The following is a 230686-nucleotide window of genomic DNA, read 5'->3' on the forward strand; positions in this document are numbered from 1 at the left end:
AGCAGCGATCTGATTCGGGCCCTGGTGCTGGGGGTACTGCCCTGCCTGCTCCCGGTGGAATCATTCAGTATCGAACGCCTGTATGTCATGGTGTTCGTCCATGCGGTCGCATCCGCGGTTTTCGGTCCGGCGTTGACGGCGGCGATTCCCTCGTTGGTTTCTCGTCACGAGTTCACCGCAGCGAATGCGCTCCTTCAGACGACGACGAGTATCGGCATCATCGTCGGACCGGCGTTGAGCGGTGTCGGAATCGCGACGATGAGTTCGCAGGAGGTGCTTTGTGTGAATGCGGTGAGTTACGTCATTTCGGCTGCCTGTTTTGCCTTTATCCGCTTTCCCCGCACGACCGCGCCCGCGTCCGGCGACGGTTCCTTGGCCGGCACGTTGGGCGACGTGTTGGAAGGCTTTCACTATGTGTTGCGGCGGCAGCGCATCATTTTGATGCTCATCGGCGCCGCCTCGATGTACACATTTTCCACGAGCGCCTTCAGTACGCTTTTCCCGGTGTTCGGCAAAAAGTTGCTCGATCTCGGCCCGATTGAGGTGGGTTATTTGTGGTCGGCCTTCGGGGTCGGGCTCTTGCTCGTCTCGTTGGGGTTGGTTTCCCTGTCAGCGTGGGAATTGCCCAGCCGTATACGGCTCATGTCGGTGGCAAGCCTCGTCAGCGGCTCGGCGTTGTTGGTCATGATTTGGACGTCGAATCGCCTGATGGCCGCCGTCCTCATGGTGGTGATCGGCATGGGGGCGGGAACGTTAACGCCGGTGGCCTGGGGGGTTCTGCAGGAGATTGCCCCGGCGGCGCTCCTCGGGCGCGTGCTGGCGATTTACAACCTGGGAGCCATGACGTCGGCCATCGCGGGCATGACGATCTTCGGGTGGACTACGCAGGAATTTGGGGAGCGTCCGAGTGTGTTTGGGATCGGCATCGGACTTCTGTTATCGGCGGTTGTCGCCGGCAGGGTCGTAATCTGGGTGCGAAGGAATTGGACAGAGGTGAAGCCTCAGCCGATCGCGGAGCCGGAAGCGGCCGTCGTGATGGCCACGCAACCGACCAGCCGTTGAGTCGGGTGCGGCCGATCGCACGGATCGGTGCGATCGTGCAGGAGTGAGCGCTAAATATAGGTAATAAACCGAGGAACCGAATCCTGAGAGTCCAACGACGGCAGGAGGGCTACGTGGAAGACATCATCAGCGTCAATGATCAGTTCTATATCCGAGCCAGCTCGTCGATGGCGGACAACCGGACACGTGTGCTCAAGCACGGTGAGACCTTCGGAGTCTTCGACCGATACGGCGATATTCAGCCCGTGGGCAGCGGAACCCAAGGGTTGTTTCACGAGGGGACTCGGTTCTTGTCGCGAGAGGAGGTGTTCCTCAACAACGGCCGACCGATGCTATTGAGTTCGACGGTCAAGGAGGACAATGCCTTGCTGGCCGTCGATCTCACGAATCCCGACCTCTATGAGGAGGGGCGCATTGCCATTCCTCGCGGCAGTGTCCATGTGTTTCGTTCGCGGCTGCTCTGGAATGGCGTGGGATACGAACGGTTCCGGCTTTCGAACTATAGCCTGGCGCCGGTCAAGATGAACTTGTCGATTCGGTTTGAAGCGGACTTTGCGGACATCTTCGAGGTGCGAGGCAAGAAACGTGAAAAGAAAGGTGTCTTGTTGCCGAATCTCTTGCAGCGGGACCTGTTGGTGTTGAGTTATCAGGGACTCGACGACGTTGTCCGAGAGACGAGGATTCAGTTCTCTCCTGCGCCGCACGAGGTCACCGCATCACAAGCCACGTTTGTCGTAGAACTCGAGCCGAAGGATGAACAGGTGATCGCGGTGGCGGTGGCCTGCGATGTGGCTACCGACCGACATGCCTCGCTATCGTACGATGCGGCGATGGTGGAAGCGGGGATAGCGACCCAACAAGAGCAGACTCAAGGTTGTCTCATCTGCACATCGAATGCCCAATTCAACGAGTGGTGGAATCGGTCCCTGTTGGATTTGCGCATGATGATAACAGACACGGAGGAGGGGCCCTATCCCTACGCCGGCGTGCCCTGGTTTAGTACGCCTTTTGGGCGAGACGGCATCATTACAGCACTCGAGGCCTTGTGGATCAAGCCCGAACTGGGGCGAGGGGTCTTGGCCTACCTGGCCTCCACGCAGGCCAAGGACGTGAACCCGGCGCAGGATGCGGAACCGGGCAAGATCCTGCACGAGACGCGAAAAGGCGAAATGGCCGCGCTCGGCGAAATTCCCTTCGGGCTCTATTATGGCAGCGTCGATTCTACGCCGTTGTTCGTGATGTTGGCCGGTGCCTATTATGAACGGACCGGAGATTTGGCCTTCATCCGTTCGATATGGAATCAACTTGAGGCGGCGCTCACGTGGATGGATACGTTCGGTGATCTGGATCGTGATGGGTTCGTGGAGTACGTGCGGAAATCACCGACCGGGTTGGACAATCAGGGCTGGAAGGATTCCCATGACTCCATCTCGCATGAGGATGGTTCCCTGGCTGAAGGGCCGATCGCGCTTTGTGAGGTGCAAGGATATGTTTACGATGCGAAGCTGCAAGCGTCGAAGCTGGCGGAGGCGCTGGGGTATAAAGACCGATCGAGTCAGCTTCGTCGCCAGGCGCGGTCGTTGAGAGAGCGGTTTGAAGAGGCATTTTGGTGCGAAGACCTCTCCACCTATGCCCTCGCGTTGGACGGACGGAAGCGGCCCTGCCGTGTCAGGGCGTCCAATGCCGGCCATTGCCTGTACACCGGAATTGCGAGCGAGGAACGGGCGAGGCGGTTAGCCGATACGCTCATGTCCCCGGAGGTGTTCAGTGGATGGGGCGTGCGAACACTGGCGGACTCGGAACGACGGTACAATCCCATGTCGTACCACAATGGATCGGTCTGGCCGCACGACAATGCTATGATCGCAGCGGGTCTCTCGCGCTATGGGTTGAAGGCGGAGGTGGAAAAGGTCATGACCGGACTCTTCGAGGCAAGCCTCGTCGTCGATTTTCACCGTCTGCCCGAGTTGTTTTGCGGCTTTGTGCGGAGGCCAGGCCAGGGGCTCACGCGCTATCCTGTCGCGTGTAATCCTCAGGCGTGGGCTGCCGGTTCCGCCTTCATGGCATTGCAGGCCTGTCTGGGGCTGACCATTCTCGCGGCCGAGCGCAAAGTGATCTTCAGCCATTCGATCTTGCCTGAATTCATTGATGAAATGCAGATCAAGAATCTTAGGGTAGGCAGAGCGTCATTGGATTTGCTGTTGCGCCGACACGACCTGGATGTCGGAATCACGGTGATTCGACGGGAAGGCCACGTCGAGGTCGTGTCGGTCAAGTAGGGATTGTCGACGGACGGCGAAGCGCCGGAGTCCGTCTGCCTCGACGCTATGGCGTGTCGGCCAACTGCCAGGCCGTGGCCAAGACCATGCGGGCGACCGCGAGCAGAATGTCGGCATTGACCGTGTCGGCTGTGTCGGTCGGCTGATGGAAGTGTGGATGGACTCCCCCGCTCACAATGGTGACCGTGGGAATTCCGGCTTCCTTGAAGGGGACGTGGTCGCCCCCGGGGAAAAATCCGAACACATCGACGCGATCGACCGATCCTGCCAGCCGTCCCGCCTGTTGAACGATGTCCTTTTCCAGGCCTGTTACGCCGATCGTCAGTCGCCCATTGCCGGCCGCCGCATGGTCTACGTTGAGCATCGCGACCGTGGAACGGAGCGGCATGAGAGGGTGCGCGACATAGGCGGAGGAGCCGAGTAGGCCCTGCTCTTCGCCGCTAAAAGACGCGAAGACGATTGAGCGCTTCCGCTTCGTGTGGCTGGACGCGAGCACGCGCGCGACTTCCAGTAACACGGCAGTCCCCGAGGCATTGTCGTCGGCTCCGGCAAACAGGAGCCCGCCTTGCCGGCCGAAATGATCGCGGTGAGCCCCGATCACGAGAGTTTCTTCATCTCCTGCTTGCCCCGACCCTGAAAGCACCGCCAGTACATTGTAGAGCATGCCGTCGCGCTGCTCGCTTTGCCATCGCATCGTGACGGTTACGGAGGTCCCTTCCGAGCGCGGTGCCAGCTGGTCTTGAATCTGTTGTTGTAGCCGCTGCAGTCGATCTTCTCCATCGGATCGTTCGTTGCGCAAGATGGTTGAGGCCAGAGCGGTGCTGATCCAGGCGCCGGGAATGGCCGGCCCTGGAGCGCTCAATCCGTAAAATGCGCTGGGCTTGCCGGTCACGCCGCGCCGCAGCTCGTACGGAGAGAGGATCGGGCCGACGGCAGTGAGGTATCCGACGGCACCATGCTCCCGCGCGACGCGCTCCTTCTCGGCATGGGAAACGACTTTCTCGTATCGGTCGGGTTTGCCGCGGAGAAAGAGGACGATCTTGTTCCGCACATCCAATTCCGCATACTCGTCTAATCCGCCAGCTGGGTCGGCAATGCCATATCCGACGAAGACAACCTTGGCGGTCACGTCGGCGGATGGTGAATCGAGGATGGGCAGATAGTCCGTTCCGATGGAGGCCGAAGAATCATGCGTTCCCCGAGAGAACCGAAGCAACGGGTCCTGTCCGATACTCGTGGTCGTAACCGGTGCGGCTTGGAGTTCGATTTGTCCCGGCGGCGATAGGAGGCTCTCCAACCGTTGCCTGACAAAGTCGGCAGAGGCGTGATCGCCGACCGTGCCGGTCTGGCGGCCGTTGAATGCGGGGCTACTCAGGGTACGGACATCGGCACGCATGCGGTCGGCGGAAATCGCTTCCAGTGCTTGGGCCAGGGTGCTTGGTAGAGTGAGGGGCTCTTCTCCGAAACAGGTGGTGGTCAGCAGGCACCAGGCAAAGGCGAGGATGAGAGGCCGAGAGGGGCCGACTCGGTGGAAGGTTGAGAGTCGGCGGGGGGGACGGCGAGTGGTGAACAGCATGGTCGATGCCGATAGTCAGATGGTGGTTGCAGAAGCCTTACGACTCGACCAGCGTTGGTACCAACGCCAGAGCGGAGCTTGCAGAAATCGGGGGAGCGGATAGCCGATACCGCTGATATACCCATCATCCCGATCCAAGAGGGCGAAGGCCAGACGATAGTTACGACGGAACAACTCAGTGCGGTGGTCAATCTCTTCATCGGTCATGGGAATCAGTGCTCGGACTGCTCGACCGAGGGATTCTTCCGACGAGTTCTCCCTCACGAGTCGTTCGATGAGCGCAGGCGTAAGGTGAAAAGAGCGCATAAATGACCGATCCAAAGCGGAAGGATAGGCATAAGCTCCGAGGGTGCCGGCTTGAAAGGCCCGCACTTTGTCGATCAGTCGAGGCAACCAAATGAGTCCGCCGAGAGACTCGCTCCATCGTCGAGGTGGTCGTTGACGAAGATCCATGCTGATTTGCTCGTTGGAATAGGCACGAGGGTGCAAGGGAGCCGCCCGCACTATAGCATAAGAAAACGGTCCCATTGCAGAGTGGCAAAGGCTCAAGGTACTATCGGCATGTTCCCGGCACGCATGCGGGTGGTGCTGCAAGTTAGGCGAGGAAGGAATCATGGCGGAACAAGGTAGCGGATTGTACGATCATCAATATGGACGATTTCGCGATAATCAGGGGACCCATCAGGGATATGACTTTCAGCATGGGCCAGCCGGCAATACGCCGCCTCCTGTGGTGACGTTTGCAGAGAAGCTGAAATGGTGGATACCACGCGGCTGGCGACGAAAGAAAATTCTCGCTGAACGCGACCGCTTTCAACAGGAAATCATCCAAATCAAAACGGTTCGTCCAACATCATAAGATTCGAGTAAGTGGAGGAGGCCTCCAGTGCGATATAGAACTCAGACGGCAGAAATTGTTGAACCGGTGACTCGGAAGGGGAAGATGGGGGTTGTGTGTCTCCCGAAGGTCGTTCGATGTCTCGGTATGGCTGCAGTTGTCGCCATAGTCGGGAGCAGCGCGGAAACTGCCTGGGCCGTGCCTAAAGAAACTTCCGCGGAGAAGGCGGAGCGCCTTCACCAGCAAGCAAGCCCGGGACTATTCAATGCATGGACGTTTGATCGTGATACGGTGGGCGAAGTGCCCAAGGGCTTTGTCGTCATGGCCACAGGACAGGAGTCGGGTGGAACATGGAAAATTGAGGCGCAGTCCGGGTCGCCCTCTTCACCCCATGTCTTGGTCGGTACGTCTCAGTGCGCCACCTGCGTCGAACTGCTCGTTGCGCAGGGATTTCAGTATGAATATCCCGAATTGGTCCTCCGGTTGCATCAGGGAAGTCAGGCAGTTTCAGGGCAAGTCGGGGTCGTTTTTGGTCTGAAGGATCAGAAGAATTTTTACGCGACGGTGGTCGACCTTGCCCAACAATCTATCGAGGTGGTCCGCGTGATCGATGGGAACGAGACCGTGATCGGTCGTGGTGCACTGAAGGTCAAGCCGGTTGAATGGCATACGTTGCGTGTGCAACGAAACACGATCATCAGCAAGGACTTTGTCGAGACTTTTTTCGATGGACGATTGGCCCTGTCGGTGGAAGACCAGACTCTCGGAGTGGGCCAAATAGGGCTGATGGTGCGAGGGGAAATTGCTGCGCGGTTTGATAATTTCAATGCGGCCCCCCTCTATTCCAGCCGCCCACTGTCGGCGCCGGCCGCCTATTGACGAGAGGGAACACGTCGAGTACCTGGTGAGCAATTTCACGCTTGCCTTTCATCTGTGGGTAGGATACAGTGAGTGTGCTTCATTGCGAAGGGCCTTGGCGATGAAGTAGAAGTAGAGTTACAGGGCCCGAACCGATGTTGTTTTGGGTTCTTTCCGGGAATTTCGGAAGCCAGAGCTAAGATTGCCGCTGTGTTTGCATCTTCGGCCCATTCCTTCCTCGTCTCTTTCTCGAGTCCCAGACAACACCATTTTATTCTCAAAGGAGGAACCCAATGGGTTCGAAGATTTACGTTGGCGGCTTGCCTTATTCAACCACCGAGCAGCAATTGAGTGACCTGTTCGCGGTGCACGGGGCGGTGACGTCGGCGCGCATTATCACGGACAAGTTCACCGGCCAGTCCCGTGGCTTTGGCTTCGTGGAAATGTCGGCGGATTCCGAGGCGCAAGCCGCGATCAACGCATTGAATGGGACGCAATTCGGCGGTCGTACTTTGACCGTAAATGAAGCCCGTCCGCAGGAGCCTCGCTCCGGTGGCGGGGGCCGTGGAATGGGCGGCGGCCGGCACTAAGGTTTGTCATCTCCGATCACCTATTCAGGGGCTGCCGACTGGGTGGCCCCTGCGTTTCCCTCACCGTCTTGTCCTCTCTCTGGTCCGCAGGGCCATCAGGTCGCCTGCCCCTGTTTTCCACGATAGAGATTTAGGAGTACCCTTACATGGTTTCGTTTGCCGAATTCTCCCTCAACACCTGGCTCGCTGATCGCCTTCGACAGGCCGGGTTCACCGCACCGACCCCCATCCAGCAAGCCGCGATTCCCCTGGCCCTGGATGGTCGTGATCTCTTGGCGCAGGCCAAAACCGGAAGCGGGAAGACATTGGCGTTTCTCATTCCCTTGATTGAACGAGCTGCCCGAGTTGGGTGGGCATCGGCTGGCCGAACGGCGCCTCCATTCTCACAGGCCGAATTACGGAAGTTGCCGCGAGCCCTGGTGCTGGCGCCGACCCGCGAATTGGCCCTTCAAATCGACACAGAACTCCGGAAGTACGCGCCCCCAGCCGTGACATCGTTGGCCCTGTACGGCGGGGTGCCAATTGAGCGGCATTACCGGGCGCTCCGTCAGCCGCCGTTGATTGTGACCGGCACTCCCGGTCGCCTGCTCGATGTTGCCGGCTCCCGTCACCTGGATTTGCGCGGGGTCGAGTACGTCGTCATGGACGAGGCCGACCAAATGTTGGATCGTGGATTTCTGCGGGATATCCAGCGTATTTTGCAGTTGCTTCCTTCTCAGCGCCAAACCTTGCTCTTCTCGGCGACCTTTTCACCGGAGATCCAAGCGCTGGCCGAGTCGATGCTGAACAACCCGGTACGTACGGCTGTGGATCAGGGGGTCAACACACCCTCGACGATTACCCACGCCTATTATGTTGTTCCCAATGAATCCTCGCGGGCGCAGCTGGTGCACACCTTGGTGCAGCAGACCATGGAGGGCGAACAGTCCATGGTGTTCTGCGATCAGAAGTACAAGGTGAAGCGGCTGGCTGCTCGGCTAGGCGGCGAGCCGGCCTCCGTGGGGGCGATTACCGGGAACCATTCTCAGGCCCAACGCGAGCGGACGCTGGGGGCATTTCGAAATGGACGACTGCGGGCGTTGGTTGCGACCGACGTCGCGGCTCGCGGCTTGGACGTGCCGACCGTCTCGCAAGTTATCCACTACGAACTGCCGGGGAACCCGACGTCTTATGTGCATCGAACGGGCCGGACGGGGCGCGCTGATCGGTCTGGGACAACCCTCTTGATCCTGTCGCCCCAAGAGGAGCAGGAATATTTGGCGATGGTGCGTCGCCTGCGCATTCAGACACGACGTCTCACGCTCCCACCGTTGGAGGTTTTGCCGCCCCCTGCCAGCGAGTCGCATCCTGATGGATTGCGGCGGCACGAAGGGCGAAATTACGAGACTCGTTCCCATCGCGCGGGAGGGCGCCACGATCAGCCGTCACAGGAGGTCAGGTCTGGCCAGAGGCATCGAGGCTGGCGAACGGATCGTCCTGCGGCACCACGTCGGGCTCAATAGGCGAGGCCTATTCCAGGTCAGCGAGAGACGGTCGAACAAGATCGAAGGAGATGACATTATGAGGCATGGACGAAATCTGTTGATGGCCATGATGGCGGCTATTGTGTGTCAGCTCATGGGACAAGGGGCCTATGCGGAAAGCGACTTGGCGATTGCCGACGGCATGAAGGTGTCGTTGGAGTATACCTTGACTTTGCCGGACAAGACCGTGGCTGATTCGAATGTGGGCCAGGCGCCGATCACCTTCGTGCAGGGAGCACACGAGATCGTGCCGGGCCTGGAAAAGGCGCTGGAAGGCATGAAGCCCGGTCAAAAGAAGCGTATCGATGTGGCGGCACAAGATGCCTACGGTCCCTACAACAACAAGTTGCGGCAGTCGGTCGAAAAAGACAAACTACCTAAAGACGTGAAAGCCGGGGATATTTTGCAGGCGGCTGACGGCCGACTGGTGAAAGTATTGGAAACCGACGAGAAGAAGGCCTTGATCGACCTCAACCATCCGCTGGCCGGGAAGACATTGACCTTCGACGTGAACATCGTGAAGGTTGAAAAGGGTGATCCTCCTGCAGCGAAGGAGCCCCAAACACCGTAGGATCTGAAGCGCCCCTCGGCAGGAAGTTCGGCGGACTCTCTCGATTCCTGCCGGTGGCACTCAGGCGACTCGTCCGGTTGGCCCCTCGTGCGGGTACTCAAACCCGACCCCCCATCCTCATGTTGCCACCCATTCCACCCGACTGGAATCCACTTCTCCAAAGGGAACAGTCGGGTCAAACCTATCGAGCCCTCAATGCCTTTCTCGATCAGGAGGTGGCGAGCGGCCGCACGATCCTTCCGGACCGGGCGAACATTTTTCGAGCCCTGGAATTGACGTCCTACGACAGGGTGAGAGTAGTATTGCTCGGCCAAGATCCCTATCCCACGCCAGGCATGGCCCATGGGCTGTGTTTTTCCGTCGGGCGCCATGTGCGAACATTGCCGCCATCTCTGAAAAATCTCTATCGCGAGCTTCGTGACGATATCGGGTGCCGCATTCCGAACAACGGATGTCTGGAACCCTGGGCCAGGCAAGGGGTACTCATGTTGAACACGGTTTTGACCGTTCGGGCCCATGCGTCCCATTCCCATCGAGGGCAGGGGTGGGAACCTTTTACGGACGCTCTGATCCGGTTGGTGGATGCCAAGCCGACTCGAGTCATCTTCGTGCTGTGGGGCAATGAGGCGAGACAGAAACGGCGGTTTATTACGGGACCTCGGCACGTGGTGATCGAAAGCGCCCATCCGTCGCCGTTATCCGTTCGCAGGTTTTGGGGCTGTCGATGCTTTTCTCGAATCAACTGCGCACTGGGTGAGGCGGGGGGCGATCCGATCGACTGGCAGATTCCCGATGTCGACTTGGGAACGGCGGTAGTATAGGTCTACATCTGCTGGCGCGTGCGACCCAGACGGTGCTGGGGGCCGCCTTGACGGCTTCTTCGAGAGGCTAGTACTATTACCCCCGTTTTTGTTACAGGGCCGCCACAATATTCTTGCGAGAGTTACGCTTGCGCATTAAGAGGTTGGGGCTATCCCGGCTGGGGATTGGGCTGCTCTCGATAACGGTCGTTGGAACTGCATCCGCTGAGGGGGTATTGGCTACGGAGGCCGGCCCTCCTGCACAGGGAGCCACGCTTGCCTGGCAGTATGAGGGGGAGCAAGGGTCGTCCCATTGGGGAACACTTGCACCAACTACTGCCTCGTGCGAAAAGGGTACGCACCAGTCCCCCATCAACATTCGAACTGCCTCTCACCCCCATGGTCACGATGGCATGCTGATTCAGTACCGCGCGGCGTCAGGGCATGTGGGGACGTCTCATCACACCGTCGAAGTCGATTTTCAATCAGGTGGGACGCTCGAACTCTCAGGGCGGTCCTATTCTCTGAAGGAGTTCCATTTTCACGAGCCAAGCGAACACCAGCTGAATGGGCGAATCTACCCCATGGAAGCCCATTTGGTGCACCGAGATGAAAGCGGACACCTCGTCGTCCTCGCGATCCTGATGGAGCTGGGTACGGAGACGGCGCCGCTCGCCGATGTGTGGGAGCGTATTCCGAGCGGCAAGCAGGAAGAGGTGCGGGACCTGCTGTTTAATCCGCAAGACCTGTTGCCGAAAGATCTGCATCACTATGCCTACGACGGCTCACTCACCACGCCGCCTTGCACGGAAGGCGTTCATTGGATCGTGCTGAAGGAGCCGATCCATATCACCGCTGCTCATCTTGAGCGGTTCGTCTCGTTGATCGGGCACAATGCACGGCCGGTTCAACCACTGAATGAGCGCGAGGTCGACGAGGAGTAATTCAACTACGTTCGGACCTGCTCATCACTCCTCGATAATAATTATTCCCATACGGAATCATGCCCTTATGAGGTTCTCGGGGTGTTCGTGCATTGACATGATGCCTTGCAACCTATAGGGTGACGCATGACGTACTGAGCCACGCTGGCTTTCCCCTTTCGCGCACTGTCGCTCACTCTTCTGCGCGAGTCCCAAGTCTTCGCCGCTTCGAACGCCACGGAACGCTGATCGGTCATCGCGTTCTGCAGGTACCGGTCTCTCAATTGAAACCTCGAGTCTGAGTCGGAGAGTGCTCTGCAGGACACGGTCGTGCGATCGTCGCTCGGCAAGCCGATGAATCGATGAGTCCTTTGAATCAATGAGTTCTTACGAAGGAGGAGCAGATGATGGAGACGCAAATAATTCTTTCCTGGGCGACACACAATCTACTCTCCGCCGCCGCAATTTGCTTCGGAGGCGCCGTGCTGATCATCATGCTTTATACCTATGTCCATGACTATGTAGTGTTGGGCAAGCATCGAACATGATCGTCATGGAGTATTCGGGTGTCCGGGGAGTGACACGACCAAGTCGTGCGAGGAACAGGAGCGTGGACGAAGACGCGAGGAGGGAATAGATCATGCGAATGGAACATCGTGTTCGATCACGGCCGATGGGAAGGTTGGGGACGCAGGGGGAGTGGGCCGCCGATGGTCTGGTTCAGGGTTCTGAGCCGTGCAGTCACGAGGCTCCTATGAACATCAACTCTGCCTCGGCATCCAGCCTCAAAACTCTGAACGGGATCGGCGTACATTACGCGCAGAAAATTATGGATGGACGTCCCTATCATCACCGAGAGGAGTTGTTGGACAGGGAAATTCTTCCATCGCACGTATATATACGGATCAGGAATCGACTCATGGCGACTGCGTCATGAGGGAGACGAAAGGCTCACCGCGCGATGCCTGATTGTTCGCAGGTCGATGCCCATCGTCAATGCCATCTGGAGCCGCGGGCACGTGGGCGCATTTGGCGAGGGTCGTGTGGGACTCAGGATGGTGAGGTCCACTCGATAGAAAGGCTGCAATGCAATACTCTTCTGTGTCGAGCGCCGATCGATTAGATGAGGTCTCACTCATGCTCTCTACCGCCCTCGTGTTTCTTTCCCTCGGTTTGGTGGTATTCGGCTTGAACTGGCTGGAGATTGTGACGGTGCCGATCCCCATCTATTGGCTATTCTCACTGGGCGGAATGGGACTGCTGATCGTATATCTTGGCATACGGCGCCCCAAACGAACATTCTGAGTGGTTCCGGTGACGCAGACGACCATTCCCATGAAGTTTGTCCCAGGCCCATCATCATCTAGTAAGGAGGTCCGTATGACGCGGGAACAGTTCCAGCAGTTTTGGATACAACTCCAGGCTCCCTTGAAAGCCAAGTGGGGACGTATTACCGACGCAGATATTCAGGCGATCCAGGGGAATTTGGCGACGTTCAGCGATGTCATCCAGAAACGTTATGGCGAGTTGCGCAAAGACGAGGTGCGGCTTTGGGCCGATCGGCGGCATGCACACTGGAGCGGCAACTATATTGGGTACCAAGACCCGCCACCTGCGTCATGACGGTAATCCCATGCGGAAGTTATTTCTATGCCTTGAATGCTCATGCCTGCGGTGAGAAATGGAAAGCGAACAAGAACATGAAAAAGATCGTCATCAACAAGAGTTTTGATCGGTTTTGCGTCAGCCATAAGGCCTTCTTGCGACTGCGAGAGTTGGGGCAGCCGGAGGCGTTGCAGGAGACGGACCGTGGAGCCTACTGGCACTCTGCGGCCACTCCACGTGAGCCAGCTCTCAATCAATGTGGAGCGTTGATTCCACGGGATGACAGGAGGCTGATACAGGTGGTCGAGGAGTTGGGCGAGGAGGCCAATGGCCATTGTGCCGATCTGAAGGTCATTGGGATTCCGGATGGCGTGCAATGGGTGATCACCAAGACGAACGGCAGCGAGCAAGTTAGCGAACAACATCGCACCTAGGGCTGAGCCAACCGCGTCATCCCGATCCACTAGTAGGCCCAGGTCAGCAGCGTGGTGACGACGTTTTTGCTGTAAGCATACACGGGAATGTTTGAATCGTTGAGCACTCCCTGGTATTGCAGCGCGAGCGTGAGATGATGGGGGAGCGGTTTGGCAATTTGAACGAAGATATCTTGCTCGAGGTCGCGGCGTGCAGAGAACTGTCCGGCCTCATCGGGAAACAAGACTTGCGGATGGTTGTAGTCCCGCCAATGGACCTCATAGTCGACTCTCACGCTCATGTCATACCAGGGCAGCGCCGCCTGACCGCCCACCTGCAATCGATGACCTGAGTAGGCGAAACTCGACCCGCTGGCGGCCTCCGTATCAAATTGGTATCCGACCCGAGCAATGACCTTGTCTTGTCGGAATCGGAACGCGTGGAGAAATCCCACCATATTGTTGAACGCATCGCGCGACTCAGGTGCAAACCGTACGTCGTTGTTTCCCGGTTCTGCGAAAAATTCCTTGCGCTGAAAGCGGTAGAGCAGCGTGCTCAGGTTGTCCATGCGACCCAGCCAGGGAAGCGTGACACTTGGCGGCACGAACGTCGCGGGCAGGGTGACGGTATGGCGTGCTAGAAATCCGCGAAGACCCAACAGCATGTAATCGTAGCTGTATTGGCCTCCGACCTCGTACGGCAGAGTGCGAAGGGTTCCCCGGTAGACTGCCGACAGGCCTCCCAAGTGATCTTGCAGGTTGAAGGTCCCGACGCCGCTGTTGGTATTGACGGTCTGGTAGTAGGAATAGGTGAGAGTCGACTCGACCGGACCGTTTCGATACCAGGCATAGTCGCCGCGAGCGGACGTCACGAATCCCGGTGATTGCGTATTGCGGGAGCGGAGCAGTTCTGCGACCGGGTCGTTGCTCGCTCTAGGATTGACCGCGACGTTGTCGTCGTAATATCCACCCACCGCCAATTGCAGGTGCAGCCTCCGGCTGTCGGGAACTCGTCTCGTTGCGGTGAGCGCTTCCTGAATGCGGACGGAGGCTCCCGTGATCGGAGAGTTGGGTTGGACCCGCCGTGCCGAATCCAATTCAGCCTGGGCCTGCTCGGACAGTCCCAAGATCCCCAGCGCGAGCCCTCGATAAAAGAGGGCCAGTTGACGAAGATCCGGATCGATCGACCGGTTAGCGTTCAAGGCTATGGCGGCCTCGTCGTATTCCTTTTGCTGATAGCGCAGCACACCTACGTACAATCCTACATTCTCTCGGTTCGGTTCTCGGCGAAACACCTCTTCGAGCAAGGGCCTGGCTTGTGCGTAGTTGCGCAGGGCAAAGTGTGCGACGCCCAATTGGTAGGCGGCTTCGAGGTCCGTCGGACGAAGGGCCCGGAGCGTGGTAAGCGGAGCCAAAGCCTGTTCGGCCTGGCCCCGCGCGAGATAACAGAGCGCCAGATAATAGAAGCCGCGCGCATTGCGTGGATCCAGTGAAACGGCGCGGGAGAGCAGGGTGATCGCGTCGTCATAGCGTTTACCGTCAAAGGCGAATACCCCCTCAGCCACGAGTACTTCCGCGTCCGCTACCTGGGCCATGGCCGGCGTCGGCACCATCATCGTGATGGCGAGCCAGCACAGCAGCCAAAGACAGATATGCGGTGATCGACAGGCTGAGACATTCATGTTCGTTCCAATTTGTTGGCGTTCCCCGGCTTGAAGGGCACTGGTCTCGCGTGGGAAGAGGAGCTTCCACCCTGCTTGACCTTGCGCATCTCGGGCTCCTACTATACGACACCTGTAGGCCAACTTCCGAGTGCCTGTGCCTGCAAAATGGCTCCCATCAACGATTTGCCGGAGTTGTAGTCGATACATGTGCGCGTTTTTGAACAGTCGGACGCTAGGGAGGGCTGTCTCATGAGAGCGATCATCCGGTTGCGAGCGATAGGGTGTTGTGTCGGGCTGGTCTTGCTGGCTTCGGCTCCTATTGGGTGGGCTGAGGAGTTACCCAAGCCCCTGGTCGGGCTCGCTCCAGCGAGCGGGATCGTCACGGGTATGGTCGGTGGCCCTCAGAGAATTCAGACCGGCGCGGCACCGACTCTGTTGAAGATCGGGGACAAGATCGGAGGAGGAGACGAGCTACGTTTGGGTCCGGGCGAGACGGTCGATGTGCTCTGGGACCGCCGAGCGGTGATCACCTTGCAGGAAGAGGCACGGGTTCACATCAGTGAACCCCGCCATGGGCAGACCGAACTTCACCTGCATCAAGGGGCTGTGCGTATCGTCCTGTCCTACAGCGCAGGCCGGATGACGGATACGTTGACCGTGCAGACGCCGCTGGCGCGGGTCATCAGCCGCGGTGGCATCCTGGAAGCTTCAACGGTCGGGGGAGAACAACGATCGCTCCTGGCTCGACTGGTCAATGCCGCCACGGTCGACACCCTACGTGTGTTCGAGGGGCAAGCACGAGTCGAGCCCTTAACGGGTCAGGGCAAGCCCTTTTCTCTCAAAACGGGGTCGGAAGTATCGCTCAAGCCTGAGGCCGTAGGGGAGGTGTCGGAGGGAGGCGGCGACCATCGGCCGCCGGTGCCACTCGCTGCGCGGGAGGAACATCGCAGCATGCCGAATCCGATCGCTAAGCAGATTGCCAATGCTCAAATCGGTGCTGCGTTGGAATTGGAACAGGGGTTCCGGGAGAAGTCTGCGCCAGAAAACGGGAAAGAGCTGCCGGGAAGTGGCATCAAGGGCCTGATCCTGGCCACGACGACTGGTTTGCCGGTGGTGCCGGGAGTGTCCAATTCAGTCAACGGAGCCGCCTCGGCTGCGCCTGCGCTACCGCCTCCGACTCTGATTTCCCCGGCCACCGTGGGCAATGTGGGGCCGTCTCAAGCGGGCGGACTGAATACGCGTGAATTGCTGCGGCAGATTCTGAGTGATGTGGAACGGAATGGAAAGGGGCGGGGAGGGCGAAAATAAGCGTAGGGCGTCGCTTGGGGTGAGGGTGGATAAGGGGGGCTGTATCAGAAGGAGCGACAGGCTACCGAACGGATTCTCATGACGGCTTCCTGCCGAAATGTTTTCTTGTATTGGCTCATGATGCGGCGTACGGCGGCTTCTCGTGCGGGTGTGGGGTCATAGGTCAGTTGCAACACATGGGACGTCTCGCGTTCAATCGCGCCGTCAGCCATGCGCCATTGACCTGAAGCAGCCCATGTTGTGAAGCCTTCCGGAAAGCCGGGGGCGACGTTCTCATTAAGGAATGCCGCCCACTCTGCCTTGCTGACCACGCCTCCTTGCATGGCGGTGCCGAAATAGAGGGTGTCGGTCGTGACTTGTTGTTCGCCGAATGGGCAAGGGGAAGAGGAGGAAGGGGCTTGAGGCGAAGGTGGTGTGAGCGGCGGAGCCACGGGGGACTGTTTCACACAGCCCATAGTACTTGTTGCCAGGAGTGCCAAGGCCAAAAGCGGGGTAAACAACGTCGTCACAGGTTGGGTCCGTGGAGTCAGACTTAAGGAGTGGCTACCGTTTGGTTTTGGTTGATTGCTGGGACGGAGGTTTGCTTGGGTCTTTTTCCTTCGCGTTACCCGTCACCTTCTTGAACGTATCGGCGATCGCCGGCCCGATTTTGGGAATCTCCTCTTCAATGTTCTTGACCGCGCTCTTCAGCCCCCGTCCGAGGTCTTCGAAGGTCAAGCCTTGGTTTGAACCGGCTTTGTCGGCTTCCGTCGAGTTTGCCGTCTCACCCGAAGATGGAAAACAGAGTGCGAGCGTCAATAGGCAAGCGGAGACAGAGAAGATCGTGCGCATCAGGAACCTCTTATCCTGGAAGATAGTAAATAGTATAGGTGATTCTTGACGTTCGGCAAGCGGATGCCTTTCGAAAAGATCAGCAAAGCACGCTCGAAACCGCCACGCCAGTTGACCTATCGCGACGCCATACGGTAGAGTGTCGTATCTAACAGCATTGTATCGGTCCACCAATGCTGTCCCTCTTCACTGTGGACCGCGCGATCGCATCGCGACCAGGTCCTGTCAGGAGCTGACTCCTTCCGGAATCACCCTCCCCCGGTTCTCTGATCCCGTCTTAATGCGATCACAACGAAAGGATAGTTGCGTGCAGACGACTGTGTTATCGAACTTTGATGCCCTCGGTTTGTCTCCCACCCTGTTGAAAAATTTGGCCAAGGCGGGATTCTCCGAGCCGACCGCCATTCAGGCGCAGGCCATTCCGCATGCCCTCACGGGACGGGATGTGTTGGGCTGCGCCCAAACAGGCACAGGCAAGACGGCGGCCTTTGTGATTCCGCTTTTGGAACGGCTGAGCGGCACGCCCAAGGGGCAGCCCCGCGCGCTCATTCTCGCCCCGACACGGGAATTGGCGATTCAGATTCAAGCGACGATCGATACCCTGGGGCGTGATCTCCAATTGTTCGCGACCACCCTGGTAGGCGGGGCCGATATGCAGGCGCAGGTCAGAGGTCTGCGGCAGCGTCCCGATATCATCGTGGCCACGCCGGGGCGATTGCTCGATCACATGTGGAACGGCACGGTCAGTCTCCTTGCCATGACGATCCTGGTGTTGGATGAGGCCGATCGCATGCTCGATATGGGTTTTGCACCCCAGATCAACCAGATCTTGGATGCCATGCCGGAAGAGCGGCAAACCCTCCTCTTCTCCGCCACGATGCCGACCGATTTGGCCCGCTTGGCACAAGCCAGTGTGAAGAACCCTGTTCGTGTTATGGTCGCAAAGCCTGCCACCACGGCTGATGGCGTGGCTCAGGCCGTCCATCACACGTCCCATGACCACAAAAATACCCTCCTGATGTCGATGCTCAAGACTGACTCGGATTCAGTATTGGTATTTGCGCGTACCAAACATCGCGCTGATCGGCTGGGGCGCTTGATCGAGGCTGCCGGACATCGTGTGGCTGTCTTACATGGTGGACGGACACTGCCGCAACGCCGTGCGGCACTAGAAGGGTTTCGACGGGGGACCTTTCGCGTGTTGGTGGCGACCGACATCGCGGCTCGTGGCATCGATGTGGCGAATATCGGCCATGTGATCAACTACGATGTGCCGAATTGTCCGGAGGACTATGTGCATCGTATCGGGCGGACGGCGAGAATGCGAACCACGGGACGGGCCACGACCTTCGTCACGGCTGAGGATCACGAACAGATGCGGGCCATTGAGCGACTGTTGGGGCAAGCGGTTCCTCGTGCGGGAAACGGGTTGGCCGTGGCCAACGCCTCTCAGCCCGAAGCGGCGGGTGGTCCGCGACGTGAGCCGCCTCGCCGCCGTCGGCGGAGCAGTTCCGCTCGTGGATGGAGACAGGCTGCCGACGGGGCTCCGCAGAACGAGGGCGGGGAGACTGCCAACTGATCAGTTGAAACCAAGGGGCGAATGAGGCAAGCAACACGTAGCTGAGGCAAGGGAGGGCATAGCGTGAGTGACGAGAGACATGACGGGCCGCGACCGGCGGGACAGTGGGTGCGAATTCCTGACGGCACGATGGTGCAACATCGTTTGGATGGTCAGAAGGGGCATATCGACGGGCTGACCGAAATCGTGATGGGACCGACCAGGAATCCCGATGGACGCACGCAATACCGGATCAACGTCGGTAAGGGAGACCGGGTCCTCATCGCCGAGGAGGACCTGTTGATCGTGACCGACGCGGAAGGTATCGTGCGGATGGCGAAGGAGAAGGGCGAATATCGGTCCTTGGTCAGCAAGCAGCTACGAGGGCTGTTCGGGGAAGACCGGTTCATCAAAGCGACGTAAGCTTCTTGAATCGATGACGGAGTCCAGGGCCTCTGTCAGTACAGAGGCTCCTGGGGTCCCCATCGAAGTCCCGCTAAGTCTGGATCCTCTCCCTCACTTTTGGGCGGACGAGCCATCTTGTCGGCCTTGCGCTGAACACGCCTGGTCTCTTTTTCTCGCTGCTTGACCTGCTTCGCTTTTTCGCGATCGCGTTTGGCGATCGTGGTTTTGCCTATTCGTGCGATGGTGCCCTCCTTGTTGTCTTACTCCTCCGATGGGCGATGTCGCCCTCGTCCGGTTCGTCCCACTGGGCGCAGTGTCTGTTCGGAGCGGATGCGAGTGTCCTCTCCGATTCCCACACTGGCAAGCGCAGTGACCTCGCGGCGGATTTGATCCATGGAAACCGTTTTGGATTCGAGGGCGGGATCGATCAAGCCAAACTGCGCCCACGAGATTCTCAGTTTCGGGCCCGCCGTCTTCTTCTTCTGCGCGGATTTTCTCCCACGCCGGACGGATGTCATTTTCATCAAACAATCCTTTCGTCAAACGATAGGACGACGACGTCTGGACCCTAGTCGGGTCCGTGGGAGGAACCGCCGACTTCCCGAGTGTGGCGGTTCCTAATTTTGAAAAACAACCGTGGCCGTAGGAACGGAAGGATCAGAGTTGCAATCGTGCGTGAGGGGCGAAGACACGCAACGCGGCGGATACTCGGATAATAGCTCGTACGGTGAGTGAGGGTACCATGCGATGACGCTGCCGGTCAAACAGGTGAGGTTCTGTGTTTCTCACCGTGCAAGCCGGAGGAGTCGAGACGCAACGCTGTGGTGGGAAGATTTATTGCCGGGAGCCGGCACCGGGCAGTCTGTTTGAAGGACGCCGGATGCCCAGCTTCCGCAATCGGCTTCTGAGGGTTTCAGGATTCAGACCCAAGAGCTGGGCGGCGCCCTGCTCCCCATAAATGCGCCAATTCGTTCGCTCCAAAATATCAACGATATGTCGGCGTTCCAGGTCGCTCAAGTTGGCCGGATGCTCCTGGCGTGTGTCCGGTGTGGCCTGCGTGCCGGGCAGCAGCACCTCGTCCACCGTCACATGGGACGAGCCCGACAGGATGACGGCCCGCTCGATCACGTTCTGCAACTCCCGTACGTTTCCAGGCCAGTGATAGGCCAAGAGCCTGGCGAGTGAGCGAGGGTCGAACGTGAGATGCGGGCGCCTGAGTTTGTGTCCGATCTGCGCCAAGAAGTGCTGGGCCAGAAGATGAATGTCTTCCCGGCGTTCCCGTAGCGGTGGAACGTGAATCGGGAAAATGTGCAGGCGGTAAAACAGGTCGGCGCGAAAGGTGCCTTGCCTGACAACGGCTTGCAGGTCAGCGTTGGTGGCCGCAATCAGCCGAACGTCCACTGCGACGGGCTGACTGCCTCCCAAGCGGTCGACCATTCCATCCTGCAAGACCCGTAGCAGTTTGGCCTGGGTTTCCAAGGGCATATCGCCGATCTCGTCGAGGAACAGGGTCCCGCCGTGCGCCAATTCGAAACGCCCGGCTCGACGCAGTTGCGCTCCGGTGAATGCCCCGCGCTCGTGGCCGAACAATTCACTCTCGATCAGCCCCGAGGGCAGGGCCGCGCAGTTCACGCGGATAAACGGTTTGTGGCTCCTGGTGCTCAGATCGTGCAGCGCCTGCGCCAGCACTTCTTTGCCGGTTCCAGTCTCCCCAAGCAACAGCACCGTCGTGTCCGTCGGCGCGACGGCCCTGACAAGGTCGACGACCTTCGAAAAGGTCGGAGAGTTGCCCACTACCAGCCGTAGGTTTCGGCTGGCTTTGACCTCCTCGGTGAGATACTCGTTTTCCCGTCGCAGCTGTTCGCTCAGCTGCTTGATCTGTTCATAGGCCAGCACATGGTCGATGGCATAGGCGATCTGCGTGGCGACCTGTTGGAGAAATTTACAGTCCTCCGGGTCCGGTACGCCGGGCTGCACGCTTCCGATATTCAAGGTGCCCAGGCAATGTTCGCGGACCAACAGGGGGAGATTGATCATGCGACCGAGCCCCTCGCGGACATAATAGTGGTCTTCCCAGAAGACCTGCTCCTGCTGCAGATCACCCCGGATGTGGAGCCGTCGATTATCGTACACCCATCCGACGGCGCTGCCTTCTCGTGGGATGATGCTGTCGTGCGCCAGGGCCGGCGTCGCCATGTTGGTAATGACGGCGTAAAACCGAAAGGAGTCGGAGCTGGATTCGTAGAGCGTAATGCCGGCCCGATCCCAGGGGATGACCTTCTTGATCTGATCGGCGATGACGCGCCACAAGCTCTCGATGTCCCGCTGGGAATTGAGGGCATTGGTGACTTCGAGGAGCGTCTCAAAATTCAGGGTGGCGCGTTGCATCATGAGTCAGAAATTGGTCCAGAGTTGAACAATGCCCCAGTCTTGATCAGTGGACGTGCCGAGCTGTCGCCCGATGTAGGGGCCGGCGAAGAAGTGTCCATAGATGACCGCCAGAGAAATTTTTCCATCCGCGAACATGTGACTCCATGCGAAGTCGATCTCGTCGCCGACGTGCGTCGTGTGATTGTCGGCTCGCGAGAAGACCAACGGCCCCTGTGATCCACGGTACCAATTGTCGCGTGCGCTTGCCAAGTACTTGCGCAGGGCCCAGATCTCTACGTGATCGCGCGCCGTCGGACGGAATTGGAAGTTGACCTGCGGCTGGACGCTGTTGCGCCAGGCGCCGTTGAGCATGTAGCCGACGTGAAGGAAGTTCGTCGGGAAAAAATTCTCGAAGGTGTTGGCGTTGCCGCCGCAACTGCGCGCCTGGGTGCCGTCCGACGTGACGCAGTTGCTGTCGCCGTCGCCGGACGCGTAGTCGAAGCCGATCGCAACCCGAGGTTTCCAGGCATGCCGGTACCAGGTATGCCCCAGCCACGTGCCGGACGCCCAAGCGTTGATCCGGAGGTTGCGTTGATTGTCGCCGCCGAACCCGTCCGCGGCGCGGCCGAACTGATAGGCTGTTTCATGTGCGAAGTCCCAGTTCCCGTCCCTGACCTCGATCCGCATGCCCACCATGTGGCGCAATTGCGAGGCCGATTTCGCCAGATACTGACCGGGGTTCGCCCGCTCCGGCAGTCGATTGGAGTAGAGGACATAGTAGGGCTCCACGACCATACGCGGGAGACTGCGGATCTGGTTGTAGAAGACGACGAGGTCTACGTCGCTGCCGGCATCCGATGCATGTTGCGCCAGCGCCGGATTGCAAGTCGACGAGGATCCCGGCTCAGTGTCACAGGTTAACAGGTTGGGGGTCAGACTTCCTCCGGGATGCCCCTGCCCCACGTCCGTTTCGGAGTTCCGGAACCAACCCAGTTTGAGGTCGAAGTCGGTCTTGGCGTAACTCAACATGACCCCATCGTGAGAATAGCCGGTGTTGGCCCAATCGAAGTGCCCGAACAAGCGTTGGTTACCGAAGACGACATATTGCCGGCCGATCTTCACGCTGAGTCCCTCAACGCCGACAAGATTGCGCACCAGGGCGTAAGCTGCGCGAAGTCCCAGGCGGCAGTGGCCGAGACGTGACGTGGCGCACTGGTGATTAGCCGCATCCCCATCCGTGGATCCGGTCGGCCTCCCGCTGCCTCCCCAGGTAGCGGAGTCTTGCAGCTCTACGTAAAAGTTGAGGTGAGGCGAGGGGTCGTATCCCAGCCCCACTCGCGCCCATTGCTGGACGAAAAAATCCGCGGCGTTGCGGCCGCTGTGAGCCGCCGAACCAGAACCGGAAGGGGCGAGACTGTTACAAGCGCCATTGACCGGCGCTCCGCCGCCGAAACAGACGCTGTTCCGCCATTCCGGCCTGACGCGAAGATCGGCCCGCATCCAAAAATGTCGCAGATCAAAAGCGGACCAGAGGGGCGTCGAGGCGTCGGCCACACCCTCGCTCTCCATGTCCGGCGAGAGCGGAGCGGGCGAAGAGGTCAGCCCGGGAGACGCCGGCCCGTAGCGAATCGGTCCGACCTCAGCTTGGGTGGCGATCGGCGCCAATCCGGAGACGACCATCGCGACAAGGACGGCCAACAGGAGCCGTACGCTGCACTGGGACATAAGGCGAGGCCTCGAATCCATCGGAACATGGGAATCCTCCCTTCCCCCGTATGGGGACGACGGGTCGACCGCTCGCCCCGGCGAGCCGCCGACCCGTCGGCTGATTCACTGTTCGCTGAAGGCAATCGACCTTAGAAACCCATGGCCGCCCGTTCTTCCATGTTGCGCATGAACTCTTCGTGCTTCAGCACCTCGTCGGCGCCCTTGGCGCGGATGTGGCGATCGCGCGCATGGTACTCGTCCGGTGTGACGCGGTAGCAGAAGTCCCACAAGGCGTCGGCACTGTGGGAGTCGATGCCGCCTACTCTGGCCTCAAGCATCACCATGAGCTGGTTGACGCCGTCATAGGTGGCGCGTCGGTTGCCCGCACGATAGAGTTCTCGGACCTTCCGCATCTGGTCGACGTAGGCTTCGAAGTTTCCCGGTATCAGATTCTTTTCCGCCAAGGTCTGGTATGTGACCACTTGCCCCAACAACTCCTCGGCCCAGGCTTGCGATTTCTGGTTGCTGTTCCACATCACGGGTTCAATGCCGTTGGAAAATCCTTGGGCTGTGGACAGCCCGAGGAACGTGATCCCGCTGGCTAACAGGGCTGCGGAAAAAAATCGGATGGTTCTGCTCATGACGTCCTCCTCCTTGAGATCTATTCGGCGCGGTGCCGATTGAATGGTATTGGTTGCTGTATATTGTGATGCTCTGCTGCTGGTTCATATAGCAATGGCCGTGCCGTTTCGCATCGGCGAACAATGATTGACAAATTATTGATTTACTGTGAAAAAAACAGGTGGTTGCGCTTGGGGCTCTGTTTTGGGCGAAGGTGTCCGTTATTAGGAACGGTGTAGTTCGTGAAATAAAACGGTAACGGTGGCGACAGCGGCAAAGACGAGCAGGTCCCTGCTGATGGGAAGGATGGCAAGCAAGCAATGAATCTGGCGTGGTATCCGTACCTGATGTTTTGGGGAATCGGCTTATTGTGTTTCGCAGTGGAGTGGTGCTTCCCAGCCCGCCCGATTCGGTATCGTGCGGTGTTGTGGCGGGATCTGTTGGCGTTGGGACTGTACAATCTCTCGTTTCTGCTGGTTGTGCAACTGACGGATCGTATTCCCATCCCCTCCTACCTCCCCGTTGCCCTCTACACGCTGCCGACGATCTTCAAACTGATCCTCTTTTATCTTGTCGAGGACTTCGGGCTCTATTGGGTCCATCGGCTCATGCACACGAGGGCGCTGTGGCGGGTGCACCGCTGGCATCATTCTCCCACCTCCCTGTATTGGTTGGCCGGGATTCGGGCGACCATTCCCCATATCGCTCTCTTCAACCTGACCTACGTCGCGGCCCTTCCCCTCCTGCACGACGCATCCGCCTGGGCTTTTCAATTCATCATGGTTGAACACATTGTGCGAAATAACTGGATGCATTTGAATGTCACCTGGCGATCCTCTAGGTTGGAATGGATCTTCGTGACTCCTCGGTATCACCACATTCATCACAGTAAAGACCCGGCCCATCAAAAAAAGAATCTAGGCGCATGGCTGACGATCTGGGATCGGTTGTTCGGCACCTATTATGATCCCGACCAGATTCAGGGAGACCTGTCCTTCGGCTTGAGCGAACGAGTCGCGCCTGCAAGGCTTGTGATAGGTTTGTAAGGCCTCTCTCTTCTGTAATGCGGTTTGAGCCAGTCACTATGCCGATATCGGAACAGGGGCAGGGTACAGTCGGAACTCTGCCGGGTCCGGAACTATCCGTCATCGTCCCTACCTTCAACGAACGGGACAACATCGTCCGGTTGGTCGATCTCCTGGAATCCTGCTTGGCCGGGGTGCGTTGGGAATTGATTGTGGTGGACGACGATTCGCCCGACAAAACCGTCGACATCGTGCGTAACCTTGCCTGTGCCAACCGTCACGTGCGTTGTGTGCAACGGATCGGCCGCCGTGGACTGTCCTCTGCCTGTCTCGAAGGGATGTTGTCCAGTTCCGCGCCGTTCCTGGCCGTGATGGATGGCGATCTCCAACATGATGAACGGCTCTTGCCGGAGATGCTCAGGCAGCTCAAACAGGGGGGATATGACATCGTCATCGGAAGCCGGTATATGGCCGGCGGAAGTATCGGCCAATGGGGAGGTTTTCGCGCGCGGACAAGCCGGTTGGCGACCTTTGTGAGCCGGCCCTGGGTTCCGGAGGGACTCACCGATCCGATGAGTGGGTTCTTCGCTTTACGGCGTGACACCTTCGATCTGCTCGTTCGGCGGACGTCCGGGCTCGGATTCAAACTGTTACTCGACTTCTTTGCGTCGTCGCCTCGTCCGCTTCGGTTCAAAGAACTTCCCTTTGAGTTCAGAACTCGGTACGCCGGGGAAAGCAAGGTCGATGGTCAGGTGGTGTGGGAGTACTTCATGCTCCTGCTCGACAAGTCAATCGGCCGATTCGTGCCGGTGCGACTGGTCGCGTTTGCCTTGGTCGGCGGATCGGGGGTGGCCGTGCACTTCGCCTCGTTGCTGCTCTTGTATCGCGGCTTATCCTTGCCCTTTGCGTGGGGGCAGACGCTCGCGACCTTGCTGGCGATGACCAGCAATTTTGCGCTGAACAACCTCATCACCTATCGCGACCGACGGCTCAGGGGAAGGCACTGGGCGCGAGGATGGCTCTCGTTCGTGCTCGTGTGCGGCCTCGGCGCGATCGGGAATGTGGGGGTAGCATCCTATCTGTTCAGGCGAGATCTCCACTGGGGCGTCTCCGCGATGGCGGGCATCCTCGTGGGGACGGTGTGGAACTATGCCGTGACCGCTTCCTACACCTGGAAAGTCAAGGCCCGGTAGCGTGGGTCACGGTTGGCGCTCAGGGATCCGGTACAGCACGAACTCGTCGCCTTGGGCGACCGGAACGAAGTCCGATGGTACCGGCGGACGAAGAGTCTGGGTGCGGCGCACCATTGCGTACTCGTATTGAGTGCGAAACCGGTCCCAAGGAATGGGAACGGCTTGGGCCAGGAATTCTTCCACGGTCAGTAGTGACCGCATCGCCGCGGTCAGTTGCACCGGCTGTTGGCCCGGCGCCGTGAACAGATTGGACACAAAGGTTGATCGGCGGATGATACCCCAACAGGACAGATTGACCAGCGGTCTGGTCTCGGGAATCCTCGAATCCCGAGGCGAGTTGGCATCGTACGAAGTGAGTTTAATCGCGGACAGCAGCCGCGTCCCCTCCGGCAGTCGATCGAGCGCCGCGATAAATTGGCGATAGTGGCGATTCGTCTCCAGCCACCCGTCGGTAATCACCGCCATCCGCAGCACAAACAGCAGGCTCAACGCCAAGGCCACGGGAGCAAACCAGCGCCGGCGCCGCTCCGCCCAATCCGAACTTGCGATCGCCAGGAGGATGACCACCAACGGCATGCGGATATCGACGACCGCCGTCGTCCCGATCGATGCCGGCATGGCCAGTGCCGCCCCCAGCGTCGTGGCCAATGGAAGGTACATGGAGGGGCGCAGGGACCACCGTTGTCGCGCAAGGCCCACCCCGATGAGCCCCGCCAAGAGCATCACGGTCAAGCGATCCAACCCCTGATGTTCCGTGCGGAGTGTTCCCTTGAAGGCCTCGACCTTGGTGTTCAAGGGGAGAAATGTCACTGTCGGTGACGGGGGTAATCCGCGGAGCCAGAACGGATAGTCTGAGGGCCCGGTTCTGAACGTCGGCGAAAGGGCTAGCAGGATCAGCGGTAAGACGAGGGTCGGGAGCGCCTTCACGAGCGAGCTATCCATGACCTGAGTGCCGGTGTGCCGGTCGTTCCACCAGGCGGCGCATTCGTGAGACAGCACGACGAGGGCGAACACACCAAAGGCGAACAGATGGGCGAAGAACAGCATGACCGCGAGCACGGAAAAGAGCGGCACGAGCAGGCGCGCAGACCGATCGCGGAGCATGATCCAGAGGGCGCAGGTGAACAGGGCCAAGCCGAGGCCGAATAAATAATTCAGGAATCCCCAGAGGAAGACGCTGTTATAGAGAAAGAAAAATGCCAAAAGGGGCCAAGGCGACCATCGTCGATGGAGAGCGGCATGCAAGGCCATTGTGCCGCCTACCAGGAAGGTGAGAATCAACCCAAGAAAGGTTTTGCCGGCTGTTTCGATCGAGACAAGCGCCAATAGCGGCGGCAGGAGGAGGTCGATAGCAAGGTTGGGCAGGAGGTCCCAGTGGATTTCATAATACTGCCGCAAGAAGGGCTGCCGCCCGCCGTCGGCCAGGATGTGAATGCGAGCCATGTGGTTCGGATAGTCCACCAGCGGCGGGATGTCCACCAGCAGAATTGGGACCAAGGCGATGAGGAGCAGGACTCCGGCTGCGCCGAGAATGCTCCGGCGGAGAGCGCTGTTCTGTGGGATGTCTATCGAGTGCCTCCCTGATGTGGCGGCGTCCTAGCGGAGCCCGTTCTCGCTGAGACTGACGAACTGCCTGCGGAATCCCACCACCTTGGCCAGGTAGTCTCGGGTTTCCTGATAGGGGAGCGATGAGCGGAGGCGATCGTAAAGGGCGGACGGCTGCAGTCGGTTGATTTGATCCACTGCTGCGCGCTGATCTTTGGAGAAGGTCTTGAAGACATTGCCGGCGCCGGTATTGTAAGCGGAAATGACGCAGTACTCCCGCGAGACCAGGTCCGCCACGTCGTCCAGCTGGCTGTAGGTCAGCACATTGAGGTAGGCGGTGCCGAGTTCGATGTTGTTCTCCGGATCGAACAGGTAGTCGCGAGTCGGGGCCTTGTCCTCACCCTTGGCCTTGCGAAAGGCATCACGGCCGCCGCTGGTGGGAACCAGCTGCATCAAGCCATAGGCCGGTGCCGAACTGACCGCAAAGGGATTGAAGTTGCTTTCTGTGCGGATAATGGCGAACACGAGGCTTGGGCTGATCTGGTACCGTTCAGCAAACTGTGTGACGGTTGTGCGGTACTTCTCGGCCTGCTTATGCGAAAAGTTCGACACCATCGGAATGGTCACGAGATGGGCGGTCTTTCGTCCGTCTTCCTGATCCACCTCCCGGGTGCTCGGGCCCTTGGCGAGCAACGAGTCTGCGAATTGCTCGGCTTCCGACGGCGTGCGCAGGGGTTTGCCGGCTTGATCCACCACCAGGCCGAGGAGGTATGGCTCCTTGTCGCTGGTCAGGGTGATTTCCTTATCGGTGAACAGATCGACACTCCGGGGATCGTTGGGTGTGAGGAGCGTGGTCACGACCGCATTTTTCAGGCTCGTTCGCGGATCCTTGTCGTCGAGCGTTTCGATGACGATGGTGCCAGCGTCGAAATCCACGATCGCCCGGCTCCGATAATTCTGTGTGTATTTGACGTACTTCTTCTGCTCGGGGAGTTTGACCTCCTTCTGCCCCCACTTCTTGCCGACCTCACCGCTCAGGGCCGCCATGAGGGCTTGGAAATCTCGCTGAATCGCTCGGAGATCCCGTAGCAGGGCCTGCGGATCGCGCCCATACTGCTCGACTCGACGCTTGGCAATGTCGGCCGGGTCCTTGCCCCCGACGATATCCAGGACCGTTCGTCCGGTATTGCTGCCGACGGCCCGTTCAGCCGCGCCCAGCATCTTGTCGGCGGTTTCACAGCCCGAGAGCAGCAGGGAAAGAGTCAACCCGAAGAACAAGGCAGGAAGTCGCCTGGCATGCATGGGCCGAGTATACAGAAGGAGCCTAGGGTTCGAAAAGAGAAAGTCTGGATCGGGGAGCGCTGGGCCTAACTTGACGCCTTGAATAGCCGGTCGGTACCATGATCGACGGCGTCTTCTAATTGCCCGAGAGGTAGGAAATGGCTTTGAATGGTTGCGACACGAAACCCGGACGGAACCGACGTGAAGACAGTCTCGCCCGGGTTCTCTTGACGACCGCAATCGTGGCCGCTCTGTATATTCCTCTGCCGCACCTCGCGTCCGCGGAGCAGACTGCGACGGAGGCCGTCCGCGGGACGGTCCGGGAGGTCCTGTATGTGCTGTGTGAGTTGCGCGATGCCAGCCGCACGGCGCAACGGCAGTGGGAAGTCGAGCAGATCGTACGCCGCAGCTTCAACTACGAAGCGATGGCCCAACGCTCGCTGGGAGAGGCCTGGGAGGGCCTGTCCGCACCCCAGCGCCGGCAATATGTCCGCCTCTTTGTGCAGCTCTTGCGTGACGACGTGACCGATCGGCTCCGGGATTACTCTGCGGACCGCGTGGCCTACCTGTCGGAGGGAGAAGGCGATGCGGTAAGGGAGGTTACCACGGCGCCCGCCGGGGTAGAGGTCGATACGCGCATTGAATTTCAGGTGGTGTGGCGCTCCGGTTCGTGGCTCATGGATGACATGGTCGTCGATGGCGCAAGTCTGGTCGGGCGGTACCAAGCCCAATTCTCCCGTATTCTCCGAGACGGCTCCTTTGCTGAACTCATGGAGCGTATGCAGCAGCGCGATCTGGTCGCATAATCGAAGGCCCACAGGACCGGTTCGATCGCGAGCCTATGCCGTGGCTTTACATGCCACGAGACCATATTGGTGCGCGCGAATGAGAAGCTTCTGACGGTTGGCAACACCCAGTTTGTCGAAAATGCTGGTGAGATGGTGACGCACGGTCGTGCTGGATATGGAGAGGCGGTCTGCGATGGCTTTGTTGGAAAGTCCTTGGCCGATGAGCACGATAACTTCATGCTCCCGTTCCGTCAACACATCGGGGCATGAGAGCGTGCCTGCTGAGGCGTCGGCGGGCTGCGCTGCTGCGGTCGATGTAGGGTGCGCGCCGGTTATGAGGAAGTTGCTTGCCGGTAGGGGTGGGGGGCAGCTGCAGAGGTATTCAATGGTGGCAAGGAGCACCACGGCTGGCTGAACGTTCAAGACGATGGCATCCGCTCCGGAAGACAAGGCTTCCAATGTGCGGTACTTGTGCTCAATCCCGCTCAATAACACGAGTTTTGTCTTCGGCACGGTGGTCTTGACCTTTCGAATCAGGTCGGGAAGGCTGCTGTCCGGTTCAGTCTCGATCACCAAGGCGTGCGGGGGCTTGTGTGTCAAGCTGAGTTCAGCATCAGCCGTGCCGGCCGCTTCCCAGAGCAGCTGGAGGCGAGGCTGGGAATTGATGACAGTTTGAAGCCCCAGGCGAACCAGATGGTTCTTGCTGATGATGGCTGCGGTAATCGAGCGACCCTTCTCCTCTTGTCCGCTCATGTGACAATCCTTTCGATGACGACGTCCTATCGCGGTGTTCTCCGCTCAGCCGACCGGCCCTGCGGAGGCTGACGGTCAGACCATCCGCTCGCAACGAATTCCCCACGTGGTCCTCAGCACCTCCTCCAGCGGGCGTCCCAAGCACGCATGATCCGAGGATTTCTGGCTTGGTGCGACGGAACGGTCGCTGCTAGACAGGTTACCGGTCGGTTGAAGGAGGCTCAACACCGGCGCATCGGGGCAGAGGGCTTTGAGCGCGCGTAATGTGTCGGAGTCAGGAACTCGGTCCGTGGCATCGTCGGACCCGGCCCGTACCAGGATGGCGCCTGGTTGCAGTTCTCCGAGGTCCTCCATCATGGATTCCAGGCTCCTGGTTAACACGGCTTGATACCCGCTGGTCGCGAGGCAATCGGCTAGCTCAAGCCCGAAGTGCCAGTCGGGGTCGACAATCATGATGCGGATTCTGGCGGTTCGATGGCGGTGGTTCATGTGCGGCCTCCTCCTCTGGGCGTTGACCGGTCCCGCGCACTCATCGGCGACGTACCGGGTTCCTCCGCTAAGCCTCACCGGATTCCCGTTCCAACGAGCGGGGCGGAGATCGGTGGGTTGTGAATCCAGCATGACTGGCGAGTTAGGAGTACCGAGTTGGCAGGGAAAGTACCATCACCATCGACGCAGTTTCTCGGTCGATGATTGTCGAGATGGGTTGTCATCGTCCGTGCTACGTAGCGCAGGAGGGCGGACTGGGGAGGAATGCAGGAACGGCAGAGGTCAGTTGATCAGCCGGTTAACTAGCCGGTTTTCGATCGCGTAGTGCGTGAGTTCGGTATTGTTCTTCAGCTGCATCTTTTCGAGAATCCGGGCTCGGTAGGTGTTGACAGTGCTGATGCTCACGCACAAATCATCGGCGATGTCTTTGAGACTTTTCCCCACGGCAATGAGACACATCACCTGATACTCGCGGTCCGACAACTGTTCGTGCAGGGGCTTTTCAAGATCGTGCTCGAGATTGAGTGCCAGCAGCTCCGCAACCGACGCGCTGACGTACCTGCCGCCCGCGATGATCTTGCGGATGGCTTGAACCAGTTCCGTGGGTGCGCTGTCTTTGGATAGGTATCCTGCGGCGCCGCTCCTCAAGGTGCGCAAGGCCAGTTGATCTTCCGGATAGGCGCTCAGCACCAAGACGGGGAGCTTGGGGTAAAGCTGTTTCAGCTCCTTGAGCGCCTCCAGACCTCCCTTGCCGGGCATTCCCACGTCCAGAACCACGACGCTCCACTGCCGTTTGCGAAGGTGCTCCATCATCTCCTCGGCGTTCTGCGCCTCGGCAAGGACCGAGCAGTGGAAGTGTTCCGACAGGATCTGCTTCACCCCGTGACGGACGACGGCGTGGTCATCGACGATGAGGATTTTCATGATCGAAACCCCTTCGCGTCATAGCGGCTGATGGAAAGCCTCTCAGACGGCGTTAATCGTTGGATGCGCCTTCTAGTGGAATGCGGAGCGTGACGGTCGTACCCTCTTCGGGGTTCCGCTCGATTTTAGCTTCCCCTCCCAGTAAGAGAGCACGTTCGCGCATGCCTACCAGACCCAGCGAATGAGAGGCGGAGATCTCCTCGTCCGTGATGCCTCGCCCGTTATCGTGGACCTGGAGTAACAAGTTCCCCGTGTGTTCCTGCATGGTAATCGCGGCTTCGGAGGCCCCGGCGTGCCGGGCGATATTCGTCAAGACCTCTTGAAAGATCCGAAAGACACCGGTTGAACGATCGACCGGAAGGGTAATCGTCCGGAGGTAAATGTTCAGGATGCACCGAATGCCGGTCCGGTTCTGGAATTCACGTGCCTGCCACTCGATGGCCGGAATAAGGCCGAGCTGATCCAGGACCACCGGTCTCAGCTCGGTGGCGATCTTCCGTACGGATTGCATGGTCTGGTCGACATGGCCGATGATCGAGGTGGCCCGTTCATGGAGGTCCGATCGTACATCGGCGAGTTGGTCGCGCAGGAAGGCCAGTTCGAGTTTCACACCGGTGAGGGCTTGTCCTAGCTCGTCGTGCACCTCGCGCGCGATTCTCGTCCGTTCCTCCTCGCGGACGGATTCCAGGCGTCCGGTCAGGTTGCGTAGACGCTCTTCCGACTCGTGGAGTTGTACTTCCGCGCGGGTGCGCTCTTCCTCTTCATAAGCCAGGGCGACGAGGTGGCTGGTGGCGATGGCGAACATCCACTCATCCTCCATCCAACGGCGCGGCAGCCCGATATGTTCGTGACAAAGGACGCCTTCCAAACGGCCGAACAGATAGAGGGGGATATCCATCATGGAGGTCACACCCTCCGGCGCGTCGCCGCCATACAGCTGGGCGGTGCGGGTATCCGTGGCAAGGTCGTCGGCGGCGATCATTTGCGAGGTGCTCAAGAGTTGAAAGTAGACCGGGCGCGACGCCACGGGGATGGGGGTGCCCTCGAGATGTCGGTCGCGGCTCAGTTCGTACTGATCGATGCAGTGGAGGGCGTCACGTGGCCCATTGTAGCGCCACAGGCCGACCCGTTCGATCTGAAGGGTTCTGGCGACCAGCTCGGTAATATGCCGAAGTGTGCCGGGTAGGTCGGACCGTTGAAAAATCCGGTTGCGTGTGAAGTCGGTCAGTGCGGACTGCTGTCGGACCAGGCGAAGAGCTCGTCGGCTCCGTTCTTCCTCGATGCGTTTGCGGACGGTGATGTCCGTCGCCATGCCACAAACGGCGTCACATTCCCGGCGGGCGTTAAAGAGGGGGAACTTCACCACCATATAGGTGTGCGGGCCGTCGGGATGCGTGGCACTCTCCTCGAACTCCATCGGAAGTCCGGTCGTCAGCACCTGCCGATCATGCGCCTGCCAATTTGAGACCTGGTTCGCGGGAAACAACTCCTCGTCGGTTTTGCCCCGTACGTCCCTATCCGACAGCTGAATGGTTTCCTCGGTCTTCCGGTTGATCTGCAGGTATCGGCCTGAAGCATCCTTGAGGAAAATCAAGATGGGGCTGTTATTCATGATCGCTTGAAACCGTTCTTGGCTTTCCCGCAGCGCATCCTCCGTCTTCTGCTGAGTCGTGATGTCGCGGAACACCGCGACGCCGCCTTTGATGTGCCCGGACGCCCCACGCAGAGGCCGCGCATTGACGCTCAGCCACCGTCCGTCCGGGCGATGATCGTTTTTCAGCAGCAGGATCACATCATTGAGCGACTCACCGCGGATGGCCCGCACCAACGGCAGTTCCTCGGGGGGATAGGGAGTGGTGCCGTCGGGCAAGAACAGACCGAAGTGCGAAGACCACTTGCTGATGCCGACGTCCGACGGGCCGCTGCCGATGATGCGCCCGGCGGCAGGATTCCACACCTGAAATTCGCCGGTGTGATCGGCGACCACGACGCCGTCGGCGATGCTGTCCAGCACCGATTGCAGCAAGGTAGACTTCTGCCTCAGCTCAGCGGCCATCCGTGCCCGCTCCAGGGCGTAGCGAAGGGAGCGCTGGAGGAGAGGTCCTGTGACTTGTCGCTTGACCAAGTAGTCCTGGGCCCCCTGCTGGATGAGCTGCAAACCGAGCGCTTCATCTTCCAGACCTGTCAGCACCACGATGGGAGTGTGCATGATCGCCTGACGAATGGCCGCCAGCGTGGCGAAGCCTTGGCTGTCGGGCAAGGAGAGGTCGAGTAGAATGAGGTCGATGCCACCGGCCTTGAGACGGCTGGTGGCTTCGCTCAATCGACCGGCCTGGGTGAACGTAAACCGGCGCGGCGCGACCTCCTCGAGCAATGCACGCAGCAGCCTGGCATCACCCGGGTTGTCCTCCACCAACAGGATGTGAATGTTGGCCTCGGCCATCGTGCTAACCATTCGCCAGGGGGAGGACGACGATGCCGAGCCAGAAATCTTCGATCGACCGCACCACACGGATGAACTGGTCGAGGTCGACCGGTTTCGTGACATAACAATTGGCGTGCAGATTATAGCTCTTCAGGATGTCCTGTTCATCTTGAGAGGTCGTCAGCACGACGACGGGAATGCGTTTGAGAGACTCGTCGGCCTTGATCTCCGCCAGAACTTCACGACCGTCGCGCTTGGGAAGGTTGAGGTCGAGCAGAATGAGATGGGGACGCGGCGCATGGGCATAGGGGCCTTGCCGCCGAAGGTAGGCCAGAGCTTCCATGCCGTCCTTGGCGATGGTGAGATTGTTGATGACCTTGGCCTCTCGCAGCGCCTCTTGCGTCAGGCGGACATCGCCGGGATTATCCTCCACCAACAGAATTTCGATCGGTTTGACCAATTCAGGGACCATGATAGGGGGGTTCCTTTCTCACCTGTGGAGGGGATGCGCGTCCCGCAACGTGAACCAAAAGGTGGCGCCTTTGCCCGGCTCGGAGTCGACCCAGATGCGGCCTCCGTGCCGTTCGACGATCTTTCGGCAGATCGCCAGGCCGATGCCGGTTCCAGGATATTCATCGCGATTGTGCAGGCGTTGAAAGATCACGAAGATGCGTTGGGCAAATTGTGGGTCGATGCCGATGCCATGGTCCTGGACCGAGAGCAGCCAGTGGTTCTCCTGCCGCCGGGCCGAGAGATGGATACGCGGCGGCTCCTTCCCGCAGAACTTGATGGCGTTGCTCAGCAAATTTTGCAGGAGTTGCCCCAACTGGCGTTCATCGCCTTCTATCGTCGGCAAGGGGTCGTGTGTGATCGAGGCGCCGCTGTCCTTGATGGCTCCGGTTAAATTGTTCAAGGCGGTGGTCACTACCGCTTCGAGCGACACCGGTTCCCAGGATCTCCCTCCGGTACCGACACGAGAATAGGCCAACAGGTCTTGTATGAGCTGTTGCATGCGGAGCGCGCCGTCGACGGCGAAGGCGATGAATTCGTCCGCTTCCGTGTCGAGTCGCCCCTTGTAACGTCTCCCCAACAATTGTGTGTAACTGCTGACCATGCGGAGGGGCTCCTGCAGGTCATGGGAGGCCACATAGGCGAATTGTTGGAGGTCCGCGTTGGATCGTCCCAGTTCCGTTACCGAAGCTTCCAATTCCTGCCGCGCGCGAATCAGGTCATTTCGTTCCCGTCCCAATTGCCAGGAGGCCCAGATTCCATATCCGGTCAGCGGCAGGATCAGAAGTACACCGATCGCGGCCACGGTCCATACGAGTCGATTGACGGGGGCATAGATCTGGGCGCGGTCCAATCGGAACAACACCAACCAATCGAATCCCGGGTAATCTCCGTAGCCTTTGGTCCAGGCATAACCGGTGACGATGGCGTGACCCCGTCGGCGATGAGTCCCCTCCGTGAATCCTGGCTGAGTTCGTTCCGTCACGGCTTGGGCTTGAGAGGGTAAGTCCAACTTGACCGGACCGCTGGCTGCAGTGACTTCGGGCTTTTTTTCGTCAAGGACGACGCCCTGCCGATCGAGCAGCCCCCAATCGTAGGCCACGTCACCATACCGCAGCCGCCCCTCCTGTTCGAAGATGGAGCGCAGATGGTCGAACGGCACTCGACCGACTACCACGCCAAGAAACGCACCCTGGGGACTGATGATGGGAGCTGTGAAGCTGACGGCCATTTTGCGATGGGAACCGCTCAAGGGCTGGAGAACTTCGGCGTGGGGAACTCTGGTTCGTTGCACGAGGGAGAAGGAGGCGGGATTCAAACCCTCGGCTCCTTCCGCGGGAAGCGTATCCGTGGCCGCTCGCAACCGCCCCTGCGCATCGGAGACACCCAGCCACGAGTAATAGCGATAGAGTCGTTTATACTCCAGGAGGCGGGCGGTCTTGTCTTCTACGGACCCATCTCGAAGAACGCCGTCGTTGGCGAACAATTGAACGTCGCCATACCGTTCGAACATGACTCGATCAAGCGTGTCGGCGACGGCCGCTGCGTTCATGGCCAGTTCCCGGCCTCGTTCCGACACCAGGACAGCCCGCAACACAAAGAGGGCATACAATCCCAGGACGCAGGCGATGAGGAAGCACAGGAGGAGTATCAGCGGCAGGACCCGCACGCTCCAGCTGGGTTTGACCGTTTGAAGGGGAATCGAGGGGACTGTGTTTCGTTCCGCGTCATCCATGACAGCCATACCGTCAGGGTGTCAATGAAAGGCAGGGGCTCATCATACGCTTCATGGCGGACGAAGGTCCATCGTGATTGACTCCTGCGCCGCTTCCGCGTAGGGTCATGGCCGACAACTTGGGCGAAGCTGAATGATACCTAGGCTTCAAAACCTAGGAAGTATACACGGATGACATGATAAAATGTTGGTGATTTCCGGCTCGGTGACGATTCCGGATGGGGAAATCGAACTGTCGGCCGTTCGCTCGCAGGGGCCGGGCGGGCAACATGTCAATAAGGTTTCGTCCGCGATACACCTTCGTTTCAACGTCGTCGAGTCCTCCCTTCCGCCGCTGTACAAAGCTCGGCTGCTGGCCCTGCGAGACCATCGCCTCAGCCGAGAGGGGGTGATCACGATCAAGGTGCAGGAGTTTCGGAGCCAGGAGCGAAACCGGGCCCTCGCGTTGGACCGGCTGCGCGAACTGATTCTGCAGGCCACGCGGTCGCGTGCGCCGCGTCGCCCGACCAAGCCGACCAAAGGTTCCACGCAACGGAGGTTGGAGAGCAAGGCAAAGCGGGCTCGGGTGAAATCGCTGAGAGGAAGGCCAGCCGAGCAATGATGTCGAATGTGGCTAGGTGGCGTGGCTCCGAGCCCCGGCTGAAGCCTGGGATGACGCGGTTCGAAGCGAGGAGGCGAGCCCCACCTTCCAGAGCAGGTAGATGACCCATTTCGAGGGATCGAAGTTGTACCACAAGGGTCCGTTGCGGTAGTCGCTCGGATAGGTGTGGTGATAGTTATGGTAACCCTCGCCGAAGGTCAGGAGCGAAACCAGCCAGGAGTCGCGGCTTGAATCTCCCTTGCCATAGGGTTGCGCGCCCCAGATGTGGCAGACCGAATTGATACAAAAGGTAGAGTTGAGCACGGCGAAGGTCCGTCCGACGCCGGCCAGCATGAATCCCCCGAATGCCCCGTGCCAGCCGTTGTGGATGTAGCCAATGACGAGGGGCAGCGCCAATCCCACCAGCACAATGAGGACATAATTCCGGTGTTGCCACATGGCCACGCGGTCTTGCATGACCCGTGAGCCGAATCGTTCGTCGGCACAGGGCACCGGATCGAGCAGCCAGCCGCAGTGGCTGTACCAAAAGCCACGCTGGGCGTTATAGGGGTCTGCTGGGTCGTCGCAATGGGCATGGTGGCGCAGGTGGTCCGCAGTCCATTTGGCTCCTGAATTTTGGAGGGCCCATCCACCCGCGACCAGCAAGCAGGCCTTCACCCAGTCCGGACAGTCGAAACTACGATGGGTCAAGAGCCGATGATATCCCACAGTGATGCCCAGGCCGCTGATCACGTAGAGGACGGCGAACATGGTCCAGTCCAGCCAGGAATAGCCGAAGATGAACCCGTAGGCCGGAACCGCCACCATTGAGCCGATGACGACCGACCAAAAGAGGAGATAGGTCCAAAATTTGTGGTGGATGCGGTTGACGACATCAACCGGAACCGCGCTGTGGGACGGCCGTTGCACCCCCTCACAATAATCAAGCGTCAGGGTTTTCGCAAGTGTCTTTTCCGGCCTGGCAGGCCACGGTTCCGCAGCCGGACGTCCGCTCCGGCGACGACGCGGTTTTCGCAAATTGATTCTCGAACGCAGGGGGATGGGATACAGTGGCGACACCGATACGGGAGGGTACGTATGGAGACCATCGGCGCCCCGGCTTCGTTCCCCATCGACTTGCGGCAATATCCACGCGTGCGCATTCCTGCGCCGTTTGTCTGCTCGCTCTCGCGGTTGGGGCTCGCCAAGTGGCTGATGCGCGGCGGCCATGATATCGGCGTTGTGTTCGATGTCTCGATGAAGGGGGCCAAGGTGATGAGCGAGGCCGGGATGCAGCGCGGCGACCGCCTGTCGGTCAGCCTCGCCCTGCCCAACCAAGCTTCGCCGATGTTGGTGGAGGAAGCCGCGGTCCGCTGGGAAAAGGATCAGGTCTATGGATTGGAATTTGTCGCGATCTCTCCAGTGGCCGAAATGCGGCTGAAAAAGTTTATGGCCCTCACGACCAAACCCGTGATCTAGGGTGGCTCTCGCTCCGATCGATTCCCGCCGCAAGCTGAGATTGCGCTCCATGCCTTGTTTCCCTACAATACCCTCCCCATTATCACACCATGTCCAGAACGAAGTCCCGACACCACCGGCCGCATCACCGGCTCTACCACCCCCTGTACTGGCCGACCTGGATCGGGTTGGGCCTCTTCCGCATGCTGGCGCTGCTTCCCTATCACTGGCAGTTGGCGCTCGGACGGCAATGCGGCCGCCTGTTGCACAGTTTGCTGACGAAACGGCGCGAGATCGTCCGGATCAACTTGTCCCTCTGCTTTCCTGGCCAGGGACAGAAAGAGCGGGACCGGGTCGCCTTGCATTGCTTCGAGTCCATGGGCATGGGGGTTGTGGAGATCGCGCTGGCCTGGTGGGCGAAAGATCCTCGTGATCACTGCGCCTGTGCCATCAAGGGTCTGGAACATATCCGGGAGGCGCTTCAGCGTGGGAAAGGCGTGTTACTGTGCGGCGCTCATCTGCATACGGCCGAACTTGCCGGACGATTCATGTCGTTGGAGCAACCGGTGGCCATCGTCTATCGACCGCAGAACGATGTGGTGGCGGAAATGGTGTCGAGCCGGTGCCGCAGCCGCTACTATTCCGAGCTGATCCAGCACCGCGACATGCGCGGGATCCTGCGGGCGCTCTCACACAATCGCGTCGTGTGGTATGCGCCGGACATCGATGCAGGGTCGAAACGGAGCGTGTTCGCTCCGTTCTTCGGTGTGCAGGCGGCTTCGCTCACGGCGACGTCGCGTTTGGCCAGGGTGAGCGGCGCGGCGGTCATCCCCTGTTTCTACTATCGACGGAACGACGGCACGGGGTATGACATTGAGGTGGGGGAGGCTCTCGACCACTTTCCGTCGGGCGAAGTGTTGCAGGATACCGTGCGCATCAACCACCTGATCGAGGGCGCCGTCAGTCGAGTCCCCGAGCAATATTTCTGGCAGCATCGTCGATTCAAGAGCCGTCCGCCCGGCGAGCCTCCCATCTATAAAAAATAACCATTCTCCCTCTCCCGTCTGATCCTCGTAGGAGCGATGCGTCGCTTCGGTAACGTCTTGCCGAATGCGTGGAAGTGTTCGGTCCTTCTCCGCCTGTGGGTTATACTGGGCTGCCAGACGTTCAGATCGAAAAGCAGCAGCGCCATGGACCAGATCGACCAGGTTCCTGACAAGGGCATCGACCTCCGCCACCATGCACGCTGTGCCGTTCCGCCGACCTGCCTGCTGTCGTTTCGGCGGTTTGCACCGTCCCTGGCATCGCAGGGCGATCCGGAAGGCGAAGGGCTGGTGCTCGATCTCTCGATCGGGGGGTGCAGCATTCAAAGTGAGGCGGCGGTTCAGCTTGGTGATGCCTTGACCGTGATTTTGTTGTTGGCGGGCGAGACCTCTCCCATCATGGTCGATTTGGCGTTAGTACGTTGGGCTGACGGTTCACGCTTCGGACTGGAGTTCATATCGATGGGAACGGCCGAATTGCAGCAGCTGCAGCGGTTTCTCGTCAGCGTTGAAGGCCGCGGCTGATTCGCACGGCCTGCCGCATCTTCCGGCGGAGAGGACGATGGAAGTTATGAAAAATCTTCGAAAGTCGCGCCGCGTAGCGGTTGATTGTCGATTGGCGTTCAACGGGGAGGATGACATCTCGGGGGAGGCGGAGGTCGTAGATCTTTCCTTCACCGGCTGTATGGGCAGGTCCGAGCAGGTCATGCAACCGGGAATCCAGATGAAGGTCTCTTTGTTTCTGTCCGACGGGCATGACTGGCCGGTTCGAGTAGACGAAGCGATCGTGAGATGGGCGAGGGGCGGGGAGTTCGGCATGGAGTTCGTCTCCATGCGGCCGCCGCAACTGCAACGCATCCAGCAATTTCTCATCAAGGCCAAACCGCTAGGAAGAGGCCCGGACGAAGCCTGACGGCCACGGCATTGCTTTCATTCAAACGGTTCTCCTACAATTTCGCGACCGTGGGCTGACTTCCTTTCCTCCGGAGCTTGGTCGCATCACATGGTCGAGCGGGTGGGACGCACCATCATCGCGGGTTACGCGTACCTGGCCGATTTAGCCGCGCTGTCTACGCAGGCCTGTTTCGACTTGGTCCTGCCGTCCAAGCAGGGGCGTCGCGAAACCCTACGAGTGCTGAGCAGGCAGGTTCTGTTCACCGGCGTCGATGCCCTTCCGGTGACGACCGTCATTGCCCTCCTCCTCGGCATCATCATCATTACTCAGGCGGGAACGCAGCTGCCTCGACTTGGCGCCGGTGGGCTCGTGGGGAGCATCATCGTGGTGACGGTCATTCGAGAGCTCGGTCCGTTGCTGACGGCCTTTATCGTGGTCGGCCGATCCGGCACGGCCATTGCGACCGAGCTGGGGAATATGTCGGTCACCCGGGAGGTCATGGCGCTTCGGCTCATGGGGATTCCGATCAGTCGATTTGTCATCATGCCGCGAATTGTCGGGATGGTGCTGTCGATGATCTGTCTCACCCTCTACTTCGATGTGGTGGCGGTGCTCGGTGGGTATCTCGTCGCCAATGCAGAGCTCACCATTCCCCTCTCAGCCTTTCTCGACGGCGTGGTCAAGGCGCTCTCCTCGACGGATGTCGTGTTGACCGTTCTGAAGGGAGTGGGCTTCGGTGCCGCGGTAGCGGCGGTCTGTTGCCGCCATGGGCTGGCGGTCGGATCGTCCTTCACCGAAGTCCCGCAACAGACCACGCGGGCGATGATCAATTCGATCGTGTTGTGTCTGGTCATCGATGTCCTGATTACGGTGCCGCTGTACCTATGACGGAGATGGCGCTTTGGTTCGATCGGGTGGCGATGGTGTTGACCGGCAGCCGCTTTCGGCTCGACCTGAATGTGCGGATTGAGGCCGGAACGTGTGTGATCCTGGTAGGACCCAGCCGATCGGGCAAAAGCGCAGCGATGGAACTGGCTGCGGGCGTGGCGTCGCCTGAATCCGGTCGGGTGGTGATGCTGGGGTATGACTGGGCGCAGCTGGAGGAGGAGGCGAGGATCCTCCTCCGGTCTCGGGTGGGGGTCGTTTTGCAGCAGCCGGGACTGCTGAGCAATATGACGCTGTTCAACAATGTCGCGTTGCCCCTGCGGTATCACCGGCCATCGATGGCGGAAGGGGAGCGGGAGCGTCTGGTCATGTCGCATTTGGAACGGTTGGGAGTGGCAGAGAGCCTGGACCGGTTTCCGGCCGACTTGAATCAAGGCGAGGTGCGGCGGGGCGCTGTGGCCCGCGCGATGGTATTGGGCCCAGAGGTGCTGGTGCTGGATGATCCCGTCGCCGGTTTGGATGCCGAGGCGGTGCTCCGGCTGAGAACCTATGTGAATCAGGAGCGGGCGGTCCGTTCCTTGACGGTCGTTGCTGCCTTGCGCGGATACTCTCCCTTCATGGAAGAGGCAGACCGCCTGTTGCTGCTTTGCGATGGGCTGGTGGAGGCCGATGGTCCGCAGGTGAAGGTAGCGAGCGAGGTGTCCGACCGGTTTCAATCGTATGTGCAGGAAAGCTTGGCGAGGGAGTCGGGTTCTGAGCTGAAGGGATAAACAAGAGCCATGCATTACTCCCATCGGTTGTCGAGCGGGCGCGTGGCGCAGATTGTGGGAACGTTCGTGCTGATTCCGGCATTGATTCTGGTGACGGCGGCTTTCTGGATGTCCAAGACCGAGCATCTGTTTTCGCCGAAGTATCACCTCAAGGCCAGCCTGAGCAAGTCCTACGGCCTGGAGCCGGGGGCGCCGGTCGTGGTGTCCGGCATCAGGATCGGACGAGTGGAGCAGGTCGACCTCAACGATCGTGGAACGGTCGATGTTCTGCTGCGGCTGTTGACGCGTTATCAAGAGATGGTAAGGGACAATTCAGAATTGCGCATCACCAAGAGCGGCGTGCTGGTGGGGCAGACCCAAGTGGAAATCGGCATGGGTACTTCCACCAGCCCTGTCCTGCCTGACGGTGCCCCCATCCATGTCGTCGAACCGCGAGATATCGGTGACCTCGTCAATGAGGTCGAACCGGTCTTGGCGGCGGTGAAACAGACGTTGCTGCGGGTCGACCAGATGACACAGGATCTTCAAAGCGGGCTCCAAGCCGGGAACAAGGCTCTTGAGCAAGTGGCCCAAGCGACGAAAGACCTGCCTGCGGTCGTGGCCTCAGTCCAGCGCACGGTGGGGTCGTTAGAGCAGACCGCAACCGCCCTTCCGGCGATGACCGGCTCGGTCAAGCGCACCCTGAGCATGGTAGATCGAGTCACGGCCGATGTGCAACACACGACGAGTCAATTGCCGGCCTTGTTGGACAGTACACGATCGACCTTGACCAGCGTGAAGCGTCTGTCCGATTCGGTTGAAGAAGTGAGCCAGGAGTTGCTCCCGGTCGTGCAGACGGCGCAGGTGACGTTGGCGGACCTGTCTGTCCTGGTGCGAGGAGCGAAACAGACGTTTCCGTTCAACCGATTTGCCCAAAACGCCGGGCCTCCTCCCAAAGACCGGGCCTCGCCCGCTGCTCCCACGCTTCCCAGCTTGCGAGGCGATCAGATCCGGCCATGATGAAGCTGTCGCTTGCCGTTGGTCTTCGCTGGTGCTTCCTAACGGGATCACTATTCGTCGGCTGCACGGGCCCACCTCCATCCCCTGGACTTTCCGAACAGGAGCCGAAGGCCTCGCCGGTGCAGGCATTGCGCGAGCAGGGCCATCGATGGCTCGCCAAGGGGGACCTTGGGCGGGCCGGGGAGTTCTTCCTGTCGGCTCGACGGATGGCGGAACGGCTTGATGACAACCCGAGCCTCATCGGTGTCCTGCATGACCTGGGAGCTGTTGCTTCCGGGCGAGGGGATGGAGCGTCCGAACTCGAATACCAGATGCAGGCTTTGGCCATTGCGCAGGCATATGGAAATCAGGCCCTGCTGGTTGAAAGCCTTACCACTCTGGGAGCGGCGCGGCATCGAGTCGGACAACCGGCTGCCGCCGAACAACTCTACCGGCAGGCTTTGGAACTGGCTCTGCGGACGGAGGATCGTGCGGCTGCGGCGGCGTTGCGGAACAATCTAGGCTTGTTGCGGCTCGAGCGGGGTGATCCCGAGCAGGCCGAAGCCCTGTTTCGCCAGGCTTTGGCTCTCAATGAGGCATTGGGCGATGGGGCTGGGGCGGCGAGCAACCACGTCAACCTGGGGTTGGCGGCGGAACGGCGACAGGCGTATGACGCAGCAGAGGGCGAATACCTACAGGCCTTGGAGTCGGACAAGGCGGCGGAACGCCAGCCTGAGATTGCGGCCGACTTGCTGCGGCTGGGCCGAGTGGCCGGTCGCCAGGGGTTCCACGATCGCACCTTGGACTACTCGAAGCGAGCCTACCGGAGTTACTCTGCTCAGGGAAACCTTTTGCATGCGAGATCGGCCTTGGCGCAGGCCATGGAGGCCGCGGAACGGCTGGGGCGGAAAGAGGAAGTCCTGCGCCTGGAACGTGAGTTGAATGGGCCGGCGGCTGTTTCTCGACCGAGATAGGACCTGTGCGCGATCGAGCACAGGCGGGATGGTGCTACTTGATGGCGACGGCTTTGACTTCCTTGTAGGTGGTGTGGCCCTGAAGGACCTTTTCGATGCCGTCTTGGACCAACGTCGTCATCCCTTCTGCCATGCCGAGTCTGAGCATTTCCTCGGTTTTGGCTTTGTTCTGAATGAGCCGCTTCATGTCGTCGGTTCCGAGCAACAACTCATGGAGGGCCACCCGCCCCTTCAAGCCTGATCGATTGCAGACGTCACAGCCCTTGCCGCGGTACAGGCGGAACGAGCTGTCATACACGATCCCGCGCTTGTCCCAAAACTCTGCCCCATACCCCTGTCGAAGTTCCTCGAACTCTTCCTGGGACGGTTGATAGGCTTCCTTGCAATCCTTGCAAATTCGTCTCGCCAACCGTTGGGCCAGCACGCCCAACATGGCATCGGCGAAGCTGAAAGAATCGCATCCCATGTCGAGCAAACGGGTGATGGTTTCGACGGCGCTGTTCGTATGGAGGGTGCTGAGGACGAGGTGGCCCGTGAGGGAGGCCTCGATGCCGGTGTCGGCGGTCTCTTTGTCGCGCATTTCACCGACCATGATGACATCCGGGTCGGCTCGCAGGAAGGCGCGCATCGCCCCGGCGAACGTGAACCCGATTTTGGGGTTCACTTGAACCTGGCGCAGCCCATATTGCGTGATTTCAACAGGGTCTTCCGCCGTCCAAATTTTGATGTCCGGAGTGTTGATGTAGCCCAAGACGGAATGGAGCGTGGTGGTTTTCCCGGATCCCGTCGGGCCCACGCACAGGATGATGCCGTAGGGTTTCGCGGCAATATTTTTGATCTCGCGCAAGTTCCGCTCTGAGAATCCCATTTTTTCCACGGGAATCGGTTCGCTCGCGGCGAGAATACGCATGACGACGTCTTCGTTGTATCCGGCTGTAGGAATCGTGGCGACGCGTAACTCGATTTCTTTGTTGTCGCCGAGCTTGAACTTAATCTTGCCGTCCTGCGGTTTGCGTCGTTCGGCGATGTCGAGACTGGCCATGATCTTCAAGCGCGAGACAATGGCGCGGCGATAACTCGGGGGGATCTTCATGTACTCGAAACAGTCACCGTCGACTCGAAAGCGCACGATGGTGTCGCGTTTATCGCCGTACGGCTCGATATGAATGTCGGAGGTGCCTTGCCGGAAGGCATCGGCGATGATCTGGTTCGCCAGGCGCACGATGGCATTGTCGTTTTCGTCCAGCCCTGCCGTTGAGGCGTCCTCCGCCGCCTCGGCCTGTGCTTCGTTCACCAATTCGCCGAGAATGTCGGAGACATTCTCGTTCAGTTTGGTGCTGGGTTCCGGCGCACCGCCGGTGCTCGTGAGAAAGAGGGCGATATCGCGCCGCAGGCTGACGGCAAAGCGAATGTTCAGGCCGGGGAAGGTACGTTTGATGTCCTGAACGCGATCCAGGTCACCGGGGTCATCGGTGAGAATTTCAATCGCCGATCGGTCCCGCTTGAGCGGCATCCAGTGATTTTTTTTTAAGTAGTCGACGTTGAGGTTCTTCAGGAGTTCGATGTCGGCGATGGTGCGCTCGTTATATTCGATGTAGGGGCACTTGTGAAATTGGGCCAATGACTTGCCGAGATCCGCTTTGGGGACTTTGTACTTCTCGATCAACAAGGATTCGATATCGGAAGTCCCCTTTTTGGCTTCAGCGAGTGCATTGTCCAAGTCGTTCTGACTGATTTTGCCGGCCGTCAGTAGATAATCGAACTTCGACGGGGCTTTCTTGGATGTCTTGCGAAGGCTGTAGAAGGCGGTCCCGAGCGACTTGGCGATTTCCGCGACACATTCCTCATCCTTCCGCGTGAAACGACCGCCGCTTTTTTTGTTCAGCAGCTGGATCACACCCATTAGGAACTTATTCTCGGCTACGATCGGATAGGTGAGGACCTGTTTCGTCTTGAAGCCGGTGCTCTTATCGTAGGCAGGGTCGTGTGTGAGCGCGGGGTGAATCACGCTCAGTTCCGCTTGGCTGTATGCGTCTCCTACGTTCACTGGTCGAAGGTATTTCGCGCAGAACCCTGCGAGGCTTTGCTCGGTAATCGGAATGCGCACTTCTTGCACGGCATCCAGATGCGGCACTTTGGAGAAAATCTCTTTCTTTTCCGCGTCGACCACGAACAGGGTGAGATCTTCTGCGTCGAAGCATCCCAGGATCTCATGGCGGAGGTCGAGCAGGATCTGATCGAGATCGGAGGCGGCGAGAATTTGTGAACTGATTCGCTTGACGTTTTCGGCGAAATTGGATTTGAGGGGCGTGTCGGCAACACCGGGAAGCGGAGGTTTGGGCTGCATCAAGTGGTCTCCAGCAGCAGATCGAGCGTGGGGCGCCGTATGTTCGTCAGGGTGGCGATGCCGATGGTAGCCATGGGTGTATGAAGCGGGACACAGGCTTCGATCGCTTCTGTGGGGGTCAGTGTATCGCAACAAGGAGGCAAGGCAAGCAAAACGAATTTTCCCAGAGCGGGCGTTCGAGAATCGGGGCGGAGAAGACCGGTAGGGGATCAGGTTGCGTCCGTGATCCACGCAGAGAGAGTGGCCAATACCTGATCAGGAGCGGTTTTGATGGTCTCGCCGGTCTGGCGACGTTTCAATTCGACCTGACCCTGGGCCAACCCCTTATCGCCGATCACCAAGTGGTAGGGCGCTCCGATGAGATCCGCGTCGTTGAACTTCACGCCGGCTCGCTCTTCGCGATCATCCCACAGGACTTCAATGCCGGCCTGCTGGAGGGATTGATACAGCTGCCCGGCGAGCTGTGTCACCGGTTCCGATTGGCTGAGCGGAAGCAAGGTGACATGGAAGGGAGCGATGGGGAGCGGCCATTTGATTCCCTTGGCATCGTGGTTCTGTTCGACGGCTGCAGCTGCGACCCGGCTCACGCCGATTCCATAACAACCCATGACGGCGAACTGTTCTTGGCCTTGCGCATCTAGGAACGTCGCCTTCATGGCTTGGCTGTATTTGGTTCCCAACATGAAGACATGTCCGACCTCGATGCCCTTGGCGGTTTTCAAAATCCCGTCTTTTCGCGGAGAAGCGTCTCCGGCCTGTGCATTGCGGAGGTCTGCGAATTGTGCGACCGTGAAGTCCCGATCCCAATTGGCGTCGAAGAAGTGGGTATCGGCTTGATTCGCTCCCACGACGAAGTTGGCCATGGACTGAACCGTCCAGTCAGCCAAGATTCTGATCTGCTTCAGCCCGACGGGGCCGACGAAGCCGGCCGGCGCTCCGGTCAGGCTTGGAACGCGTTCCGGCTTGACGAGTTCCACATCGGTGACGCCCAGGAGACGTTTGAGCTTGATCTCGTTGACTTCATGATCGCCGCGGACAAGCACGGCCACGGCCTCAATCCCCGTGTCGTACAGCAGAGTCTTCACCATCTGCTGGGGGGTGATCTTCAAAAAGGCAGTGACATCCTCAACCGTCCGGCGGTTCGGTGTCTTCACGGCGGTCAGCGGGCGGCGCGTCTCTTCGTTGGAGGCTTCCGGCGGCAGGACTTCTGCCCGCTCCACGTTGGCCGCATAGGTGCCTTGTTCACTGTAGACGATGGTCTCTTCGCCCGTCTCGGCCAGCACCATGAATTCGTGCGACGAGGTGCCGCCGATCAAGCCCGTGTCGGCCTCTACGGGACGGAAGGTGAGGCCGCAACGTGTGAAGATGCGGTTATAGGCCTCATACATTTTCTGGTAACTCAGTTTGGCCGCCGCTTCGTCCCGGTCGAAACTGTAGGCATCTTTCATGATGAATTCGCGTCCGCGCATCAGGCCGAAGCGGGGGCGGATCTCATCCCGGAACTTGGTCTGGATCTGATAAAAATTGAGCGGCATCTGGCGGTAGGACCGAACCTCGCGCCGGAACAAATCGGTGATCACTTCCTCATGCGTCGGTCCCAGGCAGAAATCCCGTTCGTGGCGATCTTTGAAGCGGAGGAGTTCTTTGCCGTAGAAGTCCCAGCGTCCCGTTTCGCGCCAAAGTTCGGCGGGGGAAGCCACCGGCATCAGCACTTCTTGGGCGCCGGCACGATTCATTTCTTCGCGGACGATGCACTCGATTTTTCGGAGCACGCGCAGGCCCAGCGGCAGATAGGTGTAAATGCCGGCGGCAACTTTCCGGATCATGCCGGCTCGCAGCATGAAGCGATGGCTGACGGTTTCAGCCTCGCCTGGATCTTCACGGAGTGTTGGGATAAGGGTTTCGGAGACGCGCATAGGTCAGGGAGCGATCAAGCGTTCGATGTCATTCCAGAAGGCAAAGATCATGATGCCGACAAGGAGCACCAGCCCCACCTGCTGCGCCAGCTCCCTCTGCCGGTCCTCCAACGGTTTCCGGCGGACCGCCTCGATAAAGAAGAAGAGCAAGTGCCCGCCGTCCAGAATCGGGATCGGCAAGAGGTTGAGGACGCCGAGGTTGATGCTGAGCATCGCCATGAGAAACACCAAACTTGAGGTGCCCTGTTCGGCCGCGTCACCGGCGGTCTTCGCGATTGTGAGCGGTCCACCGACGTTCTTCCGGGAGATTTCGCCCGTGATGATCTTGTAAATGCCCACGACGGTCAGTTCGGTCCAACTCCAGGTTGCTTGGGCCCCGAGCAGCGGAGCCTGGAGCGGATTGTTCGTCTGCAGGACGGTCTGGTTCTGGGCCGAGATCCCGATCTTGCCGACTTCGACGGCCTTCCCATCGACAGTGGTTTTTTCGGCCATCGGCGTCACCGTCAGGGTCTCTGACGCGCCCTTTCGGAGGATATCGAACTGCAGCGCACGGTTAGGGTTTTCTCGCACAAACCCGGTCATCTGAGACCAGGTGTGAATGTCATGGCCCTCGATGCGTACAATGCGGTCTCCGGCTGCCAGGCCAGCGCTCTGGGCACGCGATCCGGGAATGACGGCCGTGATGACTGGAGCCCGCTCTTCGACGCCTAATTGGTACACGACGACCGGTTTCCCGTTTTCCTCCAGAGTGGTTTTGCTGGGCGTGACCAGCGTGGTCTTGATTTGGCCGCCACGCGTGAAATCGAGAGTGAGTTGCCTGCCGTTACTTTGGGCGACGGCCTTCAGCAGTTCGGCGCTGGTGGAAATTTCCTTCTCGTTCACCCGGATGACGCGATCGCCCGGTTTCAAACCGGCTTGGTCGGCAGGGGACCCCGGCAGTACCGCTTCGATCTCCGGCACGATATCCTTGAAGCTTGGGATCGGCAGGGTGTACCCCAGTCCGATGTAAGTCGTATAGATCAAGTAGGCCAGAATGAAGTTGAAAATCGGCCCGGCGGCAACGATGAGAGTTTTGCCCCATAACGACTGGTGAGCGAAAGCCCGTTTCTTCTCTTCGGGCGTGACGGTTTCGTGTTCATCCTCCCCGAAGAGTTTGACATAGCCGCCCAATGGCACCACCGAGAGCAGGTATTCCGTTTCCCCGATCTGGCGCCCGAAAATCTTCGGTCCGAATCCCAGCGAAAACTTGAGTACCTTGACGCCGACCCAACGGGCGGCCAAGAAGTGCCCCATCTCATGAAAGGCAACGAGTACGCCCAAGACGACCAAGAACGGCAAGGCCCAATGGGTCAAGAGCGAGACGAAATCAGGCGACCACGCAAAGGCTGTTCCCACAACCACTCCTTGGGTTCAGAGTATTACCGTGTCAACGCGTGTACCAGGGACTCGGCTTTGTCACGCGCCCATCGGTCGGCTTCCAACGCGGCCTCCAAGCCGTCGATTGGACGGGGCGCATGTGCTTCCATTGTACTCCGAATGATATCAGGAATATCGAGAAATCGAATTCCATCCTGGAGAAATGCGTCCACGGCCACTTCGTTGGCGGCATTCATGGTCGCGGGCATGGTGCCTCCAATCCGCAACGCCTCATACCCAAGCGACAGACAGGGAAACCGATCGTGGTCGGGTTTGAAAAAGGTCAGCTTGCCGATCTCGGTTAGGTCCAGCGACGGAAGTTCCAACGGCATTCGCTCCGGGTAACGCATGGCATAGGAAATGGGTGTCCGCATGTCCGGAAGACCCAACTGCGCAATCACCGATCGGTCGCGATACTCCACCAACGAATGGATGATGCTTTCGCGATGGACCAAGACTTCGATATGGATTTCCGGGATGTCGAACAGCCAGCGTGCCTCGATGACCTCCAACCCTTTGTTCATCAGGGTGGCGGAGTCGATGGTAATCTTCGCCCCCATCTTCCAATTCGGGTGTTGGAGCGCGCGTTCGGGACCGACCTGTTGCAATTGCTCGCGTGAACAGTCCCAGAGCGGTCCTCCCGAGGCTGTCAGGATGATGCGCTTGACGTCCTCCCGCCGATGACCTTCAAGAGATTGGAAGATGGCGCTATGTTCGCTGTCGACCGGGAAGATGCGGACGTGGTGTTTCTGAGCCTCTGCCTGCATCAAGGCTCCGGCCATGACCATCGGCTCCTTGTTGGCGAGGGCGATCTGTTTACCCGCCCGAATGGCCGCCAAGGTGGGAACGAGCCCGGCACCTCCTACGATAGCCGAGACGACCAGTTCGGCCTCAGTTGCCTGGGCGACCTCCGCCACACCGCCGTTCCCCGCGAGAATTTTCACCGGCAGATCGACACAGCGGTCCCGGAGCCGTGCGGCGGCCGACTCATCGGCGAGCGCGGCAAGCGCCGGGCGAAAACGGCGGATCTGCGTTTCGAGTTTCTCGTCGTTCGAGCCGGCGGTCAGACCGATGACGCGAAACTCCTGTGGGAATCGCTCGACGATGTCGAGGGTGTTCGTGCCGATCGAGCCGGTCGAACCCAGGATGACGATGTTCTTCATAACGTGCTCCACAATAGTCGGATGAAAATTCGTCATCCGGAGATGGCGAACATGACATAGTAGTAGAAGGCCGGACCCGTGAACAAGAGGCTATCCAAGCGATCGAGCATGCCCCCATGTCCGGGAATCAAGGCGCCGGAGTCCTTGATGCCCGCCCCGCGTTTGATGGCGGATTCCGCCAGATCGCCCACGAGGCCCGCGAAGGTCAGTCCGATGCCGAGCAACAGGCAGTCCAGCAGGGACATGGCGGGAAGGAACCAGGAGCGGGCCGCGAAAGCGAGGGCAGCGGCCAATACCATGCCGCCGGCCAGCCCTTCGTAGGTTTTCTTGGGGCTGATCACCGGGGCGAGCGGATGCCGCCCCATCGTTTTCCCGACAATATAGGCTCCGGTGTCTCCGGCCCAGGTGACGAGCAGGACGAAAAAGATCAACGCCACTCCGTCGGGGAGGGCTCTGATGAGCAGGAGATAACTCAAGGTCAGGCCCAGGTAGAGCGCTCCCATGACCAGAACCATGCCGTCGGCCAAGGATTCGCGGAGGGGTTTGGTCGTGATCAGGGGCATGCACAGGGCCATGATGATTGTGCCGAGGAGCACGGTGTGGAGTGAGAGCAACGCAGGCCACTGTACGCTTCCCAGCAAGAGGCCGGTGGCACCGACACCCAGCCATCCCCACCAGGGCCAGACCGCCGTACCGAGGTGAAGGCGGTAAAACTCTCCGACCGCCACCATGCCACAGACCGCCACGAGGATGAAGAATGCGAGGGGGCCAAAATCGTGAATCAGGACGTAGAGGAGCGGAAGGAAGACGGCGGCGGTGAGGACTCGGCGCACGGCCTCAGACGATGGGCGAGGACGAGCCGGATCCATACGCTTCTGCATCGGCTCCTCGCACTGGATAACTCCCGGTTTCACCACGAAGAGACTAGGAGGAGACGCTGCTGAGTACGCGCCCGAATCGCCGCTCGCGCCGCTGGTATTCGATCAGCGCGACCAACATTTCACGCCGCCGGAAGTCCGGCCAGAGCGTCTGGGTGAAGTAGAGCTCCGTGTAGGCCAACTGCCATAGTAAAAAGTTGCTGATACGGGTCTCGCCGCTGGTGCGAATCAACAGATCGGGGTCGGGGAGGTCGTGCGTGTACAAGGCCTGTTGCATCGTACGCTCATCGATTTGATCCACGGAAAGGCGTCCTGTCTGAACCGCTCGGGCCAAGTCCTTCGCTGCATCCACAAGCTCGGCCCGGCCGCCGTAGCTGAGGGCGACATTGAGGGTCAACTTCGTGAGGTGCGCGGTCTCCCGCTCCGTGGCACGTACAATCTGCAACGCGGCCGGGGGAAGGGCGGAGACCCGGCCGATGGTTTGAAACCGTACGCCCTGTTCGATGAGGCTCGATCGTTCGGTGGAGAGGTAATGCTCCAGCAGCCCCATCAACGCTGAAATTTCCTGTGCCGGCCGGTTCCAGTTCTCCTGAGAAAACGCATAGATGGTGACGATCTTGATCCCGAGTTCGAGGGAGAGGGTGATGAGTTCACGAACGGACTTGATGCCCTCTTGGTGACCGGCAATACGCGGTAGCCCGCGCAATTCGGCCCAGCGACCGTTCCCGTCCATGATGACGGCAAGATGTCTTGGGAGCAGTTCCGGTTCGAGTTTCGCGAGCAGATCCGAGTCAGAGGCGGGATCGATATCACTTGATCGAGAATCGTTCATAGAACGGGGCGTTTACCTTGTTCCGTTTCAGATATTCTCCGAAAAATTAATGCGAGTCTAGCGGTCGGGTACGCCAAAGTCAAACAGTATTTCCAGATTTCGCTGTATTTGCCTGCGGTTCGATGGCCTGCGCATTGCGATGGCGGAAATGAGTACGTTATACTCCCCCGACACAGACCGAAGGAGAACTCCATGGGACAGGAGAACGCCGTTGCGCTCGGCCGGTTCGGCATGACGGATCGGGAGGTCGAGCAGGCGCTGGGACGGGTCAAGGTCTCCAGCGTCGACTACGCCGACCTCTACTTTGAATATTGCCAGTCCGAGTCGGTCTCTATGGAGGAAGGGATCGTCAAACGGGCGGCGAAGAGCATTGGGCAGGGGGTCGGTGTTCGGGCAACCGTCGGCGAGAAGACCGGATTCGCCTATTCTGATGAATTGACCCCTAAGGACCTGAATATCGCGGCGGACACGGCACGCTATATCGCCGATTCCGGCCAGCTGTCCGCTCCGATCCCCGTCACGCAACAACCAGCTCCGGCCCGGAATCTCTATCCGCATGACAGGGCCGATGTGGAAGTGGCAACGCGGGATCGTGTAGCGCTCCTGAATGCGATCGATGCGGAAGCTCGTCGCTACGATCCTCGCATCAAGAATGTCCTGGCCTCCTACAATACCGAGTATAAGGTCATGTTGGTGGCGACCTCCGACGGAGTGATGGTCGGCGACATCCAACCGCTGTCGCGACTGCAGGTCACCTGTATTGCGGAGGAGGGGGGGAATCGACAGATCGGCACGTTCGGCGGTGGCGGACGGATTGGGCTGGAATATTTTCAGGCTGACCAACGGTATTTGCAGTTCGCCCGGGAGGCGGCTCGAGAGGCGATCCTCAACTTGAGCGCAGTCGAGGCTCCGGCTGGAGTCATGCCGGTCGTGCTGGGGGGAGGTTGGCCCGGTATCTTGCTGCACGAGGCGATCGGACATGGGCTGGAGGCGGATTTCAACCGCAAGAAGACTTCGGCCTTTTCCAATCTCGTGGGAAAGCGCGTGGCATCGGACGTCTGCACGATTGTGGATGACGGCACGTTGCCGTTTCGTCGGGGCTCCTTGAACGTGGACGACGAGGGAATCCCGACCAGTCGCACTGTGCTGATCGAACGGGGAATCCTTCGCGGTTACATCACCGATAAGTTGAATGCGCGACTGATGGGCATTCCCCTGACCGGTAATGGGAGGCGCGAGAGTTATCAGAGTGTGGTCCTGCCGAGGATGACCAATACGTTCATGTTGGCCGGTGAGTCGGACCCGCATGACATCATTAAGTCGGTGAAGAAGGGGCTCTACGCCGTGTCGTTCGGCGGGGGCCAGGTCGATATCACCAACGGAAAATTTGTCTTCTCAGCCAGCGAAGCCTACCTGATCGAAGACGGACGTATCACCAGGCCGGTCAAGGGCGCAACGTTAATCGGCAACGGCCCGGAAATTTTGACCAAAGTATCCATGGTCGGACATGACTTGAAACTTGATGAAGGAATCGGCACCTGTGGCAAAGAGGGGCAATCGGTGCCGGTCGGTGTCGGGTTGCCGACCATTCGCATCGATGAAATCACGGTCGGCGGAACGAAGGCCTGAGCCATGACCCAACGGATCGGCGAACAGGACTATACGACGATTGCGCAAGATCTTCTTGGCCGGGCGGTGAAACACGGCGCCACGGCGGCGGATGTGATGGTGGCGGACGGGGAAACCCTATCCGTGCAGGTGCGCATGGGGGCCGTCGATCGCTTGACCAAGGCGCGAGAGAAGCGGCTGGGGCTGCGGGTGTTCTTCGGGCAGCGCTCGGCTAGCGCGTCGACCTCCGACTTTTCCCATGACTCCCTCGACCGGTTCGTCGGTGAAACCTGTGCCTTGGCCCAGGCCGTGGTGGAGGATCCGGTGTCGGGCTTGCCGGACCCGGGACAGTATGCAGCGGACTCGCCGGACCTGACGATCTATGACCCCACGAAGCTACAGACCGATCAGCAGATCGAGTTGGCGCTGCGCGCCGAACGGGCCGCATTCGACGCCGATTCGCGAGTAACGAACTCGGAAGGCGCCGAGTGTGATTCGTCCTCAGGCCGTGTCATCCTGGCCAACAGTCATGGATTCCTCGGACAGTATGCCAACAGCAGCTTTTCGCTCTCCGTGTCGCCGATCGCTTCGGATGGCGCCGGCATGCAACGGGACTATTGGTACGGGGTGGATCGATCGTTCGCCAAGTTAGAGAGCCCGGAGAGGATCGGCCGCGAGGCCACGCGTCGGACCGTCAGAAAGTTGGGGGCTCGGCGGGTGCCCACATGCTCCGTGCCGGTGATCTTCGAATCAGAAGTGGCGGGTGGGCTGCTCAGTCATCTCTGCGGAGCCCTCTCGGGTTATGCGCTCTATAAGGGCGCCTCCTTCTTGATCGGACAGCTGGGCCGGCAGATCGCACCGGATTTCGTCACCATCTACGACGATGGTCGGATGCCTGGCGGTTTGGGCACCCGCCCGTTCGATGGTGAAGGCTTGCCCACCAGGAAGCAGGCCGTGGTCGAGCGGGGGCGCTTGAAGAGTTATCTGTTGGATACCTATTCGGGGAAAAAACTCGGGTTGCCTTCCACCGGTAATGCCTCCCGTAGTATCGGAGAAAGTCCGTCAGTCGGGCCGACCAATTTCTATATGGTGCCTGGTATGACAAAACCGGAAAACATCATCGCCTCCGTGAAGCGCGGTCTGTATGTGACCGACCTCATCGGGTTCGGGGTCAACATGGTGACCGGGGACTATTCGCGCGGGGCGAGCGGCTTCTGGATCGAAAATGGGGAATTGGCCTATCCCGTGGAAGAGATCACCATTGCCGGGAATCTCAAACAGATGTATGCCAACATCGAAATGATCGGCACGGACCTGGTGTTTCGCGGGCGCGTGGCGTGTCCCACTGTCAAGCTGGCCGAGATGACGATTGCGGGGAGTTGAGAGTCAAGGAGGCAAGGGAATGCGATATCTGTGGGTCGCGCTGCTACTCGTGATGTGTCCGCTTGCGAGTTTTGGAGGCGGGTTTCAAGTGACCAGTGTTTCGGTGAAGGAGCAAGGCGCAATTGGGAACGAGCATGTGTTCAATGGATTCGGGTGTAGCGGTCAGAATATCTCCCCGGAACTGCGGTGGGAGCACGCGCCGAAGGAGACCAAGAGTTATGCCGTGACGGTGTACGATCCCGATGCGCCGACTGGAAGCGGGTGGTGGCATTGGGTGCTGTTCAACATTCCGGCGGACGTCACGTCCCTCCCGCCAGGCGCCGGCAAGGGAGACGGTACCGGGGTGCCTGCGGGGAGCATCCAGAGCATGACCGATTTCGGACAACCGGGGTATGGCGGCCCCTGCCCGCCGCCGGGCGACAAACCCCATCGGTATATCTTCACGGTGTACGCGTTGAAGGTGGACCAGTTGCCCCTCAAGCCGGAAGCCTCCGGTGCGATGGTGGGATATTTCCTCAATCAGAACGCACTGGCGAAGGCCTCGCTTACGGCGACCTATGGCCGCTGAGCACGTCGACGCGTGACGATCTCGTTGCGATTTCTTCATAAAGGAACACAAGACCATGGCGCTTGATACGGCATTGGGCAAGACGATGCTCCAGTTGATCACCTCTCGCTATGACGATCGGCATTGGAGAAAAAAAATCGAGAAGACGCTGAGCCTGCCTCAAAGCGGCGTGGCGGATGAGCGCCAGCAGCAGATCTTCATGTACCTGAAATTGGGGTTGAAGGCGTATAAGTCGCGCCGGGCCGATCCGGACTCCTGGATCCTCGGCGGTTATGCGACGAAGGAAGTCATCGATCGGGCGAAGTTCCAGCCCCAGGCAGTCGGCCCTAATCTGTCTGCCGAAGACGTTGCGTTTCTCGGTGTGGATCCCGGTCCTGAGATCGATGAAGCTTGGTGGGAGGAGATGCTGGTAGCTTGGTTTGAGGTGCCCGAGGAAGAGGGTGCTTCGGACGAAGGAACGGAAGCTGCCCCCTCTGTGGCCGAATCCGACAGCAATCCTGCTCGAGCGTAGCGGGTTATGGGCCGAACAAGTCCATTTGTTGAGCGGACGGTGTCGGCGGTTCGATGTGCAACTTGGAGACTTCGGTGGGAGTCCCGCTTTCCTCTCTCGGCCGACGATGTCGGTCGAGAAACTCCTTCAACTTCTGGAAATCTTCCCGCAAGGGCGTCAGCAGCGTTCCTTGGTGCAGGGCCGCCGCCGGATGCAGGAGCGGAAACAACACGAACTCCTTCAAGTGAAAGGCCTGCCCGTGTACTCGCGTAATTCCCACCTTCCGTTCCAGCAAGGTCTGGGTGGCCCAGTTTCCCAGCGAGCAGACTAAGGTGGGGCGGATCAAGGCGATCTGTTGGAGGAGAAACGGCTTGCAGGTTTCGACTTCGATCGGTTCCGGGTCCCGGTTGTTCGGCGGGCGGCACTTGATCACGTTGGCAATGTAGATATCCGAACGGGACAGCCCGGCCGACTTCAACAGGTCGTTGAGGAGTTGTCCTGCCGCGCCGACGAAGGGTTCCCCCTTCTGGTCCTCATGGTACCCCGGCGCTTCTCCCACGAACATCACCGAGGCCTGCGGGTTGCCCACGCCGAACACCACTCGGCTGCGACCCAGTTTGGCGAGGGGGCATCGCTGGCAATTCTCAAGCGATTCGGCGAGGGCTTGTAAGGTGGTCGGAGTAGATGACATCCGCATTTCCTTCGAATTGAGAGCCGCATCTTAGGCATCGGTCCCTCTCTTGTCAACGCGGAGTACCTGGGCGCTCGCCGTATTGGCAGTCGCTCTTACGTCAAGGCAGCATCGGCTGCCCGTTGGCCGCTCAAGACGGCCGATTCCAGATTGGCTGGCCAACCGGTATCGGTCCAGTCTCCGGCGACGAAGAAATTGGCGAATGGGCTTTGGGCGAGCGGGCGGCATTGCTGCGCTCCCGGCCGGGGGGCGAGTTGGGCTTGAGGAATCTGAAACACCTCCGTCTCGAGCAGGGGAGGGGCTGAGGGCCAGGAAAATGCCGATACCGCGTCACGAAGGGCCAAGCGCACCAGGTCTTCCTTCGGCAGGGCGAGCAGACTCGGTTCATCGATCGCGGTTGCCCACACAACGGACGAGTCTTCTTGCCGCTCGTTGTCCGCGTGCCGAGTTATCCAATGGAAGCTCCGACGTTCCATCAGGACCAGCTGTGTTTGCTCGATCGTTTGGGCCAGGTGTAAACGCACGAGGGCCAGCGGGACCTCCAGCAACCGTCCCAACTGTTGGAAGTAGGCGTAGTGGGTCACGATGCGTTCCGGGAGAAGCGGCGTCAATTTAGAACGTGGCAAGGCGCTGATATAGCAGTCAGCGCTGACCGTGCTCCAGTCTGCCAGTTTGACTCCCACGACACGATCCCGTTCGAAGGATATTTGCGCGGTGGGGCTGTTTACCAGAACCCGAACCCCCATTTCCTCCAACCGTGCGGCGAGGGGGGTCACCAGGAGAGAGGCAAGGCGGACAGGCGGGAGAACAAGCTTGGTCGCCCGTGCGCCGGTCAAGAAGCAGCGGCGTAGCGTGCGCATGAAGAGGTCGGCGGAAGCCTGAGAGAGGGCGGCGCCCAGGAGTAAGCGGGCGAGGCTGTTCCACAGCCCCTGCCGGGCGCTCTCGGACTGGCCGATGCTCGCCAGCCACTCATCGGCCGCCCGCCTGTCCAGACCGCCCGGCAGCGGCGGATCCCGTTCCCACGTGCGCTCCAAGAACGAAAGGAGGTGCCATCGGTCTCGCATCGAGAGGCCTTGATAGAGCGTGGTGCCGATCAAGGTGTTGAGTGGAGAGGGCAAGGGGAGGTGCAGGAACTGAGTTCGAGCCCCGTTTGCCTGCAGAAATTCAAGGGGTGTGTGCCGAAGGCGGCGAAGGAGCGAACCCTTGCCGAGCTGGTCGAGAAGCGACCACGTGGCGTGGTGGGCGTCCAACAGGAGAGGCGAGGAGGTTTGGGACAGGCCTCCGCCGAGGTGCGCGCTCTCTTCGATGATGGTGACGGCGAGCCCGGCGGCGGCGAGTCGGAACGCTGCGGTCAGTCCGGCGATGCCTCCGCCGAGGATCAAGACCGAGCGGTTCATGAAGTGGACGATGGAAGGCGAGACTGCAACCAGACGCCGGCGGCCACGGCCAGCCGATGACTGGGCGAGAGGCGGATACGGTCGCCCAAGACCTGGTAGTTGGATTCCTCGATGCGGCGCAGGATTCGGCTGTAGACGCCGCGCATGATTTCCGCCACGGTCAAGGCCCGTCGTTCGGAGGCTGGAAGTGACGACAGAGCCCTTGCGGCTTTGGCGTAGAAGTCTTTGGCTCGGCCGACTTCAAATTTCATTAGCTCCGTAAACTCCGGTGCGTATCGCCGCTGCAGCAAGTCTTCCTCCCGATACTTGAAGCGTGCGAGGTCCTCCTGCGGCAAGTACACACGGCCGCATTCGGCGTCACCGCCGAGGTCTCGCAGAATGTTGGTCAATTGAAAAGCCATCCCCAGATTGACGGCATAGTCCTGGGCCCGGGGCGAGGTCGTGCCAAAGACATGGAGACAGATCAGTCCCACGACTGAAGCCACGCGGTAGCAATAGAGCGAGAGCGCCTCGAAGGTCTCATACCGTTTGGTCGAAAGGTCCATCTCGACGCCCTTGATGAGTTCTTCGAAATAGACTCGTGGTATCCCCAAGGAGCGAGCGTGGTGGGCCAGGCTGATGGTGACCGGCAACGACGGCGTGCCCTGGTAGGCCGCGTCCAGTTCCCGCCGCCAGCGCGCGAGCTCTTCCTGCGGATGACTGCCCGGGGGGGGCTCGTCGACGGCGCTGTCTACCGCTTTGCAAAAGGCGTAGACCGTGTACATGGCTTCACGGCGAGCCTTGGGTAGAAACAGAAACGAATAGTAGAAATTACTCCCGCTCTTTTTCGTGAGGTTGGTGCAGTAGGCTTGGGCTTGTGCTGGCGTCATCGTTAGGTCTTTACTGCGGTACGGGGGCCGCGATGGGGAGTCGTTCAATGCTGAGGGGCAACTCAAGGCCGAACCGGTCGGGATGGAGGATGGCGGCCAACTGTTCCACTCCGGCGACCAGTCGCGGGCCGGGGCGGCTGAAGTACGCTTGGGCATCGGCCAAGTAGACCTGCCCTCGCTGCACTGCCGGCAGCCTGTTCCACTCCGGCCGGTCCGTGAGGAGGCGGAGTTCGGTTTTGGTCCGCTCTATGGTAAAGCCGCAGGGCATGAGTACGAGCACATCGGGAGATGAGGCCTGCAGTCTGTCCCAACCGATGCGTTGCGATGGCGTGCCGGCGGTGGCCAGCACGTCGAGGCCGCCGGCGGCTTCCACCATATCCGGCACCCAGTGACCGGCGGCATATAATGGGTCTAACCATTCCAGGCAAGCGACCTTCGGCCGGGTTCTGTCCGGTGGAATGGCGGCACGGACTGCTTCAAGTCGTCGACGCAGGACCGTGGCCAGTTGAATGCCGCCCCCTTCCTCGTGCAGTGCCCGGCCGATCGTGACCACGTCTTGCACAATGTCCGCAAGCCTGGAGGGATGGAGCGTGAGGACGCCAGGGGGCGGGACGAGAGCGCTGGTCACACGGCTCAGTTGTGATGGGGTTACGGCGCAGACGTCGCACAGATTCTGGGTGATGATCAGATCAGGCCGTGCGGCAAGCAGTTGCTGCTCGTTCAATTCATACAGCGTCCCAGTGCTGGATACGTGGGCGCGAACCTGCTCGTCGATGTGGGCGCTCGACAACGAATGGCTGTCGATGCGAGGCCGAACGATCACGGGAATGGTTCCCAGGCTCGGTGGATAGTCGCACTCATGACTGATGCCGACGAGATTCTGCTGGAGGCCCAGCGCCGCGACCACTTCGGTCGCTCCCGGTACGAGTGAGCAAATTTTCATCCACGTCCTTGAAGCGGGCCCCAGAGACGCGACTGAAGTTCCGAGAGCCTCGTGTCTGCGAGTGAATGGGTGATGGCATCGGCCTCACCGAGATCCTGGACGGTGTGGGTGTTGGCGACCGCCAAGACCTTCATGCCTGCGGCGCGTGCCGCCCGGATTCCGGGAAGGGAATCTTCGATGGCCAGGCAGTCCTCCGGCGTGAGTGCCGGAGACGCGGTTCGGCGATTCAGGCCTTCCATGGCATGCAGGAACGGATCCGGGGCGGGTTTGCCCCTGACAACATCCTCGGCGCTGGTGATGTGGTGAAAGGCCTTTCGAAAACCGGCTTCCTCCAAAATCAATTCGATTTCATGGCGAAGGGCACCGGAGGCAATTGCCAATGGATAGTGGTCGGCCGTCTCGCGGATCAGCTCGCGGACTCCCGGGAAGATCGTCAGGTGGTTCTGCACGGCCTTCAGATAGGCCTGCGCCTTCCGGTCCATCAGGTCGGCCAATAGGGCGGACGTCACGTCACGGTCGTTGGCGCGCAGAGCGGCCAGGAAACAGCCTCGGTCGTCGAATCCGAGATAGTCGGCATAATACTCGGTCTCGGTCAGGGTGATGCCGATATCGGCCAAGACCTGACGGAGAGCGGAAAAGTGCAGCGGTTCAGTGTCGGCAATGACGCCGTCGAAATCAAAGATGATCGCTCGTAGCTCGCTCATGCATCCTGTTCTTGCCGGTGGTGCGACGTGGATAGATGCCCGCAGGTCAGGGAAGGGGCGCCGCATTATAACAAGGGAATGCGGGGGAAAAAAAGCCGACGGCCCGCTCCGGTGGGGAACGGGCCGTCGGATGGAGGGAGATGGACTCGATCGTCAGCGTTTCGGTTTTAAACTGCGCTCAGGCAACCATCCCTTTCGTCCATCCTGAGTCCGTACGGCATAGATCCAGCCCTTTTTGTGATATTCGCCGTCCAGCACCGTCACGGTGGTGTTGGGCTGAACGGTGACACTTGTCTTGCTGCCGATCGAATCATAGAACAGCGGGATCAAAGCCTTCGGGCGTGAGGTGTCCGCCGCTACCAGTACCCGTTGTCCTTCCGAGAACCGCGGGCCGGCGATATGCGTGATCGGGGCGGTAGGTTTGACCACCGGCTTGGAGGACGCAGGGGCGACGGGAGTGGTGGTAGCAGCCGGAGGAGGCGCAACGGGTGTGAGTGTCGGCGGTGCTGCTGAGGACGGCAGCGCGGGTGCCGGAGGCGTGACGGCCTGAGGAGGCGTCGGTGTGTCGACCCCGGACGAAGGGGCAGATGCAGCCGCTTGAGTCTGTGCGGCCGGTGCTGGTGCCGGGGGCGGCGTGGGGGCGGGCGCTTTGGGTGGCGGGGTGTGGGCGACGGGCTGAGGCGGTGGGGCGCTGCTTCCCAGATAGGGCTCCAGCAGGTGCATGGCTCCGTCTGGGTCCATGGCCACGTACCCGATGCCTCCGACCAGAAGGAAGAGTAAGATCCAAAGGAGCGGGCGCTTTCCGGACGGTTTGGGTTCCGGCTCCGGTGGCGCCGGAGCAGGCGGTGTCTCCCCGAGATCGTCCTCCGTGAATTCCAGGTCCGGGTCCGGCTGAGTCGCGAACAGGAGCTGCCAGTTTAGCCACGCACTGCTGCTTGCGGGAGCCGCTGCGGAAGACACCATCGTGAACCTCCTTCTCGCCACCATGCCACGGACTTTCGCATTGATGATTAGGTACTTACCACTGCCCTTCGAACCTGTCAATTTTGTTCCGGAAACCAGGGTGTGGGTGACCACGGCTGCATCGACATCCTGACATGCGAGGACTTGCAACTTCGAACATGCGCGTTGCAGAATCCCTGCTCATCTATCGCACGGGGTCCTATGAAATCGTATCGCGAAGAACTCTGGTTCGAGACGAACACCAGGCGCGCGTATCTCAACATCACAGAGCAGGTGGAGGCCGCCGTGCGGAAGAGCGGCGTGCGCGAAGGGCTGGTGTTGGTCAATGCCATGCATATCACGGCGAGCGTCTATATCAACGACGATGAATCCGGGTTGCTCCGGGATTACGATGCGTTTCTCGAACGGCTCGCCCCGCACGAGGCCTCGTACCGGCATAACGAGACCGGCGAGGACAACGGCGACGCACACATCAAACGCCAGCTCATGGGGCGGGAGGTGGTGGTGGCGATCACGGGCGGGAAACTGGATTTCGGGCCGTGGGAACAAATTTTTTACGGCGAGTTCGACGGTCGACGACGCAAGCGCGTCCTGGTCAAGATCATCGGCGAATAGCAGTCGGGACTGCCTTCGCGCTTGCCACGTCTTGGAAAGTTTGGCAACATGGACGACACGATGAAGCGAGAGCGTGCGCGGCAGGTTTACCATAACGCGGGAGGTCGGTCATGCTAAGTTGGTCGAGACCCGATCCTCTGACTCGCGATTTGATCCACCTGATCAACGCCCGGCGCCATGATCATGGCGATACCGAGGCCGCCATCGACACGCTCCAGGCGTTCATCGAACAGGGGCGTGAGCAAGATCTCCTGACCGTGCTGGCGGCGCTCGATGAAGAGATGGCGGAATGGATGTTCGATCTCGTGGCCGAGGCATCCTGCAGCGTGATCATGGACAGTTCCTCGGATGAGAAGGGGAGCTATGCCGTGATGGCGGCGTTGGAGTTACCGCTGCAGGCAAACTTGGGGCAGCCCCTTCGATTGAAGATCGACCCCATGGTGACGGCCGAATTGCTGCATCGTCACCTGCAAATCCCTGCCGGCGCGGTGGTGCGGGTCGAGCCACGGTTGCTGACCGACGCCACGCTCGAAGGGTTGACGCTGCAAATGCTCAACGAGCACCTGGCGAATATTGCCGATTCGCAGCGGACGCCCGCCATCGCCTCGCGTCTGTATCCGCCGGTGGAAAACACCGCGTTCCTCTTCTTTGAGTTGATCGGCATGCCGGATCCCGGGTTGCCCGATTCCTTGGAGGAGCCGGAACGTCGGGCGTTGCTGGAAGGGCTGGTCGAGCAATGTGCCGAGTTGGCGTTGGCGCCGGACACCTTGGAAGTGCCGGTGTATGCGTCCTACGCCCTGTTCGACGCGCAGAACGCGGTGCGCCTCCATCGGCTGGCCGACGAGACCGCCGCCGTGTGGCGAGATCTCGATCCTATGGTGCGAGCCCGCACCATCGTCCATTTGCATACTCAATGCGGCAACGGTGTGTACATGCCAGTCTGGACCGATCTCTTCGACCCGGAATTGCCAGAGGACCACGGCCCGGTCTGGACATCGCCCGATGTGTGGGTGTTCACCGCGGATCTGCCGATCGAATGGCCGGGCGAAATGTTGACGAACCGCTTGCTGGCCGAAGGCTGCACACGCTTCGAAAACCACATCGTCGAGACGCCGGACAACTAGCTAGTCGTAGAGGCGGTCTTTCGTGGGCGACGGCAGGAGGAAGCGCATGGTGACTCCGGCCACTTCCAGCACGTCTCCATGGCTCAACGGATGCTCATGCGGGACGAGCCGTCCGTTGAGCAGGATGCGCCGTCCGCTTTCCGTGGGACTTACCAGATATCCGTCGGATCGTCTGCTGATGGTCGCGGCGGCTTTCGGTGCGAACCAGCCGGTCAAGAATCACCGCGTCATCCTGAGCGCCGATAAGAGATTTCGGCTGCGTCAAACGATAGTGCGGCTGCGCGGTCCTCCCCGATAAAATTTCAATGACACCTGCAGGCGAAGCGGGTGCCTGCTCGCCTCTGGCGAATCCCTCTGTGAACGGTGGTTGAGCGATGGTCGACATATCACGGCTCGCCGTCTCCTCCGTTCCGTCCGTGCGGTCGTCAAGGAAGATCAAACGGTGGGTGCCGATGCGGATACTGTCGGCATCTTGCAGGTGGCGCCGGTCGACCTTCTGTTCATTCACGCTGATGCCGTTGGCACTGTCGAGGTCTTCGAGAATCAAAACGTTCTGCACTTGGACGATACGGGCATGGCATCCGGACACTGCGGTATCGTCCAGACAGAGGTCGTTGTCCGGCTTCCGCCCAATGGTGAAGGGCGTGCGGGAGATCCCCACTTCCCGTGTGGCACGCTGCGGTCCCTTGACGAGCAGCAGCGGGAACGGTTGACGGTGATGAGGCAGGGAACTCAACACGGGTCTCCTAACGCGCCAACGCTTTGGCGACTTCCCGAAGGTCGGCGGCCATGTCGCCGGCGTGACGGTAACGATTCTGCGTATCCTTCTGCAGGGCTCGATCCACGATGGACTGCGCGCGCGGCGGCAGGTCGCGACGGTATTTGAGCAGCGGAGGATGAGCGGCCTTCGTGATGCGCGCGACAAGCGCGGCCATGTGGTCCGCCTCGAACGGCTTTTCTCCGGTGAGGAGTTCGAACAGGATGACGCCCAGGGAAAAAATGTCGGATCGGTGATCCACCTCCTGACCGGCGACCTGTTCGGGCGACATGTAGCGCGGAGTTCCCAGCATCATGGGTGCGTGCGTGGCCGGGTTGCCGGGCGTCTTGGCGATACCGAAGTCCATGACCTTCACCAGCTGCGGTTTCGCAAGCATGATGTTGTCGGGTTTGATGTCGCGATGCACGACATCCCAGCCGTGGGCATAATCGAGGGCGTCGGCCACGTCCGCCATGATCTGCAAGACCTGGACGGCCGGTAGGAGCGTGGGCTTCCGGCAATGGTAGCTCAAGAGCGTCCCTTCCAAGTATTCCATCGCGATGTAGCCGAGACCGTTCTGCTCGTCGGCATCGTAAATTGTGATGATGTGGGGGTGTGACAGGCGTCCGGTAATTCCAGCTTCGCGAAAGAAACGCTCGCGAGACTGCTGTGCCGCTTCGGCCTCGTCGAAATCCCGGAACCGCAGGGTTTTCATGGCGACCAGCCGCTGCAATCTCGGATCCTTCCCCAGATAGACCACCCCCATGGAGCCCCGACCCAGTTCCCGCACGATCTGATAACGACCTAAGGTGGTTGGTACGCCCTCGTCCTGCGGTGGGGACGACGTGGCCAGCGCCGTGCCCGACGGGCTCGTTTGTCGTGCTGTGGCATGGCCGTCTCGCTTGCGTGGGGTCCGTACGAGGGTTCGCCTCAATGCTCCGGCGTGGCGCGCTCCGGCCACGGTCAGCCACATTGCCGAGCCGATCAGAAGACTCGCCATGATCCAATGGTAGAGCGGCAGCCGCGGCGAGCCAAGGACGGGAACCCAGTGGGCCTCATAGGCTTGCTGAGTTCCTATGACGATGAGCAGGAGCGCGGCCGGGAGCACAATGGCACGCATGAATGGGCTGCCCTTGCTGCTGTCATGTAATGCGCCTTTGGCTCGTGTTGCGAGTCTCCAAATCATCAGCAGACAGATGCCGTCGGCGAGCAAGCGGACGGCTTGTCCGGCGCTCATGCCTAGCGGAGGCACAAAGGTGTGGTTGAACGGAGGGACTGCCGCCAGGAAGCTGCCGGTGAAGGCCGCCAGTGCGATGACGATGAAAGATGAGCCGAGCCAGCCCCAGGAAGTTGTCATGTGGTGGAATCTTGTGCGGCTGCCCCCAGTGTAACGGAAGGCCGAGCACTGTCAACGAAACGGGGGATTGGCGCAGGAATCGTGCGGGGTTTATGACCGGCAGACCTTAGGCGGCGGATGCTGCCTGGCGCAGCGGCTCAAGTAGTTTCTCGGGGACCTTCAAGCCGCCTCGCCCGATTCCGACTTCGATGTCGGGTTTGGTCAGGCCATGGAAATCGCTCCCTCCCGTGACGAGAAGATCGTGCAGCTTGGCGAGTTCCAGATACTCTGTGGTCTGGCTCGGCGTGTGGGTGCTGTAATGGACTTCAATCCCGCCCAACCCCTGGGCCTTCAGTTGGCCGAGCAGGGTCCGAAGGCCTTCGGCAGAGGTTCGCACCCATGTCGGGTGGGCTAGGACCGGGATCCCGCCCGCTTCTCGAATCCACTGCACGGCCTCCTCCGGCTCCGGCAACTCACGGTCGACATAGGCCGGTCGCCCATTGGCGAGATACCGATCGAAGGCTTCCTTCGCGGAGCTGACGATCTTTTTCTCCATCAAGACTCGGGCGATGTGAGGACGGCCGACGGATTCCGTGCCGGCGAGCGCGCGCACCTCGTCGTAGGTGATGTCGATGCCCAACTCATTCAAACGTTGCACGATGCGGGGATTTCGTTCATGGCGGCCGGCGCGTAACCGGGCCATGCGCTCGTTCAGGACGGTGTCGCGCCAGTTGATGAAGTAGCCCAGGATGTGCAGCTCGCTGCCTTGGAAACGCGAGCTGATCTCAACTCCGGGCACGACCTCGATGCTCAATTCCTGTCCGGCAGCGATGGCCTCCGGAATGCCGTCGACGATGTCGTGGTCGGTGATGGCAAGGGCGGAAACGCCGGCCTGTTTCGCAAAGGTCATCACCTCGCGGGTTGAGAAACTGCCGTCGGAATGGGTCGTGTGGAGGTGCAGGTCGATGCGACTCATGGTTGGGTTTCCGGCCCCGCTTTCTGCGCGACAAGTCGCGCGGTATAGGATGGCTCCTCGCCGTGTCCTCCGTCATGATCTCCCTCATCGTAATGCAACAGGCGCAGAGGAGACGTCAGGCGCAGCAGTTCATTCTGCGCCAGACAGAACTCCCAGCGACGGGGGTGTCGGCGGCGGAAGTAGTTGTCGATCGTAAATGTCTCGTAGAGTAACACGCCGTTCGGTTTCAAGGCTTCCATCAACAACGGAAACAGCGGACGGTGCAAATAAAAGCACACGAGCACGGCGTCATATTGCGCCTGGCCGAGATTCGGGGGCGGATCCTGTTCCAGATCCAAGACCTGCGTCGTGAGTCCCGACAGGTGCCGAGCTTTCGCGACGGCTTCCAGCGAAGCCAGCGCATCCGCGTCGCGATCGATGGCCGTGACCTGTCTTCCTTGCGACAGCAAGTACAGCGCATGGCGACCACGTCCTGCAGCCAGGTCGAGCACCGAGCCCTTGGGAATCCGTTCGAGTTGTTGGAGTAAGAACGGCGAGGGCTGGGGTTCCAGACTGTGGGCTCGATGGGCGGCGCGACGTCGCTCGAAGCGCACACCGACCGAGCCAGCGATCATGGCCAGCGGGGCGTGCAGCTTGCGAATCCAGATCCGCACCCGGTCGACGGGAAATTCATCGAACAGCAGGCCGATGGCCCGTTCCGCGAAATGTTCCAGCAGCCGACAGTGGAGCGACCTTCCGAGAGCGACTAATCTGTCCGCCACGCGGGCGTAATCGACCGTGTCTTCGAGGCGGTCCGAAAGAGCCGCGCTGTCCACTGCAGCCTCGAGTTCGAGGTCAATGGCGATCAACTGCGGTTTGCGGCGCTCTTCGTCCGTGACGCCGCAATGGCCGTAAAACTCCAGCCGCTCGATGACGATACGTTCCGGCATGGCGGCATTGTCCTGGAAGGACTTTCAGACTGTCAAGCAACGCGAGGCACAGGAGGAACGTTGCGGGGAGGCCCGGCCTCAAAGCCGTGGTCGCTACATCAGGTTCCGGAGAAAGGACCGGCAGGTACGCCAGCTGTAGAGGCTCATCCCGCCTGCCGCCGCGCTCAAAGTAATCAGGATACCGAGGTTCGGCGGGTCGGCGAACAGCAACCGCCACCATTCGATCAGCGCCAGGGCGTTCAGGCTCAGCGTGAAGAGCAACAGCTCTTCGATCACCGAAGGGCGCACGTCAAAGGGCGTCGGCTTCGCATGACAGGGGCGAGCCGCACGAGGCCGCTCGATGTGAGCGCGTGGGGTGGAGGAGAAGGACGATCGCGAACAGGATGTCATCATCGGGGATTGTAAGGCAGGCGAGTCGCTCCACCTAGAGAAGAACGAGTTTAGGGCAGGGGATGCAGGAGGCCCTCGGCCACGCCGGCTTGCGGCTGGCCGCCGACGATGAGGTCCTTATCACCGAGGTGAGAGGTCTGGATGGTGGTCACGCGGAGGTGCAGTCCTCCGGGGACGAGGCGATACTCGAAGAGGGCCGTTTCTTCTTGTTGATCCAGGTAACCTTGGCTCGCCCGTTCAAACGAGCCGACGATGCCGACGGTCAGGCCGTCGTCCGTCTTCTCCACGCGCTGCACCACCAGGCGCTGCACGCCTCCACCAGGAGGTACATCCTCCACGGTCTGGCCGACCTGGCTAAGTTCCACCTGGCGGGGGATGCCCCGGTTATTCGTGTAGGAGTAGAGGGGATACCCGCCTGGACTGAAGTCGATCTGAATCTCAGTCTGGCTCCCGTCTGCGCCGGTCAGGACCCCTCCCCATGCGCCCTTCAAGTCCGCCGCTTCAAGGCCGGCGGCGGACCCTAACAAGAAGAGGCCCCCTAGCAGGAGGCAACATCTCGATGCCATAGGTTATACACTGAACGGTTCTTGCCGTAGAAATCGTGCCACAGCACCCAGCGTAAAGAGGTTGGGCGTCTGGCTGGCTGGCAACCCCGCTTTGATTGCAGCATGGAACTTGGCGTAATTTCCGCGGAAGGCCCCCTGGTTCCAGACCCGCAACAATTGTTCGGTAAAGGCGCCGTTGTGCTCACCGTCCAAGGAGGTTTGGTTGTCCTGGCAGCCGGAGATGAGAATGACACCTGGATTGAATTTCTTCACGATGGCGGTGAGCCGAGGGCTGACGGCCACTTGGGCCAGTGCGCTGTCGGGGTCCGCGATGGAGGCCTTTCCAGCCGCGTTGGCCACGTCCCGCTGAAGCTTGTCGTAAAAGGCCTGGTGTTCGCGATAGGTGCGGAGGCCGACGGCCAGCGGCATCATTTTCGAGCGGGCGTTCGGAGCGGTCGGGCGCGGCTCGGCGGCACGGGCCACGGTGCCGCTGTGGCAGCTATCGGATAGGATCAGGATACGAACGCCGACGGCGAAGCGGCTCAACTCGAAGTACAACTCGTCGTCGATCAATTGGCCGTCGTACAGACACCAGGTTTCATCTTTCTTGTCGGGTTCTTCGCCGGTGACATCGGGCACTTGCCCGCCGTGGCCTGAATAGGTCAGGAAAAAGAAGTCGCCCTTCTTGAGTTGCTTGGCGGCTTTTTTCATCGCAGCCAGCACAGCGGTGCGGGTTCCCTTCTTCGTCAGCAGGATGGTGGGTTTCATGCCGCGCGACTTGGCGACGGCCGCCATGTCCTTGGCGTCGAATTCACAAGCCGTCAGATCACCGCTCCAGCCTTCATAGTGGGCGGGGCTCACGGCATTCAAGCCGATGTGCAGGGAGAGGCCCTTCGGTTGCTTGCTCGATGAAGTGGGCGCCATGGTGTCCTCCTGGGTCGATGTTCGGCCTCCGTCGGCGACACGGTAGTCTTTGGGACGACATCTGTCAATGGTGGAACGGGTCACTCCGGGCCGACTTCGTACACCAAGGTGACAGTCGCCTCCACCTTGACCTCACCGGCAAAGATCGGCGCGTCGGCGGACGCCTCCATTGCCATCATCGAGCGGGCCATGTGCGACTGCGGGCGTACGACCTGACTGTCTTCGCGCGCGCTGATCAAGCGGAGCAGTTTGACCTTCAACGCGCCGCTCAACGCCGCCGCCTTCTCCCGCGCCGTGGCCGCAGCCTGTTTCAGCGCCGTGAGTCTGGCCGGTTGCTCGTCGCGGAGCGCCCAATGCAGGCCGTGGAACCGGTTTGCCCCCGCAGTCAAGGATTCGTCGATGACGGCCGCCGCCTGCTCCGGGTGGTGGAGTTCTACGGTTACGCTGTTGCTGACGCTGTAGCCGATAATTTCCGGCGCGGCGGACGGGGGGGCCGTCGGGCGTTTGGAGAGGGGCCGGTAGTGCGGCGAGACGGTAAACGACGACGTTTGAATGCGCTCTTTCGGGATCTGCAAGGCCTGCAGCCGCTCCACCACTTTCTGCATCACGCGGCTGTTCTGTCGTTGGGCATCAGCCAGCGATTTGCCGGCGGTTTCCACGGCGAGCGTCACGAAGGCCGTATCCGGCGTCGACGCCAGGTGGCCGCTGCCGGTCACCGTGAGCGTCGACAAGTCAGGCATCGCTTCGTTCTGTGCCCGTACGGAGAGTGGAAGCAATAACATCACCACAAGCAGGCCCAGCAGTTTCATGTTGTGTCCTCCATCGGCCCTGATTCTGCCCAGCCGAGCGTACGGAAGCAAGACCGTCACGCGATGGCCGCGATGCGGTCTAGGTTTTCTCTTTCTAGAGCTGGTAGGATGGGGGTGCGTCGTGATGGGTCTTCGACCTCGAACGAAAGGATCGACAACGTGAATAGTCATAAAGTGTTGGCAGCCATCATCGCATTGTCCCTGGTCGGGGTGCCGACCCTCTCCTTTGCCAAGGCACGGGGCGGATCGGGAGGAGGCTTCTCCAGCGGGTCGCGCGGCGGCAGTTACTCCGGTGGCATGGGCAGCCGAGGCTCGCGCACCTATCAGGACAATGGCGCGAAACCGATCGAGCAGTCGACGACGGCGCGGCCCTCGACGGCGCCGCCCCCGTCCGTTGCGTCAGGCCCCGCGTCGCGTCCCGCACCCGCCTCGCAGGGATCGTGGGTTCAGCGAAACCCGTTGCTGGCCGGACTGGCCGCCGGTTTGGCGGGCACGTGGCTGGGGCATATGATTTTCGGGGCGACTGAGAGCAGTGCCCGCACGACCGAGGCTGGTGAGGTGGTCGGCGACAACGGCCAGGCGTCCGGAGGAAACGGCATGCTGCTGTTACTCATGGTGATGGGCGTGGGTGGATTATGGTGGTTCATGCGGTCGCGCCGCACGCCTGCGCCGAATTTTTCCGGCCTGTCGCGAAGCAGCGCCGTGAGTGGGTCGTTGCTGGTGGAATCCTCGCGAGTCGGGGTGGGGAGCGTGGCGGAGGAAGAAGAAATCACGTCTGTCGACAAGGCGGCCTTCCAGCAGGCCTTGCTTGACATCCAAACGGCTTGGAGCAACCAGGACGTCGCAGCCTTGCGGCACCTGGTGACGCCGGAAATGTTGGAGTACTTCAGCACCGGGTTGGCGGAACAGGCGAGTGAAGGTGTCGCCAACCACGTGGAGGATGTGGTGCTTCAGGAGGCGGCAGTTCGGGAGTCTTGGCGCGAGGGCGCGACGCAGTATGCCACCGTGAGCCTGACCTGGACCGCCCGTGACTATACTGTTTCGTTGACGAAGCAGCCGGGGGAGCCTGGGTACGTCATCGAGGGAAATGATCAGAAACCGATCGTCACAACCGAAGTCTGGACCTTCATGCGGTTCGGTAGCGGGAAGTGGTTGCTGTCGGCGATTCAGCAGGTGGCGTAGTACATCGCATAGGGCCGCAGGCCGCAGGGTCGATAGAGCGAAGGATACGACGGGGGCAGTCACTCACGTGGCTGCCCCCGTGCTGTATCGGGCTAACGCGCCTTCGAGGGGCGGACTCGCTGTTTCGTGCGGGTCGGTTCGTGGGAGAGGACCCGTTGCGTCTGTGCAATCGCTTCCAGCAGCTGTTTCCGGTCCTCTTTCGATGTCATCGCACCGGGCAACCGCTGGAGGAAGCTCTCTGTGGCCTCCAGCAAGGTCTGTAACGCCGCTTCGATTCCCCTCGGCATGGCCCGCCTTCTCCTGGGCCCCACGTAAACCTGCGGAGCTTCAGGATTGTCTTTTTCCAACTCCGGTCGTCTCGATCGAACCATGCATCCTCCTGAATGTGAACCAGGAATCACTCTACCGGATTCACCCGGGTGTTTGCATGTCCGAAGTGAGCGGGCCCAAGCGGCTGAGAAAGCCGACTCTCCCTTGTGGGCCTGTGATAGAGTGGGCGGCGACTTGCCATGACGGAGCGTCGCCGGCGATGATCGAATTTCATTGGATGTCACGTGGCTGCACGTGGGGAGCGGCGCTCCTGCTCGGCCTGTCGGTCGGTTGTACGCAAGCGGCTGTCTCGACGCCGGTGGTTTCGCGGGAGCCGGCGCCACCGCCGCCGAGTACGGCCGGCATTGCGACGTTCGACTATTGGCGTGACATCCACCCGATCATCGAGCGGCGCTGTGTGGTCTGTCACGGCTGTTATGACTCTCCCTGTCAGCTCAATTTGAGCGCCTACGAAGGACTCGCTCGCGGCGCGAACAAAAAACCGGTCTATGACGGCACGCGTCTGCTGGCCGCCGAGCCGACGCGTCTGTTCGAGGATGCCCATACGGTGGCGGCCTGGCGGGAAAAGGATTTCTTTCCGGTCCTCCAGGAACAGGCGCAGGCGACGGTGCAGGAGCGTCGCGCAGGGGTCGTGGCTCGTTCCCTGCTGCTCAAGCAGGCCCACCCGCTTCCTCCAGATCCGCTGTTGCCGGACACCTTCGATCTGGGATTGGATGCCAAACAGCAATGCCCCACCGAGTCGCAGTTCGAACGTTTTGCCGAAAAACATCCGCTCTGGGGGATGCCCTACGGCCTGCCTGGGCTGAATGATCAAGAACATCGCATCTTGATGCAGTGGATCGAGGAAGGGGCGCCCTACCGAGAGGCGAATCAGACCGCGTCGGCTCTTCCCGTACAGGTGGGGGAGTGGGAGACGTTTCTGAACGGCGAGACTCCAAAGCAACAATTGATGAGCCGATATCTCTATGAACATCTCCACCTGGTTCATCTGTATTTCGACACTCGTCAAGACGGGCGGTGGTATCGTTTGGTGCGTTCGCGTTCGGCGCCCGGTCAACCGATCGATCTCATCGCCACGCGCCGACCCTATGACGATCCTGGCGTGTCGCGCGTCTACTACCGGCTCCAACCCCTGCGAGACAGCCTGCTGGCCAAGACGCACATTCCCTACGCGCTCAATCCCCTGCGGATGCAGCGCTATCGAGAACTGTTTCTCGATGCCCCGGACGAGGTGCGTGCCGTGCCGTCCTATGAGGTCGGCGTGGCCTCCAATCCCTTCGTGGCCTTCCGTGATCTGCCCGTTCGTTCCCGCTACCGATTTCTGCTCGACGATGCGCTGGTCTTCGTCATGCAATTCATCAAGGGGCCGGTCTGCCGCGGGCACGTCGCCTTGGATGTGATCGACGACCGCTTCTGGATCTTTTTCGTGGACCCCGACAGCGGGGCGCTCGATCAGAAGGAAGAGTTTCTGGCGGAGAACAGCCGGCACCTCTATATGCCGACTCCGGAGGGCGCGAGCCCGCTCGGCCTGATCTCCTGGCTGAAGTACTCCCGCATGCAGGACGAGTTTCTGAAGGCAAAGCAGGCGTATATCGAACGGTTGAATCTCCGCGACGAGGCGTCCGACCTGTCGTTCATATGGGATGGGCGGAGGGAGAACCGGAACGCAGCGCTCACGGTCTTCCGTCACGCCGACAGCAGTTCCGTCGTGCAGGGCTTGGTCGGAGACGAACCGAAGACGGCTTGGTTGTTGTCCTACGATCTGTTCGAACGGATTTACTACCTGTTGGTCGCCGGTTTCGACGTCTATAGTTTTGCCGGTCATCAGCTCGACACGCGCCTGTATATGGACTTTCTGCGCATGGAGGGGGAATTCAACTTCTTGCTGTTGTTGCCGCATCAGGAGCGAGAACGGTTGAGGGATTTCTGGTATCGGGATGCGCCGCAGACGGTCAAGGACTATGTCTATGGCCGGGATATCTCCGTGCGGAAGGAGAGCGGGATCCGGTATCGGACCAACGAGCCCAAGCGCGAGCTCTTCGGCCTGTTACGGGAGCGGTTGGGCGAGGCGCTGAATCAGGCTTACGATGTGGCCCACGAATCGGATGCGGAACTGGCCGGTCCGCTCCGCAGGTTGGCGCAGGTGAAGGGGCGGGCGTTGCAGTGGTTGCCCGAGGTGGCGGTGCTCAGCGTCGAGGGCGGAACGGCGCCGGATACGCGGCAGGATCGTCTCTTCACGCTGTTGCACGACAACGGGTTTCTGAACCTCGCCGCGCTCTTCGATCCGGAATCCCATCGCCTGCCCGACGAAGACGGCCTCACGGTCGCGCGGGGAATCGTGGGGGCCTATCCCAACGTGTTCTACCGCGTCGGGAAAGCGGAACTCCCGGCCTTCATCGCGGCGGTGGCCGGCCTCACCAGCGAGGATGACTATCGCCGGTTCGCCTCGCGCTACGCCGTGCGCCGCACCAGTCCGCAGTTCTGGCCGCACAGCGACGCCGTGCAGGAGACCTACCGGCGGCTCGACCCGATCGGAGCCGGATTGCTGGACTACAACCGGTTGGAAAATCGGTAGAGAGGTCGTGCTTCTTGGTACAGGAATTGTTGCGCGGCTTGCCGGCGGCAATAGCCTCCGATACCCGCCCTACCGCGATGTCCTGATAGTGGCGGCTTGGGTGCGAGCACCCTTGTCTTCGGACGGGATCGCAGCAAAACGATCGCGCCAGGTATCCTGTTTGGCGAAGGTCAGCGTCCAGAGTTCGTCTGGGCTGGGATAGTTCGGCCATTCGCCTTCCTTTCCCGTCTCCAAGTCGATGCCATAGAGCCCTTGGCTTCAATGACGGCGAGCTTGTAGTTGCGATAGACCAGCACATAATCGGCGATCCGCGGTTTCGACCTCCGCCCCAAGCCTTCGATGCGGCCAAGCGTGATGGGTACTCCCCCACAACAGGCGGCTTCCTTCCACCACGCCCCACCCCGCCGCCTTGAGCGCGGGATCGATATGCTCGGCTCTGGTGTCGGCTTCGTTCATGTCAGATTCCCTGAGCCAGCATGTTCATGATCAGGCGGATCACCGTGTCTTTGTGGGATGGGTTTGATTCGGCCACCAAGAGCGCCAATGCCGCCAGCCCGATGTCGTTGATCACCGGTTGCCCGGTCGGGTCAAGAAGCCGACCGTTGCGATTCAGAAAATCCACGAACAGAAACGCGCCGCTCCGCTTGTTGCCGTCGGCAAAAGGGTGATTTTTGATAATGAAGTACAGCAGGTGGGCGGCTTTGGACTCCACGCTCGGGTACGCCGGCTCCCCGAACACGCTCTGATCGAGATTCCCTACATAGTAACGAGGCGAAGGCCTCTTCCCGTTCCTGAGCAAAGAGCGTTGAAGCCTCGCCTCGCGCCATCAGGTCGGCCTTGAGTCTTGCCAGCGCCGCGCGCGCTTCAGGCAAGGTGAAGATCGTTCCACCGGGCGTCGTTGTCGGTTCAGTCAGGAGCCCTTCATCGTACCGTTGCAACAGCACAAAGGTCTGCGTGTAGCGGGTGACGATGTCGACCAGCCCGCGCCCCATATCTGCCTGCAGCTCCGGGCTTCGCACAGCCTTGCGCACCAGTTGCAGCGCTGCCTCCAGCTCGCGGGCATTGGTCTCGAATCGCTGGCGGTTGAGGGTATAGCCCTGGGTAAGATGCTCGCGCAGGATACGGGTGGCCCATTGGCGGAAGCGAGTTCCCTGAGGGGACTTCACCCGATAACCTACCGAAATGATGACATCGAGGTTATAAAATCTCACCGGTTTATCGGAACCAGCAATGTGCATATTTTGCACATTGCTCTCCTCCTCTAACTCGCCCTCTGTAAAGACATTGCGGACGTGCTTGGTGATAACAGAGCGTTCGCGCCCGAACAACGTTCCCATCTGTTCCTGCGACAGCCAGACGGTGTCACGCTCAAGTCGGACTTCGATGCTACCGCTGGTGGTTTCGTAGATGCTGATCTCGCTCATGGGAAGATCCCGTTCACAGTTCTCCGCTAAAGGCTTGGTGTAGCAGCGACTTCTTCAACTCGCCCAGCGCGGTGAGCTTTTGCAATTTGCGGAGACTAACGGACGCATTGTCAGTATTGGAGAGAAAGGTATTCTTGATGACCACGCCGCCGCGCCCGCCTGCCTTGAGGCTCTTGATGAAGTGTTGCAGGAACGGAAAGGCTGTCTCGCTGGTGCGGATGGGAAAGTTCTGCTGCACTTCCTTCCGCTCTTTACCGCCGAAAGGCGGATTGGCGAGCCCCACGTCGTAGCGGTCCTTCTCCTGAATGTCGGCGAGGTTTTCCGTGAGCGTGTTGGTGTGGATGATGTTCGGCGCTTCGATGCCGTGCAGGATCATGTTCATGATTGCGATCACATAGGCGAGCGACTTCTTCTCTTTGCCGTAGAAGGTCTTTTCCTGAAGCGTCTTGCGGTCTTTTGTCGAGAGGTCGCCCTTGGCGGTCAGATAGTCGTAGGTCTCGCACAAGAAGCCCGCCGATCCGCAGGCGCCATCGTAGATTCGCTCGCCGAGTTTCGGCTTGACCATCTGCACCATGGCGCGGACGAGCGGGCGCGGAGTGTAGTACTCGCCGCCGTTGCGCCCGGCGTTGCCCATGTTCCGGATCTTGGCTTCGTAGAGACGGGAAAGTTCGTGCTTTTCTTTCTGTGAGCGAAAACGCAGCTCGTCGATGTGGTCGATGATCTCGCGCAGGTTGTAGCCGCTCTGGATCTTGTTTTTGATCTCGCCGAAGATTTCGCCGATCTTGTACTCGATGGTGTTCGGCTCGCTGGCCTTCTGCTTGAAACGGTGCAGGTAGGGAAAGAGCTTCAGGTTGACGAACTCCGTCAGATCGCTGCCGTGAGGGCGACATTGTGATCGAGCTTGCCGTCTTTGCCCTTCGGCCCAGCCCAGCCCAGCTTTCCCAGCGATAGGGCTTGTCCAGGATGAAACGGTAACGCTTGCCTTCCAGCCTGGCCTCGTCCGCCTTGTCCTGCTCCAGCGCGTCGAGGTACGTCAGAAACAGCAGCCACGACGGCTGCTCGGTATAGTCCAGCTCCGTCGTGCAGCCGGCTTCTTTCCAGAGCACGTCGTCGATATTTTTGAAGGCTTGTTCAAACATGTCGGGCAGCTCCGCGACGGCCGGCATTCGGTCTGTGCGCGTCGTATCTTAAGCGAAAGCAATGGGCGTTTCTACGGGTGGGGAGACCGGCGGGCTAGGCCTGGACTTCGCGGGAGCGTGGGGCTTTGGATGGCGTCGGGAGGTCGACCGGTTTAGCCTTCGGTGCGGCGTGTCCGGCGTCGAGCAGGATGGCGACGAGCATGTCGCTCATGACGTTCACGCCCGAGCGGGCGCGGGCGATGATCCAGTCCACCGTCATGATGAGGGGAATGGCTGCGATGATGACCTGGTCGGGGAGGCCCGCGGCGACCAGCACCAGCGGCAACACGATGAGTCCGGCCTCGGGGATGCCGGCCACGCCGGCTCCTGCGATGATGGAAGCCAGCACGATCAGCACTTGCTTGACCATCGGCAGGTCGAAGCCCAACGCTTGGGCCAAGAACAACGCCGCCATAGCCTCATAGAGCGTGATGCCGTCGTTGTTGAGGTTCGTGCCGACGCAGGCCGCGAGGCGCGACGATTGCGGCGACACCTCCATGCGGTGCAGACATTGGAGCGTGACCGGCACTGTGGCCAGGCTGCTGTTACAGGAGACGGCGGTGAGGATCGCGTCGGCGCCTTGGCCGAGATAGACCTTCGGCGACTTCTTCCCGGCTACCCAAGCGAGGAGCGGGTAATAGATGAGGGCGTGGACGGCCAGGCCCGCGAGCATGGCGACCAGGAAGATCCAGAGTACCGAAAAGACGCCGATGCCGGCCTTACCCACCACCTGAGCCACGACGCCGAACACCGCGAGCGGTACCACGACGATGATCCATTCGAGAATCCAGACGAGCCATTCATAAATCCGCTCGATAATGCGCACCAGCGCGTTGACGAATCCCGTGGTTTGGTTGGTGCGGCTGCGCACCAGTCGCAAGGTCGTGCCCAGCGCCAAGGCCAGAAGGACGACGCCGATGATGTTGTTGCTCGAAAAGGGGTCCGTGATGGTGCGGGGGATGTAGGACGCCAGATACTCGATCGGGCTCTCCGAGCCGGCCTGCACGTTGGCCAGCACCGACGCCGAAGGTGTGGTGCCGGGCACGAAATGGAGCAGTTCGTCGACGTGGCCGTACCAAGAAAGCCCAGGTTGCCACGTGTTCATGATGAAGAGTCCGATCGCCATCGCCACGGTGACGTTCACGAGGCAGATCACAAGCAGCTTGCCCCCCTGCCGTAATGGAATGGTGGTGCGGATGAGGGCGTCGAGGATGGCGAAGAAGATGAGCGGGATGGCCAGGGTCTTGAGCAGCGTGACGACGAACAGGCCGAGTTTGCCCAACTGGGCGTTGCGCAGGCCGCCCAGGTAAGGCTCCTGTCCGAACAGCACGCCCAGCAGTCCCCCGCAGAGCACGGCGATGAGCACTTGCGTGTAGAGGGGCAGCGGGATCAGGCTGGGTGTCGACTTCATGTCGGTGTCAGCGGCGGTGCTGCCGGGCGGTGCGACCCTAGGCTAAAAGTTCCCGGCCTGCACGACATCCTCCAGGCTGTTGATGTCGAGCCAGTGGCCGGCGGTGTAGAGAACCCGGATCGGATAGTTCCGTTTCAGTAATTCCTGCAGCAGTCGCGGGATGCCGGCCTTGCGGTTCTCGGGTTGGGCCAGGAGTTCCGCGATGACGCCGGTGAGGTAGGTGGCCGCGGCGGGAGAGACCTTGAGGAACCCCATCCACACGCCGTGAATGGCCTCCTTGGGGGTGCTGTTTCCGAGTTGCTTGAGGTAGATCTTGGCGTTGAAGGCGCGGCGCGAATTGGGAAGACTACATTCGGTGAAGCCGCCCAAGCGCGCGTAGCTGCTCTGCTCCTGCCAGTTGCTGTCCACGAAGATGATGCAGTCGTCGGTTTCCTGGCAGAGCGTCTGGGGAATGTATTTGTTGAACAGTACGTCGCCATAGGACACGATCGTGCTCTGCGCCGGGCCTTTCCGCGCGCGGAGCGCTTTCAAGAGCGAGGCCAGTTCGCCGGTCTCTGCGAACTCATCGTTGTCGACATAGGTGAGGTTGGGGAGGGTGACGGCCTCTTTCTTGTACCCTCGCACGACCGCGATGTCCTTGATACCCACGGCATTGTACGCATCAACGATGCGCGCCAGGATCGGGACGCCCTGGATCTTGACCATGGTCTTGGGCTGTTGTTCGGTGAGCTCGCCGAGTTCTTCTCCGCGCGAGGCGGCCAATACGACGGCGGTGGTGCCTTCGGCGCCGCGGGGCAGGTAGCGCTCCTCCGCTTCCTGGAGTTCGGCTGCGTTCTGCAGGCGAAAGATCTCCGACACCGGCGCGACCTTGTCTTCGATCGAGAGCAGATGTTGCTGCTCCTTTAAGGTGCGGGCGGTCTTCTGCATGGCGGCCACGGCCGACCGTAACAGGTGGTTGGCCCAGATCACCATCGAAAAGCCATGTTGCCGGAACACGTCGGTGGGGGTGGCGTAATATTTCGTCGGCACGATGACGACCGGGCAGCGATTGCCCCATTCCTGTTTGAAGGCCAGGATCTCATCCGGCACGGAGAGGGCGCTATGGATCAGGATGCCGTCGGCTCCGGCTTGGTGGTAGGCCTCGGCGCGCCGAAGGGCCTCCGCCAAGCCCCACCCGCAGATGAATGCCTCGACACGCGCGATGATGCAGAAGTCCGGATCATGCTGCGCGTCCTTGCCCGCCTTGATCTTGCCGCAGAACTCCTGCATGTCGGCCAGGGGTTGAGCGCCCCCCTTGATGAAACTGTTGGTCTTGGGGAACAACTTGTCCTCGATGCAGACCGCCGCGATGTTGCGCTGCTCCAGTTTGCGGACCAGCCGCTGCATGTTGTTGAAGTTCCCGTAGCCCGTATCCCCGTCCAGCAGGATGGGAATCCTCGTCGCATCGGACATGAATTCCAGGTTTTCCAAGACCTGGGTCCAGCTGGCTTCATTGTTGTCCCGCACGCCGAACTGGGCGGAGATCGAGAGGCCGCTGGCCCAGATGCCGCGGAATCCCGCCTCCTGGACGATCCTCGCGCTCAAGCCGTTGTGGGCTTCGCAGATGAATTCGAGCTGCTCGGAGAAGAGGAGTGATCTAAATTGGCGCGAGGTGCTGAGGCCTGCCGTCGAACTCATGGATTCCCTTCCTTGTTTCCGCCTGTTCCGTCGATCTGGGTGGCAGAATACCCGTTTTCGCGAAGAGAAACCACCGGGAGGACAGGCGTCCCGTCGCTTAAGGCGGCGACTCGGTCATGGAGGGCGGCGGCGATGTGACGGTATCGCTCCGGGCCTTGGGGAGGGCCGTCGAGGAGGTCTGGGCTGAGCGAAGCACCGAAGCGGATGGTCAACCGACGCGGATGGACACGCCGACTGTCGGGCGGCAGCGCCTTGAAACTGCCCTCAACGAACACCGGGAGCACAGGAACCGGATAGGCCGTCAACAGCAGGCCGATGCCCGGTTGAAAGGGTTGGAGCCGTCCGTTCCGCGACAAGCCCCCTTCCGCATACCACACGAGGGTGTCCCCGCGACGTAAGGCTGCCCCGGCGAGCGCCAGGTCGGTGAGCGCGGCGGTCGATTGGGCGATGGGAAGGATGCGGGTCGCGCGGCTGACGAGTCGCATCGGTAGGTTGCGGAACATGAAGCCGGTCCATCCGCCCCAACTGGTCCGCTGCAGGCGCTCCGGTGGCAAGGCGGCGAAGAGGGTGGGTGGATCCAAGAGACTCACATGGTTGGGAGCGAGGACGCAGGGACCTTGCGGCGGCAGGTGTTCAAGCCCCTGTACTTCCAACTGGAAGAGTACGCGCATGAGCAGGCGATCGATCCGGTGCAGGAGCTGGCCAAGGGTTCTGAAGCACCAGCCTCTCGGGGCGAGCCAGCTTCGTTGCCAGGGTGACAACAGCTGATCAGGATGCTGGAGTTGCTCCACCGGGTCCACACCCGCATCGGCTGCTTCGGTGGCTTCGGCCGCTTCGCGCAGTAAATCGCGCACGATGCCGATGCGGGCGATCCTGTCCAGTGAGAGGTCGATGCCGATGCGATCATGCAGGTCCAGCGTCAGCGCCATCCAGTCCATCGAATCCAAGCCGAGATCGAGTTGCAGATTGCTGTCCGGGGTCAGCCGCCGATCGGGAAAGCGTCGCGTGAGCAAGTCCCAGGTACGTGCCACGATGGGGTCTTCCAGCAGTTGGCGATCGTCGGGTGTCATCTGGTCCACGGCAATCGGGGCCCTGCGTAGGCCGTCCGTTTCGTCGGCGCGAGAGGCCTCCTCGAATCGAGCCGCCAACTTGTGCCGCTGGATCTTGCCCAATCTGGTCCGCGGCAGGGGATCGACGCTGACGACACACTCCGTGAGTCTGGCATAGGAAGGGAAGTCACGAAGGGCTGTATCCAAGTCTGCGCGGATGGCCTTGCGCATTTCATCGGCCTGGTCCATCGACAGGGCTTTCTTGCGTGGAACCACGATTGCCACCAGGCGGCCCCCATAGAGCAGAATGGCGGACTCGGCCACGGCGGAGCCCTGATCCATCCGCTCCTCGATGGACTCCGGCCAGACCTTTTCGCCGCCGGGCAGGGTGATACGGGAGGAGGCGCGCCCGACGATGTGGAGCCGACCCTGCTGATCCAGGAACCCCAGGTCTCCCGTTCTGAACCAGCCGTCTGCGGTGAAGGCCTCGCGGGTCTTGTCGGGCAGGTGCAGATAGCCGGCGAAGACGTTCGGTCCACGCGCCTGGATTTCTCCCTGGTTGGTCTCTGGGTCGTGGTCGGCGATTCGGAGGTCGACGCCGGGTAACGGGCGTCCAGCCGAGTCGAACTGCCGCCGGCCCGGCCCGAAGAACGTGAGGATCGGCGAGGTTTCTGTGAGCCCATACCCGGAGGCGATCTGCCAGCCCAATCCGGCCAAGTTCCATGACAGGGCCGGGTCTAACGGGGAGCCGCCAGAGACGAGCGTGCTCAGGTGCGGGGCGAAACGCCGGTGGAGCGGCGAAAAGATGTGTGAACCGATGCGTATGCCCGTCCAGCGAAGCAGGGTCACGGAGCCGCGGAGCATCAGGTGGAACAGGGCTGCGGCGATAGAGCCCCGCTCACGGAAGGGCTGTTCGATGGCCTGGAAGAGGGCCGACAGCAGGCGTGGGACGGCGACGAGCGCGGTAACCCGTCCTTCTCGCAACGCGCGCCGCAGGTGCGGGCCGGTCAGCGAATGCGGGAGGACGATCGTGAGGCCTTGAGCCAACGGCGCCAGCAGTCCGACCATGAAGGGATAGACGTGGTGCAGTGGCAGCGGCAGCAGCAGCCGTTCGTCGGCCCGGTAGACCCGTTCGTTCACTAAGGCGTTGAGATTGGCGAGGAGGTTGCGATGGCTCAAGGGGACCCCCTTGGGGCGTCCGCTGGAACCGGAGGTGTAGAAGAGTAGGGCGTGGTCGTCTGGCTGCGCCGTCGGAATGGCCGGTGGTCCGCTGCGAGGGGAGCGTTGTCGGTTCTGCGGATCCCCCTCGTCGCCGTCCAGAAACAGGGTCGCGAGGTGTTGCGTGTGGCCGAGGGCCATCACGCGCTTGGCCAGGGTGTGGGTCGTGAGGAGCCGACGAGCCTCGCTATCCCGGATGACGTGAGCGAGGTCGTCGCTCGGCATCTGCGAATCGATCGGGACAGGGACGGCCGCTCCACGAAGCAGCGCCAGGAACGCGATGATCCAGGCCGGACTGTTCGGCGCATAGAGGAGGACGCGTTCGCCCTTCTGCAGACCGGACTCGATCAAGACGGCGGTAAGCTGATCTGCTTCTTGTAGCAGCCGGCGGTACGTCAAAACTTCAACCGATTGTTTGTGGAATGCAACGAGGGCCTGCTGGCCTCCGTACGATCCGAGACCCTGTATCAGCTCGATGAGCGTCACTGCCTCGCGGTGATGGGAGCGCATCCGTTCCTGGGGCATTGCGTCGTGTTCCATGAGGGCTTCACCTTACTGCTTGCGCCCTGTCGGCTCAAGAAGATCGTGGCTGGTTTCCCTTCTTGACTCCCATTTTAAGCGGCTCCTATAATTCGGCGCTCGGATGCGATAACCGGCTGATTCAGCGCAGAGAATGGCAGATTTCACGCACTTCAACGAGTCGGGACGGGCGCGGATGGTCGATGTTGGAGCCAAGGCTTCGACCGAACGACTGGCCTCTGCCCAAGCCGTAGTCTACCTTCAGCCGGAAACCCTTGAAAAGATTCAACAGGGTAAGATCGCCAAAGGCGATGTGCTGGCGGTCGCGCAGGTGGCCGGCGTCATGGGCGCGAAGAAGACGCCCGACCTGATCCCGATGTGCCATCCCATCTTGCTCACCAGTGTAGACATCTCCTTTGAAGAACGGGCGCAACCGGATCGGGACGGTCGCTGTTCCATCACCATTACGGCGACGGCCAAGACCACCGGCCCGACGGGCGTGGAGATGGAGGCGATAACCGCCGCCTCGGTGGCAGCCTTGACGATCTATGACATGTGCAAGGCCGTGGATCGCGGCATGAGTTTCGGCAACATCTGTCTCCTGACGAAGTCGGGAGGCAAGTCCGGCACCTATGTCCGGTCAGTGTAAGGAGTAGGGAGCGCGATGGTGACCGTACGACTCTTCGGCATGACCAAGATGATGGCCGGCAATCAAGGGACCTTGACCCTGGCGCTCCCTGAAGGACGGACGGTCAAGGACTTGGTCGCGGTGATCGCCGCGGGTTATCCGCAGATCGGTGAGCTGCTGCACAAGAAGAAGGTGCTCGTGTCGGTGAACCAGGAGATCGCACCGGAAGATCGTGATGTGAAGGACGAAGACGAAATTGCCCTGTTGCCCCCGTTCGCGGGCGGCAGTCGATAGGAGTCCCATGAGTCTCGAACAGGTTACCAAGGCTGAGCCACCCGTCACGGACGATGACGCCCTGTTGGTCCGCGTGCAGCGGGAAGACTTCTCGCTCGACGAGGAGCTGCGGCGCGTCAAACAACGGTCCAAGCGGATCGGCGGCATTGCGATGTTTCTAGGGACGGCCCGTGATCGCTCCAAGGGGCGCGATGTGGACGGCATTACCTTTGAGCATTACGAAGGGATGGCGCAGAAGCGATTGCGGGAAATTCGCGAGCGGGCGCTGAAGGACTTCGATGTGATCGAGGTGCTGGTGTTGCACCGGTACGGCGAAATCGCCATCGGGGAGAACATCGTGCTGATCATCGTGGGGGCCGAGCACCGCGCCGAAGCGTTCCGGGCCTGCAAGTGGGCGATCGACGAACTGAAGCAGATCACGCCGATTTGGAAACTCGAACACACCCCCGAAGGCGAGGTGTGGGTCGAAGAGCATCCCTAGCCTCCGATGCATGATGGACCAGCGCGCGCTCGATACGGCGGTTCCCATGATCCACGACCGGCTGGGGCGTCCCCTGCGAAGCCTGCGCCTGTCGGTGACCGATCGCTGCAATCTCCGCTGCAAGTACTGCATGCCGGAGGACGAGTACGCTTGGCTGCCGCGCGACACGATCTTGACCTTCGAGGAGATGGCCGAACTGACGGCAGTCTTCACGGAGCTGGGTGTGGACAAGGTCCGCCTCACGGGCGGAGAGCCTCTGTTGCGGCGGGACCTGCCGCGGTTCGTGCGGCAACTGTCCGAAAATCGCCGTATCACCGAAATTGCGTTGACCAGCAACGGCGTGCTCATGGCCGACCAGGCCGCCGATCTCTCCTTTGCTGGCTTGACGCGTGTGACCATCAGTTTGGATACCCTGCGCGCCGACCGGTTTCGCGCCTTGACCAAGCGCGATCTCCATCATCATGTGTTCGACGGCATCAAGGCCGTGGTCCACGCCGGGTTCCCCTCATTGAAATTCGATACGGTCGTCATCAAGGGCTACAACGACGACGAACTCGTCGACCTGATCGAATACGGCAAGACAGTCGGTGGAGAAGTCCGGTTTATCGAATACATGGATGTCGGTGGGGCGACGGACTGGTCGATGAGCCAGGTATGCTCCCGTGCGGAGATGCTGGACCTGTTGGGGCGTCATTATGGCGGGGTGACGCCGGTGTTCGAGCACAGCGTCGCGCCGGCGGAGCGGTTCATGTTGCCCGATGGGACGGTCTTCGGGATCATTCCCTCCACGACCACCCCGTTCTGCCGCTCCTGCGATCGCAGCCGGCTGACGGCGGACGGCATGTGGTACCTCTGCCTCTATGCGAAGGACGGACTCGATCTGCGCGCGCCGCTACGGGAAGGCCGTTCGCGCGACGAACTGAAGGCGATGATCACGGCGGCCTGGCAGGGACGCACGGATCGCGGCGCCGAGGAGCGGAAGGCGCTGGAACCGTTGGGCCTGCGGGAGCAGCGTCTCATCGAAATCGATCGTCTGCGCGAGGATCCCCACCTCGAAATGCATGCGCGGGGGGGATGACCCCGCCATGTTCGACTCTCAGACCCTGACCATGCTTGGGCTCGGTTTCGTGCTGGGGCTGCGCCATGCCCTGGACGCCGACCATCTGGCCGCCCTGTCGACGGTCCTTGCCGAGCGTCCGTCGGTGCACGCGTCGACTTCCGTCGGGTTCTTCTGGGGCCTTGGCCATACGCTTATGCTTCTCTGTGTCGGTACGGTGCTTTTGGCGCTGAACCTGACCATTCCGAACTCGCTCGCCACAGCCTTCGAGTTTGCCGTGGGGATCATGTTGGTGGCGCTCGGGCTTTCACTGGGTCGCCGGATCTACCGGGAACAGTGGCACCTGCATCAGCATGAGCACGATGGCCGCGCGCACGTGCACCTCCATAGCCATCACCTGCAGCACGACCATGCCCATCGCCATTGGTTTCACGGTTCGATGCGTCCATTGTTGATCGGCATGGCCCACGGTCTCGCCGGTTCCGCGGCGCTCATGTTGATGCTGTTGTCCACGGTGACGGGACTGGGGCAGGGCATCGGGTATATCGCCGTGTTCGGAGCTGGGTCGATTCTCGGCATGGTGGTGATGGGTGCGGTCTTGAGTCTGCCGGTCGTCTGTTCTCTGGCGGTCGGGCCACATGCCTACCGAATCGTGCAGGGTGTGGCCTGCCTGGCGAGCATCGGGCTGGGAGTGGTGATGATGGTGCGGATCGGCTGGGGCGGCGGGTGGACCTAGATCTGGAGCGCCGGCATCGGTCGTTTCACCTGCAGGGCGTGACTGCGATCGGTTCGTGGGGCTGCCGTCAAATCTGTGTGCGCTGTTCGAAGTTGTGTGCTATCCTGCCGCGCAGTGCAGCCGCCGAACGAACCAGCATGTGGGGAAACGCGTAGGCCGGATGGCATTCACATAAGGCCCGAGCGATGAAGGTTCGGGTCTTGGGATGTCACGGCTCGGCGCAGCTGGTGGAAGGGGAGTGCGGCCCCGTGCCCTGTGGGACCTGCGGCTTCCTGGTGAACGACAGTGTGGTGGTGGATGCCGGGACGATCGGGTCGCGGTTGTATCTCGACGAACAGCGGCGCATCCGGGTCGTCCTGCTGACACACCTGCATTTCGACCACCTTCGTGAGTTGCCCACGCTGGCGGATAATTTGGTCGGTGAGACGGATGCCCCGGTCATCATCGCCTCCATTCCCGAGGTGCTTGAGGGGTTACGGAAACATGTATTCAACGGCGCGGTGTATCCCGACTTTTTTCGTCTCCCCGCGCCGGACCGACCGGTGTTGACCATGCATGCCCTTCAGCCTGGCCGGGAGGATCGGTTGGCGGACTTGGGTGTGACGCCGATTCGCGTGAACCATGTCGTGCCGACTGTGGGCTTTCTCCTCCGTGATGGTCATCGGACGCTGTTGTACAGCGGAGATACCTATGTCACCGACGAATTGTGGCGGGTGGCCAAGGTGGAGGCGGGCCTCGCGGCGGCTTTTATTGAAACATCGTTCCCTAACGAGTTGGATGACCTGGCCAGGGCGGCCAAACATTTGACCCCGCAGTTGTTGGCCGGGGAGTTGGCCAAATTGGACCGGCCGCAGGTGCCGGTCTACGCCTACCACTTGAAACCGCGGTTTCGCGAGCGTATCGGCCAGGAACTCAAGGATCTGGGCATCGAGGGGTTGTCCGTGCTGGAAGAGGGCCAGACCCTCCTACTATAGGTGAGCAGCGATGGCGTGGTTTAAAAAAGGAAAGACCCAAGAGCCGGAGCCTCCGAAGCGATCCAAGGCGACGGAGGGGATGTGGTTGAAGTGCAACCACTGCCGGGAGATCGTGTACCGGAAGGAAGTGGATCGCAATAACAAGGTCTGTCCGAAGTGCGAATACCACTTCCCGATCTCGGTCCTCGAGCGGATCAATCTGCTGGTCGATCTGGGCACGTTCAAGGAGTGGGACGCCGAACTGGAGCCGCAAGATCCCTTGTCCTTCCAGGATACGCGTTCCTACAAGGACCGCATCAAGTCCCAGCAGGAGAAGACCGGCCGCAAAGACGCCATGGTCATTGGCCAGGGGGCTATCAACGGGCGCAAGGTGGCGCTCTGCGTCTTTGACTTCGGGTTTATGGGTGGCAGCATGGGGTCGGTGGTGGGTGAGAAAATTTGCCGCGCCGTCGATCGCGCGCTCGACGCGCGGCTGCCCCTCATTCTCGTGACGGCGTCGGGTGGGGCCCGCATGCAGGAAGGTATCCTCTCGCTCATGCAGATGGCCAAGACCTCCGCGGCGGTGGCCAAGTTGGGCGAGGCCAAACTGCCGTTCATCTCGATCCTGGCCGATCCGACATTCGGGGGCGTGACGGCCAGCATTGCGATGCTGGGCGACGTGATCATCGCGGAGCCGAAGGCCCTGATCGGCTTTGCCGGTCCACGAGTCATCGAGCAAACGATCAAACAACAACTACCCGACCAGTTTCAGCGTGCGGAATTTCTGCTCGACCATGGGATGATCGACATGATCGTCGAGCGCAAGCAGTTGAAAGAGGCAGTCAGCACGCTGGTCGGCCACTTCTAGCCGCCGGCGGGTCCGCGAGCAGCCCGCCGGCGTCAACCACACGGCACAGATTCCATGACCTATTCCGAGACGGTGGCGTTTCTCTATGGCTTGCAGCTGCATGGCGTGAAGTTGGGGCTGGAGACGATTCGCGCCTTGCTCACGCGCGTGGGTGAGCCCCATCGTCGGTATCCGGTGATCCACATCGGCGGGACGAACGGCAAGGGGTCGACCGCGGCCTTGACGGCGTCCGTGCTGCAGGCCGCCGACTACCGGGTTGGACTCTACACCTCGCCGCATCTGATCGACTTTCGCGAACGGATTCGTGTCGGCGGCGCCATGATTCCCGAGGCTCGTGTCAGCGCCATCGTGGAGGCCTTGCGCGCAGCCTCGGCTCCTGATTTGGCCCCGACCTTCTTCGAGTTCACCACGGCGTTGGCGTTCCTCTACTTTGCGGAAGAGCAGGTCGATGTGGCGGTCTTGGAGGTCGGGTTAGGCGGGCGGTTCGATGCGACCAATGTCGTCGAGCCCCTGGCGACCGCGATCACCACGATCGGTTTGGATCACGAGGCGTACCTTGGCTCCACGTTCGAGGCCATCGCCTTTGAAAAGGCCGGAATCATGAAACCGGCAATCCCGGTTGTGATCGGCCGCATTGGGGGCCCCGCTCGCCAGGTCATTGAGGCGGAGGCGTCGGCCCGTCGCGCCCCCCTGGTTGCGTTGGACCGTGACTTCCGCTACCAGGGCCGATCGACGACGGATTGTGCGTATCTCGGTATGGCCCATCGATATGAGCACCTGTCCTGTCCGTTGCGGGGGCGGTTTCAACTCGACAATCTGGCCTGCGCCCTGGCCTTGATCGAACTGGTTGGTGATCGAGAACTGGTGGTGTCTGAGCATGCCGTGCGCCAGGGGGTACGGCAGGTGGCTTGGGAGGGTCGGCTGGAGGTCGTGGGCGAGGCCTCGACGATCTTGCTCGATGGTGCCCACAACCCGGCCGCTTCGGCGGTGCTTGCTGACTATCTGGCCGAATATCGGCAGGCGAGGCCTGGCATAAGGGTCTGCCTGGTATTCGGCATGATGCGTGACAAACATCCGCGCGAGTTCTTGGCTCCGCTGCTGCCGCTCGTCGATCGGATCATTTTGACCCAGGCGGACCTGCCGCGCGCCATATCCGGTTCTGAGCTGCATGCGCTGCTTCGTGAGTATTGTCCCACTGCTCAGGTGGCGGCAACGCCGGCGGATGCCTGCGTCCTGGCCAAGCGTTGGGCAGGACCATCCGATCTCATTTGTGTCACCGGGTCTCTGATGCTGGTCGGCGACATCAAGGCCCATCTCCGAGGGTGCTCCCTCTCACCAGTTCGTGGTTGAGATGGGGCCGGACCGCAACTCGGCGACAGGGCGACGGTGGGTGATTAGTCGGTACCGGGTCGCCTGCCTTCTGACTCTCCTGTGGGTTCTTGTCCTCCCTCACGGCTCTGCCTGGGCCCAATCCACGGTGACGGCCCCGTCGCCGACCAATCAACGGCTCCATGTGACGGCCGAACGCATCGATCATCTTCAAGAACAAGACGTCTATGAGGCGGATGGGTCGGTCGTCGTGACGCAAGGTCCTTTTCGGTTGACGGCGGACCATGTGACGATCAAAACCTTGCCGGGCACCCTGGTCGCCACGGGCCATGTGCACCTGACGGACCCCAATTCCGATTTGAAGTCGGAACGGCTGGAGTTAAACGTGAATACGGAGGCGGGGGTCGTCACCCACGGGTCGATGTACATCAGACCCAGCAATTCGTTTTTCACGGGGCGCGTGATCCGACGGTTGTCCGAAGATCACTACCGCATCAAAGAGGGCACGTTCACCAACTGCGATGCGAAGGACGGCGAAATTCCCGCCTGGCGCTTCAAATTCGACGATCTGGATGTGAATACCGGTGAGAGTATTGCGATGAAAGGAGCGTGGCTCTGCATGCGCGATACGCCGATCATTCCCGTGCCGACCCTGACCTATCCGCTCAGCCATCGACGTAGCGGCTTTCTGATCCCGACGCCGGGATACGACAATCGGTTCGGGTTGCATTATCAGCAGGGGTATTTCTGGGCAATCAATCCCAGCCAGGACATGACCATCTCGCCGTCTTACTATTCGAACCTCGGGTACGGCAGCGACCTGCTATATCGTTATTACCTGGATCGACGGTCGCGAGGTCAATGGTTCGCGAGCTTCCTGCAACAAACCCAGCTGCCCAATGTGTCGGGAGTGGATCAAACCGCCTCCGATGAACGGCGGTTGCGGGGGATGATTACCGGCCAGCACGTGCAGCAGGTTACGGAGACGCTCCTGGTCCGCGGCCAGGCGTCGTTTGTGTCGGATCGGCAGTACTTGCAACAACTCAGCAATTCGGGCGCGCAGCGAGCCTCGCCCAGCGGCGAATCGACATTACTGGCCACCCAGCGTCTTCCCTACGGCAGCGCCTACTTCCTCGGGCAATATCTCCAGCCGCTCAATTTCGGCGGCCCCGATACGTTCCAGCGGCTGCCCGAGGTCGGGTATGTGTTGCCGAATACTGCGCCGTTCGGCATGCCGTTCCTGTTGAACCTCGACAGCAACTTCGTGAACTTTTATCGCGAACGGGGCTTTGCTGTGAACCGGATGGATGTGATGCCGGGCATTACCACCGATGTCATCGATGTCGGGCATGTGGTCGGCCTGACCCCGCATTTCAAATTCAAGGAGGTGTACTACACGCGCGGCATAGAAGAAGCGAGTCCCCTGCATCGAGAGACCTTCTGGGCTGCGGTGGATGCGACGTCGAGGTTGAGCCGTCGCTTCTCCGGAAGCGATGGCGGCAGCTTCCTCCATACCATCGAACCCAGCGTGATGTACGAATACGTACCGGGCAGCGACCAATCGAAAATCGCCCAGATCGACCAAGTCGACGACATTCCGAAGAAGAACCTCCTGACCTATGCTCTTCGCACGCGGTTGCTCGAGCACCAGATCAACGGGCAGAGCTTCAACTGGCTCGATCTTACCCTGGCGCAGAGTTACCATGTCGGTGCGGTTCAGACTCGTGCACGCGAATTCACCCCCGGTGTGCTGCCGTTCCTGGGTTCCTTGACACAGCCGCTGCAACCGGCGACGGTGGAGGTTCAGGGGCGTAAGATGTCGGACCTCTGGATGCGGGCGGTGATCGGGAATACGGCGCCGGAGTTTTTTCGGCCGCCTCGTCTCGACAATACACTGGGGCAAAACGTGGCCGGCGGGCAGATCCTGCCCCCGACGAATTCCTATTTGACGGTGGATGCCTTTCTGGATCCTTACCGAGGAACCTTCAGTCAGTGGAACACCGACCTTCGCGTGCAGCAGTCCAACTATTGGTATGTCGAGGTCGGTCAGCGGTACAGCCGGGATGGGAACCGTGTGCGACGAGGTGATATTTGGAATCCGATCTCGTTCAACGAAGTGTATGCGCCGACGGATGAGATCCAGTTCGTGACGGCCGGCGGCGGATTCCGCACACCCTGGGGCTGGACGGTGGGTGCGAAGGGTTATTACGATGTGAAGGGCGGCCGCAGTCCGGAGTATGATGTGGTGGCCCTCTATCAAAACCCCTGTAAGTGCTGGTCGCTGGGGTTGTATTACCTGCAGTTCCCGGATCGGCAAAGTTACTCCTTTATGTTGAGTATGACGGGCATCGGCTGGACCGAGAACTTCGGCACGATCGTGGCCAGAACGATCTTAGGGCCGTTGCTGGTCGGCGACCGTGGTTTGCCCTGGGCCGCTCCCGGTGGTCCCTATGGGCGTACCACCAGCGGCCTGCCGGCTCAGGAAATGCCGATGGGACGGTACTGACTCGGTCGACTGGAGGCAGGACAGATGACGCCATCAGAGGTGCGGCAGCCCAGAGGATCATGGTGCCGGCTCGTGACGATGCACATGGTGCTGGTGGGCTGCTCGGTGATCCTGGGCATGGAACCATCGGAAGCGTGGGCGGTGGAGCGACTCTCTCACCTGCAACGCGCGAAAGTGTTCCTTCAGGCCGGAGACTATCGGCAGGCGTTGGAAGCCTGTCAGGCTGAGGTGCGTGACAGGCCGTCGGCTCGTAGTTATGTGTATCTCACCTACGTATACCATGCGGTGAACGGGTATCTGGAACAGTTGGCGGCCACCGATCAATGGGTGCGTGTCGAGCACCTGTACCTCAATCTCGCGACGGGGCGACCGGAGGATCTGGTCGATCCTCCCGATGTGTTGGCACGCATCGCCAAGGAACTGATCCAGCAGGCGGTCCAGCGGCAATCCGATGTCACGGCCGCCATGGCGGCGCGCTTGGACGAAGCGGTGGTGCAGCGTCTGTGGGAGGAACAAACAGCGTGGCGGAAGGCGCGGGCGGCCGATTGGTGGGCCGGTGTTCCACTCGAATGGCACTGGGAGCGCCCGTGATTTGACTCTCCTCAAAACGCTGTTATAGGATGACAAGCTCAGCTTAAATCCGGATGTTGTCAGAAGGAGGCGCGTCGTGGCAGGTGATGCATTGAAAGTGACCGATACGACTTGGGACGAGGATGTCATGAAGTCGTCCGAGTTGGTGATGGTGGATTTTTGGGCCGTGTGGTGTGGACCGTGCCAGATGGTCGCCCCGATCGTCGATGAGTTGGCGAAGGAGTATGCGGGGAAATTGAAGGTCCGCAAACTCAATACCGACGAAAATCCGGAGATTGCCGGACGATATCAAGTGATGAGCATTCCAACGATTTTGTTCTTCAAGAATGGGCAGGCCGTGGAGCGATTAGTGGGGGCGCGACCCAAGCGTCAGTTCAAGGAAACCATCGACCAGCTGTTGGCTCAACATTCGGGCTCCGCATAACGCGAGACCGCAGCGGAATGCTGACCGAGCTACGCATTGTCAATTTCGGCGTAATCGAGCAGTTAACCGTTCAATTCGACTCCGGTTTCATCGTCTTTACCGGTGAAACCGGAGCCGGTAAGTCCCTCCTCATTGATGCCGTGACCTTGCTTGTCGGCGGGCGCGCTTCCAGCGATCACATCCGCGCCCAGGCCGAAGAAGCGGATCTCCAAGGGGCCTTTGTCCTCCCTCCCGGCCACGCGATTCTCCGGCTGCTCGTGCAGAAGGGATTCGCCCGTTCCGGCGACCGAGACATCCTGGTACGGCGCGTCATCTCCAGAACCGGTCGAAATCGAACTTATCTCAACGGCAATCTCTGTCCGGTCCACGTGTTGGAAGAGTTGGGCGGTGCGTTGGTGGATGTGCATGGACAGCATGATCAACAATCCCTCTTGTCCTCGGCCGCACAACTGAGTGCGCTGGATTCTTTCGGCCGTTTGCAGCCTCTTCGCCGGGAGTATGAGACTGCGTACGACACCTGGCGCGAACGTACGGCCGAATACGAGCGGCTGACCCTGCAGATCGCGCAGCGTCGCGAGCGGGAAGAGCTGTTACGCTTTCAGTTTCAAGAAATTTCGGAGGCGAGGGTTGAGGCAGGGGAAGAGGTGTGCCTAGAGCAGGAACGACCGCGATTGGTGCATAGTCAGCAGCTCGGTGATTTGGCGGAGCAGGTGCACGAGCTTCTGTATGGCGGGGAACAGGGGATCGTGGGCCAGCTGGCTGCGGCGCGCAAAGCGCTGGCGAAGATGCAGGCCATTGATGATACGACGGCAGAATGGACGAGGGCGTTGGATGAGGTTGCGGTACCGTTGCGCGAGGTGGCGGACCAAATCCGCCGCTACCGAGACCGCATCGACTCAAATCCGGCGCGTCTCGCGGAAATCGAACAGCGGCTCGATCGGCTGCACCGCCTGACGAAGAAATATGGGGGCTCGGTGGAGGCGCTGCTGTCGTTGCAGGACACGCTGCGTAGTCAATTGGCGCAATTGGATGGGGCGGACGCCTCACTAGAGGAATTGGACCGCTCGGTGGGGCGGGACTTGCGCCGGCTTCAGGAGCTCGGTGCGCAGCTGACGCGTCAACGACGGGAGGCCGCCAGGCAATTGACGGGACAGGTGACAAAGGAATTGGGCGCATTGCGGATGGAGCGGACCCACTTTGACATAGAGGTCTCGCCCTTGTCCGACGGCACAGGTTTCGGGCCGGTCGGCCGGGATGTGGTGGCGTTCCTGTTTTCGGCAAATCCCGGCGAGCCGCTCAAACCGTTGTCACGGGTTGTTTCAGGAGGTGAGCTTTCTCGGGTCATGTTGGCGTTGAAGACTGTGCTGGCGGAGACTGATCAAGTACCGATTCTGATTTTCGACGAGGTCGATGCCGGCGTGGGCGGAGCCGTTGCGGAGGTGATGGGGGCTCGTCTTCGCGAGCTCAGTCAACACCATCAGGTGTTGTGCGTGACCCACTTGCCACAGGTGGCATCTCAGGCCCATGTGCATTTCCTGGTGCGGAAACAGGTTCGCCAGAATCGGACCGTGACGGAGGCGCGCTTGTTGACGCCCCTCGAACGAGAGGAAGAGGTGGCGCGCATGCTGGCAGGTGTGACGGTGACGAAAAACGCGCGTGCGGCGGCCGCCGAGATGATCGGCAATGTGAAGGGCCAGCGGTCTCGGTCGAGTTAGGAGGCGGGAGAGCCGGCAGGGGCGGTGGCGATCGCCAGCGCGGGCAGTGAAGATTTGCATTCTCGCACGACCCGGGCAAAGATCTCCGTGAGTCTCGGATCGAACTGAGTGCCGGCCCGTTGAGTAATGCGCAGGATTGCCTCTTCGATAGCACACGGCTGATGGCCGGGGAGGTCCACCGTCAGGTTGTCGAAGGCTTGGGCGATCGCGACGATCCGTGCGAGCAGCGGAATGTTCTCACCGTGCAATCCCTGCGGGCTCTGTGCTCCGTCAAAGCGTTCGTGGTGATAGGCGACGATGTCGCCTACCTCGGCCGGGAATCCAAGCGGGCGGAGCATCTTGGCACCGATCTCACCATGCTTTCCGGCCGGTGTCTGATCTGTTACGGCCTCATCCTCCTGGGCCGAATATTTGTAATCAGGGACACGTAGTTTTCCAACGTCATGCAGAAAAGCGCCCAGCGCGAGGGCCTTCTGTTCGGCGTGGGAGAGATTCAATTGGTTGGCCAGGAGCGAGGCATAAAAACTGACGCGGCTACTATGGTTCAACAGTTGACGATCTTTGGCTTCCAGGAGATCCGACAGCAAAGGAATCAGCACGGCGACGTCGTCGCCGGACGAGGCGGCATCCGGAACCGCTTTCCCTGCGAAGTAATTGGCGCGTAGGTCTTTCCACGCCTGAACCGTTTCAGCCTCTGTGCCCCACAAGGCCGTGGATAGCTTTAAAAATGATCGAAGGTAATCCAGCCGATGTTTCTTCTCCAGCGTCTGATTGATCAACGTGATGAGCTCGGTCACGTTGAATGGTTTCAACAGGTATCCTGCCGCCCCATGGCGAATGCCTTCCATCGCCGAGGTCAGGCTGCCGTAGCCGGTGATGATAATGACTTCAATGTCGGCGTAGTCCTGCTTGATATCCTGAAGTAAATCGAGCCCCTGCCGGTCCGGCAGTTTTTGGTCCAATGTGATGAGGTCGATGTGCTGTTCTTTCAGCACGTGAAGCGCGGATCTGGCATTGTCTGCGGTATAAATTGTGAAAAACGGACGGAGGATGACCTTGAGCGCATCGCGCGGCCCCGTTTCGTCGTCGACGACCAGAACGGAAGGCTTTTCGCCTCGGGGATCCTGTGATGCCTGAGTTCTCACTCGGTCGCTCCTGGATGCACGGCCGGCTTCCAAGAAGGAAAGCGGTAAAACTCGTACCGCTCAGGTACTTTCCCTAAACAAGGCATATATAGCAGGTCCTGTTTTCTCACGCTACCAGATATTTGCGACAAGCCTGTGCTCTTCGCATGAGTATCAGGTGATGGATGCGCACATGCGTCAGGCTGTCTGATTGTTGTACGCCGCACGGTGTCATTCCTGCGTCGCCGCAGTGTCCGTAACCGGCCCGTTGTCTGGCCGGCTGATTCCCAACGTATCCATGCGGTACTTCAACATGCGACGACTGATGCCCAGCATGGCCGCCGCATGGGTCTGTACGTAGTTCGTACGCTTCAAGGCGTCCAGAATGATGTCCCGTTCGAACTCCATCACCGCCTTTTCCAGGGAAAGGCGTCCAGCCAGTGTGTCGTCCCGTAGGGAGGTGGATCTGATGTCGGTACGTAGGATGTTGGGAAGGTGTTCGGGGGTGATGGTCTGCGACCCCTTCGACCAGATGAACGCCTGTTCGATGATATTTTCCATTTCGCGGACGTTTCCAGGCCATGGATAACGTGACAGCAGTTCCAACGCGTCCTTGGTGAATTCCTGCGGGGCGCGGTGTTCTTCCTCGATGCGCTTCGCCAAAAAATGTTTTGCCAGCAGGGGAATGTCCTCGCCGCGCTCGCGCAGCGGCGGTAGGTAAAGGGCGATGACATTGATGCGGTAGTAGAGGTCCTCGCGGAACTGCCCTTTGCGGACCATCTCGTCCAGGTTTTTGTTAGTGGCCGCGACAATACGGACGTCGACCTTGATGGACTGTACGCCGCCGATTCGGGTGAATTCGCGCTCCTGTAAGACGCGGAGGAGCTTGGCCTGCGTGGTGGGACTCAGGTCCCCGATTTCGTCCAAGAACAGCGTGCCTGTATGGGCCAGTTCGAACTGGCCTACACGTCTTGCGGTGGCATCGGTGAACGAGCCCTTTTCATGCCCGAACAGTTCGCTCTCGATCAAGGTTTCGGGCAGGGCGGCGCAGTTGAGAGCGACGAAGGGGCGTTCCTTCCTGCCACTGTTATAGTGGATGGCCTTGGCGACGAGTTCCTTTCCGGTTCCGCTTTCGCCGGTCACCAGCACCGTCGTCCGGCTATCGGCCACCTGTTCGATTTTGGCATAAATTTCCTGCATGGCCGGACTCTTGCCGATCAGGTTGTGAAAGGCATAGCGTTGCGCAACCTGCGCGCGCAGCTGCCGAACCTCTCGCTCCAGTTCACGGCTGTTCATCGCGCGATCAACGACGATCCGTAGTTCTTCGACGTCAAAGGGCTTGGACAGGTAGTCCGCAGCTCCCAGTTTCATGGCATCGACCGCGGTCTTGACCGATTTGGTGCCGGTCAACATGATCACGGGAACCGAGTGATCTTCGGCTCGCATCGACTGGAGCGCCGCCAGCCCGTCCGTGCCAGGCAAGACGACATCGAGCAGTACCAAATTGGGAGTGTCTTTTTTGAAGACCTGAAGGCCTTCCGCCGCATCCGCGGCCTCAAGAATGTCATAGGTCGGTTCCAGCACGGTCTTCAATGAAGCGCGAACGCGCGGCTCGTCATCCACAAGCAGTACTCGTTTTTTCATGTTACTCCAGTGCTGCGACGACTGTGTTGTAGTCGGCAGAGGCGGGGAGAGTCACCGTGAAGGTAGATCCCACGCCGACTCGGCTTTCGACCAGGATGTCTCCGCCGTGTTCGCGGACGATTTGATGCGCAGTCGTGAGCCCGAGCCCGGACCCATCACTCGCGCTGTTGGTATGTTTCGTCGTGAAAAAGGGATCGAAAATATATTCCAGATGCTCCGGTGCAATGCCGCATCCCTGATCCTCGACCTGTACCTGCACCCAGGGACGGCCGGCTTGGAGCGTGAGCGCTGTCCGAACGGTGATGTGGCCTTGTCTATCCTGCATGGCGTCCAGTGCGTTCAAGAGGAGGTTCAAGATGGCCTGCTTGATCTGTTGTCGATCGAGAGAGAGGACCGGCAGACAGGAAGCGAGGGATGTGCACAGAGGGATATTGCGTCGTGCCGCACTCGCCGACACGAACCCTATGCAGGAGGACACGAGGTCGTTGAGATCCACTGCGCCGGGTTGTGGGGGCACCGAGCCGGCGTAGTCAAGGATCTCGTGGAGCAGGCTCTCGATTCGATGAATATCTTCGATGGCGAGCTTACTGAATTCCGTAATGAAGACCGGATCCTGGTGGCGCTGGGGCGTCAGCTGTACAAATGTCTTAATGGAGGTGAGCGGGTTTCGGATTTCGTGAGCGAGTCCTCCAGCCAGAATCTCCAGAGAATGCAGTCGATCGGTGCGTCGCATCAAGGTTGTTGAGCGGTACGAATGGTGCTGTGCCAAGTGATGAGCCAAGGCCTGTGAAACGATCGAGGCCATGGCTTCTGCGAGCGCCGATGCCTCTTGCGCGACGGTTGTGGATCGGCGAGGGCCGAGGGTGCAGAAGCCGAGCAGACCGGCCTTGATTCTGAATGGTATGCAGACGGCGGCATCCAGCATGCTCAGGGCGAGGCCGATCGGGGTTTGAGGGACTGACGTGCGCAATCGTAGGCCGGGGTTGTGGTGGAGACCGAGGATGAGTGGGTGGTCGGACGCGACTGTGATGGGCATCGCTCCGGAACTCTGTCGTATCGCCTTGGCCACGAGGCGGTAGTGTTCCGGGTCTGATTCGCGTACCCACATGGCACCATCCGGAAGCCCGAGTTGATGAGAGAAGGTCTTGACGACACAGTCGCCGAGTGCGGAGAGATCGTCGGCCTCATTTACGGCTTCGGCGAACCGAGCGATCGTTTGCAGCAGATCCATGGTTTCCGAACGGGAACTGAGAATTCGACTGTGGGCGTGGCGTGCCATGCGTGATGCGGCGGAGTCAATCAGTGATCGCGTGAGGCGGCTTGAGGACGTCACCCGATCGATGCGGAGTTACAATCAGTAGGCGGAGTATATCGGCGCCCTCTCGTTTCAGCCAGCGGAATCGGGTTTTTCAGCGACTACGAGGAGCACCTGTCCACCCAGAGCGCGGGTGAACCGTAAGGGACAAGGTGTGAGCGGGGAGAGGCGCGCAGTGAGGAGGGTCTCATCGAAGGTATGGAGTTGCCCGACACGAAGGGCGTGACACCATTGCGCCATCAGATCAAGGGTACGGCGAGCGTCTCCTGTAAACTCATCGATTCCCCGTTCGTGGAAATATGGGCGACAGAACACGGCGAGATCGGCGGTGTCGGTCAGCACACCGGCGACGAGTTTTCCGCCCGGCTTGAGTAGTCGAACGAATTCTCGGAGGGCGTGCAGGGGAGAGGGAGCGAAGCTCAACGAAAGATTGGCGACGATACGGTCGAAGGATCTGTCGGCAAAGGGGAGGACCTCGATCGACGGAGCAAGCACCCAGCTGTCTGCGATGAGAGTTGGAACAGGGCGGGATCCGGCAAGCAGGTCACCTGCAGCGCCGAGTGTGCCGAGCGCGGCGGCTCTCGCCGATTGCAGCGCGGAAACCGAGAAATCCAGGCCGACGTATCGAATGGACTGTGGCTGCAATTGAGGTCGTGCGCGCAAGCGATACAGGCAGTTGAGAAATAGCAGTGTGACGAACGAATGCATGCCGCATCCGATATCAAGCAGCGCGACGCCCTCCTCAAACGGTTGGGAACACTGATACAGGTCATCAAGATAGCGCCAGTAGACCGGCAAGTCGTCCAATCTCGTCGTGAGTTCAGTACGGGCGGTGTAGAGACGGTTTCGAACAACGGCGTCGGGCCCATACCGGGTGCAGAGGAGATCGCGTTCGAAGCGTAGGCGAATGCCGGTGCTACGCGAGAGACTGGCCATGGGAATTGAGAGCGACGTGCCTGGATGGCCCAAGCGGCAGAGCTGGGCGAGTCGTTGCCACTCCCTCACGGACTCGTCGGATGGAGCCCCCGAGGCAAGCAGAACCGTGGACGGCACCGAGATGCAGCTGCATCGGGGCCCAAGCAGGGTGAGGAGTTCGTTGAGCAACTCCGGCGGCGGGCTTGGAATGGAGCGTTCCGTGTGAACCGCGGCGTCGGTCATGAAGATAATGTCGGTCTCGGCGCGGCTTCCATGCTCTCGAAAGACGGTGGCATCGCCGTAGTGTCCGGCAAGGGCATCAGCTAAAAACTGATCGATGGCGAGTGGAAGCCCTAACAGATTCCCGGAGCCGAACCGTACTCCCGACTGATACTCCTGGAGAATGTTTCGCTGATGGAGTGCGGTCAAGCAGTGCTCCAGGTCAAGGGTCGGGTTAAGCAGCAGAAACCGATTTGCACGCCTCTGCCAGTCCCGTCGGCGTACTGCGATTCCTGCTGATAAATCGGACGCGAGTAGGGTGAGTGGAGCGTCGGGCCACTTGTCATGGGCGAACGCCAGAACAGCATCGAGATCATCTTCCAAGGAGGCGTATGTCGTGTGTGCGGGATCGCCGTCACTGAGACCGATGTGTCGGCTATGGTCGTAACGCAGGACTTGAATCCCCTGACTAGCTAGGTAATAGGCGAAGCGGACATACGCCTGCTGCGTGTGGCCATATCCTGGGCTCAGCACCACCATCGGAAGCGCGGCGGTATAGGCCTGTTTAGGCCGATCATGGTTCAACACCAGTGTGTGTCCGACTCGATTGCGCACCAGATGGGTCGTCGTGACGACCGGTGGGTCTGCCGCAGGCTCAGCCAGATCAGGAGAGGTCGCCAGCCGCGGTGCCATGATGTGGTGAAGGTGCCGCTCCTGAGTGGAGGAGAGCCGTTCGAATCGCACTCCGAGGTGGATGCGTTGGGCCTGTCTCTGTTCGCGGGAGGCTGCAACCACTCCATGGGCGCGCGTCCAAATGATGCGGCCTGCCCAAGGCTGCTCCAAGGAGTCCGTGGTCGGCGGAGGCGATGCAGTGATGAAGGCGCCGACGGGTATGAAGCGGACCGTGGTGCGATTCATCCAGGTTTCGGGCCGATCGAACAGTTCGATACAGGCGCCGTCTCGCCCGAGGTTTAACATGAGGCCCCGTGCGCGCCGTTGCCCATGGTCGGGATGAAACACATCAATAGGAACGGCGGATGTCACCCGAATCGTCTCGCGCCGATCGGAGGAGATCCTCTGCAGGATTGGGTTCGGGGGCAAATGAGATGCGGAAGTGGTCGTGCGCGGAAGAATCAGCGCTTCGAACGTGACGGCAGGGGCGCCTTCCCGCAAGGCGTCCAGTAGCGAGAGGAGCACGGTCCGATCTCGGTCGTCGGCGAGGGTGAAGGAAATGACGAGGTCTTTGATAGAGGGGAAGGTGAGGCTGCCTGAGGGCAGAGGGCGTTCCTGAACGACTCCCTCGAGCTCCAGAAAACTGACGGGAGTTCTAATCACGACATAGGCCGGCTGAAGGTGGACGGAACTCGCCAGATCGCGAAGGGTTAAGAGCGCCCCCCCGGCGCTCATATTCCGAAGGACACCGCGCAACATCGTGGTGCCGACCGAAAATTGTACGGGAATGGAAAACGACCTTCGCGGAAAGCGTCGGCGGTCCGGTGGCGTGGGGAGCACGTCTTGTGATCCGGACTCCTGGGGTGCGGCGTTCGAATCTGAGCGATCATGGGGCGCGGAGGCTGCTTCTCCACCGGCCGGTGAGGGCAACATCGCTTCCGGGGCTTCGGGGATTCTGACCGTGATGACCAACTCCTGTCCGAGAGCCTGTTCGAATTGGATGGTTCCACCGTGGGCCTGGACGATTCGATGAGCGCGCAGGAAGTCCTCGGGGGGAAAGCTGCCTTGATGAAGGGGGCGAGCAGGGATGTGCTGCTTTGGTGCGGAACCGGTGATCTGGAAGGAGGCTGCCGTCTGGATGGTTTCCCGGCCTTGCCGGTCCCCGCCCAGACCGATCGGGTACCCCGCTAGGGTCGTGGTTTCAGTTTGTAAATGGATCCGGGTGTTCGTGTCAGCCTCTCTGAAGGGAGCGTGCGCGTAGGCCAGCAGGACGCGGACGAGATCTTCGAGTGCTTGACGAGACCCCAGGACCATCGGAAGGTGAGGTGTGAACTGACAGACGAGCGACAGTCCTTCGAGTTGTGGGCTGTCGCGCATGGAGTCGACCACGGACTGCAGGATTCCCGTGAGGTCTAGGACGTCCATTCCGTCCGGTCCTGCGAGAGCGGCGAGTGCCAGCCGGCGATTTAGCTGGGAGGCGCGGGAAGCCTGCGAGATGATGGTTGTGACCTGCTGTTCAATCTGACGGTGTTGAAGCGTCTGGAGCAGGCGCTTTGAATCCTCGATTAGCGAGGCAAGAGGTTGATGCAGCTGTCGTGAAACCAGCGCGGCATCCTGAAATCGTGCCAAACGGTGATCGGCCTCGTGCAGTCGTGATTCCAGTGCGGCCATCCGTTCCAACAGGTCTTTTTGGGGCGAGAGGTCTCGCAGCGCACCGATGGTGCCGACGTACCGTTGTGTATGGTCGTAGAGCCCCTTTGCGGAGATCTCCACGGAGACGGTTGTGGTCCTGTCCTGTGGTGAGGCCTTGCGCAGCAGCACCAGCTCCTGTCGCTGGGTCGAGCGTCCACCTGCCCGTCGTTCCCCCACGTGGTAGCGAGAGGTCCCTGCCTGGGCCGGCGAAAGCACGACGGAAAAATGTCGTCCGGCAAGTTCCTCAGGTTGGTAACCAAGGAGGGTTGCTAGGCCGAGACTCACATAGATAAAACGGCCCTCACGGTCGAGTTCAAACAACAAATCGTTGAGGATCTCGGTGATGCGGAGGTGCCGCTGAAAGGTGTGGTCTAATTGAGTTTGAAGGGTTCGCTTCTCAAGCGCCTCCTGAACCGAAAAGAGCAGTTCTGTCACGAAGGCCGCCGACTGCTTGAAAAGGAGAAAATCCGCGCCCTGCCGGATGGCTTCAAGGGCCGTCTGTGAGTCGTTGTGGTTCGTTTGCAGGAGAATGGCTGCAGCGGGAGCGGCACGGCGGATGCGGGCCAGCAGATCGAGGTCCTGGCCTTTGACTATGTTGTGGTCGAGGATGATGATCTGCCAGTCGTCTCTTCGACTGAACGTCAGGCCCTCTTCCGCGGTGTAGGCTGCTTCGATCCGGCAGGCACCGAAGAAGCCCCTCAAGCTGGAGGTGACCAGCTTGATTTCGTCCGGACGGTCATTGATGAGGAGGATGCTGAGGGCCAAGTCAGGTCGTGGCATGGATACTTATCTGTTCCAGGTATGACGACGTCCGGTCCGGCGCCTCCCACCCGTTCACGAGTTCGGTATGGAATGAGGCGGCCGTAGTGCGCACGGGTGTTTCAATAACATACAGATTTTCTGGAAACACAGTCCGCAACCTGAGGGGAGCGCGTTACTTCGGTAGGGGGAGGCTGACGGCGCGGATCAATCAGCGGGCCTGTAGACAGACTCGGGTTCGTCTTAAAGTGCGCGACGAGGGTTGGTCCGCCGAGGCAGGGGGAGAGAATGAATGCTGGTCGGGGAACGAATCTGCTAGCGGGCCGCGACGTTGTTTTGAGGTTGTCCGCAGGTTCCCGGAGTCATATAGAGCAGGTAGTTCCCCATTCCATGCTGGATGTTCGGATTCTGAAGGAGATGATGGTGCACCATCACCATTTCATAGTCATCCGATTTGGTGACCGTGAAACCTTTCGAATTTTTGTACACCTGATGGGGCTGGAAGTCTCGGAACGTGCCGTCGGCTTCCACGTCGGGAACGGTTCGCAAGAGGGTTTCGTTAGTGGTCTTATTTTCGAGCGAAATCATGAGCAATTCATCGTGACCGTGGGGGTAGGCAAACTTGACGCACCCGTCGATGTTGAATTTGAGCGGGGCTGACAGAACTGATACACCGGGCCTGATCTCGATTCCCTCATCGGTTTGATCCGGCCCCCGTTCTCCAAATTTGGAATAACAGACGATGTTCACGCCGACTTGATAAACCTCCATTTCCTGCACCTTGGCGCCTTTCGGCGCAACATACATGGTGAACCGAGCCATGACATCCTTAGTGGGCGGTGCCTTATGGTAGAAGGCTACGATGGACATGAGGTTCTGCCCCTTTGCCAGCTTGACTCCGTACCCTTCGGGAAACCGGGCCTCGGTCATCTCCAATCCCGCACCGGCGAAAAACAGCGGCTCGCCATCACAGGAGACACTGGGTTTATCGTTGTTCAGCATGAGAATGTGGTGCAGATAATTCTTGGGAAGCGGCCGGCCGTCTTTGGTGAAGACCTCCGACTTATACCCGATCATGTAGGTGTCTTCCGGCAATTGAAACACCTTCTTGGGCATGCTGGAAGCCAACTCGCCGTCGTGGCCGGTGGGGAGGTCGATCGGACCGAAGGTGAGTGCGATGGTATTGTCGTCGATGGTGATTTTCGTCTCGCCCAGCGTCGGCATGGTCGGAATCGCATGGTGGTCATGCCCCCCATCGGCAGACACCGAAGCCGCTAGCCCCAACAGCATCACCATCGACAGCAGTACCCGATTCATGACCTCTCCTCGTCTTGACGCACCGCCCGTGAGCGGTGAGCGTCGCTCTTGAGAACGTTTGTTGTTAGTGTTATCGGGCCGGCGGCGGCGTCAGCCGTTTCCACACGTAATTGCCGCCATGTTCTCGAGGCGGGATATTGTTACGACTTCCGACACGCACATACCACCACATGCCTCTGGCCTGAGTGCCGTCTTCGGAGAGGACGACGTCAAACCCACCTTCACGATCGTTTCCTGTCTGCTTCCAGGTTCCCTGCCAGCGGCGATCTTTGAAGCTGGTCGTGGAAAACTGTCCGCCCTGCCAGGTATAGGGGCCGTTACCCTGTGCATCCAAGGTGGCCACATACTTCTTGTTGTCTTCGACTTCCGTGACTTCCCATTGGCCGCTGAGGTCGACGTGATCTGCCGGGCTCGGACTCTCCGATGTGCGGTGGAGTAAGGCGGCATGGTCCGCAACAGCGGTCGCGGTCTGGCTTCGGGGCTGTCGAGTCGATTCGTGCCAGGACACGAGCACCCACCGATCTCCCCTTCGTTCCATGACGCCGGTTTCGCGTAATGGGAGCACCATGCGTTGAGCGGGGTCTTCGGCACTGAGATAGCGGATGTAATCCAATTCCATCGCGAACCAGGCAACATCCCCTCGGGTCCACATGTGAAGGCTGGTAATGGGAATTTCCAATCGGACCACCGAGTCGAACTCGCTGCGCATGTCGTCCGCGAAGTCCGACCATCCGAGATACGTGCGCCCGTCGATGGTGTAGCCGATGGCATCGGCATCCTGGGACATGTACGTGGACATGGTGGCTAAATCGCGCCCCGCGTTGGCCCGCACCAGCGTGCGCAGGGTGGATTCGGGGTCGGTAGGGGCATCGGCCCAGGCCGAGGAACATGCGAGCATGCCCGCGAGAGAGAGCAGGACGATTCCCCGCCTTCCGCGAGACCATCGGGATTGCAGGGAGGAAGAACAAAACTGATGTATCTGTTCAGAGAATAGTTCCATCGAATACCTCGTAACTTTTCGAGGCTACTCTGTGGTTCCGGATGGTGTCAATGTCTATTTGTCGGGTGCATGACTCTCGGAAAATCTGCAAGCTACGACCGTGACATTGTCGATGCCCCCTGCTGTCAGAGCGGCCTGGATCAGGGCCGCAACGGTGTGACTCGGTTGGTCCAGGTGAGGACTCACCAGGTCGAGAATCCGCTCATCGTCCAACATTTTCGTCAGGCCGTCGGAGCAGAGCAACAGCAGGTCTCCAGGTTGGACATCATGGATGAAGGTGTCGCACTGGACGGTTAGTCCTTGCCCCATGGCTCGGGTCAGCACATGCCGGTCCGGATGGGTAGCCGCCTGCGCCGGGGTGAGGAGACCGTCGCGCAGATATTCTTCAACCAGGGTGTGGTCGCGGGTCACCTGAGTGATGGCGGACGGTCTGAGGAGATAGGCGCGGCTGTCTCCGACGTTGGCGATGATGAGGCGCGGAGGCGAGATAGGCAGGAAGTGCGCCAAGGCCAACGTGGTCCCCATGCCTCGCAACGACGGATGGTGGTCGACGTGCGTCAGTATGGCCCGGTGGGCGTGGGCGATGAGTTCCGTGATGCGCCCGATGACCTGCGGCAGTAGCAGCCGGCCATCGGCGCTCTCGGGGACGAGGGTTGAACCAAGGCGTGCGACAGTTTCGATCACTAACCGGCTGGCAACATCCCCTCCCGCATGGCCTCCCATCCCATCGGCCACGGCCCAGAGCCGGTGCTGATCATCTACGAGTAGGGTATCCTGATTGGTCGCACGTACCAAGCCGCGATCCGTTTGTCCGAAGGTTCTCCAGGTCCATTGAGGTTGCAGCATGCCGGCCATCTCCTTTACCGCGTCGAGGGGAACGATGTCGGCGTTACAACCGCGGGGCCATAGCGTGCGGCCAGTTGGTCGTACAAGAGGTTGGCCAGCGGCTCGAGGTTGCGGGTGTCTGCAGCGTTGTAGCGGACGAGTCGATCCAACGCCTCCTGATCTCCTGCCCGGTGCCGATGCCACAGGCGGACCGCCTCCAATCCGTCGAGGTCTTGGAGGTCTGCGGATCGTGAGATCTCCAGTTCACGCTCGATGCGTTTGAGCCCGCCCTGCAGACCGACGCGCCTTGCGGCAAAGCAGAGATCGAAGTGGGGCACTGTCACTTGCAATCCCGGAAAGCAGGCCTGCAGATAAGGCACGTCGAAGACGGTACCGAAAAACGTAATCAGCAGGTCGGCCTGGTCGAGTTCGTCTTGCAGGGCGGCTCGGCTGAGGGCCTCGCCGTGGATCAAGGTACGCATGTAGCCCTTGCGATAGAGCCCGACGACGGTCACCTCTCCCTCATGGGCTGAGAGGCCGGTGGTTTCAATGTCGAGGTAGAGGGCCTGCGCCCCGAACGTTCGAAACAGCCGCCAGTGATCGCGCGTGTGAAGGCAGCGGGCAAAGTATCTGGCGTTCCGCCGATCGAGTTCCTCTTGGGCCGTAGCCAACTCCGCGTCATACAACTCCTTCCGGGGTGCCGACAAGCCAGGCAGCTTGACCTCACGGCGAAAGGCAGCCCAATCGACGATCCCCTCCTCCCAGAGCCGCCGTTCGGTGGAGGGGCCGATGCCTTTCAAGTGGACGAAGGTCGAGGTCAACATGCCGGTCGATCGAATGGAACTGGCGAGGGATTGTAGCCTTGATTTCAAGGGATAAACAAGTTAGAGTCCGCGACTGATGCGGGGTTTCGTTATGTTCGGATCGAAAGAACGGTCGAGTTTGGTGAGGATGCATGACCACGAATGGCACTGCAAAACGGATCAGAATCAAGGTGGGGGGAGTGCAGCTCGAGGCCGAGCTCAAAGGCACCAGGACGGCGGAGGAACTCTACCGTGCCTTGCCGGCCGAGGGGCCATTGAATGTCTGGGGCGAGGAGTTTTATTTTAAGGTTCCGGGCGTCAAAGATTACCGTGAAACCGCCACGACCCAAGTGAAAGTGGGTGACGTCGCCTTTTGGGGAGCCGGGCAAGTGCTGGCAGTTTTTTTCGGGCGGACCCCCATGAGCATGGGCGCCGATCCGGTTCCAGCCGACCGAGTCAATGTCATCGGTCGCGTCTTGGGTGATGCGGCCATGTTGCGGCAGGCGATGAACGCGAGTTCGATTCGAGTCGAGCGGATCGAGTAGGCTGGGCCGAAGATCGTATCCAGGAGGGGTTGCGACCATGCGGTTGGCAAAAGAACGCATCCACCATATGGCGGATGCCCTCGTCTCCAGGCTACAGGGTCTCGGGTACCTGGAATTGACCGGAGATCGCAAGGCTTTGCGGGATGCACTGGAACAGACCATGACCGAGGAACTCGGGGTGGAAGATCGGTTGAACGCCGAAGTGCGTCGCATGATGCAGCCCTATGAGCGAGATATCGAGCAGGGAAAAGTGGACTATCAAAAGATGTTCACGATGATCAAGCAAAAGCTCGTGCGGGAGCGGGGCATCATCCTCTGACTATCGCCATGATCAGTGACGACAAAGCCAGCCATCTGGCCCACCTCGCGTTGGGCGCCCTCAAGAAAAGCGCCCACTGTCGCCTTACAGAGGAGGACGGCAAGGTGTTGCGAGAGATCAAGCGGGTCTTGGCGGCGGAACTGACCCTGGAAGCGGAGATCGATCGGAAGGTGCGGGCGAAGTTGGCGTCCTATTCCCGTCGGATCGTTGAAGGAAGCTCCGAATGGGACGTGATGTACCGTAAAACATTTGAGGAAGAGCAGAAGAAACGCGCGAAACCATAACGAGAACCAGAGGGGCCGGCCATGAGGCCGGAAGAGGTGATAGCGATGCACGTCACCAAGTGGATCGTCATGTGTGCGGCAGTCCTGTCAGTGCAGGCCTGTACCCACTCCAAACCCAAGCCGCTGATGCCGCTGGAGTTGGCCTATGGAGCCAATGCCCAGGCGATTGCGCTGAACACCCAAGGGACCCAAGCGTTCCAGTCGGGACAGTTGCCCGAAGCCAAGAACTATTTCGGACAGGCTATCAAGGCGGCGCCGGATTCAGGCCAGGCCCATTACAATTTTGCCTTGGCTTTGAATGCGCTGGGCGAGACGGAACAGGCTCGTCAGGAGTTCATCGAAGCGGCCAACCTGGCTCCCGGGGACAAGGTCATTTGGGACTCTCCCGCCCTGCGGCCGTTCGGCAGCCCGGAGGCGCCGAAAAAGGCGATGCGCGAGCACCCCTATGGAACACAGCGCCCGATGATCGGCAGCGGACCTCGTTAAAAAGAGGGCAACGATGGCAAAGGGAAAACAGGATATGGCACAGGAGCTGGAAGTGGGTGCGAAGGCCCCGGATTTTTCCTTGCCCGATCAGGACGGCACGTCCGTCTCGTTGAAGAGCTTCAAGGGAAAGCAGGTGGTGTTGTACTTCTACCCCAAAGACGATACGTCCGGATGCACCAAGGAAGCCTGCGATTTTCGCGACAACCTGGCGCCGATCAAGAAAGCCGGGGCGGTGGTCTTGGGGGTCAGCATGGACGGCAAGGCCTCACACCAGAAATTCATCGCCAAGTACGGGCTGCCCTTTGCCTTGCTGAGCGACGAGGATGCGTCGACCTCCAAGGCCTATGGCGTCTATAAAGAAAAAAGCATGTACGGCAGGAAATATTGGGGCATCGAACGGAGTACCTTTGTGATCGATGCCGAGGGCCGTATCAAGGCCCTGTTTAGAAAAGTGAAGGTCCCGGGGCATGTCGACGAAGTTTTGGCTGCACTGAAGGTATAGAGTCGCTGGGGCGCAGGGGACCGTGTTCATGGATCCATTGGAAAAAACGTCCCATGCCTACAGCGCCGCCGCCCTCTCCCTCGTGCCGGGTCTCGGGCACCTCTACATCGGAGAAAAGCGGGGCTGGCCCCTGTTCCTCGCTGGGCTGCTGTTGATCTTCCTGTGGCTCTATATCGCCTCCTTCGCTCTCGTGCCCCTCATCGGACTGATCCTGCTCTGCATGGGCGATACCTATCTGACAGTCAACCGAGACCGCGGGCTCTTCACCTGACAGGTGCCTAGGTCTTCTCGGGAACTGGAGATTCCATGACAACGTGTCGTGCGAGGCTGTGGCGGTCGGTTGTGCCGGCCCTGCTCATGTTGTCGACCGTCGCGATGGCTGAAGCAGGTGCGCAAGCCCAGGCCGCTTCCATCACCGTGGACGATGTGTTGACCCTGCCGAATCAGTCGGTCCGAATCGAGGCCCGAGTGGGTGAGGGGACTGTCGGTGGGGGCTCGGCGTTGGGCGGTATCGCATTACGGTTGCGGGTCGACGGGGCGGCCGTGGCGACCGCCAAGACCGACGACAGGGGGCGTGCCTCGTTCGACTTTACGCCGAAGATGCGTGGCAACCATCCCATGGTCGTGGAACAGGGCGAGTCCTCGGGGAGTGACGCGGGCACGACGGCCAAGGCGACCCTGTTTGTGTGGGAGCGTCGGCGTCCGATTCTGTTGGTGGAAGTGGCGTCGCTCGTCGAAGCCGGCGGGGGGGGCTCCGATGTTCTATCGACCAAGCCATCGGCCGATGCGGCCGAGGAACTCACTCGCCTGTCGCAGTACTATTACAATCTGGTGTATATCCCGCGCGGGGAACAGTCCTCGTCGGATACCCGGGCCTGGCTGGAAGCCCACCAGTTTCCCACCGGCCTGGTCCTGATGCCCCTCGCCGGCGGATTGGGTCCAGCGCTCGATTCGTTCAAGCAACAGGGGTGGACGACGATGAAGGCCGGCATCGGCCGTACGAAGCTGTTTGCGGAAACCTTGTTGCAGCATCGCGTGGACGTGGTGCTCGTGCCGGAACCACCCAAGGGAGATTTGCCGCGCAAGGCTAAGGCTGCGAAGGATTGGAAGGACGTGCGCAAGAAACTGTAATCATGCTATCTTCAGCGCCCGACAGGGTTTGATCTCATCGAAGGAGCAGGAGCCGGTTATGTTGTTAGAGGGAAAAAAGGGGTTGATCATCGGGGTGGCCAACAAACACAGCATCGCCTGGGCCATTGCGCAGGCCGCAGCCCGTGAAGGCGCGCAGTTGCTGTTCAGCTACCAGAACGAACGGTTGCGTGAAAACGTCGAGGAGTTGGTCGGTACGCTGCCCGGCGCCGCTTCTTGCGTCTGTGATGTGGGAGACGATGCGCAAATCGAAGCCTTGATGACCGCGGCCGAACAGAAGCTGGGCCGGTTGGATTTTCTGGTTCACTCGCTCGCCTTTGCGCCGCGGGAAGAATTGACGGGAGAATTTCTCAACACGACTCGCCAAGGGTTTGCGACGGCGTTGGACGTGAGCGCCTATTCGCTCGTGGCCGTCACCAGGGCCGCCGTGCCGTTGATGACGGAAGGCGGGTCGGTCGTGACCTTGACCTATCTCGGCAGCGAACGGGTGGTGCCCCACTACAATGTGATGGGGGTGGCCAAGGCTGCGCTTGAAGCGACGGTACGGTACCTCGCCCACGATCTCGGACCGAAGAACATCCGGGTCAATGCCGTGTCGGCCGGGCCGATCAAGACCTTGGCTGCCCGCGGCGTCTCGGGGATCAGCAAAATGGTCGACCACCATCGGGCCTTTGCCCCGCTCCGACGAGCCACCGAGCAGGGGGAAGTCGGCGACACTGCCTTGTTCCTGGTCAGTCCGTTAGGTCGTGGCATCACCGGAGAGGTGATCTACGTCGATGGGGGATACCATATCCTCGGGTCGCTGGCGTCGGTCGATTAACGGGTCGGCCCCGCTGTCGGAAACATCCGTCTCAATCACCTGCCGTCGTCTGTCCTTTTGCAGGGGCGGCTGCTGCGCGGCAGCCGCTCGGTTACTCCTGTCCATCGTGGCCCTTCTCTGCCTGGGATTGGTAGAGGAGGGCCTGTCCGGCGAGCTATCCGACCGTGAGGAGGACGGTCTAGTCGGGCCGGTCCGTTCCGTTGAAACCAAAGAAAGCCTGTTGGTACAGATCGACCGCTACGATGCGCAGGGGCGGGTCGTCGAGCGCATGCAAGGTGGCCTGGACACCATGCCCGGCTTGTGGCCGTTGCGCTTTTCCTACCACTACGATCAGACCGGCCGGCTGCAGTCCGAAGTGGTCACGGATGCAAAGGGTGATCTGGTGAAGGAAACCCGCATGGCCTATGATGCGCGCGGCCATCGCTCTGCGGAGGTGGCGGCCTGGGGCGACGGGACCTTCGAAAACGCGTCCCTGTATGAGTACGACCAGGCGGGCCTGAAAATACGCGGCCTCCATTACAACGCCGTGCAGGTCATCAACCGGAACCTGTTCACCTATGATGAGCACGGACGGGTGATCGGCGAACGATTCGAACGCAACTACCGGTACGATGCGGTAGGGAATCAGGTCGCCACGTCGGATCGTTTCGACGCGGGGCATGCGTTGGTCCTCACCTATGACGACCAAGGACGAGTCGGGACTAAGCACGTCTCGGATTTGCGAGGCCGACGAGAGGGGCGGTCGGAGTTTCGTTACGACGACCATGGCAACCAAATCGAAGAAGCCTTCTACGATGCTCTCGGACGCCTCACCGACCGGAAGACCTATCGCTATGACTATGACGCGGTCGGCAATTGGACCAAGGAAACGTTCGAGCGGTGGGAATCGGTCGACGGAGGCGAACGGCTCAAGCAGGCTCACGTTCGCGAACGTACCATCGTCTACCATGACGCGACCTGCAAGTTCTCCCCATCACCAAGTCCCACCCCAGTCGAGCGCCGCTGAGGTCTGTTCGGCACAGGCCGTTCTGTGAACGGTGACGGAGTCGCCCGGCAGGATGCCTTCGGTATGGATCTGTGGAGCGGCGAGATCCGGCCGATGTCCATGCTAAGATGTCTCCACCATGCCTCCTTTTAAGCTCGAAGCTCCGTTCAAGCCCTGCGGTGATCAAGGGCAAGCCATTGAAAAATTATCGGCCGGGGTGCTGGCCGGCAAACCGCATCAAGTGTTGCTCGGTGTGACCGGATCCGGCAAGACCTTTACGATGGCCAATGTCGTCGAGCGCGTGCAGAAACCCACGCTCGTCCTTGTCCACAACAAGACTCTGGCCGGGCAACTCTACCAGGAGTTCAAACAATTCTTTCCACACAATGCCGTCGAGTACTTCATCAGCTATTACGACTACTACCAGCCGGAAGCGTACATTCCGCAAAGCGACACCTATATTGCGAAGGACGCGTCGATCAACGACGCGATCGACCAGATGCGCCATGCGGCCACGACGTCTCTACTTCAACGGAACGACGTGCTGATTGTGTCGTCGGTCTCCTGCATCTACGGCCTCGGTTCGCCGGAGGTCTACCACGACATGCTGGTGTATCTGGAAGAAGGCCTGGAGACGCGACGCGAAAAAATCCTGGCCAAACTGGTGGAGATTCAGTATGCCCGCAACGATGTGGATTTCCATCGCGGCACCTTTCGGGCGCGCGGCGATGTCATCGAGATTTTTCCGGCCTCGTCTGAAGCCAAGTCAGTCCGCATCGAATTGTTCGGCGACGTGGTCGATGCGATTCATGAGATCGATCCGTTGACGGGGAAGTCGCTAGGGAAATTGCCCAAGATTGCCATCTATCCGAACACGCATTACCTCATCGCGCCGGATCGGTATGAGCGGGCGATTACCGGGATCGAGGAGGAATTAGAGGCGCGTATCGCGGCCTTCAGGAAGACCGGGAAACTGGTGGAGGCCCAGCGGATCGAACAACGGACCAAGTACGATCTCGAAATGATTCGCGCCATGGGGTATTGCCATGGCATCGAGAATTATTCACGCCACCTGAGCGGGCGTGCGCCGGGAGAACCGCCGCCGACGTTGTTGGACTACTTCCCCAAGGACTTTCTGTTGATCATCGACGAGTCGCATGCCACGGTCCCCCAGGTGGGCGGCATGTACGAGGGCGACTTCTCGCGCAAACGGACGCTGGTGGAGTACGGATTTCGTTTGCCGTCCGCCGTCGATAATCGTCCGTTGAAGTTCGCTGAGTTCGAACGGATGCTGAAGCAGGTGATTTACGTGTCCGCCACGCCGGGGCCGTATGAACTGGATCATGCCAAGGGCGAGGTCGTCGAGCAGATCATTCGTCCGACCGGCTTGATGGATCCCTGTATCGAGGTGCGCTCGGCGAAGGGGCAGGTGGATGATCTGCTGGCCGAGGTGCGGGCGGAAACGGCCAAGGGCCATCGTGTGTTGGTGACGACGCTCACGAAACGCATGGCTGAGGATCTCACGGAATATTTCCATGATTTGGGCGTGAAGGTGCGGTACCTGCATTCGGACATCAAGACCTTGGAGCGAGCTGAAATCATTCGCGACCTCCGACGTGGGATATTCGACGTGTTAGTGGGTATCAACCTCTTGCGGGAAGGCCTGGATTTGCCCGAGGTCAGTTTGGTGGCCATTCTCGACGCCGACAAGGAAGGGTATCTCCGTTCGCATCGGTCACTGATTCAAACGGCAGGGCGAGCGGCCAGGAATGCCGAGGGGCGGGTTATTTTTTATGGGGATGTCGTGACGGATTCCATGCGGGTGGCGATGGAAGAAACGGCGCGCCGTCGCCATATCCAAGAGGGCTACAACCAGATGCACGGCATTACGCCCGCGAGCATCAAGAAGGGGATTCCGACACTGGAGTATGCGACGGCAGAACTCGACTATGTGCAACTGGATTTGGCGGCTGAGACGACGGCTATCTATGAGCCCGAAGAGGATGTCGCACAGCTGATACAGCGACTAGAGACGGAGATGAAAGCGGCGGCCAAGAAATTGGAGTTCGAACGGGCGGCCGAATTGCGGAATCGGATCAGGAGCCTGAAGTTGAAGGGCCTTGAGTTGGCACCGTAAGAGGAGTCGGGGCGAATGGCTTACATCTGTTTGTAGAGGTAGGCGCCCAGAAACATTCCTAAGACACTCAGTAAGCTGACTTTGATGCTGAAGCCGAATGTCAGTTTGAACAGTACCAAGTCCAGGGTGAGGGGGGGATTGATCCCGGGTGAGAAGTTGCCTGCGAAGATGTTCTGAATTGCACCGTTTGGAGCCATCACGCGAAGAATTTCTCCGAAAATCCCGCCCAGCATACCGCCGATCAGGATAAAGATCAGCAGGACGCCGACCGATTTTCTCATCCGATGTCTCTCCCCGGGTTTTTTTTATAGATGGACGGCACTACGTAGGCCGACGTTGCGCACCTTATCGGAAGCGGAAATTGATGTCAACAAAATGCATGCCAGCGGAGAAGGTGCGGAGAATCGTGGATCTCAGTCGCAGTTCAACCGTCGACTCCCCAGGCTTCAACCCGCTTTCCGGGTGTCAGCTGTGTCCAGCCGAACGTCTTGACTTCACAGCACCCGGTTCTATAGACTGCCCGATGCTGTTTTTCTAGTCTTTTCGAGGCGATCGGAGATCTGGCTCGAAACCGGCTTCGATGGCCTTTTTCTTTGGTGATTGGTGCTCGACGCGCTGAGCGAAAAATTCGAACGGATCCTCAAGAAGCTCCGGGGGCAGGGTGTGCTCACGGAGGACAACATTGCCGAGGCGTTGAAAGAAGTGCGCTTGGCGTTGCTTGAGGCTGACGTCAACTTCAAGGTGGTCAAGGATTTCCTTGAGCGCGTTCGCGAGAAGGCGGTCGGCCAGGAAGTCTTGAAGAGCCTGACCCCAGGCCACCAGGTCGTCAAAATCGTCTGGGATGAACTCCGCGGCATGATGGGCGGAGAGCGGGCGGGGATCAGTCTGGCCTCCAAGCCGCCGACGGTCGTGATGATGGTCGGCTTGCAAGGGGCCGGTAAGACGACGACTTCGGGCAAATTGGCTCGACTGTTCAAGGGCCAAGGGAAACGCGTCTTGTTGGTCGCGGCCGACCCACGTCGACCGGCTGCAGGTGACCAGTTGGCGAGCCTGGGGCGTGATCTTGGGATTGATGTGCATCGGTTTGATCAGGTCGATGCGTCACGCGCCGATGTGGTGCGCATTTGTGAGCAGGGGGTGCAGCGCGGCCAGGAGCAAGGGTATGACGTGGTCGTGCTGGATACCGGCGGACGCCTGCACATCGATGACGAGTTAATGGCGGAGCTGGTCTCCGTCAAGCAGGCCGTGATGCCCCACGAAGTGCTTCTGGTGGCGGATGCCATGACGGGACAGGATGCCGTCAACATGGCCGGCCGCTTCGACCAACAGGTCGGAGTGACGGGGATCATCCTCACGAAAGTCGAAGGCGATGCCAGGGGCGGAGCCGTGCTCTCCATTCGCGCCGTGACCGGCAAACCGATCAAGTTTCTCGGAATGGGGGAAAAGCTCGATGCGCTGGAGCCATTTCATCCGGATCGCATGGCCTCGCGCATTCTCGGGATGGGCGATGTCCTCTCCCTGATCGAGAAGGCGCAGGAAACATTTTCGCGAGAAGAGGCGGAGGCCGCTCAGAAGAAACTCACCAGCAGCACCTTTACGCTGGAGGATTTCCGTTCCCAGCTGGGGCAAATGAATCGGCTGGGCTCGTTCGAACAGATTTTGGGGATGTTGCCGGGCGGGCAGAAGCTGAAAGACTTGGCGAACAGCGGATTGCCGGAAAAAGAGATGAAGCGGGTTGCGGCTATGATCGACTCGATGACGCTGCGGGAGCGCCGGGACCATACGCTCATCAACGGCAGCCGAAAGAAGCGCATTGCCCGCGGCAGCGGCACCAGCGTGCAAGAGGTCAATCGGTTGATCAAACAGTTTTTGCAGGCGAGGAAAATCGCCAAGGTCATTTCCGGGTCCGGCGGCCGACGTCAGTTGGCCCAAATGCTGCGTGGGATGTGATGCCCGGCGGGACAGGTTCGGGACGGACGGGTCGGTAGGGGGATTGTCAACAAGAGCGCCGGTCGATGTGACGGTGTGTTCATTCAAGGGAGGTCAGCGTGGCAGTTCATTTACGGTTGGCACGGACGGGGCGGCATAAGCGCCCGATGTATCGAGTGATCGCGGCGGATTCCCGCAAGCCGCGGGATGGGCGGTTCTTGGAGATCTTGGGCATTTTCGATCCGCTCAAGAACCCGGCGGTGCCGGAGTTGAAGTCGGAGCGGGTCTTGACGTGGTTGCGGCATGGGGCGCAGCCCACCACCACGGTGCGGACCTTGCTCAAGCGGCACGGCGTGTGGAAACAGTTCGAGACCGAAAAGGCTGCGAAGTCCAAGTAGGATGGCCGTGGCCTGATGGTGTGACCATGCACGATCAGGCGGATCTCGTCACGATCGGGAAGATCGAACGGTCTTTCGGCATCAGAGGTGAAGCTCGCGTTCGTTCGTTGACGGATGTGCCGAGGCGGTTCGAGCAACTGGGGGCGGTGACGCTCGTCGGGATGAAGGGCCGGACGATTGACACGAGGGTGACCCATGTGCGGCCAGGCGGCTCGACGTTGATCGTCGGCTTCGAGGCCTTCACCACGCCGGAGCAAGTCGCCGAATTTCGTGGCGGGCTCATTCAGGCTCCGCGTGCAGATTCGCCGACATTGCCCGCTGGGCACTATTATGAGTGTGATCTCATCGGGATGGTCGTGCAGGATGAGGCGGGGATGGTGCTCGGTCGGCTGGAGGAAATTTGGCGCCTTCCCGACCATCAAGTATTTGCCGTCAGGCAAGAAGGAAAAGAGACATTGATTCCGGCCGTCAAGCAGGTTGTCGTGGGTGTGGACGTGCCAAACCGGCTAATGACGGTTCGGCTTCCGAAGGGATTCGAAGACCTCTAGATGCGTTGCGCCGTTCTGACATTGTTTCCGGATATGGTGACCCCGGCTTTGGGGCAGAGCATCCTGAAGCGAGCCCAGGAAAAGGGGGTGCTGGAGGTGTCTGTCCAAAACTTGCGCGACTTCACCCATGATCGTCACAAGACGGCCGACGACACCCCCTACGGGGGCGGCGCCGGGATGGTGATGAAAGCCGAACCGATCTTGCAGGCCGTCGACGCCCTATGCGAAGCCTACGGAGTTTCTCCCGCACGGGAAGCCAGGATGCGGATTGTGCTGCCTTCTCCGCAGGGCAGACCCTTTTCGCAGGAGGTGGCGAAGTCTTTGGCCGAGGAGACGCGGCCGATCGTCTTTATCTGCGGGCACTATGAAGGCATCGATGAGCGGGTCAGGCTTGCGCTGTGTCCGGAAGAACTTTCCGTCGGGGACTATGTCCTGACGGGCGGAGAGTTGCCTGCGTTGGTCATGATCGATGCGGCGGCCCGTTTGGTGCCGGGCGTATTAGGTGACGCCGCCTCCGCGGCGGAAGAATCCTTCACGGAGGGGTTGTTGGAATATCCCCACTACACCAGACCGGCCGAGGTGCGCGGTATGTCGGTGCCCGAGGTCCTCGTGTCCGGTCATCATGAAGTCATTCGGCTGTGGCGACGCAAGGAGGCGTTGCGGAACACCTATCTGAAGCGACCGGATCTCTTGCGAGACCGCGCGCTCGGGCCTGAAGATCGTCGGTTGTTAAGCGAAGTCATGCAAGAAAGTCGTGTTCAGGTTTCAGCTCGTTGAGAGGAGGAGGGATATCATCATGAATCGGCTAGAACGGATCCAACGATCCTTGACCAGAAAAACGGCGCCCAAGTTTGAGATCGGGGATACCGTCCGTGTGCATGTCAAAGTCGTTGAAGGCGAAAAAGAGCGCATTCAGGTGTATGAAGGGGCGGTGATTGCGAGAAAGGGCACCCTGAACAGCGAAACCTTTACAGTTCGGAAGCTGTCCTATGGCGTGGGGGTGGAACGGACGTTTCCGGTTCATTCGCCCAGTGTGGCGAAGGTTGATGTCGTGCGGCAAGGTCGTGTTCGCCGTGCCAAGCTGTACTACCTCCGCACCAAGAAGGGCAAGTTTGCCAAGGTGGAAGATCGCGAGTTCACCGCCGAAAGCAAAGCACAAATTGCCGCCAAGGCGCAGGCACAGCAAGCGGCGGCAGCCACCGAGGCGTGATCGACGGAATCTAGTTGTTCGTCTGACTGACACCAGGGCAGAGGCGCACGTTTGCTGGGAACTCCGAGCCTGACAACTTGGGGCCCCACCGAAGACTTCGAGGGGGAGGCCAGATGCTGTGGGTATCGGTGCGTCGCCGGTCTGGATGAGGCGGGACGTGGCCCCTTGGCCGGTCCCGTCGTAGCGGCCGCGGTCGTATTGCCCCGCCGCTGTCGTCTCGTTGGGCTGAACGATTCCAAACAGATTTCCGAAGCGGACCGTCTACGGTTGTTCGATGAGATCGTTCACCGGGCGGTCGGCATCGGCGTCGGTGCAGCCTCCGAATGGGAGATCGATCGGCTGAACATTCTGGAAGCGACCAAGTTGGCGATGCGGCGTGCGCTGGGGTCGCTTCCTTCCCCCCCGGATTTCCTTCTGCTCGATGCCGTGACGCTTCCGGGGATTCCCGTTCCCCAGCGCTCCCTCATCAAGGGGGATGGCCTTTCCTGTTCCATCGCCGCCGCGTCGATCATCGCCAAGGTGACGCGCGACCGGCTCATGGTCGAATATCACCGCTGGTATCCCCAATATAATTTTGCCGAACACAAGGGGTATGGCACTCCGGACCACCTGCGTCGTCTTCGACGGCACGGACCCTGTCCGATCCATCGCGCGAGCTTTTCTCCCATCAGCCGACTCGAGTCCCGTTCCAGTCAACTCTTCTTCGCCACCGATGATCCACAGGCGTTCGAGGCGGCCGATGCGTGACCAGCGCCGCCTAGTCGGTGATGAGGGGGAGGGACAGGCCGAGGCCTATCTGTGCGGGCAGGGATTTCAAATTCTCGGCCGCAACGTGCGGTCCCGGTTGGGCGAATTGGATCTCGTTGCCGAGGATCGAGGCGTGGTGGTCTTCGTCGAGGTCAAGCGGCGGCGGAGTGGAGCCTTCGGCGGGGCGGCTGAGGCCGTCGACGCGCGCAAGCGTGCCAAGCTGATTCGATTAGCCGTCCAGTATTTGGCCACGCATCAGCTGCAGGATCGCGAGTGCCGGTTCGACGTGGTGTTGATTCAGGATGGGACTTCGTTGCGGCATATTGCGAATGCGTTCGACGTCGCGGGGGATGATCTGCGATGGTAGGATGAGAACCGTGCGGTCGACCGTCCGTCGTCATCCATGATTCAACTTTTTCACGTGTCCAAATACTACGATGGGCGTCCGGCACTGGCGGATGTGACCCTGGAAGTCGACAAGGGGGAATTTATTCTCCTAATGGGGCCCAGCGGCGCAGGGAAGTCCACGTTGCTGAAGCTGCTGATCGGAGCGGAGCGTGCCGATGATGGGCAGGTCTTCGTGCAGGGCCGCAATCTTTCGAAGCTCCGTTCCTCCGACATTCCCGCCTTGCGCCGGAAAGTCGGGGTCGTGTTGCAGGACTTCCGGCTGCTCCCGAAGAAGACGGTCTTTGACAATGTGTCGTTGCCGCTGTTGGTTCAGGGAGCACCGGCACAGGAAATCCGGCGCAAGGTGACGGAGGCGCTGCGCGCCGTGGGATTGGACCACAAGAAGGACCTCTTCCCTCCTGGACTGTCCACCGGAGAGCAACAGCGAATCTGTATCGCGCGCGCCATCGTGAACGGCCCGATCGTGCTGCTGGCCGACGAACCAACGGGAAATTTGGATCCGGAGTTGACGACGGAGATCATCGAACTCTTTAAGGCCATCAATGCCAGAGGCACGACCGTCATGGTGGCTACCCACGATCCGCACGTGTTGGCCCAAGTTAATCGCCGCGTCATCACGCTGGAGCGGGGCAGGATCGTCTCGCACGAGGGAGGGCGTTCGTGAGGCGTGTGTTCTATCTCCTGCGAGAAGCCGTCGCGAATATATTGACGAACCGCACGACCACCGCCGTGGCGGTGGCAACCACGGCCTTCACCTTCGCCTGCGTAGGGGTGTTTTTGCTGTTGTATGTGAACGTGCGGAGTATGGCCGCCTCCATCGAGCAGGACATCCGCGTCATGGTGTACCTGCTCAATGACGTGACCGCCCACACGACTACCGAACTTGAGCAACAATTAAAAGCCGATCGTGCCGTCGCGGCGGTGACATTCTTGTCGAAAGAGCGGGCTCTGGCGGACTTTCGGAGGCAATATCCCGCCGAGTCCCGTCTTCTCGAAACGATGGATAAGAACCCGTTGCCGGCGTCGTTTGCCGTGACGCTGGCGCCGGATTCGCGCTCGGCCGATGTCATGCGCCGCTGGGTTGAGCGCGCCCGTTCCCTTCCCGGCGTGGAGCAGGTGCAATACAATCAGGAACTGGTCGAAACGCTAGGCGGGACCGTGCGCTATATTGAAATGACAGCACTGATCGTGGGAGTCATTCTGTCCGCAGCGGCGGTGACGATCATTGCCAACACGATCAGACTCACGATTTATTCGCGTCGAGAGGAAATTCAGATTCTCAGGTTGATCGGGGCGGGTCGGGCGTTCATTCGTGTGCCGTATGTGCTCGAGGGGGCGGCGCTCGGATTTCTCGGAAGCGCCCTGTCCTTGGTGATCCTGCGGGGCGGGTTTGAGTTGTTTCTGCATGAAATCCGTACCGCACACCGATTTCCATGGGTGGACGGGTTGTTGACCTTCTTTTCCTTTGAAACGTGCCTGGTACTCCTGGTGGTCGGACTCTTTCTGGGCTGCACCGGAAGCGTGCTGTCGTTGCTGAATGTGCGGGAGGGCCGCGCTTGAAGCTGGGATGGATGGTGCTGTTGGTCGGTGTGCAGGGGTTGGCGCTGAGCGTTTCCATGTCCGTTTCGGCGGAACGCAAGGACCCCTATACCGACAAGATTGAGAAAGAAAAGAAGATGCTGGAGAAATTGCGCGGCACGATCGTCGAAAAGCGCAAGAAGTCCGATGAGGCGGAGAAAAAGCGCGAGTCTATTCTCCAGGGACTGCAATCCTTGGATGAGCGGCTGGTGCAGCACCGCCAGGAGCACCAGGAGATTCGGAAGCAACTTCGAAAGAAAGATCAGGAAATCCAGCAGATGAGTGTGCAACTCAGCCGGTTGTCCGACCGCATCGAAGAGCGGCGCGATGCGATCGCCGGCCGGTTGCGACTGCAGTACATCGAAGGGCGCTACTGGCAATTGAAGACCTTGCTGGCCGCCGGGTCCTCCGACGATTTCCAGCGGCGGCTCCGGTACCTGGCCGCGGTGTCCCAGCATGAGTATGACATCCTGGAAGCGCACCAGAGGGATGCGGAGCGAATCGCCGAGGTTGAGCGGAGCCGGGAGGAGGCTCGCCAGGGAATCTTGGCCGACAAGGCAACGACTGAGCGGAAGCTGGCCCAGATCCAAGGCCTCAAGAAGCAGAAGCGAGTCTTTCTGGCCAAAATTACCCGTGAGAAAGAGTCGCATGACCGGGCGGTCGAAGAGTTGGAGCGCTCCGCAGCCCGAGTCGATGGCCTGCTCAAGGAATTGGAGGCTCGGCGTCGGGCGATGGCGGCCAAGCCTCCGTCTGGAGCCGGAGGCCTGCACGCGTTACGAGGCACGCTCCCCTGGCCCACAGAGGGGCAGGTGGTGTCCTACTTCGGTCGGCAGAAACATCCCACCTTCAATACCTACGTCCAGCGGAAGGGGATAGAGATTCGCGCCGCGGAAGGGAGTAATATACGCTCCGTCCTGGCCGGGCAGGTTGTCTATGCAGACTGGTTGAAAGGATATGGACTCGTTATAATTGTGGATCATGCCAATGGGGTCTTCTCGCTCTACGCCCATGCGTCGAAAATTCTGGCGGTGGTGGGGGCCAAGGTTGAAGCCGGGGAACCGATCGGTGAGACGGGAGACACGGGCATGACGGGTGACAATACACTCTACTTTGAGTTGCGCGAGGGGGCCGAGCCTGTGGATCCTCTCGTGTGGCTGTCGAAACGATAGGACGAGGGAAGGAAGGAACCCACGTTATGGAACAGCGGCAGCGCCGACGATGGCTATATCTCTTGCTGATGGTGACGATGTTCCTCGGCATTGGCATCGTGCTGGAAAAAGGCTGGGAACGAACCGGCCATGCCTCAGAAACCTATGAGGAACTTCGCACCTTCTCGGAAGTCCTCACGCAAGTGCAGAAACACTATGTCGATGAGACAAAGGTCAAGGACTTGGTCCAAGGGGCCATTCGCGGGATGCTCTCCACGCTTGATCCCCATTCGGCCTACATGACTCCAGATATGTATAAGGAGATGCAGGTTGAGACAAAGGGAGAGTTCGGAGGTGTCGGGATCCAGATCGGGGTGAAGGAAAATCGTTTGGCCGTCATTGCGCCGATTGAGGGGACACCCGCCCATCGGGCCGGCATCAAGGCCGGGGATTTTATCACCAAAGTCAACGATGAGCCGACCAAAGACCTGACCTTGATGGACGCCGTACAGAAAATGCGCGGGCCGAAGGGCACGAAGGTCAATTTGACGATTCAGCGCGATGGAGTGACGGATCCGATGGCGTTTTCGCTTGTGCGGGATACCATCAAGATCGAAAGCGTGAAGTTCAAGGTCATCGACAATATCATTGGCTATGTGCGCCTCACGCAGTTCCAGGAGGCGACGGGTAGGGATCTGAGCCGAGCGCTCAAGCAATTCAAGGAACAAAAAGTCCAGGGCACAATCCTGGATCTGCGCAACAACCCCGGTGGGCTGCTGACGGCGGCGGTGGATGTGTCTGAGCAGTTCGTGGGGAATGGAAAACTCATCGTCTATACGAAGGGACGGGAGGGGAAGAAAGACGAGTGGTTCTCCAAGACGAAAGAAACGCTCGAAGATTCCCCCATGATCATTTTGGTCAATGAAGGGTCCGCCAGTGCTTCCGAAATCGTCGCGGGGGCCTTGCAGGATTGGGGGCGTGCGGTCATCGTGGGCACCACATCGTTCGGCAAGGGGTCCGTGCAGACGATCCTTCCCCTGGGTGACGGCTCGGGCTTGCGATTAACGACAGCCAAATACTATACGCCGAAGGGGCGATCCATCCAGTCGACCGGAATTACGCCGGACATCGTAGTGAAACTGCCGACGTCGACCGTGGCGAAGGCGGGGGAGAAGGAGGGAAAAGAGCCGGACGCCAAAGCCTTGAAAACTCCGCCCGGGAAGGATCCTTCCGCTCCTGCGAAGTCGGGCGACGAGGGAGCGCATAAGAATGGGGCGACGCCACCGGTTGAGGTGGGCGGAGACGTGGCTGTCGACGACGACGTGCAATTGCAGAAGGCCGTCGAGTTGTTGAAGACGTGGAAAATCTTTAAGGAGCTTCGTCCGTCCTAGCCATCGTCTCGATTGGCTGCTGTCGCTGACGGATGGCGGCCAGCAGGGCGGTTTCCGATCCGATAAACCCTGGTTGCGTCCGTAATAGATGAGAGGCGACCAGGGTTTCCAAATCCGCCAGCGTGCGGATATTGAGTCGGAAATACAGATAACTCACCAACGCATCGGTCAGCCCAGGCAACGTCGCCCAGCCGCGCACCTCATCCGGAAGGGGCGTTTTTAATTCCTCATAGGCTCGAATCGTTCCGGTATTTAAAAATTCTTCGATTTTCGCGCCCAAATCTCGACCGATTCCAGGGATGCTGTCCAATTGATGGGCGGCTGCCAAGTCGGCCAAATTTTCTGTGACAGCCAAAATCGAGTCGGCCGCTTTCCGATAGGCACGGATGCGGTATGGATTGGCCCGGCGAGTGGCCAACAGATCGGCCGTGGCGCGGAACAGCTGGGCGATCTTTTGAGCGTGATCGGTCATGGCACTGTGCGTGTCCTTAGGGGAGGCGTCATTGTGCGGGCAGCGGACGAGAAAGGGCAAGCCCCTTCGGGCTTCGGTTGACAAGAACTTTTCGCGTCTCATAGGATGGCGGCACGGAACAGAGGTGAGATGATGACCATTCAGGTGAACGGTGAATCGCGCGGGCTCGGGGAGGGACAGACCGTCGCCTCTCTCTTGCGGGAGTTGGATATCCGAGCCGACCGAGTCGCGGTTGAACTGAATCTGGAAATCGTGGATCGCAAGGAATTCGAGACTCGCGGCCTTCGGGACGGGGATCGAGTGGAGATTTTAAGCTTTATCGGAGGTGGGGCACGCTGACTATGGATACGATCAATGATCGTCTGGTAATTGCCGGCCGTGAATTCAAATCCCGCCTGTGGGTTGGGACGGGGAAATATAAGAACTTTCTCGAAACCAAAAAGGCCATCGATGCGTCCGGCGCCGATGTGGTGACGGTCGCGGTACGGCGCGTCAATATTACGGATCGTTCGCAGGAGAATCTGCTGGATTACCTGGATCCTAAACAGTACACCATTTTGCCCAATACCGCCGGATGTTACACCGTCGAAGATGCGGTGCGGTATGCTCGCTTGGCGCGGGCTGCGGGCGTGTCTGATTTGGTCAAGTTGGAGGTCATCGGGGACGAAAAGACGTTGTTTCCCGACACGGCCGGATTGATCGAAGCCGCGAAGATTCTGATCAAGGAAGGATTCGTCGTCCTACCTTACACGAACGACGATCCCATCGTGGCTAAAAAACTGGTCGATATCGGTTGTCCGGCCGTCATGCCGCTGGCGGCTCCTATCGGATCCGGGTTGGGAATCAGAAATCCCTACAACCTCAAGATCATCATGGAGACGGTCAAGGTGCCCGTTATTGTGGATGCGGGTGTCGGCACGGCCTCTGACGCAGCGCTGGCAATGGAGTACGGGGCGGACGCTGTTCTGATGAATACGGCTATCGCTGGGGCGCAGGACCCGCTGGCGATGGCAGAGGCCATGAAATATGCCGTGTGGGCGGGCAGATTGGCTTATAAGGCTGGTCGTATTCCGCGCAAGCTCTATGCAACGGCCAGTAGCCCTATCGAAGGGATGTTATAGCCCCCGTGATCTTCCGCGTGCGGACCGGTGCCGTGGTCCGCAAGGGGTTTCAGTCCGCCGCTATTGCTGCCTCACAAGTTCGCCCGACGAATGAATCCACGAGTCGATTTCCGTCTCTATCTTGTCACCGATCGACACCAGACTGCCGGGCGCTCGCTCCTGTCGGTGGTGGCGGAGGCTGCGCGCTCTGGAGTGCGGGCGGTGCAGCTGCGCGAGCGGGATCTGCCGACCGGCCCGCTGCTTGCGCTGGCGGAGGCGCTTCGGCAGGCGATGCCCGCGACGCAACTCTTTCTCAACGATCGTGTTGATCTGGCCCTGGCCTTGGGGGCAGCAGGTGTGCACCTGCGTGAGAGCAGCTTACCGACGGCGAGTGTGCGCAGGATCCTGTCGCCCCAGCAGGTCATCGGGCGGTCGGTCCATTCTCTTGAAGGCGCGCGGCAGGCCGAGCGAGAGGGTGCGGATTTCGTCGTCCTGGGTCCGATTTACGAGACGCCGTCGAAACGTGCCTATGGGGAGCCGCTCGGACTGCCCGTATTGGAAGCCGCAGCGCGTCGACTCCAGATCCCTGTGTTCGCGATCGGCGGTATCACAGCGGCGCGCGCGCGTGAGGTTCGGCATGCAGGGGCCATGGGCGTCGCGGTGTTGTCGGCGATCTTGGGTGCACCTGATGTCGAAGCTGCGACGTGCGAATTGCTCGCGGCGGTGGAAGGATAATCGGTACATGCGCGCTCCGATTTCCTCGCTGGACAAAATTCTCGGGCGAGTGGCGAGCCTGTCCAGTTGACCACCCTAGAGGCGGATGTTAGAATCCGGAACAGCGTGAATGCCCGTGACTGACAAGGCTTTCGAACGATTCAACGAGTGGGACGATGGCCGAATCGAAAGGGAGTTCAGGCCGACTCCGGTCCTTACGTGATTCCGTCAAGCGCCTCACCAAGTCACTGTCCGACGGGGATGGAGTCGTGACGCACAAGAACGACGAACACACCCGCGAGGTGGAAAAACTTCGTATCCAAATCCAGTCGATGGAGGAGGAGATCCGGCGGCTCTACCAGTCACGCTACCAACTTGAGCAGGCAACGAAGCAGAATGAAAAGCTCGTTGCTACGCTACAAGAAGCCAAATCCCAAATCGAAGCGCTCCGGGCGGAAGTCGAAAAATTGACGGCTCCTCCCTCCACCTACGGCATTTTTTCCAGCTTGAATATCGACGGCACCGGCAACGTGTACGTGTCCGGTCGCAAGATGAAGGTCAGCCTGCATCCTTCGATCAAAGCCAAGGAGCTTCGCAAAGGGCAGGAAGTTATTCTGAACGAGGCGCTCAACGTGATTGAGGCGCGTGGGTTCGACGTCCAGGGCGAAGTTGTCAGGCTCAAAGATGTGCTCGAAGGGAATCGCGCGTTGGTCACTTTGCATTTCGACGAAGAGAAGGTTGCCGAACTCGCCGAGCCGCTGCTGAAGGAACGACTCAGCGTCGGGGATCATTTGCTGTACGATCAGCGGTCCGGGTGCGTTGTCGAAAAGCTCCCGAAGTCCGAGGCGGAGGAGTTGGTCCTCGAAGAAGTGCCGGACGTCGACTACGAACATATCGGGGGACTGCAGAAGGAAATCGAGCAGGTGCGAGATGCCGTCGAACTGCCGTTTCTCTATCCGCACGTGTTCTCGAATTACAAACTGAGCGCTCCGAAGGGGGTCTTGCTCTATGGCCCTCCCGGGTGCGGCAAGACGCTCATTGCCAAAGCGGTGGCAAGCTCAATCGCTAAGAAGCTCGGGCATCTCAAGGACCGGCAAGTGCGCAGTTACTTCCTGCACGTGAAGGGCCCGGAGCTCCTGAGCAAATATGTCGGTGAATCCGAACGCCAGGTTCGGGAAGTGTTCAAGAAAGCCAAGGAGCGGGCGGATGACGGCCATCCGGTCATCGTGTTCTTCGATGAAATGGATGCGTTGTTCCGTACCCGCGGAACCGGCATCTCCTCCGACATCGAGTCAACCATTGTCCCGCAGTTTCTCTCGGAAATCGACGGAGTCGAGCGGCTCAACAATGTCATCGTGATCGGGGCGAGTAATCGGCAGGATTTGATTGATCCTGCCGTTTTGCGTGCAGGTCGGTTGGATGTCAAGGTCAAGGTCGGTCGCCCGGATGCCGCCGCCGCACGTGACATTTTTTCGAAATATGTCACCACCGACCTGCCGTTTGCCGAAGCCGATTTGAATCGTCATGGAGGTGATGCCACGGCGCTGGTCGAGTCGCTGATGAACACGACCGTCGATGCGATGTATGCCACCTCCGATGAAAACAAGTTCATCGAAGTGACGTACCAGAACGGCGAAAAGGAAGTGTTGTACTTCAAAGATTTCGCGAGCGGTGCCCTGATCGAGGGCATCGTGTCTCGAGCCAAGAAATACGCTGTGAAGCGAGCCATTGCGCAGGAAGGCGATGGCCTGCGGGCCGAGGATCTCGTGCGCGCCATCCGTGAAGAATTCAAGGAGCACGAAGACCTGCCCAATACCACCAATCCGGACGATTGGGCGAAGGTCGCCGGGAAGAAGGGCGAGAAGATCGTTCATCTCCGAACGATCAGCGGCGGGCCGGCCGAGTCTCGCCAGATTGAGACGGTCAGTACCGGTCATTACCTCTAGCGTGCTCAAGACGAGTTCATGAACGACACCCAGTCACACACCATGCCCCGTGTCCTCGGCACGGAGACGGAATTCGGTATTGCCAGCCGCGATCCAAACGCGGCCGACCCTGTCGCCAACTCGATCCACCTCATCGGGCACTATCCGAACCTGCCGGCTCCCCAGGCCGTCTGGGACTATGAAAATGAAAATCCGCTCCTGGATGCGCGGGGTTTCGAAGTCGACGGCGAACGGGAGCGTCCGGGGCCGGATTACAATCGGCAACTCAACAAGGTGTTGGCCAACGGCGGACGGCTCTATGTCGACGGGGCCCACCCCGAATACTCCACGCCGGAATGTACGAACGCTCGGGAGGTGGTGGCGTTCGAGCGGATCGGGGAGCAGATCGTGGCACAGGCACTGGCGGACATCACGAAGGTGCGCGGACGTGAACAGTTCGTACTGTACAAGAACAATTCCGACGGCAAGGGAAACAGCTACGGGTACCACGAGAATTATTTGGTCTCCCGTGCGGTGCCTTTCGAGCGGATTACACAGGTCCTTACGCCGTTCTTCGTCACTCGTATCATCTTTGCGGGCGCGGGCAAGGTGGGGGCAGAGAATCAGACCAGCCCTGTGGAGTATCAGATCTCTCAACGGGCGGACTTCTTCGAAACCCTTGTCGACCTCAACACGATGGTACGGCGGCCGATCATCAACACGCGGGACGAGCCGCATTCCGATCCGGCGAAGTATCGTCGCCTCCACGTGATTGTCGGCGATGCCAACATGGCCGAAGTGTCGACCTATCTGAAAGTCGGTACCCTGTCGATCGTCTTGGACCTGCTGGAAGCCGGCGCTGAGCTTCCCCATATCACGCTCACCGATCCGGTCGGAGCCATCAAACAGGTGTCTCGTGATGTGCAACTCAAGGGGTCGCTGCGGCTCGCGGACGGGACTGCGACCACCGCCATTGCCGTCCAACGGGCCTATCTGCAGGCAGCCCAGCATTTTTATGCCTGCCATGAACTCCCGCAGGTGACCAAAGATGTGCTGGTGCGCTGGGAGGATGTGCTCGATCGATTGGAACGGGATCCTCGGCTCTTAGTTCGGGAATTGGATTGGGTCGCGAAGCGGTATCTCATCGAATCCTACATGGACCGCAAGGCTTGCGGGTGGGACGATCCGCGTGTGCGTCTGATGGATCTGCAGTATCACGATGTCCGGTCCGACCGTGGCCTGTATTACACATTGGAGCGCAGCCATAGGATCGAGCGCGTCGTGTTGGACCATGAAATCGCACGAGCGGAGTTCACCCCGCCGAGCGGCACGCGCGCGTACTTCCGAGGGCAGTGCGTCAAGAAGTATGCTGCCGCCATCTACGGGGCGAGTTGGACGTCGGTGCTGTTCGATATCGGGCAGAATAAGATCAAACGCATCCCGTTGATGGAACCATTGCGCGGCACCGAGTCGCTCACAGGCGAATTGCTCGCCCAAGCGGAGACCGCGGCGGCCCTGTTGTCAAAACTATCTCATTGATCTCGACGCTTGTATGACCTACGGTCCATTTCTTTCACAGCACGAAGGGTCCAGTTTTTTTGACTTGCTCATCCGTCATTATCCGGAATTAGCACCGGGGATAAAAGGCCTTGGCGGCCAATGCCTTCCTCTGCCCTCCGATCTTTCCAGACCAGGCGGTATCCCCCTACCGCATGGGACGACCGTGCTGGCGCTGAAGTATCGCGACGGAGCTATCATTGCCGGAGACCGCCGGGCGACCGAAGGTTTTCAAATCGCCGACAGGCGGATCGAAAAGGTCTTCCGGATCGACGACTATTCCGCCATGGCTATTGCCGGGGCGGCCGGGCCCTGTATCGAAATGGCAAAGCTGTTCCAGACCGAACTGGAGCATTACGAAAAGCTGGAAGGCGTGCAGTTGTCCTGTGAAGGCAAGGCCAACAAGCTTGGCCAAATGGTGAAGGCCAACCTGCCGATGGTGTTCCAGGGATTGGTCGTGATGCCGTTATACGTGGGGTACGATCTGAAGCGGAAGGAAGGCCGCATCTTCAAGTACGACATCACGGGCGGACGCTATGAAGAATCGGATCACCATTCCATCGGCTCCGGCGGCAAGGATGCGCGAAACACCATGCGGGAACACTATCGTCCCGGTCTGTCTGAGCAAGACGCTCTCAAGGTCGGTCTCTTGGCATTGTATAACGCAGCCGATGAGGATGTGGGTACCGGCGGACCGGACTTTGTGCGAGGGATCTACCCCACGGCCAAGATCGTCAGTGCGGCAGGACTGAGCGACGTGCCGGAGGACCGTGTTCTGGCTATGTACGAAGCGCTGATCGCAGAGCGAAGGAGATCCTGAGCGATGCCGTTGCCGTATTACGTCTCGCCCGAACAAATGATGCAGGACAAGGCGGAGTATGCCAAGAAGGGCATCGCCAAGGGCCGCTCCATCATTGCGCTGGAATATGTCGACGGCATCCTATTGGCCGCGGACAATCCCAGTACGTCGCTCCATAAGGTGTCCGAGGTCTATGATCGCGTTGCCTTTGCCGGGGCAGGCAAGTATAGCGAGTTCGAACATCTGCGGAAGGCAGGCATCCGCCATGCCGACCTCACGGGATACATGTATAGTCGCGAGGATGTCAGCGCCAGGACATTATCCAATGCCTATTCTCAGAGCCTTGGCACCGCCTTCAGCACCGATGTGAAGCCCTTGGAGGTCGAACTCCTTGTCCTTCAAGTGGGTGTGAATGGACAGCCGAATGAGATCTACCGCATTTCATTTGACGGCAGCATCGTCGATGAAAAGCATTTCGCGGTGATCGGCGGACGAGCCGAAGCGGTTCAGCAGTATCTCCGGGAACATGCAACCGCCGAGTTGCCGACGCTCAAGGCCGGCCTCAGCCGGTGCCTGGAGGCGTTGGAACAGGTGGCGAATCAAAAGATCCCCACCGAAAACCTAGAAGTAGCAGTTCTCGACAGGACCCGTGCCGGCCGGAAATTTAAACGCTTGCTCGGCGCCGATATTTCCCAGCTTCTCTCCTAGTCATCCATCCGTTCATGTGTCGTTCCCCTGAGTCGGTACGCTACGCCGTGCTCTACCCGACGCGCCTTTTCTCCCATTTAGACGAGGGCGTCGTGTTGAAGCCTCAGCCCTCAGGGTGTATTCTGATACCATGCCCTGCTGAGGTTTTATCGCGATGCAACAACGTATTTTCGGTTTGGAAAACGAATACGGGCTGATCTTCTCGCCTAATGGCAAGATCTACCTGCCCATGGAAAAGGTGTTGGGCTACATTTTCGAAGGTTTGATTCCGAACAGCTGGCCCTCCAACGCGTTTTTGGTCAATGGAGCACGATTTTACCAGGATACCGGATGTCACCCTGAATATTCGACGCCGGAATGCGACAACATCCTCGACTTGGTGGTTCACGACAAGGCCGGCGAGCGTCTGTTGGAAGCCTGTCTGCCGGCGGCGGAAGAGCGATTGCGGGAAGAAGGGCTTTCCGGGGAAATCTATATTTTCAAGAACAATACGGATTCGTTGGGCAATACCTACGGCTGCCATGAGAATTACCTCATGCGCCGGGATGTGGATTTCTGGAAGGTGACCGAGCAACTGATCCCGTTTTTCGTCACGCGCCAGATTTTCAGCGGTGCCGGCAAAGTGTTGAAGGTCTCCGGTAAGCCGCAGTATTTCATTTCCCAGCGCGCGCAGCATATCCACGAAAAGACATCTTCATCGACGACCTCCTCGCGCAGCATCATCAATACTCGCGATGAACCCCATGCGGATGCGGAAAAGTATCGCCGTCTGCATATCATCGTGGGGGATTCGAACATGTCCGAGTATGCCACCTACCTCAAGGTCGGAACGGCGACGCTCGTGTTATCCATGGTCGAGGCGGGCTTCTCCGTCACGGGCATGGAACTCGAAGATCCCGTCAAAGCGATCCGAGAGATCTCACGGGATCCCACACTCAACAAGAAGGTGAAGCTGGACGACGGACGTCAAATGACCGCGATCGAGATCCAGCGGGTCTATGCCAAGCGCGCGACGGAGTTTCTGGCCTCCCAGGATCATGACCCGGTGTTGGACGACGTGCTGCAAAAATGGATCTCGGTGCTGGATCGGTTGGAAGACGACCCCATGCAGCTGATCCATGAAGTCGATTGGGTCATGAAAAAACATCTGATCCAGTCTTACATCGACAAGAAAGACTGCGGGTGGGATGATCCGCGCGTGTTCTTGTTGGATTTGCAATTTCATGACGTTAAACGCACGCGCGGGCTGTATTATCTGATGGAGAGTCGGGGCATGGCATCGCGCGTGGTTGAGGAGGAAGCCGTCCAGCGTGCCATGTCGGTGCCTCCTCAGACCACCCGCGCAAAGGTTCGCGGCGACTTCATTCGATTTGCCCGTGCGAAGAATCGTTCCTACACCGTGGATTGGACGTATCTGAAGTTGAACGGGTATTGGGAAGAGACGATTCTCTGCATGGACCCCTTCAGTGCGGTCAACCGGCGGGTTGAGGAACTCTTGTCGCAAGTGTCCGGGGCCCGATTGTATCGATGAGGCAGATGGGAAGACGGAGACAGGATACGACCATGTCGCTGCTGGATCGTTTGTTCATCATCACCGTGGTTTTGGTGGCCAGCGTGTTTCCGGTCGAGCTGTTCCCGAACAGCGCACCGGCGCAACGGGGGGCGGACGGGCAATTCAGCGGGAAGCAGGGGCAAGTGATCGTCGTAAGGGTGCCGGGAATTATGGATGCGACGGTCGTCAAGGGCCGGTTCCTGGGGCGCACCATGACGTTATTTCCGGATCCCGGTGCCGCGACCGGTTATGTGGGACTATTGGGCATCGATCTGCAGGATGAGCCGGGGGCACATGAATTGACGATCGATGCACAGATCGGTGAACAGATGCGACACTTGACCTATCAGGTGTTCGTGGCCAAGGAAAAATTCTCGGTGGAGCGATTGACCCTACCGAAAGACAAGGTCGATTTGGACCAGAAGGCAGCCGCACGTTGGAAAGAAGAGCAGGACCAGGTACGGAAGGCGCTGGCGGAAGAGTCGGGGATGCGTCTCTGGCACACGGGCTTCCTCGAACCGGTGCGTGGGAAACGCACCGGCATCTTCGGCAGCGTGCGGATCATGAACGGCCAACCGAGGAATCCCCACAACGGTGAAGACATCGGGGCTCCGTTGGGCACGGACGTGGTGGCCAGCAACGACGGCGTCGTGCGCCTCACCGTGGACCATATTTTTTCCGGAAGGGGTATCTATCTCGACCACGGCCTCGGCCTCTACTCCATGTATTTCCATCTTTCCGATGTGTCGGTGAAGGAAGGGGACTTGATCAAGGCCGGCCAAGTCATCGGCAAGGTCGGTGCGACGGGCCGTGCGACCGGGCCCCATCTCCATTGGGGAATGAAAGTGAACGGGGCCAGGGTCAATCCCTATGCCATGCTCGACCTGCCGTTTCCAAAAAACGCGGCCGCGGCCGCTGTTGTAGTCACTCCACCTTCTTCGCTCGACCGCTCCTCGCCAGCTCTTGGCGGCGATAGCCGCTAGTCGACTTTCCGGTACGATTGTGAGTAGGGGCTGGCGCATTGCGCGCAATGCGCATGTGCGGCTTCGCGGTTTCAGGGCGTCGAGGCTTGGGCCGGAGCGCCGAGGACTTCTCGAACCTTATCCGCGAGCGAGTCGGGGGTATAGGGTTTCTCCAGAAATCCCACCGTCGACCCGAACGATTCCTGAATCTCTGTCCCTCGATCCGAGTACCCGGAGGTCACCACGACCTTGATATTCGGCAGGAGTCGACGGAGCTGGGAGACCAATTCAGCGCCGGACATGCCGGGCATGACCATATCCGTGAGCAGGAGAGAAATACGACCAGGATTGGACTCCGCGATCGCGAGCGCCTCTTGGGCATTTCTCGCGGGGATGACCGTGTATTGTCGTGCGTGCAGAACGGCTTGTGCCAGCCCTCGCACCAGATCGTCATCTTCGACCAACAGAATGGTGCCGGCCCCAGCGGCTGGGGAGAGGTGAGGGAGGGGGGCGACACGTCCATCTATGGCGCCGTGGGCTCGAGGCAAGTAGATCGTGAAGGTCGTCCCCTGTCCGGACGCGGTCTCCACACCGATCGTGCCGCCGGCTTGCCTGACGATGCCATAGGCCGTCGAAAGGCCGAGTCCCGTGCCTTTACCGCGCTCTTTGGTCGTGAAAAACGGTTCGAAAATGTGGCCGAGCGTATCGGGGTCCATGCCGCAGCCCGTGTCGCGGACGGTGAGTGTGACATAGGGGCCCGGCCGAAGGGTGTCCGGCCATAGGGCGTCGGGCGGTGCGACCTGGAATTCCCGCGTCTCCAGCTCAAGGCGGCCTCCGTGGGGCATCGCGTCACGGGCGTTGACTACCAGATTCATCACGACCTGTTCGATTTGTCCGGGATCCGCGTGAATCGGTCCCAGCGTCGAGTTCAGACTCACGGACAGCTCGATATCCTCGCCGATCACCCGCTGCAAGAGGTCGAGAATATCCGTGACACGGTCGTTCAGGTTCAGCAGCTGCGGTTTGGTCACCTGATGCCGGCTGAATGCCAGAAGCTGGCGTGTGAGGCCGGCCGCCTTGTTTCCGGCTTCGCTGATCTGTGTCAATCCGCCGTGGATCCGCGAACTCGGGGGGCTTTCCGACAGGAGCAACTCGCTCCAGCTGTTGATGACGGTCAGCAGATTGTTGAAGTCGTGGGCAATGCCTCCGGCCATCCGTCCAAGCGCTTCCATCTTTTGGCCCTGGCGCATGTGCCGTTCGAGGTCCTTGTCCTGAATGAATTGGCTGATTTTGCTGCCCAGGTCGGTAAGTGTGTGGAGTTGTGTGGCGTCCGGGCGCAGCACTTCGCGGGTCATGAATTCCAGGATCCCGATGATTGCCTTGCCTTTCCGAATCGGAACGGCCATGCCGCCTCGTAGGTCATGAGAGCCGGGGATAGTCGCGAGGGGAGAATCGCGTTCGAGTCGGAGGTCAGACAGCAAGACCGCCTCGCCGCCGGTCAAGGCTCGCCCGGCAAGGCCCCTGTCAGGCCGAAGCGACAAGGTGCGATAGGCTTGGACGAATGCATCGGCGGGCCAATCAGGCTGGTGCCAGAGCATCGTACAGCGCAACGCCGGGTTCTGGGGTAAGGCGGACCAGAAGGCGCCGACCGTCCACCGCTTGGCCTCACCGATGCCACGAAGGATGTTCGGCAGGGCCTCGTCCAACGAGAGCGATTCATCTAACGCCATGCTGACGGCCAATTGCGCCGCTTGGGAGGTTTCCAGCTGTCGGGGTCCGGTGATGTCGCTCATCGCGCCGATCATGCGCCGCGGAAGTGCGCCTGGGTCGCGGATGACGTAGCCGCGGTCGATGACGTCGGCGTAGGTGCCATCGGCGCGGCGAAACCGATATTCCCTCGTCCACAATTGTAGGTCGGAGCGGACCCTGTCCATCAGCTCGCTCACGACCGCGGTTCGGTCCACGGGATGCAGACGCTCTGTCCAGGCCGTCAGCGGTTCTTCCCGGCCTTGGAGGCGGTATCCGAACACGGTTTCATAGGCTTCGTTCCACCAGACCATTCCGGTCTGGATGTCCCAATCCCAAATGGCATCGTTTGTGGCGCGGCAGGCGAGGTGAAATCGTTCTTCGCTTTTCCGGAGCGCTTGCTCGACGTGGTGCCGGCCCATGGCGTATCGGATGGCTCGCCGCAAACTGTCCCCCGTCAAACGGCCTTTCACCAGATAATCTTGGGCTCCCCGCAGGAGGGCCGCTTCGGCCACCGCTTCGTCATCGAGCCCCGTGAGGACGATGACCGGCGCATCTTGCGCGCGCGCTCGTACGTGATCGACGGTGTCCAAGCCATGGCTGTCCGGCAGCGACAAGTCCACCAGCACGGCATCCACGGGACCCTCTGCGAGGCGGGCGAAACCCGTTTCAAGCCGGTCGGCCCATGCGAGCCCGGTGATCTGAGAGGACGGTTCCGTCAACGCTTCACGAATCAACTGCGCATCGTCTTCGTTGTCCTCAATGAGCAGCACGCGCATGGGTCACCTATTCACGGTCGGAATCTTGGATATGGCGCTCCAATAAAGATCGAATTCCCGCACCACGGAAATGAACCGGCTCAACGTGACGGGTTTGCGAATGTAGGAACAGGCACCCTGTTCATACGATCGCAGGATATCCTCGTCGCGTTCGCTGACTGTGAGCATGACAACGGGGATGGCTCTGAGTCGCGGATCGGCCTTGACTTCACGAAGCACTTCCAGCCCGCTCTTTTTTGGCATGTTGATGTCAAGCAGAACCATGCCGGGAAGCGGCGTCCGATGGTAGCGACCCTCTCCGCGCAGGTAGGCCAATGCCTCTTCTCCATCCCGCACGACGGCAATACGTTCGATCAGGTTGCCGTCGGTGAACGCTTCTTGGATCAGCACGATGTCGTCCTCATTGTCTTCGGCGATCAGCATCTCGAACGGTCGTATGGTCATGGTCCTACCTTCGTCAGGTGAGTCTGGGGCAACGCGAATGTGATGTAAAACTCAGAGCCTCCGCCTTCGCGCGGGGCGACCCAGGCGCGTCCACCGTGGCGCTCTGCCACCTGACGGACGATGGCAAGCCCGGCTCCCGTGCCGTCTACCTCACGGCCGACGGCCCGTTGGAACAGTTCGAAGATGCGTTCCCGTTGCTCGGGAGCGACGCCTGGGCCGCGATCCCGGACGACCAACCCCATGGCGTGGGCCTGCTCGCCCCCGTGCTCCCGATACGTGTCAATCTCGATGTCCGGCGGTGCGCCGGGGCGCGCAAATTTGAGGGCATTCGCCACCAGATTGTAAATGCCTTGGATGGCCCACGTTCGGTTGACCCGCAGGCGCGGCAGCGGAGAGCGAACGGTCAGGTGCGCGCCCGTCTCTTTGATGCGTGTGTCCAGCCGGCGGAAGACCTCCTGAACGAGCAGGTCGGCTTCGACCTCTTCGACCGGCGGATCCATGCGTTGCGCGCGCGAGAGATTCAAAATGTCGGTGAGCAGTTGGTCGAGCCGCTGCGTGGCGCGGACGATTCGTATAAGAAAGTCCCGCCCCTTGTCGTCGAGACGGCCCGCGTACCGTTCCTGAAGCAGGAGCGAAAAGCTTTCGATGGCGCGCAGGGGCTCCTTTAAATCATGCGAGGTGACGTGAAGCAGCGTTTCCAAATCCTTGTTCTTCTTTAGAATCAGGACCTCGGCTCGGCGCCGTTCGGTGATATCCCAGTTGGTTTCCAACACCAGACGTCGACCATTCGTTTGCAAGAGACTCCAACGGCTTTCCACCAAAACCTCCTGCCCCTCTTTGGTGCGTTGACGGATTTCCCCAGTCCAGCTTCCGGTCGTTTCCAGTGCGGCATGGATGTCGCTGAGCGAGCAGGGAAGTTGCGTGTGTAACAGAAGATGGCTCGCTTGTCCCAGCGCTTCCGCCTTGGTATAGCCGTACAGTTGTTCACAGCCGCGGTTCCAGTCGACGATGCCGTGGTCCATGTCCCACGCGAAGATCGGTTCGTAAGACAATTCCAGCAGCGTGCGCTGCTGTTCCAACAGCTCGTCCGCGCGTTTTCGCGCCGTGATGTCGCGCGCGATCGTCGAGACTCCCACGACGCGGCCCTTGTCATCGGTGATCGGCGACAACGTCAGGGAGACTTCAAGCGAACGTCCGCCCTTCCGCCGCCGAGTCGTTTCATATTGTTGCAGTCTCCGCCCGGTTTTCACCTGTTCGATGAGCAACAATTCCTCAATGCGAAGCTCCTGAGGAACCAGCGTCAGGATCGAGTGGCCGATCATCTCATCGGCGGGATATCCGAACATCAGCTCGGCGCTTCGGTTCCACGTCGTGACGCGTCCGTCGAGCCCCTTGCTGAAAATGGCGTCGGACGAGGACTCCACGATCGCGCCCAGCCGTGCCTGAAGCTCCTGCGCCTGTTTGGAATCATCGATGTCGGTGCTGGTGCCCAGCCACTTCACCAAGACGCCGCTCTCGTCGCGAATGGGGGTGAGTTGGGTGTGAAACCAGCGATAACGGCCGGTTGCCGCCTTGATACGGCATTCAGTTTCAAAGGGGCTCCTCTCGGCGAGCTGCCGGTGCCATTGTGTGAGGGTGGCCTGCTGATCGTCCGGGTGCAGCCGGCGAAGCCACCCATCTCCCATATGCTCCTCCAAGGGGAGGCCGGTGTAGCGGGCCCATTGGGGACTTACATAATCGCACGACCCGTCCGGAAGACAGGTGCAGATCAACTGCGGGAGGCTTTCCACCAGTTGACGGAAACGTGCCTCGCTCCGCTGGAGATCCGTCGTCGTTCGCTGACTTTGCGCGAGCTCCGCCTCAAGCCGTCGGTTGGCGAGGTGCAGGGCGGCTGTCCGCTCACGTACCTCTTCTTCGAGCCGATGATGGCTCTGTCGAAGGGCTTCATCGGCCTGTTTGCGATCGGTGATGTCGATGACAGTGGAGCGGCTGGCGACATAGTCCCCGTCGGTATTCTTGACGGCCCTTGCGTTGAGCAGGATCGGCAAGCGGGACCCATCCTTTCTGATGAGATCGAATTCCAAGTCATGCACGACCCCCTCTGTCTTGAACCGGGGAAAATTTCGCTGGAAGGCTGCAGCACCGGACGGCGTCAAGAGGTCGATATAGCGCTTCTTCCCGATCAGTTCTTCCCTGGCATATCCCAGCCAATCCAGTTCCGTCTGATTCATGGCGATGATGACGCCGTCGCGGTCGAGGGAATGGTACCCACAGGGGGCCTGTTCGTAGAGATCGCGGATCTCATCGGAACGCTTTCTGGACAGGGCCTCTCGTTGGCGGATCGCGTCATGTTCGGTCGCCATGACGGCGGCCTTGACCAAGTCCTTGGTCATGCGTTGATGCCTGACAAGCAGGTAAGCGATGATGGCCAACATGCCGATGCCGGCGGAACGGTTGAGGAGCGAGACCCAGGTCGGCACATCCTGCGCATTCGGCGAGAGGTGATACCCGAGAAAGGTGAGGAGGCTGCACAGCAGGGCCATGAAGGGGGGCGCCCAATGGGACGGGAGGCGGTAGGTCAGGATCAGAGGAATCGCATAGAGCGCAGAGACGGGAATGCCCCGTTGCGTAAAGGTATCCAATAGAAAAATAACGGCAATCAGCCCGATCAGCAGGCCGGCGAGGGCAGGGACGTTCGGGCCCTGATGCGCAGGAGAGGTTGTTTCGTCTTGGGAGGTCGGGCTAGCGGACGCGACCATCGCTCTCCCGCACAAGTGTGAGGAACACAGAGTGAAACGCGCTGATACGAACAGCGGTCATCACGGTGTGGACCATTATGCCTGGGATGGCAACGGAAGCGCAGAGCCGTTAGGACCTAGCGATGTACCTAGCAGGCTGTTGACAAACTCGCGGTTTGAAACCGTTGTATTGGCACGGCTGTAGTCACTCAGGTCTCTGAGTGGCGATTGGTCTGTCTGTTCTGGAGTGCGAGCCGTCCATTTTCTGTTCTCTCCGCCACATGTACGCCAACGACCTGCCCAGCGGCGTGAAATGTTTCGATGCTGATGTTGCCGCCTGCCTCACGTAGTTGCGTCTGCCCGTGGCGCACCGGCGAGCGACCCTATCTGATCCCTGTCGAAGCCTCGCTCACTGTATCCCAGTCGATACGACAGCTGTATCACAACGGATAATGCCTCCATTTTCTCGGGCCTCCGTATTCTGCCTCAGTGAATGAGGAATTTCATTCATGTCTGATCACCTGCCAATTCACATCAATAGGTTATGGTACATACACCATTTCATGCTGAGGCCGTTCACGATTCGGCCTGGGAATTGCTTGCGCCATTATTTGTCGGCCTATCAATGCTTGCTCGCCCGCTATCAGGCGGTGGGCAGTCACAGACGCAGTACAGAGCCCTTTCGTCGGTGTCAGTAACGAGGGAGATCGTCCGCTCGGACGATCTCCCTGTAGCGATAGGCGCATAAGCCGGACCATGGAGGATCAGGTGGGCAGACGCTGCTGCCGCGCCACGATCTTGTCCCTCATGCTTGTCATGGAGATGGGATGTGTGTGGCACGGTGAATCTGCGGACCACCTGTGGGGGCCGACGCTGTTCCGTATCGCCACCCCACCTGACAGTCAAGCCTTCCTGGCAGAGCAGGCCTGGCTGCCGTTGCTGGTCGAGGGCGGTAATCGCTGGGGGATCACCATCGGCTACTTCAGCAACCTGCTGAGCGTCCCCCTGGCCTTCCGACAGACAGATGGAGCTGCGAGTCAAAACCACCCTCTCGCCTGGTCATCCTTCGCTGCGATCCCCATCGGCTCCTGGCGGATCAGTCCGTTTCATGCATCGATCCAACGAGCGCATGAGGCCGAATTTGTGGCGAAACGAGTGGTGGGCCTTCAACTCTCAACCGCGCTCGACAGGGAAGGATCGAACATTACATTCGGCACCTCATGCACGAGCCGGTTCTGGCCACACCCTGATGCGCTCTATCTCCTGGAGTTTTCAAGCAACAGGCCGCTTACGACTCGCTTTCTGGTCTGCGATGCCAAGCCGGATGAATCCCTTGAGCCCTGCCTACAGGAGGTGATCCGATGACATCGTTACCGCTCCTCCGAGGTTTGCGTTTGCTTTGCGTGGTTGCCGCAGCCTGTTCCTCTGTCGGTTGTAAGGATTACCTCGTGGTCACCACCGCCACCAAATTCGGCCTGGAAATCTCTCAAGTGGCCAAAGAGCCCCCCAAAATCGCGCTTGGCTATAAGCGAGAAGAAACCACCATCATTCCGGCCGAGCACAGGAATACTACGTCCGGCAATGCCTCTGAAGCGCAAACCGATACCTATTCGGTCCTCGCCGAATTCTGTGTCATGGCGAACCCCTCGCTGTGGGATTTTTTCGAAGGCCTCATGTCGACAGGTCGCGACGTGCCGGACGGCCTGCAGATCCGCTCGTTTTTTGCGACCGGGATGGCGGCGGCCAAAGCCGCCAATAGCGTCCAGACCCGCCACTACTTCAGGGACAATGTCCTGGAACGGACCAGCGACAAGCGCAAGGGGAAACGCTGCTTCTAGCTGAAGCAGGACCATAGGAAGGGAAATAGCCCATGATGGCCTCATGGTCCCGAATCCACCGATGGCTGATGGTTCCGATTCCGCTCTTCATGACCGCCTGTTGCCTGAAGAATCCTGCTGTCTATTTTTCCACCGGCACCACCGTAGGCCTGGAGGCCACCCCGCCCGCCAATGAAACGCCTCCGAGCATTACGTTTGGCTATAAGAGGGCGGAGATCGCCATGGTTCCTGTGACGAAACTCGACGAGAAGCCGGCTGAGCCTGCTGGTGCAACGCGTGGCTCGCCTCCATCGCAACCAAATACTGAAAATCTTCCCGCGCCTACAACCGACGTGAAGCCGTCTGGACCTATCCAGCAAAAATCCGGCTCGCCTCCCTTCGATCGTGGATGTAGCGAGTTGCCTCCGTCAGCCTACTCTGGTTCCAGCATCGCAAGGGACGCCTACTCAGTCTTAGCCGTCTTCCACTTGGCCGTGAACTGGTTCGGTCCGGCCAAGATTGAACAGCATTTTGCAACCGGCTGCGCGGCGACGCACCTCATCCGTGGATTGACGGAGGAGGAGGAAGACAAGAGAAAAGCCGAGGAGGCCGGAAACGAAGCCCAAGAAGCGAAACGTTTGCTTAAAATCACCAAGAGCGGAGCCGACAAGCTCCTTCAACAAGCCCAAGCGCTGGAAGAGACGATTCAAAAAACCAAGGAGGACGCTGAGAAGGCCTCAGCGATCATTGACGACCAAACGTCTAACGATGAGACCAAGAAAGAGGCGAAAAAGAAGCTCCTACAAGCAGGGAAGGAAGCAACGGAACGACAAGCGACCGCGGTGCGTCTTCAATCGAACGCGGACAATATCAACCGCCTCGAAGAGGCGAAGGCAAAGGCGCAGAGTGCCATCGAAAAGGCCGACAAGGCGACAAGAACGGAGGAGGTGCGACCCAAGGCGCAGAAGACCAAGGACGATGCGACTCAGCTGGTTACGGATATCAAAGCCATGGAACAGCAGGTGTCGACCAACATGAACGACACGTGCAGAGCGCTTGATAAGGTTCTTGAACTCGGCGACGAAATCAGGGCTAAGGTGCCAGACAAGGTGACGCCTTAGGAGACCACAACATCCTGCGAACGAGACCAGGCTGCTGAGAGAGGATGCCCATGTGGAAGAAGCGCACATCTGTTGGCTATTTCGTCGTCACATTCACGCTGCTCCTTCCTGTCACCGCCATGCCGAGTCATCCACACTCTGCATACGAGCCGGATGCGGTACCATGGATCGGGATCGCGCTCTCGGGCGGAGGGTTGCGTGCGGCGGCCTTTTCCCATGGGGTCATGTTGGAGTTACGCAAGCTCTGTCTGCTGAAACGACAGGAGGATTCTACAGATTCGGACGATCACAACGGCCACACCACCCCCGCACGGTTCTCTCTGCATTATCTCGAAGACCAAGAATACTCGGATGACGACCGTTCGAGTCCTTGTGGGCGCGGTGGAGGAGCTTCGTTCCTGGAGAACGCCCGCTTTCTGTCCGGCGTATCAGGCGGCGCCATCACTGCCGCCTATTACAAGACCCATCCCGACCGTCTGGTTGAGTTCGGACAAAGGCTCAAAGACGCTCAGTTAAAGTGGAAGCTATTCACGCTGGAAAAGAAGACTCCTATCTGGCGTCCACTGGCCATGTTGGTCGCTTCGGCACTTGACACAATTTTTCAGACATTCAAGCTCCCAGTGCTTCCAATCCCGGAGGTCGAGGTGGCCCCCTTTGCGACGATGTGGCTCTATGACGGTCTATTCGAGAGCGAACAATTGGGGGCGATCTATAACAAGCTCTTCCTGGATGGGCAGAGGTTCGGTGAATTGGAAGCGCAGGCTAAGCCTGCTGAAACCCTGACGGGAGCCCTGTTCGGAGGAAAGCCGGTCAAAGCGAACGGTATAGGGCGAGCTAACCTGCTAATTAACGCAACCGACATCGCCAACGGCCGGGTCTTCACCTTCGACAAGGAGACATTCGCCTGCTTGGGTGATGTCGAGTTGTTCCGAACGCTCGACCTAGCAACCGCGGTGGCGGCATCGAGCAGCCTTCCCGGTGTCTTCTCGCCGATGCGGTTGAAATCGCACCTGCAGGCTACCGATACCGCACACATCCCCACAAACTGCCCATTGATCCTGGGGGACCAAATCAGGTCACCGATCCTGGTGGACGGGGGTGTCAGCGACAATCTTGGAGTGACCGGTCTGCTCAGGGCCATCTTTGAACGGAAAAACAGGGATCGGTTCCAAGAGGATGATTGGACCTTGGCGAACGGCCATGGCCTGACCGTTTCCTCCGGCGAGCCCACCAGAACTTCCCTCGCCACTGCAGAGGTCACGGATCTCCCCACGGCCCAAAAAGAAAACCCGAAGTCCCAAAAGGCATTCCTGCTCATCGTCAATGCCGGCGTGAGCGCCACCTCCTCACTGCCCGCCTTGGCGGGCCACATTGACGATAGTTTCGACGTCTTGATCAGGGATCGCACGGATCTGTCGCGCCTTGTCGCCCAACGATTGCTGAATAACTTCGGTTTCGGAGTGGTCGAGTTGAATATGCGCGACCTCGTCAAGAACAGCCGAGTGGTGACGAGGATCGTCGAGCAGAGCCTGGCGATTCAGAGCAAGACGAATTCCATGACCGACTCCATCAGCGAGGTCGCGCGAGCGTTCGATTTCACAGAGATGGAACGGAAGGTCCTCAGCGACCTCAACAATGTGAGCTTGCTTCCGAGCAAAGCCGAAATCGAGACCCTCGTCCTGGCGGGACGGGCGGTGGTTGCCGAACGGTCGAGCACGATCAAGCGGGAGTATGAAGAATTGGCGGACAAACAATATGCAGCGAGTTGCGACAGCATTGTCAATCCGGACCGTCATTATTGCTGGCCTATGGAGTTCGAAACTCCTCATGTGGTCGCGAACAAGGTCGGGGTGTTGCTCGATGTCCTCACAAAAACGAGCGAACACTTTTCGAAAAAGACCACTGAAAATCGATCCCTTCAATTAACGCAGATCAGAAGCCAACTCTGGGATCTGTATGCGAATGAAACTCGAGCCTTGGATCTTCTGGGGATTCAAAAAGCCTCTGCCGATCCAAACCCCTTTACCTTCATGAAATGTCGAATCAAGCAAGATATGATCATTGCTTCGGCTTTGCGCACAGGAACACCCATCGACTCAGTTCCGGCATGCGATCCCAGTGAAGGAGAGCCGGAGAAGCCATCATCCAATCCCCCTGCAACCAAACTTGCTGGCTTGCTGGATGACCTTCCGGAGAATCCAGAACTGACGGGATATGTGTTCGCATTACTAAATCCGAAATCCTCACCTGCTACGATCATGCGCGAAAAAACGGCCATTGATTCGTGGGCAGAGCGATTCATCCGACATCTGCTGACGAAGCCAGAAGCCCAAGCCGAGTCCCCATGGTATGACTATCTGCTGGCCAGATTCTCGATGCTCCTCGGGAAAACGAGCGAAGGCTTCCATTACCTCTACCGAGGGGCCACGACCTTTCCGGATGACTTCAATTTCTCCTTTCTTTTGGGCTATTACTCCATTCACCTCAACCGCGACTTTCATGGCGGGCTCGGGCACTTATTCCAGGCCCGCGAAAAGGCTGAAGCGAAGAAAAAACAAATCGATTGGCTACCTGATGCGGTTCTTAAGGATAAGCAGGTCGCCCAAAAGCGGTTCTCCCTGGCAGAGGAGTACTTTGTGCTGCAATATGCGAAATACGTCGCCCTGTCCCCTTCTCCGGTCGAAGGTCGCAGCGAGTTTATCCTAGGTGAGGACGTCGACGCATGGTTGAACCAGAACTTTCCTGATGGTCATGGCAGCAACGAGCTTTCGACATTGGCCACGTTCGCAGAGAAGTCGAAAGAAGCCACGGTGGAGGCGGTCAAAATTTCATGTCGCAGCATACAGAAAAGATTGGACGGCCTGTCCTTCCCCATAGAGATCAAAAAGGCAATAGCGGCCTTTCTCGGTCACTTCGCGCTAATTATCCCCGAGTGCCCGCCGGCCGGTAACGGCCAGCCTGACGGTTATGCATTGATCGCAATAGATGACTTGTTACGGGGCTCACCTTGCGGCGACATTCAGACCGACAACCTTCCACCCATGAGCAATGGGTTCAGAGCACGCCTCCAGGTCTGTCAAGACTTTGCCAAAGTCCGGCACCAAATCAGAGAGCTTCTGGCTCATAAAACCGCTTTACGTTACGCGCGCGCACAGGCGCGAAAACTTTATGAGTCTGGATCTGTGTCGGCACAAAAGGCGAAACCCTTCCCATATCTCTGGGAGAAGGCCGACGTCTATGGATTGATCGCTCTGGTCGATGCCATTCAGAAGGAATGCCCGCAACGCACTCCAGACATTCGAACTGCCCTGCGACTGTTCCATGTGGCTCGCGCCTCCATCGATCAAGACGACAGGCTGAACCAAGATGATGGGAATTTCGTTACGGGTGTGAAGAAACGGATCAGCCGCCTTGTGGAGGTGACAGAAGAATTCTCATGCGGCAGAGATCTCGATTAGTCAGAGAAAACACCATCACCTTCACTCGCGAGGGCGACGACTCTACCTGGTTACCAGATGGGGTTCTAGCAGTGGAGAACGCATGGCCTCGTCACAATCAAATGGAGGTGCCTCATGCCCGCGGATGCGACTGCATTACTCGACGAAATCAGGAAGCTGGCTCCCGAAGAGAAGAAAGGGCTTTGCAAGAACGTGTTGGGGGAATTCAAGGGGAAAGAAATCTACGACTTTGCCGGTCAGTTCTTCAAGGGGTTACAGCCGGACGCCTTGAAGGACGCATTGGTCGGTGCCGCCTCGAATCTTCCCGAGAAAGAAAAGAAGGAAGCCGTCAAGGAAACGGCGCGCCAGCTTTCTCGTGCGCAGCAGGTGTCAATCGGTGGTGAAATTCAACAGGGCGGAGTTTTGGCAGGACCGGGAGAGAAGACCCGCGACAGCCTCTGGCTGGTCGTCGTGTCGGCCTTTGCGTTCGTCCTGGTCGGGTCATTTATTTCCATCGCCACGGCGATGTTTGTTGCGGTACCTCAGGGAGCGGTCAAACCCGAGCTTGTGCTGACTATGTTCACGAGCGTCGTGGGTTTTCTCGCGGGCCTATTCGTTCCGAGCCCCGCAGGAAATAAGCAAGGGCAAGCCTAGCCTAGCAAGCACTTTCAGGTACGTTGAACCTCCGAGGTTCACGACGGGGTGAAGAACACACGTCACGTTTGTGAACGCCGCGGAGATGTGAACCGGCAGTGCCTCCATGAGTGCGAAGCCGGGATCCATGTTCAGCAGCCTGCCTAGAAATTCGATTCGAGACTGAACGGTGTTTTGTTCAACACCGTGGCCGCGGCGCTGGACAGGGCCGCATCCTCTGCATGGTCGAGGGCATAGATCCGAAACTGCACCAGGCGGGTGGGGAGCAGGTCCAAGAATTCTTCCAACGGTTCAGTCGAGAGTCCCTTGGTTCCGGGATCGTACACGAGGAGTGGGGTGCTGCGGGTGTCCTTGGGGTCAGGGCGCGGATCGAGAGGGGCCATGTCCACACGGAAGGGGAAGTGTTTGAGGCGGGAGGGCAGGGCCTTCTGAATCTGTTGCCGAAAGTGCTCATGGCTGGGAAAGTCCATGCCCCGCTCGACACCCTTTTCTTTCAAGACCGTGCTGTAAGCCATTTTCCATTTGACGTCTCGGCCGAGGATGTGGGCCCATTCGCGATGGAGGCGGCGCAGGGTGCTTCGTCCGGACCGCTTCCACCGGCGGACTTCCTCCAGCAGCGACCAGTCGGTCAGGGTCAGGTAATCCTCCATATGTTTGGCCGGGTTTTCGGGAAACATCCGCTTCATCGTGTCCCCGAAGATGTCGCGGAGATGAATGTCGATCGCTCGGGTCGTGCGGTGAAAGTACACGTTGGAGTAGAGGTACATCCTCGTGTTGAGAAACATCTGCAGCGCGGGCAGTCCGGTCTTGTGGATCGTGAATCCGCGGTCCGTGATGATGGTGTAATGAATCAAGCGGGTCAGATCGACGGGGCCGACCGCGACGCCGCACATGTAGGCATCGCGGAGGACATAATCCAAGTTGTCGGCGGTGTAACTCCCCGAGATGACCGGCTGCAGCAGGTTGAGCCAGCGTGGGATCCGGGAGTTATCCTTGCCCTTTTCTTTCAAGATGACGTGGGCGATCAGATCGGGGTTGAGTTCTTCGCCGCGTTCGAACGGACCGGACGGGCTTCGGCGGATTTTCTTGATGAGCGGGCCCACATGCTCGCGCACGATGATTTGACCGAGTCGCTCGTGGGACAGCCCGAAGTCGTGTAAGTAGTTGTCATCGAAGAAATGGCAAAAGGGGCCATGGCCGATGTCGTGGAGCAGTGCGGTGATCCGCAAAAATTCCTCGACGAACGGTGCCGACGGCAGGTCGGGCGCTACCTTTTTCAGAAACGGATAGAGGTGGCGGGCGAACCGGCCGGCCACGTGCATGGTGCCGAGCGAATGGACGAATCGTGTATGTTCCGCCGACGGATAGACCCAGCGGGCGCTCTGCAATTGATAAATGTAGCGGAGGCGCTGGACCCAAGGGGAATCGATCAGGTCTTTCTCCGTTCGCTCGGAGGAGTTGGGCGTCGCATAGGGAACGGTGAAAGTCACGTATTCATGGATGGGATCGGCGATCAGCGCCGATCCGTCATAGGGCGCGGGTGAATGTGCGGGAGGAAGTTTCATAGCCGGATCGTCGAGTCATCTTAACGTAGCCCGGGCGAAGGGGGCAACGCGTTGCGCTCGGCCGATGCGGTCCTCTGCCGGTAGGCGCGGATCAGGAAGAAGGCGATCGGATAGGCAAGCAAGCCACCCGCGAGGCTCAGGACGAAGCCGCCGAGGAAGAAGGGCCAGGCATAGGGCATGACCTGGTGGTAGATCCCCATAAAACTGAGGTTGCTCCAATCGAACGACGGCATCTCGCGGACGCCCAGGAGAACCGCGCCCGTCCAGTAGGTCGCGCCGAGGATCGGAATCAAGGTCCAGGGGTTATTCACGAAGGCTCCCGCAAGGAGCGCGACCGCGTTCAATCCGAAGGCCCACGCGCAGAACCCCACCATCACCATATGGAGCCCGTAAGTCGGGGAGAAGGCGATGAACACCCCGATGGCGAATGCCAGCGCCGTGCGGCGCGGGGTCTCCTCGAGCTGGAGAATCCGGCGAAAAAGGGAACGGACGTCCGTCATAGTCGTGCCGACCTGGGGTTAGCAGGGCCTGAGAAAATGTTCGTAACTGGTCACCACCAAGGGCTGGGTCGTTCCTTGCTCGGTCCGCAGCCGCAGCCCCGATCGTCGAGAGGTGATGCGTCCGATGCAGGTGAAACGAAAATCCGTACAGGCCGCCAAGCGTTCGAACCGCCCCTGTTGAGCGGCGGGCACCGTGAACAACAGTTCGTAATCCTCACCCCCTTGGAGAGCGATGTCGACGGCATCGAGTCCGCGACTGGTGGCGTAAGCGCGGCACGCCGGCGAGAGGGGGAGCGCGGCGGGAAAGAGTTCCGCGCCGACCCGGCTTTCTTCGCACAGGTGGGTGAGGTCGCCCGTCAAGCCGTCGGAGAGGTCGATCGCTGCACCGGACAACCCGTGACGAATCAACCATTGGCCCTCCGCAATGCGAGCCGAGGGGCGGTGGTGTCTCCTGAGAAGAAACCGTGCGTGCGTGGGGCGGAGAGTGTTGCTGCCCCTGCCGGCCGGCGTTCTCAAGAGGCCGAGCCCGGCATGGGAGTCCCCGAGCGTGCCCGTCACGTACAGATGGTCTCCGACTTGGGCGCCGCTGCGCAAGAGGACTCGGTGCGGTTTGACCGTCCCGGTCAAGGTAATGCTCACGAAGAGCCCTTGCGTGGAGGCGGATGTGTCGCCGCCGATCAGGCTGACCCGGTAGGGGCGGACCGCCTGCATCATGCCGCGGTAGAGGCGTTGAATCTGGTTGGTCGAGCCGGTCGGTGGGATGGCGATGGCTACCAGCATGAATCGCGGCGTGCCGCCCATTGCCGCGATGTCGCTCAGGTTGGCGATCGCGGCGCGGTAGCCGATGTCCTCGAAGGAGGACGTGGCAGGATCGAAATGTACCCCGTCGGCCAGCAGGTCCGTGGTCATCAGGGTCCACTCGGAGGCCGAGGTCCGGATGACGGCGGTGTCGTCGCCGATGCCGCGAATGACCTGCGGGTCCGATCGCCTGACCTGCGCCTGCAGTAGTTTGATCAGCGCGAACTCAGCGCGGACAGGGCCGGAGCGACGAGGTCGGCTGGGCGGCATATCAGACGATCGACGGCCTCGGGGGTGCCGACGGATGGAAGTGTCTTTTGGATGAGCCGGCGGCCCGCTTCGGCGTGGACCTTGCCGATTTCTCGGCCGGTTTCTTCGAGGTCCGGCGTGCGGGACGGGCGGCGGTTCGTCGCAGCGCGGCCTTGATCACATCGTCGACCGTTTCCACGAAGACCAACTCGATGCCCTTGAGCAGGTGCTTGGGAATCTCCTCCAAGTCTTTCTTGTTGCGCTTCGGCAGGATGACCGTCGAGAGTTTGGCCCGCTTGGCGGCCAAGATTTTTTCCTTCAACCCGCCGATCGGCAAGACCCGGCCGCGCAGGGTGATTTCACCGGTCATGGCCAAATCCCGGCGCACGGGAATCTGGGCCAAGGCCGAGGCGATGGCCGTCGCCATGGTGATGCCGGCCGACGGACCGTCTTTGGGAATGGCGCCAGCCGGCACGTGGATGTGGATGTCGTTCTTGGCGAACTGGTCGGGGGTGATCCCCAGTGTCTTTTCGCGCGAGCGTACGTAACTCAAAGCCGCCTGTGCCGATTCCTTCATCACGTCGCCGAGATGTCCGGTCAGGGTGAGTTGCCCCTTGCCCTTCATGACCGTAGCTTCGATGTAGAGCACGTCGCCGCCGCTTTCCGTCCAGGCCAGGCCGGTGGCCACGCCGACTTCGTCCTTTTCCAATTCCGCTTCCGGCACGAACTTCGGGACGCCCAGGAATTTGTGAAGGTTGTTTTGGTCGACGGTGTGACACTCGGTCTTACCCTCCGCCACCTTCTTGGCGACCTTTCGCATGAGGTTGGCGATCTCGCGTTCGAGATTCCGCACGCCGGCCTCGCGTGTGTAATGCGAGATGACATGGCGGATGGTTGCCTCACTGACACGCACGTGTTCTTCGGTGATCCCGTGTTCGTTCATCTGCCGCGGAATGAGATATTTTTGGGCGATGCCGAGTTTCTCTTCCTCGGTGTAGCCCGGAATGTCGATGACTTCCATGCGGTCGCGGAGGGCCGGCAAGATCGGATCCATCAGGTTCGCCGTGGTGACGAACATGACTTCGGTCAAATCGAACGGCACACCCAGGTAGTGATCGGTAAAGGTGCTGTTCTGTTCCGGATCGAGGACTTCGAGCAGGGCCGCCGAGGGATCGCCGCGGAAATCCATGCCGACCTTGTCCACCTCGTCCAGCATGAATACAGGGTTGTTGGTGCCCGCCTGTTTCATCCCTTGGATGATCCGGCCCGGCAGCGCGCCGACATAGGTGCGGCGATGCCCGCGGATTTCAGCTTCGTCTCGCACGCCGCCCAGGCTGATGCGTACGAACTCACGCCCGAGCGCACGGGCGATGGATTTGCCCAGAGAGGTCTTGCCGACGCCCGGCGGTCCCACGAAACAGAGGATGGGGCCCTTCATTTTTTCCTTCAGTTTCCGGACGGCCAAGTATTCGATGATGCGTTCCTTAACCTTCTCCAAATCGTAATGGTCCTCGTTTAGGACCTTCATCGCCGCCTTGAGATCAAGGTTGTCCTTGGATTTCTTGTTCCATGGCAGCTCCACCATCCATTCCAGATAGGTTCGTACCGTGGCGGATTCGGCCGTGTCGGGATGCATTTTTTCGAGACGCTTCAGCTGCTTTTCGGTTTCCTTCAGGACCTTCTCGGGCATCTTGGCGTCTTTGATACGCTTGCGGAATTCCGCCACCTCTTCGGCCCGTTCGTCCAACTCGCCGAGTTCCTTCTGGATCGCCTTGAGTTGTTCCCGCAGAAAGTACTCCCGCTGGGTCTTGTCCATCTCGCCCTTCGCCTGGGCCTGGATTTTCTGCTGCATGGAGAGGACATCGATTTCCTTCGCGAGAATCTCGCTGACCTGCCTGAGCCGTTGGATCGGATCGATGATTTCCAGCACCGCCTGCGTGATGTCGACCTTCAGCCCGAGGTTGGAGGCCACCATGTCCGCAAGGCGCCCCGGGTCTTCCAAATTTTCGATCACGACCATCACGTCGGGGATCAACACCTTGCCCAAGCTGACGATCTTCTCGATCTGCTCCTTGACGGTACGCATGACCGCTTCGGTCTCCAGCGTGGAGCCGGGCTGCTTGGTCTCCGCCAACTTGTGGATGCGCACCGAATAGTAGGGATCGTTCTGGATATATTCTTCGATCCTGCCTTTCGCGAGGCCCTGCACCAGGATCTTGATGCGCTCGTCGGGCAGCTTGAGCATCCGCATGATGATGCCCACGGTGCCCACGGAGTGAATGTCGTCGGGCTGCGGGTTCTCGACGTCCAGCGACTTCTGCGTGGCCAAGAACAACATGCGGTTGCCGGCGAGGGCCGCTTCGATGGCCTTGATGGACATCTCGCGCCCCACGAACAGCGGGAGCACCATGTAGGGAAAGACCACGATATCGCGAACAGGCAACAGCGGCAGCTGATCCGGCGGTTCCAGGTTTTGATTGCTCGAAAAGTCTTGTTCTAGCGCTTCAGCCATGAGGCTCCCATGTATCGGATGTGTGGTTTCGGTATGGTCGTTCGATGCGGGTGACGGCGCCCGTCATGCCCGGGTCAGTTGGCGGCGCGCGATCGACTCTGGCCGGAACGTCCGGTGCTTCGACGGCGGGTGTCCGGGGCCGTCGCGCCGAGTCGTTGTTGCAGGAACTCGCCGAACGACGGTCCAAGGGAAGGATTTTTCAGCGCCAACTCGACGGTCGCGATGAGGAATCCGAGTTTGTCCCCGGCGTCGTGCCGTTGCCCCTGGATTTCATGGGCAAACATCGGCGTAGTGCGGACGAGTTGCCGTAACGCGTCGGTCAGCTGAATTTCTCCGTTCTTGCCCGGCGGGGTTTTCCGGAGGATTGGGAAAATTTCCGGCGGCAGCACGTATCGGCCAATGACGGCCAGGTTGGAGGGCGCATCGGCGGGAGCGGGTTTCTCGACCAGGTCCTCGACCTTGTGCAGGCCGTTTCCGGCACGCCGGGCCGACACGATGCCGTACCGGCTGACTTCCTGGTGCGGGACTTCCTGCACGCCCAGCACGGCGCCCTTGCGTTGCTTGTAGATATGAATCAGCTGTGCGAGCCCCGGAACCGGAGCGTCGATGATTTCGTCGCCGAGGATGACGGCGAACGGCTCGTCGCCGATCAGGTGTTGGGCGCAGAGGACGGCATGGCCCAACCCCAACGCTTCGGACTGGCGGACATAACAGAAGTTCGCCAGGTTCGAAATATGCCGGATCTGGTTAAGGACCTGCCCCTTGCCGCTGCCCTTGAGATTTTCTTCGAGTTCGAGCGAGCGGTCGAAGTGATCTTCGATCGCACGTTTCCCTCGTCCGGTAATGACGATGATGTCTTCGATGCCGGATGCGACGGCCTCCTCCACGACGTACTGAATCAGCGGCTTGTCGACCAGCGGGAGCATCTCTTTGGGAGAGGCTTTGGTAGCGGGGAGAAAGCGTGTGCCCAGTCCAGCAGCGGGAATAATGGCCTTACGTACATCCATGCGCATCATAGGGCGATAGTATGTGATGGGGTAAGTGAAGTCAAGATTCGGTAGTGGGTCAGTTTGAATTGCTCTGATCTTGCGCATGCTTAAGCGGTCATGTATGCTGGAGGCATGAAAAAGAAAAAGCCATCCACTGACGTGAACGTGACCGCATTCCAGATTCTGCAATCGATTACCGGCGAACCTGCCACAGATCCACCAAAAAAGAAACCTAACGAACCCGAGAAGAATCCTGCCGCTGTCGCTCTTGGTCGTCTGGGCGGGCTCAAGGGCGGCAAGGCAAGAGCGGAAAAGCTCTCCACCAGGAAGCGCTCTGAGATCGCCAAGAAGGCCGCCGCTGCGCGCTGGAAAAATAAATGACGCTAATAATGTTTAGCGTTTGACGCAAAACATAGTTTATGGCATAGTGCCATCCAGGGCTGGACAAGAGCCGGAAAGGGGTACGCTATGGATGGCTATAAGTTGCGCGTCAAGATTGGCGATCATGAGTTCGAGGCCGAAGGGCCCGCCGATGTCGTAAAAGAACAATTCGAACTCTGGAAGTCTCTCGTAACCTCTGCTCCCCCTCCGCAAACTCCTCGTATTGATACACCGCCTCCTATTCAGCTAGAGCCGCGAAGCCCAGGCGGGCAAGCGGGTCAGGCATTCACTCCCGAGCAGCTACTCCACATCATCAGTATCGATGACAAACGAGATCTAGTCACGTTGCGCATATTGCCAAAGGGTGAGGACCGGCACCGCGAAGCCATTCTGATTGTACTCTATGGCTATCTAAAATCACGAAATATCGACGAAGTAGTAGTAACCAAGCTCAAATCATCGCTTGAGGCTTCGGGGTCTGCCCCGGATCGCGTTGACCGTGCTGCGGACCCCCTGCTTAAGGACCAGCTTGTTGTGAAGGGGGGGTCTGGTAAGGGCGGAAAATATCGACTCACAATGAAAGGTCAGGGCCGAGCGGAAGAATTGATCAGGGCGCTGTTAGAACAATTGGTGTGAATTTGAAAGGCCAACCAGGGACAAGCTGGTTGGCCTAAACCACCAATAGCGGGGTACGCTATGTTAGCCTTTCGGCTAAGTGGCAAGTTCACCATAGCAAAGTAATGCTTCGCCTGCAAGAGGGAAAGGAGGATCCGCTATGAAAAGAAGAGTTTCCGCCCCTATGCTCATGCTCACCGGCATGAGGGGCGAAAAGAGAAGAGGCCATCCCTTTAGGCTGTAGGAGGCTGGAGGGATGGCCTCATGGTGGGCCCCAAATATGTCGTTATTATCCGCCAAGACTGCCATGTTTGCAAGACGGCTCCTCGTAACCAACTTGACAATGCTTGAGCGGTCAAGCATAATACCTCCATACAGTGGAGGGAGCCATGAACAAGCTGAGCACGAAAGAGCGAGTCCAAATCATCGCCGCCTTGGTTGAGGGCAACAGCATCCGCGCTACATGCCGGATGACAGGTGCCGCGAAGGGAACCGTGCTCAAGTTGCTTGTGGATCTCGGCAAGGCGTGCGCGAAATATCAGGATGAGAAGTTGCGCGGCCTCTCCTGCAAACAGATTCAATGCGATGAAATTTGGTCCTTCTGTTATGCAAAAGAAAAGAATGTGCCGGAAGAGATGAAGGGGAAATTGGGATTCGGTGATGTCTGGACCTGGACAGCCATTGATGCCGACTCCAAGTTGATTGTGTCTTATTTAGTGGGCGATCGGAGCGCAGTGTATGCAAGGAAGTTTATTGATGACCTGGCTTCCCGCTTGGCTCATCGGGTGCAACTGACCACGGACGGACATAAAGCGTATCTCAGCGCTGCTGAAGGTGCCTTTGGTGCGGATGTCGATTACGCCATGTTAGACAAGATTTATAACGCGCCTCCCCGCGAAGGACAGGCCCGTTATAGCCCAGCCGAATGCTGCGGAACGCGCAAAATTAAGATCAAGGGCAATCCAGATATCAAGAAGGTTTCGACCAGCTATGTTGAACGGCAAAACCTTACCATGCGCATGAGCATGCGACGGATGACACGATTGACCAATGCATTTAGCAAGAAAATTGAAAACCAAGCCCATGCTGTGGCTTTGCACTTCATGCATTACAATTTCTGCCGAGTGCATCAGACCTTACGCGTCACGCCAGCAATGGAAGCGAAGGTCAGCGATCATGTGTGGAGTTTGGAAGAGATTGCCAGGCTCTTGGACTAAAGTAACGGTATTTGCCTAGGCGCGGGGCGAACCTCAATCACTTTTATGATCCTACGCTCAGTTCTAAGACCATTAATGGAATGCCAACTCTTGGTCAGCATTTCCACTTTCAAGACATCGCCCTTGGCAAATCCAACTTCTCGCCTATTCAACTTATCCAAAAAATCTTTGTCGCCCATATCAGCAGTTAAAGTTCCGTCCCCATCGGAGAATGTCCATTTCAACCCTTCATAGAAGGACGGTTTGATCACTTCCAAGTGAGCAATCCTAGATTCTTCTGTAAGAGGCTGTTCAATGTCTGCAGTCTTGGCTTTGAAGTGCTGATATTCTTCTTTGGTGATGGTCTCTACAACTTGGTTGTCGTGCTTAACTTCAAACTTATCGATGCCATCACGGTCCAACGGTTTAAGCGCACCTTCCAATGATTTACGAACTTCCCCAGAGTTGTATAGCTTCACCACGGATTGTGAGACTGTCAGAGTTGAATTGTTTATATAAATGGTTACGTTGCCTGCCTGGTCTGGCTCTACTTTGGTCACCTGCCTGCCGTTAATCCATTTAACCAGTTTTATCAGGCCTGTAGTGGCTCCTCCCGCCAACCCAAGCAATGCTGCTAATTGAGTGGCTGCTGTTACTGTGTCTCCAAGTAAAAATGATTTGGTTTGAGTTAATAGGGTTTGAACGACCTCTAGCCCGATATGAAATGATCCTGGCTCAAACTCGGCCTTGACGTGAACTGAAACTTGCGCATCGCTGCCATTCAACAACTTGTTGGCATCCTGGCACAGATCACCAATGGCTAGGAGAGCAGGGGCAAGTTCGCGCACATCCATGGTTCCGTTTGCCAAAATCGGACCATCGTAGACAACCTCTATTGTTGCTGTGCTCATAGTAGCTGGAGAATATCAGAACATGAGCCGGATTCAAACTGACCCACTACCCAAGATTCGGGCGCCGGGAAACTCCTTTACATTGAAAAATGTGGTCAATATAATCCGAGAGTTTGTGAGTTCCTGCGGGTCCGTGGTGGTGCCATGAATGCGGCGGCTTCGGTGATGTCGAATGCGACCATCGGTACGTCTCGATCCGTGGTTCGAGGACCTCGCGTGAGGGCGCAGACACGGCATGTAACGGTTTCCTATCTCGAGGTCCTGTGCAACCAGTGCCTGCATTCCCAGGCGGTACAGAAGGATTGCGGTGATCAAGGCGGGAGGCAGGCGGGGGGCGCAGGTCGTCATGCTCTTCCTGGTGGCGCTGTGCATGTGCGGCGTGTGGGCGCCGCTTCCCGCGCAGGACGGCGCGCCCCTGGTCACGTCGGTCGCTATTCGCGGACAGAAGCGCATTGAACTGCCGGCGATCCAAGGGCGCCTGACCCTCAGGCCGAATGACCGCTACACCGCCGACGCGATTCGCGAACAGGTCAAGATCCTCTACGGAACCGGCTACTTCGAGGACGTGCAGGTGGAAACGGACCCCGGCGCCACCGGCGTGGCCGTCACGTTCATTGTGCGAGAGAAGCCGTTCATCACCGAGATCGTCTTCGACGGGAATCAAGAGTTGAGCGACGACAAGCTCAAAGAGAAGATCACGATCAAAAGCCAGACCTTCCTCGACCAGCAACAGGCGAAAGAAAGCGCGGAAAAAATCAGGCTGACCTATCAAGAGGACGGCTTCTTCAATTGTCAGGTGATTCCCGTCATTCAGACCGTCGACGAAGACCGCAAGCGCCTCACCTTCTTCATCAAGGAAGGCACCAAGGCCAAGGTACGTCGCGTCAATTTCGAAGGCATGCGGTCGGTGACCAAGCAAGAGATCTTCAAGGTGACGGCCACTCGCGAGTGGATTCCCTGGTACGGCCTGTTCACGCAATTGAAGGTGCCGTCGTTGTTGTCGGATGCGGGCGTGCTCAAGCGGGAAGAGCTGGGCAACGACATCGAGCGGATACGGGAGGTCTATCTGAACAAAGGCTACATGAACGTTCAGATCAGCCAGCCGACGGTGGAACTCAGCGAAGACAAGAAGTGGTTCGAAGTCAGTTACGCCATCGTGGAAGGCGAGCCGTTCATCGTGCAGGAAGTCGGGTTCCGCGGCAACACCGTGTTCGAGGATCACGAATTGCGTGAAGGCCTGAACATCAGGCCGGGGGAAATCTTCCAGCGGGCCAAGATTCGCAGCGAGATCACCCGGATCACCGATCTCTACGGCGCCAAGGGGTATGCCTTCGCCGACGTCGTGCCGAACGTGACGCCGGACAACAAGGCGCACACCGCCACGATCACGCTCAACGTCAAGGAAGGCGAAATGATGCGGATCCGCGAGATCCACGTCAACGGCAACGACAAGACCCGCGACAACGTCATCCGCCGGGAGCTGCGCCTGGACGAGCAGGACGTCATCGACACCCTGGCCTTGAAGCGCAGTTTCCAACGGCTGAACAACCTCAACTTTTTCGAGACCGTAGAAATCCTCCCGCAGCAGGTCGACGTCGACAAGGTCGATCTCAACGTGAAGGTCAAGGAAAAGCCGACGGGACAGTTCAGCATCGGCGGCGGATTCAGCACGCTCGATAAATTGGTCGCGATCGCGGACATTACGGAAGGGAATCTGGGCGGCAACGGTTGGTTGGGCCGGGTCCGCGGCCAGTTGGGCCAGCAACGGTCGTTAGGCTTGGTGACGTTCCGCAATCCCTACGTCAACGACTCCTACAATGCCCTGCAGCTCGACATCTACCGCACGATGACCAACTACATTTCGTATTTCGAGTCGAAGTCCGGAGCCAGCGTCACCTGGAGCCGATGGTTGTCGGAGTATGTGAACGGCAGCGTGAGCCTCTTCGGCGAACAGTTGGAGTACCGCGACCCGCAGGCAGGGTTGTGTCCGGACCTCATCCCGCTCATTTGCCGTCAGTTAGGCACGCAGTCATCAACCGGCGTGCGCACCTCGATTTTCAGAGATACGCGGGACTATTACCTGGACCCTCGGACGGGGTGGCGCATCAGCGTGGGTGTCGATTATGGAACGCCCGCGCTCGGCGGCACGAATCACTTCTTCAAATACTATGCCGATGTCGTCAAATATACGCCGTTGATCTACGATACCCGGTTCTCGGTGCGCGTACGATACGGGGCGACGGAGGGAATCGGGGGCCGGCCCATTCCCTTGACCGAGCGCTTCTTCGTCGGAGGCATCAATACCATGCGCGGATTCGTGTTCGGACGCGCCGGTCCCGTGACGCCGTCCGGATCGCTGTTGGGGTCCGCCAAGGAGCTCATCTTCAACAACGATTTCATCTTCACCATTTCATCCGAGGCGAAATTGAACGGGGTGTTCTTTTTCGACTACGGTAACGGGTTCGACGACAACGAGCCGGTGACCTTCAAACTGCGAAGCGCCGTCGGCTTCGAAGCCCGGTGGATTTCTCCGTTCGGGCCGTTGCGCGCAGCCTACGGACTCAATCTCGATCCGCGCCCCACCGAGCGGCAGGGAGTCTTCGAGTTTACGATCGGCTCGCTGTTCTGACAGGATGGTTTGGGCGGCGGAGAAAGGAACGAACGGTATGAGTGGAGACAGCGACGAACGGGGGCGACGGCGAGCGGCGGGGACGCGACGGGCCTGGCTGGGCCTGGCCATCCTCCTTCTGCTGCCGTGGGTCGGCGGCTGTGGCGCGAACCAGTCGTCCGTGTCGCCGGCCATGCGGATCGGCGTCGTGGACCCGCAGCGGCTCTTGAATGAAACCAATGCGGGGAAGAAAGCCAAGGACATGCTGGCCGCCTTCACCAAGAACCGCCAGGCCTTGATCGAGCTGGAGGAAAAAGAGTTGCGCCGCATGGAAGAAGATTTCATGAAACAAGGCAGCGTGCTGAGCGCCAACGCCAAGCGCGAACGCGAAGAACAATTCCGCCGCCGCATGGCGGAGTATCAGCAGAAGGTCCAGGATTTGAATCGCGAAGTGCAAGACAAGCAGAAGAGCGTGTTGGACGATTTCCGCGACAAGATCGAAGCGCTTTCCGGCCGGGTGGCCAAACGGATGGGCCTGCAAGCGATCTTCGATCGTGGCCGCGGGGGGCCGACGCTGTATTTTGAAGAGACGGTGGATGTATCGTCGCAGGTCATCGAGGAATTCAACAAGGTGTACCCATGAAGAGGAACTCCATGAAGGGACGGAACGGGGGGATGGCCGTGGTGCTGGTGGCCGTAGCGGCATGGTTCGCCCAATCGGCCGAGGCGGCGGACCGGATCAAGGTCGGCATGATGGATCAACAACAGGTCATCGAACGCACGGTGGCCGGGAAGCGTGCGCTGGAAGAACTCAAGAGTTACTCCCTGACGCGCCAGAAGATCATCGATTCAGATGATCAGGAATTGAAACAGCTGGAGAAGGATGTCCAGGACCAGGCGCTGTCCGAGGAGGTTCGCAAGGAAAAGCAGGACCAGTTCCGAACCAAGCTTGAGGCGTATCAGCGCCGAATCCAGGACTTCAACCGCGAAGTGCAGGAGAAGCAGCGCGCGATGGTGGCGGAATATGCCCAGAAGATCCGCGCAGCCGCCGAGGCGGTCGCCCAGAAGGAAGGGTACGCGGCCGTCCTCGATCGGGGCAGCGAGTCCACCGTCAAGATCGTCATCTACGGCCATCCGTCGGTCGACCTGACGGAACAGATCATCAAGGAATTCGATCGGCAAAACAAATAGCCGATCGAGGCAGCCATCTACCAATGCAGAGGAGGCGGGGCCGATGTCAGTGATGGACAACGTGCAGATTCAATCGATCCTTCCCCACCGGTATCCGTTTTTGCTCGTCGATCGGATCCAGGAGCTGGATCCCGATCGACGGATCGTGGGGATCAAGAACGTCACCATCAACGAACCGTTTTTTCAGGGGCATTTCCCGGGACGGCCGGTCATGCCGGGCGTCTTGATGCTCGAAGCGCTGGCGCAGGTCGGCGGCGTGTTGGCGTTCAAGTCCCTGGGGAACGTCGGTCGCCCCGTGGTCTATTTGACCGGCATCGATGCGGCCAAGTTCCGAAGGCCGGTGGTGCCGGGCGATATCCTGCGTCTGGAGGTCGATGTGGTGCGGAAGCGTCCGCCCTTCTGGAAAATGCAGGGCAAGGCCTTCGTCGACTCCGAATTGGTGTGCGAAGCCGAAGTGACCGCAATGGTGACGGACGAAAAGGCCGACAAGTAGGGCCGGATCCGGCCGAGGTAGGGCCGGGCGGGAATGAACGGGAACGGCAGGGGGGCGACGGGGCCGTGCGGCGAGCCGGCGGACCGGGCCACAGCCTGCGAGAGGGCGAGGAGGTGTGAGTGAAGATACATCCGACCGCGGTGATCCATCCTAAAGCCGTGCTGGCGGACGACGTGGAAGTGGGGGCTTACTCCGTCATCGGCGAGCATGTCCGGATCGGCGCCGGGACGCGCGTGTTGTCCCATGTCTCGATCGACGGGTGGACGGAAATCGGCGAGCGGTGCGAGCTGCATCCCTTCGTGTCGGTGGGGGGGCCGCCGCAGCACATGCAGTACAAGGGCGAGCCGACGAAAGTCATCATCGGTCACGACAACATCCTGCGCGAGTATGTGACGGTCAATCGGGCGACCGTGCAGGGGGGTGGCGTGACCAGTCTCGGCAACGCCAATTTCCTCATGGCTTATGTGCATGTGGCGCATGACTGCCATCTGGGCAACCAGTTGATCCTGGCGAATGCGGCCAGCCTGGCCGGCCATATCACGATCGGCGACCACGCCATCATCGGCGGGCTGTCGGGCATCCACCAGTTCGTGCGGATCGGCGCCTATGCCATGGTCGGGGGCTGTTGTGCGCTCGGCCAGGATTTACCTCCCTTCATGAGGGCGGCAGGCGGGTACCGCGCGCGTATGTACGGTTTGAATTCCATCGGTCTGCGGCGCCACGGGTTTTCGGCGGATCGGATTTCCCTCTTGAAGCAGGCGTACGAGTTGTTGTTCCGCTCGGGGCATCGCGTGGGGGCGGCGGCCAAGCTGGCCCGCGATACGTTTGCGAACAGCCGGGATGTCATGCAGGTGGTCGATTTCATGGAGGGCACCAAGCGGGGCATCTGCCGATCGGTCGGCAAAGAACAGGAAGGGGACGAGGAGTAACGCCGTGGGGCATCAAGGTGAAGCAACCCAGGTGGTCGAGGACTTGCGGATCGGCCTCATTGCGGGCAACGGCCGGTTTCCGATCATCTTCGCCGACAATGCCCGCCGGTTGGGCTACTTCGTGTCCGCCGTCGCCCACGAGGGAGAGACCGAGCCTGAATTGGCCCGGCACGTCGACCGTATCCATTGGATCAAGATCGGGCAGTTCAACAAGTTGATCGAGTCGCTCAAGGGCGACGGTATCCAGGAAGCCGTCATGCTCGGCGGCATCAAGAAGACCCATGTGTTCACCACGGTTCGTCCGGACTTTCGGGCCCTCGCGCTGGCCGCCAAATTGATGTACCTCAAGGACGATGAAATTCTCCGCACGGTGGCCGATGAACTGGAGGGGGAGGGGATTCGGATCCGCGAGTCCACCTTCGGGCTGCAGGGTATTCTGGTGGAGGAAGGAACCTTGACGAAACGCGCGCCGGACAAAAAGGAGTGGGACGATATCCGGTACGGTTGGGAGGTGGGCAAACAGATCGGCGCGCTGGACATTGGCCAATGCGTGGTCGTCAAGGATCGTGTCATCGTTGCGGTCGAAGCGGTGGAGGGGACCGATGGGGCGATTCGACGGGGCGGAGAGTTGGCGCGCGAGGGGGCTGTCGTGGTGAAGCGGTGCAAGCCTCAACAGGACCTTCGCTTCGACCTGCCGGCGGTCGGGCCTCGCACGATCGACGTGATGGAATCCGTGAAGGCCTCCGTGTTGGCGTTGGAAGCCGGTCGCGGCATTCTCTTGGATCGGGAAGAGACCCTCGCGAAGGCGAATCGCGCCGGAATCGCGATCGTCGGGCTGGCATGAGCGGGAGCCATCACGCATGCTGAAGCCCCTGCGGGCCGGAGTCATCGGTGTCGGCCATTTGGGGCAACACCATGCCCGTCACTATGCCGGCCTTCCGGGAGCCGTCCTGGCGGGCGTCTGTGATGCGGATGGGGCGCGTGCCAAGATGATTGCCGACCGGCATGGGGCGCAGGCTTGGACCAGTCTCGACGAGCTGCTCCGGCATGTCGATCTCGTGAGCGTGGCCGTTCCTACGGTGGCGCATTTCGCCGCCGCCAAGGCCTGTCTGGAAGCCGGCAAACATGTCTTGGTGGAGAAGCCGATCGCCGCGACCGCGACGGAGGCGAGGGAACTGGTTGAAACCGCCGCGCGCCACGGATGCCTCCTGCAGGTCGGGCATAGCGAGCGGTTCAATCCGATCATGCAACAGATGCGGTCGTACATCGAGCGTCCCGCCTTCATCGAAGGCCATCGACTAAGCCCGTTCGGCGAGCGCGGCACCGATGTGGATGTCGTGCTGGACTTGATGATCCACGATCTGGACCTGGTGTTGTCCTTCAACCCGGGGCCGGTGGAAGAGGTGCGCGCGGCGGGTGTCCCCGTCCTGTCGCCGAACATCGATATTGCCAACGCCAGGATCGCATTCGCCGGGGGCTGTGTGGCCAATTTGACCGCCAGCCGCGTCTCGACCAACCGCATGCGCCGCCTCAGGGTGTTTCAACGCGACCGGTACGTCTCGATCGATTTTCAAACCAGGCAGGCGGTCGTCTCGCGCCGTGTGCAGGCCGGAGGGGCCAAACCGACGATCGATATCGAGCCGTTCCAGGCCGGGAATGAAGAACCCTTGCGGTTGGAGTTGGATTCCTTCATTCGCGCCGTGTCGACCGGTTCGCGGCCTGTCGTGTCCGGCGAGGACGGAGAGGCTGCGCTCAATTTGGCCGGGCGCGTGCTCGACGCTATCGGGCAGTTCACGCAACGCCATGCGGCAGCCGAGCCGGGCTCGTGAAGGGCGCCATGCCGCGCATTCTCATCGTGACCGGCGAAGCTTCCGGCGATCTGCATGGAGCCCATTTGGTCAAGGCCCTCAGGGACCTGGCTCCTTCGTTGCAGGTGGTCGGCATCGGCGGCCCGCTCATGCGGGAAGCCGGCGCGGAAGTGGTGAAGGACATTCCGCAACTCGATGTCATGGGGCTCATCGGGCTGTCCGCGGTCAAGGCGATGGGGCAGCGCATCTTGCGAATCAGACGATTGATCCAAGGTGAGCGCTGGGATCTGGTCGTGTTGATCGATAACCCCGGACTGAACTTTCATTTTGCGCGGGTGGCCAAGGCCTGCGGACTCAAGGTGCTCTATTATATCGCCCCGCAGATTTGGGCCTGGCGGCGAGGCCGCATGCGCTGGATCCAGCAACGTGTGGACCATGTGCTGGCGATTCTTCCCTTCGAGGAGCCGCTCTACCGACAGGCCGGCGTGCGCTGCACCTTCGTCGGCAATCCCCTGCTCGACGAAGTGGCCCCGACGTACGATCGCGAGGGCTTGCGGCAGCAGTTCGGCGTCTCGCATGCGGGGCCTGTGATCGCCCTCTTTCCCGGCAGTCGCAAAGCCGAATTGGAGCAGCACGTGCCCCTGCTGCTGGAGACGGTGAAGCGTTTGGCCGAGCGGCATCCGACCATGCAGTTTCTCCTGGCGCAGGCCTCGTCGATACAGGATGATGTGTTGGAGGGGATGCTGCGGAACAGTCCGGTGCCGATCAGGGTGTTTCGCCACCAGTCCAGCGAGATCATGGCCGCGGCTGACCTGGTCATCGTGAAGTCCGGGACGTCGACGTTACAGGCGGCGGTGGTCGGCACGCCGATGGTACTGTTTTACCGGGCGCCGTCCTGGGTTACCTATCGCTTGGCCAAATGGTTGATTCGTGTTCCCTGGATCGGGTTGGCGAACCTGGTCGCGGGCAAGGGGATCGTGCCGGAGCTGATTCAGGACGACGCCACTCCCGATCGCTTGGTGCAGGAAACCGAACGGTTGCTGCAGGATCAACGAGCCTATGAGGAGATGAAGAGCGCCTTGTCGGCGGTGCGTCGCGCCTTGGGCGAACCGGGCGCCTCACGCCGGGCGGCGGAAGCAATCGTGGCTGAGTGTCGAGCATGAAACAGTACCTTCGACTGCTCACATATTTGAACCCCTATCGGTTCCGTCTCGGAGCGGCGTTTGTGTGCGCGGCATTGGTGGCTGGGCTCTCGGCGGCCTATGCCTGGCTGGTACGGCCTGTGCTCGACGGGCTCTTCATCAGCAAGGACGAGAGTCTGCTGATGGTGCTGCCCATTGCCATCCTGCTGGTGGCGATTCTCAAGGGCGTGTTCAACTACGGCCAGAATTACCTGATGAATTACGTCGGCAACCAAGTCATCGGCGACATCCGCGAGCAACTCTTCACCAAGATGGTGCGGCTGCCGGTGCGTTTTCACGATACCAATACCTCGGGTCGGCTGGTCTCGCGGGTCATCAATGACGTGAACCAGATGGCCAATGCCATCGCGGGCGTGCTGAAGGATCTCTTCCAGCAGGGCTTGACCTTTCTGGCCATGATCGGCGTGATCGTATACCAGAACTGGAAGCTGGCGATGGTCTCGATGATCGTCGTTCCGCTGTCCGTGGTGACCATGGTCCGGATGGGCCAACGGTTGCGCAAGTTGGCCACGCGGGGGCAAGAGCGCATGGGTGACATGGCCTCCACGCTTCAGGAAGCCCTCGCCGGGATTCGCATGGTGAAATCCTTCGGGCGCGAAGAGGAAGAAGCCAAGCGCTTTCGCCAGAGCAACGATGCCTTCATCTATACGACGATGAAGGCGATTCAGGTGTCCTCCTTGGGTTCCTCTCACATGGAGGTCATCGGCGTGCTCGGCGTGGCCGGCATCATCTGGTACGGCGGATACTTGGTCATTCATGACGAGATGACGCCCGGCGCCTTTTTCTCCTTCTTGGCCGCCATGTTCATGGCCTTTACGCCGATCCGTCGGCTGTCCGGCGCGAACAACACCGTGCAACAGGCGCTGGCGGCGGCCGAGCGGGTGTTTGAAGTGCTTGATCTACCGACCGAGCAGGACGCCAACGGCGGCCAGACGGAATTGCCGACCATCTCGCGCTCGCTGGAGTTCCGGCAGGTGGCGTTTCAGTACGAGGGGCAGGCCGATGCGGCGCTGAGCGGCATCGATTTGACGATTCGGGCCGGGGAAGTCATCGCCTTCGTGGGCAGCAGCGGCAGCGGCAAGACGACCCTCGTGAGCCTCTTGCCACGGTTTTATGAGCCGACCGGCGGGACGATCCTGATCGATGGGGTGGATCTCCGCACCTGCACCCTGCGCTCGGTGCGCAGCCAAATCGGGATCGTGTCGCAGGAGGTCATCCTCTTCGACGATACCGTCCGGAACAACATCGGCTACGGCCGGCAAGGTGCTACACCGGATGAAGTGATGCAGGCGGCGCAGTTGGCCTATGCGCATGAGTTCATCGTGCGCATGCCCGAGGGCTATGACACCCTCATCGGCGAACGCGGACTCAAGCTGTCCGGCGGTGAACGGCAGCGTCTTGCGATCGCCCGGGCCATTCTCCGCGATCCGCCGATCCTGATTCTGGACGAGGCCACCTCCGCGTTGGATACGCAGTCGGAGCGGATCGTGCAGATGGCGCTGGCCAACCTGATGAAAAACCGCACGACGTTGGTGGTGGCCCATCGCCTCTCGACCATTCAGAACGCCGACCGTATCGTCGTCTTGGACCGTGGCCGAGTCATGGAGGTCGGATCCCACGAAGAACTGCTGCGGAGAGGCGGGATGTACAGGCGGCTGCATGCGATGCAGTTTGCGGAGGCGCTCCCGGAGTGAAGACCCACCAGACGAATTCCGTGCGAACGGAGCCATGGCTGAAGCGTGCGGTGAATGCGCTCAAGATCGCCGTGGTTCCGCCGGTCGGGTACACCATCATTCGCCTGCTGGGCCGTACGATGACCATGCGCAGCGAAGGCATGGAGCATGTCGATCGGCTGCTGGGACGGGGACAGCGGATGATCATCGCCTTTTGGCATGCGCAGCAATTGATGATGCCGCTTGCCCACCGGGGCTTCGAGGCCCATGTGCTGATCAGCCGCCATCGAGACGGTGAATTGATCCGGCGCATCGCGGCGCGCTTCGGTCTTCACGCGGTGCGCGGCTCCAGCACCAGAGGGGGGGCAGAGGCCTTTCGCGAGCTGATCCGCATCGGCCGGGCCGGGGGGAATCTGGTGGTGACCCCGGATGGCCCGAAGGGGCCGCGCCAGGTCGCCAAGGTCGGCGTGGTGCAATTGGCGAGGGCCACCGGTTTACCTATCGTGCCCATGGCCTTTGCCTGCTCAAAAAAAAACTCTTCGCGAGCTGGGACCGTTTCCTCCTGCCCTATCCCTTTTCGCGGGGCCTCTTCCTGCTGGGCCCTCCCCTCGTCGTTCCATCGGAGGCGTCTTCCGATGAGTTGGAGTCGGTGCGCCTGAGGTTGGAAGAGACGCTGAACCGCATGACGAGCGAGGCCGAGGCGGCGGTCCTGCGGGCTGATTCCTGATGTGGTACCTCCTGTACAACGTGCTGCTGCTGGCGGCATCCCCTGTCATCCTGCTGGTGTTGCTGGCTAAACGACGGTGCCGGCGCGGTTTGCCGCAACGCTTGGGCCTGGCGGCGGAAGCGGCTACGAGCGGAACGTTCGGCGCTTCGATCCCGGTGATTTGGATCCATGCCGTGTCGCTGGGGGAAGTCGTGGCGGTTGCCCCGCTGGTCCGGGATCTGCGCCGACAGTATCCCATCGCTCGGTTGATCGTCTCGACGGTTACGGAAACGGGCCGGGAGGCCGTCGAACAGCGCCTGGCGGGCGTCGCTGAACACCGGTATGCGCCCCTGGATTTCCCGTGGGTCGTCGAGCAGGTGATCGATCGCCTCCGGCCCAGCCTCTACATCTTCGTCGAGACGGAACTCTGGCCGAATCTCCTGCGCAGCCTGCACCGGCGCCACATCCCGTCGGTCTTGGTGAATGGGCGTCTGTCCACACGCTCGTTCAAGCGGCAGCGCCTGCCCGTGATACGAGATTTCTATCGGTCGATGCTACGCATGATCAGCTGTTGTCTCATGCAGTCGGAGCGTGATGCGCAGCGGATCATCGAACTGGGGGCCGATCCTGCGTCGGTCCGGTCCACCGGCAACATCAAATTCGATCAGCCGCTGCCGCAGGCCGGCGCGGCCGGACAGCTGTTGAGCAGGGCCTCGCTGGGAATCGCGGAGGAGGACCAGATCCTAGTGGCCGGGAGCACGCATCCGGGGGAAGAGGAGGCGATTGTCGCGGCCTATCGGACCCTCAGCAAGGAATTTCCGCAGCTCCTCCTGATCCTCGCCCCGCGCCACATCGAACGCACGCCGCAGGTCGAACAGTGGCTCAGGGCCCAGGGGCTCGCGTTGTCGCTGCGGAGCCGTGGCGGCTCCCTGCCGCCGGCCGGCAGCGGGCCGCGGGTGCTGCTGTTGGATAGCAGAGGGGAGTTAGCGTTGATCTATCGCGAGGCGGTGGCGGCCTTCGTGGGCGGAACCTTGGCGCCGATCGGGGGCCACAATTTGCTGGAGCCGGCAGTATGGGGGAAACCGGTCCTGTTCGGGCCCCACACGGACCATTGTGCAGAGGTTGCCGCGCTGCTCACCAACGCGGGCGGCGGCCTGGTGGTGCAGAATGAGGCGGAGTTGGCCCAAGTCCTCCACAGCTTATTGCGCGATCCCGTTGCGCGGCAACGGATGGGGCAGGCGGCGCAGCAGGTGGTGGCGGACAATCAGGGGGCCCTCAGCCGAAGCGCGGAGATCATTGCGACGTTCTTGCCGTCGAGAGAAAACTCGGTGGCGGGAGGATGCGAGGCGGCGTCACCGGCCGTGGGGCGGCCATCGTGACCGGGGCGCAGATGGGGCTGCGTCGGGGATCTCCCTGGCACTGGATGGGCGCTCCATACGAGCTTGCGGCTCGGATTCGAGTCTGGTGTTATGAACGGGGGTGGTTCCGAACGAGAACGTTGCCCCGTCCCGTGATCAGCGTGGGAAATCTGACCGTGGGGGGCACCGGCAAGACGCCGGTCGTGATCTATCTGGTCGAGCGATTGATGCAGCAGGGGCGGCGCGTGGCGGTACTGAGCCGCGGGTATCGGCGGCGAAGCCGGGTGCCGCGGCTGCTCGTGTCGGATGGCAATCAGGTGCTGGTCGGGCCGGAGGAGGCGGGTGACGAACCCCATTTGATCGCGAGTCGTTGTCCCGGTGTCGTCGTGGCCGTCGGTGCGGATCGTCATGCCCTGGGGCAATGGCTGTTGAGCCGGCTGTCCGTCGACTGCTTCGTGCTGGATGATGGATTTCAACATCTCGCGCTCCATCGCGACGTGAACCTCCTGCTGCTGGATGCCACAGACCTGGACGGCCTGCAGGCGCTCTTGCCCATTGGACGGCTGCGCGAGCCACTGACGGCGGCGGCTCGGGCGAGCGCGATCCTCATCACCAGAGCCGATCGCGAGGATCAGGTGGAGGCCCTGTGGGACTACGTGCGTGGCGCCAACGGTGGCTTGTCTTCACCCCTCCGGGTAACGTTCCCCGCCGATGGCTTTCGCCGGGTCGGCTCCAACGAATCGCAGCCGTCCTCTCGATTTCGCGCGCGCAAGGCGTTTCTGGTCAGCGGTATCGGCAATGCCGGGTCGTTCCACCGGCTGGTGGCGTTGCAGGGCCTGATCGTAGCGGGGACCTGGGCCTTGGCCGACCATGCGCACTATACCCAGGCTTCGGTGGAGGCGGTTCGAGCCAGAGCCAAGGCCTGCGGCGCGGAGTTGGTGGTGACGACCGAGAAGGATGCCGGCAAGGTCGCCCCCTTCCTCACGGAAGGCGAGGGCTGGTGGGCGCTGGCGCTCCGGACCGAGATCACCAGCGGGCGCGAACGGCTGGATCAGCTGTTGGCCCTGCCGTTTCCGCCGCCTTCGAAGGAGGGCCATGCGTAAAGAAGGGGTACGCCGCATCGTCGTGCGTGGACCGAATTGGCTCGGCGACGCCGTGATGTGTGAGCCGGCTCTGAGTCAGGTGCGGACGCTCTTTCCCCTGGCCGAGATTACGTTGCTGGTCAAACCGGCCATTGCCGAGTTGCTGGCCCAACATCCTGCGGTGACCAAGACCCTTGTGTATGACGACAAAGGCCGCCACACCGGTCTGGGGGGAAAGTGGACGCTGGCTGGGACGCTGCGCCGCCATCGGTTCGATCTGGCCATTCTCTTTCAGAACGCCTTCGAGGCGGCATTGATTACGCTGCTTGCCGGAATTCCTCGCCGATTCGGCTACGGAACGGACGGGCGGAGCTTGCTGTTGACCGACCCCGTGGCCGTCCCGCCGCGGACCAGCGGACGCCACCAGGTGGAATACTATTGGGATCTATTGAAACCGCTCGGGGGAACGGGTACAGCGCCGGCTCCGCGTCTGTTCGTCACGGCGGAGGAAGCCCTAGCCATTGCGCGCCGGCTGGCCGAGGCCGGGATCGGTCCGGCGGACCTCGTTATCGGCGTGAATCCCGGCTCGACCTATGGGCAGGCCAAACGCTGGTTGCCTGAACGGTATGCGGCGGTGGTGAATCGCCTGTTGCAAGATGTGCAGGGGCAGGAAAACGCGCGCGTCGGTGTGGTCATCCTAGGCGCCAAGGGTGAAGAACAGCTGGGGCAGTCCATCGCCGAACAGATCAAGACGCGCACCGTCGTCTGTTCGGGACAAACTTCGGTGCGAGAATTGCTGGCCTTGGTGAAACGCTGCCAGCTGTTTCTCACGAACGACACGGGACCGATGCATGTGGCGGCCGCCTTCAAGGTGCCTCTGGTGGCCGTATTCGGTCCGACTGACTGGCAGACCACCTCGCCCTTCGGCGTGGAGGCACAATTGGTGCGGCAACCGGTGTCTTGCGCGCCCTGCCTCCTGCGGGAATGTCCTATCGATCACCGCTGTATGACCGGCGTGACGGTGGAACAGGTCTATGAGGCGACCAGGCGGCATCTCCCGCTCGCAGCGCCGCAGCAGGCGGAGTCGAATGGGGGCTTCCCTGACGAGACGCGTCGTCCCCTGGAGGGAGTCACGGTGTTTTTGGACCGCGACGGCACCTTGAACGTGGACAGCGGCTATGTGAAGTCGGTGAACGAGTTGCAGATCTTGCCCGGAGTGGGGGCGGCGCTGGCGCGGCTGCAGCGGGCTGGAGCCAGGCTGGTCGTGGTGACAAACCAGTCGGGGGTGGCTCGGGGCTACTTCGGCTTCAAACAGCTGGAGGCGATTCATGCCGCTTTGCGATTGGGGCTGGCCGTCGACGGCGTCACGCTGGAAGGCCTGTATGTCTGTCCCCACCACCCCGACGATCGATGCGGCTGTCGAAAACCTGCCAGGGGCATGGTCGATCGGGCCGCGGCTGAGTTGCAGATCGATTTGAGCCATGCCTATGTCGTCGGCGACAGCGCCCGCGACATCGAACTGGCCAAGCAGGTGGGCGCCTGCGGGCTTCTCGTCATGACCGGTCCTGCGGGAGCGGAGGCACTGACGGAGCTGACGGCACGTGGACTCGCGCCGGATGCCGTCGTCGAGGCCCTGCCGCAAGCGGCGGACTGGATCATGAGCCATGCAACCAAGCGGGCCGCGACCCGGAGCCACCCGTGAACGGTGGTCTCCTCGAACGCGCTAGGGCCAATCCCACCCGGCGACTCCTCTTGATCAAGCCGAGTTCGTTAGGGGATATCGTCCATGCGATGCCGACCCTAGCCGCCCTGCGCGCCCATTTCCCTCAGGCCGAGGTGACCTGGTTGGTGAAACGGCAATGGGCCCCGTTGGTCGAGGTGATTCAGGGCGTCGATCGGGTCTGTATGGTGGATCGAGGCGTCAGCGGATGGTTGGGACGGGTTCCCGGACTACGCGCTGCGCGCTACGACCTGGTCGTCGACCTCCAGGGCCTGTTCCGGAGCGGCGCCATGGCCTGGTTGACCGGCTGCAGCCGACGGGTCGGATTTGCCAATGCGCGGGAAGGGAGTCCGCTCTTTTACACCCATAGGGTCGCGGTGCCGACGACCGCGATGCATGCGGTGGATCGGTACCTGCTGGTCGCGGAGGCACTGGGAGCCGCGCGTCCCGCCGTTCCATCGTTCCAGTTTGTCGACCGTCCTGAGGATCGGCACAGGGTGGACAGTCTGCTTCGGGACGGGGGGCTGCCGAAGGGGACGCCTTGGATTGCGATGAACGTGTCGGCACGCTGGGAGACGAAGCGCTGGCCGGCGGCTTCCTTCGCCGACGCGGCCGACCGGCTCGCTCAGGGCCGAGCCTTGCCCGTCGTCCTGATCGGGGGACCGGCGGAACGGGCAGAATCCAAAGCCGTGCTCGACCGCATGGGAACGAAAGCAATTGATCTGACCGGACTGACCCCTGTAGGCTTACTGCCCGGTTTACTGCGGCGCGCGGCCCTGTTGGTAACCAACGACTCCGGTCCGATGCATATTGCGGCGGCGGTGGGTACGCCGGTGGTCGCCCTGTTCGGCCCCACCGATCCGGCTCGAACGGGACCCTATGGGAGCGGGCATGCCGTCCTCTCGCATCAGGTGGACTGCCGTCCCTGTTTTCGTCGAGACTGCACGCGTGCCGTGACGCTGGAGTGTCTGACCGGGGTTCGGCCGGAGCAGGTCGTGCAAGCCGCCGAAGCGCAACTGAATCGGGCGTCGAAGGGACAGTCATCGTGAAAATCGTGATTGCGGAATCCAGCACAGCCGTCGGCGGGCAGGAGCTGGCCGTCTTGCTGCATGCCGAGCATTTGGTGAAACGCGGGCATCAGCTGCGGCTGGTCTTAGAGCCGCAGAGCCCCATTATGGCGATGGCGAAGGTCCGCGGCCTCCCGGTCGAGCCCTTCGTGATGCGGCAATGGCGGCTGCCGTGGTCGATCCTGACCTTTCGACAGCTCCTCCGCCGCGAGCGCCCCGACATCGTCCATGTGAACAGTTCGCGTGACAGCTGGCTCGCTGCCTTGGCGGTCCGCCTGGTTCGGCCGCGACCGAAGCTGATTCGCACCCGGCACATCTCGGCTCCCCTGACGAACAATGCGGCGACCCATTTCCTCTACCGACGCCTCTTCGATATGGTGATCGTGACCGGAGGAGAGCGGAATCGGCAGGATCTCATCCAGCGTGATGGGTTGGCGCCCGATCGAGTGGCGGCCTTCCCCATCGGCCTCGACGTGGAACATTTCTCGCCCGCGGCTCCGGCGCACGATCTGCGGGCCGAGCTGGGCATTCCGGCGCAGCACGCACTGGTGGGGCTCATTTCCTACCTGCGGGATTATAAAGGCCATCGCTACTTCGTCGAGGCGGCGGCGACGGTCCTCAAGGAGCAGCCCGGCGCGACCTTCCTCATCGTCGGGGAAGGGCCGGAGGAACACAACATCCGGGCGCAGATCGAACGGTTGGGACTGACCGCGAACGTCCGCATGTTGGGGTTTCGCGACGATTTGTTGGATGTCTTCCGGTCGTTGGATCTTTTCGTGATGCCCACCGTCGAGGGCGATACCATTCCACAGGTCTTGATGCAGGCCCTGGCGATCGGGCTTCCGGTCGTGACCACGACGACCGGATCGATTCCCGATGTCGTGGTCGACGGAAAGTCCGGCTTTATCGTGCCGCCGCGCGATGCCGAGGCCTTGGCCGATCGAATTGCGCAGTTGCTCGCCGATCCTGCCCTGCGAGCGGCGGTGGGCCGGCGAGGCCGTGAGACGGTGAAGCAATCGTACTCCCTCGACCGGATGGTCGATGAACTGGAACGTGTCTATCGGCAGGTGCTGTCTGTATGAACGAGCCTGAGACCCTCCCGCGATTTTCCATCCGCAAAACCCTGCTTTTCTGGTGGATTCTGTTCGTGGTGATGCAGAGCGCGGAACGGCTCTTCTTGCTCCGTGACGCATGGGCGCAGGAAGTGCCGAGTCTGACGCTGCTGTTCCACACCCTCGTCGTCGGGGTTCGGGGAGACTTCATTACCGCGACCTTTGCGCTGCTCTTGGCGGGGTTCGGCGCGGGGCTTTGGACAGGCCTGCGGCAGGTCTGGCTGCGGCGAGCGGGAACCGCGGGGCCGGTGGCTCCCCTGTTCCAGCGGGCGTTGCGAGGCAGCGGCACCCTCGTCGCCCTGCTGCTGTTCATCCTGTTGGCCGTGGATATGGGGTACTACGGGTTCAACCGTCAGCACATGGATTTCGTGTTCCTTGAGTACGTAGGCGATCTGCTGGCTCCCCCGGCTACCTCCCAGGGGAGCAATGCGCAGGCGATGAAACAGACCGGCGCGGAACTGGGGGAGGGGAGCAGATGGGCCGGGCGCGTGGCGCTGTTTGTGTCCATCCAGGCTTTGGGGATCGGTCTCTGGTGGTGGAGTTTCTCGACGCTCGTGGCGCCGGTGCTGGCGCGCTGGCAGCCGGGTTCCGGCTTTCAAGCGAACGCGCTCTTGTGCGTCTGTCTGGTCGGGGGTGGCGCCGGATTTCATCCCTTGGGGCCCTACGGCATCAGGGTCGCCCACATCGGGAGCACGGTGTACTACACCCTGGCGCAGAATCCCATCCTCTTCGCCGGAGAGGCCCTGCGCGTCGCTTGGGTGTCCCGTGGCTCCATCGGAAAACACAACGGGGAGACTCTGCCATACGACGAAGCCGTTCAGGTAGTGCAGCAGCTTTTGGGGCCTGCAACTGCCTTTGTGGATCAACGGTACCCCCTGGTTCGGACCATCGCATCCACGCCGGACACCGTGCGGTTGCCGAAACCGGCCAACGTCCTCTTGGTGCTTCTGGAAGGACTGGACCGCCGTTATCTCGGCCAGAGTTACGACGGTATTCAGGGTACCCCGTTCTTGGACCGGCTTCGAGCCGACAGCATCTATTTCGAAAACTTTTTCTCCAACGGCGTGCAGACCTCACGGGGGTTGTTCGCCACCCTCTGCAGCGCCTACCCGCGGCATGGCGCCGCAGCCATGAAGACGCGGTATGCGCATGACTATCTCTGCTTGCCCTCCCTCCTGCAGCGCGGCGGCTATGCGACGGAGATGGTGATCGGCCAACATCGCGACCTCAATCGGCTGCAAACCTTTCTGTCCCGCAACGGGTTGCAACAGCTGTTCGATGAGAGCGATTTTCCGCCGACCGCCGAACGGGCCGGGTTGGGGATCGTCGACGGGGCACTGTTCGATTTCTGTTATGAGCGGATCAAGGAGCGTCAGGCCGGAGATCGGCCGTTCCTGCTGGCCACGCTGACCCTGTCGACCCACCATCCCTTCGCGGCGCCGACGCACGATCCCGAAGTCCGCGCGCTGCAGGCGAAGGTGGACGATCAATATGTCGCGGCACTGCATTATGCGGACACAGAGCTGGGACGGATGTTTACGCGACTCCAGCGGGAAGGGTTGCTGCGCAACACGGTGGTGGTCATCCTGGGTGACCATGGACGGCACGAACAGGTCGGTCGCACGGAACTCGACCGGAAGGCCGGGCACTTCGCCTCCTCCCTCTTTGTCTGGATGGACGAGTCGTTACGGACGCCCGAGACCTATCGACCCCGCACCGTCTCGACGGTGGCAAGCCAAGTGGACATCGCGCCGACCCTGCTGGCTTTGAACGGACTCATGCCGGCTACGGTTGCCTTCGCAGGAACCGACCTGACCTGCACCCTCGTGCGGGACTGTCTACCCGACCATATCGCGTATCTGACGAGTGTCTACGACAATCTGGTGGGACTGGCCGGTCGTGACGGGCTCCTGCTGTATTCCTTCTTGACTGAAACCTTCCAGGCAGCCGGCCTGAACTTCGATCCTTTGGCGGACGGTGCCGAACGACTGACTGCGGCCCATGCCCGAGACTTGATGGCGCTGTACGAGGTGTCCAATCAGACGCTGGACGCCAATCGTCTCTGGTCCTGGCGGGAGTTCGGGTCACGGTTGTAACGACGACAGGCTGGGCCGGTCATGAGGGTTGCCTTTCTCATCGAACGATTGGACCCTGCCCGCGGCGGCATGGAGCGCTCTGCCTATGATTTCTTGATCGAGTTGACGGCGTTGGGAGTGGAGACGCATGTCGTCACGCAATCGGCGGTCGATGCGCCGACTGCGGTGCAGGTCCATGAACTGGGACAGGAGGGGTGGACGGATGAACTGCAGTATCGGCACTTCGTCATCCGTGCCCAACGATTTGTGGCGGAGCGGCCATGGGATGTCGTCCATGCCATTCGGCCCTGCCTGTCCTGTGACCTCTACCAGCCGCGCGGCGGTCTGGTGAAGACCGGCCAGATTCGGACCATCGCGGCCAGAACGACATTCTTGTCGAAGGCGCTGCGCCGGGTCGGCCTGTTCTTTGACGGCAAGGAGCGTCTCCTGGTGCAGCTTGAACAGCAGCTCCTGACCGGGCCCAAGGCTCCGATGGTCGTCGTGCCCAGCCACTATGTCGGCTGTCAGGTGGAACAGGAATACGGGAGCGCCCGCGTCGCCACCAAGCGGATCTTCAACGCCGTTCAGATCAGTCCGCCCTTGGGAGTGAATCGAGCGACAGTGCGTCGGCGTCGGCGCGCGGAATGGAACATTCCTCTCGACAGGCCGGTGGCTATCTTCGTCGGCCATAATTTCAGGCGCAAGGGGTTGGCGCGTGCAATCGAGGTCCTGGCCGACCGGCGATGCGTCGATTGGTATCTGCTGGTGGTGGGACGAGACGCGCCCACTCCCTACGAGCGGCGGGCCGAGCGTCTCGGGGTGGCCTCACGGGTTCGGATGCTCGGGGAACAGTCGGATGTGGCTGAGCTGTATTGGGCCGCGGACGCCTGTGTCCTGCCGACGTACAATGATCCCTGTTCCCGCACCGTCCTGGAGGCCCTCTCGTTGGGAGTGCCTTGCATCACCACGGTCTTCGATGGATCGTCGGAATGCATTACGCCGGGCGAACAGGGGTTCGTCTTGCCGAGGCCGGAGGCGGGCGACCTGCTGGCGGAAGCTCTCCGGACCCTGCGGGATGAGTCGGTCCGGCGGCGGATGTCGCGCGAGGCGGAAGGCCTGGCCGCCATGCTTTCCATGCGGCGGCATGCGGCGGAAGTCGCTCAGGTCTATGGGGAGATCGCGGCTCGCCGATCCGTCGCTCAGGGCCTGTGTCTCGTGTGATGGCAGTGACACCATTCGGTTCATCACCTGCCCCTCCTGGTTTTGAGCGACGCTCCCATTCCTCCCTTGCGTGGGTGGTGCGAGCCTCGGTTGACGATCCTGCGCTGGCCCATCTTCTGTGTGATCCGGAGACGCACCTGGCTCACAGCCCACGAATCTTCAAAAACGAGGGGCGCTGCGTCGTTGCGCTGGTGGGGGGCTATGTCATGAAGCGCTGGAGTGGGTACGGCGGCCTTGAACGGTGGAAAACCAGATGGCGCGGAACGCGCGCCGCGCGGGCCGGATGGGCTGCGACGGCGCTGGAGCAGGCCGGCGTGGCGACGGTTCCGGTCCTGGCCTGGGGGACGCGGGAGGGCGTGATCGGCGCGCCGAGTTATCTGCTGATGGCCTATCTGGCCGATGCCGTCGACTTGCGATCCTGGCAGGGCAACCGTCTGGAGATGGCCGAGCGGCTGGGAGGCCTGATCGGGTTGCTGCATGAACGGGGTTTCACCCATCGCGATCTCAAACCCTCCAATCTCCTGGTCACGCCGGACGGCTGCCCGCTGCTCATCGACCTGGACGGGCTGCGCTCGGTCGGGCCGGTGCCTCGCAGCAGGGCCATCGCCGATGTGGTCAAGTTGGGGCGTCGCATGGTCGCACCCTCCAGCCTCACGCCCTCCGAGGCGTCGCGATTCCTGTCGCGTTACTGTCTTGCGCGCGGCTTTCGCGGTCGTCGAAACTGGTGGACTGTCCTCAGGGAAGAGGCCGGTCGGCACGACGAATTTCGAACCCTACGAGCGGCACGGAAGACGCGCGCTTGACAGGGGGAAGGGGGACCTGTTACGAGGCCCGCAGCCCTGTTGAAGACCGGGCATTCCGATTTTGAAAGAGGATAATCCGTCGTGAGCCATCAGCCGGTATCCGCCGTCGTCATCGCTTACAACGATGAACCCAATATGCGGGCCTGCTTGGAGACCCTCACCTGGGCGGATGAAATCATCGTGGTCGATTCCCACAGCACGGATGCGACGGCGCGCATCAGCGCCGAGTTCACCGACAAGGTCTTCCAGCAGGACTTCCATGGGTTCGGCCGTCTCCGGAACGAGGCCATCGCCCATGCGGCGCATGAATGGGTGTTCAGCCTCGATACGGACGAGCGGACGACACCGGAGTTGCGGGATGAAATACGACGGGTTCTCGATGCCGGGCCGGAGGCCGAGGCCTATTTCGTGCCGCGCAAGAATTATTTTCTCGGGCGCTGGATCAAACATTGCGGCTGGTATCCCGACTATCGCCAGCCGCAGCTGTTTCGGAAGAGCCGCCTGCGCTATCGGGACGAGCTGGTCCATGAGAGCTTCGATCTGGACGGACGCATCGGATACCTGACCCAGGCCGCGCTGCAATTTCCCTTTCGCAATATCGATCACTTTCTGCTCAAGCAGGAACGCTACTGCGACCTGATGGCGCGTCGCATGGTCGAGCAGGGACGCGCGTTTGCCTGGCACCAGCTGCTCTCGCATCCCTGCTTCACCTTTTTCAAGATGTACGTGGGCCGCAAGGGGTGCCTTGACGGCGTGCCGGGGCTGATCCTGTCGGGGCTCTATGCCTACTACACATTCATCAAGTACGCGCGATTCTGGGAACTTCAGCAGACGGCGGCGCGAAGTCGGTCGTTGGTCGCGGAGCCGGGGCGACCGTGAGGCCGGAGGTGAACGAGGGACAGACGGGCGGCCGGACGGCGACGATCGCGGCCGTGGTGATCACGAAGGATGAGGAAACGAACATTGCCGACTGCCTGGAGTCGCTGCGGTGGGCGGATGAACTGATCGTCGTCGATGCCGAAAGCCGGGATCGCACCGTCGAACTGGCGAACACGTACAGGTCGCGCGTGTTCGTGCGGCCTTGGCCCGGCTATGGCCCGCAGAAAAACTTCGGGATCGACCAGGCGGGCGCGGACTGGATCTTGATCGTGGATGCCGATGAACGGGTGCCGGCGGCATTACGACAGGAGATCGAGTCGCTTTTGGCCGACGGACCGCCGGTCGAAATCGGCGGCTACGAGATCCCCCGCCGCAATTTCTTTTACGGCAAATGGATCCAAGGCGGCGGACTGTACCCGGATTATCAACTGCGGCTGTTTCGCAAAAGTGCCGGTCGATACGATGATGTGAAGCTCCACGAAAACCTCCAGCTCACCGGACGTCGCGCGCGGCTCCGAGAACCCTTCGACCACTACAGCATGCCCACCATTCTCTTCCATGTCAGGAAGATGATGCGGTACACCACGTTGGGGGCGGAGGAGAAGCTCAAACGCACCCAGTCCATCGGTGGATGGGTCATCGCCACGCATCATCTGGGGACCATGCTCAAGACCCTGTGGCTCCGCGGCGGCTATCGGGATGGTGTGCATGGGCTGGTCGTGGCCATGTTCGCCGGCCTGCACACGTTTGTGAAATATGCCAAGGCCTGGGAACGGTTGAACGTGAAACCGCGCACATCGGTCAAGGGAGAGTCGTGATCGGGGAGGCGGGCTGGGCCTGATGCGTATCGGGATCGACGCGGCCTCGGTGGTCGGCGATAAGGGCGGAGTCGGTTGGCACACCCATCACCTGCTGCGTGCTCTGCTGGAGGTGGAGGAAGAGACGGACTATGTCGGGTACGTGCGGCCCGGGTCTTTGCGGGACGGGGAGGTGCCTGGTTGGCCGCCGCATGGACGACTCCGCTGGCTGGAGGTGCCGAAGTGGGCGATGGCTTGGCGCGGGGCCTGGGATCGACTGGATCTCTTTCATGGGCCGAACTTTAAAATGTCGACCCGGGGCCGGTTCGGCGGCATCGTCACGATCCATGATTTGTGGTTGGTGCGTTATCCGGAGTATTCGCGCAAACTGCTGGGGCAGGCCGGGTCCTCGCGGCGGGCCAAGGCGACGGCGGCTCGGGCGCGGAAGGTGGTGACCGTGTCGGAGTTTTCAGCCAAGGAGATCGAGGCCCTGTATGGGGTCCCGCGCGACCGCATCGTCGTGATTCACAACGGAGTGTCGGAAGAGTTTCGTCCCTTGCGCGATGAGCCGGGCATGGCGGTCTTGCGGGCACGCTGGGCGCTTCCCGCGGCCGGGTTCATCCTGTTCGTCGGAGGCGCCGACCCAAGGAAAAACCATCGGGTGTTTCTCGAGGCCGTGGCTCGGGTGCAGTCTCACTTGCAGGGGCGTGCGGTCGTGCTGGTGGGAGATGCGGAACATCCGCAGGGCAGTTATCGTGCGACGGCTCAGGAACTGGGGTTGGAGTCGGTGGTGCGTTGCCCCGGTCGGCTCGACCGTGACGACCTGCGACGACTCTATTCCTTTACCGACCTCTTCGTGTTTCCGTCGCGATACGAAGGGTTCGGCATGCCGGTGCTGGAGGCCATGGCCTGTGGGGCGCCCACGATCACGTCGTCCACGTCTGCGTTGCCCGAGGTGGCCGGTGACGCAGCCTGCCTGGTGCATCACGACGATGCGGAGGCCTTAGGGCAGACCATCGTGAAGGTGTTGGGTGATCGAGAATTGCAGGCGCACTTGCGGCAACGGGGTTTCGAGCGGGCACGGCAATTCACGTGGGAGCGGGCGGCTCAGCAGACGAGCGCCCTGTATCATGACCTCTGTGCGTAACTTCTGGCCCATACGGATCGGTCGCGGCTCCGATACCCCTTCGCCGGGCGGCACGAGGGACGTTCGGAACATTCTGGTCATCAAGCTCCGGCACATCGGCGACGTGTTGCTGGCGACGCCCGTGTTGCGCGCGTTGCGGGAGGCCTATCCCTCGGCGAAGATCACCATGTTGGTCAATCGTGGGACCGAAGGCGTGCTGGTGCACAACCCCGACGTGAACGAGGTCCTGTGTCTGGAGAAGGGGACGTGGGGAGCGCAGCTCGCGTTCGTGCAGAAACTGCGGCGGCGCGGGTTTGACTGTATCGTCGACCTGACGGACGGGGATCGGTCGGCATTTGTGAGTCTGGCGAGCGGCGCGCAGCTGCGGGTGGGATTCAATGCCGAACATCGCTGGCGGGGATTGTTGTACAGCCATGTGGCCAAACCTCGACCGGCTGATCGCCATCGGGTGGAGTATGATCTCTGTGCCCTCCGCGCCCTCGGGGTGGATCCGAAACCGACGACGCCCGCGGTCCATGTCACGCCGGCGGAGGAGGCCGTCGTCGGCGCATGGCTCACGGAGCAGGGCCTGGCGCCGTCGTCGGATGGCCCGTTGCTGATCCTGCTTCAGCCCGGTGCCCGCTACTCATTGAAGGTGTGGCCGCATGACCGGTTTGCGCGCCTGGCCGATCGCCTCGCCGAGCGATTTTCCTGCCGCATCTTGCTGGGCGGCGACCAGCGTGAACGTGAAGTAGCCGAGCAGGTTGCTCGCGAGGCCCATTGCGCGCCGAAGGTGGTGGCCGGGCGGTTTTCGCTGCTGCAGTTCGCGGCGCTGATGAAACGCTGCGCCTTGTTCGTAGGAAATGACGGCGGGGCCATGCATATCGCCGCCGCGATCGGGACGCCGGTGGTGGCGTTGTTCGGACCGACCTATCCTCAGCGGTGGGGGCCGCGAGGGGGACCGTCGCAGATCCTGTACAAAGGCTTGGATTGCCGGGCTTGTTATCACCCGACCTGCCTGCGGGGCGACGACAGCTGCATGCAGCAGATTACTGTCGATGAAGTCTATGCGGCGGCCTGCCGCCTCTTGGAAGACGCGGGGCCGAACGTGCGCGCATGAGTGAAGCCCAAGCATTGGTGAGCGTGGTGATCCCGGTGTTCAACGGGGCGTCCTTCGTCGCGAAGGCGGTGGCCAGCGTCCGGGCGCAAGGGGATGACGCCATCGAGATTCTGGTGGTCGACGATGGCTCGACGGATGGTACCCAGGAGGTGTTGCGAGGGCTGGAGCGCAGCCACGCCATTCGCTGGTTTCAACGCGATCACGGCGGACCGGCGCGCTCGCGTAATTACGGCATCGAGGCGGCGACGGGGCAATTCATCGCACTGCTGGATTGCGACGACGAATGGTTGCCGGGCAAGTTGGGTGCACAGTTGGCGATCATGCGACGACGGCCGGAGGTCGGGTTGGTCCATACGGATTTTGAGGTGCGGTTCGAGGACGGGACGTTGGAGGAACGGGTCTCGGCCCGCGCGAGCCGCGAGCCGATGGTGCAGGCCTTCGCCGGCGGCCATGTGGCCTTGCCCTCCACCTTGCTCATCAGAAAATCGGTTCTGGACCAGGTCGGGAGACTGGACCCTGAACTCTACGGCTCGGAGGATTCCGATTTGACCATTCGGCTCTTTCGCGTCACGACATTCGAATGCATCGACCGGGTCTTGGTGAAGAAACTGCAGCGTGGCCACGGGTACCGCGACATGGCCTTCGATGAACAGACGCATCGGGAGCGGGTGCTGACGAGCCGAGAACGGTTCTTGCGCCGCCTCGAAGGATTCTCGCCGCTGACGGCGGAGCAGCGGTCGGCCTTGGACCGAGAGTGGGCCAATTATTATTTGTTGCGTGGCGCGGCAGCCGAACGGATCGGACGGCCGCAGGAGGCCCGGGCCCATTACCGGGAGGCGATCCGCAAGGCGCCGGGGCGCGTGCGCTGTTATACGCGCTGGCTGCGCACGTGGAAGCCCTGACCGCCCATGGAAACCGTCACTTGCGAACTGTGCGGAAGCGCCTCTCACCAGGTTGTGTTGGAGCAGTATGACCTGGCCCATCGGATCACGGACGACCTCTTCACCGTGGTGCGCTGCCGAATCTGTGGTCTTCTGTTTCTGAACCCCCGTCCCACCCGCGAAGAAATCGGCGGATACTATCCCTCCACCTATTACCCCGCTGCGCCTCCTCGCCAAGCGGGCGATCTGAAACGAGCCGCCAAGCGATGGTCGGCTCAGGTGCGTCGATGGATTGCGCAGGACTTTTACGGGTATCCGATCACCGACCGCGCGCGCGGATGGCAATGGCTGCGTCGACTGCTGCTCTGGCCGGAATATCTGTGGCGCCGCTGGCGTGGGCGCGGGCTCTTGCCCTGGGTCGGCCGAGGCCGGGCCTTGGATGTGGGGTGCGGATCCGGCAGCAATCTCGTGACCTTGCAGGAGCAGGGCTGGGAGGTGTCGGGAGTGGACGCTAGTGCCGTGGCCGTGGCGCAGGCGCGCTCCCGCTTCGGGGATCGAGTCCGTCAGGGGGATTTGCTCTCGATGGCGTACGCGGACCGCAGCTTCGATACGGTCCTATTCAGCCATGTGCTGGAGCATCTCCATGGCCCGCTGCCGTTGCTGAAGGAAGTCTGGCGCATTCTTGACTGGGGCGGGCGCGTGGTGATCCTTTGTCCCAATGCCGGCAGCCTGGAGGCGCGGTGGTTCGGGCGTTGGTGGTTTCCATGGGAATTGCCGCGGCATCTGTTTCACTACGAGGAGGCCAGCTTGACGCGGGCGTTGGAGACGGCCGGGTTTCGCGTCGAGTCCATCACGACGGGACTCGGGTCTCTCTACTTCATGGCGAGTCTGGATCGACTGTGGGAGCAGCGCCTCGGCCGCCCCGTTCCCTGTCGCCGTCTGCTGGAGAAGGTGCTGGTTCGGCCGTTCTGCTTCGTGATCGGCCACCTCGGGTACGGAACCGAATTGAAGGCGTATGCGAGGAAGGACCCGCCTGCGCGACGCGACTAAGCAAAGAACGAGCGGACCAATCGCGACCAGGTCTTGAAGTTGAGCGGCCGATGGCGGAGCGAATGGCGAAAGGCTTCGCGGGCCTGTTGCCGCGCGCGGGCCCGCAAGTGATGTTTCCCCAGGTCGGCATAGTAGACGGCCCAGTCTTGAGCCAAGGCGTCGGCTTCGGGGGTTCCGGCTCGGCAGGCAGGAGCATGTTTTTCCAGAAACCGTCGACGACCTTCCAAGGCCCGCAAGGAGGGGATATCGCGCGAAGCATTGTGGCCGTAGAGCCGATGACGGTACAGAGGCTTGGCCAAGTGAATGAAGCGGCCGGGGCCATAGAGGCGAATCGCCAGGTCAATGTCTTCCCAAATCGACAGCTGCGCGTCATACCCGCCGACCGCATCGAATGCCTGTTTGCGGAACAGGGAGCCCGATGTGGCGACATCGTGGCCGCCTCGCAGCAACTGAGTAATGCTCCGAGGGTGTTTCATGGCGGCATCGTATTCGAGCACGCGATTGTGCTCGTCCACCTGATACCCATCACAATGCACGACGACTGCCTGCTCGGCCGGCTCCAAAATGGCCAGCGTCTCTTCCAGAAACGTAGGCTCCCACAGATCGTCCTGGTCGAGAAAGGCGAGGTATGGGCCCTGGGCGAGATGGGCCCCGGTGTTGCGGGCCGCGGCCTGGCCGCCGTTTTGGCTCCGACGGACGTAACGTACGCGAGGCATGGTCTGTACCAGCGCACCCGTGTCGTCGGTCGAGGCATCGTCCACTACGATGAGCTCGCGGTCGGCGCAGGTCTGCGCGAGCACGGAAAGAATGGCCTGTTCCAGATAGCGGGTGGTGCCGTTGTAGGCGGGAATGACGACGCTGACTCGTACCACGGTGAATGATGTCCTTCGGCTCCATCGGTAACACAGGCCATCGTCTCAGTCAATCGGCGTCGGCCAGGATCTTCGCCTTGACTTGCCGCAGGGCCTATGGTTCCATCGCTCGACCCGTGGCTGCCCCAACACCCTTCATAACCTCTTCGTTGTCGTCGGTCGGCCTGTCGTCGTGAACATCGTCATCGCCGCCTGGCACCTCAAGAACTTCAACGTGGGCATCGGCCGATATGCCCGAGAATTGATCGAGGCGCTGGGGCGGGTCGATCACAAGCACCACTATGAGATTTTGCTGCCGCAGGCCGAGCATCCGTTTCAGCCTCGCCCGAACATGCGCTACCGCGTGGTGCGGATTCCTCTGTTTCGCCGACGAGTCTGGGAGCAGGTGGCGCCGCTGTTGCTGGGGCCGTATGATCTGTTGCACCTGCCGTACGATTCTTGCGTGGCATGGAAGCGCGGCAAGTTGGTGACCACGATTCACGACGTGAAGCCGGTGCTCTTTCCTCAACTCCGGACCCGCGGAAATCTGAACAGCGCCATCGAGCAATGGCTGGTGGGCGACCGCTGGAGCAAGATCGATCATGTGCTCACCATTTCCGAACATTCCCGCCGCGATCTCTTGGCGCATGTGCCCTTGAGAGCCGACCAGGTGACGGTGACGCCGCTTGGGCTCGATGGCAATCGGTTTCGACCGGCGGCGCAGAGGGCTGTTGGCAAACCCTATGTGTTTTGCGTGGCCGGCTCCGATCCGACCAAGAATGTCGGTAGTTTGGTTGAGGCCTATGCGAAGCTTCCAGACTTCCTTCGTAACCGATTCGATCTGCTGTTGGCCGGGGATGTATGCAGGCGCGAGGACATTCGCGCAGCGATCGAGCGGCTGGGGTTGGGCGCGCAGACCAGATTGGTCGGCGTCCTCTCGGATGAGGAGTTAGTGTCGACCTATCAAGGCGCCACGGTATTCGTGTTTCCTTCCCTGTACGAGGGATTCGGCCTCCCCGTGCTGGAAGCGATGGGGTGCGGCTGTCCGGTGATCTGTTCGAACACTTCCTCCTTGCCGGACGTGGCGGGTGATGCGGCATTGCTGGTCGATCCGCGCAACAGTGGGCGGTTGGCCGTCGAACTGACTCGTGTGCTGGAGTCTCCGTCCTTGCAAGAGGAATTGCGCGGTCGCGGCTTGATGAGGGCCCGTGAATTTTCCTGGGACCGCACCGCGGCAGAGACCGTCGCCGTCTATGAACGTGTGGTTGCGGGAGCCGCAACGCTTCCCTGATCTGGGAGTTTCTTGACAGGGTGTCACCCCTGTGTTGTCATTTGACCCATCGTCAGGGTCGTCCACTTCAGAGAGTCGCGCCATGGGATCAACAGAAACATGTGATTTTTTGATTGCGGGGGCCGGCGTCATCGGCGTGGCGATTGCCAGGGAGCTTCGGCGCCGCCATGGGGCGAAGGTCGTGGTGCTGGAGAAGGAGCCCGTGGCCGGATTCCATGCCAGCGGCCGCAACAGCGGAGTCCTCCATGCCGGGGTCTACTACAAGGCGGGCACGCTCAAGGCCAAATTGTGCGTCGAGGGCAACCGGCGGTTGCGCGCGTATTGTCACGAGAAAGCCATTCCGCTCAACGACTATGGCAAGGTAATTGTTGCCAGACGCGAGGCGGAGCTCCCGGCCTTGCGCGAATTGTATACACGCTCCGAGGCCAACGGCGTGCGGGTGAGTCTGCTGGATCAAGCGGCGCTCCGCGAGGTGGAGCCTTGTGCCAAGACGGTGCAGCAGGCCTTGTATGTGAAAGATACGGCGGTGGTGAACCCCCAGCGGGTCATGGCGGCGATGGTCGCCGATGCGGAGCGTGAAGGGGTGCAGTTCCGGTTGGGCACCGCCTGGTTGGCGCGCGAGGGCGAAGCGGCGGTGAGGACGACGCAGGGGGACTTCGCCTACGGACATTTCGTCAACTGCGGCGGACTCTTTGCCGATCGGATCGCCCATGCCTATGGGGTCGGCCTGCATTACAAGATCTTGCCGTTTCGCGGCCAGTTCTACCGCTTGCGTCCCGAGTCCAAACTGCAGGTGAGGGGGAATATCTATCCGGTCCCGGACCTCCGCAATCCGTTCCTGGGCGTGCACTTTACGCGCCGGCCCGAGGGGGAGGTCACCATCGGACCTTCGGCCTTGCCCCTGTTGGGGCGCGAGCAATATCGGGGACTCAGCGGAGCCACCCTCGGCGATGGTCTGACGATGCTGACCTATCTCATCAGGCTCTTCGGCCGGAATCGGGACCATTTCCGTTCCATCGCCTGGACCGAGATGGTCAAGCTTACGCGAACGGGATTCTTCCGCGAGGCGGAGGATCTGGGCATCGGATTCGAGAAGTCGGATCTGCTGCCGGGGAAGGAACCGGGGATCCGCGCGCAATTGATCGATACGAGAACGGCGGATCTCCTGAGCGATTTCGTGATCGAACCGGGTTCTCGGTCGACCCATGTTCTCAACGCTGTGTCGCCCGCCTTCACGTCTTCGCTGCCCTTTGCCGAACATGTCGTGGGCATGATGAAGGTCGAGTAGGTCCATGGTATAAAGTCGTCGCAATGGTCAGAGCGTGCCTGTTCATGTTGCCTAGGGGGTGATGGATGAAGGGAGTCGTGTTGGCCGGTGGGCTCGGGTCTCGCTTGATGCCGCTCACCAAAGTCACAAACAAACATCTCCTTCCGGTCTACGACAAGCCCATGATCTATTACCCCATCCAGACCCTGGTGAACGCCGGGATCATGGAGGTCATGCTGGTCACGGGCGGCAACAGCGCAGGAGACTTTCTGAAGCTGTTGGGGAACGGCCGCGAGTTCGGCTTGAAACATCTCAGCTACACCTACCAACAGGGAGAAGGCGGCATCGCCGATGCCTTACGGTTGGCCGAGCATTTCGCCGATCAAGGACCGGTCTGCGTCGTTCTGGGCGACAACCTGATCGAAGGCAATATCGTGAAGGCGGCTGACGCCTTCCGTGCCCAAAAAACAGGCGCCAAGATTCTTCTGAAGGAGGTCAAGGACCCGCAACGCTTCGGCGTCCCTCAGCTGGAGGGCGATCGGGTGGTGGGCATCGAAGAAAAGCCGTCCCAACCCAAGTCGTCCTACGCGGTTACGGGAATTTATTTCTACGACGCGCGCGTGTTCGAGATCACGCGTAATCTACGGCCCTCCAATCGCGGAGAGTTGGAAATTACGGACGTCAACAACGCCTACATCGCGTCGGGTGAATTGACCTGGGACTTGCTGGAGGGCTGGTGGACGGATGCGGGTACGATCGAGTCATTGTTCGCGGCCAATCAGTTGGTCGCCAAAACCGGTGCGAATAGGATGGAGCGGTAAATGCGAATACTCGTGACGGGCGGCGCAGGCTTCATCGGCTCTCACCTGGTTCGTCGACTGGTGGAGGGCGGACAGCATTCGGTGGTGAACCTCGACGCCCTCAAATATTCCGGTAATCTGGCGAATCTGGCGGACCTCGCCGGCAATCCTCGGTATACCTTCGTGCAGGCCGATATCGCCGACCAGCCGACGGTGCGCGCGGTGCTGCGAGATCACCGTATCGAGGGCATCATCAACTGCGCTGCGGAAACCCATGTCGACCGCTCGATCCTCGATCCCGGCGCCTTCGCCCGCACCGATGTGGTCGGGACCGGCGTGTTGCTGGAGGAGGCGCGCCAGGCCGGCGTGCGGCGGTTTCTCCAAGTCAGTACCGATGAAGTGTACGGCAGCGTCGAGCGGGGCAGCTCCACGGAACAGGACCGACTCGAGCCGAGGAGTCCCTACTCCGCCAGCAAAGCGGGCGGAGACCTGCTGGTCTTGAGCTACTGGACGACCTACCGGTTCCCCGTCGTCGTCACTCGGGGGAGCAATACCTATGGCCCGAACCAGTATCCGGAAAAATTCATCCCGTTGTTCGTGACGAATGCGATCGAGAACGAACCGCTCCCGCTCTATGGAGACGGGAAACATTGCCGGGATTGGTTGTCCGTGTACGATCATGCCGCCGGCATCGAGCATGTGTTCGAACGTGGCGAACCCGGCGCCGTCTACAACATCGGCGGCGGCAACGAGCGAGAAAATATCACCGTGGCGGAGCAGATCGTGGCGGCCCTGGGCAAGTCGCGGTCGCTCATTCGGTTCGTGCAGGACCGCCCGGGTCATGACCGGCGCTATTCCATCGACTGTAGCCGACTGCGCGCCCTGGGCTGGGCGCCGAAGGTTGCCTTCGAGACGGGGTTGAAGCAAACGGTCGAGTGGTACCGTACCCACGAGAGCTGGTGGCGAACCATCAAATCGGGGGAGTTCAAGGAGTACTACCGACAACAGTATGCGGCGCGGTTGCAGAAGGGAACCTCGTGCGGGTCGTAATTACCGGGGCGCAGGGACAATTGGGCACCGATTTGGTGCGGTCGTTCCAGGGGCATGAGGTGACGGCGCTGGATCTCCCGACCTTCGATCTGACGGCAGCCGACTGTGTCCGTGCGATCGTGGACGCGGCGCCGGAGGTGGTGATCCACGGCGGCGCCTATACGGATGTCGACGGAGCCGAGCGGAATCGTGACTTGGCCATGGCCGTCAATGCCGACGGGACCGAACGGGTGGCGAAGGCGGCGGCCAAGGCCGGCGCTCGGTTGATCTGCATCTCCACGGACTATGTGTTCGACGGACGAGGCGCGCGACCCTACGTCGAAACCGATCCGACCAATCCCATCAACGTGTACGGTGAATCGAAGCGCGCCGGCGAGCTGCGGGCGCTGGCCTGTTGCGAGAACACCCTGATCGTTCGGACCGCCTGGCTCTGTGGGCAGAAGGGCAAGAATTTCGTCAAGACCATGCTGCAGTTGGCGGCCGAGCGGCCGCTTTTGAAGGTCGTGGCTGATCAGCGGGGTTGCCCGACCTTTACCGAGGACCTGGCAGCTATGGTCGCCCAGCTTGCAGCGCAGCCGGATCAAGGCATTCTCCATGTCACGAACGAAGGCCACTGCACGTGGCATGAGTTCGCGTCCGAAATCGTCAGGTTGGCTGGATATCAGGTTCCGGTTGAAGCGATTACCACTGCGGAGATGCCTCGTCCGGCAAAGCGGCCGGCCTACTCGGTTCTCTCGTCGGACCGACTCCACCATCTTGGATTCACCATGCCGCCCTGGCGTGACGGGTTGCAGCGACTGTTGACGGCACTCTCGGCTGCCGCCTGATTCGTTCGACTCTGCTCTACCCACTTCCCCGGTGTGCCAGACTAAGGCAATTCGGCTTCGGGCAGCCGGCGCTTCTTGTGGCCATCCCGTAATTCCACTATACTGCGCTCCCGCACCGCTCTGTTGTCTCTGCCTGCACATGAATGCGCCTATCACACAATCAGCCGGTTTCGAGGGCCGGCCTTCCCGCGCCGTCGGTGTGAGCCTCCCGGGACAGGCGCTGTTTTGGGCATTTCAGAGCGCCGTGCTGGTCGCCCTCGCCTGCACGAGTTTTTTCCCCATCCTGTTCCGGTATCAGGAGCATGCCGTTATCATCTTGTTCGTGTTGTGCCTGGGCATGTGCTGGGCGGAGCGGTCGAGCCCTTGGATCAGAACGCCCCTCGATGTCCCCATTGCAGTGTTCGTGTTGTGGGTCCTGGCCACGGTGCCGTTCGCTACGGATCCGGCCTACAGTTTTGCGGAATGGAAGAAGTTCGTAGCGCAGGTCCTCGTCTATTACTGGAGCCTGCTCGTCCTGCACCGTCGCCGACGCAGGGAGCTTCCTCAACAGGTCCTGTCTTCGTTGGTGGCAGGCGCGGCGGCATTGTCCTCCTATGCCATCATTGAATTCCTGGCGCGGGGAGGCACTTGGCGTGATCGATTCATCCGGGCCCATGCCTTTGGGTCGGATTACAATTGGCTCAGCACCTATATGGTGATGACGATTCCGGTGGTGGCCGGGTTGGTTGCCGTGGCGGCGCGAGGGCGGTGGAGAGCGGTCCAAGCTGGTGCGCTCGTGTTGACCGGCGCGGCGCAGCTGTTTTCCTATACGCGGGGGGGATGGCTCGGCCATGCTGCTCAAGGAGTCATGGCGGCGCTCATGGTCGGGGGACGCCGGTTGCTGTTGGGCGTGTTGGGCGCGATCGTCTTGGTCGGTGCCGGACTCGTGGTCGCCTCGCAGGTGGGGTTACAGAAGGATACCGTCGACTCCACGACCGTGGGCACCAGGCTCGCCGTCTGGTCGATCGGCCTGCGCGAGGTGGCGGCCTCTCCGTTGGTCGGCATCGGCTACGGAAATAATTCGTTCGTGAAGAAGTTCCCGCAGTACTCGCTGGAAAACCAGGCGGGCATCCCGGAACGCGAGCGGGTGATCCCGGCGATGCACAGCACGTTTCTCATGGTGGCTTTGGGAAGCGGTCTTCCGGCCTTGGCGGGCCTGCTCTGGATCTTTGTCGCCCTCCTCCGTCGGCTTTTGCCGGTACCCTGGGTCCCGGCGACGAGTGATCGTCGGACCTGGTTGGCGGTGGCGATTGGGTTGGCGGTGCTCGGATTCGGTGTGCGGAATTGTTTCGACTATATGTTCATGGGCAGCCTAGCCCATGTCTTTTGGTTGCTGGCCGCCGTCGGCGTGACCCTGACCAATCCGACGTGGCACGACCTGGTCGCCGGGAGGGACGGGGAGATCCGCACGGAGAGCAACAGACGCCCGGACACATCCGGCACGGGCCATGCGGGAGTGCGAACGACCACGGCTTGACAGGACCGGCGAGATCGATCAAAAGAAGACGGACGCGCATGTCGCGCCGGACGGAGAAAGCCGAGATGGGCTCGTACAGCGGCAGCATGATCACAGTGGGGCGCGGGTGAAGGCACTGATAACCGGGATCACCGGTCAAGACGGGTCGTACCTGGCCGAATTCCTCCTCGCGAAGGGCTATGATGTCTATGGCATCATCCGTCGCTCCAGTTCCTTCAATACCGCCCGCATCGACGGCATCTATCAAGATCCGCACATCACCGACGCCAAATTGCATTTGCTGTACGGCGATCTGAACGACGCGAGTTCTTTGAATAAGGTCTTGCGCACGATTCGCCCGGATGAAATCTACAATCTCGGGGCGCAAAGTCACGTTCGGGTCAGTTTCGACATCCCCGAATATACCGGAGAGATCACCGGCCTGGGGACCGTCCGGCTGTTGGAAGCCATCCGTGAATCAGGACTGCGCCCCAAGTTTTACCAGGCCTCTTCGAGCGAGATGTTCGGCAAGGTGCTGGAGGTGCCGCAACGGGAAACCACCCCCTTCTATCCCCGTAGTCCCTATGGCGCGGCGAAGGTCTATGCCCACTGGATCACCGTGAACTACCGTGAAGCCTACGGGCTGTTCGCCTGCAACGGCATCCTGTTCAACCATGAGTCGCCGCGCCGTGGCGAAACGTTCGTCACGCGCAAGATCACCAAGGCGGCGGCCCGCATCAAGTTGGGGCTGCAACGGGACCTATTTCTCGGCAACCTCGAAGCCAAGCGGGACTGGGGCTATGCGGGCGACTATGTGGAAGCCATGTGGCTGATGCTGCAGCAGGAGCAGCCGGACGACTATGTGGTGGCGACGGGCGAGACCCATACGGTGCGTGAGTTCCTGGATGTCGCCTTCGGTCATCTCGGGCTCGACTGGCAACAGCACGTCCAGATCGATCCGCGGTACTATCGGCCGACGGAGGTCGATCTGTTGATCGGCGATGCGGCCAAGGCGCGGCAACGGCTGGGCTGGAAACCGACGGTCGATTTCCGACATCTGGCGGTCATGATGGTCGAAGCCGACTTGGAAGCGGAGCGTGTAAAGCTGCAAGGCACTGCTTCGAGGGGAGCGTAGGTGATGGAGAAACAGGCGCGTATCTATGTCGCCGGCCATCGAGGCATGGTCGGTTCCGCGATCGTCAGGGCCCTCAGGGCTCGCGGATACGACAATGTCCTGTTGCGAACCAGCCAAGAGCTGGACTTGCGCGACAATCGCCAAGTCGCTGCCTGGTTCGCGGAGGCCAAGCCGGACTATGTGTTCCTGGCCGCGGCGAAAGTCGGCGGCATCCTGGCGAACAGCACCTTTCCCGCCGATTTCATCTACGACAACTTAGCGATTCAAACCAATGTGATTCACCAGGCCTATAACCATGCGGTCAAGAAGCTCTTGCTGCTGGGGTCGTCCTGCATCTATCCGCGCGATGCGCCGCAACCGATGAAGGAGGAGTATCTCCTGACCGGTCCGCTCGAACCGACCAATGAATGGTACGCGGTGGCCAAGATTGCGGGCATCAAGATGTGCCAGGCCTATCGGTGGCAGTACGGTTGCGATTTCATTGCCGCGATGCCGACCAACCTGTACGGGCCCCACGATAACTTCGATCTACAGACGGCCCATGTGCTGGCAGCCTTGCTGCGGCGCTTCCATGAGGCGCGGGAGCAGGGCACGGTGCCCACCCTCTGGGGCAGCGGCAAGCCGCGGCGGGAGTTCCTGCATGTGGACGACTGTGCGGAAGCCTGCCTGTTTCTCATGGATCACTATTCCGATCCCATGATCATGAACGTCGGTGCCGGTGAAGATATCGCCATCGCCGAGTTGGCCAGGCTGGTGGCAGAGGTCGTCGGTTATCGAGGACCCGTCCAGTGGGATCGCAGCAAGCCCGACGGGATGCCGCGCAAACTCATGGACTCCGGTCGTATGGCCTCCTTGGGGTGGAAGCCGACCATCGCGCTGAAGGAAGGGCTGCGCCGGACGTACGACTGGTACCGGCAGATGATCCTGTCGCAGACCGGGGCTTCATGAGCTGGGACTCCGCCGCTCACCACGCCCTTGCCGTCGACTCGCCGCCGTTCCTCCATGTGGGGCTACTGCCGTCATGAACCTGCGGAGTGCCGGTCCATGTGCGGCATAGTCGGCACGTTGGTGTTTGACGGAGGGAGCTTCCGCGTCACTGAACCCTACCTCGTCAAGATGAGGGACCGCATGGTGCACCGCGGGCCAGATGGGGCCGGGCTCTGGATCGAGGCCGGCGGGCGGATCGGTCTGGGCCATCGGCGGCTCTCGATCATCGACCTCGCGTCGTCGGCAGCGCAGCCCATGCCCAACGAAGATGAGCGGCTATGGATCGCGTTCAACGGCGAAATCTACAACCATGCGGCGATCAGGCGAGAACTGGAAACGCTGGGCGGCCATCGGTGGAGGACCGACCATTCCGACACCGAAGTCATCCTCCACGCCTTCGAAACCTGGGGCATCGGCTGCCTTGATAAATTTCGCGGCATGTTTGCCATCGCCCTGTGGGATGGACGTCGTCGGGAGTTGTGGCTGATCCGCGATCGGATCGGTGTGAAGCCCCTCTACTACAGCCTGCACCACGGTCGGCTGACCTTCGCGTCGGAGATCAAGGCGCTGCTGGAAGATCCCGACCAACCGAAAGCTTTGCACGAAGAATCGCTGTTCCACTACCTGTCTTTTCTGACGGCCCCCGCTCCACAGACCCTGTTTCACGGCATCAAGAAGATTCCCGGCGGCACCTGGCTGCGGGTACAGGCCGACGGAACAATAGAAGAGCGCCGGTATTGGGATGTGTGGGACCACACCGCACCGCTGGTCGGCCGTTCGGATGGCGACATCGCCGCCTGCGTCTTGGAGAAGCTGCGGGAGTCGGTTGCGCTGCGCAAGGTGAGTGATGTGCCGGTCGGGGTGTTTCTGTCCGGAGGAGTCGATTCGAGCACCAACGCGGCGCTGTTTTCCCAAGGAGAGGCCAGGCCGGTCCGTACGTTCACGATCGGGTATGACCGGGAATACGCCAGCTATCGCAACGAATTGGCCCATGCTCGCTTGGTGGCGAACCATGTCGGGGCGGAGCACCATGAGCGGCTCCTGTCCGTGGACGACCTCATTAACTTCCTCCCGCAAATGGTCGTGCTGCAGGATGAACCGATCGCCGACCCGGTCTGCATCCCGGTGTATTACGTGTCGCAGCTGGCTCGCGAGCGGGGGGTGATCGTCTGCCAAGTGGGCGAAGGGGCGGATGAGTTGTTCTGGGGGTATCCGGCTTGGAAAACCGCGCTGCAACTCGAGGCCTGGAATCGATGGCCCGTGCCGTTCTTCGCGAAACGATGCGGCCTCCACCTGCTGCGGTGGATCGGCCAGGGCGAGTCGTTTCATTATGAGCGGCTGCGGCGAGGGCTGCTCAACCAGCCGGTTTTCTGGGGCGGGGCGGAAGCCTTTCCCGAGGCGCTGAAGCAACGGCTGTTGTCCCCGTCGCTCAGAAAACGATTCCGCGACCTCACATCCTGGGAAGCGATCCGGCCGATTCGTCAGCGGTTTGAAGCCAAGGCCTGGGAACAGAGTCCGCTCCAGTGGATGAGTTACTTAGATCTGAATTTCAGGCTTCCCGAATTGCTGCTGATGCGCGTCGACAAGATGAGTATGGGAGCCGGTCTGGAAGCGCGCGTACCGTTCTTGGACCATGAGTTCGTGCAAATGGCCATGAGCATTCCCGAAGCCGTGAAGACCAGGGGCGGGGTCATGAAAACCCTCTTGAAACAGGCGGTGCGCGGGGTGATTCCGGACCGCATCATCGATCGGCCGAAGCAGGGTTTCGGGGTGCCGGTGCATGAGTGGATGCAGGGCCGCCTCGGCTCCCTCATGCAGGAGACGTTGACGGACTTTTGCCGCCGGACCGACCTGCTCGATGGCGCCGAGGCCATGCGCGTGTTGCGCGATCAGCGTGATCCCCGTGGCTGGTACCTGTTCAACTTGGCGCTCTGGTGGAGAACCTACCTTGCCTAGACGATGCGCCTTCCTCCCATGAGCCGCGACCGGCCCTTAACCGGCACAGAACGCCTCCGCGCCAAGCTCCACCACCTGGGACTGGGCGCCACAGGACTCATGCTGGTCCGGAAGGCTCTCCGGCCGTGGTCGACCAGACGGCGTCGTCGGCAGGCGACTCCAGAACGGTACGCGGTCGGGAAGGACGGATTGGCCGCCGCGCTCGGCACGTCGGCGCAGGAGCTCGAGGCCGCTGTCGCCGCCATCCGACAGCAACTGGCGCAGCGTATGCCGGTACAACCTGGTGACCGGCCGACGATCCGCGAGCGGTATCGACAGCAAGCGCCGGATCAGTTGCGCACGACCCTCGAAGCCGCCGACCAGATCTGTCGTCATGTGTTCGATCTCCTGGGATCGGGCCCTGTCGCCCTCGGAGATCGGATCGATTGGCATCGCGATTTCAAGAGCGGCTTTCGCTGGGATCCGACGGCTCCTTTCATGGATATCGCCGAGGGGCGGGGGAATGGCGTCGACATCAAGGTGCCCTGGGAGTTGTCGCGGGGACAGCAGGTTGTCCTGCTGGCGCAGGCTGCGTGGCTGAGCGGAGAGTCGCGCTACGCCCGCGAGTGCGTGGCGCAGATGGCCGATTGGATTGCGGCCAACCCGGCCGGATATGGGGTGAATTGGGCCTGTCCGATGGACGTGGCGATTCGAGCCGTGAACTGGTTGTGGGCCCTCTCGCTCCTCGCACCCTCCTCCGAACTGACCGAGGCGATCCTGGCGGACATCGTCGCCTCTCTCGTTGCGCACGGCCGCTTCCTCACGGACAACCTGGAAGTCCGCGAAGACGGTGTCACCACGAATCACTACCTGGCCGATATCGTGGGGCTGCTCTACTTAGGCCTCTGCTTGAAGGAGGTCGGCGAGGCCGGGCCGTGGCGCACGCTTGCCGTCGGCGAACTCGTTCGCGAAATGGACCGACAGGTCCTGCCCGACGGCGTCCACTACGAATCGAGCCTGTCGTACCATCGGCTGGTCGCGGAAATGTTCCTGTCCTCCGCCCTGCTCTGTCGGCGCCACGGGGTCGTGTTGCCTCCTGCTTTTCACGAACGCCTGAAGAAGATGTGCGAGTTCGTGTGGGTCTATACGAAGCCGAACGGCCTGGCCCCGCAAGTCGGCGATGGGGACAACGGCCGCCTGCATATCCTCTCAGGGTACGGCTGTGGTGATGTGCGTGACCACCGCCATCTGTTGGCCGCCGGAGGCCTGCTCTATGATCGAACCGACTGGATCGCGGCTGCCGGTCCCTGGTGGATCGAAAGCCTCTGGCTTGGCGGCGCAGACCGGCCTCGCCAGGGAGAGGCATCCGTGGACCGGTTGCCGCAGAGCCGGGCGTTCGCGACCGCCGGCTTCTACATCCTTCGCGATCGCGACGACTACGTCCTGTTCAACTGCAACGCTCCCGGCACCAACGGGGTGGGGACGCATAAACACAATGATCTGCTCTCTGTGGAACTGCAGCTCGGCGGGGAAGATATCCTTGTGGATCCCGGTTGTTTTCTCTATACTTCCGACCCTCAGGCCTACGAGCGCTTCCGTCGCACCGCGCACCACTCGACGGTCATGGTGGATGAGGCGGAGCAGAATCGCGTGATCCCCGGGAAACTCTTTTGCCTCCATCCGGATAGTCGTGTGCAAGTCCTGCAGTGGGACGATGGACCGGCTGTCCAATCGGTTGTAGCCGAACATGACGGGTACGGACGGCTGACCGCTCCGGTCATCCACCGCCGGGACCTCCGTTACGATCGTGATCGTGCGACATGGCTGGTGGTCGATCGGCTGACTGGGTCCTCCGGCGCCTCGCACTCGCATCGGCTGGAATGGACCCTGGTCTTCGCCCCCCACTGCCGTCTCGAGCCCATCGAACAGGGCTGGAGTCTCGTGACCCCACGCGGGCGATTCCGGCTGGACGGGCCGCACCTGCAGGCCGGAGGACAAGACATGCCTATCCGTGCCTCCGTCGAACAGGGGCTGGTGGCTCCGCGCTATGGCGTGACCTTCGAGACGTCTCTGCTTCGGTGGCAATGGGACGGGCCCCTGCCGGTGGAAGGACGGTTTTCGATTTCCCGGCAGGTACATGCTCCGAGGTGACGCGCCTCGGCGGGTACGGCAGGATCGTATGAAAGCATTGACCATCTGGTTGACCGGCTTGCCCTGCGCGGGGAAGACGACCCTGGCCAACATGTTGGCGCGACGCCTTTTGGCGCAGGGCCTGACCAATGTGGAGGTCATGGACGGGGATGTGGTCCGTACCCATCTGTCCAAGGGGTTGGGGTTTTCTCGTGCCGATCGCGATACGAACGTACTGCGTATCGGGTGGGTCTGCCAGGTCTTGACGAAGCACGGAGTGTGCAGTATCGTCGCCGCCGTTTCGCCCTTTCGGTCTGCGAGAAACGAGGTGCGGGCGATGGTCGAAAAGGTCGGAGGAGTCGGCTCGTTCGTCGAGGTGTGGGTCCGTTGCGGAGTCGACGAATGTATCCGGCGGGACGTGAAGGGCATGTATGCCAAGGCGCTCCGAGGAGAGATCCAGCAGTTCACCGGCGTGTCGGACCCCTATGAAGAGCCGTTGGCGGCCGAGGTCGTGGTCGACACGAGCGCCGAGCCTCCGGACGCATCCGTCACCCGCATCCTGGAGGTCGTTCACCGTGCCGCGCCATGAGCCGCGTATTGCATGATGCCCCTTCGCCAAAGGCTCGCATGGGGGTGGAGGCGAGCTTTCTGTGGTTTCTGCTGCCGACTCTGCTCCAAACCCTGCTGGGCGTCGGCGTCATGGTTCCCCTCACGACGTATTACCTGGATCCCGCCGATCTGGGAACGGTCGCCATTCTCACGGCCTTCGCCATGCTCGTGACGCCGCTGGCCACCACCGGCGACAATTGGGTGTTATCGAGCCACTGGCATGCTACGTCGGAGGCTGATCGCAAGGAATTGCTCTTCAACCTCTTGCTGGCCAATCTGGGGATGAAGGTCTGTTGGGCGACCCTGTTCTGGTTGGCGGCCCCGCTGTTGTTGCCCCGCGTGATTCGCGACTATCGTCCCGAATATCACCATTATTTCGGCCTGGCCCTGCTGGGGTTGGTGGCGGGCACCTTTTGGCCGACGTTGAGCGCGTTGATGGTGATCGAGCGGGCGCCCGTGAGCCACGCGGTGAATGAATCGCTCCAATGGAGTGCCGGCGCGCTTACGACCGTGATCGGCCTGGTGGTGGCGAAGCTCGGCGTGCTGGCCCTGTTCTTGGCCCCGATCGCCGCCGGGCTCATGTCCATGGGGCATGGACTCTGGTACGGTGCGGGCCGCGTGGCCTTCCGACCAAGCAGGCGCTGGGGAAAAGAAATCATGCGGACCGGATTACCGGCGGTTCCCTTCGCCATCATGGACGTGCTGTCGAACAGTCTCGATCGCTTCGTCATCCAACGGTGGTTGGATCTCTCGACCCTGGGGATTTACGCCCATTCGCAAAGTTATCGCGGGATGTTCGTGACCATGACCAAGGCCTATTCGCGCACGATGACCCCGACGTTTCTGGAGCTCTTCGCCCAACCGAAGGCCGAGTCGCCTCAACAGGTTGAACAGGTTGTGTCGCTGTGGTACCTCTGTGTCACGGCGGGCGGGATTGTGGTCACGCTGTTCGCGCCGGAAGTGATCCATCTGCTGACGCACGGAAAGTTCGATCGGGCTGCGGAGTTGGTGCCGATTTGGTTTCTCCTCGTCTTGGCGCATACTGCGGCGATCCCCTATACGCAGTATCTGCTCACGGTACGGCAGAACGTGCTCTTGTCGTGGTCGTCGGTGGGCATGAGTGTGGTGACGATGGTCATGGTCTGCGTGGCCACGTGGCAATTCGGTGTGCTCGGCGCGACCGGCGCCGCTGTGGCGGGCTCGTTCGCGCTGCACGGCATTCGGTTCCTTCTGGCCCGCCGGTTCGGCTGTCCCTATGGGTTGGAGCCGGGGCTGCTCTGGGGGCTGGGAATCGTCCTCGGCGTCTACCTCCTGACGTACTGGGTGGGCGTGCCGTTCACGGCGAAGCTGCTGCTTACGGGGGTGGTTGTGGCCACGGTCTTGGTCAAGGCTGCACCGTTCTGTTCGAACGGAAGGTGGGCGACCCTGTGGCCGACCTCTAAGTAACGCGCGCAGGCGAGGAGCGTGGATTGAGAAGCAATGGAGTGAAAGGAGATGCCGATGGCGAGTGAGCGAGCAGCGGGTGTGGCGCGACAGGACGGCAACGAACCGGGCGCAACGGTCAGCGGCCATTTCGACCATTGCCAAAATTGCAGCCACCGGCCGCTCATTCCCGTCATGGACTTCGGCCATCACCCGCCTTGCGACTCCTTGTTGCGGCCTGAGCAGTTGGCCAAACCAGAGGCCTTCTACCCCCTCCATGTGTTTCGATGTGAACGCTGCGGGTTGGTGCAGATCGACTATGCAGTCGATCCGGCGGAGTTGTTCTACGAAGGGTACCCCTACATGACCGGCATCACCGGCGCGTTGAAGACCAACTTCGACGCCATGGCGGCGAAGGTCATCGAAACGTTGCGGCTCAAGCCGGGCCGTCTCGTGCTGGACATCGGGTCGAACGACGGTACCATCTTGCAGGGGTTCAAAACGAGGGGCATGCGCGTGTTGGGGGTCGAACCGACCGGTATCGCGAAGATCGCCAATTCGAGAGGGATTCCGACCAGACAGGCCTTCTTCAGCGAGGAGGTGGCGAGGGACATTCGACAGGCGGAAGGCCCCGCGTCGCTCATCACCGCGGCCAACGTGTTCGCGCACGTGGCGAATCTGGGGCCCTGCCTGCGCGGCATCCACGCACTGCTCGCCGACGACGGCACCTTCATTTCCGAATCCCACTACCTGCTCGACCTGATCGACACGCTGCAATACGACACGATTTACCACGAGCACCTGCGGTTCTATTCGATCAAGCCCATGCAGGACATGATGAACCGTTTCGGGTTCAGCGTGGTCGATGTCGAACGCATTCCCAACCACGGCGGCTCGATTCGCGTGTATGCCGTGAAGGGGACCGCCGGCAGGCCCAGCGAGCGCATGTGCGACTTGGTGAAACAGGAAGAGGCCTATGGTCTGTACGGCGCTGCACTCTACGAGACCTTCGCCCAGCGGGTCAGGCAGTCGAAGTGGAAACTCATGCGCCTCCTGTCCGACCTGAAGACCAACGGCCATCGTATCGTCGGGATCGGCTCGCCGGGACGGTCGAGCACCGTGATGAACTATTGCGGCATCGGCCCGGACTATTTGGATTACACCGCGGAGCAGGCCACGTCGCTGAAGGTCGGTCTCTTCACGCCGGGCACCCACGTGCCGGTGGTGGACGAACAACGCCTCTTCGACGAACAGCCGGAGTACGCCTTGGTCCTCGCGTGGCATTTGGGTGAGGGGTTGCCCCGCAAGCTCCGCAGCAAGGGGTTGCGGTCGAAATTCATCATGCCGCTGCCGGACCCCGTCGTCCTGGATTGGTAGGGGTGGGTGTCACGCCTCGCATGACGACCGTGACTGTCGGCATTGTCGGGACCGGTTTCGGCGCTCAGGTACATCTGCCGGCCTTTCGCCGGCTGTCCGCGGTCACCGTGGCCGGGATCGCCGGACAGGATCGGGACAAAACGGCTCGCGTGGCGCAGGCCCAGGGCGTTCCCACCGCCTATGGGTCTTGGCAGGCCTTGATCGACGATAAGAAGATCGAGGCCGTGGTGATCGCGGTGCCGCCGCGATTCCACTGCGAGATGGTCCTGCGGGCCTTGGAGGCCGGCAAACATGTCCTCTGTGAGAAGCCATTCGGGGTTGATCCGGTCGAGGCGGCGTCGATGCTGGAGAAGGCGAGGCACAGCGACCTGGTCTGCATGGTGGATTACCAGTTTCGGATGGCGCCGGAACGGATTCGGCTGAAGGAACTGTTGGAAGCGGGGGCGATCGGGCGGGTCCGCAGGGTGACGGTCGAATGGACGGTGCGGGGCCGAGCTGCCGGAAACAGGGCCTGGTCGTGGCAGTTCGATCCCACCGTCGGCGGTGGCGTGCTGTTCGCGTTCGGTTCCCATGTTGTGGACTATCTGCAGTGGTTGATGGGGCCCGCCAAGAGCGTCACCGCGCACCTCAGCACGAGAGGCGGCCCTGCGGTCATGGGGCCGGATGCTCGCCCGGCGGCAGCCGATACGTTGGACGGCATTCTTCTGTTGCAGGACGACATTCCCGCGTCGATCACGATTTCCAATGCCACCCCCGGCGGGCGCGGCCATTGGCTGACGGTCTACGGAGAACGGGGCGCGTTGGTCGTCGGGAACCCGAATCAGGCCGACGCCGTAATCGGGACCTGTTTGTATGAGTCGGATCCGACGACCGGGGTCCTGCGGGAAGTGCCGGTGTCCGCTCCGTCGACCGACGGTCTGTCCGACGGACGGACGTTGTTGGTCGGCCGGCTTGCCGAGACCTTTGCCTCGGCCATTCGTGCGGGCACGCCGACGGCGCCCTCGTTCGAGGATGGGTGGCGCGCGCAGGTCGTCATGCAGGCCATGCGGGAGGCGCACGAACGACGACGGTGGATGCCGGTGGACATGCCGGGGGGGCGTGGTCGATCCTGGAGCCATGTCCGTCGAACACCATGAAGATTTTTCTCCTGTTGTCCAACGCTCCCGATCCCGCAGGCGAGGCGATCGAAGTGGTGGGGCAGGAGGTCGTCGAAAAGGCGCAGCAGCTCGGACATCGAGTCTTCGTGCAGGTCATTCTGCGTGACCCACGGAACAGTCGCGCAGCCGAACAGACAGAACGGGCCCTGGCTCGGTTGCAGTTGCCTGAGGTGACGGTCTGCCCCACGCTGTATGTGGCCGATGTCGCGGAGCCGGCCCAGGCGCAGAACCTGGTGGCGCGGATCCTTCGCGTGTCGGCTGCCTTGAGCCTGCGCCGGCTCTTCCCGGCGTCGAGGCTCGGACCGACGGTCGAGCGGCGGGTCCGGGAGGCGGGCGCGGAGGCGATTCTGAGTATTTGGAGCTGGGAAGCCTTGGCCGCCAGTTATCACATCGCAGGAGTTCCGAAGTTCGTGTACTACGGCAACCCCGACCATCTGCCGCCCCAGGCGCGGCTCAGGAATCCGGAGCTGTTCGGCATCCCGACCGCGTCCTGGCGTGATCGTCTCTGGTGGCGATGGGAGTGGGTGCGGAACGAACGGCGTAAGCAGCTCAACATCCGGATGATGCATGCCTGTGAAGTGACGGCTAACAATTCGGTGTTGGATGCGGAGTTCTATCGCGCCCACGGCCATGCGCGGTCGATCTATCTCCAGAACATGTGGCCGCCGGTCAAAGCGTCCACGCCGCCGGTGTCGGTGCAGGATCAACCCGGACCGGTGAAGATCATCGGCAGCGTAGGCAACTTGGGCGCGACCGGCAACACCTTTGCGTTGGCGTATCTAGGGAGGGAGCTGTTGCCGCGGTTGTTCGAACGTTTCAGAGATCGCCCTGTGGAAATTCACCTGTTGGGGAAGGGCACGTTGTCGCCTGCCGCGGCAGCGTCCCTCGGGGATGCCCGAGTGAAAATTCGTGGCTGGGTGGATGACATCCATGAAGAGTTCCGTTCCGCCGCGATGTTTCTCGTGTTGACGAACGTGAACCCCGACTTCCTTGTCGGCAATACCAGAATTTTGCTCGCCTGGGCGTTGGGGACCTGCGTCGTCATGCATGAGAACAGCCGGTTGGCGATGCCGGAGATTCAGCATGGAGTCAATGCCTTGTTGGGCCGCACGCCCGACGAGTTGGCGGACCTGATTGTCGCCGCGTCGGACGATCACGCGCTCAGGCAGCGGATCGGCGAAGGAGGCCGGCAGACCTTCGAGACCTACTACCGATCGGACGTCGTCGTGCCGACCATGATGCGGTTGGTTCAGGAGATGGTGGATCGTCATCGAGCGGGGCAGGGTGCGTCGGCCTGAGCGGTGACGCGGGAGACCTGACTCGGATTGCAGAAGAAAGAGGAGACTGTGAAAAACGCCATTGTCGCTCGCATCGGAGAAGGGCTTGCCACGTTGTTGCCGGATGTCGTCTGCACCGCCTTTGCGAGGCAATTGGCCGAGCGGAATCCGCAACTGTTGTTGGAGGCGCTCGGGCCCAAGCTGAACCGCACGCCGTCGCTGGATACCATGCCGTTCGACTTGGCGCCGACGGCGCCGCTTCAGTTCGAAGACCTGGCCGGACTGTTCGCCAGCACCTCGCTGGACCACGGCGTCATCGCCATGACGGTGAGGCAAACGGCCTACCTCTTCGGGTTGGTTCGACGCATGAAGCCTCGTAAGGTGATCGAGATTGGGCGCTACAAGGGCGGATCGACCGTCACGATTGCGGCCGCTATGGCGGGGCAGGGCGAGTTTTGGTCGATCGACATCGGGGAGAAGGAAGCGCGCCTGCATCAACGAGCCGCCGCGCGTACGTTCGACGACGAGATCCGCGACATCTGCAACCGGTTCGGCCTGCGGGTCACCCTGCTGGTGGGAGACTCGCGCGCGATTCAAGTCGAGACGGGCGAAGTCGATCTGGTCTTCATCGACGGAGACCACAGTTACGAAGGGGTGCGGAACGATTTCGAACGGTTCGGCACACGTGTGCGGGTCGGGGGAGCTGTGTTGTTCGACGATGCCTGCGACGAAGCCATGTTCCACACCCATTCGGAATCCGTCGGCAAGTTGCTCACGGAAATCGTGGCGGCAGGATCGTTCCGGTTGGTCAAGTCGGTGAATCGTCTCGCCCACATCGAGCGAATCCGGTAGGAGGCATCGTGTTGGTCGGCATCTTCGGCGCAGGTCGAAACGGATCCTCGCTCCTCATGCGGCTGTTGGACGGCAGTCCGGGCTTGTGGATTTACCCGATCGAGCTCAACTACCTGCGCGGGTTTGCGCCCCGTTCGTTGAAGGGCCTGGTGAAGCAGGCCCTGGCTGCCTGCAGCGCGATGGTGCCCGGCCAAGCCGGAGGGACACTCGAAAGCCGGCAGCGACAGTTGATGAGGGGCTGGGCGACGGAACAGATGCAGGAGTTGAAGGCGACCTATCTCGACAAACTCGTCGACCCCATCGTGCCGATCGGTGATCCGATCGAGACGGTCATGCGCCGCACGCACGGCGACCTCGTGGGTGATCTCGCAGGGTACCTGGAAGCCGTCCGCTCCTGTTACGACCAACGGCGGTTGCCCTCGGCCCCGATGCCCATGTTCAAGTCGATCGAGGTCTCGGATCTGCCGCGGTATCACCGGCTCTTTCCGGACATGAAGTTCATCCACATCATGCGGCATCCCTACTCCAACTACAGCTCGCTCAAACGCACCGACATGGTGTTGAAGCAGAAACCCTTTTGGTTTCAAGGTGGCGACATCCTGAGGCTGCAGCTGGAGTCCCGTTGGATTCCCCATGCGGAGTTCACCCTGGAGGGATTGAAGCGCGAACCCTCCAAGCACTACTTGGTCCGGTACGAAGATTTGTGCGATGCGCCGACCGATACGGTGAACGGTATCTGTGCCTGGCTGGGTGTGCCGCCCCCTGAGGAGCCGACGGTGCAAACCGTGTTGGGAGGTCGGCATACGAAGTCCTTGCCGATCAATTCGAGTCTCAAAGGTGTGGAGACGCCGGCCCAGGTCGTGTCGGACATGGCGAAGACCTATGGGTACGACGACATCCTGACCGAGCGGGAACGGGCCTTGATCCTGCTGCGTACCTATCGACTCGGCCGTCGATTAGGCTATTTTTCCGAGGAGGAGGGCACGCAGGTGCCGGCGAAGTTTCCGTTGTTCCTCCAGTGGCTGGCCCCGGATCAATGGGAATACATGAACGCGTCCTCGCGTCTCCGGTTGGCGCGCGCGCTGATCCAGCGCCGGCTCTACCTCTGCCGGGTGCTGCTCTCGCCGCTCGGGTAGCGGCCGGTCGCGTCGGGATGGTCGGGCAGCATGAAGTTTTCCTCACGTGACAAGACGATGTTTCAAACGGTCTTTGCACCGACGCCGGCGGAGGCCTGCACGTTGCTCGACTATGTGCGGTTCCTGTGGGAGGAACGGATCGGCGAACGTATCGCGAACGATCCGCTCTACCGGCCGTCGGATCTGTGGAGGCAGTGGGCCGCGCAGACCTTCACCGGATTTTCGTTGGAGAAGCTGCTGCTGCAGGGTGGCCATGCCTTTCCCGCCTCGATGGAGGTGGCGGCTGGTCCCATGGCACCGCAGCCGCGGTGGCGGCGCGCGTTGGGTGCCTTGTTGGGGGGGAAGGAAGCCGAGCGCATCCGGCAGGGGCGCGAGGTGGGACCTCTTCAGGCCTGGTTCCGGCGGTTCTATCCCCAGGTGGGGATCTGCCCCGAACATGCGCATTGGTATGCCTGGCACCCCAATCCCTATTTCCGCTGCCTGGAGGCCTATGTCCTGCGGGAGAAACGGCCGCTGCCGGCCACGATGTTGGAAGTCGGCGCCGGGGCCTGCGTGAACGTGGCGTTTTACCGCAGCCTGAATCCGGCCTTGCGCGCGACCGTCGTCGATCTGCCGGAAACGATGCTGTTCGGCTACTGTTTCTTGAAGAGCGTGTTTCCCGACCTCCGCGTGACCTTGCCTCATCAGGTCGAATCGAACCAGACGGGCGCCGAGGCGGAGGTCCGGTTCCTGCTGCCGACCCAGGTTGAGACTGTCCCCAGCGAGAGCATGGATTTCTGTTTCAACATGTCTTCGTTTCAGGAAATGACTATCGACAGCGTCAACCATTACCTTCGGTTCTTGGCACGGGTGCTCAAGCCGGGCGGAACGCTCCTGTCCGTCAACCTGGAGACCTCGCGGTACCTGGCAGGGAACGCATTGAAGAATTATGACTTTGCCCTGTACCATGCGGCACCTCGACTCAAGCCGGCTCCCTTCGGCACGGACTTGATCGACCATGTGCCCGGGATGAACATTGTGCATGCCGAGGTGACCAAAGGGGGCGGGCCTCAAGGTGTTGCGGAGGCCTGATGCGGGTCTTGGCCGTCATCCCGGCGCGAGGCGGGTCGAAATCGATCCCGCTGAAAAACATTCGGCCGCTCCAGGGCCTGCCCCTGTTGGCCTATACGATCAAGGCCGCCAAGGCCTGTTCCAGGCTCGACCGGTGCGTGGTGTCGACCGACCATCCGGAGATCGCGACGGTGGCCAAGGACTATGGCGCCGAGGTTATCGAGCGGCCGGCCGATTTGGCGACCGATCAGGCGCCGACTGAGTGGGCGCTGCTGCAGGTCGTGGAGGTCTTGGGGCGCGAGGGCTATCGGCCCGACTATGTGGTGACCCTGGAGCCGACCTCGCCGCTACGTACGGCTGGGCTGATCGATCGCTGCATCGACACCGCGATCGCGCATCCGGAGGTCGATTGCGTGATGACGGTCACCGAGACCAGGAAATGTTACGGACGCCTGGAAAACGGGCGGTTCGAATACCTGTTTCCCAACCAGCCCCGGCGTAGACAGGAACGCCGGCCCTTGTACGAAGAGAGCAGTACGGTGTATGTGACGAAGACCGAGGTGCTGGAGCGAGACCGGTCGGTCCTGGGGCGCACGCGTCAGGGGCTCGTGGTGGATGATCCTCGCGAGGCGATCGACATCAACGAACCATTGGATTTCATCGTGGCGGAGGCGGTGCTGGCCCAACGCCTTCTGGAGGAGCAACATGGCTGAGATCGCATCGATTCCCATCGGGCCCTATCGCATCGGACCGGAGCATCCGCCCCTGGTCATCGCCGAAGCGGCGGTCAACCATCAGGGCGACTTCGAGACGGCCAAGCGTATGGTCTACATCGCCCACGCGATGGGGGCACATATCATCAAGTTCCAGATCCACGTGCTAGACAACGAGATGCTGCGGGAGACACCGCAATCGGCCAACTTTGCCGAGCCGTTGTACGTGACGTTGGACAAGACGAACCTCACCGTCGACCAACATCGGGAGCTGAAGCGGCTCTGTGAATCGTTAGGCATTCTGTACCTGTGCACGCCCTTCAGCCGAGTGGGAGCCGATATCCTGGAAGATTTGGGGGTAGCGGCCTACAAGACCGGATCGGGAGAATTGACCAACCTGCCGCTCATCGAACATATCGGGCGGAAGGGCAAACCGATGATCGTGTCGACCGGCATGTGCACCATCGACGAGGTGGGCGAAACAGTCGCGTTGCTGCGGCAACTGAAGACGCCCTTCGCGCTGACCCATTGCGTCTCCGCCTATCCGACGCCCTATGACCGAGTGAATCTGGGCATGATTGCCCGGTATCGTGACCTGTTCCACGTGCCGGTCGGCCTGTCCGACCATTCGCGGGGCATCTATACGGGCATCGGCGCCGCCGCACTGGGGGCCTGCGTGATCGAAAAACATTTCACGCTCGACCGCCAGCAGCCGGGCCCGGACCATCCGGTGTCCATCGAGCCGGACGAACTCAGCGACCTGGTGAAAGGTGTGGATGCGGTGTTTCGCGCGCGCGGCGCGGAGCGGGAGATCTTCCCGGAGGAGCGCGAGATCGTGGCCTGGGCGCGCGAGAGCGTCGTGTCGGAGGTGCCCATCGCGCGCGGCAGCGTCATCACGAAGGACATGGTGTGGGTCAAGCGTCCGAGCCCCGGTCCCGGGGCGGTGGCGGCCAAAGATTTGGGGAAGGTCATCGGCAAGGTCGCGCAAGTCGATATTCCGAAGGACAGCCAGATCCGATGGGAGCAGCTGAACGCATGAAGCGCAAGATCGCGGTCGTGTCCGAAGCCAGGGCCACCTACGGCTACATCAAGCGCGTGATGCATCTGGTCGAAGCGTCCGATCGGCTGGAGTTGCAGCTCATCGTCACCGGCATGCACCTCTTGAAGGAGTACGGGGCCTCGATCAACGAAATCCTGCGGGATGGGTTCGTGCCGGCGGCCTGGGTGGATATGTACCTGGGCGGGGATACGCCGACGGCCTGGGCCAAGTCGCTCGGTGTGGAGATGCAGGGGTTGGCGCAGGTCTATGACATGCTGAAGCCCGATCTCCTGCTCGTGGCCGGCGATCGAGCGGAAATCCTCGCGGCCACCGTGACGGCGGCCTATATGAACATTCCCGTCGCCCACATCCAGTCCGGCGACCTGTCCGGCCACATCGACGGGTCGGCCCGGCACGCCATTACGAAGCTTGCGCATGTCCACCTGCCAGCCTGCGAAGATTCCGCCGAGCGGGTGCGGAAAATGGGCGAAGAAGTCTGGCGCATCTTCAACGTGGGGGCGCCGCAGCTGGACGATGTGGTGCAGGGCAAGAAGTTGTCGCGCGCGGAGTTGGCCAGGATCTTCGGGGTGGACTTCGACCAGCCGGTCCTGTTGGTGATTCAGCATGCGGTGTTGGCGGAAGTGCACCTGGCGAGGAAGCAGATGGAAGAAACCTTGGCCGCCGTGAAAGACAGCGGGCACCAGGCGCTGGTGATCTATCCTAACGTAGATGCGGCGGGGCAGGAGATCATCGCGGTCATCCGCCAATATGAACAGGTGCCCACGATCAAGACCTTCAAGAACCTGGAGCGCGAGGTATTTCTCAGCCTCCTGTCCGCCGTGTCGGTCTTGATCGGCAACTCCAGCGTCGGCATTCTGGAAGCGCCGTCGTTCAAATTGCCGGCCTTGGACATCGGCAGCCGCCAGACCGGCCGCATGCGGGCCTGCAATGTCATTACCGTGCCGGAGTTCGATCGCCGCCTGATCGGTCAGGCCATCGAGCGGGCGCTCTACGACGAGGGGTTCCGGGCCGCTGTACAGACCTGCGAGAATCCCTACGGCGACGGCCACAGTTCGGAGCGGATCTGCCGGATCTTGGAAGAGGTGGACCTGGGCCGGTTGCTGAACAAACAGATGACCTATTAGAGGCGACGCGAGTATGAATGCTCCAGTCTTGGTGACCGGGGGAGCCGGCTGCATCGGAATTCAAGTTTGTCGTGAACTGGATCGGCGGGGGATCGAGGTGCATCTGCTGGATCTGGGCGAGCAGATCGCGCGGGTCAAGCAGGCGCTGCCGCCGAAGGTCAAGGTCTTTTACGGGTCGATCCTGGACGTGTCGTCGATTCGCGAGGCGATGCAGGGCTGCGGGGCGGTGATCCACCTTGCGGCGTTGCTCGGCGTGCGGCGCACCGAGGTCAATCGCCTTCGCTGCCTCGAAATCAACGTAGAGGGCACGAAGCGGGTGCTCGATTGCGCGATTCAACACCGCATCCGGCGCCTCGTCTTCGCCTCCTCCTCGGAAGTGTACGGGGAACCGCTGGAGAACCCCATCACCGAAGAGACCATCACGCAGGGTAAGACGGTCTATGCCGTGAGCAAACTCGCCGGCGAGGAACTTTGCATCGGGTATGCGCAGCGTTATCCCGAATTCGAGCACGTGATCCTGCGGTTCTTCAACGCCTACGGCCCCTACCAGGCGGCGCAGTTCGTGCTGCCCAAGTTCATCCAGAACGCCATGACGGGCAGGCCGATCGTGATCAACGGCAGCGGCGACCAAATCCGCTCCTACTGCTATAGCGAGGATACGGGGCGCGGCGTGGTGGAGGCCTTGCTGCGGCCGGAGGCGCGCGGAGAGATCATCAATCTGGGCAACAGCGACCGTCCCATCTCGCTCACGGAGTTGGCGGACATCGTGGTCGAGGCCAGCGGCAACCCCTCGGTGACGATCAAGTACGCCGAAGATTTTCAAGGTACCGATCGCCATGCGAGCCGTGAAATCCACCGGCGCTACTGTTCCGGCGACAAGGCAAAGCGCCTGCTGGGGTTCGAATCCCGCGTCCCGCTGGAAGCGGGGATCCGTCGGATCATCGAGATGAACAGTATCTTCGAAAAGTGGGAAAGCACCGAGTTGCCGTACTTGATCGACGAAATGACCTGAGAAGGGATATCCGCGCGTCCGCCTGCCTGCATGACCCACGGGAACTGGAAAACGACCGCCAAACGCCTTCTCTCACGCACCGGCCTGCTGCCCGCCGCGCGTGAGCTTCGTTATCAAACTCGACGAGCGACCGATTCCACCTTTCGCGCGCACGAACAACAGGTGGAGCAGGAATTCCGCCGATTCGCAGACCAGTATGGAGCGGCGTTCCGTCAGGTCGCGCCTGCCCAGCAGGAGGGGCGGCGAGTCCTGATCGTCAGTTCGGGCTCGCTGGGGCAGTTGGTGGAGATCGCCCTTGTCACGGCCTTTCGCGCGGCAGGGTATCGGCCGATGATCCTAGGCGATTACGACCGATGGATGGAGGCGTACTACCGCGAGGTGGGCGTGCCGGATCAACGGTATTGGGATGAGTGGTTCAAGCCGGTGCCGCAGGCGGAGGCGGCAGCCCTCCTGGGAACGATCGGGTCGTTTGAACAATTGATCAAGCTCGAATATGCCGGGACGCGAGTCGGGAAATATGCGGCCTCGACCGCTCTGCGCCATCTGCGGGTCGGACGAATCGACCTGGCGGACCGAGGCATCAAGGACGCGCTGTTGCCGTTTCTGCACCGCGCCATGTGTGATGCAGAGACCGCGCGAGCGATCGTGGAGGAGCTGCGGCCGCACCTCGTCCTGTCAGTCGATTTGGGTTATTCACCGCGCGGGCAACTCTTCGATGTCTGTCTGGCGGCCGGCATCGATACGATCACCTGGAACGCCGCCCATCGCAACAACACCCTGATGCTGAAACGGTACAACCGCGTCAATCGCGACGTCCATCCCGCGTCGCTCTCGGCGCACACCTGGCGGACCCTGACGGCGAGGCCCTGGACCGATCAGGAGCGTGAGCGACTCCGTCAGGAACTGATCGGCAGTTACCAAAGCGGTGAGTGGTACAGCGAGGTCGGGACGCAGTTCCGTACGTCGCTGCGGGAAGCGGAGGAGGTGCGCCGGACGTTGGACCTCGATCCGGGCAAGAAGACTGTCGTGGTCTTTCCGCACATCTTCTGGGACGGCACCTTTTTTTACGGCACCGATCTCTTCGAAAGTTACGAGGAGTGGTTCGTGGAAACGATGCGCGTCGCCTACGCCAATTCCCGCGTCAATTGGGTGGTGAAGATCCATCCCGCCAACCTCGTGAAGAATATCCGTGACGGGATCGGGTCCGAGCCGTCTGAACTCGCAGCGCTTCGCAGCCTCGGTCAAAACCTTCCCTCACAGGTGCGGCTCGTCCCGCCGGACAGTCCGATCAGCACGCTCTCCCTCTATGCCATTATGGATTGTTGTGTGACGGTACGGGGTACCGTCGGAATCGAGGCGGCCAGCTTCGGCATTCCGGTGCTGACGGCGGGCACGGGACGATACGACCGGCTGGGCTTCACGATCGATTCCGCCTCCAGGGCGCAGTATCTCGACCGGCTGGCCCACATCGACAGCCTGCCTCCGATGACGGGCGAGCAGCGGCGGCTAGCAGAGCAGTTTGCCTACGGGATCTTCGTGCTCCGGCCCCTCACGCTCAGGACGGTCGCATTGGAATATCAACGTGACGCCAAGGCGAGTTTGCGGACCATGGTGCGGGTCCCGACGAGCAGCGCCGTGCGCGAGGCACCCGATCTCCGAGCCCTGGCCGAGTGGGTCCGCAGTGGAGAGGAAGATTTCATCGCGCCGCATGTCTAGCACCATTCCATCGTTCGACTCGACGCATCGTGTCGGGAGGCTCCTGCCTTGTGCGGCATAGCGGGCATGGTCGGCCCCGGCGCCTCGGAGGCCGTCCGTCGCATGACCGGCTCGTTGGTGCATCGCGGGCCGGACGACGGCGGCCATTACGACGCTCCTGCAGCCCGCCTCTGTTTGGGCATGCGGCGGCTGAGCATCCTGGATTTAGCCCACGGCCACCAACCGATGGCCAATCAAGACGAGTCGGTCTGGATCGTCTACAACGGTGAGGTCTTCAATTCGCCGGAGTTGCGTGGGCGCTTGGAGCGCGACGGCCGCCGCTTCGCGACCGCGAACTCCGACACGGAAACGCTGCTGCATCTGTACGACGAGAAGCAGGAAGCCATGCTGGCGGATCTCAACGGCATGTTCGCCTTCGTCCTGCACGACAAGCGGCGCCGGCTGTTGTTCGGCGCGCGCGATCGCCTCGGCATCAAACCGTTGTACTATGCGCTCACACCGAGCGGATTCGCCTTCGCGTCGGAACTGAAGGGCCTGCTCACCGCGCCCGGCATACGGCGCGAATTGAACCGCGATAGCCTGTCCCATTACGTCACGCTGCGGTTCGTGCCGGGCACGGCATCCATAGTCCGAGGGGTCGCTCGCCTCGCGCCAGGCCATTGGTTTCGGTACGACCTGACCAGCGGCGCGTTCGAAACACAGTGTTACTGGCGGCCGTCCTTTGCGCCTCAGGAGGGACGCTCCGTCCAGGAATGGAGCGAACAGGTCCGCACCGACCTCCGAGCCGCCGTACGTCGCTGGAGCCTGAGCGATGTGGCGATCGGTTGCTCGCTGTCGGGCGGACTCGATTCGTCGAGCATCGTCGGGCTGCTGGCCGACAGCGGCCACCGCCGGCTCAAGACCTATTCGCTGGGGTTCGTCGGAGAGGGGGCGGCGGCGCTGGATGAATTGCCCTTGGCGCGCCAGGTGGCGGAGCGTTGGGGGACGGATCACCATGAGTTGATCCTGCGCCCCGAGGATCTGCTGCGAGACCTTCTCAAGATGGTCTGGGCCTTGGATGAACCCTACGGCGGCGGGCTCCCCTCCTGGTACGTATTCCAGTTCATGCAACAGGACGTCAAGGTTGGAATGACGGGGAGCGGCGGTGATGAGCTGTTCGGCGACTACGGGCGGTATATTGCCTTGGAACGACGCCTGGGAGAGGGACGGGACACATCCTGCCCTTCCTGGATGGAGCGTGGCTGGCCGCTGGTGGCGTCGTTCGTGGATCGACTTCCGCATGGGCTCGGCGGTCTCCGGCGCAAGGATCGCTGGCGCCACTATCCGCTGGTGCGCCGTGACCCGTTCGGCTGGGACTACGTGCAGGCGTTTTATTATTGTTCTGAACCTATGAAGAGCCGTGATGTGCTCTTGCCGGCGGAGGACGGACGGCCGATCGCCGATACCGTAGAGTGTCTGCGGACTTACTACCAAGAGTCCGGCAGCGCGGAGCCGCGAGACGCCTTGACGTACGTCGCCCTGCGTACGCAACTGCCCGAAGAATTCCTGTTCATGACCGATCGGTTTTCCATGGCCCACTCGTTGGAGGCGCGGGTTCCCTTTCTCGATCACCTGTTCGTGGAATCCGTCCTGCGGATTCCGGCGCACATCCGCACGAAACCGGAGGATCCGAAGTATCTACTGCGGCAGGCCCTGCGCGATTTGTTGCCCGATGACCTGGTGCATGCGCCGAAGCGTGGGTTCGTGATTCCGACGGCGCAATGGCTGCGTGGGCCGCTTCGTCCGCTTGCCGAGCGGATGTTGAATCCGGCGCGACTGGCCGAGCAGGGGCTGTTCCGTCCGGAGTTCCACGCGCGATTCGTCCGTCCCCATGTCGAGGGACAAGCGGACTATCACCCGCAAGTCTGGACCGCCCTCATGTTTCAGCTGTGGCACAGCCTCTATGTCGAACAGCAGCTAACGGAGGCTCCCAGCATGACCTGGCAGGATCTCTGCGCCTAGGGCTTGCGTGGATCTCGGACGATGAATATTCTGCATCTCAGCACGGAATATAATCAGGGCGGCTCCGGTCGAGCGGCCTATCGCATCCACGCGAGCCTTCGGCGGCGGGGGCACACGTCCCATATGTTGGTGTCCGGCCTGGTGCACGGTGCTCCCGAAGCAGGACCGATCTGGGGGACCATGCCTTGGCGGGCGGCGGATTGGCTGGCCCGGCGGGCGACCGATGCCTTGAGCCTGCAATACCTGTTTTTACCTTCCTCCTGGCGGCTGCTGCGGCATCCCTGGTTCCGGGAGGCGGACTTGGTGCAGCTGTACAATACCCACGGCGGGTACCTGAGCCATGCGGTGTTCGGTGTGGCGAGTCGCAAGAAGCCGTTCGTGTGGCGCCTTTCCGACATGTGGCCCTTCACCGGCCATTGCTGTTATGCCTATGACTGCGATCGTTGGAAGACCGGTTGCGGCGCTTGCCCGCTGTTGCAGGATGAGCCGGCCTTGCGAACGGACCGCACGGCGTTGTTGTGGCGGATCAAGCAGCGCATCTACGCCGACGCGAAGGTCACGCTGGTGGCGCCGTCGCGGTGGATCGCGGGCTTGGCCCGCCACAGTCCTCTCGTGGGCCATTGGCCGTTGGAGGTGATTCCCAACGGTCTGGACCTGTCGGTGTTTCGGCCGATCCGCCGGACCGCCGCCCGTGAGGTGTTGGGGCTGCCGCAGGATGAGTCGGTGGTCCTGTTCAGCTCCGTGGAGACCCAGGCTCACCGCAAAGGCGGCACCTTCGTAGCTGAGGCTGTGAAGCGGCTCAAGGGCCGGACGCGCCGCCCCTTTCGCCTCCTGGTCGTCGGGCAACGGGCGCGGGATTGGGAGCAGGCCATGCCTGTCCCGGTGACGGCGATCGACTTGGTGAAGGACGATCATCTCTTGGCCCTGCTCTATTCGGCGGCGGATGTCTTCGTGCATCCGGCTTTGGCGGATAACCTGCCTAACGGGGTGCTGGAGAGCCTTGCCTGTGGGACGCCGGTGGTTGCGTTTGAGGTGGGCGGGGTGGGCGAGGCCGTGCGCCCGATGGAGACCGGGTATCTCGCGCGCCACAAGGATGCGGATGACCTGGCGGAAGGAATGCGATCGCTGTTGGACGACGACGATCTCCGACACCGCCTCAGCCGGCGATGCCGGGAAATTGCGGAAACCGAATACGACATGGAGCTGCAGACAACGCGGTTCGAACAACTCTATCAAGCGGTGGCCTGTGGTCGGTAGGTCACCCGAACCGTTTCCTGAAACGCCCTACGGGATCGTCAAGCGGCTCCGGACTATCGAAGCTTGGACGGACCGGGTCGTGGCGCGCCTGAGGCAGACCTCGCTCTCCATCTTGGATTACGGCTGCGGCACCGGCGACCATGTGACCCATCCGCTGGCCTGTCGATCGCACCGGGTGCTGGGGGTGGATTGCCATGAGGCGTCCATCCGGCAGGCAAGCCGCACCTATCCATTGCCCAATCTGTCTTTCCGTCGGGCGGACATCGGGGACCTGGTTCGAGAAGCGATGACGTTCGACCTGATCGTCTGCTCAGAGGTCTTGGAACACCTGCATGACCCGCGGGAGTTTCTGCAAGCGGTCCGGCGTCTGCTCCGTCCCGGCGGCGGGCTCATCATTACCACGCCCAACGGGTACGGATCGTTCGAATGGTTGATGAGCCTCCAGAAGGGCTTGAATCGCATCGGGCTGCACGGACTCCTGCGTCGGGCTGCCAGCCCGCTGTTGGGTGCGAAGACCAACGGCCAGGCGCGACCGGATTCCACAGGAAGCGTCACTGCGGATCCGTCCATCGGGTATTTGAACATGGATTCCACGCACGTGCAGTTTTTTCGACTTGGTCGCTTGGAAACGATCTTTGCCGAGAGCGGATTTCGGATTCTGGATCGGCGGGCCCGCACGCTGTGCTGCGGTCCTTACGTGGATCTGCTCTTTCGCGCGCTGCCGTTCGAGCAGGCGCTGTACCGAATGAACAATCGCCTGGCTGATCTGCTGCCTTTCGCGTGGGCGGCTGATTGGATGTTTTTCCTGGAAGCCGGTGTCGAATGAGCGAGGAATTCCCGCGGGTGCTGGTCGTCACGGCCAATAACTTCAACCTCATTACCGGCGGAGGGATTACCCTCACCAATCTGTTCCGTGGTTGGCCGTCAGACCATCTGGCGAACGTGCATGAGGATGCCCTGCCCGAGGACCGGACTGTCTGCCAGAGATGTTATCGGCTGACCCACGAGGAGATTCGCTGGGTCGGGCCGTTCTCGCTCGTGCAGGGGTGGTACGGGCAAAAAAAACAACAGGGCCTCGCGATGGGGGCTACGGAGGGGGCTTCGTCTGCCGGAGGCTGGCTCAGCGTAGTGAAGCGGCTGTTGGGTGATGGGGCGCCGAAACGGGCCCAGCTGACGCCGCAGCTCATCGAATGGGTGGAGCGGTTTCAGCCGACGGTGCTCTATGGGTTTCTCGGTTCGCTGGAGCAAATCACCCTCCTACGGTCCCTGGCCGCTCGTTTCCATGTGCCGACCGTCGTGCACATGATGGACGACTGGCCGGCGGTCCTGCATCGCCGAGGCCTCCTGGGGCCGATCGTCGGTCCGATGGTTCGGCGTGAACTCGCCGGGGCGTTGCGGGAAGCGCGCGTCCGCCTGGCCATCTGCGAGGAGATGTGCGAGGAGTATCGCCGCCGGTACGGATACGAGTTCACCGCCTTTCAGAACGCCCTCGACCCGGCTCAGTGGCTGCCGCATGCGCGCACCGACTGGGGCGCCGGCAGGCCGTTCGTGGTCCGCTATGTCGGTTCGATCCTGCCGGACGGCCAGAAGGACAGCTTGAAGGACATCGCCCAGGCGGTAGTTGGGCTCTGGAAGTCCGGACGGAGAGTCCAGTTGCGGGTCCATGCGCCGAAGGCCGATGCGGACTATTTGCGCGCGCTGGCGGCGCCGTCGGAGGCCCTGCTGATCGAGGGCCCGCCTGACCCGGCCCTCGTGCCGCGTATGTTGGCCGAGGCCGATCTGTTGCTGTTGCCGTACAACTTCGACGAGCGGAGCGCTCGCTACATCCGGTTTTCGCTGCCGACGAAGGCGCCGGCCTACATGATGTCCGCCACACCGGTTTTAGTGTATGCTCCCGCCGACGTCGCGACCGCGCGTTATGCGGATCGAGAGGGCTGGGGGTATGTGCTGTCGTCCCAGGGGGAAGAAGCAGTACAGGCGGCGTTGACGCTCCTGATGGAGGATGTCGCGCTTCGTGAGCGGTTGGGGCGCAGGGCCCAGACGGTCGCGCTGGTTCGGCATGATGCAGCCCAGGTGCGTCACGCCTTTTGGGAAAGTCTGCGGGCCGCCGCTCGGTCCTCATAGACGAATCGGGAGATGGGAGAGGAGCTGCGAGCAGTCGTCGGCATGGCGACGACGAGCACCAGGGAGAGGAGATCCGCGGGCATGCACAAGGGGCAGGGGGTTTCGGCGGAGACCTCACCGAACGAAGACGTGCGGCAATATTGGGATCAGGAAGCCTGCGGCACCTACGAGTCCGTCGTGGGCGACCTGCCGGAGCTGAGTCCTGAATGGTTTGCGCGCGTGGAGCAGCACCGCTACGCTATGGAACCCTTTATCCATACGATTGCCGATTTCCCGGCCCATCGCGGCAAGCAGCTGTTGGAGGTCGGGGTCGGAGCCGGGACCGACCATCTGCAATGGGCCCGTGCGGGAGCCGTCTGCCACGGAGTGGATTTGACCCAACGGGCGATCGAGACGACGCGCGCGCACTTGGCCTTGCACGGGTTGCGTTCCGATCTTCGCCGCATGGACGCCGAAACGTTGCCGTTTCCCGACGGCTCGTTCGACGTGGTCTATTCCTGGGGCGTCATTCACCATTCGGCGCATCCCGAGCGGATCGTGCGTGAAATCAGACGGGTGCTCAAGCCGAACGGCCTCTTCATCGGCATGCTCTACGCCCGGCGCTCCTTGGTGGTCTTCAAGCTGTGGGTGAAACATGCCCTCTTGAAGGGACGGCCCTGGCGTTCCTGGTCGGACCTGCTGGCGCACCATATGGAAAGTCCGGGGACCAAGGCCTATACGATTCCGGAACTGCAGGCCCTGTGGTCGGAATTTTCCTCGTGCGACACCACGCAGTTGCTCACGCCGTATGACTACAACTGGTTTCCACGCTGGATGCACCGGTGGTTCCCGACGAGTTGGGGCTGGTTCATCGCAGTGCGGGCAAGACGATAACATCGATCCCGACCACCGACGTCCGGCCCCAGACAGGAAGCGAATGAAGCGACGACGGCTGCTCATGGCCAGCGCCAACTATTGGCGGTCTCCCTTTCAGGTCGGAAGCCACCACTTGGCGCGCGGGTTTGCGCGGGCCGGGTGGGAGGTCGGATTCGTGTCGGATCCGATTTCACCCTGGCACCTGCTGGGCGGGCAGGTCCGCGACGTTCGGGAACGGTTCGACCTCTATCGCCATGGAGGTGCGCACGATTGCGACGGTCTCGTCTGGACCTACGTGCCTGGGGCGCTCCTGACGCCGCACAACAAACCGCTGCTGAACAGTCGGTGGGTCGGTGAGCAGTGGCCCAAGATGACGAGGCCGCGTTTGATGGAGGTGCTGCGTCAGCGAGGGTTCGACGACGTAGATCTCCTGTACTGCGACAGCGTCGCGCATGTCGGGTGGTTGGACGGTATCGTCCGGCGCAAGGCGTTCTACCGCGTGACCGATTGTCTGGCAGGTTTCGAGAAGGCGACTCCTGTCGCTCTGGAACTCGAACGCCGTCTCGCGCGCTCCGTCGACCACGTGGTGTATAGCGCCAGGAGCTTGGAGGGATACGTCAAGACTCTGGAGCCGCGATCTATGGCCTATTTGCCCAATGCGGTGAACTATGCGCATTTCGCCGAGGGGGATCGGACAGTGCCGCCGGAGTACGCTACGATCCCACGCCCGATCGCCATTTATGTCGGCGCCATGGATGTCTGGTTCGATTATCGCTTGCTTGACGAGGCGGCGGCGCGATTGCCGAAGGTGTCCTTCGTATTGATCGGGCCGGATGGGTTGGCTCGACAACGGTTGCGCGGCCGGGCCAATCTCCATCTCCTGGGCCCGCGTCCTTACGGCGAGCTGCCGCGGTATCTCCACCATGCGGATGTCGGGTTGATCCCGTTCGACGCCGTCCACCATGCCGAGCTGGTCCGCAGCATCCACCCCCTGAAACTCTACGAGTATGCGGCCTGCGGCCTGCCCGTCGTGGCGGTGGAATGGGAGGAACTGACCTATCTCGACAGTCCGGCCCGGCTATGTTGCGGAACTGAAGCCTTCGTGTCCGCGATCGAGGAGGCGATCTCGCATCGCCCTGAGGAGGCCAAGCTGCAGACCTATGCAGCGTCACATGACTGGGGTGTGCGGGTGGCAACCATCCTTGCCCAGCTCGGGTTGCAGGCCGGGTAGGGATGTGCCAAAAGAATACGACCGACGGAGCGTCCGTGAATATCGTCGTGGTCAGCGATTTTGCCTATGTGAACGGCGGTAACGCGTCCGTCGCCCTCTCGAGTGCGATCAGGTTGGCACAACAGGGAGACGCCGTGACATTGTTTGCCGGAGCCGGTCCCGTCGATCCCCGTATCGGCTCAAGCGCCATCACCGTGGTCTGTACCGATCAACAGGCCATTGGAGAGGACCCAAAGCGGACACGGGCCATCACCCAGGGGATCTGGAACATCAAGGCTGCGCGAATGATGGCGCAGGTACTCCAGTCTGTGGATCTGGGCCGGACGATCATTCATGTTCATGGATGGGACAAAGTGCTCTCATCGAGCGTTATTCGAACGGCGTTGGCGATGGGCGCGAAGGTCGTCTGCACCTTGCACGACTATGTTTCCGTCTGCCCCAACGGCGGTTTTTATAATCACCCCCACGATGAAATTTGCCCGCTGAGGCCGATGTCCTTCTCTTGCATTCGCGAAGGATGCGATCGGCGAGGCTATACGCACAAGCTGTGGCGCGTCGCGCGACAAGTCGTTCAGAAACAGTGGGGACTTGTGCCGGACGGAATTCGACATGTCATTGTCGTGTCGGAATTCAGCCGTCGGATCCTCAACCCGTGCCTGTCACCCGCGACCAGAATACATCACGTTCCAAACATGATCTCCGTGCCGCGTGGCGTTGCAACTTCTCCTCACGAGAGGACCGCCTACGTGATGGTCGGGAGAATGTCACGGGAAAAGGGCCCGCACCTTCTCGCACGCGTGGCGGCGAGGACTGATTGGGATGTGCGATTTGTCGGAGGAGGGGAGAGCTTGGCTGATATCAAGCGAATGGCTCCGCGGGCCACCGTCACCGGCTGGGTCCCGCACGATCAGGCCATGAAAGAACTTGCGGGTGCTCGGGCACTCGTCTTTCCCTCCTTATGGTATGAAACGGAAGGTCTTGTGGTGCTCGAAGCTGCGGCGTTGGGCATCCCTGCTATCGTGGCCGACTCCTGTGCGGCTCGAGACCTTGTGAGCGACGGCGACACCGGCCTCTATTTTCGAAGCGGCGACGAGCAGTCTCTGCAAGCCGCTATGGCGCGGCTCCAGGACGACCGCCTCGTGCGGCGCTTGGGGGCAGCGGCCTATGACCGCTATTGGAAGCACCCGCGATCAATGACGAATCATATTCGCGCTCTCAAACGCGTGTACGAGCTAGTTTTAAACGAGAGCTAACCGGCGCTTCGTTGGGCTGGCTACCTCTGGGCAACGATGAAGACAGTGACCAGGCACAGAGCTGGCATCGATCGAGTGGGATTGGGGGTGCTTGTCCTCCTACTTCTCTCTCCCATCGTGTTCAAAGTTCGTCTGGCCGACAGTCTGGTGGTTCATCCATTCGTGCCGCTGTTGGCAGTGGCATGGATGTGGACTGCCTGGGTCATTCGAGGGACATTGGGATCGATTCGGAATGGTCGCTATGTTGCCGAGTGGCAAGCGTGGAACATTCCGATTGGGCTGTTTGCCCTAGTGATTATTAGCTTAGCGGGATCTTTGGTCCTGAACGGGATCCGCCTGAACTCGGTTCAATCGGTTGGGTGGCTGCTGTTGATTAAATGGATCCTGTACCTGGCTCCCCTCCCGTTCGCGACATTGCTGGTGATTCGGACCGGTGTTCATGCCCTCAGGCTCGTGAGTTGGGTGGTGCCCCTCGCCGCCCTCGCGACGATCGGGTACTCCCTTATTCGGTTTATGCAGGCCCTGGCCGGGCGATACTTCAACGCCTATGTGGACGAGCGGACCACCTACTTCGCCATGGGTATGCTGGGAGAAGTCCTGTCGAGCGAGGGGTTGACGGTTAGGGCGGATACGATGAGTCACGGGGCCTATGGAATGTATCTGGTTCTCGTGTTGGCCTTCAGTCTCAGTCTGGGGATCTTTCGTGGCTGGAACGGAGTCGTGCCACCGATCTATGCGGCGGTGCAAGCGGTCCTGCTGTGCCCGCTGTCGGTGCTCGTCGTCTTCATGAGTGGATCACGGTCGAGTCTGGCGCTGTTGGCTGGCGCCCTGTTCATGATTCTGGCGCTGTTGGTGGTGAATCCCAGCGAAGCCTTGCCTTTGCGACGACGTTTCGGCATGGCTGCGTTGGTCTTGGCGGTGCCGCTCGGTCTTGCGCTGTTACCGTATACGATCTTTCCGCAACTGGCCACACTCGACCGGATGCATGAGACCTTGCACAGTCCCCTGGAACTCCAAGCTACGGTCGAGGGCCGACGGACTCCGGATTTTACGCAGGGGAGCACGGTTCGAGCGGCGGTCCGCAATGTGCAAACTCGGGTATGGTTGTGGGGAAAGTCCATGCGGTATCTCGCGGATCACCCTCTGAGTCTACTCACGGGGATCGGGTACGACCGTCGGAGATTCGTCGAAGAGGTCGCCGGTCTTCCCTATGAAGGGTACAACAGAGAATTTCAAACCGCGCACAATCTGTACCTCGATTTGGCGATCAAGGGCGGGATCGGACCACTTTCCCCGTTGCTTCTGGCGTTGCTCTGGTTGTTGTGGGTTGCGGTCACCTGTGTCCTGATCCCCGTGAGGAGTGTGAATTCGATTGCGCTGTTGGGGTTGGGGTGGATGTTGTTGGCCTTGTGGCCTCCCCTCCTTTTGGTTAGTTTCGGGGGGGAGGAACTCCTGACCGACAACCTTCTCTTGCATTGGACTCTGTTTTTTGGATTGGCGCTCGGGCTGTGCGGTGCCGCGTTGCGATCTTGGCTACCTCGACACATCGTCCACCTGACTGCGACGGCTGGAGTCGGTGGAGGCCCGGCCTACGTCACGGCTCTGGTGCGGCACCAGCTCCGGCAGGGAAAGCAGATTCGGATCTTCTGCTCCGATGAGAAACCCCATGTGGATCTCTGGCGCGAGTTGGGTGCGCGGGTCACGGTCATGCCTATGCGACACCCACGCGTGCTGTCCATTTTGAAGCTGTCCGCCGCGATTTTGCGTGCGCCGGCCCCCATGCATGTGCATGGCCGAGGTGCGGCGTTTTTCGCGGTCTGGGTCAAACTGCTCATTCGAGTTCCTGTTCTGTATACTCCGCATGGCCCGCACTATGCCTATACCCGCGGGGCGTCGTTTCTCATAGCCTGGTGTATGGAGTATGCGTTTCGGCTGGTCTTTGATACGGTTGTGTATGTGTCGCAGGGGGAGCAGGCGATTGCGCAACAACTGAAGCTGCCGGTCCGAGGTTCGCACGTCGTGCTGTCCGGCCTGATCGATGATCCCTCAATAGGCGAGGGGCGTAAGCCGGAGCGAGGGACCATACGACAGGAATTGGGGTTGTCGCCCGGGCAGTTCGTCATCGGCTGGATTGGCCGTTTACATCATCAGAAAGGATTGGACCTGCTCATCGAGTCGATGCCGACGGTCGCGGCGGCCATTTCCCAAGTGGTTTGGGTGGTGATCGGCGACGGAGAATCGGGTGATCTCGAACGGTATCGGAGGCAGGCGGCGCAAGCCGGAATGACCGAGAGGATCCGATTTGCCGGAGGACGGCCGGATGCCCGCCATCTCGCAAATGCATTTGACTTGTACGTATCGACTTCACGATGGGAGGGGTTGCCTTTGGCCCTGCTCGAAGTCATGGCGCAGGGCGTCGCCATTGCCGCGAGCGACGTGGTAGGCAACCATGATGTGTTAGATGGGTGGGGGCTCTTGTTCAAACCGAATGACGCTGCTGCAGCCGCACAGGCTCAGGTTACTCTGGCACGAGACGCGTCGATGCGGAAGGCCCTCACTGAGCGAGGTCGCTCAGTGCTTCGCGAGCGATTCATGCTCCCACGGATGTTGAGCGATATGGATGGGGTCTATGGCGAAGTCCTTGGCCGGGAGGTGTCAGTGTGAAAGGGCTTTTGGCCCGAACCCCTCTGGAGGAGATCGGCGCGAGGCTTGGAAAAACCGTCGTGCCGTTGGTGGCATCGGATGCCTTTGTGCAGGGCTGCCGATATGCCTTGATCGCTTACCTTGGGTATGTCTCGTTTGCTCTCCTGGGATCCTATCTATTTGGGGCTGCGATTGGAGCCTTGATAGGGGGCGCGACCGATTTCGGCATCAATCAACATTGGCTTCGGCTGGGCTCCGGTTCCGATGCGCTCACGAGACAGATATTTTTGAGGGTACTGCTCGTCAAGCTTGGGTTGTTGCTCATCCAGGTCGCCGCCTTTGTGTTGTTGATAGGGGGATTCTGGAGTCGATCGTTTCCCCTGATGATGGTGATTGGTTTCGTCATGGCGAATCTCCATGCGTTCGCCGAAGCCGGCGAGGCGGTGGGGTTTCTCTCTTATCGGTATGGTCTTGTGGCGTGGATGCGTGTGTTCGTGGGGACGGTTATGTACGCGGCGCCGGTAGGATACGCCTTCATCGTAGGCGCCCCATCAGGGGCGGAGGCCATTCATGCAGCCTTGCGGATCGGGAGTTTCGCCGGTCTTCTGGTTGTGTCCGGATATTTATGGAAGACATACCGAATGTTGGCGGACTTCCCCGGATCGAGAGGGGGGTACTTCACCACTTGGCGTGCAGCGCGGTGGCTGGGGATGAACCAGCTTGCAATCGTGGTCGATGTACGGGCACCCCTCATTCTTTTGGGCATCTTGCTAGGTGAGGCTGCCGTGGGGCTGTATGGATTGATCCAGCGTACGACCGCCGTCGTGGAGCTGGCTTGGGCGTCGCTGTCCAAACTCTTGCTGAAGTCCTATGCGGAAGAAGCTGCCACGCAGGGTAGTGGACTGTTGCGCCATCATGTTGTGCGAGCGAGTTGGGTAACGGGTCTCGTCATGGCCGTCGGCGGCACTGCCGTTTGGGTTGGCAGCCGGTTGTTGGAGCAACAGGGTGGATGGTCTCAGGATCTGCAAACCAGTTTCGGACTGTTGCGATGGGCGACGGTCGCGATCGGCTTGAGCTCGTTGAAGCGGCCAGTTCTGCTAGGCTTGATTGCCATGCGTCGTGAACGAGACGTCTGCGCCGTCAACCTCCTGTCGGCCGTGGCCGGATTGATGTCGATTCCGTTCTTGATTTGGTCTCTGGGCATCTGGGGTCCCATTGTCGCGGCAGTGGTGCTGGAAGCCATGGCATTGCTGCTGCTGTTGTCCTTCTTTCGCGCCGCGCAGCAAAGATGTGGAGAGGGGGGGCTTGAACCGATACTCGCCGGAGACGGTCATTGGGTGTCGCGAGAGGTGGCTGGCTCCGGACAATGTCAGTGAAAGTCGCCATTGTCCATGATTGGCTGACCGGCATGCGTGGCGGGGAACGCTGTCTCGAAGCCTTTTGTGAGGTGTTTCCCGAGGCGGACCTCTATACCCTGCTGTACATCAAGGGGAGCGTGGCGCCCGCTATCGAACGCCACCGCATCCACACGAGCTTCATTCAGTCGCTGCCCTTCGCCGGCAAGGCCTATCGCTATTACCTGCCGCTGTTTCCTATGGCGATCGAGAGCCTCCGTCTTACTTCCTATGACCTGGTGCTGAGTTCGAGCCATTGTGTGGCCAAGGGCATTCGGCCCCCGCGGGGGGCGCGGCACCTCTGTTATATCCACGCGCCGATGCGCTACGTATGGGACCAGTTCGAGAGCTATGCGGGCGGCGGACAATCCGGTCTGGTGGCACGGGTGGGCATGGGGCTGTTTCGAGCCCGTCTGCAGGCTTGGGACGTAGCCTCTGCTGCACGGGTGGATCAGTTCGTGGCCAACTCCCTGAATATCGCCAAGAAGGTTCAGCGATACTATGGTCGCCCCGCCTCCGTGCTCCATCCGCCCGTGGATTGGCAGGCCTTTCGGGCCTCGGATCGTGCGGAAGATTTTTATTTGATGGTGACGGCCTTCGCTCCGTACAAGCGGATTGATCTGGCCATTCAGGCATGCAATGGTATGAAACGGCGATTGAAGATCATCGGGAAAGGACAGGAAGAAGTGAGATTGCGGAAGTTGGCCGGTCCGACGGTGGAATTTCTCGGTTGGCAGCCGGACGAGGTGGTGCGGGAACACTACATGCGTTGTCGGGCACTGCTCTTCCCGGGCGAGGAGGATTTTGGTATCGTCCCTCTTGAAGCGATGGCATGCGGCAAGCCAGTGATTGCGTTCGGCCGGGGCGGTGTGCTGGAAACGGTCGTGCCGTTGGTGGCACCCATGGTCGGAGAGAAGGGAACTCTGCGCGTAAGACCAGCAGGAGATCGGTCTCCTCAGCCTCCCACCGGAATCTTCTTTGACGCTCAAACAGTGGCTGCGGTTGCGGAAGCGATCGAGACGTTCGAGCGACACCGTGCGGAGTTTGATTCATCCGCCATCCGAGCATACGTCGCGGGTTTTGATCGAACAGTGTTCAAGGCGCGGCTGAGTGAACTGGCTCGGGCAGTGGTAGCGGGAACGGATTGACTGCGACGATCAATGCTCAAACGACACTCGCAATTTCTCAAGAGCGTGCTCTTTCTATTCGATCTGGGATTGATCTGCGCCTGTTGGGTCGGCGCCTATTACCTGCGGTTTTCTGATCTCGCGGCGGCGCCCAAGGGGGTTCCGCCCCTGCCCATGTACCTCTGGCTGCTCATCCCCATCGTGGGGGTCTGGGGGATTTCCTTCCAAGCCTTCGACCTCTATCGTCCGCGGCGCATGGGGACGCACCTCGCCGAGTTCCTGGATGTAGCCAAGGCCAATACCCTGTCCGTGTTGATCCTCGTCGCGCTGACGTTTTTTATCCGCCAGTACGAATACTCACGGTTGGTCCTCCTCTACTTCTGGCTGCTCAATCTCCTCGCCCTGGGATTTTCCCGCGTGCTCTTCAGGGAGGCGCTGCGTTTTCTGCGGCGCCAAGGCTATAACCAGCGGCATGCGTTGGTCGTCGGGGCTGGGCGGCTCGGCCGTCGCGTAGTGGATGCATTGGCGCGGCATCCGGAGCTGGGCGTGAAGGTGCATGGGTATCTGAGTTCCGCGTCGCGGGTCGTGGGAGATCGAATCAACAACGTGCCCGTTCTCGGCCGGTACGACGACTTGCTGGACCGGGTGCAATCGGGCATCGACATCGTATTCGTCTGCCTGCCTCCTGAGGATGAGCCCTGGGCCGAAAAGATGTTTGCCGTGCTGTCCAATACGATGGTGGAGGTGAAGGCCCTTCCCGCGATCTGCGAGTTCGTGAGTCTGCGGGCGGAGGCCGAGATCTTCGAAGGGTTGCCCCTGATCACGCTCCAGGGGTCGCCGTTGCACGGCTGGAACCTCGTGATCAAGCGGGCCATGGACGTCGTCGGCGCGACTGCGGCCCTGCTGTTGTTTTCGCCGGTCCTACTGGGCGTCGCGGCGCTGGTGAAGCTGACGTCTCCTGGGCCGATTTTCTTTCGGCAGTTGCGCATGGGTTTGGACGGTCAGGCGTTTGAGATGTTGAAGTTTCGCTCCATGAAGGTCGATGCGGAATCGGAAACCGGACCGGTGTGGACGCAACCCAATGACGATCGACGCACCCCCATCGGGGCGTTTTTGCGTCGCACCAGCCTCGATGAGCTGCCGCAGTTTTGGAATGTCTTGCGGGGAGAGATGAGCATCGTGGGCCCCAGGCCGGAGCGGCCTGAATTCATCGCTCGGTTTCGGGAGACCTTGCCGCAATACATGTTGCGCCACAAGATGAAGGCCGGCATTACCGGTTGGGCGCAGGTCAACGGCTGGCGAGGCAATACCTCGCTGGAGCGGCGCATCGAGCACGACCTCTATTACATCGAGCATTGGTCGATGTGGTTCGACATCAAGATCATGTGGCTGACCCTGTGGAGAGGCTTCATCCATCGACATGCCTACTAAGCGTCTTTCCTGATAGCGGCGGTCGAGTTGTCTTGTGTTTCCTCCGTTGCCTTGTTAACATCGGGCTCAATCGAAAGCCGCCGCATGCCCAGTACAGGTCGTCGTCGACACGCCCCATCCCGCTCACGTGCTTCCTTGCCACGGATTCTGCGAGGCATTCGTCTGTTCGCCACGGATGTCGACGGGGTCTTGACCGACGCCGGGATGTACTACGCGGAATCCGGCGACGAATGGAAGAAGTTCAACACGCGCGACGGTATGGGCATCAAGTTGTTGCAGAAGGCCGGCCTGTTGACGGCGATCATTACCCAAGAGTCCACCAAGATCGTCATGCGTCGTGCCCAGAAGCTGACGATTCCCGAGGTGCATCAAGGGGCATTCGACAAACTGGCCGTGTTGCAGGATCTGATTGCGCGGCATGGATTGTCGATGACCGAGGTGGCCTACATGGGTGACGACGTCAATGACCTGCAGGCCTTGGCAGCGGCGGGATTTTCGGCCGCCCCGGCCGATGCTACGGTACCTGTCCTGAAAACCGTGCGGTATGTGTGTAAGAAGAAGGGTGGAGAGGGAGCCGTGCGGGAAGTGGCCGATCTCATCCTGGCCGCCCGGCAGCGGGGATGAGCGGAACCTCCCCGACGGAAAGTGAGCACGATTGCATGAGCAGGCATGACCATCTCTACCCAGTGATTTTGGCCGGCGGCAGCGGAACGCGATTCTGGCCCTTGAGCCGGCATCTGTATCCCAAGCAGTTGTTGCGCATCATCGGCGACGAAACGCTCATTCAGCAGACGGTACGACGGGTATTGGGCTGTGCGGATCCTCGGCACGTGATGATCTCAACGAATCCCGGGCAGGCCGATTCCATTCGTGTCCAACTGGGAGAATGGAAATCCGATCTGAAAGACAACTATGTCATCGAGCCGGTGGGGCGGAATACGGCGCCGGCCATTGCGCTGGTGGCGGCGGAACTCCTACGTCGAGATCCCGATGCGTTGATGCTCGTCCTGCCGGCCGACCATGTGGTGACGGGGGAGAAGGCCTTCCAGGATGCGGTGTCGCTGGGGATGACCCTTGCCCTGCAAGGGCATCTGGTGACGTTCGGGATCAAGCCGATCAGGCCCGAGACGGGGTATGGGTACATCCAACCGAACCGTCGGACGACGTTGGCCAAGAAGGGGCGGTTGGTCGGACATCCGGTCGCGCGCTTCGTCGAAAAGCCAGATCGAACCAAGGCGATGCAGTATCTGCGTGGCGGGAACTATTTCTGGAACAGCGGGATGTTTCTCTGGAAAGCCGCGACCATTCGTGAAGAAATCGCCCGGCACCAGCCGCTCTTGGCCAAGGCGATGCGGAAGGTCGAGGCCCTCGTGGTATCCGGTGCCGAACCGGGTCTCATCGAAGCCGCCTACAAAAAAGTGCCGTCCGTCTCGATCGACAACGGCGTGATGGAACAATCGTCCAAGGCCGCCATGATCCCCGTGGCTTTCGGTTGGTCCGATGTCGGCAACTGGAGTAGTTTGGAAGAGGTGGCTTCCAAGGACAAGGCCGGCAACGTGGTCAGCGGCCGAGTCATCGACTTGGACAGTTCGAACTCGGTGCTCTATGCCGATCGCCGGGTGGTGGCGACGATCGGCCTCTCGGATATGGTCGTGGTGGACACCCCGGATGCCACGCTGGTCTGCCCGAAGTCCCGCTCGCAGGACGTCAAGCGGATGGTGGAGATTCTGAAACAGCAGGGGGCGCCCGAACATCTGGAACATGTGACGGTCTTCCGACCTTGGGGTGCGTACACTGTGTTGGAAGAGGGGCCCGGCTACAAGGTGAAGCGCGTGACGGTGAATCCCGGCGGGCGGTTGTCGCTGCAACTGCACCATAAGCGAAGCGAGCATTGGGTGGTGATCGCGGGGGCGGCTCGCGTGATCAGAGGCGACGACCTATTGGATCTGCGCGTCGGGCAGAGCATCGCGATTCCCGTCGAGACGCCGCATCGGCTGGAAAATCCCGGTACGGAAACCTTGCACATCATCGAGGTGCAAAACGGGCCCTACCTTGGTGAAGATGATATCGTGCGGTTTCAGGACGACTATGGGCGGCTCAACCGAGTAAGGTAGGAGTTCGGATGGCGCTCTTTCGCGAATACGATTTGAGGGGCATCGTCGGCGATGAATTGACCGAGGATATCGCCGATCAGGTCGGGCGAGCCTATGCGACCATGGCGCGCGAACGCGGGGTGTCCCGCATCAGCCTGGGCCGAGACGGACGGCTCAGTTCCCCCGCGTTGCAGGCGGCGCTGTTGCGCGGCCTGTTAGCCGGCGGGTTGGATGTCGTGGATCTGGGGCTCTGCACCTCGCCGTTGGTGTATTTCTCCCTGTTCCACCTGCCGGTGCAGGGCGGCATCATGATTACGGGTAGTCACAATGCCGCCGAATACAACGGCTTCAAGATCTGTCTGGGCAAGGACGCCATCCATGGCGAGGAGATTCAACGGTTGCGGCGGGTGATGGAGGAAGGCCGGTTCGTCTCCGGCTGCGGTACCCTCTCTTCGCATGCCATCATTCCCGACTACCTGCAGCATCTCAAACGCGACTTTGCGGATGTTCGGGCGGACCATCTGCATGTGGTGATCGATTGCGGCAACGGCGCCGCCTCGCTGGTGGCCAAACAGGCGCTGGAACAGATGGGGTGCCGCGTGACCGGTCTCTACAACGAGTTGGACGGACGTTTCCCCAACCACCATCCCGATCCCACAGTGGTGGAGAACCTGCAAGACTTGATTGCCGCGGTCAAGGAGCAGAAGGCCCATGTCGGCATCGGATACGACGGGGATGCCGACCGGATCGGTGCGGTGGACGAACAAGGACAGATTCTGTGGGGTGACCGGCTGATGGTGGTCTATGCGCGGGACATCCTCGCGCGCCGTCCCGGCACCACCTTCATTTCCGAGGTGAAGGCCTCACAATGCCTGTATGACGACATTGCGGCGAAGGGCGGCCGTCCCATCATGTGGAAGACCGGCCATTCCCTCATGAAGGCGAAGTTGAAAGAAGAGTCGGCGGTGCTGGCAGGTGAAATGTCGGGCCATATGTTCTTCGCGGACCGCTATTTCGGATTCGACGATGCCGTGTATGCCTCCTGCCGATTGGTCGAAATCCTGGCGAAGACCAAGCAGTCGGTGTCGAGTCTTGTGGCGGACCTGCCGCAGACTACGGTGACGCCAGAAATTCGCGTGGATTGCCCGGACTCCGTGAAGTTTCAGTTAGTCGACCAGGTGCGTGCGCAACTCTCGGGCTACCTGGAGTCCAACCGGCCGCTCGGGGCTTCTACCTTGCGCCTACGGGAGCTGGTGACGATCGACGGCGTGCGCGCCATTTTCGATGACGGCTGGGGCCTGATTCGTGCGTCGAACACGCAGCCGGCGCTGGTGCTCCGATTCGAGGCTCCATCCCAAGCTCGTTTGGACGTGATTCGCGCGGCCGTTGAGACCGAACTCGCCCAGGCTCGCCGTGCGCTCGCGTTGTAACACCACCGTCTTCACGCTCCTACTTCTCCCGATCATGGTCATGCCCGCGTGGGTTGGTGCTGCCGAAGGGAACGCGCCCTTCCTGCGCGGTGAACGGCTTTCGTATGATCTGACCTGGTTGGCCATCCGAGCGGGAACGGCGATGTTGGACGTGCAGGCCGTCGAAGCGGACAGGGATCGGCCACAGGTCCGGCTCGGCATGGTGGCGCGTTCCAGTCCGGTGGTGACTAAGTTTTACCCGGTGGACAATCGCGCGGTGTCGACGGTCGATGTCGAATCCTTTTTGCCGCTGCATATGACGTTCGCGCGCCGCGAAGGAAAACGATTCAACGATTTCGACTATACCTTCCGGCATCGTGAGGGCATGGTGACGGCGGTGAAGGACGGCAAGGCCGACGAGTTGCCGATTCCTCCGGACGCCCAGGATGCCATTTCCTGCCTGTATTACGCCCGCAATGTACTCCCGCTGGTGCCGGGTGCATCCCTCACCATGACCGTCCATCATGACAAGAAGAACTACCCACTCCGGGTCAGGGTCGAAGCCCTTGAAACATTGGAGGGAGCCTGGGGACGAAGCGAGACGGCCAGAGTCTTGGTCATCATGCCGTTTCAGGGGATCTTCCTCAACGAGGGCAATATCCGCGTGTGGTTGACCACCGATCCCTTCAGGGTGCCGGTCCGGATGAAGGCCAAGGTGATCATCGGGTCCATTGTCGCGGAGTTGACGCAAGGGTATGGCCGCGCGACCAAATCCTAGGGCCAGCCGCCGACGCCGCTTCGTTTGCTCGCCCAGATCAAAACCGTTATAATTGCGCCAACTTTTAGAACAACAGCTTAACCCTTCCGCCGACCAACCGCAGGGGTGAGGTGTTTTTTCAGGAAGCCGTCAAGGGAGCCATGACGACATTTCCCGTTACGTTAAGCCGCTTTATCATTGAGCAGCAGGCTGCGCATCCGGAGGCGACGGGCGAGTTTTCCGTGTTGCTGACGCAGATCGGCCTGGTCGGCAAGTTGATCGCGCACGACCTGAGGCGAGCGGGGTTGATCAACATCCTGGGGACCACCGGGGAGGTGAACGTTCAGGGCGAGGCG

The 230686-nt window shown here is 60.6% G+C and carries 211 protein-coding genes and 3 pseudogenes (2 of these 214 only partly in view); 150 read left to right on the top strand and 64 right to left on the bottom strand.

Translation table 11 applies throughout. From position 1 onward, the window contains the following. A protein-coding gene (locus tag HRU82_16680) for an MFS transporter (GenBank protein QOJ36479.1) crosses the window boundary here: on the top strand, positions 1-1062 show its 3' portion. 282 nt of this gene lie to the left of the window's left edge; the window shows 1062 of its 1344 coding nt (coding positions 283-1344); its start codon lies off the left edge, out of view; the stop codon is at positions 1060-1062. Positions 1063-1175: 113 nt separating this feature from the next. Continuing rightward, positions 1176-3341, top strand: a complete 2166-nt coding sequence (locus HRU82_16685; GenBank protein ID QOJ36480.1) for an amylo-alpha-1,6-glucosidase — start codon at positions 1176-1178, stop codon at positions 3339-3341. Positions 3342-3387: 46 nt separating this feature from the next. Here HRU82_16685 and HRU82_16690 read toward each other — a convergent pair whose 3' ends face one another. Together HRU82_16690 and HRU82_16695 are read right to left on the bottom strand one after the other, a co-directional pair. Next, positions 3388-4917: a M28 family peptidase gene (locus HRU82_16690; GenBank protein ID QOJ36481.1), complete on the bottom strand. Its 1530-nt coding sequence runs from the start codon at positions 4915-4917 to the stop codon at positions 3388-3390. Positions 4918-4932: 15 nt separating this feature from the next. Next, a complete protein-coding gene (locus tag HRU82_16695) occupies positions 4933-5370 on the bottom strand; it encodes a DUF5069 domain-containing protein (GenBank protein QOJ36482.1) in 438 nt (145 codons plus the stop codon). A 160-nt stretch (positions 5371-5530) separates the two neighbouring features. Between HRU82_16695 and HRU82_16700 the strand changes: the two genes are divergently transcribed. The 12 genes from HRU82_16700 to HRU82_16755 all read left to right on the top strand — a co-directional run bounded on the left by HRU82_16700 (position 5531) and on the right by HRU82_16755 (position 13059). Further along, complete coding sequence (locus HRU82_16700; GenBank protein QOJ36483.1) at positions 5531-5776, top strand: hypothetical protein; 246 nt, start codon at positions 5531-5533, stop codon at positions 5774-5776. Between the two features lie 126 nt (positions 5777-5902). Beyond that, positions 5903-6634, top strand: a complete 732-nt coding sequence (locus HRU82_16705; GenBank protein QOJ36484.1) for a hypothetical protein — start codon at positions 5903-5905, stop codon at positions 6632-6634. 272 nt (positions 6635-6906) lie between these two features. Next, positions 6907-7203, top strand: a complete 297-nt coding sequence (locus tag HRU82_16710) for an RNA-binding protein (protein QOJ36485.1) — start codon at positions 6907-6909, stop codon at positions 7201-7203. Positions 7204-7349: 146 nt separating this feature from the next. After that, positions 7350-8705 (top strand): DEAD/DEAH box helicase, encoded by a 1356-nt coding sequence (locus HRU82_16715; protein ID QOJ36486.1) that lies wholly within the window; start codon positions 7350-7352, stop codon positions 8703-8705. 58 nt (positions 8706-8763) lie between these two features. Then, positions 8764-9297: a peptidylprolyl isomerase gene (locus tag HRU82_16720; GenBank protein QOJ36487.1), complete on the top strand. Its 534-nt coding sequence runs from the start codon at positions 8764-8766 to the stop codon at positions 9295-9297. 119 nt (positions 9298-9416) lie between these two features. Next, positions 9417-10118 carry a uracil-DNA glycosylase gene (locus tag HRU82_16725; GenBank protein QOJ36488.1) on the top strand — a complete coding sequence of 234 codons (702 nt, stop codon included), beginning with the start codon at positions 9417-9419 and terminating at the stop codon, positions 10116-10118. A gap of 215 nt (positions 10119-10333) precedes the next feature. Then, positions 10334-11041 (top strand): carbonic anhydrase family protein, encoded by a 708-nt coding sequence (locus HRU82_16730; GenBank protein ID QOJ36489.1) that lies wholly within the window; start codon positions 10334-10336, stop codon positions 11039-11041. Between the two features lie 383 nt (positions 11042-11424). Then, entirely contained in the window at positions 11425-11568 is a 144-nt protein-coding gene (locus HRU82_16735) for a hypothetical protein (GenBank protein ID QOJ36490.1), read from the top strand. Positions 11569-11774: 206 nt separating this feature from the next. After that, entirely contained in the window at positions 11775-11957 is a 183-nt protein-coding gene (locus tag HRU82_16740) for a helix-hairpin-helix domain-containing protein (protein ID QOJ36491.1), read from the top strand. Between the two features lie 149 nt (positions 11958-12106). Continuing rightward, entirely contained in the window at positions 12107-12325 is a 219-nt protein-coding gene (locus tag HRU82_16745) for a hypothetical protein (GenBank protein ID QOJ36492.1), read from the top strand. A 75-nt stretch (positions 12326-12400) separates the two neighbouring features. Further along, a complete protein-coding gene (locus HRU82_16750; protein QOJ36493.1) occupies positions 12401-12643 on the top strand; it encodes a hypothetical protein in 243 nt (80 codons plus the stop codon). Then, complete coding sequence (locus tag HRU82_16755) at positions 12640-13059, top strand: hypothetical protein (GenBank protein ID QOJ36494.1); 420 nt, start codon at positions 12640-12642, stop codon at positions 13057-13059. Before HRU82_16750 ends, HRU82_16755 begins: the two co-directional genes overlap by 4 nt. 29 nt (positions 13060-13088) lie before the next feature. Here HRU82_16755 and HRU82_16760 read toward each other — a convergent pair whose 3' ends face one another. Continuing rightward, a complete protein-coding gene (locus HRU82_16760) occupies positions 13089-14720 on the bottom strand; it encodes a tetratricopeptide repeat protein (GenBank protein QOJ36495.1) in 1632 nt (543 codons plus the stop codon). Between the two features lie 231 nt (positions 14721-14951). Here HRU82_16760 and HRU82_16765 point away from each other — a divergent pair, with 231 nt between their 5' ends. Then, on the top strand, positions 14952-16010 hold the full coding sequence (locus HRU82_16765; GenBank protein QOJ36496.1) for a hypothetical protein: 1059 nt from the start codon (positions 14952-14954) through the stop codon (positions 16008-16010). 44 nt (positions 16011-16054) lie between these two features. Here HRU82_16765 and HRU82_16770 read toward each other — a convergent pair whose 3' ends face one another. Continuing rightward, complete coding sequence (locus HRU82_16770) at positions 16055-16456, bottom strand: DUF3574 domain-containing protein (GenBank protein ID QOJ36497.1); 402 nt, start codon at positions 16454-16456, stop codon at positions 16055-16057. A 97-nt stretch (positions 16457-16553) separates the two neighbouring features. Continuing rightward, a complete protein-coding gene (locus HRU82_16775) occupies positions 16554-16841 on the bottom strand; it encodes a hypothetical protein (GenBank protein ID QOJ36498.1) in 288 nt (95 codons plus the stop codon). 307 nt (positions 16842-17148) lie between these two features. On the opposite strand from HRU82_16775, the gene HRU82_16780 reads away from it, so the two are divergent. Both HRU82_16780 and HRU82_16785 read left to right on the top strand, forming a co-directional pair. Further along, positions 17149-18420 carry a DEAD/DEAH box helicase gene (locus HRU82_16780; protein QOJ36499.1) on the top strand — a complete coding sequence of 424 codons (1272 nt, stop codon included), beginning with the start codon at positions 17149-17151 and terminating at the stop codon, positions 18418-18420. Between the two features lie 108 nt (positions 18421-18528). Beyond that, positions 18529-18822 carry a hypothetical protein gene (locus HRU82_16785; GenBank protein QOJ37248.1) on the top strand — a complete coding sequence of 98 codons (294 nt, stop codon included), beginning with the start codon at positions 18529-18531 and terminating at the stop codon, positions 18820-18822. Between the two features lie 242 nt (positions 18823-19064). Here HRU82_16785 and HRU82_16790 read toward each other — a convergent pair whose 3' ends face one another. From HRU82_16790 to HRU82_16805, 4 genes are all read right to left on the bottom strand, one after another. Next, on the bottom strand, positions 19065-19328 hold the full coding sequence (locus HRU82_16790) for a hypothetical protein (protein ID QOJ36500.1): 264 nt from the start codon (positions 19326-19328) through the stop codon (positions 19065-19067). A 310-nt stretch (positions 19329-19638) separates the two neighbouring features. Beyond that, positions 19639-21192 (bottom strand): sigma 54-interacting transcriptional regulator, encoded by a 1554-nt coding sequence (locus HRU82_16795; GenBank protein QOJ37249.1) that lies wholly within the window; start codon positions 21190-21192, stop codon positions 19639-19641. Between the two features lie 6 nt (positions 21193-21198). Beyond that, on the bottom strand, positions 21199-22899 hold the full coding sequence (locus HRU82_16800) for an alginate export family protein (GenBank protein QOJ36501.1): 1701 nt from the start codon (positions 22897-22899) through the stop codon (positions 21199-21201). A 131-nt stretch (positions 22900-23030) separates the two neighbouring features. After that, entirely contained in the window at positions 23031-23522 is a 492-nt protein-coding gene (locus tag HRU82_16805) for a hypothetical protein (protein ID QOJ36502.1), read from the bottom strand. 300 nt (positions 23523-23822) lie between these two features. Here HRU82_16805 and HRU82_16810 point away from each other — a divergent pair, with 300 nt between their 5' ends. Beyond that, the gene (locus tag HRU82_16810) at positions 23823-24548 is read left to right on the top strand and encodes a sterol desaturase family protein (GenBank protein ID QOJ36503.1); all 726 of its coding nucleotides are present in this window, start codon (positions 23823-23825) and stop codon (positions 24546-24548) included. 38 nt (positions 24549-24586) lie between these two features. Beyond that, on the top strand, positions 24587-25720 hold the full coding sequence (locus HRU82_16815; GenBank protein QOJ36504.1) for a glycosyltransferase family 2 protein: 1134 nt from the start codon (positions 24587-24589) through the stop codon (positions 25718-25720). A 6-nt stretch (positions 25721-25726) separates the two neighbouring features. Here the strand turns inward: HRU82_16815 and HRU82_16820 are convergent, their stop codons facing one another. Continuing rightward, positions 25727-27163 carry a hypothetical protein gene (locus tag HRU82_16820; protein ID QOJ36505.1) on the bottom strand — a complete coding sequence of 479 codons (1437 nt, stop codon included), beginning with the start codon at positions 27161-27163 and terminating at the stop codon, positions 25727-25729. A 153-nt stretch (positions 27164-27316) separates the two neighbouring features. Continuing rightward, a complete protein-coding gene (locus tag HRU82_16825) occupies positions 27317-28567 on the bottom strand; it encodes a DUF3393 domain-containing protein (GenBank protein QOJ36506.1) in 1251 nt (416 codons plus the stop codon). 206 nt (positions 28568-28773) lie between these two features. Between HRU82_16825 and HRU82_16830 the strand changes: the two genes are divergently transcribed. Further along, on the top strand, positions 28774-29352 hold the full coding sequence (locus HRU82_16830; protein ID QOJ36507.1) for an ABC transporter substrate-binding protein: 579 nt from the start codon (positions 28774-28776) through the stop codon (positions 29350-29352). Between the two features lie 33 nt (positions 29353-29385). On the opposite strand, the gene HRU82_16835 is transcribed toward HRU82_16830, so the two are convergent. From HRU82_16835 to HRU82_16860, 6 genes are all read right to left on the bottom strand, one after another. Next, positions 29386-30087 (bottom strand): response regulator transcription factor, encoded by a 702-nt coding sequence (locus HRU82_16835; GenBank protein ID QOJ36508.1) that lies wholly within the window; start codon positions 30085-30087, stop codon positions 29386-29388. 75 nt (positions 30088-30162) lie between these two features. After that, a complete protein-coding gene (locus HRU82_16840; GenBank protein ID QOJ36509.1) occupies positions 30163-30576 on the bottom strand; it encodes a hypothetical protein in 414 nt (137 codons plus the stop codon). A gap of 282 nt (positions 30577-30858) precedes the next feature. Beyond that, positions 30859-31503: a response regulator transcription factor gene (locus HRU82_16845; protein ID QOJ37250.1), complete on the bottom strand. Its 645-nt coding sequence runs from the start codon at positions 31501-31503 to the stop codon at positions 30859-30861. A 49-nt stretch (positions 31504-31552) separates the two neighbouring features. Continuing rightward, positions 31553-33943, bottom strand: coding sequence for a PAS domain-containing protein (locus HRU82_16850; GenBank protein QOJ36510.1), 2391 nt, complete (start codon positions 33941-33943; stop codon positions 31553-31555). A 4-nt stretch (positions 33944-33947) separates the two neighbouring features. Further along, positions 33948-34397 carry a response regulator gene (locus HRU82_16855; protein ID QOJ36511.1) on the bottom strand — a complete coding sequence of 150 codons (450 nt, stop codon included), beginning with the start codon at positions 34395-34397 and terminating at the stop codon, positions 33948-33950. An 18-nt stretch (positions 34398-34415) separates the two neighbouring features. Then, positions 34416-36179, bottom strand: coding sequence for a GHKL domain-containing protein (locus tag HRU82_16860; protein QOJ36512.1), 1764 nt, complete (start codon positions 36177-36179; stop codon positions 34416-34418). Positions 36180-36354: 175 nt separating this feature from the next. Between HRU82_16860 and arfB the strand changes: the two genes are divergently transcribed. Continuing rightward, positions 36355-36771: an aminoacyl-tRNA hydrolase gene (gene arfB / locus HRU82_16865; GenBank protein ID QOJ36513.1), complete on the top strand. Its 417-nt coding sequence runs from the start codon at positions 36355-36357 to the stop codon at positions 36769-36771. A 12-nt stretch (positions 36772-36783) separates the two neighbouring features. Here the strand turns inward: arfB and HRU82_16870 are convergent, their stop codons facing one another. Further along, positions 36784-37680 (bottom strand): fatty acid desaturase, encoded by an 897-nt coding sequence (locus HRU82_16870; GenBank protein QOJ37251.1) that lies wholly within the window; start codon positions 37678-37680, stop codon positions 36784-36786. Positions 37681-37848: 168 nt separating this feature from the next. Between HRU82_16870 and HRU82_16875 the strand changes: the two genes are divergently transcribed. The 8 genes from HRU82_16875 to HRU82_16910 all read left to right on the top strand — a co-directional run bounded on the left by HRU82_16875 (position 37849) and on the right by HRU82_16910 (position 43753). Then, a complete protein-coding gene (locus HRU82_16875) occupies positions 37849-38229 on the top strand; it encodes a PilZ domain-containing protein (GenBank protein QOJ36514.1) in 381 nt (126 codons plus the stop codon). An 89-nt stretch (positions 38230-38318) separates the two neighbouring features. After that, the gene (gene lpxL / locus HRU82_16880) at positions 38319-39254 is read left to right on the top strand and encodes an LpxL/LpxP family Kdo(2)-lipid IV(A) lauroyl/palmitoleoyl acyltransferase (protein ID QOJ36515.1); all 936 of its coding nucleotides are present in this window, start codon (positions 38319-38321) and stop codon (positions 39252-39254) included. 144 nt (positions 39255-39398) lie between these two features. Continuing rightward, positions 39399-39776 (top strand): PilZ domain-containing protein, encoded by a 378-nt coding sequence (locus tag HRU82_16885; GenBank protein QOJ36516.1) that lies wholly within the window; start codon positions 39399-39401, stop codon positions 39774-39776. 37 nt (positions 39777-39813) lie between these two features. Next, on the top strand, positions 39814-40164 hold the full coding sequence (locus HRU82_16890) for a PilZ domain-containing protein (GenBank protein QOJ36517.1): 351 nt from the start codon (positions 39814-39816) through the stop codon (positions 40162-40164). 90 nt (positions 40165-40254) lie between these two features. Next, on the top strand, positions 40255-41034 hold the full coding sequence (locus tag HRU82_16895) for an ABC transporter permease (GenBank protein ID QOJ36518.1): 780 nt from the start codon (positions 40255-40257) through the stop codon (positions 41032-41034). Between the two features lie 5 nt (positions 41035-41039). Next, a complete protein-coding gene (locus tag HRU82_16900; GenBank protein QOJ36519.1) occupies positions 41040-41801 on the top strand; it encodes an ATP-binding cassette domain-containing protein in 762 nt (253 codons plus the stop codon). A 9-nt stretch (positions 41802-41810) separates the two neighbouring features. Then, entirely contained in the window at positions 41811-42800 is a 990-nt protein-coding gene (locus HRU82_16905) for an MCE family protein (protein QOJ36520.1), read from the top strand. Then, on the top strand, positions 42797-43753 hold the full coding sequence (locus HRU82_16910; GenBank protein ID QOJ36521.1) for a tetratricopeptide repeat protein: 957 nt from the start codon (positions 42797-42799) through the stop codon (positions 43751-43753). Before HRU82_16905 ends, HRU82_16910 begins: the two co-directional genes overlap by 4 nt. Positions 43754-43787: 34 nt before the next feature. On the opposite strand, the gene HRU82_16915 is transcribed toward HRU82_16910, so the two are convergent. From HRU82_16915 to HRU82_16940, 6 genes are all read right to left on the bottom strand, one after another. After that, positions 43788-46100 (bottom strand): GspE/PulE family protein, encoded by a 2313-nt coding sequence (locus tag HRU82_16915; protein ID QOJ36522.1) that lies wholly within the window; start codon positions 46098-46100, stop codon positions 43788-43790. Positions 46101-46309: 209 nt separating this feature from the next. Further along, entirely contained in the window at positions 46310-48016 is a 1707-nt protein-coding gene (locus HRU82_16920; protein ID QOJ36523.1) for a proline--tRNA ligase, read from the bottom strand. Between the two features lie 3 nt (positions 48017-48019). Next, positions 48020-49411: an RIP metalloprotease RseP gene (gene rseP, locus HRU82_16925; protein QOJ36524.1), complete on the bottom strand. Its 1392-nt coding sequence runs from the start codon at positions 49409-49411 to the stop codon at positions 48020-48022. Positions 49412-49434: 23 nt separating this feature from the next. Beyond that, positions 49435-50595: a 1-deoxy-D-xylulose-5-phosphate reductoisomerase gene (locus HRU82_16930; protein QOJ36525.1), complete on the bottom strand. Its 1161-nt coding sequence runs from the start codon at positions 50593-50595 to the stop codon at positions 49435-49437. Between the two features lie 32 nt (positions 50596-50627). Beyond that, positions 50628-51476, bottom strand: coding sequence for a phosphatidate cytidylyltransferase (locus HRU82_16935; protein QOJ36526.1), 849 nt, complete (start codon positions 51474-51476; stop codon positions 50628-50630). Positions 51477-51519: 43 nt separating this feature from the next. Then, positions 51520-52305 (bottom strand): isoprenyl transferase, encoded by a 786-nt coding sequence (locus HRU82_16940; protein ID QOJ36527.1) that lies wholly within the window; start codon positions 52303-52305, stop codon positions 51520-51522. Between the two features lie 192 nt (positions 52306-52497). Here HRU82_16940 and tldD point away from each other — a divergent pair, with 192 nt between their 5' ends. Genes tldD through HRU82_16960 form a run of 4 tightly spaced genes read left to right on the top strand, consistent with a single transcriptional unit; the run spans position 52498 to position 56375 of the window. Beyond that, entirely contained in the window at positions 52498-53934 is a 1437-nt protein-coding gene (gene tldD / locus HRU82_16945) for a metalloprotease TldD (GenBank protein QOJ36528.1), read from the top strand. A 3-nt stretch (positions 53935-53937) separates the two neighbouring features. Further along, entirely contained in the window at positions 53938-55296 is a 1359-nt protein-coding gene (locus tag HRU82_16950; GenBank protein ID QOJ36529.1) for a TldD/PmbA family protein, read from the top strand. A gap of 19 nt (positions 55297-55315) precedes the next feature. Next, complete coding sequence (locus tag HRU82_16955) at positions 55316-55864, top strand: YbhB/YbcL family Raf kinase inhibitor-like protein (protein QOJ36530.1); 549 nt, start codon at positions 55316-55318, stop codon at positions 55862-55864. A gap of 55 nt (positions 55865-55919) precedes the next feature. Beyond that, a complete protein-coding gene (locus tag HRU82_16960; protein QOJ36531.1) occupies positions 55920-56375 on the top strand; it encodes a hypothetical protein in 456 nt (151 codons plus the stop codon). Positions 56376-56379: 4 nt separating this feature from the next. On the opposite strand, the gene HRU82_16965 is transcribed toward HRU82_16960, so the two are convergent. The 6 genes from HRU82_16965 to HRU82_16990 form a co-directional block, all read right to left on the bottom strand. Beyond that, a complete protein-coding gene (locus tag HRU82_16965; protein ID QOJ36532.1) occupies positions 56380-57045 on the bottom strand; it encodes a uracil-DNA glycosylase in 666 nt (221 codons plus the stop codon). A 95-nt stretch (positions 57046-57140) separates the two neighbouring features. Further along, positions 57141-58442, bottom strand: coding sequence for an FAD-dependent oxidoreductase (locus tag HRU82_16970; protein QOJ36533.1), 1302 nt, complete (start codon positions 58440-58442; stop codon positions 57141-57143). Further along, entirely contained in the window at positions 58439-59311 is an 873-nt protein-coding gene (gene hpnD / locus HRU82_16975; protein ID QOJ36534.1) for a presqualene diphosphate synthase HpnD, read from the bottom strand. Before hpnD ends, HRU82_16970 begins: the two co-directional genes overlap by 4 nt. 10 nt (positions 59312-59321) lie before the next feature. Continuing rightward, a complete protein-coding gene (locus HRU82_16980; GenBank protein QOJ36535.1) occupies positions 59322-60254 on the bottom strand; it encodes a cobalamin-binding protein in 933 nt (310 codons plus the stop codon). Beyond that, a complete protein-coding gene (locus tag HRU82_16985; GenBank protein ID QOJ36536.1) occupies positions 60251-60958 on the bottom strand; it encodes an HAD family phosphatase in 708 nt (235 codons plus the stop codon). The genes HRU82_16980 and HRU82_16985 overlap by 4 nt, the downstream gene beginning before the upstream one ends. Before the next feature lie 153 nt (positions 60959-61111). Continuing rightward, positions 61112-61921: an SH3 domain-containing protein gene (locus HRU82_16990; GenBank protein ID QOJ36537.1), complete on the bottom strand. Its 810-nt coding sequence runs from the start codon at positions 61919-61921 to the stop codon at positions 61112-61114. Positions 61922-62122: 201 nt separating this feature from the next. Here HRU82_16990 and HRU82_16995 point away from each other — a divergent pair, with 201 nt between their 5' ends. Then, complete coding sequence (locus tag HRU82_16995; protein ID QOJ36538.1) at positions 62123-62536, top strand: YjbQ family protein; 414 nt, start codon at positions 62123-62125, stop codon at positions 62534-62536. Positions 62537-62646: 110 nt separating this feature from the next. After that, positions 62647-63660: a hypothetical protein gene (locus HRU82_17000; protein ID QOJ36539.1), complete on the top strand. Its 1014-nt coding sequence runs from the start codon at positions 62647-62649 to the stop codon at positions 63658-63660. 94 nt (positions 63661-63754) lie between these two features. Here the strand turns inward: HRU82_17000 and HRU82_17005 are convergent, their stop codons facing one another. From HRU82_17005 to HRU82_17040, 8 genes are all read right to left on the bottom strand, one after another. Continuing rightward, entirely contained in the window at positions 63755-64399 is a 645-nt protein-coding gene (locus HRU82_17005; GenBank protein ID QOJ36540.1) for an FHA domain-containing protein, read from the bottom strand. A gap of 7 nt (positions 64400-64406) precedes the next feature. Next, positions 64407-65774, bottom strand: coding sequence for a serine/threonine protein kinase (locus HRU82_17010; protein QOJ36541.1), 1368 nt, complete (start codon positions 65772-65774; stop codon positions 64407-64409). A gap of 106 nt (positions 65775-65880) precedes the next feature. Beyond that, positions 65881-66729: a PHP domain-containing protein gene (locus tag HRU82_17015; protein QOJ36542.1), complete on the bottom strand. Its 849-nt coding sequence runs from the start codon at positions 66727-66729 to the stop codon at positions 65881-65883. Beyond that, positions 66726-67658: a dihydroneopterin aldolase gene (folB, locus tag HRU82_17020; protein QOJ36543.1), complete on the bottom strand. Its 933-nt coding sequence runs from the start codon at positions 67656-67658 to the stop codon at positions 66726-66728. Before folB ends, HRU82_17015 begins: the two co-directional genes overlap by 4 nt. Positions 67659-67751: 93 nt before the next feature. After that, positions 67752-68051, bottom strand: a complete 300-nt coding sequence (locus HRU82_17025) for a hypothetical protein (GenBank protein ID QOJ36544.1) — start codon at positions 68049-68051, stop codon at positions 67752-67754. Between the two features lie 47 nt (positions 68052-68098). Beyond that, on the bottom strand, positions 68099-68575 hold the full coding sequence (locus HRU82_17030) for a hypothetical protein (GenBank protein QOJ36545.1): 477 nt from the start codon (positions 68573-68575) through the stop codon (positions 68099-68101). A 42-nt stretch (positions 68576-68617) separates the two neighbouring features. Beyond that, positions 68618-69517 (bottom strand): caspase family protein, encoded by a 900-nt coding sequence (locus tag HRU82_17035; protein QOJ36546.1) that lies wholly within the window; start codon positions 69515-69517, stop codon positions 68618-68620. Positions 69518-69597: 80 nt separating this feature from the next. Continuing rightward, entirely contained in the window at positions 69598-70326 is a 729-nt protein-coding gene (locus HRU82_17040) for an SIMPL domain-containing protein (protein ID QOJ36547.1), read from the bottom strand. 159 nt (positions 70327-70485) lie between these two features. Between HRU82_17040 and HRU82_17045 the strand changes: the two genes are divergently transcribed. Beyond that, a complete protein-coding gene (locus tag HRU82_17045; GenBank protein ID QOJ36548.1) occupies positions 70486-71508 on the top strand; it encodes a TIM44-like domain-containing protein in 1023 nt (340 codons plus the stop codon). Positions 71509-71600: 92 nt separating this feature from the next. Here HRU82_17045 and HRU82_17050 read toward each other — a convergent pair whose 3' ends face one another. Then, a complete protein-coding gene (locus tag HRU82_17050; GenBank protein ID QOJ36549.1) occupies positions 71601-71795 on the bottom strand; it encodes a hypothetical protein in 195 nt (64 codons plus the stop codon). A gap of 242 nt (positions 71796-72037) precedes the next feature. On the opposite strand from HRU82_17050, the gene HRU82_17055 reads away from it, so the two are divergent. Beyond that, positions 72038-74413, top strand: coding sequence for a fatty acid cis/trans isomerase (locus HRU82_17055; GenBank protein QOJ36550.1), 2376 nt, complete (start codon positions 72038-72040; stop codon positions 74411-74413). A gap of 457 nt (positions 74414-74870) precedes the next feature. On the opposite strand, the pseudogene HRU82_17060 reads toward HRU82_17055, so the two are convergent. From HRU82_17060 to HRU82_17080, 5 genes and pseudogenes are all read right to left on the bottom strand, one after another. Then, a pseudogene (locus HRU82_17060) lies at positions 74871-75837 on the bottom strand (virulence RhuM family protein). Positions 75838-75919: 82 nt separating this feature from the next. Next, positions 75920-76976 (bottom strand): annotated as a pseudogene (locus HRU82_17065) (N-6 DNA methylase). A 94-nt stretch (positions 76977-77070) separates the two neighbouring features. Further along, complete coding sequence (locus tag HRU82_17070) at positions 77071-78426, bottom strand: dicarboxylate/amino acid:cation symporter (GenBank protein ID QOJ36551.1); 1356 nt, start codon at positions 78424-78426, stop codon at positions 77071-77073. 42 nt (positions 78427-78468) lie between these two features. After that, complete coding sequence (gene aepX / locus HRU82_17075; protein ID QOJ36552.1) at positions 78469-80103, bottom strand: phosphoenolpyruvate mutase; 1635 nt, start codon at positions 80101-80103, stop codon at positions 78469-78471. Then, on the bottom strand, positions 80100-82910 hold the full coding sequence (locus tag HRU82_17080; GenBank protein ID QOJ36553.1) for an AMP-binding protein: 2811 nt from the start codon (positions 82908-82910) through the stop codon (positions 80100-80102). Before HRU82_17080 ends, aepX begins: the two co-directional genes overlap by 4 nt. A gap of 133 nt (positions 82911-83043) precedes the next feature. Between HRU82_17080 and moaC the strand changes: the two genes are divergently transcribed. From moaC to recN, 12 genes are all read left to right on the top strand, one after another. Continuing rightward, a complete protein-coding gene (moaC, locus tag HRU82_17085) occupies positions 83044-83538 on the top strand; it encodes a cyclic pyranopterin monophosphate synthase MoaC (GenBank protein ID QOJ36554.1) in 495 nt (164 codons plus the stop codon). Positions 83539-83553: 15 nt separating this feature from the next. Continuing rightward, on the top strand, positions 83554-83811 hold the full coding sequence (locus HRU82_17090) for a MoaD/ThiS family protein (protein QOJ36555.1): 258 nt from the start codon (positions 83554-83556) through the stop codon (positions 83809-83811). Between the two features lie 7 nt (positions 83812-83818). After that, positions 83819-84292: a molybdenum cofactor biosynthesis protein MoaE gene (locus HRU82_17095; protein ID QOJ36556.1), complete on the top strand. Its 474-nt coding sequence runs from the start codon at positions 83819-83821 to the stop codon at positions 84290-84292. A 46-nt stretch (positions 84293-84338) separates the two neighbouring features. Beyond that, positions 84339-85370 (top strand): GTP 3',8-cyclase MoaA, encoded by a 1032-nt coding sequence (moaA, locus tag HRU82_17100; protein ID QOJ37252.1) that lies wholly within the window; start codon positions 84339-84341, stop codon positions 85368-85370. Positions 85371-85377: 7 nt separating this feature from the next. Next, positions 85378-86085: an urease accessory protein gene (locus HRU82_17105; GenBank protein QOJ36557.1), complete on the top strand. Its 708-nt coding sequence runs from the start codon at positions 85378-85380 to the stop codon at positions 86083-86085. Positions 86086-86270: 185 nt separating this feature from the next. Then, the gene (locus HRU82_17110; protein ID QOJ36558.1) at positions 86271-87059 is read left to right on the top strand and encodes a 3',5'-cyclic-nucleotide phosphodiesterase; all 789 of its coding nucleotides are present in this window, start codon (positions 86271-86273) and stop codon (positions 87057-87059) included. Between the two features lie 10 nt (positions 87060-87069). Continuing rightward, positions 87070-87906 (top strand): acetyl-CoA carboxylase carboxyltransferase subunit beta, encoded by an 837-nt coding sequence (locus tag HRU82_17115; GenBank protein ID QOJ36559.1) that lies wholly within the window; start codon positions 87070-87072, stop codon positions 87904-87906. Between the two features lie 54 nt (positions 87907-87960). Next, entirely contained in the window at positions 87961-89256 is a 1296-nt protein-coding gene (locus HRU82_17120) for a bifunctional folylpolyglutamate synthase/dihydrofolate synthase (protein QOJ36560.1), read from the top strand. Between the two features lie 127 nt (positions 89257-89383). Then, the gene (locus tag HRU82_17125; protein ID QOJ36561.1) at positions 89384-91741 is read left to right on the top strand and encodes an LPS-assembly protein LptD; all 2358 of its coding nucleotides are present in this window, start codon (positions 89384-89386) and stop codon (positions 91739-91741) included. A gap of 72 nt (positions 91742-91813) precedes the next feature. Then, the gene (locus tag HRU82_17130) at positions 91814-92332 is read left to right on the top strand and encodes a hypothetical protein (protein ID QOJ36562.1); all 519 of its coding nucleotides are present in this window, start codon (positions 91814-91816) and stop codon (positions 92330-92332) included. Between the two features lie 76 nt (positions 92333-92408). Next, positions 92409-92756, top strand: coding sequence for a thioredoxin (gene trxA, locus HRU82_17135; protein ID QOJ36563.1), 348 nt, complete (start codon positions 92409-92411; stop codon positions 92754-92756). 17 nt (positions 92757-92773) lie between these two features. Beyond that, positions 92774-94471, top strand: coding sequence for a DNA repair protein RecN (gene recN / locus HRU82_17140; GenBank protein QOJ36564.1), 1698 nt, complete (start codon positions 92774-92776; stop codon positions 94469-94471). Here recN and HRU82_17145 read toward each other — a convergent pair. The 8 genes from HRU82_17145 to HRU82_17180 all read right to left on the bottom strand — a co-directional run bounded on the left by HRU82_17145 (position 94468) and on the right by HRU82_17180 (position 106777). Next, a complete protein-coding gene (locus HRU82_17145; GenBank protein ID QOJ36565.1) occupies positions 94468-95616 on the bottom strand; it encodes a response regulator in 1149 nt (382 codons plus the stop codon). The genes recN and HRU82_17145 overlap by 4 nt on opposite strands. Positions 95617-95826: 210 nt before the next feature. Next, entirely contained in the window at positions 95827-97239 is a 1413-nt protein-coding gene (locus tag HRU82_17150; protein ID QOJ36566.1) for a sigma-54-dependent Fis family transcriptional regulator, read from the bottom strand. Between the two features lies 1 nt (position 97240). After that, positions 97241-98518, bottom strand: coding sequence for a hypothetical protein (locus HRU82_17155; GenBank protein QOJ36567.1), 1278 nt, complete (start codon positions 98516-98518; stop codon positions 97241-97243). A 108-nt stretch (positions 98519-98626) separates the two neighbouring features. Next, positions 98627-102832 carry a methyltransferase domain-containing protein gene (locus tag HRU82_17160; protein QOJ36568.1) on the bottom strand — a complete coding sequence of 1402 codons (4206 nt, stop codon included), beginning with the start codon at positions 102830-102832 and terminating at the stop codon, positions 98627-98629. A gap of 294 nt (positions 102833-103126) precedes the next feature. Continuing rightward, positions 103127-104128, bottom strand: a complete 1002-nt coding sequence (locus tag HRU82_17165) for a hypothetical protein (protein QOJ36569.1) — start codon at positions 104126-104128, stop codon at positions 103127-103129. A 70-nt stretch (positions 104129-104198) separates the two neighbouring features. Then, positions 104199-105026: a nuclear transport factor 2 family protein gene (locus HRU82_17170; GenBank protein ID QOJ36570.1), complete on the bottom strand. Its 828-nt coding sequence runs from the start codon at positions 105024-105026 to the stop codon at positions 104199-104201. Between the two features lie 156 nt (positions 105027-105182). Then, complete coding sequence (locus tag HRU82_17175; protein QOJ36571.1) at positions 105183-105974, bottom strand: serine/threonine-protein phosphatase; 792 nt, start codon at positions 105972-105974, stop codon at positions 105183-105185. Positions 105975-105988: 14 nt separating this feature from the next. Next, positions 105989-106777, bottom strand: coding sequence for a ribonuclease H-like domain-containing protein (locus HRU82_17180; GenBank protein ID QOJ36572.1), 789 nt, complete (start codon positions 106775-106777; stop codon positions 105989-105991). Positions 106778-106908: 131 nt separating this feature from the next. Between HRU82_17180 and HRU82_17185 the strand changes: the two genes are divergently transcribed. The 10 genes from HRU82_17185 to uvrB all read left to right on the top strand — a co-directional run bounded on the left by HRU82_17185 (position 106909) and on the right by uvrB (position 113983). Continuing rightward, entirely contained in the window at positions 106909-107301 is a 393-nt protein-coding gene (locus HRU82_17185; GenBank protein QOJ36573.1) for a hypothetical protein, read from the top strand. A 37-nt stretch (positions 107302-107338) separates the two neighbouring features. Beyond that, positions 107339-107620, top strand: a complete 282-nt coding sequence (locus HRU82_17190; GenBank protein QOJ36574.1) for a DUF507 family protein — start codon at positions 107339-107341, stop codon at positions 107618-107620. Between the two features lie 8 nt (positions 107621-107628). Next, complete coding sequence (locus HRU82_17195) at positions 107629-107904, top strand: DUF507 family protein (protein QOJ36575.1); 276 nt, start codon at positions 107629-107631, stop codon at positions 107902-107904. Positions 107905-107949: 45 nt separating this feature from the next. After that, complete coding sequence (locus HRU82_17200) at positions 107950-108390, top strand: tetratricopeptide repeat protein (GenBank protein QOJ36576.1); 441 nt, start codon at positions 107950-107952, stop codon at positions 108388-108390. Positions 108391-108424: 34 nt separating this feature from the next. After that, on the top strand, positions 108425-108892 hold the full coding sequence (bcp, locus tag HRU82_17205) for a thioredoxin-dependent thiol peroxidase (protein QOJ37253.1): 468 nt from the start codon (positions 108425-108427) through the stop codon (positions 108890-108892). 28 nt (positions 108893-108920) lie between these two features. After that, positions 108921-109163: a hypothetical protein gene (locus HRU82_17210; GenBank protein QOJ36577.1), complete on the top strand. Its 243-nt coding sequence runs from the start codon at positions 108921-108923 to the stop codon at positions 109161-109163. Between the two features lie 35 nt (positions 109164-109198). Continuing rightward, entirely contained in the window at positions 109199-110023 is an 825-nt protein-coding gene (locus tag HRU82_17215) for a hypothetical protein (protein QOJ36578.1), read from the top strand. 58 nt (positions 110024-110081) lie between these two features. After that, the gene (locus HRU82_17220) at positions 110082-110861 is read left to right on the top strand and encodes an enoyl-ACP reductase (GenBank protein QOJ36579.1); all 780 of its coding nucleotides are present in this window, start codon (positions 110082-110084) and stop codon (positions 110859-110861) included. 106 nt (positions 110862-110967) lie between these two features. Then, entirely contained in the window at positions 110968-111867 is a 900-nt protein-coding gene (locus tag HRU82_17225) for a hypothetical protein (protein ID QOJ36580.1), read from the top strand. A gap of 118 nt (positions 111868-111985) precedes the next feature. Beyond that, a complete protein-coding gene (gene uvrB / locus HRU82_17230; GenBank protein QOJ36581.1) occupies positions 111986-113983 on the top strand; it encodes an excinuclease ABC subunit UvrB in 1998 nt (665 codons plus the stop codon). Positions 113984-114003: 20 nt separating this feature from the next. Here the strand turns inward: uvrB and HRU82_17235 are convergent, their stop codons facing one another. Next, complete coding sequence (locus HRU82_17235; GenBank protein QOJ36582.1) at positions 114004-114264, bottom strand: DUF4321 domain-containing protein; 261 nt, start codon at positions 114262-114264, stop codon at positions 114004-114006. A gap of 322 nt (positions 114265-114586) precedes the next feature. On the opposite strand from HRU82_17235, the gene ffh reads away from it, so the two are divergent. The 11 genes from ffh (at position 114587) to HRU82_17290 (ending at position 123340) form a co-directional block, all read left to right on the top strand. Continuing rightward, complete coding sequence (gene ffh, locus HRU82_17240) at positions 114587-115933, top strand: signal recognition particle protein (protein QOJ36583.1); 1347 nt, start codon at positions 114587-114589, stop codon at positions 115931-115933. Positions 115934-116031: 98 nt separating this feature from the next. Then, positions 116032-116310 carry a 30S ribosomal protein S16 gene (rpsP, locus tag HRU82_17245; protein QOJ36584.1) on the top strand — a complete coding sequence of 93 codons (279 nt, stop codon included), beginning with the start codon at positions 116032-116034 and terminating at the stop codon, positions 116308-116310. 26 nt (positions 116311-116336) lie between these two features. Then, positions 116337-116858 carry a 16S rRNA processing protein RimM gene (gene rimM / locus HRU82_17250; protein QOJ36585.1) on the top strand — a complete coding sequence of 174 codons (522 nt, stop codon included), beginning with the start codon at positions 116337-116339 and terminating at the stop codon, positions 116856-116858. Further along, the gene (gene trmD, locus HRU82_17255) at positions 116859-117635 is read left to right on the top strand and encodes a tRNA (guanosine(37)-N1)-methyltransferase TrmD (protein QOJ36586.1); all 777 of its coding nucleotides are present in this window, start codon (positions 116859-116861) and stop codon (positions 117633-117635) included. 19 nt (positions 117636-117654) lie between these two features. Further along, positions 117655-118068: a 50S ribosomal protein L19 gene (gene rplS / locus HRU82_17260; protein ID QOJ36587.1), complete on the top strand. Its 414-nt coding sequence runs from the start codon at positions 117655-117657 to the stop codon at positions 118066-118068. A 51-nt stretch (positions 118069-118119) separates the two neighbouring features. Next, positions 118120-118815, top strand: a complete 696-nt coding sequence (locus tag HRU82_17265; protein QOJ36588.1) for a ribonuclease HII — start codon at positions 118120-118122, stop codon at positions 118813-118815. Further along, positions 118808-119182, top strand: a complete 375-nt coding sequence (locus HRU82_17270) for a YraN family protein (GenBank protein ID QOJ36589.1) — start codon at positions 118808-118810, stop codon at positions 119180-119182. The genes HRU82_17265 and HRU82_17270 overlap by 8 nt, the downstream gene beginning before the upstream one ends. A gap of 36 nt (positions 119183-119218) precedes the next feature. Then, a complete protein-coding gene (gene ftsE, locus HRU82_17275; GenBank protein QOJ36590.1) occupies positions 119219-119887 on the top strand; it encodes a cell division ATP-binding protein FtsE in 669 nt (222 codons plus the stop codon). Continuing rightward, the gene (locus tag HRU82_17280; protein QOJ36591.1) at positions 119884-120783 is read left to right on the top strand and encodes an ABC transporter permease; all 900 of its coding nucleotides are present in this window, start codon (positions 119884-119886) and stop codon (positions 120781-120783) included. Before ftsE ends, HRU82_17280 begins: the two co-directional genes overlap by 4 nt. Continuing rightward, the gene (locus HRU82_17285; protein ID QOJ36592.1) at positions 120780-121970 is read left to right on the top strand and encodes a peptidoglycan DD-metalloendopeptidase family protein; all 1191 of its coding nucleotides are present in this window, start codon (positions 120780-120782) and stop codon (positions 121968-121970) included. Before HRU82_17280 ends, HRU82_17285 begins: the two co-directional genes overlap by 4 nt. 26 nt (positions 121971-121996) lie before the next feature. After that, positions 121997-123340 (top strand): S41 family peptidase, encoded by a 1344-nt coding sequence (locus tag HRU82_17290; protein ID QOJ36593.1) that lies wholly within the window; start codon positions 121997-121999, stop codon positions 123338-123340. Here the strand turns inward: HRU82_17290 and HRU82_17295 are convergent. Next, positions 123318-123812, bottom strand: coding sequence for a histidinol-phosphatase (locus HRU82_17295; GenBank protein ID QOJ36594.1), 495 nt, complete (start codon positions 123810-123812; stop codon positions 123318-123320). The two genes, HRU82_17290 and HRU82_17295, sit on opposite strands and share 23 nt — an antisense overlap. 132 nt (positions 123813-123944) lie before the next feature. Here HRU82_17295 and thiS point away from each other — a divergent pair, with 132 nt between their 5' ends. The 9 genes from thiS (at position 123945) to HRU82_17340 (ending at position 133150) form a co-directional block, all read left to right on the top strand. Then, complete coding sequence (gene thiS, locus HRU82_17300; protein ID QOJ37254.1) at positions 123945-124151, top strand: sulfur carrier protein ThiS; 207 nt, start codon at positions 123945-123947, stop codon at positions 124149-124151. A 2-nt stretch (positions 124152-124153) separates the two neighbouring features. Further along, positions 124154-124933 carry a thiazole synthase gene (locus HRU82_17305; protein ID QOJ36595.1) on the top strand — a complete coding sequence of 260 codons (780 nt, stop codon included), beginning with the start codon at positions 124154-124156 and terminating at the stop codon, positions 124931-124933. Positions 124934-125023: 90 nt separating this feature from the next. After that, positions 125024-125647, top strand: a complete 624-nt coding sequence (gene thiE / locus HRU82_17310; protein QOJ36596.1) for a thiamine phosphate synthase — start codon at positions 125024-125026, stop codon at positions 125645-125647. Positions 125648-125802: 155 nt separating this feature from the next. Beyond that, a complete protein-coding gene (arc, locus tag HRU82_17315) occupies positions 125803-127572 on the top strand; it encodes a proteasome ATPase (GenBank protein QOJ36597.1) in 1770 nt (589 codons plus the stop codon). Positions 127573-127590: 18 nt separating this feature from the next. Continuing rightward, a complete protein-coding gene (locus HRU82_17320) occupies positions 127591-129090 on the top strand; it encodes a proteasome accessory factor PafA2 (protein ID QOJ36598.1) in 1500 nt (499 codons plus the stop codon). 13 nt (positions 129091-129103) lie between these two features. Further along, on the top strand, positions 129104-129928 hold the full coding sequence (gene prcB / locus HRU82_17325; protein QOJ36599.1) for a proteasome subunit beta: 825 nt from the start codon (positions 129104-129106) through the stop codon (positions 129926-129928). 3 nt (positions 129929-129931) lie between these two features. After that, a complete protein-coding gene (gene prcA, locus HRU82_17330) occupies positions 129932-130615 on the top strand; it encodes a proteasome subunit alpha (protein QOJ36600.1) in 684 nt (227 codons plus the stop codon). 154 nt (positions 130616-130769) lie between these two features. Next, entirely contained in the window at positions 130770-132146 is a 1377-nt protein-coding gene (pafA, locus tag HRU82_17335) for a Pup--protein ligase (GenBank protein QOJ36601.1), read from the top strand. Between the two features lie 32 nt (positions 132147-132178). Next, the gene (locus HRU82_17340) at positions 132179-133150 is read left to right on the top strand and encodes a M23 family metallopeptidase (protein ID QOJ37255.1); all 972 of its coding nucleotides are present in this window, start codon (positions 132179-132181) and stop codon (positions 133148-133150) included. 71 nt (positions 133151-133221) lie between these two features. Here the strand turns inward: HRU82_17340 and HRU82_17345 are convergent, their stop codons facing one another. Genes HRU82_17345 through HRU82_17355 form a run of 3 tightly spaced genes read right to left on the bottom strand, consistent with a single transcriptional unit; the run spans position 133222 to position 138857 of the window. After that, positions 133222-135654: a response regulator gene (locus HRU82_17345; protein ID QOJ36602.1), complete on the bottom strand. Its 2433-nt coding sequence runs from the start codon at positions 135652-135654 to the stop codon at positions 133222-133224. Positions 135655-135657: 3 nt separating this feature from the next. Next, positions 135658-136098 carry a response regulator gene (locus HRU82_17350; protein QOJ36603.1) on the bottom strand — a complete coding sequence of 147 codons (441 nt, stop codon included), beginning with the start codon at positions 136096-136098 and terminating at the stop codon, positions 135658-135660. After that, complete coding sequence (locus HRU82_17355; protein ID QOJ36604.1) at positions 136095-138857, bottom strand: PAS domain S-box protein; 2763 nt, start codon at positions 138855-138857, stop codon at positions 136095-136097. Before HRU82_17355 ends, HRU82_17350 begins: the two co-directional genes overlap by 4 nt. A gap of 735 nt (positions 138858-139592) precedes the next feature. Here HRU82_17355 and HRU82_17360 point away from each other — a divergent pair. The 5 genes from HRU82_17360 (at position 139593) to HRU82_17380 (ending at position 145865) form a co-directional block, all read left to right on the top strand. After that, a complete protein-coding gene (locus HRU82_17360; GenBank protein ID QOJ36605.1) occupies positions 139593-140201 on the top strand; it encodes a hypothetical protein in 609 nt (202 codons plus the stop codon). An 83-nt stretch (positions 140202-140284) separates the two neighbouring features. After that, entirely contained in the window at positions 140285-140674 is a 390-nt protein-coding gene (locus HRU82_17365) for a hypothetical protein (protein QOJ36606.1), read from the top strand. A gap of 230 nt (positions 140675-140904) precedes the next feature. After that, positions 140905-141774 (top strand): hypothetical protein, encoded by an 870-nt coding sequence (locus tag HRU82_17370; GenBank protein QOJ36607.1) that lies wholly within the window; start codon positions 140905-140907, stop codon positions 141772-141774. A 50-nt stretch (positions 141775-141824) separates the two neighbouring features. Further along, positions 141825-145232 (top strand): patatin-like phospholipase family protein, encoded by a 3408-nt coding sequence (locus HRU82_17375; protein QOJ36608.1) that lies wholly within the window; start codon positions 141825-141827, stop codon positions 145230-145232. Positions 145233-145346: 114 nt separating this feature from the next. After that, positions 145347-145865 carry a hypothetical protein gene (locus HRU82_17380; GenBank protein QOJ36609.1) on the top strand — a complete coding sequence of 173 codons (519 nt, stop codon included), beginning with the start codon at positions 145347-145349 and terminating at the stop codon, positions 145863-145865. A 143-nt stretch (positions 145866-146008) separates the two neighbouring features. On the opposite strand, the gene HRU82_17385 is transcribed toward HRU82_17380, so the two are convergent. From HRU82_17385 to galU, 5 genes are all read right to left on the bottom strand, one after another. Next, entirely contained in the window at positions 146009-147430 is a 1422-nt protein-coding gene (locus HRU82_17385) for an HD domain-containing protein (GenBank protein ID QOJ36610.1), read from the bottom strand. A 20-nt stretch (positions 147431-147450) separates the two neighbouring features. Next, positions 147451-147930 (bottom strand): DUF2062 domain-containing protein, encoded by a 480-nt coding sequence (locus HRU82_17390; protein QOJ36611.1) that lies wholly within the window; start codon positions 147928-147930, stop codon positions 147451-147453. Between the two features lie 18 nt (positions 147931-147948). Further along, complete coding sequence (thiL, locus tag HRU82_17395) at positions 147949-148998, bottom strand: thiamine-phosphate kinase (GenBank protein QOJ36612.1); 1050 nt, start codon at positions 148996-148998, stop codon at positions 147949-147951. Position 148999: 1 nt separating this feature from the next. Continuing rightward, positions 149000-151489 carry an endopeptidase La gene (gene lon, locus HRU82_17400; protein QOJ36613.1) on the bottom strand — a complete coding sequence of 830 codons (2490 nt, stop codon included), beginning with the start codon at positions 151487-151489 and terminating at the stop codon, positions 149000-149002. A 74-nt stretch (positions 151490-151563) separates the two neighbouring features. After that, positions 151564-152505 carry a UTP--glucose-1-phosphate uridylyltransferase GalU gene (gene galU, locus HRU82_17405; protein QOJ36614.1) on the bottom strand — a complete coding sequence of 314 codons (942 nt, stop codon included), beginning with the start codon at positions 152503-152505 and terminating at the stop codon, positions 151564-151566. A gap of 105 nt (positions 152506-152610) precedes the next feature. Here galU and HRU82_17410 point away from each other — a divergent pair, with 105 nt between their 5' ends. The 3 genes from HRU82_17410 (at position 152611) to HRU82_17420 (ending at position 154691) form a co-directional block, all read left to right on the top strand. Next, positions 152611-152859 (top strand): hypothetical protein, encoded by a 249-nt coding sequence (locus tag HRU82_17410; GenBank protein QOJ36615.1) that lies wholly within the window; start codon positions 152611-152613, stop codon positions 152857-152859. 87 nt (positions 152860-152946) lie between these two features. Beyond that, entirely contained in the window at positions 152947-153495 is a 549-nt protein-coding gene (locus HRU82_17415) for a hypothetical protein (protein ID QOJ36616.1), read from the top strand. Positions 153496-153863: 368 nt separating this feature from the next. Next, entirely contained in the window at positions 153864-154691 is an 828-nt protein-coding gene (locus HRU82_17420) for a DDE-type integrase/transposase/recombinase (protein ID QOJ36617.1), read from the top strand. Here the strand turns inward: HRU82_17420 and HRU82_17425 are convergent. Further along, positions 154688-155581, bottom strand: a complete 894-nt coding sequence (locus tag HRU82_17425) for a hypothetical protein (protein ID QOJ36618.1) — start codon at positions 155579-155581, stop codon at positions 154688-154690. The genes HRU82_17420 and HRU82_17425 overlap by 4 nt on opposite strands. Before the next feature lie 307 nt (positions 155582-155888). On the opposite strand from HRU82_17425, the gene bamA reads away from it, so the two are divergent. From bamA to HRU82_17545, 24 genes and pseudogenes are all read left to right on the top strand, one after another. Next, on the top strand, positions 155889-158210 hold the full coding sequence (gene bamA / locus HRU82_17430; protein QOJ36619.1) for an outer membrane protein assembly factor BamA: 2322 nt from the start codon (positions 155889-155891) through the stop codon (positions 158208-158210). A gap of 37 nt (positions 158211-158247) precedes the next feature. Beyond that, entirely contained in the window at positions 158248-158832 is a 585-nt protein-coding gene (locus HRU82_17435; GenBank protein QOJ36620.1) for an OmpH family outer membrane protein, read from the top strand. Continuing rightward, positions 158829-159380: an OmpH family outer membrane protein gene (locus tag HRU82_17440; GenBank protein QOJ36621.1), complete on the top strand. Its 552-nt coding sequence runs from the start codon at positions 158829-158831 to the stop codon at positions 159378-159380. Before HRU82_17435 ends, HRU82_17440 begins: the two co-directional genes overlap by 4 nt. 43 nt (positions 159381-159423) lie before the next feature. Next, positions 159424-159873, top strand: a complete 450-nt coding sequence (fabZ, locus tag HRU82_17445; GenBank protein QOJ36622.1) for a 3-hydroxyacyl-ACP dehydratase FabZ — start codon at positions 159424-159426, stop codon at positions 159871-159873. A gap of 119 nt (positions 159874-159992) precedes the next feature. After that, positions 159993-160802, top strand: a complete 810-nt coding sequence (gene lpxA / locus HRU82_17450; protein ID QOJ36623.1) for an acyl-ACP--UDP-N-acetylglucosamine O-acyltransferase — start codon at positions 159993-159995, stop codon at positions 160800-160802. Further along, positions 160714-161646 (top strand): UDP-2,3-diacylglucosamine diphosphatase LpxI, encoded by a 933-nt coding sequence (gene lpxI, locus HRU82_17455; GenBank protein QOJ36624.1) that lies wholly within the window; start codon positions 160714-160716, stop codon positions 161644-161646. The genes lpxA and lpxI overlap by 89 nt, the downstream gene beginning before the upstream one ends. 16 nt (positions 161647-161662) lie before the next feature. After that, positions 161663-162631 (top strand): Gfo/Idh/MocA family oxidoreductase, encoded by a 969-nt coding sequence (locus tag HRU82_17460; GenBank protein QOJ36625.1) that lies wholly within the window; start codon positions 161663-161665, stop codon positions 162629-162631. 8 nt (positions 162632-162639) lie between these two features. After that, entirely contained in the window at positions 162640-163773 is a 1134-nt protein-coding gene (gene lpxB / locus HRU82_17465) for a lipid-A-disaccharide synthase (GenBank protein QOJ36626.1), read from the top strand. Next, positions 163761-165506: a lipid A export permease/ATP-binding protein MsbA gene (gene msbA, locus HRU82_17470; GenBank protein QOJ36627.1), complete on the top strand. Its 1746-nt coding sequence runs from the start codon at positions 163761-163763 to the stop codon at positions 165504-165506. Before lpxB ends, msbA begins: the two co-directional genes overlap by 13 nt. Beyond that, positions 165503-166144: a lysophospholipid acyltransferase family protein gene (locus tag HRU82_17475; protein QOJ36628.1), complete on the top strand. Its 642-nt coding sequence runs from the start codon at positions 165503-165505 to the stop codon at positions 166142-166144. The genes msbA and HRU82_17475 overlap by 4 nt, the downstream gene beginning before the upstream one ends. 67 nt (positions 166145-166211) lie before the next feature. Continuing rightward, on the top strand, positions 166212-167570 hold the full coding sequence (locus HRU82_17480; GenBank protein QOJ36629.1) for a 3-deoxy-D-manno-octulosonic acid transferase: 1359 nt from the start codon (positions 166212-166214) through the stop codon (positions 167568-167570). Further along, the gene (gene lpxK, locus HRU82_17485; protein ID QOJ36630.1) at positions 167531-168652 is read left to right on the top strand and encodes a tetraacyldisaccharide 4'-kinase; all 1122 of its coding nucleotides are present in this window, start codon (positions 167531-167533) and stop codon (positions 168650-168652) included. Before HRU82_17480 ends, lpxK begins: the two co-directional genes overlap by 40 nt. Then, positions 168645-169727 (top strand): annotated as a pseudogene (gene waaF / locus HRU82_17490) (lipopolysaccharide heptosyltransferase II). Before lpxK ends, waaF begins: the two are co-directional and overlap by 8 nt. Positions 169728-170329: 602 nt before the next feature. Next, the gene (locus HRU82_17495) at positions 170330-171400 is read left to right on the top strand and encodes a glycosyltransferase family 9 protein (GenBank protein ID QOJ36631.1); all 1071 of its coding nucleotides are present in this window, start codon (positions 170330-170332) and stop codon (positions 171398-171400) included. After that, positions 171397-172500, top strand: a complete 1104-nt coding sequence (locus HRU82_17500; GenBank protein QOJ36632.1) for a glycosyltransferase family 4 protein — start codon at positions 171397-171399, stop codon at positions 172498-172500. Before HRU82_17495 ends, HRU82_17500 begins: the two co-directional genes overlap by 4 nt. Beyond that, the gene (locus HRU82_17505; protein QOJ36633.1) at positions 172497-174626 is read left to right on the top strand and encodes an LTA synthase family protein; all 2130 of its coding nucleotides are present in this window, start codon (positions 172497-172499) and stop codon (positions 174624-174626) included. The genes HRU82_17500 and HRU82_17505 overlap by 4 nt, the downstream gene beginning before the upstream one ends. 21 nt (positions 174627-174647) lie before the next feature. Next, complete coding sequence (locus HRU82_17510) at positions 174648-175826, top strand: glycosyltransferase family 4 protein (protein ID QOJ36634.1); 1179 nt, start codon at positions 174648-174650, stop codon at positions 175824-175826. Between the two features lie 77 nt (positions 175827-175903). Next, positions 175904-176629 carry a phosphotransferase gene (locus HRU82_17515; protein QOJ36635.1) on the top strand — a complete coding sequence of 242 codons (726 nt, stop codon included), beginning with the start codon at positions 175904-175906 and terminating at the stop codon, positions 176627-176629. Positions 176630-176710: 81 nt separating this feature from the next. Beyond that, entirely contained in the window at positions 176711-177508 is a 798-nt protein-coding gene (locus tag HRU82_17520; protein QOJ36636.1) for a glycosyltransferase family 2 protein, read from the top strand. Then, the gene (locus HRU82_17525) at positions 177505-178326 is read left to right on the top strand and encodes a glycosyltransferase family 2 protein (GenBank protein QOJ36637.1); all 822 of its coding nucleotides are present in this window, start codon (positions 177505-177507) and stop codon (positions 178324-178326) included. Before HRU82_17520 ends, HRU82_17525 begins: the two co-directional genes overlap by 4 nt. 22 nt (positions 178327-178348) lie before the next feature. After that, on the top strand, positions 178349-179452 hold the full coding sequence (locus HRU82_17530; protein ID QOJ36638.1) for a glycosyltransferase family 4 protein: 1104 nt from the start codon (positions 178349-178351) through the stop codon (positions 179450-179452). Further along, entirely contained in the window at positions 179445-180551 is a 1107-nt protein-coding gene (rfaQ, locus tag HRU82_17535; protein QOJ36639.1) for a putative lipopolysaccharide heptosyltransferase III, read from the top strand. Before HRU82_17530 ends, rfaQ begins: the two co-directional genes overlap by 8 nt. After that, positions 180548-181453 (top strand): glycosyltransferase, encoded by a 906-nt coding sequence (locus tag HRU82_17540; GenBank protein QOJ36640.1) that lies wholly within the window; start codon positions 180548-180550, stop codon positions 181451-181453. Before rfaQ ends, HRU82_17540 begins: the two co-directional genes overlap by 4 nt. A gap of 6 nt (positions 181454-181459) precedes the next feature. After that, entirely contained in the window at positions 181460-182482 is a 1023-nt protein-coding gene (locus tag HRU82_17545; protein ID QOJ36641.1) for a class I SAM-dependent methyltransferase, read from the top strand. Here the strand turns inward: HRU82_17545 and HRU82_17550 are convergent. Next, complete coding sequence (locus HRU82_17550) at positions 182479-183354, bottom strand: glycosyltransferase family 2 protein (protein QOJ36642.1); 876 nt, start codon at positions 183352-183354, stop codon at positions 182479-182481. The genes HRU82_17545 and HRU82_17550 overlap by 4 nt on opposite strands. A gap of 82 nt (positions 183355-183436) precedes the next feature. On the opposite strand from HRU82_17550, the gene HRU82_17555 reads away from it, so the two are divergent. From HRU82_17555 to fbp, 39 genes are all read left to right on the top strand, one after another. Further along, positions 183437-184624 carry a glycosyltransferase family 4 protein gene (locus tag HRU82_17555; protein ID QOJ36643.1) on the top strand — a complete coding sequence of 396 codons (1188 nt, stop codon included), beginning with the start codon at positions 183437-183439 and terminating at the stop codon, positions 184622-184624. Between the two features lie 82 nt (positions 184625-184706). After that, the gene (gene lhgO, locus HRU82_17560) at positions 184707-185912 is read left to right on the top strand and encodes an L-2-hydroxyglutarate oxidase (protein ID QOJ36644.1); all 1206 of its coding nucleotides are present in this window, start codon (positions 184707-184709) and stop codon (positions 185910-185912) included. Positions 185913-185977: 65 nt separating this feature from the next. Then, complete coding sequence (locus HRU82_17565) at positions 185978-186712, top strand: NTP transferase domain-containing protein (protein ID QOJ36645.1); 735 nt, start codon at positions 185978-185980, stop codon at positions 186710-186712. Then, positions 186713-187741 (top strand): dTDP-glucose 4,6-dehydratase, encoded by a 1029-nt coding sequence (gene rfbB, locus HRU82_17570; protein QOJ36646.1) that lies wholly within the window; start codon positions 186713-186715, stop codon positions 187739-187741. It abuts the gene before it with no gap. Beyond that, positions 187729-188568, top strand: a complete 840-nt coding sequence (gene rfbD, locus HRU82_17575) for a dTDP-4-dehydrorhamnose reductase (GenBank protein QOJ36647.1) — start codon at positions 187729-187731, stop codon at positions 188566-188568. Before rfbB ends, rfbD begins: the two co-directional genes overlap by 13 nt. A gap of 139 nt (positions 188569-188707) precedes the next feature. After that, entirely contained in the window at positions 188708-190084 is a 1377-nt protein-coding gene (locus HRU82_17580) for an O-antigen ligase family protein (GenBank protein QOJ36648.1), read from the top strand. Between the two features lie 106 nt (positions 190085-190190). Then, the gene (gene gmd, locus HRU82_17585) at positions 190191-191198 is read left to right on the top strand and encodes a GDP-mannose 4,6-dehydratase (protein ID QOJ36649.1); all 1008 of its coding nucleotides are present in this window, start codon (positions 190191-190193) and stop codon (positions 191196-191198) included. Between the two features lie 3 nt (positions 191199-191201). Then, positions 191202-192146 (top strand): GDP-L-fucose synthase, encoded by a 945-nt coding sequence (locus HRU82_17590; protein QOJ36650.1) that lies wholly within the window; start codon positions 191202-191204, stop codon positions 192144-192146. Between the two features lie 96 nt (positions 192147-192242). Next, entirely contained in the window at positions 192243-194141 is a 1899-nt protein-coding gene (gene asnB / locus HRU82_17595; protein QOJ36651.1) for an asparagine synthase (glutamine-hydrolyzing), read from the top strand. A gap of 18 nt (positions 194142-194159) precedes the next feature. Continuing rightward, positions 194160-196271, top strand: a complete 2112-nt coding sequence (locus HRU82_17600; GenBank protein ID QOJ36652.1) for an alginate lyase family protein — start codon at positions 194160-194162, stop codon at positions 196269-196271. Between the two features lie 28 nt (positions 196272-196299). Then, positions 196300-196839: an adenylyl-sulfate kinase gene (gene cysC / locus HRU82_17605; GenBank protein QOJ36653.1), complete on the top strand. Its 540-nt coding sequence runs from the start codon at positions 196300-196302 to the stop codon at positions 196837-196839. Continuing rightward, on the top strand, positions 196836-198305 hold the full coding sequence (locus HRU82_17610; protein ID QOJ36654.1) for a lipopolysaccharide biosynthesis protein: 1470 nt from the start codon (positions 196836-196838) through the stop codon (positions 198303-198305). The genes cysC and HRU82_17610 overlap by 4 nt, the downstream gene beginning before the upstream one ends. A gap of 54 nt (positions 198306-198359) precedes the next feature. After that, positions 198360-199658, top strand: a complete 1299-nt coding sequence (locus tag HRU82_17615; protein ID QOJ36655.1) for a class I SAM-dependent methyltransferase — start codon at positions 198360-198362, stop codon at positions 199656-199658. 20 nt (positions 199659-199678) lie between these two features. Then, positions 199679-200794 (top strand): Gfo/Idh/MocA family oxidoreductase, encoded by a 1116-nt coding sequence (locus tag HRU82_17620; protein QOJ36656.1) that lies wholly within the window; start codon positions 199679-199681, stop codon positions 200792-200794. Continuing rightward, positions 200791-202113, top strand: coding sequence for a glycosyltransferase family 4 protein (locus HRU82_17625; protein QOJ36657.1), 1323 nt, complete (start codon positions 200791-200793; stop codon positions 202111-202113). The genes HRU82_17620 and HRU82_17625 overlap by 4 nt, the downstream gene beginning before the upstream one ends. Before the next feature lie 48 nt (positions 202114-202161). Beyond that, a complete protein-coding gene (locus tag HRU82_17630) occupies positions 202162-202944 on the top strand; it encodes a class I SAM-dependent methyltransferase (GenBank protein ID QOJ36658.1) in 783 nt (260 codons plus the stop codon). A gap of 8 nt (positions 202945-202952) precedes the next feature. Continuing rightward, positions 202953-204080 carry a sulfotransferase gene (locus HRU82_17635; GenBank protein QOJ36659.1) on the top strand — a complete coding sequence of 376 codons (1128 nt, stop codon included), beginning with the start codon at positions 202953-202955 and terminating at the stop codon, positions 204078-204080. 30 nt (positions 204081-204110) lie between these two features. Continuing rightward, positions 204111-205151: a putative sugar O-methyltransferase gene (locus tag HRU82_17640; protein QOJ36660.1), complete on the top strand. Its 1041-nt coding sequence runs from the start codon at positions 204111-204113 to the stop codon at positions 205149-205151. Next, the gene (locus tag HRU82_17645) at positions 205151-205843 is read left to right on the top strand and encodes an acylneuraminate cytidylyltransferase family protein (protein QOJ36661.1); all 693 of its coding nucleotides are present in this window, start codon (positions 205151-205153) and stop codon (positions 205841-205843) included. Before HRU82_17640 ends, HRU82_17645 begins: the two co-directional genes overlap by 1 nt. Beyond that, positions 205836-206882 carry an N-acetylneuraminate synthase family protein gene (locus HRU82_17650; protein ID QOJ36662.1) on the top strand — a complete coding sequence of 349 codons (1047 nt, stop codon included), beginning with the start codon at positions 205836-205838 and terminating at the stop codon, positions 206880-206882. Before HRU82_17645 ends, HRU82_17650 begins: the two co-directional genes overlap by 8 nt. Next, positions 206879-208027 (top strand): UDP-N-acetylglucosamine 2-epimerase (hydrolyzing), encoded by a 1149-nt coding sequence (gene neuC, locus HRU82_17655; GenBank protein QOJ36663.1) that lies wholly within the window; start codon positions 206879-206881, stop codon positions 208025-208027. The genes HRU82_17650 and neuC overlap by 4 nt, the downstream gene beginning before the upstream one ends. Before the next feature lie 13 nt (positions 208028-208040). After that, on the top strand, positions 208041-209039 hold the full coding sequence (locus HRU82_17660) for an NAD-dependent epimerase/dehydratase family protein (GenBank protein QOJ36664.1): 999 nt from the start codon (positions 208041-208043) through the stop codon (positions 209037-209039). A gap of 30 nt (positions 209040-209069) precedes the next feature. Continuing rightward, positions 209070-210755: a hypothetical protein gene (locus HRU82_17665; GenBank protein ID QOJ36665.1), complete on the top strand. Its 1686-nt coding sequence runs from the start codon at positions 209070-209072 to the stop codon at positions 210753-210755. Between the two features lie 48 nt (positions 210756-210803). After that, positions 210804-212756: an asparagine synthase (glutamine-hydrolyzing) gene (gene asnB, locus HRU82_17670; GenBank protein ID QOJ36666.1), complete on the top strand. Its 1953-nt coding sequence runs from the start codon at positions 210804-210806 to the stop codon at positions 212754-212756. Positions 212757-212777: 21 nt separating this feature from the next. Then, positions 212778-214013: a glycosyltransferase gene (locus HRU82_17675; protein ID QOJ36667.1), complete on the top strand. Its 1236-nt coding sequence runs from the start codon at positions 212778-212780 to the stop codon at positions 214011-214013. Further along, positions 214003-214839, top strand: coding sequence for a class I SAM-dependent methyltransferase (locus tag HRU82_17680; GenBank protein QOJ36668.1), 837 nt, complete (start codon positions 214003-214005; stop codon positions 214837-214839). Before HRU82_17675 ends, HRU82_17680 begins: the two co-directional genes overlap by 11 nt. Then, positions 214836-216137, top strand: coding sequence for a hypothetical protein (locus tag HRU82_17685; GenBank protein ID QOJ36669.1), 1302 nt, complete (start codon positions 214836-214838; stop codon positions 216135-216137). The genes HRU82_17680 and HRU82_17685 overlap by 4 nt, the downstream gene beginning before the upstream one ends. 81 nt (positions 216138-216218) lie before the next feature. Continuing rightward, the gene (locus HRU82_17690; GenBank protein QOJ36670.1) at positions 216219-217010 is read left to right on the top strand and encodes a class I SAM-dependent methyltransferase; all 792 of its coding nucleotides are present in this window, start codon (positions 216219-216221) and stop codon (positions 217008-217010) included. Between the two features lie 43 nt (positions 217011-217053). Beyond that, a complete protein-coding gene (locus HRU82_17695; GenBank protein QOJ36671.1) occupies positions 217054-218223 on the top strand; it encodes a glycosyltransferase in 1170 nt (389 codons plus the stop codon). 35 nt (positions 218224-218258) lie between these two features. Then, the gene (locus HRU82_17700) at positions 218259-219476 is read left to right on the top strand and encodes a glycosyltransferase family 4 protein (protein QOJ36672.1); all 1218 of its coding nucleotides are present in this window, start codon (positions 218259-218261) and stop codon (positions 219474-219476) included. A 45-nt stretch (positions 219477-219521) separates the two neighbouring features. Next, a complete protein-coding gene (locus HRU82_17705; protein QOJ36673.1) occupies positions 219522-222140 on the top strand; it encodes a glycosyltransferase in 2619 nt (872 codons plus the stop codon). Further along, positions 222137-223495, top strand: coding sequence for a hypothetical protein (locus HRU82_17710; protein QOJ36674.1), 1359 nt, complete (start codon positions 222137-222139; stop codon positions 223493-223495). The genes HRU82_17705 and HRU82_17710 overlap by 4 nt, the downstream gene beginning before the upstream one ends. Continuing rightward, a complete protein-coding gene (locus HRU82_17715) occupies positions 223486-224661 on the top strand; it encodes a glycosyltransferase (GenBank protein QOJ36675.1) in 1176 nt (391 codons plus the stop codon). The genes HRU82_17710 and HRU82_17715 overlap by 10 nt, the downstream gene beginning before the upstream one ends. Before the next feature lie 12 nt (positions 224662-224673). Continuing rightward, positions 224674-226071: an undecaprenyl-phosphate glucose phosphotransferase gene (locus tag HRU82_17720; GenBank protein ID QOJ36676.1), complete on the top strand. Its 1398-nt coding sequence runs from the start codon at positions 224674-224676 to the stop codon at positions 226069-226071. Positions 226072-226233: 162 nt separating this feature from the next. Further along, on the top strand, positions 226234-226695 hold the full coding sequence (locus HRU82_17725) for an HAD hydrolase family protein (protein ID QOJ37256.1): 462 nt from the start codon (positions 226234-226236) through the stop codon (positions 226693-226695). A gap of 35 nt (positions 226696-226730) precedes the next feature. Further along, a complete protein-coding gene (locus HRU82_17730; GenBank protein QOJ36677.1) occupies positions 226731-228185 on the top strand; it encodes a mannose-1-phosphate guanylyltransferase/mannose-6-phosphate isomerase in 1455 nt (484 codons plus the stop codon). 8 nt (positions 228186-228193) lie between these two features. Next, positions 228194-229594, top strand: coding sequence for a phosphomannomutase/phosphoglucomutase (locus HRU82_17735; protein ID QOJ36678.1), 1401 nt, complete (start codon positions 228194-228196; stop codon positions 229592-229594). Between the two features lie 34 nt (positions 229595-229628). Next, complete coding sequence (locus HRU82_17740) at positions 229629-230351, top strand: DUF3108 domain-containing protein (GenBank protein QOJ36679.1); 723 nt, start codon at positions 229629-229631, stop codon at positions 230349-230351. Between the two features lie 140 nt (positions 230352-230491). Further along, on the top strand, positions 230492-230686 hold the beginning of the coding sequence (gene fbp / locus HRU82_17745; GenBank protein QOJ36680.1) for a class 1 fructose-bisphosphatase. It continues 810 nt past the right edge of the window; only the first 195 of its 1005 coding nucleotides appear in the window; it begins with the start codon at positions 230492-230494; its stop codon lies beyond the right edge, outside the window.

Source organism: Nitrospira sp., from assembly GCA_015709715.1.
GTDB lineage: Bacteria > Nitrospirota > Nitrospiria > Nitrospirales > Nitrospiraceae > Nitrospira_A.

What these genes read in the sequence shown, in the direction of transcription:
- HRU82_16690 (QOJ36481.1), bottom strand. Translation starts at nt 4,917, where the DNA reads ATGCTGTTCACCACTCGCCGTCCCCCCCGCCGACTCTCAACCTTCCAC.
- HRU82_16695 (QOJ36482.1), bottom strand. Translation starts at nt 5,370, where the DNA reads ATGGATCTTCGTCAACGACCACCTCGACGATGGAGCGAGTCTCTCGGC.
- HRU82_16700 (QOJ36483.1), top strand. Translation starts at nt 5,531, where the DNA reads ATGGCGGAACAAGGTAGCGGATTGTACGATCATCAATATGGACGATTT.
- HRU82_16705 (QOJ36484.1), top strand. Translation starts at nt 5,903, where the DNA reads ATGGCTGCAGTTGTCGCCATAGTCGGGAGCAGCGCGGAAACTGCCTGG.
- HRU82_16710 (QOJ36485.1), top strand. Translation starts at nt 6,907, where the DNA reads ATGGGTTCGAAGATTTACGTTGGCGGCTTGCCTTATTCAACCACCGAG.
- HRU82_16715 (QOJ36486.1), top strand. Translation starts at nt 7,350, where the DNA reads ATGGTTTCGTTTGCCGAATTCTCCCTCAACACCTGGCTCGCTGATCGC.
- HRU82_16720 (QOJ36487.1), top strand. Translation starts at nt 8,764, where the DNA reads ATGAGGCATGGACGAAATCTGTTGATGGCCATGATGGCGGCTATTGTG.
- HRU82_16725 (QOJ36488.1), top strand. Translation starts at nt 9,417, where the DNA reads ATGTTGCCACCCATTCCACCCGACTGGAATCCACTTCTCCAAAGGGAA.
- HRU82_16735 (QOJ36490.1), top strand. Translation starts at nt 11,425, where the DNA reads ATGATGGAGACGCAAATAATTCTTTCCTGGGCGACACACAATCTACTC.
- HRU82_16740 (QOJ36491.1), top strand. Translation starts at nt 11,775, where the DNA reads ATGAACATCAACTCTGCCTCGGCATCCAGCCTCAAAACTCTGAACGGG.
- HRU82_16745 (QOJ36492.1), top strand. Translation starts at nt 12,107, where the DNA reads ATGCAATACTCTTCTGTGTCGAGCGCCGATCGATTAGATGAGGTCTCA.
- HRU82_16750 (QOJ36493.1), top strand. Translation starts at nt 12,401, where the DNA reads ATGACGCGGGAACAGTTCCAGCAGTTTTGGATACAACTCCAGGCTCCC.
- HRU82_16755 (QOJ36494.1), top strand. Translation starts at nt 12,640, where the DNA reads ATGACGGTAATCCCATGCGGAAGTTATTTCTATGCCTTGAATGCTCAT.
- HRU82_16760 (QOJ36495.1), bottom strand. Translation starts at nt 14,720, where the DNA reads ATGAATGTCTCAGCCTGTCGATCACCGCATATCTGTCTTTGGCTGCTG.
- HRU82_16765 (QOJ36496.1), top strand. Translation starts at nt 14,952, where the DNA reads ATGAGAGCGATCATCCGGTTGCGAGCGATAGGGTGTTGTGTCGGGCTG.
- HRU82_16775 (QOJ36498.1), bottom strand. Translation starts at nt 16,841, where the DNA reads ATGCGCACGATCTTCTCTGTCTCCGCTTGCCTATTGACGCTCGCACTC.
- HRU82_16790 (QOJ36500.1), bottom strand. Translation starts at nt 19,328, where the DNA reads ATGAAAATGACATCCGTCCGGCGTGGGAGAAAATCCGCGCAGAAGAAG.
- HRU82_16795 (QOJ37249.1), bottom strand. Translation starts at nt 21,192, where the DNA reads ATGCAACGCGCCACCCTGAATTTTGAGACGCTCCTCGAAGTCACCAAT.
- HRU82_16800 (QOJ36501.1), bottom strand. Translation starts at nt 22,899, where the DNA reads ATGTCCCAGTGCAGCGTACGGCTCCTGTTGGCCGTCCTTGTCGCGATG.
- HRU82_16805 (QOJ36502.1), bottom strand. Translation starts at nt 23,522, where the DNA reads ATGAGCAGAACCATCCGATTTTTTTCCGCAGCCCTGTTAGCCAGCGGG.
- HRU82_16810 (QOJ36503.1), top strand. Translation starts at nt 23,823, where the DNA reads ATGAATCTGGCGTGGTATCCGTACCTGATGTTTTGGGGAATCGGCTTA.
- HRU82_16815 (QOJ36504.1), top strand. Translation starts at nt 24,587, where the DNA reads ATGCCGATATCGGAACAGGGGCAGGGTACAGTCGGAACTCTGCCGGGT.
- HRU82_16820 (QOJ36505.1), bottom strand. Translation starts at nt 27,163, where the DNA reads ATGGCTCGCATTCACATCCTGGCCGACGGCGGGCGGCAGCCCTTCTTG.
- HRU82_16825 (QOJ36506.1), bottom strand. Translation starts at nt 28,567, where the DNA reads ATGCATGCCAGGCGACTTCCTGCCTTGTTCTTCGGGTTGACTCTTTCC.
- HRU82_16835 (QOJ36508.1), bottom strand. Translation starts at nt 30,087, where the DNA reads ATGAGCGGACAAGAGGAGAAGGGTCGCTCGATTACCGCAGCCATCATC.
- HRU82_16840 (QOJ36509.1), bottom strand. Translation starts at nt 30,576, where the DNA reads ATGAACCACCGCCATCGAACCGCCAGAATCCGCATCATGATTGTCGAC.
- HRU82_16850 (QOJ36510.1), bottom strand. Translation starts at nt 33,943, where the DNA reads ATGGCCGAGGCCAACATTCACATCCTGTTGGTGGAGGACAACCCGGGT.
- HRU82_16855 (QOJ36511.1), bottom strand. Translation starts at nt 34,397, where the DNA reads ATGGTCCCTGAATTGGTCAAACCGATCGAAATTCTGTTGGTGGAGGAT.
- HRU82_16860 (QOJ36512.1), bottom strand. Translation starts at nt 36,179, where the DNA reads ATGGCTGTCATGGATGACGCGGAACGAAACACAGTCCCCTCGATTCCC.
- arfB (QOJ36513.1), top strand. Translation starts at nt 36,355, where the DNA reads ATGTTGGTGATTTCCGGCTCGGTGACGATTCCGGATGGGGAAATCGAA.
- HRU82_16875 (QOJ36514.1), top strand. Translation starts at nt 37,849, where the DNA reads ATGGAGACCATCGGCGCCCCGGCTTCGTTCCCCATCGACTTGCGGCAA.
- lpxL (QOJ36515.1), top strand. Translation starts at nt 38,319, where the DNA reads ATGTCCAGAACGAAGTCCCGACACCACCGGCCGCATCACCGGCTCTAC.
- HRU82_16885 (QOJ36516.1), top strand. Translation starts at nt 39,399, where the DNA reads ATGGACCAGATCGACCAGGTTCCTGACAAGGGCATCGACCTCCGCCAC.
- HRU82_16890 (QOJ36517.1), top strand. Translation starts at nt 39,814, where the DNA reads ATGGAAGTTATGAAAAATCTTCGAAAGTCGCGCCGCGTAGCGGTTGAT.
- HRU82_16895 (QOJ36518.1), top strand. Translation starts at nt 40,255, where the DNA reads ATGGTCGAGCGGGTGGGACGCACCATCATCGCGGGTTACGCGTACCTG.
- HRU82_16900 (QOJ36519.1), top strand. Translation starts at nt 41,040, where the DNA reads ATGGCGCTTTGGTTCGATCGGGTGGCGATGGTGTTGACCGGCAGCCGC.
- HRU82_16905 (QOJ36520.1), top strand. Translation starts at nt 41,811, where the DNA reads ATGCATTACTCCCATCGGTTGTCGAGCGGGCGCGTGGCGCAGATTGTG.
- HRU82_16910 (QOJ36521.1), top strand. Translation starts at nt 42,797, where the DNA reads ATGATGAAGCTGTCGCTTGCCGTTGGTCTTCGCTGGTGCTTCCTAACG.
- HRU82_16915 (QOJ36522.1), bottom strand. Translation starts at nt 46,100, where the DNA reads ATGCAGCCCAAACCTCCGCTTCCCGGTGTTGCCGACACGCCCCTCAAA.
- HRU82_16920 (QOJ36523.1), bottom strand. Translation starts at nt 48,016, where the DNA reads ATGCGCGTCTCCGAAACCCTTATCCCAACACTCCGTGAAGATCCAGGC.
- HRU82_16930 (QOJ36525.1), bottom strand. Translation starts at nt 50,595, where the DNA reads ATGAAGAACATCGTCATCCTGGGTTCGACCGGCTCGATCGGCACGAAC.
- HRU82_16935 (QOJ36526.1), bottom strand. Translation starts at nt 51,476, where the DNA reads ATGCAGAAGCGTATGGATCCGGCTCGTCCTCGCCCATCGTCTGAGGCC.
- HRU82_16940 (QOJ36527.1), bottom strand. Translation starts at nt 52,305, where the DNA reads ATGAACGATTCTCGATCAAGTGATATCGATCCCGCCTCTGACTCGGAT.
- tldD (QOJ36528.1), top strand. Translation starts at nt 52,498, where the DNA reads ATGGGACAGGAGAACGCCGTTGCGCTCGGCCGGTTCGGCATGACGGAT.
- HRU82_16950 (QOJ36529.1), top strand. Translation starts at nt 53,938, where the DNA reads ATGACCCAACGGATCGGCGAACAGGACTATACGACGATTGCGCAAGAT.
- HRU82_16955 (QOJ36530.1), top strand. Translation starts at nt 55,316, where the DNA reads ATGCGATATCTGTGGGTCGCGCTGCTACTCGTGATGTGTCCGCTTGCG.
- HRU82_16960 (QOJ36531.1), top strand. Translation starts at nt 55,920, where the DNA reads ATGGCGCTTGATACGGCATTGGGCAAGACGATGCTCCAGTTGATCACC.
- HRU82_16965 (QOJ36532.1), bottom strand. Translation starts at nt 57,045, where the DNA reads ATGTCATCTACTCCGACCACCTTACAAGCCCTCGCCGAATCGCTTGAG.
- HRU82_16970 (QOJ36533.1), bottom strand. Translation starts at nt 58,442, where the DNA reads ATGAACCGCTCGGTCTTGATCCTCGGCGGAGGCATCGCCGGACTGACC.
- hpnD (QOJ36534.1), bottom strand. Translation starts at nt 59,311, where the DNA reads ATGACGCCAGCACAAGCCCAAGCCTACTGCACCAACCTCACGAAAAAG.
- HRU82_16980 (QOJ36535.1), bottom strand. Translation starts at nt 60,254, where the DNA reads ATGAAAATTTGCTCACTCGTACCGGGAGCGACCGAAGTGGTCGCGGCG.
- HRU82_16985 (QOJ36536.1), bottom strand. Translation starts at nt 60,958, where the DNA reads ATGAGCGAGCTACGAGCGATCATCTTTGATTTCGACGGCGTCATTGCC.
- HRU82_16990 (QOJ36537.1), bottom strand. Translation starts at nt 61,921, where the DNA reads ATGGTGTCTTCCGCAGCGGCTCCCGCAAGCAGCAGTGCGTGGCTAAAC.
- HRU82_16995 (QOJ36538.1), top strand. Translation starts at nt 62,123, where the DNA reads ATGAAATCGTATCGCGAAGAACTCTGGTTCGAGACGAACACCAGGCGC.
- HRU82_17000 (QOJ36539.1), top strand. Translation starts at nt 62,647, where the DNA reads ATGCTAAGTTGGTCGAGACCCGATCCTCTGACTCGCGATTTGATCCAC.
- HRU82_17010 (QOJ36541.1), bottom strand. Translation starts at nt 65,774, where the DNA reads ATGACAACTTCCTGGGGCTGGCTCGGCTCATCTTTCATCGTCATCGCA.
- HRU82_17015 (QOJ36542.1), bottom strand. Translation starts at nt 66,729, where the DNA reads ATGAGTCGCATCGACCTGCACCTCCACACGACCCATTCCGACGGCAGT.
- folB (QOJ36543.1), bottom strand. Translation starts at nt 67,658, where the DNA reads ATGCCGGAACGTATCGTCATCGAGCGGCTGGAGTTTTACGGCCATTGC.
- HRU82_17025 (QOJ36544.1), bottom strand. Translation starts at nt 68,051, where the DNA reads ATGATGACATCCTGTTCGCGATCGTCCTTCTCCTCCACCCCACGCGCT.
- HRU82_17035 (QOJ36546.1), bottom strand. Translation starts at nt 69,517, where the DNA reads ATGGCGCCCACTTCATCGAGCAAGCAACCGAAGGGCCTCTCCCTGCAC.
- HRU82_17040 (QOJ36547.1), bottom strand. Translation starts at nt 70,326, where the DNA reads ATGAAACTGCTGGGCCTGCTTGTGGTGATGTTATTGCTTCCACTCTCC.
- HRU82_17050 (QOJ36549.1), bottom strand. Translation starts at nt 71,795, where the DNA reads ATGCCGAGGGGAATCGAAGCGGCGTTACAGACCTTGCTGGAGGCCACA.
- HRU82_17055 (QOJ36550.1), top strand. Translation starts at nt 72,038, where the DNA reads ATGATCGAATTTCATTGGATGTCACGTGGCTGCACGTGGGGAGCGGCG.
- HRU82_17070 (QOJ36551.1), bottom strand. Translation starts at nt 78,426, where the DNA reads ATGAAGTCGACACCCAGCCTGATCCCGCTGCCCCTCTACACGCAAGTG.
- aepX (QOJ36552.1), bottom strand. Translation starts at nt 80,103, where the DNA reads ATGAGTTCGACGGCAGGCCTCAGCACCTCGCGCCAATTTAGATCACTC.
- HRU82_17080 (QOJ36553.1), bottom strand. Translation starts at nt 82,910, where the DNA reads ATGGAACACGACGCAATGCCCCAGGAACGGATGCGCTCCCATCACCGC.
- moaC (QOJ36554.1), top strand. Translation starts at nt 83,044, where the DNA reads ATGGCAGATTTCACGCACTTCAACGAGTCGGGACGGGCGCGGATGGTC.
- HRU82_17090 (QOJ36555.1), top strand. Translation starts at nt 83,554, where the DNA reads ATGGTGACCGTACGACTCTTCGGCATGACCAAGATGATGGCCGGCAAT.
- HRU82_17095 (QOJ36556.1), top strand. Translation starts at nt 83,819, where the DNA reads ATGAGTCTCGAACAGGTTACCAAGGCTGAGCCACCCGTCACGGACGAT.
- moaA (QOJ37252.1), top strand. Translation starts at nt 84,339, where the DNA reads ATGATCCACGACCGGCTGGGGCGTCCCCTGCGAAGCCTGCGCCTGTCG.
- HRU82_17105 (QOJ36557.1), top strand. Translation starts at nt 85,378, where the DNA reads ATGTTCGACTCTCAGACCCTGACCATGCTTGGGCTCGGTTTCGTGCTG.
- HRU82_17110 (QOJ36558.1), top strand. Translation starts at nt 86,271, where the DNA reads ATGAAGGTTCGGGTCTTGGGATGTCACGGCTCGGCGCAGCTGGTGGAA.
- HRU82_17115 (QOJ36559.1), top strand. Translation starts at nt 87,070, where the DNA reads ATGGCGTGGTTTAAAAAAGGAAAGACCCAAGAGCCGGAGCCTCCGAAG.
- HRU82_17120 (QOJ36560.1), top strand. Translation starts at nt 87,961, where the DNA reads ATGACCTATTCCGAGACGGTGGCGTTTCTCTATGGCTTGCAGCTGCAT.
- recN (QOJ36564.1), top strand. Translation starts at nt 92,774, where the DNA reads ATGCTGACCGAGCTACGCATTGTCAATTTCGGCGTAATCGAGCAGTTA.
- HRU82_17150 (QOJ36566.1), bottom strand. Translation starts at nt 97,239, where the DNA reads ATGAAAAAACGAGTACTGCTTGTGGATGACGAGCCGCGCGTTCGCGCT.
- HRU82_17155 (QOJ36567.1), bottom strand. Translation starts at nt 98,518, where the DNA reads ATGGCACGCCACGCCCACAGTCGAATTCTCAGTTCCCGTTCGGAAACC.
- HRU82_17160 (QOJ36568.1), bottom strand. Translation starts at nt 102,832, where the DNA reads ATGCCACGACCTGACTTGGCCCTCAGCATCCTCCTCATCAATGACCGT.
- HRU82_17165 (QOJ36569.1), bottom strand. Translation starts at nt 104,128, where the DNA reads ATGAATCGGGTACTGCTGTCGATGGTGATGCTGTTGGGGCTAGCGGCT.
- HRU82_17170 (QOJ36570.1), bottom strand. Translation starts at nt 105,026, where the DNA reads ATGCTCGCATGTTCCTCGGCCTGGGCCGATGCCCCTACCGACCCCGAA.
- HRU82_17175 (QOJ36571.1), bottom strand. Translation starts at nt 105,974, where the DNA reads ATGCTGCAACCTCAATGGACCTGGAGAACCTTCGGACAAACGGATCGC.
- HRU82_17180 (QOJ36572.1), bottom strand. Translation starts at nt 106,777, where the DNA reads ATGTTGACCTCGACCTTCGTCCACTTGAAAGGCATCGGCCCCTCCACC.
- HRU82_17185 (QOJ36573.1), top strand. Translation starts at nt 106,909, where the DNA reads ATGACCACGAATGGCACTGCAAAACGGATCAGAATCAAGGTGGGGGGA.
- HRU82_17190 (QOJ36574.1), top strand. Translation starts at nt 107,339, where the DNA reads ATGCGGTTGGCAAAAGAACGCATCCACCATATGGCGGATGCCCTCGTC.
- HRU82_17195 (QOJ36575.1), top strand. Translation starts at nt 107,629, where the DNA reads ATGATCAGTGACGACAAAGCCAGCCATCTGGCCCACCTCGCGTTGGGC.
- HRU82_17200 (QOJ36576.1), top strand. Translation starts at nt 107,950, where the DNA reads ATGCACGTCACCAAGTGGATCGTCATGTGTGCGGCAGTCCTGTCAGTG.
- bcp (QOJ37253.1), top strand. Translation starts at nt 108,425, where the DNA reads ATGGCACAGGAGCTGGAAGTGGGTGCGAAGGCCCCGGATTTTTCCTTG.
- HRU82_17210 (QOJ36577.1), top strand. Translation starts at nt 108,921, where the DNA reads ATGGATCCATTGGAAAAAACGTCCCATGCCTACAGCGCCGCCGCCCTC.
- HRU82_17215 (QOJ36578.1), top strand. Translation starts at nt 109,199, where the DNA reads ATGACAACGTGTCGTGCGAGGCTGTGGCGGTCGGTTGTGCCGGCCCTG.
- HRU82_17220 (QOJ36579.1), top strand. Translation starts at nt 110,082, where the DNA reads ATGTTGTTAGAGGGAAAAAAGGGGTTGATCATCGGGGTGGCCAACAAA.
- uvrB (QOJ36581.1), top strand. Translation starts at nt 111,986, where the DNA reads ATGCCTCCTTTTAAGCTCGAAGCTCCGTTCAAGCCCTGCGGTGATCAA.
- HRU82_17235 (QOJ36582.1), bottom strand. Translation starts at nt 114,264, where the DNA reads ATGAGAAAATCGGTCGGCGTCCTGCTGATCTTTATCCTGATCGGCGGT.
- rimM (QOJ36585.1), top strand. Translation starts at nt 116,337, where the DNA reads ATGCACGATCAGGCGGATCTCGTCACGATCGGGAAGATCGAACGGTCT.
- trmD (QOJ36586.1), top strand. Translation starts at nt 116,859, where the DNA reads ATGCGTTGCGCCGTTCTGACATTGTTTCCGGATATGGTGACCCCGGCT.
- rplS (QOJ36587.1), top strand. Translation starts at nt 117,655, where the DNA reads ATGAATCGGCTAGAACGGATCCAACGATCCTTGACCAGAAAAACGGCG.
- HRU82_17270 (QOJ36589.1), top strand. Translation starts at nt 118,808, where the DNA reads ATGCGTGACCAGCGCCGCCTAGTCGGTGATGAGGGGGAGGGACAGGCC.
- ftsE (QOJ36590.1), top strand. Translation starts at nt 119,219, where the DNA reads ATGATTCAACTTTTTCACGTGTCCAAATACTACGATGGGCGTCCGGCA.
- HRU82_17290 (QOJ36593.1), top strand. Translation starts at nt 121,997, where the DNA reads ATGGAACAGCGGCAGCGCCGACGATGGCTATATCTCTTGCTGATGGTG.
- HRU82_17295 (QOJ36594.1), bottom strand. Translation starts at nt 123,812, where the DNA reads ATGACCGATCACGCTCAAAAGATCGCCCAGCTGTTCCGCGCCACGGCC.
- thiS (QOJ37254.1), top strand. Translation starts at nt 123,945, where the DNA reads ATGACCATTCAGGTGAACGGTGAATCGCGCGGGCTCGGGGAGGGACAG.
- HRU82_17305 (QOJ36595.1), top strand. Translation starts at nt 124,154, where the DNA reads ATGGATACGATCAATGATCGTCTGGTAATTGCCGGCCGTGAATTCAAA.
- thiE (QOJ36596.1), top strand. Translation starts at nt 125,024, where the DNA reads ATGAATCCACGAGTCGATTTCCGTCTCTATCTTGTCACCGATCGACAC.
- arc (QOJ36597.1), top strand. Translation starts at nt 125,803, where the DNA reads ATGGCCGAATCGAAAGGGAGTTCAGGCCGACTCCGGTCCTTACGTGAT.
- HRU82_17320 (QOJ36598.1), top strand. Translation starts at nt 127,591, where the DNA reads ATGAACGACACCCAGTCACACACCATGCCCCGTGTCCTCGGCACGGAG.
- prcB (QOJ36599.1), top strand. Translation starts at nt 129,104, where the DNA reads ATGACCTACGGTCCATTTCTTTCACAGCACGAAGGGTCCAGTTTTTTT.
- prcA (QOJ36600.1), top strand. Translation starts at nt 129,932, where the DNA reads ATGCCGTTGCCGTATTACGTCTCGCCCGAACAAATGATGCAGGACAAG.
- pafA (QOJ36601.1), top strand. Translation starts at nt 130,770, where the DNA reads ATGCAACAACGTATTTTCGGTTTGGAAAACGAATACGGGCTGATCTTC.
- HRU82_17340 (QOJ37255.1), top strand. Translation starts at nt 132,179, where the DNA reads ATGTCGCTGCTGGATCGTTTGTTCATCATCACCGTGGTTTTGGTGGCC.
- HRU82_17345 (QOJ36602.1), bottom strand. Translation starts at nt 135,654, where the DNA reads ATGCGCGTGCTGCTCATTGAGGACAACGAAGACGATGCGCAGTTGATT.
- HRU82_17350 (QOJ36603.1), bottom strand. Translation starts at nt 136,098, where the DNA reads ATGACCATACGACCGTTCGAGATGCTGATCGCCGAAGACAATGAGGAC.
- HRU82_17355 (QOJ36604.1), bottom strand. Translation starts at nt 138,857, where the DNA reads ATGGTCGCGTCCGCTAGCCCGACCTCCCAAGACGAAACAACCTCTCCT.
- HRU82_17360 (QOJ36605.1), top strand. Translation starts at nt 139,593, where the DNA reads ATGGAGGATCAGGTGGGCAGACGCTGCTGCCGCGCCACGATCTTGTCC.
- HRU82_17375 (QOJ36608.1), top strand. Translation starts at nt 141,825, where the DNA reads ATGTGGAAGAAGCGCACATCTGTTGGCTATTTCGTCGTCACATTCACG.
- HRU82_17380 (QOJ36609.1), top strand. Translation starts at nt 145,347, where the DNA reads ATGCCCGCGGATGCGACTGCATTACTCGACGAAATCAGGAAGCTGGCT.
- HRU82_17385 (QOJ36610.1), bottom strand. Translation starts at nt 147,430, where the DNA reads ATGAAACTTCCTCCCGCACATTCACCCGCGCCCTATGACGGATCGGCG.
- HRU82_17390 (QOJ36611.1), bottom strand. Translation starts at nt 147,930, where the DNA reads ATGACGGACGTCCGTTCCCTTTTTCGCCGGATTCTCCAGCTCGAGGAG.
- thiL (QOJ36612.1), bottom strand. Translation starts at nt 148,998, where the DNA reads ATGCCGCCCAGCCGACCTCGTCGCTCCGGCCCTGTCCGCGCTGAGTTC.
- lon (QOJ36613.1), bottom strand. Translation starts at nt 151,489, where the DNA reads ATGGCTGAAGCGCTAGAACAAGACTTTTCGAGCAATCAAAACCTGGAA.
- galU (QOJ36614.1), bottom strand. Translation starts at nt 152,505, where the DNA reads ATGATGCGCATGGATGTACGTAAGGCCATTATTCCCGCTGCTGGACTG.
- HRU82_17410 (QOJ36615.1), top strand. Translation starts at nt 152,611, where the DNA reads ATGAAAAAGAAAAAGCCATCCACTGACGTGAACGTGACCGCATTCCAG.
- HRU82_17415 (QOJ36616.1), top strand. Translation starts at nt 152,947, where the DNA reads ATGGATGGCTATAAGTTGCGCGTCAAGATTGGCGATCATGAGTTCGAG.
- HRU82_17420 (QOJ36617.1), top strand. Translation starts at nt 153,864, where the DNA reads ATGAACAAGCTGAGCACGAAAGAGCGAGTCCAAATCATCGCCGCCTTG.
- HRU82_17425 (QOJ36618.1), bottom strand. Translation starts at nt 155,581, where the DNA reads ATGAGCACAGCAACAATAGAGGTTGTCTACGATGGTCCGATTTTGGCA.
- HRU82_17435 (QOJ36620.1), top strand. Translation starts at nt 158,248, where the DNA reads ATGAGTGGAGACAGCGACGAACGGGGGCGACGGCGAGCGGCGGGGACG.
- HRU82_17440 (QOJ36621.1), top strand. Translation starts at nt 158,829, where the DNA reads ATGAAGAGGAACTCCATGAAGGGACGGAACGGGGGGATGGCCGTGGTG.
- fabZ (QOJ36622.1), top strand. Translation starts at nt 159,424, where the DNA reads ATGTCAGTGATGGACAACGTGCAGATTCAATCGATCCTTCCCCACCGG.
- lpxI (QOJ36624.1), top strand. Translation starts at nt 160,714, where the DNA reads ATGTCATGCAGGTGGTCGATTTCATGGAGGGCACCAAGCGGGGCATCT.
- HRU82_17460 (QOJ36625.1), top strand. Translation starts at nt 161,663, where the DNA reads ATGCTGAAGCCCCTGCGGGCCGGAGTCATCGGTGTCGGCCATTTGGGG.
- lpxB (QOJ36626.1), top strand. Translation starts at nt 162,640, where the DNA reads ATGCCGCGCATTCTCATCGTGACCGGCGAAGCTTCCGGCGATCTGCAT.
- HRU82_17480 (QOJ36629.1), top strand. Translation starts at nt 166,212, where the DNA reads ATGTGGTACCTCCTGTACAACGTGCTGCTGCTGGCGGCATCCCCTGTC.
- lpxK (QOJ36630.1), top strand. Translation starts at nt 167,531, where the DNA reads ATGCGAGGCGGCGTCACCGGCCGTGGGGCGGCCATCGTGACCGGGGCG.
- HRU82_17505 (QOJ36633.1), top strand. Translation starts at nt 172,497, where the DNA reads ATGAACGAGCCTGAGACCCTCCCGCGATTTTCCATCCGCAAAACCCTG.
- HRU82_17510 (QOJ36634.1), top strand. Translation starts at nt 174,648, where the DNA reads ATGAGGGTTGCCTTTCTCATCGAACGATTGGACCCTGCCCGCGGCGGC.
- HRU82_17530 (QOJ36638.1), top strand. Translation starts at nt 178,349, where the DNA reads ATGCGTATCGGGATCGACGCGGCCTCGGTGGTCGGCGATAAGGGCGGA.
- HRU82_17540 (QOJ36640.1), top strand. Translation starts at nt 180,548, where the DNA reads ATGAGTGAAGCCCAAGCATTGGTGAGCGTGGTGATCCCGGTGTTCAAC.
- HRU82_17545 (QOJ36641.1), top strand. Translation starts at nt 181,460, where the DNA reads ATGGAAACCGTCACTTGCGAACTGTGCGGAAGCGCCTCTCACCAGGTT.
- lhgO (QOJ36644.1), top strand. Translation starts at nt 184,707, where the DNA reads ATGGGATCAACAGAAACATGTGATTTTTTGATTGCGGGGGCCGGCGTC.
- HRU82_17565 (QOJ36645.1), top strand. Translation starts at nt 185,978, where the DNA reads ATGAAGGGAGTCGTGTTGGCCGGTGGGCTCGGGTCTCGCTTGATGCCG.
- rfbB (QOJ36646.1), top strand. Translation starts at nt 186,713, where the DNA reads ATGCGAATACTCGTGACGGGCGGCGCAGGCTTCATCGGCTCTCACCTG.
- HRU82_17580 (QOJ36648.1), top strand. Translation starts at nt 188,708, where the DNA reads ATGAATGCGCCTATCACACAATCAGCCGGTTTCGAGGGCCGGCCTTCC.
- HRU82_17590 (QOJ36650.1), top strand. Translation starts at nt 191,202, where the DNA reads ATGGAGAAACAGGCGCGTATCTATGTCGCCGGCCATCGAGGCATGGTC.
- asnB (QOJ36651.1), top strand. Translation starts at nt 192,243, where the DNA reads ATGTGCGGCATAGTCGGCACGTTGGTGTTTGACGGAGGGAGCTTCCGC.
- HRU82_17600 (QOJ36652.1), top strand. Translation starts at nt 194,160, where the DNA reads ATGAGCCGCGACCGGCCCTTAACCGGCACAGAACGCCTCCGCGCCAAG.
- cysC (QOJ36653.1), top strand. Translation starts at nt 196,300, where the DNA reads ATGAAAGCATTGACCATCTGGTTGACCGGCTTGCCCTGCGCGGGGAAG.
- HRU82_17610 (QOJ36654.1), top strand. Translation starts at nt 196,836, where the DNA reads ATGAGCCGCGTATTGCATGATGCCCCTTCGCCAAAGGCTCGCATGGGG.
- HRU82_17615 (QOJ36655.1), top strand. Translation starts at nt 198,360, where the DNA reads ATGGCGAGTGAGCGAGCAGCGGGTGTGGCGCGACAGGACGGCAACGAA.
- HRU82_17620 (QOJ36656.1), top strand. Translation starts at nt 199,679, where the DNA reads ATGACGACCGTGACTGTCGGCATTGTCGGGACCGGTTTCGGCGCTCAG.
- HRU82_17625 (QOJ36657.1), top strand. Translation starts at nt 200,791, where the DNA reads ATGAAGATTTTTCTCCTGTTGTCCAACGCTCCCGATCCCGCAGGCGAG.
- HRU82_17640 (QOJ36660.1), top strand. Translation starts at nt 204,111, where the DNA reads ATGAAGTTTTCCTCACGTGACAAGACGATGTTTCAAACGGTCTTTGCA.
- HRU82_17645 (QOJ36661.1), top strand. Translation starts at nt 205,151, where the DNA reads ATGCGGGTCTTGGCCGTCATCCCGGCGCGAGGCGGGTCGAAATCGATC.
- HRU82_17650 (QOJ36662.1), top strand. Translation starts at nt 205,836, where the DNA reads ATGGCTGAGATCGCATCGATTCCCATCGGGCCCTATCGCATCGGACCG.
- neuC (QOJ36663.1), top strand. Translation starts at nt 206,879, where the DNA reads ATGAAGCGCAAGATCGCGGTCGTGTCCGAAGCCAGGGCCACCTACGGC.
- HRU82_17660 (QOJ36664.1), top strand. Translation starts at nt 208,041, where the DNA reads ATGAATGCTCCAGTCTTGGTGACCGGGGGAGCCGGCTGCATCGGAATT.
- HRU82_17665 (QOJ36665.1), top strand. Translation starts at nt 209,070, where the DNA reads ATGACCCACGGGAACTGGAAAACGACCGCCAAACGCCTTCTCTCACGC.
- HRU82_17675 (QOJ36667.1), top strand. Translation starts at nt 212,778, where the DNA reads ATGAATATTCTGCATCTCAGCACGGAATATAATCAGGGCGGCTCCGGT.
- HRU82_17685 (QOJ36669.1), top strand. Translation starts at nt 214,836, where the DNA reads ATGAGCGAGGAATTCCCGCGGGTGCTGGTCGTCACGGCCAATAACTTC.
- HRU82_17690 (QOJ36670.1), top strand. Translation starts at nt 216,219, where the DNA reads ATGCACAAGGGGCAGGGGGTTTCGGCGGAGACCTCACCGAACGAAGAC.
- HRU82_17695 (QOJ36671.1), top strand. Translation starts at nt 217,054, where the DNA reads ATGAAGCGACGACGGCTGCTCATGGCCAGCGCCAACTATTGGCGGTCT.
- HRU82_17715 (QOJ36675.1), top strand. Translation starts at nt 223,486, where the DNA reads ATGTCAGTGAAAGTCGCCATTGTCCATGATTGGCTGACCGGCATGCGT.
- HRU82_17720 (QOJ36676.1), top strand. Translation starts at nt 224,674, where the DNA reads ATGCTCAAACGACACTCGCAATTTCTCAAGAGCGTGCTCTTTCTATTC.
- HRU82_17730 (QOJ36677.1), top strand. Translation starts at nt 226,731, where the DNA reads ATGAGCAGGCATGACCATCTCTACCCAGTGATTTTGGCCGGCGGCAGC.
- HRU82_17735 (QOJ36678.1), top strand. Translation starts at nt 228,194, where the DNA reads ATGGCGCTCTTTCGCGAATACGATTTGAGGGGCATCGTCGGCGATGAA.
- HRU82_17740 (QOJ36679.1), top strand. Translation starts at nt 229,629, where the DNA reads ATGGTCATGCCCGCGTGGGTTGGTGCTGCCGAAGGGAACGCGCCCTTC.